We start from the raw sequence: 230686 nt of genomic DNA, 5'->3' as shown, positions 1-230686 counted from the left end.
GGCCGGTCATCAGCGTTTCGTACAGCGGGCGGGAAATCGATGGCAGTTCGCTATCGACGCGATAGACCTGCGCTTCAGCTCCTGCGACCAGCGCTTCCATGTAACCGAGGCATTCGCGCGCGGTGGAATACCGGAGGCCGTCGAGAATGATGAAGATCGTGCGCTTCGTCATGAAGCTGGTCCTTTTCGCTGAATTCAATGCAAGAACGTCTCGCGGATTTATCCGCGAGACGGGATATCTGACGGAAGATTATGTCGCCGGAACTACATTTTCGGAGCGACGAGATCGCGCCACAGCTGCGACAGTTCCTTGGCGGCATCCGAGGTCCAGAGCGTCGGGTCGATCGGGCGAGCGGCCTTGTACTGGTCGGACGGCAGCAGCTTTTCCTTGGCGTCGGCCGGCAGTTCGATATGGTCGAAGCGGATCGGACGGGCGTAACCACGGGCAAGGTTGATCTGGCCGGCGTCGCTGAGGATGTATTCGCGGGCCAGCTTGGCGGCATTCGGGTTTCTCGAATGCTTGTTGATGATCGTTGCGTAACCGCTGGTGACCGAGCCGTCAGACGGGATGATGACCTTGAACTTGTCCTTGCCGACGACGTCGCGGTAGTTCAGCGCGTTGAAGTCCCACAACGGCGCGACCTGGATTTCGCCGCGTTCCATCAGCGCCGGGGTGACGCCGCTGCCGAGGAGGCGGTCCTGTTCGGCCAGCTTCTGGAACAGTTCAACGCCCGGGCGCAGGTTCTTTTCGTTGCCGCCGAGCGAAACGGCTGCGGCGAGGATCGAGGCGTTGTCCTGTGCGCCAGAACCGACCTTGCCCATGGTGACCTTGTAGTCGCCCTTCAGGAGATCGGCCCAGGAGGTTGGCGGGTTGGCGACATCTGCGGAAACGAGGAAGGCGATCGTGCCGGTGTAGCCGATCACCCAGTTACCTTCTGCATCCTTGGCCCAGTCGGGGATTTGGTCCCAGGCGGTGGTCTTGTAAGGCATGGTGACGCCGCGGGAGAGCGCGATCGGCCCGAATTCCAGGCCGACGTCGCCGATATCGGCGGTGGCGTTGGAGCCTTCATTGGCGAACTTGGCGATCTCTTCGCCGCTGCTCATGTCGGTATCGGAATGTTTCAGGCCGTATTTCTCGGTCAGCTGCTGCCAGGTATCCTTCCAGTTGGCCCAGCCATCCGGCATGCCGACACTGTAAACCGCGCCTTCCTTGCGGGCAGCTTCTTCAAGAGCGGAAATGTCATTGGCGGCGGCAATGCCGGAATAGGCCAGAACGCCGAGGGCGGGCAGGGCCAGGAAAGTGCGACGGAACATATTTCACCTCGTTGGTATAGACCAGATGAGGGGCTCTATGCCAAACTGTGATGACAGCCGCATGACGGAGCCAGGATGACCGCTGACAGTCCGAATGAATTCACAAAGCGGTTTTTTTTGACGCTGGAGCAGGCGATCCGCAATGATCTTGCCGAAGGCCGGCTTGCTGTGGACCGGCGGCTGCCGTCGGAGCGAGAACTGGCCGAGCGCTACCGCACGACGCGCATCACGCTACGCGAGGCGCTGTCCCATCTGGAGATGGATGGTCTCATCTACCGTGAAAACCGCAGAGGCTGGTTCTCCGCCGGCCCTAGGCTGATCTACAATCCGCTTTGGCGGACCGATTTTCTGCGTATGACACGCGAACAGAACCGGCGGGCAAGCACCGAACTGGTTGAGGCGGTCAGCGCAGTGGCGCCGGATACCATTTGTAAATTGCTGAAACAGCCTACCGGAACGGAGTTCTGGCGCATAAGGCGCCGGCGACGGGTAGACGGTAGGCTCGTTGTCTTCGTCGAGCATTATCTCAACAAGGCAGTGTTTCCCGACATTCTCCAGCAGGATTTGACCAGTTCGCTCACAAGCCTTTACCGCGAACGATACGCGATCGAATACGGCGAGGTGTCATTCGAAATCAACCCGATCGCCCTGAGCGGTATGCCGGCCGCGGAGCTGCACTCCTCCGATGGGACGTCCGGTTTGCAGATCGTGCGCGTAAACAGTGATCAGCGTGGGCGTTTACTGGATTGCGACGTGGAATACTGGCGGCACGATGCGGTTTCGATTCGGATAGACACGAGGGACCACCTCCAGAGTTAGAAGTACACCCACAGGAGCCATCGGCGGATTCTACTAGACCAGTTGCCATGGGCTTAAAGATTTGAGAGGCCTACCGGTCTTGAGATTGTATGGGTTACGGGTTCAAACCCACTCAAAAGCCCGGAGGTAAGCGTCAGATGCTCGGCGTCGGCGAACGCTGGCAAAGATGAGGGCTCGGCCCGGCGGAATGTGGCTCCTCGCAACCAGATGGTCCCGGTCTGAGGGAAATGCCGCAGCTTCTAAAGGAGTGGCCTGATGGAAGAAGACGGAGACGTGGTGGCCCAAGGGATCGAAGCTTAGTACTGCAGGCATTAGCTTCTTCCGACAAGATCAACCGCTACGGATATGCCCCCAAGGCGCGGTGCCTATCGCGTCAGAGGCTTAATGCGCTGGCAAGGCTTTCGACGTCAAGGGTGTCGTAGGTTGCGGCAAGCAGCCCCATGACGACTTCACGCACCTTTACCGTTCATGACCACTATTTCGCACGAGTGGGCAGATCTTGTTGGACACACAGCCCATGAGAATCTTGTTGGGTCTCCTTACTCGGACTTTGTCCTACGCGACCGTGCTCAGTGCGCTATCAGTCTGCCGCGTTTAGCCGGAAGTTATTGGCACTACTGGTTTCCACTCACTGCGTCGCCGCAATTCCGGTTTGACAAACAAAAGCACGCCCGACACTATATCCATAATAAGAATGCATATTCCATAATTGTGGTTTATCGAAAAGGGAACTTCATGCTCAGACACGCTTTGCTCGCTGCCCCCTTCCTGTTCTTGTCCGCCATCCCCAACCCGTCTTTCGCTGCCGGCGTCATCAATGTCGCGACAATAGGCGAGCCGCCGACGCTCGATCCGATGGCCTCCACCGCCGATGTGGTAGGCATGACCACGCAACATATCTTTGAAACGCTGTTCACCTTCGATGCCGAATGGAATGTCGTGCCGCTTCTCGCTGAAGCGATGCCGACCGTCTCGGCCGACGGCAAGACCTATGACATCACCCTTCGCAAGGGCATCAAATTCCACGATGGCTCGACCATGACCTCCGCCGATGTTGTCGCCTCGGTCGAGCGTTGGGTGAAGATCGCCTCACGCGGAAAACAGATCGCACCATACTTCACGTCGATCACCGCCAAGGGTGATGACGCCGTGCAGATCGTGCTGAACAAGCCCTATGCGCCACTTCTGTCGCTGCTCGCCTTCAACAATTCCGCCGCCGTGATCATGCCGAAGGCGAACCTTGCCGAAGACCCGCTGACAAAGTTCATCGGCACCGGTCCGTATCTGCTCAAGGAGCGCAAGGCCGACCAGTATCTGCAGCTCACCCGTTTCGACGGCTACCAGCCGCGCTCGGAAGCGGCCAACGGTTTTGGCGGCGCCCGCAAGGCGATCCTCGATGAAATCCGTTTCGTGCCGGTACCGGATGCCAATACCCGTTTGGAAGGCGCGGTTTCCGGCCAGTTCGATTATGCCGACTCGCTGGCGCCTGAAACGTTCGATCGCCTGAAAGGCTCGGACGCTTCCGAACCGGTCGTACTAAAACCTTACGGCGCACCGGTTTTCGTGATGAACACCAAGGAAGGTGTACTGGCGAAAAAGGAAATGCGCCACGCCATCCAGGCGGCGCTCAACCCGGAAGACATGCTGCTTGCTGCCTTCGGCAATCCGGAGTTTTTCGCCATCAACGGCGCGCTTTATCCGGAAGGCTATGTCTGGCACACGGAAGAGGGCATCGAGCGTTACGGCAATGGTGATCCGGAAACCGCAGCCTCCATGGCCAAGGAAGCCGGGTATGACGGCGAAAAGCCGATCCGCATCCTGACCAGCCGCCAGTATGAATTCCATTACAAGATGGCGCAGGTCGCCGCCGAATATCTGAAAGCCGCCGGCTTCAAGGTCGATCTCGGCGTGTTCGATTGGGCAACCCTCACCACCCGCCGCGCCGATCCGAAACTGTGGGATATCTTTATCACCCACGGCCCGTTCCCGCCGGAGCCGATTCTCAATGGCTGGATGTCCGACAGCTATCCCGGCTGGTGGGCAACGCCTGCCAAGACGGCTGCCGTCCAACCCTTCATCGCCGAACCGGATCAGGAAAAGCGCAAAGCACTCTTTGCCGAAATCCAGAAGACGTTTTACGAGGAAGCCCCGGTCTACAAGGTCGGCGATTTCAACGCACTCGGCTCGAAAAAGAAGACGCTGAAGGACTTTCAGCCGTCGCCCTGGCCTTATTTCTGGAATGTCAGCACGGCCAACTGATCCCGTTGCCGTCTCCTGAAAAAGGGCATGTACCGCCTCCGCGCGGGGCATGCCCAAAACCATCATTCGCAAAACATCATTGATCGATAACGAGCACCCATCATGACGCGTTCTTTTCCCAAGGACTTTCTCTGGGGCGTCGCCGCCTCCGCCTTCCAGACCGAAGGCGCCGTCAACAAGGATGGCCGTGGCCAGAGCGTCTGGGACGTCTACGCCCACACGCCCGGCCGCACCACCAATGGCGAAACCGCCGACATTGCCTGCGATCACTACCACCGTTACCCCGAGGATATCGGCCTGATGAGTGGCCTCGGCGTCGGTGCCTATCGCCTGTCGACCGCATGGCCGCGCATCTTTCCGGAAGGTTCCGGCCAGGTGAACCAGCGCGGACTGGATTTCTACGATCGTGTCATCGACCTTCTGCTGCATGAAGGCATCGAACCATGGATCTGCCTGCACCACTGGGACATGCCGGTGGCGGTGGAGGAAAAGGGTGGCTGGCGCTCTCGGGAAACCCCGAAGATTTTTGCCGATTACGCCGCCACCATCGCCCGCCATTTTGGCGATCGCGTCAAGCGTTTCGCTCCGATCAACGAGCCCAACGTCATTCCGTGGGTGGCTTACAACGTTGGCCGCCACGCGCCGGGAAAACAGTCCTACGAGGACAGTTTGAAGGCCATCCACACACTCAACCTTGCCCATGGTTATTCGGTGAAGGCCGTGCGCGCCGAAGCGTCGGATGCGCAGGTCGGCAACATCGTCTCGCTCGGCCCGGTCCGCCCGCATTACGACGATGCCGCCCATGAGGAAGCCCGCATCCTGGGGGATTGCCTGTGGCGCCGCGTCACCGTCGATCCGCTCTGGCTCGGCACCTATCCAGAGCCGATCGCGAAAGAAATGGAACCGCTCATCCTCGGCGACGACATGGCCGATATCAGCCAGAAAATGGATTTTTTTGGCCTCAACCATTACAATCCGGTCTTTGTCGGCCCTAACAAGAACACCACATTCGGCATTGCCGAAACCGCCCCACCGACCGGCATGGGTCCGCTCACCGACGTCAATTGGGTGGTCGATCCGCAAGCCTTTCTTGAACAGATTCGCGACACCAGCGAGCGCTACAAAAAACCGACGATCTACATCACCGAAAACGGCGCATCCTACCCGGATGCGCTCGGCCCCGACCGCAAAGTCATCGACAAGGACCGCATCGCCTATTTCGAGGGTTACCTCAACGTCCTGCTCGATGCGCTCGAAGAAGGCCACGACATTCGCGGTTATTTCGCCTGGTCACTGATGGATAACTTTGAATGGGGCAGGGGCTTTTCCAAACGTTTTGGGCTCGTCTACGTCGATTACCCGACGCTGCAGCGGATTCCTAAAGCGTCGTATCACTGGCTGAGCGAGGTTATTCGTCGGAACGCGCTGTAAGAGCGCGGACTGATGGCGGACGAGCGGTATGGTATGTTCGGTATCGTCAAGTTCTGGGGGGGCGATAGCCGCTGTCGGTTTCTTCTCGGGTAGGAAAGAAGCGACGTTGCGCTACTGAGTGCTTGCGGCCCCCGCCGTGTCCTGGAGCAAACGCCGCGGCACCAAACTTGGAGACGATGCACCGTCCGCTCTTTCCGACATGGGAGTGCATTGCGCATGAGGTGCACCGTGCAGCGCTGCCAGGGGGCGGAACACGCCTTCGATACTGCAGACTTGTTGCCCTTATTGGCAATGGAGACGACGAACTTGACGCCACGCAGCCTGCGTCTGATCAGCTTGCGCAGGAATTCCGTCAGATCACCTCAGCCTCGGACGTGCCGATTCTCATCCCTGGCATTCCACGTCGGCCGTCAATGTGGGCGCCTACCGCGATGACGACCGCGACAGAGGCGATGCGCCGGCCGCGCCGGGCTTTGAGATAGGTTGCGTCGATCCACGATAGCCTCACTGGGGATCGTCGCCTCGCGCTTGCCGAGCGTGATATACCGGTCTATCGCGTGAATTCCGTCCGCATGGCAATACATGAACCACCTCCCGGTAGTCCAAGTTTTCGTCCGCTCCCGCATCGGGTCAGCTCCCAGTCGCAATCAACAGGGCGCCCAGCAGATGCGTCTTGAGGATCCTGTGGGCTGTCTTGAGCATGCGCTCCTAGCCTTCACATTCGTGCAACTTGGGAGCAACGTCTTGGGAGGGCAATCGCACAAAGGATACGGTTGATCGGCGGCGGCCATCAGTCAGCTCAGCCTTAGGGCGCCTGTTAAGTAATACCCATGCCGGAACCGTCTATGTTTCGACCCGCGATATCTGGCGCCTGGCCACGACCTTTCGTTGATCTTTCAGCCTGCACCGATAGGCGGGCAGACCGCGCCTTTGGAGATGCATCCTAGCCGATTGACAAGCCCACACGGCCGTGCTCTGCTAAGATGTCAGACCAATTTAGACGTCGTTCAAAGCGCGGTCGACGGGAAAGCTGGAGGTGGCATGAAGCCAAAATTGTCCGATAAGCTTCGGCCGTTACCGTCGGTAGACCGCGCAAGACAGGTCACCTCGGCGCTTGCCCATTATGTCGCCGATGCCAGCCTGAAGACGGGTGATCGGCTGCCTGCGGAGCGTGAGCTGATGGCGGCACTGGCCGTGGGGCGCTCAACGATCCGTGAGGCGATCCGGCATTTTCAGGCACTCGGCGTGATCGAAACCCGCAAGGGCAGCGGCACCTACCTGCTGCGGCCGATCTCTCCCGACACCGTCCACATGCCGCTGTCGCTCGACACGACGCAGCTGCGCGACGTGCTGTTGCAGACGCTGCAGGTGCGACGCGGCATCGAATGCGAGGCCGGCATGGTCGCGGCGCAGATGCGCACCGCCGACGATCTGGCGATCATTAAGGACAAGCTGGTGAAGATGGAGACCGTCCATCTGGAAAAAGGCTCGTCCGGCCCGGAAGACCTGGCTTTTCACCTCGCCGTCTACGACGCCACCCACAATCCGCTGTTCCGGCAGTTGCTTGAACAGATGCGCGAAAGTTTCGAGCATTTTTGGGCTTCGCCCTTCGATCGCAAGGATTTTGCCCGCCGCTCCTTTCCGTTTCACCGCACGCTTTTCGACGCCATCGCCGCCCAGAACGCTGAGCGCGCGCGGCGCGAGACACTGAAAATCCTCGCGGTTGTCGAGGAAGACATCAAGGAAATGTCCAAATGAACGAAATGCTCGATCCGTCGGCTTTTGCGTCGCTGATCACTGCCCACGACGACGGCAATTTTGCCGATGCGGTGGTGCCGCCGATCTTTCAGACCTCGCTGTTCACCTTCTCCGAATATGACGAGATGATCGCTTCCTATCGCGGCGAAAAGGTGCGGCCGATCTATACGCGCGGTCTCAACCCGACGGTGCGCATGTTCGAGGAAATGCTGGCCAAGCTCGAAGGCGCCGAAGACGCGCTCGGTTTTGCCAGCGGCATGTCGGCGATCTCGTCTTCGGTTCTGAGTTTTGTCGAGCCGGGTGATCGGATCGTCGCCGTCAAACATGTCTATCCCGACGCCTTTCGCCTGTTCGGCACGCTTCTGAAGCGGATGAAGGTGGAGGTCACCTATGTCGATGGCCGTGATGAGGAAGCCGTCGCCAAAGCTCTGCCAGGTGCCAAGGTGCTTTATCTGGAAAGCCCGACGAGCTGGGTGATGGAAGCGCATGATGTCGGTGCGCTGGCGGCGCTGGCGAAAAAGCACGGCGCGATCTCGATGATCGACAACAGCTGGGCAAGCCCTGTCTTCCAGCGGCCGATCACGCTCGGCGTCGATCTCGTTATCCATTCGGCGTCAAAATATCTCGGTGGTCATAGTGATGTCGTTGCCGGTGTCGTGGCCGGATCGAAGGAGATGATCGCGCGGCTGAAGTCGGAGGCTTATCCCTATCTCGGCGGCAAGCTTTCGCCTTTCGATGCATGGCTTTTGATCCGCGGCATGCGCACTTTGCCCCTGCGCATGAAGGCGCATCAGGATGCGGCACTCACCATCGCGCGGCGGCTGCAGGAACTCGACGTGGTAGAGACGGTCTGCCATCCGGGTCTGGCGAACCGCCTGCCGAATGGTCTGACGGGCACATCTGGCCTGTTTTCCTTCATCTTCAAGGAAGGTGTCGATATTCGCGCCTTTGCCAATCACCTGAAACTTTTCAAGCTCGGCGTCAGCTGGGGTGGCCACGAAAGCCTGATCGTCCCGGGCGAAGTGGTGCTGCAGCAGAAGGCCCAGCCCAATTCCGCGCATACATTCGGCATCCATGCGCGGTCCGTACGCCTCCATGTCGGCCTCGAGGGAACCGAGGCTCTGTGGAGCGATCTTCAGGAGGCGATCGCCGTCGCCACCTAGCGCATCAACAAAACAACTGGGAGCAGGACAATGAAAACAATCATAACAGCTGCATTCATCGCGACCATGATGGCGGGGACCGCCATGGCCGATACCACGCTCAAGATGGTGGAAGTGATCACCAGCCCGGAGCGCACACAGACGCTGAAATCGCTGGTCGGCAAGTTCGAAGCCGCCAATCCGGGCACAAAGGTCGAGATCATCTCGCTGCCCTGGAACGAAGCGTTCCAGAAATTCGCGACCATGGTGTCGGCCGGCGATACGCCCGATGTGATGGAAATGCCGGATACCTGGCTTTCGCTCTACGGCAACAATGGCATGCTCGAAAGCCTCGAGCCCTATCTCGAAAAGTGGGAGCACACCAAGGAACTGACGCCGCGCGCGCTGGAGCTTGGCCGCGAGGTCAAGGACACGGCCTATATGTTGCCCTACGGCTTCTATCTGCGCGCCATGTTCTTCAACAAGAAGCTGTTGAGCGAAGCCGGTGTTTCCGAGCCGCCGAAGACGATGGACGAGTTCGTCAAGGCATCCGAGGCCGTCTCCAAACTGCCGGGCAAATACGGCTACTGCATGCGCGGCGGACCGGGCGGCCTCAATGGATGGATGATCTTTGCCGCCTCCATGGCCGGCGACAACAAATATTTCACCGAGGACGGCACCTCGACCATGAACAGCGAAGGCTGGGCAAAGGGCATCGAGTGGATGGTCGACCTCTACAAGAAGGGCCTTGCCCCGAAGGACAGCGTCAACTGGGGCTTTAACGAAGTCGTCGCCGGTTTCTATTCCGGCACCTGCGCCTTCCTCGATCAGGATCCCGATGCGCTGATCGCCGTTGCCGAACGCATGAAGCCCGAGGATTTCGGTGTTGCGCCGCTGCCGAAGGGCCCGTCCGGCAAATCTTTCCCAACCATCGGTTATGCCGGCTGGTCGATGTTCGCCAAGAGCGAAAACAAGGACCTCTCCTGGAAGCTGATCGAAACGCTGCAGAGCCCGGAAGGCAATATCGAGTGGAACAAGAAGATCGGCGCGCTGCCGGCCTATACGGCGGCCGAAAAGGATCCGTTCTATGCCGGTGACCAGTTCAAGGGCTGGTTCGAGGAACTGGCCGACAAGGACACCGTTCCGACCGTGATGCCGACCTTCCTCGAAGAGTTCGCCTTCTTCAAGGATTCGCTGGCGATCAAGACCTCGCAGCAGGCTCTGCTCGGCGATATCTCGGCGAAGGAACTGGCTGACGAATGGGCGGCTTACCTCACCAAAGCACAGCAGAAGAATCTCTCCAAGAAGTAATCGACGTCGTAGCGGCGCGGACCTTTTCCGCGCCGCTATCCCGCCTTCCTTCATGCAATGACGGCGCAGATCTGCGCCGCAAACGGGAAACTGTCTGATGTCCATGACCGCCGACGTCTATGATCGTCGCCAGGATCGCAGGCCGTGGTTGAAGCGCCTTGCGGATGCCTCCGAGCCTTATCTTTACAGCGCGCCGGCGCTGATCCTCATTATCGTTGTCATGCTGGTGCCGCTTGTCGTCGGCATTTCCTATGCGTTTCGCGATATCCAGCTGCTCAATCCGTTTTCCGGCGGTTTCATCGGGCTCGAACATTTTGAAACCCTGTCGAAGGACAGGGCGTTTTACACCGCGCTGAAAAACACTCTGTGGTGGACCGGTGCGTCCGTCTTCCTGCAATTTACCTTCGGCCTCATTCTGGCGCTTTTGCTCGACAAGCCGTTCATGGGCCGTGGTCTGGTACAGGCGCTGGTGTTTCTGCCATGGGCGGTGCCGTCGTTTCTCGCCGGCCTCAACTGGGCATGGCTGTTCAATCCGGTCATCGGGCCGATCCCGCACTGGCTGTTCGATCTTGGCCTGATGAACCAGCCGGGCAATATCCTGTCCGATCCGCAATATGCGATGTGGGGGCCGATCATCGCCAATGTCTGGTGGGGCATCCCGTTTTTCGCCATCACGCTTCTGGCAGCTCTTCAGTCGATCCCACGGGATCTTTACGAAGCCGCCTCCATCGATGGCGCGTCGTGGTTCCAGCGCTTCTGGTCGATCACGCTGCCCTTTCTGGCCCCGACCATCGCCATCACCGTTCTGCTGCGCACGGTCTGGATCTCCAACTTCGCCGATCTCATCGTCGTGATGACCGGCGGCGGACCTGCCGATCGCACCCAAATCGTCGCCAGCTACATCTTCACCCAGGCCTTCAAGGCGCTCGATTTCGGTTACGCCTCGGCAATCGCGCTGGTGCTGCTCGTGCTGCTACTGGCCTATTCCATGCTGATCATCCTGCTGCGGCAGACATTGCTGAACAAGGGGTGAGGGTCATGAAAACATCGCTTCTTCCGACCATCGCGCACCGACTGGCGATCCTCGCCTATGTCATCTTCGCGCTCTTACCGCTCTATTGGCTGTTTAAGGTGTCGCTGACGCCGAATGACTTGCTCTATTCCGAAGGCGTGCGCATGTGGCCGTCGCGGACCACGTGGGAACACTATTCCTTCGTCCTGCAACACAGTGCATTCCCGACCTTCTTCAAGAACAGCCTGATCGTCTCCTGCTCGACCGCGATCATCGTAACGATCTGCGCTTCGCTGTCCGGTTATGCGCTGTCGCGCTTCAGTTTCCGCGCCAAATACTGGATCGTCGGGCTGATGCTTTTGACGCAGATGTTCCCGCTGGTCATGCTGGTAGCGCCGATCTTCAAGATCCTGACACCGCTCGGTCTCACCAACAGTTTGACGGGCCTGATCGTCGTCTACACCGCGTTCAACGTGCCCTTCGCGACTTTTCTGATGCAGTCCTTCTTCGACGGCATTCCAAAGGATCTCGAAGAGGCGGCGATGATCGACGGTGCTACAAAGTTCACCGCGTTCCGGGAAATCATCCTGCCGCTGACGCTTCCCGGCATTGCCGCGACGCTCGGTTTCGTTTTCACCGCCGCATGGAGCGAACTGCTGTTTGCGCTGATGCTGATCAACGGCAACAATGCCGCGACCTTCCCGGTCGGGCTGTTGACCTTCGTTTCCAAATTCTCGGTGGATTTCGGACAGATGATGGCGGCGGGTGTGCTCGCGCTCATCCCGGCCGCTCTCTTTTTCCTGCTCATCCAGCGCTACCTCGTCCAGGGCCTGACGGCCGGCGCGGTCAAGGGGTAATCTTATGGCTTCGATCGATATCCAGAACGTCAAGAAGGCCTATGGCCATGTGCAGGTGCTGCACGACATCGATTTGCAGATCAAGGATGGCGAGTTCGTCGTGCTGGTCGGTCCATCCGGCTGCGGAAAATCCACGCTGCTGCGCATGATTGCGGGTCTGGAAGGTGTGACCGGCGGCGAGATGCGCATCGATGGCAAACGCGTCAACGAACTGCATCCGAAGGACCGTGACATCGCCATGGTGTTCCAGTCCTATGCGCTTTATCCGCATATGAACGTCGCCGGCAACATGAGCTACAGCCTCAAACTTCGCAAAACGGCGAAGGAAAAGATTGCCGCGGCCGTTGCCAGTGCCGCCTCGAAACTCGGCCTTGATCCGCTGCTTGATCGTCGCCCGAAGGCGCTCTCGGGCGGTCAGCGCCAGCGCGTCGCCATGGGCCGCGCCATCGTGCGCCAGCCAAAGGCGTTTCTGTTCGATGAGCCATTGTCGAACCTCGATGCACGTCTTCGCGAGCAGATGCGTGCCGAAATCAAGAAAATGCATGGCGACCTCAAGGCCACCTCGATCTACGTCACCCACGACCAGATCGAGGCGATGACCTTGGCGGACCGGATCGTTGCCATGCATGGCGGGGTGGTCCAGCAGGTGGGGGCTCCGCTGGAGCTGTACGACCGTCCCGCCAATCTCTTTGTCGCCGGTTTCATCGGCTCGCCGGGCATGAACTTTCTCGATGCGACCTATTCCGGTGGCAGTGTCACGCTGAAGGATGGAACCATGGTGGTTTTGCCTGTGCCGCTAGCACTGGCTGACGGCGCGAAGGTCACAGCCGGCATCCGTCCCGAACATGTGGTGATGGGCGACGAGGGCGGCGGCATGGTGGCAAGTGTCGATCTCGTTGAGCCGACCGGTTTCGGCATCATCCTGCATCTCTCCTTGAATGGATTGGCCTTGAAGGTCTTCACGCTGGATCGGGCGGCACTGTCATTGCGAGAAAATGTTTGCGTTTCCTTCCCGCCACAGCATTTGCATGTGTTTGATGATACAGGAGTGAGATGCGAGCTACAGTGATGTAGTAACAACCCGGCTCGGGATCAGTGGTCTGTCACTGGAGTTCATTCCGGTTTCAGCGATGATCCTGGGCTGACCTGCCATTGAAGTTTCGTCCGGTTGCGATCAGAGCCTCGGCGGTTTTTGATAAGCCATATGGCGCGACGGGAGCAACCGGCGGAAACGTGAAGCTTCCACACCGCGTAGCGTTGGAGCCGGTTGCGGCGATGATCCCGGTATAGTGGGCCGGGGTCTGGTATCCGAGCGACGGGTGCGGCCGGAAATTGTTGTAGTCGTCAGCCCATTCCGCGATGGCGCTGCGGGCATGATCGAGCCCAAAGAACAGGCCCTCGTTGAGCAGCTCGTCGCGCATGCGCCGTTGAAACTCTCGACATAGCCGTTTTGCATCGGTCTTCCCGGCGCGATGTAGCGCCACTCGACCTTGTGATCCTTCGACCAGGCAAGGATGGCATTCGAGTCAGTTCGGTTCCGTTGTCCGAAACAATCATGCCGGGCTTGCCCCCTGCTGTCCGCCGACATTTCCATTCCCGTGTCGGCTGTACCACGGTTTTTGACAGCCGCGTCTGCCGCAGTGCGTACACGCTTTCCAGCGGCTCGGCTCGTTGTCGTCAGCCACATGGGAGATGGCAACGTGCACTTCGGTTCAGCCATCGGGACTGGGGCATTTTCGATGATCCGGCCGGCACGATGCTCGCCATCCGTACCATCGTGAACGAATGTGCGGATGTGCTGGGCGGGAGCTTCAGTGCAGAACACGGTATTGGTCGCGAGTCGATCGATGAATTAAGAACGCGAACCGACCAAACCGGGCACCAGTCAATGCAGCGACTGAAACGCGCATTCGATCCGCACGGCATAAGGAACCCGGGTTGTGTTCTGAGTGAGCAAGATCAAGTCAGCTGATCGCTCGTTCCTATGCAGCCGACACGTGAAGCACCAAAAGGCAGCTCGAGAGGCGACTTCGAATTTCCGTCTGTTTACACAGGTCTTCCAACGCCTACTGTCATTCATTTACGATGAAAAGCGGGTCGCTGGTTCAATTCCAATCAGGACCATGAAATTGTATTCGCGGCCCGCTGTTTTTCTTCGTATCCGGCAGCAACGCTTTTCGACTGCCAATGAACGTGGTCACTGTTTCAATGAGACAACACCAGCGGCAACATCCGGTCGACCTGGAATGACACCACTCTTGGCGTACCATTCGGCAACCGCACCAATCTGCCTCACATCAGCCTCTGAAACGGCCGCGGTCGGAACGGCGTTGTTCTCACCGATCTTGGGGCCGAGATCTGCAGGGATTTTCATCTCCTTGGCCCAGATGGCACCGGCCTCTGCCTTGTTGGCAATGGCCCACGCATTTTCCGACTTGATGACATCGAAAACGAGCTGCAACTGATCGGCCTTGCCCTTGGCGAAATCGCGGCTCGCGACCAGCACCACGGCATTGTCGGACTGGATGGCGGCGCCATCGGCGACGACCTCGCCGTCATACGCCTTTTCCGCGATCGTCAGGAAGGGATCCCAGGTCGCCCAGGCGTCGACATGGCCTTGGGCAAAGCTCGGGCCGCTGTCGCTGGGGCTGAGATAAACGCGCTCGACGCTTTTCGGATCGACGCCGTTGGTTGCGAGCCCCTGCAGCAGCAGGTATTCACCGGTGCCGCCGCGATTGACGGCGACCTTCTTGCCGGCGAGATCCTTGATGGAGGTGATGCCGCCTCCCTTCCTGACGACGATGCCCTCTGAACCGGGCGACATCTTCTGATAGGCGAAGACCACTAGCGGGATCTTGGCTGCAAGGGCTGCGATCGCCGATGTGGAGCTGCCGGCCGTAATGTCGATACTGCCGGCATTGAGAGCCTCGAATGCAGGTGCGGCGGCGGGGAAGGGACCTGCCCATTCCACCTTGATACCCTTTTCGGAGAGCGCCTTTTCCAGCGTGCCACGGGACTTGGCAAGCGTGATGTCGTTGGGGCCGCGCAGCCAACCGATCCGCACGACGTCGTCGGCGGCGTGAACCCAAGGGGCGAAGGTGAGCGCAGCGGCGACGAGCGCCGCAGTGACAAGGAGACTACGTTCGGTGATCATCGATCGGTCCAATCTGCATTCCGTCAAGAGGTTAAGGCAAGCAAAAGTTCAGGCATGGAGCGGTTCGACGCCAAGTTCCGTGAGGAGTTCGGCTTCGAGACGGGCGGTTCTGGGATCGTCGCGACGGCGCGGATGATCGATATCGACGCGGCTCTCCCGGATAAAACGTCCCTGATCGAGAACCAGGATCCGGTCGGCAAGGGCCACTGCCTCCCAAACGTCGTGGGTAACGAGCAGGACAGCCGGGTGATGCTTGCGCCAGAGTTCGAACACGAGGTCGTGCATGCGCAGTCGGGTGAGGGCGTCGAGCGCGGCAAAGGGTTCGTCCAGCAACAGCAGCTCGGGTTCGCGCACCAAGCCCCGCGCGAGCGCGGTGCGTTGCGCCTCGCCGCCGGATAGCGTCAGCGGCCAGGCATCGAGACGGTGCGATAGGCCGACATCTGTCAAAGCCTGTTTGGCCAGCGATCCTGCATCCGGGTTGCGCACACCAAGGGCGACATTTTCGATGACGCTTTTCCAGGGCAGAAGTCGGGGCTCCTGGAAAACCACCGAACGGCGGGTGGGCAGCTTCAGCTTTTGCGCCGGGGCGGTGTCCAGGCCGGCCAGAACACGCAGCAGAGTGGACTTCCCCGAACCGCTGCGGCCGAGCAGGGCCACGAATTCACCGGCTGCTATCGTCAGGTCGAGGCCGTCGAGGACGGCCGGGCCGCCGAACGAGCGGTATAGTTTGCGGATATCAACAAGATTGCTCATGCGATGACCTGCGGGCGCCAGCGCAACGCATAGGCTTCGATCGCGCGCACGAGACCATCGGTCAGCAGACCCATGATCGCGTAGACGAGGAGGCAGACGACGATAACGTCGGTCTGCAGGAAATCGCGGGCATAGGTGATGATATGGCCGATTCCGCTGGAAGCATTGATCTGCTCACCGACGACGAGGCTTAGCCACGCGACGCTCAAGCCATAACGCACACCGACGAGAAGCGAAGGCAGGGCGCCGGGAATGATGATATGGCGGACGATGCCGAGCGTACACAGTTGCATTGTCTGCCCCGCTTCGATCAGCTTCTTGTCTATGCTGCGGATACCGCCATGCAGGGTGAGGTAAATCGGGAAGGTGGCCCCGAAGGCTACAAGCCCGATCTTGGGCGCTTCGCCGATGCCGAACCACAGGATGAATAGCGGTAGAAGCCCGAGGAAGGGCATGGCCTTCATCATCTGGATCGGCGGATCAATGATGGTTTCGCCCAGCCGCGACAGGCCCGAGATCAGGGCAAGTAGGATGCCAAGCACAAGTGCGATCGAAAAGCCGGCGAGCACACGCAGGAAAGAGACGATGAGGCCGCTGATCAACTCGCCCGATGCAATGAGGCGTCCCGCAGTGGAGATTATATCGCCGGGTCCGGCAAGGATGCGCGGCGACAGCAGCCCGGTCGTGCTGGCAAGTTGCCAGAGCGCGACAATGGCAAGCGGCGAGATAAGCCGCCTGACGATGTTGGCTAGCCTGCTGCTGCCGGATCGCTTGGTTGCCGCGCCCTCATCCGTGTTTGTCACGTGGGCAGGGGCAGGGACAGTCGTTCGGTTGTCGCTTGAAGTCATGCAGGCCACCACTGGTGAAAATGATGAACCGGTCCGTGACCGTGGCCGATGGCCAAGTCCTTCCCCGCAACGAGGGCCCGCTGGATATAATGCTTGGCATTCTGCACCGCCTGATCAATCGGTTGCCCCTTGGCCATGCCGGCTGTCACCGCCGCGGCAAGCGTGCAGCCTGTGCCATGGTCGTTCTTCGTATTGATGCGGGGTGTCGCAAACTCCGTCACGCCGGTATGATCGACCAGAAGATCGACGCTATCACCACCGCCGGCATGGCCGCCCTTGATCAGCACTGCAGATGCGCCGGCGCTCAGGATGATTTCCGCCTGACGGACCATCTCGACCTGCGTCTCGGCGATTGGTGTACCGGTCAGGAGGGCTGCTTCCGGCAGGTTGGGTGTCACGATCGCTGCCTTCGGCACAAGTCCGGTGATCAATGCCTCGATCGCATCTTCGCGCAACAACCGGTCCCCCGATGTCGCGACCATCACGGGATCGAGGACGACCGGTCCCTTGTAGATGGCAAGTTCCTGAGCAATCGCAACGATCGTCTCGCTGCGCGATACCATTCCGATCTTGATCGCGTGCACGGTAATGTCGTCAATCACCGCCTTAAACTGTGCACGGATTGCGTCCGGCGAGATATCCTCTACCGCTGTGACGCCAAGAGTATTCTGCGCGGTCACCGCAGTGATCACGCTGGTGGCGTAGACACCGAGCGCCGAGAACGTCTTGATGTCGGCCTGGATGCCGGCACCGCCGCCGCTGTCGGAGCCTGCAATCGTCATGGCAGTTGCTGTCATGACCGGGGTCCCTCCAAGGCGATATCGATCATGCGTCGAAATTCACGGCAAGTGGCGGCGATGTCGGCGGCGCGAAAGATCGCTGAAATGACCGCGACACCATCGGCACCGGCCGCGATCACTTCAGGAACCTGCGGCAAACCGATGCCGGCAATGGCGCCGACAGGAAGGCCGGGATCGGCAGCGCGCAGTTGCGCCCGCAATTGCCGGAAGCCATCCAAGCCGACCGGTGCATCGGGATTGCGCTTCGACAGCGTCTCGAACACGCCGCCGATGCAGGCATAACTGGCATGCGCCTGGCCAACCCTTATCGCATCGGCAGGTGTCTTGACAGTAAGGCCGATGATCGCCGCCGGACCGAGCAGCCGGCGCGCGGTCGCTGCGTCCATGTCGTCTGCACCCAGATGCACACCATGGGCGCCTGCTGCCAATGCAACATCGACGCGATCATTCACCACCAGCGGCACCCCTGTGCCATCGATCGCCGTGCGCACGGCTTTGGCGCGCTTGATCATCTCGCCCGTCGTGCCATTCTTGTCTCGGTACTGAATGAGCGTTGCGCCGTTTTTGGCGGCCAGAACGGCCAGTTCCGCAAGGTCGCCAATATCGGCAAGGCCGGCATCGACGATCGGGTTCAGTCGGTAATCAATCGTCATGGTCTATCCTTGCCCCCTCACGCAGTGCTTCAGGCGCGAGCGCCGAGAGCGTATCCAGAAAAGCCACGCCAAAACTGCCGGGGCCGCGCGCACATGCGGCGGCCTGTTCGGCCGCCAGTCCGGTTGCCGCCAGTGCTGCCGTCGCAGCGGCTAGAGCATCCAGCTCGGCGGCGAGGAAGGCGGCAATTACCCCGCCGGAAAGGCAGCCGGTGCCGGTGACCTGCGCCATCCAGCAATGGCCGTTGCGCACGGTGACGGTACGTCCGCCGTCCGTGATCCGGTCTGTCGCGCCGGTCTCGATGCTGACGATATCTCCGAGGCTTCCGATCAGGGCCATTTCGGCTCTGTTGCCGCGAACCACCTTCGGCCGGCGGGCGATCAGCGTTCTTGCAAACTCCAGTCGGGAAGGGGAATAGTCACAATGGACGGGATCGAGAATCCATGGTTTTCCAGCATCATTGGCGATATCGACCGCTCGTTCGATGACATTGCGACGCTCGGCGTCGAGCGTGCCAAGATTGATGGTCAACACATCCGCCTTCGATACGAAATCGGCGATCTCGTCCGATGAGGACGTCATTGACGGGATTGCGCCGATCACCGTTATGCCGTCAGCGGTGAATTTCTGTACCACCGTATTCATCAGGCAATGCACGCGCGGACGCTTTTCGCGCACACGGTCCAGAAGATCGGCGGCCTGCTCTGCTGTCGGGTATGTCCGTGCCATGGTCACCGAACCTCCAATGCGATGTCTGCGACCGGCGGCGCTTTTTCGATCAGCCCGCTTGTCTGTATGAATTCGCCAAAACGCTGGTATCGACCGCGATCGAGTGCTGCCGGCCGCTTTGCGAAGCGTGGCAGGGTATCGGTGAAGGCCTGACGGTTGAGGGCGTCGTCGAGATTTGGATAGGCTGCCACAAAGAGTTTCCAGGACTCTTCCGGGTGATTTGTCAGGAAAATGGCGGCCTTCTCGACGGCTTCGAGAAAACGCGGTAGGCGCGGATCCGCCACCAGGGCATCACGGGTGACGAAAATAAGTTCGTCATACACGGGGACGCCGTGTTCCTCGGGAAAGAAAGAACGACCTTCATGGCCTTCGAGGCGCATCTGTGTCAGTTCGAAATTGCGGAAGCCGCCAAGCGTGGCATCGACCTTGCCGCCGATCAGCGATGGCGACAGCGCAAAATTGACATTGATCAGCTCGACATCCTCAAGGCTTAGGCCTTCGCCCTCCAGCATGCGTTTCAGCATCGCGTCTTCAAAACCGCTGACGGAAAAGCCGATCTTCTTGCCGCGCAGATCTTTCAGGCTGCGGATCGGGCCATTGGCCAGTACCGTGACGGTGTTAAGCGGTGTTTCGACCAACGTGCCGACGCGTTTGAGCGGCAGGCCGGCTGCGTGGTCGAGATAGAGGTTCGGCTGGTAGTGAATGCCGATATCCGCCTGACCAACCGCGACGAGACGCGGAACCGACGATGGATCGGCTGGCGGCACCAGTTCGACGTCAAGTCCAGCGGCGTCGAAATAGCCGTTTTGCGCGGCGATGACGAGCGGCGCATGATCCGGGTTCACGAACCATTCGAGCATGACGGTCAGCTTGTCAGCGGCATGCGCGCCGTTCGCATGAAAGCTTGTGATAATGGCAATGCCAATTGCCAGCAGGGTTCGTCTCATTGGTTCTCGTCTCTCCTCAGGATGAAAACGGTGTTTTCTGCTCGTCTTCCCGCGCCCAGTGGGGATGTCCCAGCGTGAGCCGATCGAAGGCCAGCCGCAGGCCGATGCTTGTCACGGCGAGAATGGCCATGGCGGCAAAAACGGTATCGGTCTGCATCCGGGCATTGGCTTGGACCATAACGAAGCCCAGCCCGGCCGAAGCCCCAACCCATTCGCCGATGATGGCCCCAAGGGGCGCCAGCGGCACGGCGACGCGCAGGCCCGACACCAGTGCGGGTAAAGCAAGGGGGACCCTCAGCCGAACCAGTACCTGCCACGGGGTTGCAGCCGTCAGCGCCGCCGCCTCCAGAAGCACGGGTTCGGTGCGCCTCAGACCATCGGCAAATGCAGAGGCCACCGGAAAGAAGATGACGACGGTCGTCATCGCCACCTTCGAGGCTACGCCAAAACCCAGCCACAGTACCAGGAGCGGCGCGAGCACGAAAACGGGAAAGGTCTGCAGCACAAGGATCATTGGCCAGAGGAGCCTGCCGGTGCGCGGCAGTGCCACTGAAAGAAATGCCACCGCCGCTCCGAAGACGCTGCCGAAAAACAGGCCCGCTAAAATTTCGCCAAGCGTGATCAGCGTATGATGAGTGAGGAAAGCGCTCTGGCGCACCAGCGCGTGGACGACTGCAAGCGGCGATGGCAACAGATAACGCGGTGGAGCAAACAGCTCCACCGCTGCCGACCAGATCAGCAGCAGCAGAAAAAGCCCCAAGGACGTGGGTCGAAACTGCATGTCAGCGCATCGACGTGGAGCTGTCGAGCCATACGGATCTCGTGGCTTGGAAACCCTTGAAAGCGGTAGGCATGGTTTGATCTCCTGACAGCGATATCATGGAGATCCAGGCGAGCGGAGAATAAGAAAGAGGTGCACGAAAGCGCCGTTTCCGTTCCTACGCCGGTATGACCCGGATCAGGTTCAAGGGTCCGGCTCACCGCCATCTCAGCACCGTTCGGTGCTCCCCTCGGAATGGCGTCAATCTGGACCTCGGACCTGGAGTTGTCAATCACGGAGGTTCGGTCCGTTTGAACACCATAAGGCATAGGACCCTGGACGCTGCGCAATGCGCAAAGGGAGGGTACGCTAGCGTACCCGCGGCGGCGTCCAGTGTGTTTACCACACTCTCTAACTGCTTCTTTACTCAAGTCCTAGAAGGTTCGCCCGCAGGGGGTTCCCAACATGATACGTGATGTCCAAACCGACGCAGGAACTCCATCGGTCCCCCTCATCGGGCCTGGTAATGATGGTGACTATCTGCGGGGGCTGCAGGTCCATGCTGTCGAACAGAATATCAGCCGCGGCCTGATCGCATTTTCTGTTGCTGCCGCCGTCTCGACCCTATTCTTCTACGATTCCTACAGCGCCCAGTCGATCACTTGGTTGGTCCTGGCCCTGATCATGACGGCTGTGCGGATACGCATCGCGCGCCGCGCAGCCGGCCGACCTCCACGGCCCCTGTCGGAAAAACAACTCAGGCCTTACGCGGTTTGGTGCGTAATATCCGCCTCGGTCATGATGAGCTTTCCAAGTTGGATCATCATGGAGGAGGATGGGCTTGCGTTCGCTTTCATGCTGTCCCTTTGTCTGGGAACTTTCTGGTCAGCAAGTTTTGTTCACGCGCCTGTCCTTCGGTCTTCCGCATCTTTCATGACGACGCAGTTGGTCGTCACGGGAATTGCCATGGTGTTGAGGGGTCCTACCCTCGACAACATAATCCTGCTCTGTCTTTTCGTCATCGGCGTTGGCAGCGCTTACGCCCTGATCAAACAGCATTCAAAAACCTTCTCTCAGTCGGTCCTTCAGCAAATCGCTTTGGAAAAGCAGAACGAAGTCATCGGGCTTCTCCTGCGCGATCACGAGGAGCAATCGAGCGACTGGCTTTGGCAGACCGACGAGCTGATCGCCATCATGTCACCATCACCGCAGTTTGCTGCTGCGTTCGGTCGATCTCAGGGCGAAATGGTGTCGCTTCCGCTCGAGGCGCTTTTCCGGAATGCCGAAGGCGCGGTGGCGTCAACAGGCGTTGCGACACTGATCGATCACATCAATGCTGGAAAGTCGTTCCGTGATCATGTCGTATCATTGGTGGTGGATGGCGTGCCTCGATGGTTTTCCGTCTCCGGTAGGGCAGTGACCAACGAGCTCGGTGCAATTGTCGGACACCGAGGCGTGATGTCGGATGTGACTTCCGCCAAGCAAGCAGAGCGACAGATCCGTCACCTCGCGCTGCACGATGGCCTTACTCAACTTCCAAATCGAACCCAGTTCTCGGGGGCGCTTGAAGAGGCGTGTCGCTCGGGCAAGCCGTTCGCGCTACTGAGCATAGACTTGGACGGCTTCAAGCCGATCAACGACACGTACGGCCATCCGATCGGCGATGCCTTTCTCATGCAAATTTCAAAGCAAATCTCGAGCGCTGGCGGATCGAAAGGCTTGGTGGCGCGGATCGGCGGCGATGAGTTCATGGTATTGTCTTTCGATGTCGACCATGAGCGACTGGAAGAAAACTGCCGTTGGATCCTTGGCGCGGTCGCGACACCAGTGGAAATCAAGGGCTTCGAACTCTCGGTCGGCGCCAGTATTGGAATAGCCTTGGCGCCGAACCACGGCGCGACGGCAACAGAGCTTCTCAAGAACGTGGATGCCGCCTTATATAGGGCCAAGCGAGATGGTCGCGGAACGTTCAGGTTTTTCGAACCTGCGATGGATCTCCAGCTTCAAGCACGCAATCGCCTGGCCCACGACCTGCGCCTCGCCACGCACCGAGGGGAGTTACGGCTCCTGTATCAGCCTTTTGTTGATGCGGCTTCAGGGGCGGTCACCGGTTGCGAAGCGCTGGTCAGATGGCATCATCCTAGCCTTGGAGTGATCTCGCCGGTGGAGTTTATACCGCTGGCAGAAGCTACGGGACTGATCGTTTCCGTCGGCGACTGGATACTCCAGGAGGCATGCCGAACTGCCGCATCGTGGCCGGCGAACCGCCGCGTGGCCGTCAATCTGTCTGCCGTTCAGTTTCGCGATCGCGATCTACCCGACCGAATTCTGGCGACCCTGCTTGCGTCAGGCCTGGCGCCGGAACGGCTAGAGGTGGAGGTCACGGAAAGTCTTTTGATCGATGACGTTGCGGCGGCTATCGACATCCTCCGTCGAATCCGGGCGCTCGGCGTTCGGGTTGCGCTTGACGATTTCGGAACGGGCTATTCTTCCCTGGGGTATCTGAGACAGTTCCCGTTCAACAAGATTAAGATCGATCGATCGTTCGTGATGGAGATCGCAAACAGGAATGACTGCAAGGTGATTGTACAAGCTATTCAGGACATTGCCTCGGGTCTAGGCATGAACGTGACGGCGGAAGGCGTCGAAACCGAGGAGCAGGCGACCATCCTCCGTCGCACAGGCTGCGGGGAACTCCAAGGCTACTTGTTCAGCAAGCCTGTTGCAGATCATGATCTAAGACAGTGGGATGGATGGCAGGACGCAGCCTGACAATTGGGAGTGGCGCAATCGATCTCGACGCCTTGATTGCTCCCAAGCCATTCCAGTTAGATGGCAAGGGCGCTACCACGTGCAGCGGTTGCGTATCCCAGCTGTGCTGGTAGGATTATTTTTGGAGTACGCAAAACCCCTTTCCACCGCCGTGTGAAGGCTGTAAGCTTTCACTGTGCTGGCAGCTTTTCAAGGCCTATCCCGTGGACGAGTCTGAATTTCATGATCGCGCGAGGCTGCTAGATGCCTTGGCGAACGAAAAACGTCTGCAAATTTTGCAGATCATCTCCAGTCAAGAGACGGCTGTCGGTGACCTGGCGTTACGGGTGGGGCTGAGCCCTTCAGCGCTTTCGCAGCATCTGGCCAAGCTGTGGGCGGGCGATTTCGTAACGAAACGGCGTGAAGCGCAGTCGATTTACTATTCGACCAAGCACCCCGGCGTATGCGCTATGTTGAAAACATTGGAAGGCCTGTACCGCGACGATGATGCGCATCCTGATGTCTGATACGTCGTTCAGTGGGCGGCCGACAGGCGCATGGAATGCTATTGGAAACGGACGGGTTCGCTATTTCCCAAGGCGGGAATTACAACTCCGACATATCTGACGGTGTCGCCGGTGCGATTGCGAAAACCGCGGCCGTATCCCGTTACGAGCGTGTACTGGCCATGTGAGTTGCAGACACGGTAGGTTTCCTGCTGCGGCCTGTCGGCGACAATACTGTCTCTTATGGTCTTCGCAAGCCGCGATCGATCTTCGACATGAACTCGCTTCAGATAGGCCTCGATCGGTAGCCCATCCGCGGTATCTGCAGGATCGAGACCAAATAAGGCGGCCAGGGCACCATCCGCATATAACGTGTTGTCCGAGATATCCCATGTGAAGAAGCCGATTTCCGGCAACACCGCTTCCTCTACCTCTGCATGAAAGGTCGTGCCGATATTCCTCACCGTTAGCTCCGCGACTGGTTGGAGGCAATATTAGCGCTAAGGGAAAACAACGCAAGTATCTGCGGTAGCAGTCCGGATGGGGAGGATGGAGCCGCGATGCCCGCTCTACGCTCACAGTGTGGAAGTAAGCGAAGGTTCGAGACCAAGGACGCCTAGATCCGTGAGCTGACATCCCGCGGGATTGTGCTTCTCACTGCAAAGCAGTCTGAAGAACTCGGCTTGTCGACCATGGGTTTGCCGCAGCAGTAGGTTGCACAGCGTGGCTATTAGGTGGCGGCACCAGATGTCGCAGCCTGAGGCGATAAGTATCTTTCACCGGCCCGATCCCGCCCACGACCTTGATCTTGAGTGACCGTCGCAATCCATTGCGACGGTCGTCTGCTCCTGAACTTCAGCTCCTGACGAAGGCCAGCAGGTCCGCGTTCAGCACGTCGGCGTTGACGGTGAGCATGCCGTGCGAGAAACCCGGATAGGTTTTCAGCGTGCCGTTCCTGAGGAGCTTGATGGACTTGTGTGCGGAATCGGCGATCGGAACGATCTGGTCGTCTTCGCCGTGCAGCACCAGGGTGGGAACGCTGATCGCCTTCAGGTCTTCCGTCTGGTCGGTTTCGGAAAAGGCCTTGATACCGTCATAATGAGCCTTGGCGCCGCCCATCATGCCCTGACGCCACCAGTTCTGGATCACGCCTTCGGACACCGTGGCGCCGTCACGGTTGAAACCGTAGAACGGACCGGCCGGAACATCGCGGAAGAATTGCGCGCGGTTGGCGGCGAGCGCCGAGCGGAAGCCATCGAACACTTCCATCGGCAGGCCTTCCGGGTTCGCTTCGGTCTTCAGCATCAGTGGCGGAACGGCGGAGACGAGAACAGCCTTGGCGACGCGGCCGGCAGGCTGACCATGCTTTGCGACATAACGGGCGACTTCGCCGCCACCCGTGGAGTGCCCGATATGAACGGCATTCTTGAGGTCGAGATGTTCGGCGACTGCAAACGCATCGGCGGCGTAATGATCCATGTCATGACCTTCCGCCACCTGGGCCGAGCGACCATGGCCGCGGCGGTCATGGGCGACGACGCGATAGCCGTTCTGCAGGAAGAACAGCATCTGAGCGTCCCAATCGTCCGACGACAACGGCCAGCCGTGGTGAAAGACGATCGGCTGCGCGTCTTTCGGACCCCAGTCCTTGTAGAAGATTTCGACGCCGTCCTTGGTGGTGACATAGGCCATGGTTCTGTCTCCTTTGGTGAAATGCTTGGGGGATGCAGCAAATGCTGCCGATCCGAACACGGTCGGGAGGTTTGCGCAAACTGCGGCGGCGGCTCCGCTGAGCAGTGCGGTGCGCCGGGTCAGGTGCAGAAGAGTTTCAGTCATTTTCGAGCCCTGCGATCTGAGCCTTACGGTTTGCAAAGCTCGGGTGCCGCAGTGTTATGTTGATCGCCGCAATTTATTTCTTGGATCCAGCGAATGCGTTTTGGATGTTACAAACGTAGAATCGCAGGCATATGTGCTAACGCAAAGCCCGGCGCCATTGGGCGGGCGTCATGCCGACCTTAGCGACGAACATCCGGGTCAAATGGGCCTGGTCACAAAAACCGCAGAGAAAAGCGACTTCGGTGATCGCGATATCGGTCGATCGGAGAAGCTCTTTGGCTCTTTCTACCCGTTTCAGGATCACCCAGCGATAAGGCGGATGGCCCGTCGATAGCCTGAATGCTCTTGTGAAGTATCCCTGGGACAGGCCGCAGGCTGCGGCAACGGTAGCCAGGGGTAGATCGGCAGCAAGATCGGCTTCCAGCATCTCCAACGCGCGCTTCCTTTGCCAGGGGGCGAGGGCGCCTTGGACCGGCCTTCGTATGCTCGTATTGCCATAGGTCGCGCACAGGTGGAACGTGAGAAGAGCGGCCACGTGGTCCTGGAACAGGCGCGTCGCATGGTGGGGATCGCTCAGAACCGGGAGGCAGACGCGCACCAGTCCCCGAACGATATCATCCTCGATATCCTGGCCGGGAACTGCGTGCAGTGTGTCGATATGCTTGCCGCCAAGGTCCTCCTCGAATGCTGTCAACGCAGCGCGAGGGATGTGAAAACCGAGACCATCAAACGACGACCTCATATCCGCCAGCCACATCCGCCGGTGGTCATAGATGGTGAAATTGCCGCTCCTTGAGCGCTTGGTCTGCACTCTCCTGCCATCGACCCAAAGATCGCCATCGTAATCAAGAAGATTGAAGGCGAGAAAAAACGCGTCTTCATGGACCGGCGGATCAATGACTCCATGCCCGGGCGTCATACAGGACAGCCTTGCCATCGAAATTTCCGATTTGCCGAACACGGGAGCGATCACGACATCCTGTTGTCTGGCGCGAAAATACTCCATGCTTTGATTGCTCACGGGCACAGTGGTCACAAAATCAGCTTTCTGTTCGACGTGATAAGTGGCGAAGGCGATCGATTCATATCATTCGCATCGCGCAGGGAAAGTGCCGATTTTACGGATCAACGTCCGGGCTGGGGTGCGGCATCGTCATTCGGCAACTGCCGTAACCGAAAATTGGATGGGCAGAAATACGTTCTCAGCTTGCGGTGTCAAAGCGGCGGCAAATCCGCTCGCTAAAAGTGGGCTCGAGTAAACCTTGGGAAAGAATGACGGACCGGGCAACCGGCGATTCTTACGTCCCAAACGTACATCGATGACGCAGCTTTGTTGGAGGTCGATCCACCAGAAAAGCTGTTTGCGGCGAGCCGGGTGCTCTATCCATCATTCTTTGGGGAACCGTTCGCTGACTTGCGAGTTTAACTCCGAATGAACAAGCGCGAATGGACATTCGCGCACGTGCGGGGTGCTGACATAGATGACGGATGAGCGATTGACCGACCTCTGTCGGCCAACCCGAAATAGGCGATTTCCGATACCGCTTTGTCCGATTGCACTCGTCCTTTCTACCTGTCTCCTCAGTTCCTGCTCCGGCAGCCATTCCACGCTTGATCCTGCAGGGCCAGAAGCGGCCAAGGTCGCTCAGTTGTTTTACGTCATGCTGGTCGGCGGCGCGTTTATCTGGGTCGGGGTGGTCGCGGTCCTGATTTATGCCGCTCGCAAAAAGCATCAGCATAGTGAACAGGGCGCGGGTCGCGTCATCCTGTGGGGCGGCGCGATCATTCCGACGGTTATCCTCTGTGCACTTCTTTCCTATGGCATGTGGCTGATGCCGGCGATCCGTCCATGGGTGCCTGATGATCAGCAGGTGCGCCGTATCGAAGTGACCGGCGAACAGTTCTGGTGGCGGGTGCGCTATCTTGATGAAGCAGGCAGCGTGATGTTCGAGACGGCAAACGAGGTGCGTATTCCCGTCGGCGAACCGGCGCATTTCTCGCTCAAGGCAGCAGACGTTATTCATTCCTTCTGGGTGCCGTCACTCGGTGGCAAGATGGACATGATCCCCGGCCGCACCAATCCCTTGACGCTTACGGCCGACAGGGAAGGGACCTATCGCGGTGTCTGCGCCGAATTCTGCGGCGAGTCCCACGCGCTGATGGCTTTCACCGTCCGTGCGGTCGCGCCCGCGGAACATGAAGCCTGGCTTGCCGAGCGGCGTGCTTCCGCTCCGCAGGATGCCGAAGGGCTGGCCGTCTTTCTCAACAATGGCTGTGGCGCCTGTCACGCGATTTCCGGCACGGCCGCCAATGGCCGCATCGGCCCGGACCTGACAGCTTTCGGTGAGCGCGACACGCTGGCTGCCGGCACCTTGCCGCATACAACGGAAGATATTGCGCGCTTCATCGCTCAGCCCGGTGAGGTCAAGCCCGGGGTGAAGATGCCGCATTTCGACATGCTTCCCGAAAATGACATCAAGAAAATTGCAGCATTTCTGAAGGAGCTCAGGTGATGGTGGAGCTCGGCAATTTTTCGGCTGAGGAGCAGGCAGCGCAGGAAGAGCGTTTGCGCAAGGTTTGGAAGACGCCGGGCGGCTGGCGTTACTGGACCTCGGTCAACAATAGCGAGATCGGCCTGTGGTACGGGGTCACCGCCTTTGCCTTCATGCTGTTTGCTGGCGCGCTCGGGCTTCTCATGCGGGCCCAGCTCGCCACCCCCAACAACGACCTCATCTCTGCCGAACTCTACAATCAGGCCTTTACGCTGCATGGCACGGTGATGATGTTCCTGTTTGCCGTGCCGATCTTCGAGGCCGTGGCCATCTTTCTGCTGCCCTCGATGCTTGGCGCACGCGAACTGCCCTTTCCGCGTCTTTCCGCCTTCGGTTTCTGGAGCTTTCTGCTCGGCGGCATCTTTGTCTGCGGCTCGATTTTCTTCAACGCTGCACCCAATGCCGGCTGGTTCATGTATCCGCCGCTTGCCACCGACAAGGAATATGCCGGCATTGGTGCCGATATCTGGCTGCTCGGCCTTTCCTTCATCGAGGTGGCGTCGATCGCAGCTGCCGTCGAGATCATCGTTGGTATCATGAAATGCCGCGCGCCGGGCATGCGCATCAACATGATGCCCATGTTCGCCTGGTATCTGCTGATCGTTGCCGGGATGATCCTGTTCGCCTTCCCGCCGCTGATCGCCGGCGACATCCTGTTCGAAATGGAGCGGATGTTCGACTGGCCGTTCTTCGACGTCTCGCGCGGCGGCGATCCGCTTCTGTGGCAGCACCTGTTCTGGATTTTTGGCCACCCCGAAGTCTACATCATCTTCCTGCCCGCCATCGCCCTGATGGCGATGATTGTGCCGACCTTCTCGCAACGGCCGATCGTCGGTTATTCATGGATCGTGCTGGCGGCGGTCGGAACCGGCTTTCTCAGTTTCGGCCTGTGGGTGCACCACATGTTCACAACCGGCCTGCCGCAGATTTCGCTCGCCTTCTTCTCCGCCGCATCGGAAGCGGTGGCGATCCCGACCGGCGTGCAGATCTTTGTTTTTATCGCGACAATGCTGGCGGGTCGTGTCATCTTTTCGGTGCCAATGCTGTTCGGGGCAGGCGGCCTGGCAATCTTCACCATCGGTGGGCTGACCGGCGTCATGGTGGCGCTCGCCCCCTTCGACTGGCAGGCCCATGATACCTATTTCATCGTCGCCCACCTGCATTACGTGCTGATCGGCGGCATGTTCTTCCCGATCGTGGCGGGCATCTATTATTATTTCCCTTTCGTGACCGGAAAGAAGCTTTCCGATGCCTGGGGCAAGCTTGCCTTCTGGCTGATGTTTGTCGGCTTCAACGTCGCATTCTTCCCCATGCATTTTTCCGGTCTTCGCGGCATGCCCCGCCGTGTCTTTACCTACCCCGAAGAGTTCGGCTGGGACCTGTTCAATCTCGTCTCGACGATTGGTGCCTTCATCTTCGCGGCCGGTGTTTTGACCTTCGTCATCGATATTTTCCGGCCGAAACCCAAGTCTGAGACGCGCAACCTCAATCCCTGGAATGCCGGCACGCTGGAATGGACCAACGATCCGGACGAGAGCTGGGGCATGCGCTCGGTGCCGATCATCACCAGCCGCTACCCGCTTTGGGAACAGGAGAACCTGCAGGCGGATATCAAGGCGGGACGCTTTTATCTCCCGGATGCCAAATCCGGCAAACGCGAGACATTGGTCACATCGGTGCTCGATGCCGAACCGATCCAGTGCCTCCGGGTCGGCGGCGTCTCCTATATTCCGATGATCTCGGCGCTGGCGCTCGGCGGCGTGTTCATTGCGCTGACATTCCATTGGTGGGTACCGACGATCATCTGCGCCGTCATCACCTTCATCGCCATCATCTGGTGGCTATGGACCGGCACGGCACAGAAACCCGAAGCGGACGAGGTCGATGTCGGCCTCGGGCAGATGCTGCCCGTCTATGTCTCTGGGCCGGCTTCGGTCGGCTGGTGGGCCATGTTCATCACCATGGTTGGTGATGGGACCGCCTTTGCCAGCCTGATCTTCGGCTATTTCTTCTACTGGACGGTACATGACGATTTTACCGCCGGTGCCACAGGTCCGGGTGCGTTCTGGCCGATGGTCGCGCTCGTCCTCTTCGTCATCGCATGGCTTTCGACCATCGCGGCGCGCACGCTGAATGAAAGAGGACCGGCCAGATGTCGCATCGCGCTCGGCGCCGGCATTCTCTTCACCGTCGCCGCCTGCCTCGCAGGGCTTGCGGGACCTTACGTCCATGGCATGGATCCTACCTCGAATGTCTACCCCGCCACAGTCTGGGTGATCGCGCTATGGACGGTCGTTCACGGTGCGGTGGGCATTGTCATGCTGGCCTATTGTCTGGCCCGCAGTTTCGCCGGTCGCATGACGGCGGATTATGATCAGGATATCCGCAACGTCACGCTCTACTGGCATTTCATGGCCTTCACGGCCGTCGTCACCTTCGCCGTCCTCGGCCTTTTCCCGATGGTGAGCGCATGAAGAGCTTTATCCCGCGCGAGGTGGAGAGCCTCTGGACCCTCTTCACCGCTCCGACCGTATGGGCGATCCATTTTGTCGGCTGTTACACGGCCGTCGCCGTCTATTGCGCCAAGGCCGCCACGTTCGATTTCAGCTTCGACACGGTGCGGCTGGCGCTGGGCGGCTTCACCATCGTCGCGCTTGCCGTTATCGTGCTCTCGGCTTACCTCGCATGGCGGCAATGGGGTTTCGGTTCCGGCGATCCGCCCCATGATGAGCCGACGCGCAAGGACCGCACCCTTTTCCAGGGCTTTGCAACGCTTCTTCTGTCCGGCCTCAGCTTCGTCGCCGTCGTTTACGTCGCGATCCCGCTGATCTTCATTGCGGAGTGCCAGCGATGAAGCGAACGACAGTCTTCGTTGCCTTGATCGTGCTCGCAATCTTGTGGGGCGTCGTGCTGCCCTTCGCGGACCGGTCTTCCTTCACCATTCATATGATCGTCCATATGGGTGTCGTGGCCTGTGCCGCGCCATTGCTGGCCGTCGGCCTGTCGGGCTCGCGTTTCGACCTTCCGGCACGATGGCCATGGTTCTCGCCGATCTTGGCCTCCATCATCGAACTCGTTGCGGTCTGGGCGTGGCATATTCCGGTCTTGCGGGCGCTTTCGGAAAATTCCGGGCTTGTGGCCGGGCTTGAGCAGATAACCTTTCTCTTGGCCGGCCTGACCCTCTGGCTGTCCTGTCTCGGCGGACTTGAAGCGGGCAGGGAGGGGCGGCGCATGGCCGGGGCCGTCGGCCTGCTGTTCACTTCCATGCATATGACGCTTCTCGGGGCGCTGCTCGCCCTGTCGCCACGCGCGCTTTACGGTTCCGCCGAGGTGACCTGTTTCGGCATTCCGCTCAGCCCGGTCGTCGATCAGCAGGCCGGTGGCGTCATCATGCTGCTGGTGGGAGCGGCGGTTTACCTGGCCGGTGGCGTTTCACTGCTGGCCACGACGCTCAATACCGGCCTCTCCGCAGTGTCGAGAAGGAGAGGCGAATGACCATCCGCTGGAAGCACCTCATCGTAGTCGCTATCCTGGCGCCGCTTCTTGGCCTCGCATTCGGCTGGTCCGGTCTGATGGGCGTGCGCGCGTCCACCGGTCACTGGGCGATTACCGACTGGTTCCTGCATTGGGTGATGCGCAATTCCGTTTCCTTGCGCGCAATTGCGACCGATAAAGCGCCGCCGCTCACCGACCCCGCCCTGATACCGGCGGCCGCCGGCCATTTTGAAACCGGCTGCGCCATCTGTCATGGCTCGCCCGCACAAGGGCGACCGGATTCGGTGATGGCCATGTTGCCGCCGCCGCCTGACCTCAAGACGGTTGTGCCTGAATGGTCCGACGGCGAACTGTTCGAAATCGTCAAGCACGGCGTGCGTTTCACCGGCATGCCGGCTTGGCCGACACAGTCACGCGACGATGAAGTATGGTCGATGGTCGCTTTTCTCAAAAAGCTGCCAGAGATGAATGCCGAGGACTATATCAAGGCGTCCGGTCTGCAGGGCATTGGCCATGCCGGCGAAGTGTCGCCCCTGCCGGTCACCTGCGATAGCTGCCACGCGGAAAGCAAGCTGAATGACGGGAGCTATATTCCCAGGCTTGCGGGCCAGTCGAAAACCTATCTTCTAAATGCCCTGAAGGCATATACCGCCAATGAGCGGCCAAGCGGCATCATGCAGGTGGCAGTCGGCACATTGCCTACGCAGAGCCTGCCGGAACTCGCAGCCTATTACGCCGGCCAAGCACCAGCCACTCGACAGACTACGGCTCAAGACACCGCGCTGATGGAAAAAGGTAAGATGCTGGCCGAGGTCGGGCGGGTTACGGACAAGGTGCCGGCCTGCCTCAGTTGCCACGACAAGGCCGGCGCCAATCCGGCCTATCCAAAACTATCCGGCCAGAATTCTGCCTATCTGCGCCAGCAACTCACGTTGTTTCAAGCCGGAACCCGGGGTGGTTCACCCTATGGGCACCTGATGGTCGATGCGGCAAAGGGTTTGACACCGGATGATATCGATGCGCTATCGGCCTATTTCAGCCGGAGATAGGGCCGACCGCAATCAGTTCCGGAACGGTATCGCGCGCTCGACATCCTGTCTCGTCGGTCCGCGGACGGTTCGATAGCGTGCCTCGATCAGGTTATAGACACCGAATGCCGCCAGCCCGACGGCGATCACGACGTAGATCACCGATCCGAGCGGTAACTGGCGTAACCAGTCGAGCGCGTCGGACATGCTCCCCGCTTCGCTCGGATCGACCCTGAAACCCGCATAGGCAAACAGAATGCCGGTAACGGCAAACACCACGCCGCGCGCAACGAGGCCATAGATGCTGATCGTCGTCAGTATGCCTTTTCGATCAGGGATGCGCACATATTTCTCGAACTTGCGCATCACGCCCTTGGACGCCGTCACCCCGCCGCCGATGATAAAGCCAAGTCCGACCGCGATTGCCAGATAGGATCCGAATGGCTGCGACATGATCCACTGCGCGAGGCCACGCTCACCTGAACCTTCGCTGCCGCCACCCATGTTCATAGCGTGGCCGAGTGCATAACCGGCCACACCAACATATGTCGTAGCGCTTCCCAGGAAAGCGGCGCGGATCAGCACGCCCTTCGCATCCCTGCCATGACCGTCACTGTCGGCAAGTGCCTGAGCAAGGCGCCATGCCACGAAACCAAGCAGTCCAAGACCGATCAAGCCCACCCAGATACGGCCAAAAGGTTGGTCCAGAAGCGTTGAAATTGCCGATTTGGTTTCCGGTTTGCCACCGGCAACACCTGAAAACAGGGCGAGGCCCGCGATCAACAAAAAGACGACGCCGCGCGCCGTGTATCCGGCTTTGGCGAGCCATTCAAAACGAGGTGTTGTCGACACTGTCATGCTCCGCGAATCTGAGATTTGCACGACAACGCGCAAGCGACGGGAAGGTTGTCTCGGCGGTGAACGGCACATTCATGCGCCGATGCCATAGGTCCTATCACGATGCCGCTCCTAATCCCCAAGGGTTGCGCAGCCTATGCTTCCGTGCGAACGAAGCACGAGAGAATTAGGACCGTGAAACTTCTGGCCGCCGCCGCTCCGACAATCTCAGATGCTTACCGCCATCGGCATCCAGGTGGAAGCCAATGCGCAGCCCGGCGCCGTCTACTTCCCCGCCAACACGCGCGGCGACTACTCGCTGCCCATGTCCGGCTGGGGCACGCTCACGGGGGAGGCAAATTATACGCTGTCGTCTCTGGTGCACACCAACACCCCGGCCACCAAGCTCGGCGCCTTCAACGTTCGCGGTTATTCCAACCCGACGATGGACAAGCTGATCGAAGCGGCTGCCGTGGAAATGGATGCCGGCAAGCGCAAGCAGTTTCTGAAGGAAGCCAACGCCCTAGTGGCAACCGACCGCCCCAATCTGACGATCGCCTCGATCGTTTCGGCCTCGGGAATGACGAAGGCGATTACGATCGTCCCGCGTCCGACGAAGATACGCTGGCCATGAACATTCGGCCTGCGAAATAGCAATCGCAGGAGGTTGGCCGGGCTCCCCGCCCGGCCTTTTCTCTACGAGCACAGGACGGCACGATGACGAAGATGGCACTGGCAATTCATGGCGGATGTGGCGTGATGGCGAAGCTCGACCTCAGTCAAGCTGAATGGGAGGCAGCCCGGGTGGATCTCGGCCGGGCTCTGAAGGCTGGCTGGGATGTGCTCACGGCGGGCGGCTCAGCTGTCGATGCGGTACAAGCCTCGGTCGTCGTCATGGAAGACAGTCCGCACTTCAATGCCGGTTACGGAGCAGCGCTAAACACCGACGGTCAGCACGAGCTGGATGCTGCGATCATGGATGGTCGCACGCTCGCGGCCGGCGGTGTGACGCTGGTGCGGCGGATTCGCAACCCGATCAAGGCAGCCAGAAAGATCATGGAGGAGAGTGATGCGATCCTCCTGGGCGGTGACGCGGCAGACGCTTTCGCGAGATCAGCCGGGCTGGAAATGGTCGAGCCGGATCACTTTACCACCGAGCGGCGCGTGAGGGCGCTGGCTTCGATGAAGGCACATGTCGCGGCAGGCACGGCGGCGAAGGCGAGTGAAGCGGAAAAACACGGCACCGTCGGTGCAGTCGCCCTCGACCAGGAAGGACACCTCGCGGCGGCGACCTCGACCGGAGGATACAATAACAAGCCCGTCGGCCGCATCGGCGATACGCCCATCATCGGCGCCGGCACCTATGCTCGCGATGGCGTTTGCGCCGTCTCAGGAACAGGCAAGGGCGAATATTTCATGCGCTACGCAGTTGGCCATGAAGTGGCAAGCCGGGTGAAATACCTCGGCGAGACTGTGGAGCAAGCCGCTTCGCAAGTCATTCTGGCGGACCTGAAGCCCTATGGCGTTGGGGCAGGGCTAGTAGCCGTCGGTGCTGACGGATCCGTTGCAGCCCCGTATAACACTGACGGCATGTTCCGCGGTTGGGTGACGCCTGAGGGTAAGTTCTTCGTGGCGACGCACGGCGAAGTCTTCGAGCCCTCAGAACAACACGCCATGGACCTCTAACGGTATTCAGCGGATCGTCCTCGCAACTGCGGGCCGGTCTCTCCCGCGAAAGGGGAGCCGTTTCTTTTGTCAGCGGGCTGCGCTAGGCCCAAACCTTGGAGCGCGGGAGCCTGCCGTTTTCCGGCCGTGATGACGCTGGCGGGCTGGTTCGCCGGGAACATGCGTGGAAAGCCGGACGTCATCGTCTCACTGCGGTTGCACATGAGTGTAAAAAATCGCCGACCATAGGTGTCAAGACGCAGTAAGCCGCTGCGATTTGAATGCACATATGTGCATTCTGTCACTTCCCTGTCACTCACCCCGACTATGGTCCGCGGCGCTGGACGAGAAAGGGCGGCGATGTCGGGAATGATTGGTACGGGGATGGCGCGAAACGGCCGCGGGATGGGGCTCGCAAAGCTGCGTCATGATTTGGCCGTGGGGCGTCGCGAGCCGGTGATCGCCATTGGCCTGGCCCTGGCGCTGCTGTTCGCTTTTCTCATCCTCGCACCAGTCATCTCCATTCTCGCCAACGTCGCGATCGTTCAGATCGGCGATGCTGCTCGTAGCCGGGCACCGGAAGGGGCGTTCACGCTCTATTACGTTACCCGTGCGTTCGCTTCGCGGATGTCCGGGATCCTGCTCTGGCAGCCGCTTTTGAATACAGCATCGATTGCGGTCGGCGCGATCATCCTGTCGATGACGGTCGGCGGCGTTCTGGCCTGGCTCGTCAATCGTACCGATCTTGTCGGCCGCCGCTGGCTGGCGACCGCGCTGATCATTCCCTTCATGCTGCCGACCTGGACGCTGGCGCTTGCCTGGACGACGATTTTCAAGAACCGCACCGTCGGCGGCCAGCCCGGCTGGCTGGAGATGCTGGGTTTTGTTACGCCCGACTGGATGGCCTATGGCCGGTTCCCGATTATCATCATCCTGTCCCTGCACTACGCGCCCTTCGTCATCCTGATCCTGGGCGCTGCCCTGCAGCGGCTCGATGCCCAGCTGGAGGATTCCGCCCGCATCCTTGGCGCCAGTCGCCGCAGGGTTGCCTTCCAGATCGTTCTGCCGCTGATGCGTCCGGCGCTGCTCTCATGCGGCCTCCTGATCCTGGCCGACTGCATCGGCGAATTCGCCGTGCCCTATGTGCTCGGTCTGCCGGTGGGTTTCGATACGCTTTCCACCTCGCTTTACCGTGCGATCTCCACCCGGCAGAGCGGCATGGCGGCGGTGATGGCTGCGGTCATCATGGCGATCGGCGTGGTGACGCTTTATATCGACACGCGAATGATGCGCGAGGCGCGCCGCTTCGCCATCGTCGGCGGCAAGGGGGCAATGGATCGTCGTCGAACGCTCGGCCGCTGGCAGATCGCTGCCATCGGCTTTGCGTTGTCCTTTTTTGTGCTCGGCGTGGTCGTTCCGCTCGTGACCCTGTTCCTGTCGACGATCATGCGGGTGCCCGGTCGCTTCACACCGGAAAATTTCACCTTCGATTACTGGATCGGCTCGAACCTCGACACGGTGGCGCTGCGCAGCGGCATTCTGCTGACGCCCGAATTCTGGAGCGCGGGTCTCAACACGCTGGTGATCATCGGCGCGGCCTCGCTTGCATCGGGCATTCTCGGCCTGCTGGTCGGCTATGTAGTGATCCGCAGCCCGTTTGCGGCGCTTGGCGCCTTCCTGCGCCAGATCACCTTCATGCCCTATCTGGTCCCGGGTATTGCCTTTGCAGCCGCGATGCTGACCCTCTTCGCCGTGCCGCGCGGCCCGCTGCCGGCCCTCTATGGCACGTCGATCATTCTGATCCTGGCGCTGGTCGCCGACCAGATGCCGTTTGCGTCGCGCTCCGGCATCGCGGCGATGGCGCAGCTTGGAAAGGAACCGGAAGAAGCCGCGCGCGTCGCCGGTGCCGGGTGGTGGAGGCGCATGACGAGTATTGTCCTGCCGATCCAGAAGCGGGCATTGGCGAGCGCGATCCTGCTGCCGTTCATCTCCGGCATCAAGGGTGTCAGCCTGTTCATCATCCTCGCCGTGCCGGCGACAGACGTACTGACGACCTACTCGCTGCGTCTTGTCGATTACAACTACACCCAGGCCGCCAATGCCGTCGTGCTGATGATCGCACTTCTTGCGTTGTTCGGCACCATTCTCATCAACCGTCTGACCGGCAATGGCATCGCCAGGGGACTGGAGAGCTGACATGCCCGATATCACCCTCAGCCACGTATCCAAGAACTATCCGGGCGGCGGCCAGGCGGCCGTCGCGGACCTCAACCTGACGATCGCCGACGGCGAATTCATGTGCCTGCTGGGCCCATCCGGCTGCGGCAAGACGACGACGCTGCGGATGATTGCCGGCCTCGAGCACTTGAGCGGTGGGCAGATCGCCATTGGGTCGCGCGTGGTCGACAGCATGCCCGCCGGCATTTTCGTTCCCCCGGAGCAGCGTCGTCTCGGCCTCGTCTTCCAGTCCTACGCGCTGTGGCCGCACATGACGGTCGAGCGCAATATCGATTTCGGTCTTCGCCTGCGCAAGCTGCCCGATGCGGAACGCCGCGCCAAGGTGAATGACGTGATGGAGAAGCTGCGCATTCGTGATTATGCCAAACGCTATCCCTCACAGCTTTCCGGCGGCCAGCAGCAGCGGGTGGCGCTCGCTCGCATGCTGGCCGTCAACCCGGATGTCCTGCTTCTCGACGAACCGCTATCCAATCTCGACGCCGCGCTGAGGCTCGAAATGCGTGCAGAGCTGCGTCGCCTGCACGAAGAATTCCGCACGACGATCGTTTTCGTCACTCACGACCAGTGGGAAGCGATGACGCTGGCGACCACAATTGCCGTGATGAACGGCGGCCGCCTGCAGCAGGTCGGTGCGCCGGACGATATCTATTCGCGGCCCGTCAACCGGTTCGTGGCCGAGTTCATCGGTAACCCGCCGATCAACATGGTTGAACTCGGCGGCAACTCTCCGCATGGCGGTCTGGCCACGCGGCTGTTCGGCGAACGGGCACTTTCCGGTGCAAGCGCTGTCGGCATCCGGCCTGAAGAGATCACGCTTGCACCCGGTGCCGATGCGGTGCCTCTGGGGGCACTGCGGCTCGAAAGCGTCATGCCGACGGGTGGCAGCTGGATCTTGGAGTTTTCGCTGGGCACGGAGCGTGTGTTTCACGCCACGCATCTGCGGCCGATCGCAAGGCCCGGCGATATGGTCACGTGTTTTGCCCTGCCGGAGGGTCTGCATCTGTTCGATGCGACGGGCCGGCGCATCGAGGCCAATGAGATCCGCGCCGAACGCGCGGCACAGCCAGTCGGCATCAGCCGGGCGGCACTTTTACCCGCATAACCTCCCCCTGTTTCGTCACTCAAAGGAATACCAATGAGAATTTCCCGTACTCTGATTTCCTCCCTGATGCTTTCCACTACCGTCCTTTTGGGGGCCACCAGCGCTGGCGCCGAAGAGGCTTTCGATCTCAACGCGACGATCGAAGCCGCCAAACAGGAAGCGCCGATCACCGTTTACGATTCCACCGGCAAGATCGTTGAACAGGCCAAGGCCTTTTCCGAAAAATACGGCGTGAAGGCGACGGGTGTAAAATCCGGGGCACCTGAAACGCTTGAGATCGTTATTCGCGAAGCGCAGGCCAATAACGTCAAGGCCGACGTCGTCATTCTCGCTGATGCGCCGGCCGCGCTGTCGCAGATCGTTGCCAAGGGTTATGCCAAAAGCTGGTTGCCGGCTGATCTGGCCAAGGACATTCCGTCGATTTATCAGGATCCGCTGACGATCGTTCTGGCGCCGAATGTCTGGACCTACAATACCGCTCTGCACGACAAGTGCCCGGTCACCAATATCTGGCAACTGACCGAAGCCGAGTGGAAGGGCAAGGTTGCGATGCAGGATCCGGTCGGCAAGCCCTCCTACACCGACTGGTTCAACCAACTGGCCATGCATGCCGACAAGGCTGTCGCAGACGCCTATCAGGCGCAATACGGCAAGCCGTTGCAGACGGATGAAGACAGCGCAACTGCTGCATGGGTGAAGGCGCTTGCCGCCAACAGCCCGCTTCTGACCGATTCCGACGGCGCCGCGGCCGAATCGATCGGCGCGCCGGACACCAAGGAAAGCTTTGTCGGTCTCGTCAGCACAGCCAAGTATCGCGACAACAAGGACGGCATGAAACTCGGTCTTTGCGCCGGTTTGTCTCCGTTTTCCGGCTGGACCTATCCTTCGCTCGGCCTGATTGCTTCCGGCACCAAGAGCCCGAATGCGGCAAAGCTATTCATCCGTTACATGATGACGGCCGAAGGCATCGCGCCGCAGGCCAAGGACGGCAAGATGTCGACCAACACCACGATCGGTCTGCCTGACAAAGAACCGTCCGGCGTCGGCAAGGTTCGTGACCAATTGCTGGCCTACGATGCCTCAACCGGTGGCGCTGACTGGGAAGCGCGCCAGGATTGGCAGGATCTCTGGTCCTTGAACTACAAGAAGTAATCACCGCATATTCCATCGTGAATCAGATGGGGCTCGCCGACGCGACGCCCCGTCCCCTATCGGCCGAAAGAACCCATGCCCACCGTTGATGATCTGGACCACCGTGAAACTTTCTTACGCGCAGTCGCCGCCTCCGCCGGCGCGCTGGCGTTTGATGCATTCCGTACCCGCAAACCCGGCGATTTTACCCTCAAGGGCCACCAGGACTTTCTGACCGAAGCTGATGGCGCAGTCGAAAGCCATGTCCGCGCGGAAATCACCGAAGCGTTCCCGGATGACGGCATTCTGGGCGAGGAGGGTGGCGGAAAGCTGTCGGAGCGGCTGTGGGTTATCGATCCGATCGACGGTACCGCCAATTTTGCCCGCGGCATCCCGCATTTCTGTGTGTCGATCGCGTACCGTGAACGCGGCGAGACATTGCTCGGCGCGATCTTCAATCCCGCCTCCGGCGAACTCTATTTTGCCCGTAAAGGTCATGGCGCCACGAAGAACGGCGCGCCGATCGCAGTTGCCGCAACCGCCGCCATCGGCACAGCTTCTGTCGAGATCGGCTGGTCGACACGCGTCGAGGCTGGCGAATATCTGGCTGCGCAGGAACGGGTGCTAGGCCGCGGCGCCAATATCCGCCGCGGCGCATCCGGCGCCCTTGCCATCGCCTGGGTCGCGGAGGGCCGCACTGATGGTTACGCCGAATACTATATGAATGCCTGGGACTGCCTTGCCGGCCTGCTGATGGTCCGGGAGGCTGGCGGGGTGACCGGCACTTATCCGGCAAGCGAGAGCGAATTGCTGACCGGCGGCGTGATCTTTGCCGCTGCTCCCGGCATTGCCGCCGAATTTTCCGCGGCCATGCGGATTGCGATCGCGCCGGATATCGAAAAGGGAGAAGCCGCATGAGCGCTGCCCCACGCTACGACCGTCCACATCTCAGTCTGATCGAGGAGAACCTGCCCGGCCGCGGCATCGATCTCTATATCGGCGGCCGCGAGGCGGCCAGCAGTCCGGCGCTTCTGGAACGGCACGGAATCAAGGTCGTCGTCAACTGCGCCGTCAATCTCGACATCAACATGGTGGGTGAGGGCCGTACGGACGAGGACGGACGGGTCGTGTCCGGCTCCGGTTTCCTGCGCTATTACAAACTCGGGCTTGTCGATGATGCCGGCAATGCCGATACGATGCTGCTTGCCGGCTATTACCTTCTGCGCGGTGCGCTCGACCAGTCGTTTCCGCAAAGGGCCTCCTACCCGAACCGCGACAAGGGGAATGTTCTCGTCAATTGCCGCGCCGGCCGCAGCCGTTCGGTGGCGATCGTCGCCCTGTTCCTGCATATGGAACTGCCGGAAGTCTATCCGACGCTATCATCCGCCATCGACCATGTACGGGTGCGCCGCGAACTGCGTCCCGACGAGTGGTTCGAGACACCGAAGCCGGCGCTGATCGAGGCCGTCGAGCGCTCGGCGGCGATGATCCGGCTGATCGAGACCGCAAACAGCCGTGCGGTCGCATGACAAGGCGACCGCCATCGAATTTTGCCAGCGCAAGCGAGGTGGCAATGCGGGCAGGGGTTTCCCGCTCCGCCGTCTCGCGCACATTCACCGATGGCGCAAGCGTGTCCGAAGAGACGCGCCGCAAGGTTCTGGCGGCGGCCGAGGAGCTGAATTATCACGTCAATCATCTGGCGCGCGGCCTTTCTCAGGAGAAAAGCCGGCCGATCTGCATTCTCGGCGGAGACTTGCAAGCGCCTTACCAGTCGGCGCTTCTTGAAGCGCTCACGCGGCGCATACAGGCGGCAGGCAGGGCGGCGATGGTGATCAACACCGCGGGCAGCGAAGCCGATTCACGCGCCGCCCTGCACCAGACGCTGAATTATCGGGCATCCGCCACGATCGTGCTTTCCGGCGCGCCGCCGGTCTCACTTGTTCGCACCTGTATCGAAAGCGGCCAGCATGTGATCCTCATCAACCGGCAGGGCCAGATCGAGGAGGCGGACCATATAGATCTCGATCACGAGACCGCTATGAGCGATGCCTGTCACATGCTGACCCGCGCCGGCTGCCGAAGCTTTGCCATCGTCTCTTCCACGAACGAGTCTCCCAGCCTCCTGGCGCGCGAAAAACTGTTCTGCACGATACTGGAAAAAGCCGGTTTCGCGCCGCCGCAGGTGGTGAAGGTCGGACCGACAAGCTACCGAAGCGGTGCCGAAGCGGCGCGGCGTCTGCTTCCCAGCGCAAGCCAACCGGATGCGGTCTTCTGCGTTACCGACCTTCTGGCTTGCGGCTTTCTCGATGTCGCACGAAGCGATTTCAATCTGAAAGTTCCGGAAGACCTTTGCGTCGTCGGGTTCGATGATATCGAGCAGGCCAGTTGGGAAGGATACGCGATCACGACGTTTCGCCAGCCGATCGAGGAAATGGCGGAGGCGATCGTACAGCGCCTGGCCGCCGGACTGAACGAGCGGGACGGTCCGTACCTGGCGACATTCAGGGCGTTTCCCGTATGGCGAAAGACGGTTCGCCCGCGCCAGGGACTGTAAGTCGATAGACAGCCGATGGAACGGGTAATGATCCCGCCCGTCGGGCAACCTGTCGATGCCGACCTTTGTCGATCAGGGTCGCGACGCGTCGGGCCGAAGCATCAGGCGGTGATCATCGCCTGTATGGTTTCGATGATCTGCTCCTCGCGATAGGGTTTGGAGAAAAACACCGTCTCGGCCGGGATCTTGTCGCCAGGATCTTCCACGTGCCCCGATACGATGATCACCTTGATCGGCGGCCACCGGTCGCGAATGATTGCGGCCAGGCGCATGCCATCCACCCCGCGCGGCATATCGACGTCGGTCATCACGATGCGAATATCGTCCCGTGCTTCCAGGATCGAAACGGCTTCCGTCGCATCGGAAGCCGGGATCGCTTCGAACCCGGCCATTTCGATCAAATCGAGGGCCGCAAGGCGCAAGAGCGGCTCGTCTTCCACCACAAGGATGACGGCCGAACGATTGGAAATGGGGTTTACGCTCATCATGACTGCCGCAACTGTGAAACCAATCCTCGCATTTCGACTTTCAGGCCCGATGGGTCGTAACTGATTTCCACACCGCCCGTTCCCATCAGGCCAAGCCTGATCAGCCGCGATCCGAACCCCTTGCCGGACGGCGCCGCGACCGGCGGCCCGTTTGTTTCCGTCCAGGTGAGGACAAGCGTGCTGTCGCCGTTGGCGGCCTCCGTTTTCCATGACACGGAGACGATGCCCGTGTCGCACGACCATGCGCCATATTTCAGTGCATTGGTGCCAAGTTCATGCATGAGCAGCGCGAGAGAAAGCGCGGTCCGCGGACCAAGCTCCAGATCGGGACCTTCTATCCTGTAACGGTCCGGCAGCGCGAGCTGGTTGAGCACGCTGTCCGTGACCTGGACGATACGCGCCGAAGACCAGTCCTGGCCGAGAAGTACTTCATGGGCTTTCGACAAAGCGTGGAGCCGACTGGTAAAAGCCTCGACAGGACCGCGGTCCGTCACAGGCCTCAGCGTCTGCGTTGCAATTGCCTGGACCATGGCCATCGTGTTTTTCAGGCGGTGGCCGATTTCATGGTTGAGGATCTGCTGGTCTTCCTGGGCACGGATACGGGACACAGCCTCGCGCGTGCGATCTGCGACCGTCCGGACGAAATCCCGTTCTTCGGCTGTAAATTCATGGGGCTTGTCATAGTGAACGAACATGACGCCAACAAAGACGCCGTGCTCCATGATGGGAAGGTTGACCAGGGTCGCTACGGCAATCCGTCCGAACATGTCCGCGGAAGCCGCGGTGCGCGGGTCTAGGGCCACGTCGGGAATGATGATGTTCTCGCCCCGTTTCAGATCGTCTATGAAGCTGCCGTATTCACGAAAGTGATGCAATCCGGCGATGGGCGCGATTTTGGGCGCGCACCAGCCCGGCAGCATCTGTACCGTTTCTGCAATGGGATCGACCACGCCGTAGCCGGCACGGGTCGCTCCCACAAGGTTTTGTGCCATGGTTTCCGATGCCGCGAAGGCGACCTCGGTGACCGTGTGCAGTTCCCGGATCCGGTCCCCGAGCTTGAGAAAGGCGAGCTGTCTGTCTTGCGATTGCTTTTCAAGTGTCGCATTGCGCGCAATCTTGATGTAACCGCGAATCTCGCCACCGGAACCCGAGAGCAGGGGTCGGACCGTTCCGTCAAGAAAGACCCGGCTTCCATCGGCGCGCGCGTGCCACCGCCTGTCGACCGAAACACCCTCCCGTGCAGCCGTGGCAAGCTCGTTTGCCGGGACGTCGCGCTCCCGATCTTCGGTCGTGAAGATCTCGGCAAACGGCCGTCCTAACATCTCGGCTTCACTTCGGCCGAAAGTTTCCTGCGCGCCACCAAACCAAGCAGCGATTTTTCCATCGAGGTCTACCGTCAGGATTGCATAATCCTTGGCGCCCTCGACAAGCAGCCGCAACTGTTCCTCGCTCCGTCGCAAGGCTTCGGCCGCCGCCACCCGGTCCGTGACCTCAAGAAACATGATAACGAACGTATCGTCGCCTGTTGCCTGCACATAGCCATCGAACCAGCGATCGATCGTGCCGACACGGCGAGTGAAGCGTTTGGAAGTCCCGGTCTCCACGACCATGGCGGCGTCCGCAATCCAGTCATCCTCGATTCCGGGAAAGACATTGCGAATGGTGTTGCCGGTTGCCAACTCAACAGGAACGCCGACAAGCTCTGCCCATGCCGGATTAACTTGGTCATAGCGCCAGTCGACAACCGTTCCCGCAGCATCCCGGATCACGGTCCCCTGGATGATGCCTTCCTCCAGGCGCTGGAAGAGATGGCTCCAGCGACGATCGGAAATCAGGTTGGCGATATGATTGCTGGCGAGCTTTCCGAACTGGGTCAGCAGATCCAATTCGGCCTGTGACCACTCCCGGGGTCTTCCGTCAATCGCAGCGACCGCGCCGATGATCGTACCGTCCGGCAGGGATACGGGTACGCCCATGTAGGAAATCACCCCGAGATCGCGGATGGCGAGGTTGTCGCGAACCCGCTGGTGCATCGTGGCATCGTCGACAACAAACGGCTTCCTGTCATCGACGACATGCTGACAGAAGGAATGGGTCAGCGGTGTTTCGCCACGCTCGGCCCAGCCCGTCGGCAGGCCAACATGCGCAGCAAAAACCTGGCGGTCCTCGTCCAGGATGGAGACAATGGCGACGGGGCAGCGGAGCGCCTTCTTGACCGTTTCCACGATGTCATCGAATTCCGAGCGATGATGGGGCTCAAACAGTCCGGCGTTTCGGACGGCGCGAATGCGTTTTGATCTGTTCGGCAAACTGTGATGAACCTTGAACGGGTCTGATATTCGGAAAAAGGGATCGTGCGTAGCGGTCAGGAACGCAGGCTCAGTTAGAATGTTCCGCGCGGGCAGCTGACCGCAAGCATTCCTTATTCCCGCAGGACCGAAGTAGCGGATGGGCTCCCAGCGCGTTCGGTTCTCATATGTTCAGAACATAGGAGGTTCGGTCGCGTCAATTCATGCGCGTCAACCGCGGCCCGCTCTGCGCATCGGCATCCTGTCGATCAGATCGAACATCTCGACATCGCTGACGACCTGTTTGCTTCTCAGTTTCACACCGCCGTCCTTTCCGACAAGAACGGCCTCGAAGCCGTCGCTTTCGGCGTCTGCCTCCGTTCTGAGCTGGCCTGCATTGACGGGCTTGGCATCACCGAAGACGACGTGCACGTCGTTGCCGGAAACCTGAAGGACGACCATCTCCCGCTCCGCAAGCCCCGTCTTCTGCTCCCTCAACAGGCGCACCTGCTCCTGAAGCTTTCCGTTCTGCGGGTCGCCGAACAAAACCAGCACACGTTTGCTCCAGTCGAACTGCGACAGACTATCCATGGCGTTTCCCTGTGTTGCGGCGGCCAGAACCATCGCTGCTGCGATCAAGAACTTTTTCATGTCCGGTCTCCTTCCAGTCTACAACGACCATGGGGCAGCTCGGTTCCGACTGAAGCTCGTCCCAGCCGCAGATCGGCCATCGCTCCGGCCACGACGTCTTATTCCCTACCCGGACAAGACGACCCATCGCCCAAAGAACGGAGGCTTGCTGGAGACGTCTTCCCTTGAACGTGGTTCTTGTCCAAGGTGGCAGCGGGCAACCGATCCGGTTTCGGCGAACGGAGGGTTGTCTCGTTATCACCAACGATGTGAGGTCAGGTTGTGCGCACGATGAACATGAGGCAGCTGGAGGTTTTGCGCACACTTCTTGCCACCGGCTCGACGATCGCTGCGGCAAAGGCGATGAACCTCAGCCAGTCCGGCGTCAGCCGCCTGTTGCAGCAGCTGGAGCGGGAGCTTTCAATCACGCTGTTTTCGCGCGACAAGGGGCGCCTGATCGCGACGCCCGAAGCAATCGCTCTTGGTCGCGACGCAGAAAACGTCCTGCTCGCGGTCGAGCGCATGTCCGGCCATGCGGAAGATTTGCGCAGCGGCGCTTCCGGCCCCGAGATCGTCCGCATTGGATTGCCCAGCAGCATGTGGGAAAATTTCGCGCCGGCCATGCTCGTTGACTACATCCGTGATTTTCCGGGCGTACGCATAGAGACCTTTTTCGAGACCACGACAGCTATCAATAAACTGGTGGGAGAACGGGTAATTGATCTGGGTTTTCTGCGCATGGAAGGCGAGACTGGTCCCGGGATCGAGATAGACAAGGTTGCCAGCGGCAAAAGCGTCTGCGTCGTCCCAAAAGAGCATCCGCTTGCCAAGCTCGAGCAGATCTCGGCGAAGGATCTGCGCAACGTACCGCTCATTCTCATCGGCCGGCAGAGGCCCAACCGTATGGCGCTTGACCAGCAATTCGCAAAGGCTGGCGTCAAGCAACTGGTCAAGATCGAGACCCATACGAACAGTTCGGCCTGCGCTTATGTCGCGCAGGGCTTGGGCGTTTCGATCATCAGCAGTTTTTACGCCAATCTCTATCATCATCTTCCGATCGTCCAGCGACCTTTCGTACCCCAATCCACCCAGGATTTCGGCCTGGCGAGAGCGGCAGGCTTCCCGCTTTCCATCGCTGCACGAGCTCTGAGCCATGCCCTGCAGAGGCAGATCGAACTTTCCCAGAATGTCGAGTGAAAGCTGTGCATAAGCAGAGAAGTCTGCCTCCACATGCGCGTTTCTCAGCCATGTGTAGCGCATAGACATATGATGAAAGCGCATAATATTGCGCATCCGGAATCATCTCGTCATAGTTCCCGTTAATGAAACCGATGCTGACGGAACGGAAAGCCGTCATCAATCGTGGGGAAACAATGCTGAGATTTATCCTGAGCCGTCTGTTGATGGCGCTGCCGACGATCGTGCTTGTCTCGATCACGGTCTTTGCGCTGATCCGCTTCATTCCCGGTGATCCCGCTGCCCTGATGCTGGGCGACATGGCCCAACCGGATCAGATCGCCGCCATGCGCACCGAACTTGGCCTCGACAAGTCGATGCCGCAGCAATTCGCCATCTGGGCGGGCAATGTCATTCAGGGCGATTTCGGGCGCTCCATCGTCAATGATGAGGCGGTTCTGCCGCTCGTTGTCTCTCGCTTCATCGTCAGCGCCGAAATCGTAGTAATTGCCGTTCTGCTGGCAAGCCTGATCGCCGTGCCCGCCGGTGTCATTGCTGCCTGGCGGCAAAACAGCGCGACGGATCTCGCGTTGGTCGGCACCGCAACCGTGCTTCTGTCCATCCCGACCTTCTGGCTTGGCCTGCTTTTGCTGCTGTTCTTCGGACTCAAGCTCGGCTGGTTGCCTGTGCTGGGTTATGTCTCGATCGGCGACAATGTCGTCGGCGGCCTGCTTTATCTCGTCCTCCCGGTAATGACGCTGGTCATTCACGAGGCGGGCGTGCTGATCCGCATGGCACGCGCCTCGACACTGGAAGTGCTTCGTCTCGACTATATCACCCATGCGCGCGCCAAGGGTCTGTCGGAAAGCGCCGTCCTGTGGCGGCATGCATTCAAGAACGCCTTTGGTCCGACATGGACGATGATCGGCCTCATCCTCGGCAATCTGCTCGGCGGCATCGCGGTCATCGAGACGGTCTTCACCATTCCCGGCCTTGGTCGCCTCATGGTCGACAGCATTTTTGCCCGTGATTACCCGGTGATCCAGGGCTGCCTGTTGTTCGTGGCCCTGTCCTATGTGCTGGTCAATCTGATTGTTGACTTGCTCTATCCCCTGTTCGATCCGCGGGTGGTCGCCGAATGAAAAAGCTTACTCTCAATGGCCTTATCGGCGGCTTTCTGATCGCCGTGCTTCTGGCCACCGCCGCCCTCGGTCTCGTCTGGACGCCGTTCGATCCGATGAAGCTGTCCTTCACCGCCCGTCTTGCCGGACCGAGCGCCTTGCATCTGCTCGGCACCGACGAATTTGGCCGCGATGTGCTGAGCCGGTTGATGGTCGGCGCGCAGGCCAGCGTCTGGATCGGATTTCTGACCGTCGGTTTCGCCACCATATGCGGCACGCTGATCGGCCTTGTCAGCGGTTATGCGCGCGGCTGGATCGATGGCGTCATCATGGCCATCAACAATGCCCTTCTTGCCTTTCCCGGCATTCTTCTGGCCCTTGGCCTGCTCGCCGTGTTCGGCGCCAACCAGTACGGCATCATTTTTGCGCTCGGCATTGCCTATACCCCGTCCATGGCGCGTGTGGTGCGTGGCGCCGTCCTGTCGCTGCGCGAACGCGAGTTCATCGAAGCCTCGCGGGTGATGGGCAATGGTGAACTGTTCACGCTGTTCCGTCACGTCCTGCCCAATTGCCTCGCACCCATCACCGTGCTGGCCACGTCGATGTTCGGCTGGGCGATCCTTTCGGAAAGCGCGCTTTCCTTCCTCGGCCTCGGCGTGCCGCCGCCAGCCCCCACATGGGGCAACATGCTGGCCGCGGGCCGTCCCTTCATTCAGCAGGCCGTCTGGCTCGGACTGTTTCCGGGCATCTGCATCGCGTTGACCCTGCTCGGCATCAACCTTCTCGGCGACGCCCTTCGCGACCGCCTCGACCCGCGCATGAGGGGCCTGAAATGACAGACAACACGTTGCTGAGCGTTCGCGGCCTCTCGCTCGAAGTCGCACATACCGGTATCGAAGTGGTCAAGGGCATTTCCTTCGACATCGCGGCGGGCGAAATCTTTGGCATCGTCGGAGAAAGCGGCTCCGGCAAGACGCTGGCCACCCGTGCGCTGATCTCGCTTCTGCCTCCGGCCATCAAGGTTACGGGTGGTTCTGTCCGCTACAAGGGCCGCGATGTCCTGACGATGAAGGATAGGGAGCTTCGGCATCTGCGCGGTGCCGAAATCGGGGTCGTTTTCCAGGAGCCGATGACCTCGCTCAACCCGTCGATGACGATCGGCCGGCAGTTGGAGGAAGGACTGATCCTCCATACAAAACTCTCGCCCGAAGAACGTCGCGCCCGTATTCTCGACATGTTGAAGCGTGTCGGCATCCGCGAGCCGGAAGGTGCGCTTGCTGCCTATCCGCACGAGTTTTCCGGCGGCATGCGTCAGCGCATCATGCTGGCTTCGGTCATGCTGCTGAAACCGGCGCTGCTGATCGCCGACGAACCGACAACGGCGCTCGATGCGGTCATCCAGCGCGATGTCATGGAACTGATGGTGGAGCTGACGCGGGCCGAAGGCACCGCCGTTCTGCTGATCAGCCATGACCTGCCGATGGTGGCGCGTTATACGAGCCGCATCGTCGTGATGGAACAAGGCGCGATCGTCGAACAGGGGCGCACGGAAGATCTGCTGGATGCCCCGCAGCATGCCTATACGAAAAAGCTGCTGTCCTCGCTGCCCTTCCGTGGAGAGGTCCGGGCGCTCGACAAATCAAAACGGCCGATGGTCTCGGCCCAGAACGTCGTCGTCGATTATGCCGGTCGCAAATCCCTGCTGAAGAAGGCGAAATCCAAACGCGCCCTGCACGGCGTCAGCATCGATATCCACGAGGGCGAGGTCGTGGCGCTTGTCGGCGGCTCCGGTTCGGGCAAGACCACGCTTGGCCGCACGATCGCCGGTCTGGTGAAGGAAAGCGAAGGCGATATCCGTTTCCAAGGACGTTCCCGCGACGAGGATTGGCAGGATTACCGGATGAACTGCCAGATGGTGTTCCAAGACCCGTATTCCTCGCTCGATCCGCGCATGACGATCCTGGCACTGGTCGAGGAGGCGCTTCGTCTAGTTCCCGATCTGGACACGGAGGCAAAACGCAAACGGGCGCTGGAAACGCTGGAAGAGGTCGGCCTCAATGACGATTATGCCAGCCGTTATCCGCACGAGCTATCCGGCGGTCAGCGTCAGCGGGTGGCCATTGCCCGCGCGATTGCCCGCCGGCCCCGCTTTCTCATCGCCGACGAACCGGTTTCTGCGCTCGATGTGACGGTCCGCGCGCAGGTGCTTGATCTCTTCTCCGATCTGCAGAAGCGTTACGGCTTTTCCTGCCTCTTCATCAGTCATGATCTCGGCGTGGTCGAGCAGGTAGCCGATCGTGTCGTCGTCATGCAGGACGGCCGCATCATCGAAGAGGGTGATCGCGACACGATCTTCGACAACCCGCAGCAGGATTACACCCGCCGTCTCCTCTCGGCCATTCCCGCCCTCGACCAGAACGAGCGTGGCGGCGTGACGCTCAAATGGCGTCTTGAAGAGGGGCTCTAACAGGATGAACACGATGACCATTTCCGACCAGCTTTCCGCAATCTGCGATGCACAGCCATTCGTCACCCGCTTCATGGTGCGCAACCTGCTGACCGGCGAGGAAATCCGGCGTGGCGCCGATGAGGAAACGCCGTCCGGCAGCACCCGCAAGACGTCGATCATGATGGCGGCGCTCAAGGCAGCAAACGAGGGCCGTCTCGATCTTGATGAACCGGTCACCTACGAGAAAAGGCTGGCGGAGGAAGTGGCGAGCGGCATGTTCCGCTATATGACGCCGGGCATCGTTATTTCGCTGCGTGACGCGATCACGGGCATGATGACGCTGAGCGACAATGTCTGCACGAAAATGGTGCTGGAGCGGCTGACACTGGAAGAGGTGGACGGTTATTGCAAGGCGCTCGGCATGGCCAACACCCATCACCGTTTCCTCATTCCGCCGCTTGCGCTGCCGGCCGATCATGCGTTGACGACGGTGACGACGACTTCGGCCGCCGATCAGGTGCTTCTGCTGCAGACCATTCTCGATGCGCAATCTTCAGCCGAGGCACAGAACCGGCTCGGCTGCAGCGCGGACCTGTGCGCCTTCGCCATGGAAACGCTTAAACACCAGATCCTGCGCTACGGCATCCGGTCGCGTTTGCCATTCGAGGCTGTCGTCGCCAGCAAGAGTGGGCGCGGCAAGCGTGGTCGTATGGATGCCGGCATTGTTTACAAGGATGGCGCCCCCTTCTTCATCATCACCGCCTATACCGACGACGTGCCGCAGGTCATGGCCGACGGGACGCCGGGCTATACGCTTTCGCTAGAGACGATCGGCCGGTTGGCGCAGGCTTGCTGGGCTGGATTTCAGTCATGAAAATAACAATGGCAAAAGAGGGTAGAACAATGAAAAAGCTTCTTCTGGCAGGCACGGCTCTGCTTGTTATGTCCGGCGTGGCACTGGCGCGCGACATCACCATTGCGCAGAGTTCCGACCTGCGCAGCGCCAATCCCGGTGTCAACCGCGACGGCAATACGGATGGCGTCATTCTGCACATCGTCGAAGGCCTCGTCGGCTACAATAATAGCGGTGAGGTGAAGCCGCTTCTGGCGCAAAGCTTCGAAACCTCCGCCGATGGCCTCACCTATACGTTCAAGCTGCGCACCGACGTGAAATTTCACAACGGCAAGACGATGACGGCCGAGGACGTCGCCTGGAACTGGACGCGTTATCTCAAGCCCGAGACCAAGTGGACCTGCCTCAACGATTTTGCCAAAGGTGGTGCTGCGCCGGTCGCCGGGGTGAAGGCTGTGGATGCGGCAACCGTCAACATCACGCTCGAAAAGCCGTCCGCCGTTTTCCTCGGCCTGATGTCGCGCCCCGAATGCGGGTATACAGGCATGATTTCGCCGGACTCGATTTCCGCCGACGGCAGTTTCGTCAAGCCGATCGGCACCGGGCCGTTCCAGTGGGACGAATGGAAGAAGGGCGAATATATTCACCTTGCAAAATTCGCCGATTACGTCTCGCCGCAGAATGACGGCAAGCCGGACGGCATGGTCGGTTCGAAGCGACCGCTTGCGGACGGCATCAAGTTCATGGTTATCCCTGATGCCTCGACCGTGAAGGCCGGTCTCGAATCCGGCGTGCTCGATACCGCCGAAATTTCACCGGACCTGATCCCCGAATTCAAGTCCAACGACAAGACGCAGCTGATCGTTTCGCGCAACAACGGCAAGAACCTGTTTTACATCCAGACGCGCGACAAGGTTCTGAGTAATCCGGGCGTCCGTCGCGCCATGGCCATGGCGCTCGATCTCGATGAACTGGTTGCAGCCGCTTCGAACGGCACCGGCGAGGCGAATGGCTCGATGGTATCGCAGGACAGCGTCTATTTTAACGAGACCCAGAAGACGCGCCTGCCTTACGACATCGAGGCCGCCAGGAAGGAACTGGCCGCTGCCGGTTACAAGGGCGAGCCGATCTCGATCATTGCCAACAAGCGCGGCAACGTGCCGAGCTTCCCGGCGGCCGTCATGGCACAGGCCATGATGCAGCAGGCAGGCCTCAACGTACAGATCGAAGTGCTGGATTATGCCACGCAGGTCGATCGTCGCCGTTCCGGCAATTATCAGGTCATTTCGCAGTCGGTTGCGCCACGTCTCGATCCGGCGCTGATGTATTCCTTCTATGTCGGCAACAAGGACAAGAACGCCTCCCTGATGTGGGACGATCCGAAGGCCGTCGAGCTGATGAATGCCGCTTATGCCGAGGCCGATCAGGAAAAACGTCAGAAAATCTTCGACGAGTTCCACGAACTGATGCTGAAGGAGATGCCTGGCATCTTCCTTTACGACATGGTCGATGTCTGGGGTGCGACGAAGAAACTGAAGGGACAGCCGGTCTGGCAGTCGAATGCCCGTCTCTGGGAAGTTTCGGTCGAAGACTGATCGCTTTCGCCGCGCCGGCAACCGATACTGGCGCGGCACATATTCCCCTGTCGATATCTGATCCGGCCGTTCCCCTGCCGGCAGGAAAAACGCGTCCGAAAACGGGCGCCAGCAGACCCAAGAGGAAACCCATGAACCGCGACGCCGTGATCTCCATCGCCGAGATGATCGAAAAGATGAAACCGGATTTCTCCAGGCTCAGCGACAGCATCTGGGATTTCGCCGAACTGAAATTCGACGAAAAGCAATCCTCCGGTCTTCTGGCGCAAACGCTGGAAGCCAATGGTTTTGCGGTGACGCGCGGCGTTGCGGGCATGGAGACCGCCTTTATCGGCGAGTTCGGCCAAGGGAAGCCAGTGGTTGCCATTCTTGGCGAATTCGACGCGCTGGCCCGCATGAGCCAGGTTGACGGTGTCGCCGAACACCGGCCGCTTGTCGCCGGCGGCACCGGGCATGGCTGTGGCCACAATCTTCTCGGCGTCGGCTCGCTGATGGCGGCCATCGCGCTTGCCCGCCATCTCGATGAAAACGGCATTGCCGGCACCGTCCGCTATTATGGCTGCCCCGGGGAGGAAGGCGGCTCGGGCAAGACGTTCATGGTGCGCGCCGGCCTCTTCGATGATGTCGATGCGGCACTGACATGGCATCCTGCGCCGTTCAACGGCGTACGCTCTACCAACAATCTCGCTGTTCTCGAATATTACTACCGTTTCAAGGGGGTTGCCGCGCATGCATCGAATGCTGCCCATCTTGGCCGCTCGGCACTCGATGCGGTGGAGCTGATGAATGTCGGTGTCAATTTCCTGCGCGAGCACATGCCGCAGGATTGCCGGGTCCATTACGCGATAACCGACACCGGTGGCCGCGCCGCCAATGTCGTGCAGGCGCAGGCCGAAGTTCTCTATCTCGTGCGTGCGCCGGAAATGCCGCAGGCGCTGGAGCTTGCAAAGCGCGTCGACAAGGTCGCGCGTGGGGCGGCGATGATGACGGAGACCGAGGTAGAGATCGTGTTCGACACCGCCTCCACAAATCTGCTGCCAAACATCACGCTCGAAACCGCGATGCATGAAAACATGGTGGCGCTTGGCCCGATCGCGTTCGACGATGCAGATCTCGCTTTCGCCAAGTCGATCCAGGACACGTTTACCGATGAAGCGATCAAAAGCAGCGTCAGGCTGTATCAGATCAAGAGCGATGTGTTTTCCAATGCAAAAGTCGATGGCTCGACGCCGCTGCATCTGGGATTGCGTGATTTCGAAGGTCAGTCGCATTTCCGCGCCGGCTCTACCGATGTCGGCGACGTCAGCTGGGTGACACCGACCGCTCAATGCTGGACCCCTGCCTGGGCGATCGGCACCAATCCGCATACGTGGCAGGTCGTCGCGCAAGGCAAAAGCGCGGCGGCGCACAAGGCAATGGCCCATGCCGCCAAGGCAATCGCAACGACAGGGCTTTCACTGTTGACGTCCCCGGACCTTCTCGCATCGGTGAAAGCGGAGTGGAGGGAGAAGACTGACGGTAAAGCGTATATATGCCCGATTCCCTCCGATATTTTGCCCGGCAGCGCCTGACTTGCCTTTTGGCGCTGAGAGCGCGCGCTCGCGTACGTCCCGACCGAGGATGAATGGATAATGCCAGGCCGCCACAAGGGCGGGCGTAAGGCTTATCTTTTCAGAAGCCTCATGCGCTCGATAATATGCCTGCCGGACCCTTCGACGTGGCGACCAATGGCATCGGCCGCGCCTTGTGCATCCTGGGCCTTGATGCAGGCGATCAGTTCACGATGTTCGCTCAGGACATTGGATTGCCGGCTGAGCGAGGTTGGAAAGCCGCGGCTGATTGCCCACAGTATGTGGCGGTGACGCACCCATAGTTCGACCGCATGCCGATTGTAGTGGCGGTCGTACATCAGTTGGTGAAATCTCAGGTCGAGATGCGAATGATTTAGCTCATCCCCGAAATTGAGCGCCTCGATCTCCTGCTGGATGCGTTCCAGCTCCTCGACATCCGCTCGCGTCGCAAAGCCGACGAACCAGCGCGTGAGCGCAGGTTCGATGAGCATTTCTATTTCGCAGATGTCACGAACGAATTCTTCGTCGATAGGCCGGACGCGCGCACCCCTGTTGGGCGTCATGACGACGAAACCTTCGCCCCGTAATTGCTGCAGCGCCTCGCGAATAGGGTTGGTCGAGGTCCCCAATCGCGCCGCAAGCTCCGCGACTTTCAGCCGTTCATTGGCCCGGACACGTCCGGAAATGATGTCGTCGCGCAGACGCTCGTAGACCGACCCGCCAGCCTCTTCAACATGCGGCGAATGACCCGGGGCGGAAGCGAAAAGGTTTGAAATCGTGCTCATAACCTTTGCTTTAATGCATTTGATGTGAACTCGCTATCAACAATAATAGCAATTTCATACAAGCATATTGACAAATAATGTACGATCTGTGACCGTTTGTGTGACGTCGCGCCTGGGAGGGTGCGTTTGGGAAAGCCGGGGATCCGGTCAGGAGGAAGATCATGAATTATCGACTGGCGCTCAAGCGCCTGGCCCTGTCTGCCGCAATGGTAACGGTTACGCTGACAGGCGCGAGCCTGACGGCCCTGGCTGCCGATTACAAGCAGGCGCCTGCACTGGACGAGCAGGTCACTGCAGGAAAGTTGCCTGGCGTGACGGAGCGGCTTCCGGAACATCCATATGTGGAAACCATGGTGGATGGCGTCGGCAAGTACGGTGGCACGCTGCGCACCACGATCCTTGCCAATGGCGACCAGTACAATCTGACACGTACGATCGCAAACGAACTGCTTGTCCGCTGGGATCCGAAATGGAGCAAGGTGGAACCCTCGCTTGCGGAAAAGTTCACTGCGTCCGATGACGCCACAACGTACACGTTCACCCTGCGCAAGGGCCTGAAATGGAGCGACGGTCAGCCTTTCACGGCTGATGACATCATGTTCTGGTACGAGGACGTGTTCATGAATCCGGCCCTTTCTCCGGCCAAGAACCCGACCTTTACCGTTGCCGGAAAGCCGGTCAAGGTGCGCAAGATCGACGAGCAGACCGTCGAGTTCAAGTTCGATTCGCCCTATGGCCTGTTCCTGCAGCAACTGGCCTATGGTCAGGGTCACCTGCCGGTCATCTACCCGAAGCATTATCTCAGCCAGTTCCACGAAAAATACAACAAGGACGGCATTCCCGATCTCCTGAAGGCCAATCCGGCCGCCGGCGATTGGGTGGCATTGTTCAACTCCAAGGTCTCGCTGACCTTCCAGCCCGCCTATTGGCAGAACCTCGAACTGCCGACGCTTAACCCGTGGATCCTGACCATTCCCTATGCGGATGGCGAGCGGGTCGCCGCCAAGCGCAATCCCTATTACTGGAAGGTCGATACCGACGGTAACCAGTTGCCCTATATCGACAATGTCACCTGGGCAAAGCTTGACGATCCGCAGCTGATGGCGCTGAAGATGACGTCCGGCGAGTTCGACTTCGCCTTCCGCCACATCAACAATGCCACGTTCAAATCGGTCCTGTTTGACGGTCAGGAAAGCGGCAATTTCCGCTTCGTGGACGTCAAGGATCTGCCGGCCAATGACGCCGTCATCCTGCTCAACCTCAACTCCACAGACCCGGTGAAGAAGAAAATCTTCCAGAACAAGGATTTCCGCATCGCGCTCAGCCATGCGATCAACCGGCAGGAAATCATCGATCTGGTTTATGTCGGGCAGGGTGCCCCGGCGCAGGTGGCGGTTCAGCCGGAGCATGAACTGTTCAACGAGAAGGAAGCGACGCAGTACACGGAATATGATCCGGAAGCTGCCAAGGCTGCGCTCGACAAGATCATGCCGAACAAGGACGCACAGGGCTACCGTCTCGACGAGACCGGCAAGCGTTTCACGATCAATTTCATGGTCGCTGATGCCTTCGGCCTGTCCTATCCCGACATCGTGCAAATGGTGCAGGAATATGCCAAGCAGGTGGGCATCGACATCCAGATCCGCACCACAGATCGCGCCCGTCTCAACACCATGTGGAACGCCAACGAGCAGGACGCCTATATCTGGAACTGCGTCGGCGGGCTGAACGAAGTCTACACCGATCCGCGCTGCTACATGCCGTTCCAGAAGGCCGATATCTTCTTCGCCGTTCGTTGGGCGGAATGGTACGCCAACCCGCAGACGGGCGAGGAACCGCCGGCAGAGATCAAGGCGCTGATGGCGGCCTATGACAAGGTCAACGCGTCTGCCAATGATGAAGACCGCAAGGCTCGCATGAAGGAGTTCCTGACGCTTTCGGCTCAGAACTTCCTGAATATCGGCATTTCCCGTCCGATGCCAAAATACATGATGGTGTCCAAGGATCTGAAGAATGTCGTCGACGGTATTCCGATCACCGGTAACCTGTGGCATCCGGCGCCGACCTTGTCGCAGTGGTATTTCGACAAGGCGCAATAGACGATCTCGATGATCCTTCCCGCGGCCGGCAGTCCTGCGCTCCCGGTCGCACCGCTCCCCTAATCGGTCATTGCCCATGCTTCGCTATATCGCCAAGCGGCTGGTGTTCGCTATTCCGACACTGTTCGCCGTATCGATCATCGCCTTCGCCATCATCCAGTTGCCGCCAGGGGATTACCTGACGACGCTGATGGCCGACTGGGCCGCCCAGGGCGGCGCCGTCGAAGCCGGCACGCTTGCCGCCATGCGCGAGCGCTACGGCCTCGATCAGCCCATGTATGTCCAGTATTACAAATGGATGGTGGGCATTATCCTGCATGGCGATTTCGGCATTTCGTTCGAACTCGGCAAGCCCGTTACCGAGTTGATCTGGAGCCGGCTGGGCTTCTCCTTGCTCCTGTCGCTGTTGACCCTTTGCTTCGTCTGGGCCGTTGCCATTCCGATCGGCATCCTGTCGGCGGTGCGGCAATATTCGATCCAGGATTACGTGGCGACATTTCTTGCCTTCTTTTTCCTTGCCGTGCCTGACTTTCTAATGGCGCTCTCGGCCATGTATCTGATGTCGGCATGGTTCGGCCAAAGCGTTGGCGGGCTGTTCTCTCCCCAATATGCCGATGCGGCCTGGAGTTTTGGCAAACTCGTCGATTTCGCCAGCCATGTCTGGCTGCCGGTGATCGTCATCGGTCTGGGGTCGCTTGCGGCGCTGGTGCGTATCATGCGCGCCAACCTGCTCGATGAACTGTCCAAGCCTTATGTCACCACGGCGCGGGCGAAAGGCATGTCGGAATTCGAACTGCTGATGCGCTATCCTGTCAGGCTGGCGCTCAACCCGCTGATCTCGACACTTGGCTGGATCCTGCCCGCCGTCATCTCTGGCGAGATCATTGTCTCCGTCGTCATGAGCCTGCCGACCACCGGTCCACTGCTGCTGCGCGCACTTCTGGCGCAAGACATGTATCTCGCCGGCTCCCTCATTCTGCTGATCTCGGTGCTCACCATCATCGGCACCCTGATCTCGGACCTCCTGCTCGCGCTGACCGACCCAAGGATCAGACTGCAATGACCGACATGACCCAGATCCCTTCCGATACGGACGCCGTGATCGACCTGCGCGGCAAGGATATCGCCGTCGCCGGCCAGTGGCGGCTGTTCTGGCTTAAGTTCAAGAAACACAAGATCGCGCTGGCAAGCCTGGTCGTCATCGCCTTCATGTATCTGGTCGCGCTGTTTGCGGAATTCATTGCGCCGTTCGATCCGAACGCGACCAATGCCCGTTTCACCTATGCGCCGCCGCAGGGCCTGTCGCTGATCCATGAAGGCGCCTTCATGCCGCATGTCGATCAGTTGAAAATGACGCTGAATACGCAGTCGATGCGGCGCGAGTTCACGGCAGACCAGACAAAGCCGCTTGCCGTCGGCTTCTTCGTGAAGTCGGATCCCTATACGCTTGCCGGCTTCATTCCGATGGAAACCAAGCTGTTCGGGCTCGTCAACGCACGTCCCGGCGACAGCCTTTATGTTTTCGGTGCGGATCGTCTGGGGCGCGACATCTTCTCCCGTGTCGTCTACGGGGCGCGCATCTCGCTCTCGATCGGTCTTGTCGGCGTCGCCATGAGCCTTGTCCTCGGCGTGGCGATCGGCGGCATTTCCGGGTTCTTCGGCGGCTGGATCGATGTGGTGATCCAGCGTGTCATCGAGCTTCTGCGCTCGATCCCGACCATTCCGCTCTGGATGGGGCTTGCGGCCGCGATCCCGGTCGGTTGGCCGCCGCTTCGAACCTATTTCGTCATCACCCTGATCGTCTCTCTTCTCGGCTGGACCAGCCTTGCGCGAGAAGTGCGCGGCAAATTCCTGTCGCTGCGCAATGAGGATTTCGTCACCGCCGCGCGGCTGGATGGCATGAGCGAGTTCGGCATCATCTTCCACCATCTTGTGCCCTCCTTCATGAGCCACATCATCGCCACCGTCACGCTTGCCATCCCCACGATGATCCTTGCCGAAACCGCTCTGTCCTTCCTCGGTATCGGGCTGCAGCCGCCGATCATTTCCTGGGGTGTTCTCCTGCAGGAAGCGCAGAACATCCGCGCTGTGGCGCAGGCACCCTGGCTGCTCTTCACGCCGGCCGCGGCCATCGTGATCGCGGTGCTGTCGCTCAATTTCCTTGGTGATGGACTGCGCGATGCGGCCGACCCTTACGAGAACGCCTGATGACCAGTGACATAATCCTCAAGGTCGAAGACCTTCGTACCTACTTCAAGACCCGCACCGGCACGTTCAAGGCCGTCGACGGCGTCTCCTTCGAGCTGAAACGAGGCAAGACGCTTTGCGTCGTCGGCGAAAGTGGATCGGGAAAATCGGTCACGGCGCGATCGATCCTGCAGATCGTCGACAAGCCCGGCAGGATCGAAGGCGGCTCCATTGTTCTGACGCGACAGGACGGATCATCCATCGACCTTGCCAAGCTCGATCCGCGCGGCAAGGAGATCCGCGCTGTCCGCGGGCAGGAGATCGCCATGATCTTCCAGGAACCGATGAGTTCGCTCTCGCCCGTCCACCGCATCGGCGAGCAGATCGGCGAAGCCCTGCGCATCCATTTCGGTACGCCGAAACAGGAACGGCGCGCGCGCGTGCTGGAACTCTTGAAACAGGTGGAGATCCCGCGACCGGAACAGGCGATCGATCGTTACACGTTCGAATTTTCAGGCGGCATGCGCCAGCGTGTGATGATCGCCATGGCGCTGGCCTGCAATCCGTCGGTGCTGATCGCCGACGAGCCGACCACGGCACTCGACGTCACCACCCAGGCGGAAATCCTCGACCTGATCAAGAAGCTGCAGCAGAGCCACGGCATGGCGGTGATCTTCATCACCCATGACATGGGCGTGGTGGCGGAAATTGCCGACGAGGTGCTCGTCATGTATCGCGGCCGCGTGATGGAGCATGGCAGCGTGGAAGAGGTCTTTCACGCTCCCAAGGATGACTATACCAAGCGGCTGATCGGCTCCGTCGTCCGGCTGGAAAGCAAGGCCGATATTCGGCTGAAACGCGCAGCGATCCCGACCGATGCCGTGCCGCTTCTCGAGGTGCGGGACATGTCGCTTACATTCCCCTCGGGTCTGAAGGCTGTTGATGGTGTCTCGCTGACCGTTCGAGCCGGAGAGACGCTCGGCATTGTTGGGGAATCGGGTTCCGGCAAGACGACGATGGGGCGATGCCTGCTGCGCATCTACGATCCGCAAGACGGCCATATCAACTATCGGCGTCCGGATGGCAGCATCATCGATCTTCGCAGGGCGCAAAGTGCCCAGTTGAAGGAAATTCGCCGCGAGGTGCGAATGATCTTTCAAGACCCCGTTGGCTCGCTCAGCCCACGCAAGACGGTAGCCCAGATCATCGCCGAACCGCTCAAACTTGCCGGCATGAAGGGCAGGGAACTCGATGAGCGCGTGGCCGAACTGATGGAGCAAGTGGGGCTGGAACCTGCCTGGCGAGAGCGTTATCCGCATGCCTTTTCCGGCGGCCAGCGCCAGCGTATCGGCATCGCGCGGGCAATCGCCGTCAAGCCACGGTTGATTGTCGCAGATGAAGCGACCTCCGCGCTCGACGTATCGCTTCGCTCACAGATACTCGACCTGATGATGAAGCTTCAGGACGAGCTTGGTCTGTCCTACGTGTTCATCTCACACGACATGTCGGTGATCCGCTACATGTGCGACCGCGTTGCGGTCATGTATCGCGGCAAGATCGTCGAGGCCGGCGATACCGATCAGGTCGTCAACAACCCGGCGCATGAGTACACCCGCGCGCTGCTCTCTGCCATTCCCCATCCCGATCCGCGCGACAGGCGGTTGCACCATCGTGTCCGCTATGTCGCCAACCCTGTTTCAGTAAACGGATAAATTCATGAAAATCACCGATGTAAAAGTCATTGTCTGCTCTCCGGGCCGCAACTTCGTGACGGTGAAGATTTTTACCGACGAAGGACTGACGGGTGTAGGCGATGCGACGCTGAACGGGCGCGAAAAGGCGGTTGTCGCCTATCTGGAAGAACATCTCGTGCCGCTTTTGATCGGCCGTGATCCGTCACGCATCGAGGATATCTGGCAGTATTTCTATCGGGGCGCCTATTGGCGTCGTGGACCCGTCACGATGGCGGCGATTGCCGGTATCGACACCGCCCTATGGGATATCAAGGCCAAGGCGGCGAACATGCCGCTCTACCAGCTTCTTGGCGGCGCCAGCCGTGAGAAAGTGCTGTGCTACACGCACGCGCAGGGCACCAATATCGCGGAAGCCGTCGAAGCCGTCGGCAGGCGGATCGATGAAGGTTACAGGGCCGTGCGCGTCCAGTGCGGTATTCCCGGCCTGCCGGATGTCTATGGCACCGGCGCCAAGACAGTAACGAATAACGCTGTCGATGATGCTTTTCCGCACGAGGAAGTCTGGTCGACCTCTAAATACCTGCGTCACATGCCAAAACTGTTCGAGGCTGTCCGCGAAACGCATGGTTGGGACGTTGAGCTTTTGCACGACAGCCACCATCGCCTGACACCGATCGAGGCAGCGCGGCTGGGCAAGGATCTCGAATTCGCGCGCCTGTTCTGGCTGGAAGACACGGTGGCCGCAGAACACCAGGAAGGGTTCAGGCTGATCCGCAAGCATACCACGACGCCGCTCGCGGTCGGTGAAGTATTCAACACGATCTGGGATGCGCGACTGCTGATCGAGGAACAGCTGATCGATTATATTCGCACCACTTGCGTGCATGCCGGCGGCGTCACCGCGTTGCGCCGCATCATGGATTTCGCGAGCATCTACAATGTCCGCACCGCCTGCCACGGCGCGATGGACATGTCGCCGATCTGCCTCGGCGCCAATCTGCATCTCGATCTCTGGGTTCCGAATTTCGGCATCCAGGAATATTCCGGCTACCTGCCGCAGATCCTCGAGGTCTTTCCCGGCGCATGGAGCCTGAATGATGGCTATCTGCATCCGGGCGAAGCGATCGGCCATGGCGTCGATATCGATGAGAAGCTTGCAGCGAAATTTCCCTATGAGCGCGCCTATCTGCCGGTGAACCGTCTGGAAGACGGCACGCTGTGGCACTGGTAGGCGATAGGGCAGGGAGAAGTGACGATGAAGATCACCGCCATCAAGACCTATGCCGTCAAGGTCGGTATCCGTAACCAGCTTCTGGTCAAGATCGAGACCGACGAGGGCATTTTCGGCTGGGGCGAAAGCGGGCTTTCCGGCCGAGAAAAGGCTGTCGTTGGCGCATTGGAGCATTATGCGGAATGTCTGAAAGGGCGCGATCCCTTCAGGATCGGAGCCATCTGGCAGGAGCTTTATCGCAGCCAGTATTTCGAAGGCGGCCGCGTGTTGCAGGCGGCAATCTCCGCTATCGACATCGCACTGCACGACATCAAGGGCAAGGCGCTTGGCGTGCCGGTCTATGAGCTTCTTGGCGGCAAGCAACGCGATCGTATTCCGACATTCGCAACCACCTTTGCCGCGCCGGGCCCGGAAATGATCGAGCAGGCGAAAATGCTGGTCGATCACGGCTGGACCGCCATGCGGCTGTCTCCTTCCGGTCACGAGGAAAAGGAGATTTATGAGCCGCGGGAGCATATCGCCACGACGGCAAAATGGCTGGTGAAGGCCCGCGAGGAATTGGGGGGAGATGTCGTGCTCGGCATCGATTATCATCACCGGCTGACGGTAGCCGAGGCGGCAAGCTTCTGCCAGAAGATGCCGTCCGGCACGCTCGATTTCCTGGAGGAACCGATCCGCGACGAGAGCCCAGGCGCCTACGAGGCCTTGCGACGGATGACGGATGTGCCCTTCGCGATCGGCGAGGAGTTTTCGTCCAAATGGCAGTTCCAGCCCTATATCGAACGGGATATCCACCAGTTCAATCGTCTTGATGTCTGCAATGTCGGCGGACTGACGGAGTCGATGAAGGTGGCGGCGTGGAGCGAAACCCACTATGTCGACATGATGCCGCACAACCCGCTCGGGCCCGTCTGCACGGCCGCAACCGTGCATTTCTGCGCCGCCGTGCCGAATTTCTCATGGCTCGAGACCCGCAGCAGCCCGGCGGAAACCCATCTCGGCTTCGACAATTCCGATTTCTTCCCCGTCCAGCCGAAGCTCGAAGGAGCCTTCTATCCGGTGTCCGATGCGCCCGGTCTTGGCATCGAGGTGAACGAGGAACTGCTGGCAAGGCAGAGTTTCGAATTCTGGGAAGCGCCGCACCTGAAACGCCGGGACGGATCCGTGACGAACTGGTAGATTTGAGGCTGAGCGGCCTGCGACGCCGGATACGGGCCATGAGCGGGATCTCGTCCGCTCGTTGCGCGAGAACGGACCGGCAATGCCGGCTAAAATCACGTCATCCCATGCCTTTCGCAAGGCAGCCTGGAACGCTGAGAATATGCTCGACACCCTGCTGCACATGGTTCGCTATGATCTGTCTGGCATCATCGGCGTCTCGCGCAAGCGCTCGCTCGAAAAGCAGCTTGTGATCGTCCACGACCGCCTTACCCCGGAAGCTGCCAGCGAGCATATGATAGCGTAGGAACCGATCGAACACGGACGACAGGTTTTGCAGAAGCGTTGTCGAATTGCTCGCAGCAACGATCGCACGATGAAACTCCCAATCCTTCCGCACCCAGTCTATGGTTCGGGACGTGTCGCCTGCAAGAAGCGTCCGTTCGACAGCTGCCAGTCGGTGATGGGCGGCGACGATCGAACCTTCCCATTCAAGATCCCCGGCCGAGAAGGAAAGTCCGATCGCATGGCATTCGAGAACGATCCGCAGATCGGCGAGCTCCAACAGCTCCTGCCGCGATACCGGACTGACCTCAAATCCCCGCTGGCCTTCCGCAACAACGAGGTTCTCCGCCGTCAGCCTGCACAGAATTTCTCGCAAAGACGATATGCTGATGGAATATCGGTCGCGGGCCTGCTCGAGCTTGATCTTTGAGCCGGGCTGGAGATTGCCGAGAATGATGTCCTGCCGAAGCCGCTGAAAAACAGCCTCACTCCCGGTTTCTTTCAACTCGCTGTCCTGATTGCGTTCGCGCAACACGGGTTCACCCATGCCTCAGACTCCGAGTGAAGGTTCGCGCGCCAAAGCATGCTCGACGCCGCCATGGATGTGCAGGTGAAGGATTTTCTTTGCCGTCTTCTGGTCTCGCTCCAGGGCCGCTTCGAGAAGACGTTTGTGTTCATCGGCGGCAATCTGGCCGCGATAGGAGAGGGCGACCATCTGATATCGCAGGTACTTGTCGAACACCGCAGCATGCGTTTCCATGAGCAATCTAGACCCACAGGCGGAGATCAACGCCTGGTGAAACTCCCAGTCGTACCTTTTCCAGTCTTCGGTCTGGCTCGTGTCTCCGTTGGCCATGACGGTTTCCATACGTGAAAGCTTGTAATGCGCGGATATCAGCCTTGCCTCCCAGTCCACATCACCCTTTTCGAGGGACTGTTCCAAAGCATGCGTTTCCAGCAACAGCCGAAGCGCGGCAATCTCCTTGAGATCGCCGGAGGACATGGGCGTGACGTAAAAACCCCGTTGACCTTCGGCCACCACCAGTCCCTCGGACGCAAGCCGGTTGAGAATTTCCCGCAAGGTGCTGACGCTTGTTTCGTAGGTTTCCTTGAGTTTCTCGAGTTTCAGCTTCTGGCCAGGCAGAAGACGGCCGAATATTATATCGGCGCGTATCCGTTTGTAGCCGCCTTCGGCAACGGTTTCGTTCAGCGACGCTGACAGCATGTGCTCATCTCAGAGGTTATTCGGTTCCCATACATCGCGTGATCGCCCGTTGTAAGCCCGTCAGGATCGCAACGCGTAGCCGAGGATAGCCTATATCGTTCCCTCAACCTCAAATCTGCGGCAGGCCCTCCGGCCTTAGTGCCTTTTTCAGCGCGGCAATCCGAAAGATCGCGTTGGCTGCACCATAGCCTCGATAGCCGATGCGTTGTACGACTTCGAAGAAGAACCCTTCGCCAAAGGTTTTGCTGTAGAGCTGAAAATATTCGCCGTGATCGTCACGGTCGTAAAGGACGTTGTCGGCCTTCAATCGCTCGGTCAGGGCAGGATCGAGCCCGAACCGCGCCTCTATATCCCCGTAATAGTTCGGCGAGATGGGGAGGGGTTCAAAACCGTTATCGCGCAAGGCAGCCACGGTCGCGAAGATATCTTCGGTATGGAAGGCCAGATGCTGTATCCCGGAACCCAGCCTTTCTGCAAGGAAATGACCCGCAAGCGTGCGGCGGTTTTCCGCCCCGTTGAGTGTCAGACGCAGGCTGCCGGACGTGTTTTCGACCACTTGGCTGCGCACCACGCCGGACGGATCGATGATGTCGACCATCGGCGTCTTGGCGGCGTCGAATATCGACGTATAAAACAGAAGCCAGGTCAGCATTTCGTCGTAGGCGACAGTCTGGGCGACATGATCGATATGGGCGAGGTGCGCCGTTGACCGGCTACCGTCATCCGGAACAGGTTTGAAGTCGATCTCCGCAAACCGGCCAAGCTCGCTTTTCTCGTCTATCAGGTAGATCACGCCGTCGCCGAGGCCACGGATCGCGGGAATCTTGACTTCACCGGGCCCGACCGCCTGATCGAAGTTCTCTGCACCGAGTGCCACCGCACGCTCGTGGGCCTGCGCGGCATCATCGACGATAAGCGCAACGGCATAAGCAGAGGTGCCGTGCACGGCAAAGGAGGCACCGGCGAACCCGCGGTCCTCGGTGTTGAGCAGGATACGGATCCGGCCCTGTTCAAATATGGACACCTTCTTGGACCGGTGGAGGGCGGTCTTGCGAAAGCCCAGCACTTCCAGGATGTCGGCAAGCTTTTCTCCATCGTCCTCGTTGGTCGAAAACTCGACAAAGCCTATTCCCTTGACTGACGCGCGATCCGGCATCTCCGCCACGGTCAGCGTGCCGGCTTGAGGATTGCGGCGAACCTGGTCACCAAGATAGATCAGGGAACGGTAGCCATCCGCCGCGATTGTTCTCGCAGAGCCACCACGGAACTGGTCGTTGAATATCTCAAGGGACAGATAGCCATCATAGCCGGTTGCCGCGACGGCTTCGGTGAACTCTTTCACCGGCAAGTCGCCTTCTCCTGGCATGTTGCGAAAGTGCCGCGACCAATAGAGCAGATCCATGTCGATCAGCGGTGCATCCGCCATCTGAACGATGAAAATATTGTCTTTCGGAATGGACCGGATCGATCCGACATCGATCTTTCGCGAGAGCGTGTGGAAGCTGTCGAGGATCAGCCCGATGTTCGGATGATCGGCGCGGCGCACGATTTCCCAGGCATCACGATGATCATGAATGTGACGACCCCAGGCCAACGCCTCGTAACCCACCCGCAGGCCGCGTTTGGCCGCGCGCTCACCCAGTTCCCGGAAATCGTCCGCCGCGCGGTCTATCCCGCCCAGCGACGCCGGGGAAACGTTGGAACACACCAGAACAAGGTCGGTGCCAAGTTGCTGCATGATATCGAATTTTCGCTCGGCGCGGTCGAACGTCCGGCTGCGCAGCGGTCCGGTCATGCCTTCGAAATCGCGAAAAGGTTGGAAGAGCGTAATGTCCAGGCCGTGATCCCTAACCATGCGCCCGACATCGCGGGGGCTGCCATCGAAGGCCAGAAAGTCGTTCTCGAAGATCTCTACCCCGTCGAAACCCGCGGCTGCGATCGCCGCCAGCTTTTCGGGGAACTCGCCGCTGATCGACACGGTGGCAATTGATGTCTTCATTGCTTCCTCCTCCACAAAGAGCCTTCACCAAGTGGCTTGTCACCGCACCACCGACCTTGATCACATGGTAAAACGTGTTTTGTCGGAGATTATAGAAAAACTATGTTGAAATGGAAGGCCCCTTGTGCCAGTCTCTCATTGTGCCACCCAGTTGGAGGAGAGCTGGAGGGCCTGGGCTAACGGAGGAGGACCCCATGTTCGGATTCAAGTTGAACCGGCGGCATGCGCTGTTGAGCGCAGCTGCGATCATCGCTGCAGCAACATTTTCACAGCCCGCGGCAGCCATCACCCCTGAAGAAATCAAGGCCAGGGGCAAGCTGGTGGTTGGCATACAGGGCGATAACCCGCCGTGGGGCTTCGTCACCAGCGCAGGCAAGCAGGACGGCTTTGACGCCGAAATGGGCGCACTCTTCGCAAAGGAACTGGGCGTCGAGGTTGAGTTCGTCCCGCTCGAAGTCAACAACCGGATCCCGGCTCTGACCTCCGGTCGGGTGGACATCCTGTTCGCTACCATGGCGATGCTGCCGGACCGGGCGAAAGCCGTTCAGTTCAGCCAGCCCTATAACGCCAACGCCATCGTTCTGATTGGTCCCAAGGACAAGCAGATCAAAACCAACGAGGACATGGCGGGCCTCACCATCAGCGTCGCCAAGGGCGCGGCCCAGGATACGCAGGTCACCAAGAACGCGCCATCGTCTGCGACGATCCGCCGTTACGATGGAGACGCGGCCAGCGTTCAGGCTCTTGCTTCCGGCCAGGCGGATGCGCTTGGTGGCAACATCTTCTACCTGGACCGCGTCGAAAAGGCCGTTCCGGGCAAATTCGAAAACAAGCTCGAGTTCCAGAAGCTCTACAATGGCGCGTGCACGAGGTTGGGTGAGAAAGAGATCAATGCCGCGGTGAACGCGTTTATCGACAAGATCAAGGCCAACGGCGAACTGCAGAAAATCTACGACAAGTGGATGAAGGTTCCGGTTCCGGAGTTCCCCACGAGCCTGGAAGGCATCTCATTCACCGCGAAGTGAGTTCCGGTTCTTCATCCATACTCACCTCACGCAAGCGCGTCCTGCAAGGATGCCTGCACCGGAGCCCGGTCATGCCGCGGCACCGGTGCCTGGGGAGCTTTTATCCATGAGCGAAACGATCTTCGTCCTTAACGGCCCAAATCTCAACCTTCTGGGCGAGCGCGAACCGGCGATCTACGGCACGACGACCTTGAGCGACATCCGCAAAGCCTGCGAGACGAGGGCGGCCGACCTGGGCCTGTCGGTCGACTTCCGACAAACCAATTTTGAAGGCGAGCTTGTCGAGGCCGTACATGAGGCGCGCAAGAACGCCTGCGGCATCATCATCAATCCGGCCGGCTACACGTTCACGTCCATCGCCTTGCTGGATGCATTGAAGGCCTTCGACGGCCCAAAGATCGAATTGCACATTTCCAACGTCCATGCGCGCGAAAGCATCTACCACAATTCGCTGGTTTCGCGGACCGCAACCGCAGTGATGATGGGCTTCGGCGCCGTGGGGTATGAGCTTGCGATCCAGGCCATGGCCGGCATGGTCGGCTCGGTCTGAAGCGTTGGGCTAGGAGGTGTCATGAATTACGCTCTGGACTTCACACCCGTCATCGACGGCCTGCCGAACCTGCTCTGGGCCTGCCTTGGCACGCTTACGCTCGCCTTCGGCGGCATGCTGCTTGCCATCATCATCGGTATCGGCGGTGTCATCCTGCGCCAGTCGCCCTTCAGGCCCCTGCGCTGGATGGTCATCGGATTTGTCGAATTGATCCGTAACACGCCGTTTCTGGTGCAGATCTTCTTCATCTATTTCGCCCTGCCACTGGCAGGCATTCGGCTGGACCCGACGCCGACCGCCATCATTGCGCTTGGCATCAACGGCGGTGCCTATGCCATCGAGATCATCCGCGGCGGCGTCCAGTCGATCTCCCGAGGACAGATGGAAGCCGGGTTGGCGCTCGGCCTGCACAAGGCCCAGGTTTTCCGGCTGATCATTCTCAAGCCGGCGCTACGGGCCATCTACCCATCGCTCACCAGTCAGTTCGTCCTGTTGACGCTGACAACCAGCATCGCTTCGGCAATCTCCGCCTATGAACTGACCTCCGTTTCGCAGCGGATCGAATCCGACAGCTTCCGCAGCTTTGAGGTCTATTTCACCGTGACGGGGCTTTATCTGGTCATGTCCTGGCTGATGATGCGCATCTTCGCGCTCTTCTCGTCGCGCTACTTCAGCTATCCGGTCAAGTAAGGGGGATTCGATGGGACGCGAGGAATTCCTTTTTCTCCTGGCCGGGCTGAAATGGACGGTCGCGCTTTCTGCAGTCGCTTTCGTATGCGGCTGCGTGGCGGGGCTCGTCGTGGCGCTGGCCAGAACATCAGGCATCGGCTTTGTCGAACGTTTGACGGCGGCTTATATTGCCGTATTCCAGGGCACGCCTCTGCTGATGCAGTTGTTCGTGGTCTACTACGGACTGGCGCTGATCGGCATCCAGATGGATGCCTGGGCCGCTGTTTCCGTTGGCTTGACGCTGCACGCCAGCGCCTTCCTGGGCGAAATCTGGCGCGGTTCAATCGAAGCCGTTCCGCGCGGTCAATCGGAAGCGGCCAAGGCACTGGCGCTCGGCTACGTTTCCCGGATGAAGGACGTCATCCTGCCGCAGGCGATCCGCATTTCGTTGCCGGCAACGATCGGTTTTCTGGTCCAGCTCATCAAGGGAACCTCGCTCGCCTCCATCGTCGGCTTCACCGAGCTTACGCGCGCCGGCAACATCATTTCCAACCAGATATTCCAGCCACTGACGGTCTTCGGTGTGGTGGGGGTTCTTTACTTCCTGATGTGCTGCCCGCTGACGATCTACGGCGCCCATCTCGAGCGCAAATTCGTTGCGGTCAATCGATAGGCCGGCGTGCCGGCCTGGCCCTTCATGGAGTTTCAAGCGATGATCCAGACTTCCACCGCAGACGCCAGCCCCGAGCGCATGATCACCATGGCCGGCGTCGGCAAGTGGTACGGCGCCTTCCAGGCGCTGGACAACATCAATATGTCGGTGACCAAGGGTGAGAAGATCGTGCTCTGCGGTCCATCGGGCAGCGGCAAGTCGACCCTGATCCGCTGCATCAATCATCTGGAAGCCTACCAGAAGGGCGAGATCCATGTCGGTGGTCTCCTGCTCAGGGACCAGACGAAGACAATCGACGCGGTGCGCCGCGAAGTCGGCATGGTATTCCAGCAATTCAACCTCTTTCCGCACCTGACCGTGCTGCAGAACTGCATGCTGGCACCGGTCAAGGCGTTGGGCCTCGACAAGGCAGAAGCCGAGGAGCGCGCACGGCAGTTGCTTGAACGAGTGAAGATTTCAGAGCAGGCTGAAAAATACCCGGCTCAACTGTCCGGCGGTCAGCAGCAGCGTGTGGCGATCGCGCGCGCCGTGTGCATGCGCCCCAAGGTGATGCTTTTCGACGAGCCCACCTCGGCGCTCGATCCCGAAATGGTCAAGGAAGTGCTCGATACGATGATCGCGCTCGCCGAAGAGGGAATGACGATGATCTGCGTTACCCATGAAATGGGTTTTGCACGGCAGGTTGCGGACCGCGTCATCTTCATGGCGAGCGGCGCCATTGTGGAAGAGGCGGCGCCAGCCGACTTCTTCTCCGACCCGAAACACGAGCGCACGAGAAAATTCCTCGGCGAAATTCTGGGCAGGCACTGATGCGATTTCCGTTCGCAGCCGCATGGTAGGATGGCGATGATTAGCGGCCACACCAAACTCATCGTCCATCTCGGTTATCCGACGCACTCGTTCAAGGCGCCGTTGATCTATAACCCGTATTTCGAAAAGAACGAGATCGACGTGGTGGTCGTGCCGATGGGATGCCGTCCGGAAGATTACCCGGCGTTTCTCAAGCAAGTGTTCCGCCTTTCCAACATTCACGGTGCGTTGATCACCATGCCCCACAAGATCACCACGATGACGCTCCTGGACGAGGTTTCCACGAGCGCGCAGGTCGCCGGTGCCTGCAACGCCGTCAGGCTCACGCCAGACGGCAGGCTGAGTGGCGACATGTTCGATGGCGAGGGTTTCGTGCGCGGGCTATTGCGCCGCGGCCGCACGATAAGGGGAAGCAAGGCGATCATTGCCGGTGCCGGGGGCGTAGGCTCCGCGATCGCCGCGTCGCTGGCCAGATCCGGCATCCGGGAACTGGCGATCTCCGATCCTTCCGCCATCATGCTTCATGGCCTCGCCGATCGGCTGCGCAAGCATTACCCGGCCCTCAAGGTCATCATCGACCTTGCCGATCCTACCGGATATGACATCGTGATCAATGCGACGCCGCTCGGCATGAATGAGGACGACCCGTTACCATTCGACGTGTCCAGAATGACACCATCGGCCTTTGCGGGCGAAGTCGTGCTGAGCAAGGAGATAACGCCGTTTCTGGCGGCCGCCCGCGCGCGCGGCTGCGATTATCAGGTCGGAACCGACATGCTGTTCGAACAGATTCCCGCCTATCTCGAGTTTTTCGGTCTTCCGATCACTACAGCGGACGAACTTCGCGCCCTCGCCAGACTGTAAGGCAGGTAGCATCTGTTCGGATTTCCCGGTCTCGATCTCTGGGGCGTGCCGCTGAGAAACGTCATGCGAGAACCGCTCGAAGTTCGTCGCTGACTTGGCGAAGTGGCGGGAGGTAGGCCTTGACGACATCCTCCATGGGCTCCGGCGAGGCTGCAAGCCCGGTGTTCAGCGCTGCAACCACGACGCCCCGTGCATTTCTGACCGCCACGGCAACCGACCGTAGGCCGAGTTCCACTTCCTGATCGACGGCAGCATAACCTTGCGTTCGCACGCGCGCCAGTTCAGCCATCACCGCGTCCATGTCTCGAAGCGTATGTGAGGTTCTGGCGCCAGGAGGGTGTTCGCGTAGCAGGTCACGAGCCTCGTCTTCGGCAAGTGCTGCCAGCATGATGCGCCCCATGCTGGTGCAATGGGCCGGAAGCCGTGAACCTGGCATGAGCGCAATCGACATCACCTTCCGCTGCGCCGCCCGTGCCACGTACACGATTTCAGCACCATCGAGGATGGCGAGGGAGCTGCTCTGGCCAATCCGTTCGGAAAGCTGGTCAAGCCATGGCTGGACGATACGGGGAAGTGGCATGGAGGCGAGGCAACCGGTACCCAGTCGCAGGACACGCGGCGTGACCGTGAAGAACTTGCCATCGTAGGCGCAGTATCCGTGCTCCGAAAGCGTTAGCAGGCAGCGGCGAGCCGTTGCCCGATCAAGGCCTGCGATCTCGGCAACCTGCGAAATGCTCAGCCGCGGCGTTTCCGAAGTGAAGGCTTCGATGACCCGCAGTCCCTTGGCAAGGCCGCCCATCATATCCTTCTGCTGGACCGGCATGTCGAACCTCTCTGTGCGATAATGTAACAAAGCGAACATATCGCACAAATTGGTTGAGGTCGAGCAGCCTCGGCGCTAGGTCTACTTTAGAGGTTTCAAAGGCCACAACGAGCCTTGACGGATGCAGATACTGGGAGGCGGTATGGATAAGAGTTGGGGGAACGCGGCGGAAGCAATATCGGGTATCGGCGACAGCGCGGTGGTGATGATCGGCGGTTTTGGCGGGTCGGGCGCGCCGATCGAACTCATTCATGCCCTGATAGACAGGCGCCCCAGGAACCTGACCGTGATTAACAACAATGCCGGGAACGGCAGGATCGGCATAGCGGCGATGATCGATGCCGGTATGGTCGCCAAGATGATCTGTTCGTTTCCGAAATCTTCCGATCCGCGCGCTTTCACGGAGAAATATCTCGCCGGCGAAATCGAGCTGGAATTGGTGCCGCAGGGTACGCTTGCCGAGCGGATCCGGGCCGGTGGCGCCGGTATCCCGGCTTTTTATACGCCGACCGCTTACGGCACTGAACTCGCGGAGGGTAAGCCGGTCGCGACGTTCGATGGCCGGCATTATGTGCAGGAGCGTTGGCTGAAGGCGGATTTCGCGATCGTCAAGGCGCAGATCGGTGATACCCACGGCAACCTCACCTATAACAAGGCTGCGCGCAATTTTAACCCGCTGATGTGCATGGCAGCACAGACGACCATCGCACAGGTTTCGCGCCTGGTAGAGCCGGGGGGCATCGATCCCGAACACGTCGTCACCCCGGGGATTTTTGTCAATCGCGTCGTCGAGATTTCCGATCCGCAGCAGGAAGAGGTGATGATCCGCGCCGGCCTTCGTTACGAAGGGGGGATTTACGCATGAGCGAGCACATTCCAACCGCTGCAACTTTCGACGATATCAGGCTTTCGAGCGCCCAGATGGCGTGGCGTGCCGCACAGGATGTCGGCGACGGTGCCTATGTGAACCTCGGCATCGGCATTCCGGAAATGGTGGCGCGTTACCAGCCGCCGGGCCGGCAGGCTATTTTTCATACCGAAAACGGCGTTCTGGATTTCGGCGATGCGCCGGAACCGGGGCGCGAGGACTGGGACCTGATCAATGCAGGCAAGAAGGCCGTGACCTTGAAGCCCGGTGCCGCCTTTTTTCATCATGCAGACAGTTTTGCCATGGTGCGCGGCGGGCATCTCGACGTAGCGATCCTTGGCGCGCTGCAGGTTTCGCAGAACGGCGATCTTGCCAACTGGCGGGTCGGCTCGAAGGGCGTGCCGGCCGTCGGCGGTGCCATGGATCTCGTTCACGGTGCCAAGCAGGTCTTCGTCATCACTGAACATGTGGCAAAGAATGGCGATCCCAAGCTGGTCGAGACCTGCACCTTTCCTCTAACGGGAATTGCCTGCGTGACACGCGTTTTCACCAGCCACGCGGTGATCGATATCGTCGACGGCCGCTTCGTCCTGCGCGAAAAGCTGCGTGGCATGAGTATCGCGGATCTGCAGGCGATTACCGGCGCGGCGCTTCACAGTGACGGTGAGGTGGCAGACCTCGTCGTCCCGTAAGGGCCAAACCACGATATCCGCCGGCGGCGATCGTCGCCCGGGTCCTCAAGCTTTCAGGAGCATTGCATGGCAGACGCGTTCATCTGTGATTATATCCGCACCCCGATCGGCCGCTTCGGCGGCGCCCTGTCGGCCGTTCGGGCCGATGATCTCGGTGCCTTGCCGCTCAAGGCCCTCATGGAGCGCAACAGGTCCGTCGACTGGGAGGCGGTCAGCGATGTGGTCTATGGCTGCGCCAACCAGGCGGGCGAGGACAACCGCAACATCGCCCGCATGTCGCTGCTTCTGGCCGGTCTGCCCGCGTCGATTGGCGGCACCACAATCAACCGACTATGCGGTTCGGGCATGGACGCGGTCATCACCGCCGCACGCGCCATCAAGGCCGGCGAAGCCGAACTGATGATTGCCGGCGGCGTCGAAAGCATGAGCCGCGCGCCTCTCGTCATGCCCAAGGCCGAGACCGCGTTCTCGCGCCACGCGGAAATCCATGACACGACGATCGGCTGGCGTTTCGTCAACCCGCTGATGAAAAGGCTGTACGGCGTCGATTCCATGCCGGAAACGGGCGAGAACGTTGCCGAAGACTACGCCGTGTCGCGCCAGGATCAGGATGCCTTCGCCCTTCGATCTCAGACCAAAGCGGCCGAAGCTCAGGTGAACGGCCGGCTGGCGCAGGAGATCGTGGCGGTAACCATTCCCCAACGCAAGGGCGAGCCGATCGTCGTCACCAGGGACGAACATCCGCGCGCCACGACGATGGAGGCGCTGGCGAAGCTTTCGACACCCTTCAAGAAGGAAGGCGGCACGGTCACCGCCGGCAACGCATCGGGGGTCAATGACGGAGCGGCCGCGCTTATCATCGCTTCGGAGGCGGCGGCTAGGAAACATGGTCTGACACCGATGGCCCGGATCATGGCTGGTGCAACCGCGGGCGTTGCCCCACGCGTCATGGGCATGGGTCCGGCTCCCGCATCGCAAAAGCTGATGGCCCTCTTGGGGATGACGCAGGAACAGTTCGACGTGATCGAACTCAACGAAGCCTTTGCCTCGCAAGGGCTGGCTGTGCTGCGTGAACTGGCGGTCGCCGACGACGATCCGCGGCTCAATATCAATGGGGGAGCGATCGCGCTCGGGCACCCGCTGGGCATGTCCGGCGCACGCATCACCGGCACAGCCGCGCTCGAACTGTCGCTCGGCTACGGCCGCCACGCGCTTGCCACCATGTGCATTGGCGTCGGGCAGGGGATCGCCGTGGCCTTGGAGCGCGCTTGAGCGGCCGGTGCGAGACCCACGGGCGGGGTGTCCGGGACACCAAAAGACGCATTGAACATGTCAGGGTGCTGGAGGCGATGTGCACCTGCACGGAACGGTGAAGGTCGAGCAAGCCTGGGCAGGACGCCAAGCGACTTCTGCTCAGCTTATCTGGAGCCCCGCCGCGAATGCCTTTATGACGACGTTAAGCTTTGGGCTGAGTTCGCGGTTTCGCATCCAGATGAGGTGAGCGGGGAGACCATCAGTCTCCATTTCCGGAAGTACCTGGACCAGTTCGCCTTTGTCCAGCTCATCGCGGATCAGCCAGGTTGCAAGCTGGGCATAGCCGAGCCCCGCCTGGACAGCGCGGACCTGCGCCTCGGCGCTTCCAAGAATGATACGGGCCTGGACGGGCCGTGCCTCGACCAATCCGTCGCTATGCGCGATACGCCAGGGCGTCGTGCTTCCGTCCGATCGCCCATAGAGCACCGCGCCGGTCTTCAACAGATCGTCGATGGAGCGCGGACATCCTTCGCGTTCCAGTACGGAAGGCGCCGCGCAGAAGATCAGGCGTTCCGTTCCCAGATACTGTCTGCCCAGCGATGCCGGCCATTCCTGAGATGGTGTCAAACGAACCGCGACATCCACCCTTTCGTCGACGAGGTCAACAAAGCGGTCGGTGAAGACGAGCTCCGGGGTCAGCTTTGGATGCCTCTCCACCAGATCGAGGATCAATCTCGTCCCCTGCAGATGCCCAAGCGCCACCGGCAGGTTGATCCGGAGGCGACCGACAGGCTCGCTTTCATGCGCTGCCAGCACCGCTTCCGCGTCAGCGAGGTCCGCAAGCACACGAACGCAGGTCGCGTAGAAGGCGGCCCCGGCATCCGTCAGTTCGAGGCGGCGTGTACTGCGCTCGAACAGCTTGCGGCCGAGGCGCATCTCTAGGCGACCGACGCTCTTGCCGATGGCCGAATTCGTCAGGTTCAGGCGCTTGCCCGCTGCGGTAAAGCTGCCTGTTGCCGCCGCCTGTACGAAGGCCTCTATTCCCCTCAACCGTTCGATCGGCAGCATAATCGACCCATTCTGGAAATTACGTCCAGTCCTATCGGAATTTTTGCCGCGTGACGAGAGTGAATGTCGCGCGTAGGAGTGCGGTGAAATCCGGAGTCATTGTATGAGTATCGAAACAACCACCCCCTTGGCTGGCGAGCGCAGAGCGAACGCGCCTTTGGCAGTCCTCCTGCTTGCCGTGTCCGCCTTCATCATCGTCACCACCGAATTCATCATCGTCGGTCTTCTTCCGACGCTTTCGCGTGACTTGAACGTATCGGTTTCGACGGCAGGACAGTTGGTCACGCTGTTTGCCTTCACGGTCATGCTGGCAGGCCCCTTCCTGACTGCCATGCTTTCGCACATCGAGCGCAAGCGCCTTTTCGTATTCATCCTCGTCGTTTTTGCGGGATCGAATGCCCTGGCGGCAGTCGCGCCGAATATCTGGATCTTGGCGCTTGGTCGGTTTATCCCCGCCCTTGCTCTTCCGGTTTTCTGGGGAACCGCCAGTGAGACTGCCGCAGAGCTGGTTGGGCAGGAGCGCAGCGCCAAGGCGATTTCACAGGTCTATATGGGGATCGCAGCAGCGATGGTGTTCGGCATTCCTCTCGGCACGCTCGCCGCGGACGCATTGAACTGGCGCGGCACTTTCTGGCTTCTGGCCGGCCTGTCGCTCCTTATGGCCTTCCTCCTTCTCCTGGTGATGCCCGCGATCGATAAACCGAAGAAGGTCAGCGCGGGTCATCAGGCGCGGATCCTGAGAGATCCCTTCTTCCTTGGCAACATCGTCCTGTCGGTCCTTGTCTTTACCGCCATGTTCACCGCCTACACCTATCTCGCCGATATGCTCGAAAGGATTGCCCTCATCCCGTCAGCGCAGGTCGGCTGGTGGCTGATGGGCTTCGGGGTTCTGGGTCTGGTCGGCAACTGGCTCGGCGGTCACTTCGTCGGGCGCGGTCCGCTCGCGGCAACCGCCATCGGATGCCTCGTTCTTGCCGTCGGCATGATTTTGAGCGTACCGCTGAGCTTTTCCCATGCCCTTCTGGCCACGGCTCTCGGCGTTTGGGGGATCGCCAATACGGCACTCTACCCGATCTGCCAGGTGCGCGTCATGAAAGCGGCCAGCCACGCACAGGCGCTCGCCGGAACGCTGAACGTGTCCATGGCCAATGCCGGGATCGGCTTGGGCGCGATCATCGGAGGAGCCGTGATCGAGAACTGGGGTCTCGGTTCCCTCGGATATGTCGCTGCGGCGATCGCGCTGGCCGCCGTTCTCGTGACCTGGTTTGTCAGCCAGCTGCGCAATGTCGAGAAAGCCGGCTGAGCGCGGTCCCTATGCTGGCGTCGATGGCTCCGGGCGACGCGCGGATTGGTCTCGCCCGGCCACCACATAACCGCGACTTCCGTCCATCAGAACGCGCGTATAGGGGTGCTCTACCGTGTTTTCGAGGAGTTGCCGCTTTGTGGCGATCTCGACAAATCCACCGCTCTGCATGATCGCCACACGATCGCAGAGGTGCGCGACGACCGCGAGATCATGGCTGACGAGGAGATAGGTCAGTTTCTGACGCTCCCGCAGGTCTTTCAGCAGGTTCAGAATTTCCGCCTGAATGGACACGTCGAGCGCAGACGTCGGCTCATCCAGCAGCAGGATTTCCGGTTCGAGGATGAGCGCCCGGGCAATTGCCACACGCTGCCGCTGGCCGCCGGAAAGCTGGTGGGGATAACGGTATCGGAAATTGAGCGGCAGGCCGACATCGGTGAGTACTTTTTCGATGCGCTCCTGCCGGCGATCCTTGCCATGGATTTCCAGTGGCTCCAGCAGCGTGCGCCCGATCGTGTGGCGCGGGTGGATGGAGCCGAACGGGTCCTGGAACACCAGTTGCTGCCTGGCAAGTTGCGCCCGGGTGCGTTTCTGGCCGATCGTCTCGCCGTCGATCTCGATCGAGCCGGTCCACTGCTTGTTGCGGCCGGCAAGCGCGCCGAGAATGGTGGACTTGCCGCAGCCGCTTTCGCCGACAAGACCGAAGGTCTCGCCTTTCGCGACTTCGAAAGAAACGTCCTTCACGACCTTGAGGGCCGTGTCGCCCTGTCCGTAGGACACGGCCAGATGATGGGCTTTGATCATCGTCATGTTCAGTTCTCCAACCATGCCGGATCGCGACGCAGAACTTCCAGCCTGTCTTTCGGATGGTCAAGGCTCGGCAGGGCGTTCAAAAGACCGCGGGTATAGGGGTGTTTGGCCTGATCCAGATCGGCTGCGGCAATCGTCTCGACGACGCGTCCGGCATACATGATGATGACGCGGTCGCAGAAACTGCGCACCAGATTGAGGTCGTGACTGATGAAGAGCAGGCCGATATTGCGCTCCACCACGAGGTCGTCGAGGATGGAGAGAACCTGTTGGCGCACCGTCACATCGAGCGCCGAGGTCGGCTCGTCGGCGATGATCAGCGATGGCTGGGCGATCAGCATCATAGAGATCATGATGCGCTGCCCCATGCCGCCGGAGACTTCGTGCGGGTAGAGATCGAACACCCGTTCCGGGTCACGGATATTGACGCGTTCCAGCATGGCAAGCGTGCGGCTGCGTGCCGCTTTCGGCGTGGCTTGTTCGTGCAGGATCACCGTCTCGGAAATCTGCTCCCCCACGGTCATGACCGGGTTGAGCGAATATTTCGGATCCTGCAGGATCATGGCGATGCGCCGTCCACGAATGGAGCGCATTTCCTCTTCGCTCGCCTCCATCAGGTCGATATCCTCGAACTGCATGCGGCTGGCCTTGACGATCGCCTGGGGCGGCTGAAGGCGCATGATGGCGCGGCCGGTCGTGCTTTTGCCGGAACCGGATTCGCCGATAATGCCGATTTTTTCGCGGCCGACCGAGAAGGATACGTCACGCACGGCGGTGGTGACGCCGGAGAGCGTCGGGAACTCGACGGACATGTTTTCGACCGTCAGAATGGTGTCGGATATATTAGCCATTGCGGGGATCCATGATGTCGCGCAGCCCGTCGCCGAGCAGGTTGAAGGCAAGGCTGACAGTCAGGATCGCAATGCCCGGAACCGTCGTCAGCCACCAGGCGTCGAGAAGGTACTGGCGGCCGGAAGCGGCCATTGCACCCCATTCCGCCATCGGAGGCTGGGCGCCAAGGCCAAGAAAACCGAGACCGGCCGCCGTCAGGATGATGCTCGACATGTTGAGCGTCAGGCGCACGATGATCGACGGTGCGCAAAGCGGCACGATATGGCGCAGCAGGATTCTGCCCACGCCGGCACCCTGAAGTTCGGCGGCAATGACGAAATCGGCATGGCGAAACGTCAGCGTTTCAGCACGCGCCAGACGCGCAATCGGCGGCCAGACGGTGAGCGCGATGGCAATGACGGCGTTTTCGATGCCGGGACCGAGAGCCGCCGAAAACGCCAGCGCCAGGACAAGGCTCGGGAAGGAGAGGAATATGTCGGTGATGCGCATCAGCACGACATCGACCCAGCCGCCGAGGTAACCGGCCGTTGCCCCGATCACGAAACCGATGGGAGCGACGATGACCGTGACGAGAATGGTGATGTAGAGCGTGGTGCGGGCGCCATAGACAAGCCGCGAAAACACATCACGTCCGAATTCGTCGGTACCGAACCAGTGTGTCGCCGACGGCGCCTTGAGCGCCATCAGGAAATCCTGCGCAAAGGGATCGTGCGCCGCGATGACCGGCGCCAACGCGGCGACGATAATGAGCAGAAGGACAACCGCAAAACCGGCGAAGGCGAGCGGATTGGCAACGAGGCTCAGCCAGCCAAGATAGGCACTGTGCAGGCGGGCCTGTCGTGCCGAGGTGAAGTCCTCGCTGATCAGCCAGTCATGCAGGTTGGAAAAAGTACCGGACTTGGCCATTAGCGGGTCCTCGGATCGATGAAGCGATAGACGATGTCGGAGAGCAGGTTGATGGCGATCGAAATGATGCCAATCAGAAGCACGCTGCCGAGCACGGCGTTCATGTCGGCGAAAAAGAGCGCCGACGTGAGGTAGGAGCCGAGGCCCGGCCAGGCGAAAACGGTTTCGATCAAAACCGTGCCATCAAGCAGGCCGCAATAGGCCAGCGCGATCACTGTCAGGAGCTGGACGCGGATATTGCGAAACGCATGGCGCCAGACGATCGGCCGTTGTCCGAGACCTTTGGCACGCGCCGTCAGAATATATTCCTGACGAAGCTGCTCCAGCATGAAGCTGCGCGTCATGCGGCTGAGATAGGCCATCGATGCGTAACCGAGGATGACGGCCGGGGCGATGATGTGATGAAGCGCGCTCCAGAAGACGTTCCAGTGACCGCCCAGTGCGGAATCGATCAGGATGAAGTTGGTGCGCGCCTGCACGATGCCTTCGTCATACAGGTAGATACGACCACCCGGCGGAATTGCGCCGAGATAGGCGTAGAAGACGAGGATGACGATCGTGCCGAGCCAGAAGATCGGTGTGGAATATCCCAGAAGGCCGACCACGCGGGCGAGGTGATCCACCCATGTGCCCTTGCGCACGGCTGCAATGACACCCAGCGGGATACCAAGACCCGCGCCGATGATGGTCGCAAGGGTAGCGAGTTCTATGGTCGCCGGGAAAACGCGGGCAAGGTCCCTGGAAACCGGCTGCTTGGTGATGATCGACTGACCGAAATCAAGGTGAACGACATCGTTCAGGTAATTGCCGAACTGCACGTAGATCGGCCTGTCGAGACCCATCTCCTTGTAGACGCGGTCATAGGTAGCCTGATCCGCTTGGTCACCAATCACCGCGATCACGGGATCGGCGGGCACCATGCGACCAACCGTGAAGGTGATCATCATCAGTCCAAGCAGTGTTGTCAGGATCACGACAAAGGATGTTGCAATCTTGGCGGCAGCCTTTGGAAATGGCGATTTCCTGCTCGGCGCGGCCTCGACGGTCGGGGTAATGCTCATACCACTGTCCTTGAAATTTTCTGGCGTCACTCGCCCTTGGTCACGGTGTCCCAGCGGGTGAGCCAGGTCGGGTGCCCGACATAACCCTTGACCTCGTTGCGGACCGCTTTCGGGTCGGTGCGTTGGAATGATGTGACGAGTGCCGGCGAGGACCGGAGATAGGCTTCGTTGATGCGCGCATAAAGCTCATCGCGCTTTTCCTGATCGGTCTCATGCGCCGCGGCGGTGACCATGTTCTGGATCTCCTTGGGCACATCCCAGGCGGAGCGCCAGGCGACCAGACCTGCAAGCTTGGCATCATCGGCATTGTTGGCGTTGGTGGCATAGGATTGAAGGACCGCATGGGGATCCGGCAGCCGTTCGCCTGTTCGCGAGGAGAACAGTTCGAACTGACGAGCCCGGAACTTGCCGATCTGGTCACCGATCTGCAGGTCGAGCTTGATGCCGGCCTTGGCGGCGCTGTTTTGAAGGGAGATGCCCAATTCCGATTCCGGTGTGCCGGGCTGCGCGAAATAAACTTTCGAGAACCCTTGGGGGTAGCCGGCTTCCGCCAGCAACTGCTTGGCCCTGTCGACGTCCATCTTGTAGGGCATCTCGGTGGAAGCGCCCGGCAGTCCGTCCGGAATGATGGTCTGCTGCTTGATCCCGTAATATTTCATCACCGAGGCGGCGAGACCGTCGTAATCGATGAGGTAGCGGAAAGCTTCACGCACCTTGGGGTTAGAAAGTATCTCGTCCTTCTGGTTGAGCGCCAGATAGTAGAAGCCGAAACCCGGCACTTTCTGGACCGTTACCTTGCCATCTCTTTCAAGGCCGGACAGATCCGTCGACGACAGGCGGGTGGCCACATCCACGTCACCGGCGTCGATCTGCAGCCGTTGAGCCGAGGATTCCGGCACGTGTCCCATGTAGACACGTTTCATGGCGGGTTCGCCCCTCCAGTAATCCTTGAACGCATCGGCGATCAGCAACTGGTTGGAACGCCATGTGACGAGCGAATAAGGCCCAGAGCCGGCATCTGCCGTCTGAAGGTAGTTTCGCGCCCAATCGCCGTCCTTTTCCTTGGTCGCCAGAAATTTGCTGTCGACGATCGACGTGGAGAAGCTGGCAAGCGAATAGAGGATGAGGTTGGGGTTCCAGACCTCGGGCGTCTCAAGAACGAGCGTCTGATCATCGGTCGCGCGGATAAGCTGGTCGACATTCTTGGCCGAAAATCCCCATTGGCGCAGATCGGTAGAGGGTGCCAGTCCGAGTTTGACCAAGCGATGCAGCGACCATTCGACGTCGCGAGCCGTGACAGGATTGCCCGAATGAAAGGTGACGCCCTGACGGATCTTGAACGTGAACGTCTTTCCATCGTCCGAAACCGTCCAGCTTTCGGCCAGGGATGGCTGCGGGTTGGTGATGTCGTCCGGCGGCAAGGAGATCAGGCGATCGTAGAGATTGGCGACGACTTCGGCTGCTTCCAGCTGGTTGATTTCGTGCGGGTCGAGACCGCGCATGGTCGTCATCATGATAGCGATGACCAACTGGTCTTTCGGGGTTGCAGCCACGGCGGGTCCCAGTGCCACGGCCGTCATGGCGCATGCCAGCAATGCGCGCTTGAGTGTTTTCATATCAGCCTCCCAAGGCTCCTCAACCTCGCCATATCGAAATTTCCGTATCGACATGAATTTCAAATCTGATATATCAAGTTTCACACAAATTAATGCTCGTCAACGGATTTTCGAAAAATGGCCGCTGCAGACCTGCCCAGTTCAGGCAATGCCGAGTTTGAAAAAATCGATGCCAGTTTCCAGGTCACGGTGCGCGATTACGTGCATCGCGCCATGCGCAGCGCGATCATTTCGGGACGGTTCGCGACGGGACAGAAGATCAATGAGCGCAATCTCGCAGAGCAGTTCGGGGTCAGCACGACGCCGATAAAGGAGGCGCTGCGCCAGCTGGAGACCGAAGGTCTGGTCGAGGCTCTTCCCCGGCGTGGCGTCATCATAAGGTTTAGCAGTTCGTGGGCGGAGGAAATGATCCTTGCGCGTGCGGCGCTCGAATCGATGATCGCGCATCTCGCCGCCAAACGCGTCGATGAGAAGAGCAGGGCCGAGCTTCAGGCGATCGCCGGCCGGATGAAAGAGGCAACGGCCTCGGGCGATGCGGACAGTCTGATCGCGCTCAACGAGAGGTTCCACGATCATATCCACCGCAGTTCGCAATGCGGTTACCTTTCCAAGCTGATCGAACGCCAGCAGTTTTATGACGCGAGCATCCGCCGCGTCATCCATCTGGACCCGGCCGAGCGTCAAAAGGCGCTCGATGAACATGTCGCCATTGCGGATGCGATTGCCGCCGGAGACGCCGACAAGGCCGAGCGCACCATGCGTGATCACGTTGTCCGTTCTGGCGACACGTATCTCGGCATCGTTTTCAGAAAAGAGGGAGACATTTGACGTGAGTGACAAACTTCAGGCTGTGAGGAAGGCGCTGACCGGGATCTCCGGCGTGCCGGTTACACCCTACAAGGGCGATGGCGCAATCGATACCGCGAAACTGAAAACGCTCATCAAGGTTCTTGCCGATGCCCAGGTTCACAACCTGATGGCCGCCGGAAATACGGGTGAATTCTTCACGCTGACGATGGATGAAGTGCGCGAAGTGCACGCCGTGACCATCGAGGCGGCTGCGGGCAACGCGCTCGTGAGCGCCGCCGTCGGCCGTTCACTGACGGAAGCCAAGGCGCTGGCGAAGGACGCCATTGCCGCCGGCGCCGACGCAATCATGGGCCACCATCCGATGGACCCGTTTGCAGGACCCTCCTATCAGGCCGGCTATTTCCTCGAACTTGCCGATTTCTCGACCGTCCCGGTCATCGCCTATGTGCGCAGCGACAGTTTTTCCGTTGCCGATTTCCGCAAGCTGGCCCTGCATCCGAATATCGCGGGCATCAAGTTTGCTTCGTCCAACCTCATGCTTCTTTCCGAAGTCATCCGGGCGACTGCCGACGCGCCGGCCATCTGGGTCTGCGGTCTTGCCGAAGGCTGGGCGCCTGCCTTCTACGCCATGGGCGCAAAAGGTTTTACGTCTGGTCTCGTGAACGTTTTCCCGGAACGTTCGCATGCCATCCATCAGGCACTCGAAAACGGGAATTATGCCAGCGCCCGCGCCCTGATCGATCCGATTGCAGGTTTTGAAGCGCTGCGCACGAAATACAACAACGGTGCCAATGTCACCGTCGTCAAGGAAGCGCTCGGCATGCTCGGCAACGATGTCGGACCGGTGCGCCTGCCGGGTGTTGTCGCATTGAACGAGGAAGAGCGAACGACGCTTCGCGCCATCGTCGATCGCGTCAAGGCCGAAGTCCTGGCCGCCTGATCGGAGACAAGACGTGCATATTACCGGTATCAAGACCTATATGCAGCGTGTGGACGACCGTCCGCGCCTGCTTTTGAAGATCGAGACCAGCGAAGGCATTTCGGGTTGGGGCGAATGCTACAATCACGGCCCGGACTGGGCGCTGCCGCCGCTTCTCGACTATCTCTTCCACCAGATCGAAGGTGAAGACCCGCGCCGCGTCGAATTTCTCGTCCTGAAGCTCAACCAGCAGTGCCGCTTTCCTCCCGGAGCCCTCGGCCTTGCCGCGATTTCCGCGATCGATCACGCATTGTGGGATATCGCCGGCAAGGCTGCGGGGCTGCCCGTCTATATGCTGCTCGGCGGCAGCGTGCGGGATCGGGTACGGGTCTATTGCGGCGTCTATACAGCGCCGGACCCTGAACAGGTGCTTGAGCAGACCCAGCAACTCAATGAGGATTACGGTTACACGGCGTTCAAGCTTAGCCCCTATCGCCGCGACCTGCATTCCGGTCGCTGGGGCGAGCTGGTGAAGGAAACGGGGGACTGGTTCGGACGCATCCGCGAAATCACCCCTTCGCATTTCGAGTTCGCCTTCGATGCGCATGCCAAGATTTTCGAACCCTACAAGGCGGTGCAGCTCGCTGCCGCCATCGCGCCGAACGATCCTCTCTTCTATGAGGAGCCGATCCGTCCGGAGCATATCCCGGCGTGGAAGGAGTTGAAGTCGAAGGTAAACGTACCGCTTGCCACCGGTGAATCACTCTACAACCGCTTTGAATTCCTCAACCTGCTCACCAATCAGGGCGCCGATATCATCCAGCCGGATATCTGCGTGGTCGGTGGCGTTTCGGAAATGCGGCGTATCGCAACGATCGCGGAGGCGCATTACGTCACGGTTGCACCGCATAACCCGATGGGTCCGCTGGCAACCGCCGTCAATGTGCATTTCTGCGCGGCGCAGCCGAATTTCCAGGTCCTGGAGTTCAAGCCGCATGTGCATGCGCCCTGGGCGCTCGATCCCTACATGCCGGTCGACGGCCATATGGAGCTTCGCCCGGACCGACCCGGCTGGGGCATCGAGATCGACGAAAAGGTCTTGGCGACGGATGACTACATTCACTGGGAACGCAAGGTCACGCGCAAACCGGATGGGGCGACCGCGTATCCATGATCCAAGGAGTGCCGTCCGCGGGCGGCACTCCCACTGCCCGCGTTTCAACTGCGGGCACGGGTCGGCTCCGCTCTCTAACGTGCCGCGTCCTCACGTTTCATGCGGGCTCTGATCCCGCCATCCATCCCCATGCCGTCGAGCATCGGTTCGTAGATGGCACCCGTGTGGATGACCTTTCCATCGCCGCGGTCCGATTCTTTCTTCGCGATATTCGCCGACATGCGTTCCGTGAGGTCCGGCATCAGGTGATGGGACATGTCGGAAGCTTTGGCTCTCCATCCCACCGGGCGCTCTTCTTTGGGGGTAAGGCACGACCTGACGATCGCATCGACAACGATTTCGGGATCATCCATCATCGCCATGCGCGGCTCATGGCCGGTATAGTTCGCGGCATGGGTCCACCACGGTGTGTCGACCGCCCAGGGCATGATCGTGCCGACTTTGATGTCTTCCATCTCCGCCAGCCGCAATTCTTCGTTGAGGGAGCGGCTCAAGCTCAAAACGCCGGCCTTCGTCGCTGCATAGGTATTCTGCAGCGCCAGCGGCACTTCGCTATCGATTGATCCCGTATTGATCAGGGTTCCATAGCCCTGTTCCACGAACTGGCGGAGTGCGGCATGCGCACCGTAGATCAGACCTTTCAGGTTCACGTCGACGAGGCGAGAGTGATCCTCGATCGGGATATCCCAAAAATACCCGATAGCTCCAACGCCAACATTGTTGATCCACACATCGATCCTTCCGAACCGATCGATGGCCGCCTCTGTAATAGCGGAGACCTGCGCAGGATCAGAGACATCCGCCTCGACAGCAAGGGCCGTTCCGCCCGCATTCTCGATCTCGGACACCATCTCGTCGAGCATATGTTTGCGGCGGGCGGCAATGACAACAGAAGAGCCTTCTGCCGCAAGTTTTATGGCCGCGCCGCGGCCAAAGCCGCTCGAGGCTCCGACGACGACTACAACCAGGCCACGTAGATTATCAGGGCGAGCGCTCATGTAAAATCTCCGATTGTTTGTCACATGAATGCCGGGATATCGCGGGTAGTTCCATCCGGATCCTCGCAGAGGTGTCAGACGAGCGCTCCCTTGACCCCGCGCGACCCTCAAGAATGCAGGGATCGGGGGTCTAAATACTGATCAAGGATTTTAACCGGCTTCCCTAAGGAACGAATTCACTCTCCGCCTGTTGCGTGGTCAGCGGAATGGAGGATTTTCTGATGATCAACAGGTTTACTGCCGTCGCGTCCGTCGCGACGGCTTTACTTTCGTGCGGTGTTGCTTTCGCCCAACAGGGTGATGGCACCGAAGTTCAGATCACGACGAATGTATTCAAGCCGAACAAGGTGGCGCCGACCAGCGACCGAATTGGTCAACTCAAGCTTCCTGATGGCTTTTCGGTAGAGCCCTTCGCCCAGGGACTTGGGAACAGCCGTATTATTGCGGTCTCGGACAAAGGCTTTGTCTATGTCAGCCGGCGCGAAGAGGGCGACGTTCTTCTCCTGAAGGACGAGGATGCTGACGGAAAAGCGGACGCGGCCCCCGTTCAGGTGGCGGCGCGAGCCCAGGCTCATGGTCTGGCAATCAAGGATAACAAGCTTTATCTGGTGACGGTCAAAGAGGTTTTCGTGGCCGACATCAAGGATGACGGCACCCTTGGTCCCCTCGAGCTGATCATTGGCGATCTTCCGGACGCTGGCCAGCATCCAAACCGGGTCATGGCCTTCGGCCCTGACGGGATGCTGTATATCAGCGTCGGATCGACCTGCAACGCCTGCAACGAAAGCAATGCCGAGAATGCAACGGTTCTTCGAGCGACACCCGATGGGAAAAGCCGTACCATTTTCTCCTCGGGCTTGCGCAACACGATCGGATTCGACTGGCAGCCGCAGACCGGGGAACTCTGGGGTCTCGATCACGGGATCGATCTGTTGGGCGACGAAGTCCAGGCCGAGGAGCTCAATCGGCTTGAGCAGGGCAAGCAATACGGATGGCCTCATGTCTTCGGTTCCGGAGACATTTACCCGCAGTCGACGCCTGTTGGCGGCCTGACCAAGGAGCAATGGCGCGACCAGAGCGAGCCGATGGTCATCGGCTATACGGCGCATGCCGCACCGATGCAGCTCAAATTCTACACCGGATCATCGTTTCCAGCCGAGTATGCCGGCGATGCATTCGCCACTATGCGCGGATCATGGAACCGAAACCCGGCATCGGGCTACGAGATCGTTCGGGTTCACTTTGAAAATGGTCAGCCCAAAACAATCGAACCGTTCCTTACCGGCTTTCTGACCGACGGCGGCAAGACCCATTTCGCGCGTCCAGTCGGTCTGGCGGTCGCCAAGGATGGCGCGCTTCTGATGGCCGATGACGCAAACGGCGTCATCTATCGCATTGCCTATTCCGGGGATGCTGAAAAAGCTGCTTCTGCAACGCCCGCGCCTGCAGACGTCATGGAGGCTCAGGCAAAGAAGGGTGTCGGCGTTCCGCTGGCGCTGGATCGACCGGAGACCGACGGCAAAGGCAAGGTCACGGTACAGTCCGATGCCTTTGAGACCGGCGCTGCCATCCCGATGAAGCACAGCGAATATGCCGACGGCGTGTCGCCGGCCATTCGTTGGAGCGCGGTTCCTGAGGCCGCCTCCTACGCGATCATCATGGAGGACCCGGATTCCTCACCCATTAAGCCGTTCGTTCACTGGCTTGCCTGGAATATTCCCGGCACGGTGACGAGCCTGCCGGAAGGTCTGCAGGAGCAACTGCGGCTGGTCGAACCCGAAGGCGTGCTTCAGGGTCGCAACAGCTCCGGCACCCATGGCTATTTCGGGCCGAAGCCTCCCGTCGGCGATAAGGCGCACCATTACCATTTCCAGGTGCTCGCGCTCGATTCCCTCCTCGATATCCCGCCAACGGCGGACCGGGAGGCGCTGCTCGCGGCCATTTCCGGCCACGTGATCGGCAAGGGAGAGCTGGTGGGACTGTACCAGCAGAAGATCGAACCGCCGAAGCAGTGAGGCAAATCATCTCCGTTCAATCCGAGGAACACAGAATGCCTATTTCGAATTCGACCCTACGCGCCGCTAGCCTTGCACTCCTTCTGCTTTCGTCGACGGCCGGCATCACTTCGGCGCAACAACCCGCCGCACCGCAACCCGCGACATCGGCACAGCAATCGGGGGAGCATCAGCAGGCCAAGCCGGACGCACAGATGCAATCGGTTCTTGACGCCCTGAAGGCCCTCCAAGCCAAGCCCTTCGCGACCTTGGACGTACCGGAGGCGCGCATCCAGGCAAGTGCTGCGGACGCGGCGCGAACCGTGCAACGGGACAGGAAGATCTCGCCATTCCCTGAAGCGAAGGTCGCGACAAAAGACATCTCCATCCCGAGCCCGGCCGGCGCATTGCCCGCTCGCGTTTACATTCCTGAGGGCGAGGGACCTTTCCCGGTCGTTCTCTACTTCCATGGCGGCGGCTGGGTGGTCGGTGACATCAACGCATACGATGCCACGCCCCGTGCCCTTGCGCTCGGCTCCAAGGCGATCGTCGTCTCCGCCGACTACCATCACGCTCCAGAAAGCAAGTTCCCTGCTCAGCATAATGACGCCTGGTCGGCTTACGTCTGGACTGTCGAGAACATCCATATGCTCAATGGCGATTCCGAGCGGATCGCCGTTGCCGGTGAAAGCGCCGGCGCCAATCTCGCGGCAAACGTCGCGCTGATGGCGAAAGAGAAGAAAACGACCATGCCGGTCTACCAGCTTCTGGTTTATCCGATTGCCGGCAATGACATGAACACCGTTTCCTACCAGGAAAATGCGAATGCCGCACCGTTGGGCAAGGCCGACATGGATTGGTTTGTATCGCATGTCTTCAAATCGAAAGACGAGACGGCCGATCCCCGTATCAACCTTGTCGGCCGATCGGATCTGGACGGCCTTCCTTCGGCAACTGTCGTGACTGCGCAGATCGATCCACTTCGTTCCGAAGGACAAGCCTATGCCGAGAAGATGAAGGCGGCAGGTGTCACGGTCAACCTCATCGACGTTGAAGGGGTAACCCATGAATTCTTCGGGATGGGCAAAGTGATCGACAAGGCGAAGGCCACCGTCGACGCCGCAAACGCCGATCTTGTCAACGCATTTGCAGCCACGAAGTAACCTTGCGAAGGAACATCCGATGAAAATCACGCTTTATACGCTTGCAACTGCGTCACTCATGTTCGCCTGCCAGCCGGTCCTGGCTGAAGCCATGAAGCCGAAACCTGCAGGCGATGCCGCTCCCATGATGGTGATGGACCGCGCGACTTTTGTCCGGGTCGTGCCCAGCGCCAATGACTTCGAGATCAGGTCAAGCGAGCTGGCTCTTGAAAAGGCTGAGGCATCGGATCTGAAGGACGCCGCCAAGATGATCATCGCCGACCACAAAAAGGCAGGCGAGAAGCTACAGGCAGTGCTCAAGGGGAAAGGCGTTGACCTTGCAATGCCGGCGGACTTGTCGCCGAAGCATCAGAAGATGTTGGACCAGCTTCAGGCAGCGAACGGCAAGGACTTCGATACCCTTTATCTCGATATGCAGGCCCAGGCTCACATGGAAGCAATCGGCATTTTCCGTACATATGCGGGATCTGGCGACGATCAGTCGGTCGTCGGTTTTGCAAAGGAGACCTTGCCCAGCCTCGAAACGCATATGGCCCATGTCAAAATGCTTATCTCGGCGCGCTAAGTCGGTTGAGTCCGGAGGACAGCAATGAATACGGCAAACCTGCAGCTTGAAGGTTTGGTCATGGCGGTGGCCGAGCTCACCAAGATGGCCGTCGACAAGGGATTGTTCACGCATCAGGAGGTCACTGCCGCTTTGGCCCGCGCGGAAGATGGCGTTCGGATGGCGGCACCATCGAACCTCTCTGAAGCCAACCAGTCCGCCAAGCTTTTCCCGATCAGGGTTCTGCATCTCGCCAATCAGGCCGCCCAGCGCGATGAGAGCTTCAACTTTTCGGATTATGCACAGCTGGTGGGAAAACTCACCTGATCACTTCAGGGGTCCTCAACCGGATCGACTGGCGGCCTCGACCCGCTGGCCGACCGGACGGACCCTGGCGCCCAGACGCGGGCCCAGCGCCGTGTAGGACTGGGAATATCATGCGCAATAGCAACGAAAAACGAGAACGTCTGTTGATGATGTCTCGCGCGGCGCTAGTTGGACATCATGAGCCAAAACGATGGTCCACGAATGCCGCAGACGAAATCAGTGCTGTCAATGGACCGTTTTCTGGACTGGTCTCTTCAATACACCATATCCCCACTCGGACGGTTTTTGATCGTCTCGGTCGCCGTCGTGATTGTCGGAGTTTTCAGGAGTCTATTTGTAACGTCCCTGTTGCCATGGCTTTTTTTCATTCCGGTGATCGTCTTGTGCGGCCTCGTCCTCGGGCGAGGGGCAGGGCTCTATGCAAGCGCACTCTCGACCCTCGTGGCTGCGATAACGATCATGGACCGGGCTGCGCCATTCCTGCTTTCGGGACCACAATGGGCTGGAAGCTTTCTGTTTCTCGTGGTGACAGCAGGCTTGGCGTGGTTGGCGGCAGAGCTTCGATATGCGTTCGCGCGGTACCGTAAGCTGGCAGAACAGCATGCAGAGATGAACGAGGACTTGCGGCAGGCCGAAACCCAGCAACACCTATTGAATGAGGAACTGAGCCATCGCCTCAAGAACGTTCTGGCGGTGGTACAATCCGTTGTTTCGCAAACCCTGCGCCAGGCCACCGATCTGAACGCGGCAAACTCGGCCTTGTCTGCCCGCCTGGTTGCGCTGGGGAATGCCACGACGGTGCTGACGGCAAGCTCCTGGGCCTCCGCCGACATGATCGCGATGATAGAAAAGGTGCTTGGCCCTCACAGCGATATTGGCAAACGGATCAGGGTGGACGGTCCCGCCATGACGCTTAATTCAAAGGGCGCACTGGCATTTGCCCTGGCGCTCCACGAACTTGCCACCAACGCGGCTAAATATGGGGCACTCTCGAACGAGGATGGCCGGATCGAGCTTACATGGTCCATTGAACCCGTTGACGAGGTTCCCCGCCTCTATCTGCGTTGGCAGGAGATCGGTGGCCCGCCCGTCGTCGCTCCGACCAGGCGTGGTTTCGGCTCGACCATGATCGAGCGCTCACTGAAATCTTACTTCCGCGGAGACGCGAAAATGCAATACCACCCGACAGGCCTCATATTCGAGATCGATTGCGACCTGGAAGCGGCTGGAATGGTGGAGAACTGAGGCCATGGCGCAGAGCAGACCGATCAATACCCGCACGATACTGATCGTGGAAGACGAGGCGATAATCCGTTTCGAACTTGCCGATTTCTTCGCCGATGCCCAGTACACGGTATTTGAAGCAAACGATGCAGGTGAAGCGATCGCGATCCTGGAACGGGAAAAGTCGATCCGCGTCGTGCTGACGGATGTTCAGCTGCCGGGAACGATGGACGGACTGAGGCTTGCCCACTATGTCAAGGATCGTTATCCGCCAACCGTGCTTCTACTGACCTCGGGAGCGACGCATGTTCCGGCTGAAGCTTTGCCTTTGGACAGCCGGTTCGTCGCCAAGCCTTTCGATCCAACCCGTATCCTTCGCCAGATCGAGAGCATGACAGGCTGACCGGATTTATGAGGTTCGCAACGCTCGCTTCCACAAATGAAGCTTTCGGTACGATCCAGGAACGACTTCTGACGGGCAGAGTTATGAATGGTCACAGGAGGAGATCGACATGGACGACAGAGAACAGCAGCGTCGCGAACGAGCCTATAAGATCTGGGAGGACGAAGGTCGGCCCGATGGTGCTCATGACGATCACTGGCGTCGCGCTGAAGATCAGCACGAGCTCGCCGAGCAGGAGTCCGACGACGTGACGAAGGTCAATCAGGAGGCCAACGACGAATTTGCCAAGGAAGGCGACGGATCGGAGAACGCCGCCGACATCAAGCCACCTTCAGCCATCAGCCCCGATTGAGGAGACCGTCATGGCCAATGTCAAAAAGGGCGACACGGTGACCTGGGAAACCAGCCAGGGGAAAACCAAGGGCAAGGTTGTCAAGACGCAGACCACTGACACGAAGATCAAGGGGCATAAAGTAAAGGCCTCGAAAGACGATCCACAGGTGATAGTCGAGAGTGAAAAGTCTGGTAAAAGGGCGGCTCATAAACCAGGTGCGCTCAGTAAAGCCTAGGTCAAATGTCGCAGGCGGTAATGGCGGTCCGCTGCCTGCAATCCGCCTTCAGCATTCTCGCCAGATGCGGACTTAGAACGTCAGGCAGCCTTCGTAGCCACGAGTGACTGAGGGGGCAGGTCCAACTCCATCGGCGGTCACTCGTCGCGGACGTCAATCAGCGAGCGCATATGAGCAACAGGGCCAGCATTGTCCCGCCTAGTTCAAACTAGACGTCCGCGGAAATGGCGCTTTCTCTAAGCCGTTCCCTGTAGCTCAGGCTCAGCACCGGCCGGTCAGCCGTTCGTCTCGGCCGCCGAGATGGCGTCTTTGCCGCTCCGTTTTGCCAATATATTACGGATTTCGTCTCCGGGCTTGTAATCGCTGACGGTCGTGCAGAGAAGGTGCAGCGCTTCTTCCTTTTTGTGGTTCGTCAGAAGGTCGGCCATTTGGTCGAATATGCCTGTAATCAGGGACGCCTCGATGACAGCGGGAGAGGCGGAAAGGATGCTTTTGGCGTTGGTCGGCTCCAGGTTCTCCCGCTCGGAGAACAGTTCTTCGTAGAGTTTCTCTCCCGGCCGCAGACCGGTATAAACGATCCTGATGTCCTCATCCGGACGCAGGCCGGACAGCCGGATAAGGTTGCGGGCCAGATCGACGATTTTTACGGGCGCGCCCATGTCGAGGACAAATATCCGGCCGCGTTCATTCCCGGTTTCAAGACCGTGGCTCGCTGCCTGCAGAATAAGCAGGCAGGCCTCGGGAATCGTCATGAAATAACGTTCGATCTCCGGATGCGTGATGGTCAGTGGGCCGCCCGCCTTCAGCTGCCTTTCGAAAAGCGGAACAACGGATCCGGCGGAGCCCAAGACGTTTCCGAAGCGAACGGTTACGAAGCGCGTTGTCCTGTTGCGCGGTTCCAGATCCATTGCCTGGCAGAACATCTCGGCCATGCGTTTCGAGGCGCCCATGACATTGGCAGCGTTGACCGCCTTGTCGGTCGAGACCATGATCATCGCGCAGGCTTTTACCGCGATCGCGGCTTCCGCGACGTTTCGCGTTCCGATTGCATTGGTGAAGATCCCCTCGAGCGGCTGCGCCTCCACGATCGGAACATGTTTCAGGGCAGCGGCATGGAACACGATATCCGGACGATTTGCGGTCATGACGTTCATGACCGCGCTGCGTTCACGCACGTTGCACAAGTTCGCCGTCAGATCGAGAGAGGGATACTGTTCGCGAATTTCGTTGCTGATGAGATAGAGAAGATATTCGCTGGAATCCAGCAAGACCAGGCTTTTGGGGCCGAGCTTGGCGATCTGTCGCACAAGTTCGGATCCGATGGAGCCGCCAGCGCCGGTTACCAATATGGTACGGCCTGCAACCATGGTGACCACCTGCGACCCATCCAGCGATACAGACGGGCGTTGCAGAAGGTCCTCCAGCTTGACCGGGCGGATGTCGATGTCGGCATCGAGACTTTTGACGTCGCGCAGGTCTGAAATTCGCAACATCTCGAGCTTGTTCGAGGCTGCCAGTTCCACCAGGTCCTGCAGATTGGCGTAGCGCTCGTAATCGTCCTTGGATCGCGTCAGAACGAGCGCCTCCGGCCGCCTTCCCTGCAGTTCGAATTGTGAAATGATGTCCGGCAGGTTTTTAAGCTTTCCCATAACCGGAACGCCGTGGATGAATCGTCCCACTCGGCCGCCGCGCTCGTCTATGATGGCAAGCGGGTCGATGGCAACGATCCCGCGTTCCCTCACCATTCGAAGAAACAGTTCGCTATTGTCGTCGGCGCCGACCAACAAAACGGGTTTGCGCTGGTGGGGGTCCTGAAGACGAGCCCGACGAACGTCGCGCCCGTTGCGATAGAGGCGATAGGCAGCACGTGGCGCTGCCAGCAGCACGATCAGGAACGCCCATGCGATGATGATGGACGAACGCGGGATCGATTCCAGCCGCACGATCAGGAAGTGCGCGGCAATGAATAAAAGGACCGAAGCCGTTGATGCTTTGACGATCGCCGTCAGATCCGGCAGCGATGCGTAGCGCCAAACACCCCTGTTCATGCCCAGGAAGAAACCGACGGAGCTGACAATCACGCCGAACAGCAGCATGGCAACGAGATATTCGGCGAGATGGAGGTGGACACCTTCGAAATCGAGCCTCAGCACCAACGCCAGCGCCATCGCGAGGGAACCCATCATCGTATCGTGCAGCAGCGCCGCTCCACGAACGAACAGCAAGCGCTGGATATTGGCCGAATTCACTGTCGATCTCCTCGTCCGTACAACCCGGAAAGCCAGAGCCTATAGGCGCAGGCGTATTAGTTTGAATGTCTATATAGAGTTTCAGTCTGTCGGCCAGATCGCAAAGCGAGAGAAATTACCTTCGGATCGCGGCGGGGAAGCGATGGCAACAGATCCTTTGCAGAGCGCCGAATCCCTGCTCGCCCTGTCAGTTATCTCCAGTTCAAGGCTGCAGGTGAAAGAAGTCCAGGCATCGGATCGGCGTCATGAGGTTGCATCGTAGCGCGACGGTGCTTTGATAACGGATGAAAGGGATTTCGGAATACGTCTGTGGAGGCCTGTGCAATATCCGACTTTTCCCATGCCTGCAACTCGCCAATCGTGGATGCCGATAGCCAGTCCCTTAACCCACCACGGGTTGATTGCAAAGTGAAACAATATCGGTTTAGGCAAATGGTTGAACGGGAGGCCAAATGCCGGCGCCGTCGTGTCCAATGGAAGAAAGCGGCCTGTGGATGGCGGATCATCGGCGGGGGGTATACTCCGATCTGGTGGCAGCGGCTCACAGCGAGGTTAAGGCGGTTCAACCCAAAATAGATGTGGCTGTGTCATTATCAGCTTGCAAAACAGCGAGATTTTCGTTCTATCCGTTTGCAACGCGACAGGGCCGCGGACTTCTTGTTTGAAACTTTTCGCTTCAAACGATGATGGTCGAGCGCTTTGGGTTATCGTGCCAACGTGAACTAGGAGCAGTTTGCAGTATTATGACAGTCGATAAAGTACTCATCACCGGCGGGACGGGCTCATTCGGCAAGACAATGCTGCGGGATCTGCTCAAGACCGATGTTTCGGAAGTGCGCGTTCTTAGTCGCGACGAGGAAAAGCAGGACGCGTTGCGCAACGAGCTTCGTGACAGCCGTGTCCGCTTCTATGTCGGCGATATCCGCGACCGCGAAAGCGTTGATCGGGCCGTCTCGGGAGCCGACTGCGTTTTCCATGCTGCCGCCCTCAAGCAGGTGCCTTCCTGCGAATTCTTCCCGATGGAAGCGGTCAAGACCAACATTATCGGTTCGGAAAACGTGCTTCGCGCTTCGGTGGCCGCGAACGTGCGGTCGCTGGTCTGCCTATCTACGGATAAGGCCGTCTTTCCGGTCAACGCCATGGGCATGTCCAAGGCGATGATGGAGAAGCTGGCGCAGGCTCTCGCGCGTTCGATCGGGCCTGAAGCGGCGACCACGATCTCGATGGTTCGCTACGGCAATGTAATGTATTCCCGCGGCTCTGCCATTCCGCTGTTCATTCGGCAGATCAAGGCACAAAAGCCGATCACGGTCACCGAGCCGACGATGACGCGCTTCCTCATGCCTTTGCGTGACTCCGTTGCGCTCGTTCACCACGCTTTCGAACATGCCCGCCAGGGCGACCTGTTCATTCGCAAGGCGCCGGCATCCACGATCGCCGATCTGGTCACCGCGTTGAAGGAACTGTTCGATCGGCCGGATCATCCGGTCGAAGTCATTGGCTGGCGCCATGCCGAGAAGCTCTACGAGACCCTGGCAAGCGCGCAGGAACTCGCAAGCAGCGAAGACATGGGCGACTATTTCCGCATCCGCATGGATGATCGCGATCTCAATTACCAGGCCTATTTTTCGGAAGGCGATCAGGTGACAAAGACGTGGGACGATTATCATTCCCACAACACCGAGCAGCTCGACGTCGAGGGGGTGAAGAGCCTGCTGATGTCGCTTCCCGAGGTCCGCGCCGAAGTGGAAAGCTGGAAAGCGTCCTCATGAAAAAGGTCGTTATTACCGGGGCTGCCGGCCTGATCGGCTGGCATGCCGCAGCAAGGCTTCACGCCGTGAACTGCGCCGCACGTTTCAACAAGAGAGACGAGGAATTCGAGGTCGTCGCCGTCGACCGCGCCGTCTTTTCGAACAGGCAGATGCTTGTCGAAGCGCTTGCCGACGCGGATGTGATCCTTCACTTCGCGGGTGTCAATCGCGCCTCGGACGACGACGTAGAGCGCGGCAATCCCGATATCGCCGCAAATCTGATCGAGGCCTGCAGAGCGGCCGGTTGCGATCCGCATATCGTTTATGCCAACTCGACGCATTATCAGTCGGACACGCCTTATGGCCGTTCCAAGCGTCTGGCAGGCGAACTGCTCGCCGCGTTCACGCCGCGTTTCACCAACCTGATTCTGCCGCATATCTTCGGCGAGTGCGCGCGGCCTTATTACAACAACGTCACGGCAACCTTCATCAAGGAAGTGATCTCGGACCGGATGCCGGACGTTAATCCGGAAGGTCGTGTCCATCTCCTGCATGCGGGTGCTGCTGCCCAGATTGCCATCGACGCTGGTGTGACTGGCCAGACCGGTCTCCTGCAACCCGAAGCCAGAACGATCGGCGTGCCGGATCTGCTGGCAAAGATCGTCGGTTTTCATCAGTCCTATAACGCCGGCGTCTACCCGGATGTCCGCGATCCCTTCGATCTGGCGCTCTTCAACTCATACAGGGCGGCGCTGTATCCGGAAGGCTTTCCGCGTGTCCTCAAGCTCAATACGGACGCCCGCGGGACGTTGTTTGAAGCGGTCAAGGGCGGGGGCGGCGGACAGACGTTCCTCAGCTGGACCGAGCCGGGTGTTACGCGCGGTGAGCATTTTCATCTCGACAAGGTCGAACGTTTCCTCGTCCTCAAAGGCGAAGCCGTCATCCGCCTGCGCAAGGTCTTGACCGATGAGGTGTGGACATATCCCGTATCGGGCGATGCGCCGGTTGCCGTGGATATGCCAACCCTTCATACCCACAGCATCGAGAATGTCGGTAACGAACCGCTCCTGACATTGTTCTGGACGAACGAGATTTTCGATCCTGCCAATCCCGATACTTTTGCTGACCCCGTGCTTGGAAAACATAATGTCTAAGATCAAAGTCATGACGATCCTGGGAACCCGCCCGGAGATCATCCGCCTGTCTCGTGTCATGGCAATGCTTGATCAACATGTCGAGCACGTCATCGTTCACACCGGCCAGAATTATGATTACGAGCTCAACGAAGTCTTTTTCGAAGATCTCGGGGTTCGCAAGCCGGACCATTTTCTCGGCACCGGCGGGGGAAGCCTTGGCGAGACCCTTGGAAAAATTCTGATCGAGAGCGAAAAGGTCATCAAGTCTGAAAAGCCGGACGCCGTTCTGGTGCTGGGCGATACGAATTCGGCCATTTCCGCCATCATGGCCCGACGCCTGAAAGTTCCAGTGTATCATATGGAAGCCGGAAACCGCTCCTATGACCGGAACGTGCCGGAAGAGACCAACCGCAAACTGGTCGACCATCTTTCCGATTTCAATCTCGTCTATACGGAACATGCCCGTCGTCATCTTCTGAGCGAAGGCATACAACATCGTCGGATCTATCTGACCGGGTCGCCGATGCGGGAAGTCCTTGAACATTACCGCGCGCAGATTATTGCTTCGGATGTCATCGAACGGCTCGAACTGACGCCTCGCAAATATTTCGTTGTCTCCTTGCACCGTGAGGAAAATGTTGACAACCGGGATCGCCTGCGCGCGCTGCTGGAAACCTTGAACGGGCTGGCCGAAACCTACGACATGCCGGTAATCGTTTCGACGCACCCGCGCACCCGCAAGCGCCTCGACGCCCTGGATGACGTCGCTATCGACAGCCGTGTCCAGTACATGAAGCCGTTCGGCTTCCATGACTACAACAAGCTCCAGATGGAGGCTTTCTGTGCCGTTTCCGATAGCGGTACGATCGCTGAGGAATCGTCGATCCTTGGTTTTCCAGCGATTACGCCCCGCGATGCGATCGAGCGTCCGGAAGGGATGGATGTCGGCTGCATTCTGATGACCGGCCTCAATCGCGATACGATCGTCAACGGCGTGGACATCGTCACCCGATCATTCGCAGATCGCGAGGAAAAGGGTTTGCCTCACCCGGTTCCCGCCGATTACAGCATCACCAACACAGCTGAGCGGGTGTTGAAACTGATTGCCGGTACTGCCCTTCTGTCCAATCAATGGGACGGTATCCGCTCCAACGATCCGGCGTAACCGGAAACGAAAGATGGTGCTCTCGCCTTAGCAAGGCGAGAGACGGCGGGACACGGAAGAGACAGATCCTATGTACAAGAACGGCGGCAAGCGGGCCCTCGATATCGTCCTGGCACTGCTGCTGGCTCTGCCTGCGCTGGTGCTTTGCCTTGTCTGTATCGTTGCGATCCGGCTGGAGGGAAGTGGACCGGCCGTCTTCAGGCAGGTGCGTGTCGGCAGGAATGAACGGGCGTTCGTGCTTTATAAATTGCGCACGATGTCCCGCGATACGGGGGACCGCGCCAGTCACGAGGTGGCGGCAAGCCAGATCACCCGCAGCGGGAAATTTCTTCGCCGCACCAAGCTCGATGAATTGCCGCAGATTTTTAACGTGCTGCGCGGCGATATGAGCTTTGTCGGACCTCGCCCCTGCCTGCCCAGCCAGACCGAACTGGTTGCGGAGCGGCGTCGACAGGGCGCATTTGATGTGCGGCCCGGCATTACCGGACCTGCGCAGCTTCAAGGCCTCGACATGTCGAGGCCTGTCGAACTTGCCGCAGTCGACGGGCGTTATGCGCTCCGTCCGCAATTGGGACAGGATCTACGCCATATCATCGATACAGCGCTCGGTCGGGGCCGGGGGGATGCCGTCAAACCTTGAGGAAATGAAGGCTTTCCGGCATCTGTTCTGCCGGGGTCCATCCGAAAAATTCCGTCAGTTCGGTGTTCGGGACAACGTCCAGCCGGTCGATGGCGCCGGACACCAGCGCACTGCGGCCCGAAAGCTTTCCCGCCAACCGCAACAGACCTGTGGGAACGGGAACTTGGCGAACGGGCCTCCCCTGGGCCCGACCCATCTCGTCGACCAACGCGCGCGTGGATATGGCCCGTCCGTCGGACGGCTCGAATATTTTCCCGTCCGCGCGCTGCCAGGCGGCGGCATCTGCGTCAATCATATGCTGGATCAGGTCGCAAAAATTGCGTCGCGAAAGATAGTTCCTCGGTTCGCTCGCCAAACCGAAAGGCAGCGGTAGCCCCTTCTTCGCAAGCGCCGCCAGAGTGCTAAGCCCGCCACGTCCACCTTTGCCATAGACAGGAGGCAGGCGGAGAATGACGGTAGGGATTTTGCTGTCGGACAGGAAAACCTCTTCGGCGTCGCGTTTGCCTTGCCCATAGGGTGCGTCGGTTTTTGCCGCATAGACGCTGCTGGCGAAAATAATACCTTCCACCGAGGCGCTTTCGGCGGCCGCCTTGACGACCCGGGCAATCGCCGCGGCAGTGTTCGCATCCCTTGCGGCGGTTCGCGACGGATTGTCGGCCAGATGCAACAGAAACTGCGCTCCTCCCAACGCCGACGAAAGGGCGGCGGTATCCTCGTAGGACGCCACCGAATGCCACTGCGTGGTCGCTCCTGCCCAGTCCGGAAGTTTGCCCCGCGAAATACCCCTAGCGGGTATGTTTTGCTGGGCCAAGGTCTCGATCAGGCCCCGGCCAATAAAGCCGCTGGCGCCGGTGACGGCAAGCTTTGCGTTCTCGCTGATGTTCACGTATACGTCTCCGTTGAAACGGGCCATTTCGCAACCGGGATCAAGATGCGTATTCTCCTGATATCACAGTATTTTTTTCCTGAACAGTTTTCCAATAATGCAATCGCGAAAGAGCTGGTCCGGCGCGGCCATGAGGTCGATGCAGTAACCTGCGTTCCCAACTATCCGGCCGGAAAATTCTTTGACGGCTATTCCAATCGTAGCAAGCGAAACGAGCGCTGGAACGATGTTAATATTCATCGCGCCTTCACGGTCGCTCGCGGCAAGCGGTCGCTTTCTCTGATCGCCAATTACCTGACATTCCCCGTGGCTGCCAGTTGGACGATGATCCGAAGACTGAAGACCAAGCCCGCGGTCTCCTTCGTTTCAATGCCGTCGCCGCTTCTGCAGGCGTTGGCTGGAATCTTTCTCAAAAAGTGGCGTGGCGTACCTTGCGTCTATTGGGTGCAGGACATTTGGCCCGAAAGCGCTGTCTATACGCTGGGGATCCGCAATCGCTTCGTGATTGCTGTCTTGAATGCGGTATGCGGATGGATCTATCGCCAGGCCGACCTCGTGCTCGTCCAGAGCAATGGCTTTCCTCCGATGATCGAGCGCTTCGGTGTATCGAGGAGCCGTATCCGGGTGTTTCCCAACACGGCGCCGGACACGTATCGTCCGGTCTCCCCCACGGCCGCGCCGGAGCAGGCGCAGCTCATTCGCCTGGCGGGTTTCCGACTGATGTTTGCAGGCAATATCGGGGAAAGCCAGGATTTCGACAATCTTGTCGAGGCGGTCGACTTGCTGGACGATGCCACGGATCTGCTGGTCGTCATCATCGGTTCAGGGCGCGATGAAGAGCGGGTCAAAAGGAAAATTGCCGAACGGGGATTGCAGAAGCGCTTTCAGTTTCTCGGCCGTCACCCCGAAGAGACGATGCCGCTCTTCTTCGCACACGCCGACGCACTTTTGGTCAGCCTCAAGGACACGCCGATCTTTTCGCTGACCGTACCCTACAAGGTCCAGTGCTATATGGCCTGCGGCAAGCCGATCATCGCCGCGCTGAACGGTGAGGGCGCGAAGATCATCACCGAGTCCGGCGCGGGCCTCGTGGCCAAGGCGTCAGATCCGGAAACGCTCGCAGCCAATATCCGCACCATGATGCAAGAGCCGAAAGATCGTGTTGCGCTGATGGGCGCTCGGGGACGTCAATATTTCGACGAGCATTTTGCTGCGGACAAGGTCTATGACAAGCTGGAGCTGTGGTTGAAAGAGGCGGCGGGCAAAGGCGACGGAATGCCGTAGGACGCGAGGTTCGGTAGCACGCGGTCAGCTTGGCCGGCAGATCGGCATGGGCCGGTCATCAGGATGGCACGACGTTCACCGTCGAGGCATCCGGCTTAGAAAAGGGTGGTGCGTGCCGTGATCACCGGGATAAACCCAAACCCGCAAGCTGTTATCCCTTAACGCAAATCGTCTTCCTGCGGTCGTCGCAAGCGCGCCTGGACGGAAAGTGTATCATGAAAAAGGTTGCGATCCTTCAATCGAATTATATTCCCTGGAAGGGGTATTTCGATATGATTGCCCTTGTAGATGAATTCATTCTCTACGACGACATGCAGTACACCAAGAACGATTGGCGCAACAGAAACAAGCTGAAAACCCCGAACGGGCCGCAATGGCTGAGCGTGCCGGTGGGGCAGGACATCAGGCGGCGTATCTGCGACGTTCGGGTCGATGGCGCGGACTGGCAGGCCAAACACTGGAAGACGATCGAGGCAAATTATCGCCGAAGCAAGCATTTCGACGAAGTCGCCAGCTGGCTCATGCCAATTTATCTGGGCAGGACATTCACGCATCTCACACAGGTGAACAGCTTGCTCATAAAGGCTGTCTGTGACTATCTCGGCATCAAGACCCGCATTTCCCTGTCCATGGATTACACTCTGATCGAGGGCAAGACCGAGCGCCTGGTGGATCTTTGTCTTCAGACGGGCGCCACTGAATATGTTTCCGGTCCCGCTGCCAGATCCTATGTCGACGAGGCGATGTTTCAAGACAATGGACTGAAGCTGACATGGTTCGATTACGCCGGCTATCCTGACTATCCCCAGCTATGGGGGGAGTTCACACATGGCGTTACGATTTTGGATTTGCTTTTCAACTGCGGAAAGGATTCCTGCAGTTACATGAGGTACGTGAAATGAAGCTTTCCATCGTTGCAACGCTCTACAAGTCTGCCCCTTACATTGCCGAGTTTCACCAACGTGCGAGCGCAGTTGCGCGGCAGCTGTTTGACGATGATTACGAAATCATTCTGGTCAATGACGGCTCGCCGGATAACAGTCTTGATCTCTCGGTTTCGCTCGCCGTCAACGACAAACATGTCGTCGTTGTCGATCTGTCGCGAAATTTCGGTCACCATCGGGCCATGATGACGGGGCTGGCGCATGCCAAGGGGGAGGAGATTTTCCTGATCGACAGTGATCTGGAGGAAAGCCCCGAGTGGCTGACCCTTTTCAGAGAGCAAATGGCAGCGACGCCCGGTACGGATGTGGTCTTCGGTGTCCAGGAGGCCCGTAAGGGCGATCTTTTCGAGAGGGTAAGCGGGGCGCTGTTCTGGTCGTTGATAAACCGTTTGTCGGGGCTGTCCCTTCCGGCAAATGTGGTGACGGCACGCCTGATGAGCCGGCGATATGTCGATGCCCTGCTCCAGCATGAGGAACGCGAAGTCTTCATGGCTGGCCTGTGGCAGATCACCGGATACAGACAGCAGCCGCTTCTGGTCAAAAAGTTCAGCAGGAGGACGAGCACATACACCCTGCGCAGAAAGCTTTCATTGCTCGTCAACTCGGTCACGTCGTTCAGCGCTTTGCCGCTCGTTGCCATATTCTATGCGGGACTGGTGATTTTCTTCTTTGCCTGCTGCTACGCCGCCTACCTCGTGGTAAACTGGCTGCTGTTTTCCTATACAATGGCCGGGTGGACGTCGGTCATGGTGTCCATCTGGCTGCTTGGCGGGCTCATTCTGTCGAGCATCGGCATTGTCGGTATATATATCGCCAAGGTTTTCTCCGAAAGCAAACGTCGTCCCTATTCGATCGTGCGAGAAATCCATGGCCGGTAATGCCGTGAAAAGAATCGTTTTCCTGTGCTCCGGCGGTGGCGGCAACCTTTCCTTCCTCCATCACGCGATTCGGCAGAAATGGCTGCCGGACGCGGAAATTCCGGGCGTCATCACGGATCGGCAATGTGCGGCAAATGACTTCTGCGATCGCGTTGGCATCAGGCACGAAATCGTGAAAATCACGGCCCAAGACCAGGCGGGTCTGCTGGATAATCTGGTGGCGCTTGAACCGGATGTTATCGTCACAACCGTTCACCGCATCATCGGTCGGCAGGTGATCGACCGTTTCGAAGACAAGCTGGTCAACCTCCACTATTCGTTATTGCCGGCCTTTCCCGGTCTTATCGGAACGGCGCCGGTTCAGGCCGCGCTCGATCATCAGGCTCTGTTTGCAGGAGTCACGGTTCATCTGGTGAACGAGCAGGTCGATGCCGGCCAGCCGCTGGTTCAGGCAGCGATCCCACTGATCCCCAACGATACGCTTGAAACCCTGATGCCGATTGTTTTCAGATCCGGTTGCCTGGCTTTGCTGCGCGCCCTTTCAACCGGAACGGACTTGGACCACTCCACCGGCATGTCGGCGATAACCTCTATTCTCGGGCGGGTTTGCCTGATAAATGGTGGAGGTCCCCATCGCGCCGATATGGCGGATGATCAACGCTTCTGGGACGATGTGGCAGCCTCGGTCTCGATGCCGTCGGCCTGAGATATATCTTCGACTGGCGGCCATTCCTCTGTATGCGCGCCATAACGTTCGAGTGTCTGATGAGGCTGGCAGCAGCACCCCGACAATTTGCTACCTATGTGCTTGTCGGACTTGCAACCAATGTGTTTGGTTATGTCCTCTACCTGTTGCTGACAGGTTGCGGTGTAGATCCGAAAACGACCATCACCGTTCTTTATCTTACCGCGGCAGTGATCGGATTTTTCGCAAACCGTCGCTTCACGTTCGACTATCGCGGGCGCGTCCTTGGCGCAGGAGCTCGGTATGGTGTCGCTCAATTGCTGGGTTACCTTATCAACCTGTTATCCCTTGTTTTGTTTGTCGACGTGCTTGGCGTCCGGCACGAGATCGTGCAAATCGGGGCGATCGCGGGGGTCGCCGTTTTTCTTTTTCTGGTATCGAAACTCTATGTCTTCCCGGCCGAGCGCATGAAAGCGAAAGAATAGCGGCATGAAAATCTGCCAGGAGTGCAACCGGGGTTTTTCGTCCGCGCAGTGGACCTGTCCGCAATGCGGCTACCGCCCCGAGAAGATTGACGGTTTTGTCGCGCACGCCAAGGACCTCGCCTATGACGGCGGAGGCTTCAAGGCCGAATATTTCAAAAGCCTGGAGGCCGTCGAAGCGTCGAGTTTCTGGTTCCGCTCACGCAATGAGATCATTCTTTGGGCCCTGCGTGCCTACAAACCTGAGGCGAAATCGTTTTTCGAAATCGGATGCGGCACCGGCTTCGTGTTGTCCGGGATTGCCCAACATCACCCCGACATAGCCCTCAGCGGCAGCGAAATCTTCGTGGACGGCTTGAAATATGCCGCGCAGCGGTTGCCCCACGCAGATCTCATGCAGATGGACGGACGTCACGTGCCATTTGAAAACGAGTTCGACGTCATAGGCGCTTTCGACGTGCTTGAGCATATCCGCGAGGATGAAGAGGTTCTCACGCAGCTTCTGAAAGCGCTCAAGCCTGGCGGGATTCTGCTGCTGACCGTCCCGCAGCATCCGTGGCTGTGGAGCAGGACCGACGACTATGCTTGCCATATCCGTCGCTATACGCAAAACGAATTGGCGAACAAATGCACGGCCGCAGGCATGCGGATCGAGAAAAGCACGTCTTTCGTAACCGCGCTGCTTCCTTTCATGCTGGTTTCACGCTGGCTGAACCGCGCGACGAAATCCGATGATGGCGGAATGGCCGAATTGCGGCTGCCACCCTTCATAAACCGACTTTTCTACGCCGCAATGACCATCGACAAGATGTTCATCCGCTGTGGCGTAAACCTGCCGGTTGGCGGGTCCAGACTGGTCGTCGCCAGAAAAGCATTTGCCGCCGGCAATTGAAGACGATAACCGTGCCACATTCCTGTAGCGCATGGTCAGGCGTTCATTGTCGGCAAGAAGCTTTAAAGTTACGACGGCTGGTGGTGTAGGCAGTGTCATACGTCCGACTCCCGTCGCCCGTCGGTGCCGCATCAACATATCCAGGCAGCGATTGCAGGCGGGTTGCTACAAAAAATGGCTTGAGGGGGCGTAACAGTGGCGGACAAAATTCATTTCAACCGGCCTTTCATGACCGGTAAGGAACTCTACTACATTGCCGAAGCCAAATTCGGAAACATGCTTGCCGGCGACGGCCCTTTTACCAAGCGTTGTCACCAGTGGCTCGAAGAGCGGAGCGGATGCGAAAAAGCTCTGCTTACCCATTCCTGCACCGCCGCACTTGAGATGGCCGCGCTGCTTCTCGACATCCAGCCTGGTGACGAAATCATCATGCCTTCCTACACATTCGTATCGACGGCCAATGCCTTCGTACTGCGTGGCGGCGTGCCGGTCTTCGTCGATATCAGGGAGGACACGCTGAACCTCGACGAGCGCCTCATCGAGGCTGCGATCACGCCGCGCACCCGGGCCATCGTTCCCGTCCATTATGCCGGCGTATCCTGCGAGATGGACCGTATCATGGACATTGCCAGAAGGCATGATCTGAAGGTCGTCGAAGACGCTGCCCAAGGCGTCATGGCTTTTTACAAGGGTCGCCCGCTGGGTAGCCTCGGCGATCTTGGCGCCTACAGTTTCCATGAAACGAAGAACGTCATTTCCGGGGAAGGCGGGGCCTTGCTTGTCAATGATGGCGCCTTGGCAACGCGGGCCGAAATCATCCGCGAAAAGGGCACCGATCGCAGCCGCTTTTTCCGTGGCGAGGTGGATAAATACACATGGCAGGAAGTCGGTTCATCCTTCCTTCCCGGCGAGCTTATAGCCGCCTTCCTCTGGGCGCAGCTGGAGGAGGCAGAGCGCATCACCGAAAATCGGCTGGCAATCTGGCAGCGCTATCACGCCCTCCTCAAGCCTTTGGAGGACAAGGGCATTCTACGCCGTCCCATCGTGCCGGAGACGTGCAAACATAACGCCCATATGTATTACGTTCTGCTGGAACCCGGTATCGATCGCGCCGAGGTGCTGGGGCGGTTGAAGAGAAACGATATCCATTCGGTCTTTCACTACGTGCCGCTGCATTCTTCCCCTGCAGGCCAGCGCTACGGACGTGCGGAAGGCGACCTCAACGTCACCGTCACACAATCAGAAAGACTGGTACGCCTGCCATTGTGGGTCGGCCTCGGCGAGGCAGAGCAGACGAAAATCGTGTCTCTCTTGGACCGCTAGGCCGTCGATGGTCTGCCTCAGGTTGGTGAAATGAAGAAAACTGATGTCGCACTCGGCCTAGTCTTTGCCCTGATCGGCGCAATCCTGGGCGTCCGGGTGTTGAATGAAGCCGGCTCCTTGTTCTTCTACCAGAATTTCACGCCGGAAGTCGTTTACGCTGCCTGCGGCCATGGCGTCGGTCATCCGGGCGCCGTATCGCCCAAACTGCTCGCCTTCCTGATGCGGGAGGTGAACGAGATCAGCTGCGCGGACCTGTCAACGGAGACCGGTCCTCTCGGCCCGCCCGGGCTTTTCTTCTATGTGCAGCCGTATCTCAGTATGGCGGTGTCCTCCATCTGGCAGCTGTCATCGGTAAAATATGCCAATCTCTGGCCGATTGTCGCCCTCCTGTCAGGCCTGTACGCAGCCGGCTGTTTCACGCTAACAAGACAGTTTCTCAGCCGTTTTTCCGCGACTGTGGGCGCCGCCTTTCTGACGGCGTCACCGGTTGCGCTTCCGCTGATCGTCTCCTTCCGCGACTATGCCAAGGCGCCCTTCTTTGTCTGGACGCTCGTATTCCTGATCGCGGCGTTGCGGACCTCACGATTTTCGACGATGACTGCATGGGTCGTCGCAAGCGGGTTGGCGATCGGTCTCGGCTGCGGATTTCGCGCCGACCTCATCATCCTCCTGCCGATTGGGATGTTGGCTCTGCTCATCGCTTTCGAATGGCGGTTATTCCTGTCGCGCCTGGCGGCGGCATTCGTTCTTGCGGTTGTCGTCATCGTTTCGGCTTACCCGGTGCTGTCTCATGGCAAGGGCGGAACGCATGGATCCTTGATTGTTCAGGGCATGAGTGATCCGTTCAGAGCTTACCTGAAAATGACTCCGGCACCGTATTCATTCGGTTCACAATATTCGGACGAGCTTGTTCTTTCAGCCGTGGCCGCAGATGCCAGGTCGGATCATCCGCAATGGGACGCCGGGGAAGGACAGCCGGTCTATGGCCTTTCCCAGGCAAACACGCTCTCAGGTGCGCACTGGCAACGTTTCTTCCCGTTCTTTCTGAGCGATTTTGTCAACCAGGCGTTCAAATCGGCAGCTTTGATCGTGGGTTTTCCGCTTCTGGCGGCGCCGGGGTCGCTTCCGGATCCCGGTTACCCCGTGATGGCGGGTCCGTCGTCCAGTACCTTCATGGCGCCGCTCTATGTGTTGTTCGCAAAGCCGTGGATGCCTTGGTTGGGCATGCTGGGCGTGATCGTTTTCCTGGCACGACTTTGGGCGCGCTCCCGTCAGGAGGCGGTCGCGTTGGCTTTCACTTTGACGGCGCTTTCGACCTATCCGGTCGTGCAGTTTTCCATCAGGCACGTTTTCCATCTCGAATTCATCTGGGTCCTTTCTATGCTGTCGCTGGCGGAACTGCCTTGGCGATGGCGGGCATTTGTCCGGGCAGGCTGGTCCTATGGGGCGACATTGGCCGGCGCGGCCGCCATGGTGATCGCTGTCGTCCTTCTGCTTGGCCAGTATCAGCAGGCGGTGCTGGCGAGGGAATTCGCAGCGCTGCTGGCTTTACCCCGCGACCGGATCGATGATGCTGGCGTGGTACAGGGGAGGGCCAGCTTGACTGTACCTGTTCCCTCCGAATACCAGGATTTGATCGGATCACAGCCCGACAGCATGACCCCAAATATTGCGGGCGTGGGCCTGCAATGGGAAGTGCGGAGCGCTGCCGACCGTCTGCTTCTGACGATTTCCGGAGCACAGTGCTCCGGCCAGGCGACGATCATGGCGCATTACGCCAAGACCGACAATGTCTGGCAGGCCTTCGATCAGCGTATGACAATCGCCGTCAATGGAGCGGGCGAGGGCACTCGCCTCCTGCTTCCCGCCTTTTACCGCCCGACGCAGCATCTGTCGTCTGTGGATGTGGCAGATGTGTCTGACCAGTGCTCTCTGCGCCTTGAAAGGATTGACGGCAGGACTATTTTCCCGTCCCTGCTGACCGCCATATTCCCTCCAGACTGGGCGTCGAGACCGCTTCGTATCGGGTTCGGACACTTTTGACGACGACCTGAGTGAGGATGCGGGAGCGTTACTCGTTCAAGCCATCCTGACGCGGTTCAACTGCCGGCATGCGCTTGCCGGGATCTCATGGCCGCAAAGATGCATAGCATGTAAAGGAAAGCCCCACACAATTCGATCGCGGCCACTGCCTGAACGATGGCGAGCGTGGTGGGCGGTCCTCCGTGCCACAACAGTCCTGCGACGCAGATCAGACCCAGCGTCGTGGTTGCCGTATTGATCGAGAGTATCGTCTGGTTCCTGCGAAATGCCAGGAGAATGCCACCGGAAGCGCCGGCCAGCATTTTGGCAACGACGATGATCGTGCACAGCACCATGATGGACCAGCCGAACGGGGCGAGCCAGGAAACGGCGAATGGAAGCAAAACAAGTCCGATATTGACGATTGCCGCCGTCGCCAGGGCACCGGCCAGAAGAAATGCGAGTATCTTCCCATATGAAATGCGGCGCTGACCGGATATCGCGTCGATGAGGCGCGGAATAAGGACCCCCTGGGCCGTTATCGTGGGGATGAGGGCTATGGTGCACACGGTCATGATCAACCCGATTTCCCCCGCAACGATCGCCGCACCGCCGACGGCCGCCGCAAAGAGGATGGGGCCGTGGTCAAGGATGGAACGAAACATCATCGAAATCCCGAGGGAAATCGCCGAACCTAGAATGCGCCGCGCGTGTTGTCCCACCAAGGCATGCGGCCGAAACACATGCGCGATGGTGGGCCCGAAGCTAACCCGGGTCAGTCGTAGAACGATGAGGATTTCGAGGAGGAGACGGGGAACATACCACGTGTAGACATTGGCGAAGCCCAAGACGGCGCAAAGCGCGAAAAGGACAAGGCAGAGGAGGCTTGCGCCGGCCGAAGCGATCAGAAGTTCGTTGAATCGCTGTTGCGCCTGCGAAGCGGTCACGAATATGAGCCGCAGGCCGATCACGCCTGCCAGAGGAAGAGCCAGCGGCAGGACGGTTTGGTATTCCATCGGGATCGGCAAAGCGGTGACCGCGACGACTGCCAAGAGAACCAGAAGGATGAAGGCAGACCCTACGATCGCAAGGCAGGCGGACGCGGTCAGTTGCAGGTCTTCCAGACTGATGCCCTTGCGCGCCTGAACCAGCAATGTTGACGGGAGCCCGAAGGTGACGCACAGCGCCAGGATCGTCGCCAGGCTTTCCGTCGTGCGGATCGTCCCGAAAACCTCAGGCGCGTTCAGCGACGCGGAACCAAGTTGAAGGACGTAGATCAACCCTTGGACCGACAACAGGGAGACGCCATATGCGATAAACGGAAAGATCGCCTTCACGTTTTTCATTTAGGCAGCTTTTCCAGAATTCGCGCGACGGTCCCATGGGGCGAGTTCCGTGCTGCACAGAATTTGCCGGTCTCGCGAACTCTGTCCATCAGGGTGGGCGCATCGAGATCGAGAATGGTCTTGAGCGAAGCGCTGACCGTGCTCGCGTCTGTATCGTCCAGCGGCAGGAAGTGATCGAAATAAGCGTCATCGATACCAGGAAGGCGAGTCGAAATGACCGGCTTTCCTCGCGTAACATAGTCGAAAAGCTTGGAAGGGAAAGAATATCGTCCACCCTCCCAGCGCGCGTCGCGAGGATTGATCAGGAAATCCGCCGTCGCGATCATCGCCGCCAGTTCGCCTTCGGGAAGGAAGGGGATGACCTTGATCCGGGCGTCGGCCGCACTGAGCCGTTTCAGTTCCTCAGCATCGGCACCATCTCCGACGAAAATCAGTTCGGCCGAGATGTCCTTCGCTTCGGCAAACAGCGTGGCGAAACGCGCCACTTGCGTAAAGCTGCCGGTATACATCAGCCGCGGTAGACCGCCTGTCGCTGCAGGCACCGACGTCGTGCGCTCAACCGGAATGTCAGGGGTCGCCACCAAACCCTCTACCACTTCGTAGGGCATTCCTGCAGGCAGCCAATCGTCGCTGATCGCTTTGGCGAAGGGCACGGCCAGATCGAACGAGCGCACCAGCCGGTTCAGGAGCGCGTCATCCATTTTTTTCAGGAGACCATGCAGGCCGGTGGGCGGCTTTCCATGCATATGCATGGGCAGATCGGGAATGACCACCACGGCCGGAGCATTCCAGCGCTTTTTAGCCAGGGCTGCAGCCAGCAGAAAGGGTGTATGCAGCGAATAGACGACGATGACGTCCGGCCTGCCGGCAGGCGCTCGGACGCCATGAAACGCTGCTTTGACAAAGCGTGTGACGAGTTTGATGACCGGCAGGTTGAGACCGCCCAGAAGAGTGCCGGCAACCGCTCCGTTGAAAATTGAGAAGGACCTCCCTGGCTGGTGGAAGATCCTGCTCCTTGGATATGAGGCAATCGGAAGGGCCGATACGGCCGCCATGCTTATATCGTGGGAGACGAAGCCGGCGATAAGGCTTTTCTGGAATTTTGCGGCGGACACCTGTGGAGCGGGTTCTTGGGAAAAGGCATCTGCCAGCACGTCCTCTGAAGCGATGAACCCGAAATACAGGATAGTTTTTACCAAGCCCGACGTCCCCCTGTTGAGGCGCGCAACTTAACAGGTCGCGCGACGCTGTAAAGTTAGGGACACGATATCTGGCGGTTGTGTAACCGGAGCAAACGATCTGTGAATTGCAATTTGAATCGATTTGCTGCTGTCTAGCCCTCGCCCGGCCTTGGGCGTTGCCGCCATGTTATGCGGAAAGGAGATCGGAATGGACAGAGAAACGATGGACGAGCGGGAGAATGACGAGCCGGTTCTGCCCGTCGATGATCAGGACGTCCGACTGTTTTGCCCGTGGGACGACGCTTTCCGCAAGGATTTTGCCACGACGGGCGAGTTCGAATTCTGAACGATCGATCGACGTCATTCTGTCGGTAATCCACAGGGACCGATCGACGATCGTTTCAAACCGCCGTCGGCGCACTGAGGTCGGTCCGGCGTGATTCGAACCGATAAGGGCGACGGCGCCCGCCGATCGCCGGATGGATCGAGAAGTTATCCACGGTCCACAAAGTCTTGACTTAGTCCAGGTGCCTGCAAACCAGGTCGACGTGGCATGCCGATCCCGGTCCGGGGCATGATGATCCTGCAATGGGTCCGCCGCCGTCAGCTGGATGCGCAAAGGGCAAGGGACGCGCCCCGCTCACTCCATTTCCGCATCTCCTTTTCCGCCCCGAAAATTTTCGGATTGCGCTATCGCGGGTCGGATGCTTACATCCGCGCGCCGCTCGGGAGAAGCGGATTGGAGGAAACCACTGCTGCAAGGCAGCGGTTGAGGAGGATGCGGGCATGAGCCTTTCTGCAGGGCATATCCGTGAAAAGCTCGATCTGCTTGTGACCGGCATGACCGGCCTGCGCGATGACGGTCGCTTTCATGAACCCAATCTTGACGGTTCCGCCGGTGACTACATTTCCTTCGACAGCTGGGAATGGCCGCAGGGTGTCGGCCTTTATGGACTGATCCGTCTGTGGCAGTTCACCGGCCGCGACGACCTCAAGATTTTGATCGAGAACTGGTATGCCGCCCGTATCGAGGCGGGCCTGCCGAAGCTGAACGTCAACACGACGGCGCCGATGCTGGGCCTTTCCGTCCTCTGGCGCGAAACCCGCGATCCGCGCTGGCAGCCTGTGCTGGATGCGTGGGCGAACCGCGCCGTGACTGAAATGGGCCGGACAAAGGAAGGCGCCTTTGCGCATCACGTCTCCGACAAGGTCAATGACGACGAGCTTTGGGACGATACGCTTTATATGGTGGCGCTGTTTCTGGCCTCCTATGGTCAGGCCAGTGGCCGCACCGAACTGGTCGATGAGGCGGTAAAGCAATTCCTCGTGCATACGCGTTATCTGGCCGACAGGAAGACTGGCCTGTGGTTCCACGGCTGGACCTTTCAGGGGCACCATAATTTTGCAGAGGCCCGCTGGGCGCGCGGCAATGCCTGGATCACTGCGGGCATGCTCGACCTTTTCGATCTGGCCAATATTCCGGCGGCGGTTAAGCACTTTTTGAGCGGCGTTCTGGTGGCGCAGGTGGATGCGCTCCTCGCGTTGCAGACGGCATCCGGCGCGTGGCGCACTCTGCTCGACGACCCGACCTCCTATGAGGAAATTTCGGCAACGGCCGGTTTCGGTTATGGCCTGCTGAACGGCCACCGGCTGGGGCTCGGTACGCTGGAATGGCGGGACGCCGGTTTGCGGGCCGTCGAGGCGCTGCTTGCCAATATCGATGAGACCGGCACGGTGCTGAATGTGTCCTACGGCACCCGCATGGGCCGTGACCTGCAATTTTATCGCGACATACCCATCCAGCCGACCGGTTACGGGCAGGCGCTGGCGATCCTCTGCCTGTCCGAGGCGCTGCGCCATGTCGAAGGAGAGGTTTGATGGTGATGAAGGTTCTTTATGGCGCCGGCCCGGATGACATCAAAGGCTTCGATACCGCACGGTTGCGCAAGGAATTTCTGGTCGAGGACCTTTTTCAGCCGGGTGAGGTGAGTTTTACCTATACCCATGTCGACCGCCTGATCCTTGGCGGCGCGGTGCCGCTCAATGCGACGCTGACATTCGGGTCGGGTGAGGATATCGGCACGCCCTACCTTCTCTCCGCCCGGGAGATGGGTGTTGCCAATCTCGGCGGCAGCGGCACGATCACCGTGGATGGCCAAAAGTTCGAGCTGGAAAACCGCGACATTCTTTATATCGGCCGGGGTGCAAAGGAGATTTCGGTCGCCAGTCATTCGGTTGAAAGGCCGGCGCGGTTCTACATGAATTCGGTTCCGGCCGGCGCCGATATCCCGCATCGGCTGATCAAACGGGCCGAATCAAAACCGCTCGATCTTGGTGAAACGCGCCGCTCCAACAAACGGAATTTGCGGATGTATATCCACCCGCAGGTGGCGCCCTCCTGCCTGCTTCTGATGGGCATTACCGATCTGGCCGAAGGCAGTGTCTGGAACACCATGCCGCCGCATCTGCATGAACGACGCATGGAGGCCTACTGCTATTTCGATCTCGCGCCGGAAGAGCGCGTCATCCACCTGATGGGGCGGCCGGAAGAAACCCGGCATCTGCTGGTCAAGGATCTTGATGCGGTGCTGTCGCCGGCATGGTCCATCCATATGGGGGCGGGAACCGATGGCTACGCCTTCGTTTGGGGCATGACCGGCGAAAACCAGGAATATAACGACGTAGCCCCGGTGGCCCTCAGTGAACTCAGGTAAGGCGAAGATGAATCCGGAACAGAACTGGATGCACAAGACATTGAAGCCGGGCGACGCCGTGCGTTACTGGCAGCTTGGCCGCATCGCCGAGGAACGGTTCGACGTGGCCGACGCGCCGATGAAGGGCGAGATGGACCCGTTCTTCTTCCTCACCAAGGTGAAAAATTTCATTCCGCACGAATATCCCTGCCGCACCATTTTTGCCGACACCTATCGCGACAAACGGCCGGATGTGCGCGGTGAATTCGAGGCGGCGCGCTGGTGGTTGCCCTTCGGTTCGCCACGGCTCGATCTGTCGGGCTTCTGGTTCCGCCCGACGCGGCTCGCCACATGGACACGCACCTATATCGAGGCGGAAACCGCGGGCACGGCAAGGATCCGGCTCGGTACCTGCGGCGGCGCGGTTCTGTGGCTGAACGGTTCGGAAGTGGGCTGGATGGCGCCCTATAGCCGCAATCTCGAAGCCAAGCAGGAATTCGAACTGGAACTGACCGCCGGTCTGAACGAGATCGTGCTGTTTTTCGATGATCTTGCCGAGCGCGATGCCCGTTATTTCTATCAGTTCGATTATCTCACAGGCCCTGCCGCCAATGTCGCCCTGCCGGTTCCGGTGGCGGGTGCCGTGGCGGACAGTCTGGAAGAAGCGCTGGACGGCATGCATCTCGACCGCCAGCATTATTTTGGCGGTGACATCACCGTGCTGTTTGCCAGGGCGCTGCCGGTCGAGGCCAAGGTCAATGTCGCCATCGAAGGCGATTTCATGTCGCGTGAGCGTTTCGATTACGATTTCGAGCTGCCAGCCGGTGTCGGCAGCCTCAATGTCGGGGCGTCGGAAAATGCGCCGGCTGATTTCCGTCATCTGCGCGTGACGCTGAATGCCGGTGGTTTTGTCGCCTCGCGCTCCGTGGGCGTGGAAATCTGCCATGCGGCGCGGCAGGGTGAGGCTCCGGCGTCGCTCACCGAACGCATTACCGAAACGCTGACCGAAGTGTCCGATTATTCCGAGCGTGATACGGTGCGTGCTTTTGCCCGGCTGGCCAGCGGCCGTGGTGGTGCCGATACCGATGCGATGATCGAGGAGATCCTGCCGTCGATCGAGGATTGCCATGACTGCGCCGATTTTTCGCTGGTGCCGCTGATCTGGTCGCGCACGGTGTGGGGCGGCGATATCAACGAAAAGACGCGCGCCCGCATCGATGCCGCCATCCTCAACTATCGTTACTGGATGGATGAGCCGGGCAATGACGTGCAGTGGTATTTTTCGGAAAACCACGCGCTGCTGTTCCATACCTCCGCTTATCTGGCCGGTCATCTTCTCCCCGACGCCACGTTTGTCCGTTCCGGCCGCAAGGGTTCGGAGCAGGCGAAAGTGGGTGCTGCGAGGGTGCGGGCATGGCTCGATCATTTCGAGCACTGGGAAATGGCGGAGTTCAATTCCGCTCCCTATTTTCCGATCGACCTCAAGGGCCTGACGGCTCTGGCAGCACTGTCTCCCGACAAGGATATCGCCGACCGCGCCAAGGCCGGGATCGTGCGGCTTGCGGAAATCATCGCGCGTTCGGCGCATCATGGCATGGTGACGGCGGCGCAGGGGCGTTCCTACGAACACACGCTCTGCGCCGGTCGCTCGCTGGAGCTTTCGGCGGTTGCCCGCCTGCTCTGGGGCAAGGGTTTTTATGGCCGCCGCGGGCATTGCCTGCCGCAGATGGCGGTGTGCCTCCGCGATCATGGGCTGGTGATCCCGCAAGAGTTTGCAGCGATCGCAGATCATCAGGGCGATCAGCATCAGGAGTGGCGTTTCGCGCAGGGCGAAAATTCCTTTGCCGCGCTCTATCATTACAAGGGCAGAAATTTCGCCATGGGCTCGACGGTGCATTACCGTTGGGACGAATGGGGTTATCAGGAAACCGTGCTGCACCTGCGCATCGGGCAAAAGCCGGAAGCGGCGATCTGGATCAACCATCCGGGTGAAACCATCCAGTTCGGATATGGCCGTCCGTCATACTGGGGCGGTTGCGGCACCATTCCGCGCGTTCAGCAATATCGTGGGTTGGCGGTGCTGGAGTTTACCACCTACGAGGAACAGCCCGACTTTACCCATGCCTGGTTCCCGGTGGCAGAATTCGACGAAAGCCGTGTCTCGGGCAGTCTCGCACTCGCCCGTTCGGGTGAAGGTGCGGTGCTTTTGCGGGCAGGTTCCGATCTTGAGGCAACGAAGGAAGGTCCTTCCGCCGGTGCGGAACTTCGCCAATATGGCCAGAAGACCAGCTGGATCGTGCGGGTCTGCGAGGCAGGGGATCTCGCCTTGGTGGAAAACCGGTTCGGCGCTCTGCAGGTTGAACGGTCGGGCGACGGCACACTCGTTGTCGAAGACCCGGAATATGGTAGCGTGTCTTTCCGGGCCGATGGCACGGTGGAGGCTGAAGGCCGCGTGATCGCGCGGAAAGACTATGACGTGAAGGGCCAGGCGAACATGCTTGCTGCCTGATTGTGGTCAACGGACGGGTTGGGAGGCCCTGGTCCATCAGAGGAGGAAAATGCGCATGAAGACCAGATCGCTTCTTACGGGCCTCGCGCTCGCTTTTCTCACCTCGACGGCCCATGCCGGCGATGTGCGCATCATGTGGTATTCCGATGGCGTCGAAGGCGAGGTGATGAAAGACCTTGTCGGGCGTTTCATGAAGGAAAACCCCGGCATCAATGTCATACTCGATAACGTTGCCTATAGCGTCATCAAGGAACAGCTGCCGGTGCAACTGGAGGCCGGCAACGGGCCGGATATCGCCCGCGTCACCGCCATCAAGGAACTGTCGAAACACTGGCTGGACCTGCGCCCGCTGGTAAAGGACGCCCAATATTGGGACGACAATTTCGGGCTTCAGGCAGACTGGATGCGGCCGGATGGTTCCAACCAGATTTCCGGTTTCATGACGCAGATCACGCTGACCGGCGGTTATGCCAACAAGACCCTGTTCGATCAGGCCGGCGTGCCGATCCCCGGACCGAAGGCGACATGGGAAGACTGGGCGGCGGCTTCCAAGAAGGTGCAGGAAAGCCAGCAGGTGCCGTTCGCCATGGCGATCGACCGCTCCGGCCATCGCATCACCGCGCCGCTGCTTTCCTACGGCGCCAATTATATCGGCTCCGACGGCAAGCCGGCGCCGCTCGACAAGGGCGCGAAGGATTATCTCACAAAATTTGTCGGCTGGGCGGAAGATGGCACCGTCAGCAAGGATGTCTGGGTGTCTGCGGCGGGCAGCACCTATCGAGCCGCGGCCGATGATTTCATCAACGGCCAGCTTGCCTTCTATTATTCCGGCTCCTGGCAGGTGGCGAACCTTGCCACCAAGATCGGCAACAATTTTGACTGGGTCGCAGTCGGCAGCCCTTGCGGTCCGGCCGCCTGCACCGGCATGCCGGGTGGTGCGGCGCTGGTTGCGGTGAAATACACGAAGAACCAGAAGGACGTCGCCACCGTGATGGACTGGTTCGCGCAGGAAAACATCGTCAAGGAATTTTCCGAGCGCACGCTGTTCCTGCCCGGCCACAAGGCCGTGGTCGACAAGGGTGGTCTGGACTTCAAGTCGGACAATGAGCAGGCCAAGGCCGCGCTGAATGTGTTTGTGGAATCCACCAGGACGACGTCTGAAGCTGCGCTGAAACTGCCGGGCTGGCGCTGGTCCGACACGGTTTACGCGGCGATCGTCACCCGTATCGGCCAGACGCTGGCAGGCGAATTGAAGATCGATGATGCATTTACACGCATCGATGCGGATATTGCCCAGAAGGTGAAGGATGCGGGGCAGTGAGGAGCGGTCCGGGAAAAGCCGGTGCAATCGATCCAGTGAATCGATTGCAGTGACCAACGCTCGAAGCGCAAGCGGCGAGCCGATGGTTTGGCTGTTGCCGGCTCTCATATGGCTTGTGAATGGATCCTCGGGTCAAGCCCGAGGATGACGAAGGCGGGCTTTGAAGATGACGAAAGCAAGGCTTTGAAAATGGAGGCAGGTTGAAGGCCGCCGATACACACGCACGACGCCCAATGGGTGCCCCATCGCTCCCTCCACCGTAGTCATCCTCGGGCTTGACCCAAGGATCCATACCCAAGCCCGATGAACACGAAAAGGGAGCAAAACCGGTGAGTATATTCGCACCCCGTGCATTCTTCATCCGGGCCTGCATGACGGGAACGAGCCGATGACCACACCCACTGCCACCTCAAGGCTCTCCAGCCTCCTCATGGCACCCATCAACGTCGTCATGCGCATCATTGATGTGCCGCTGCGTCGCCTGCAGAAGGCGACCGGCATCGGAGGCATGGCGGCATTTTTCCTCGCGCCGAACATGCTGATCTTCGGCATTTTCGTGCTTCTGCCTCTGGTCATCAACTTCGTCTACTCGATGACCGGCGGCACCGCCTTTTTCCTCTCTGAGCGCGACTTTATCGGTGGCGCGCAATATTTGCGCCTGTTCGAGTGCCAGAACTATCTCGATCCGATGTCCTGCCAGGAGGATGCCTTCTGGACTGCCGTCGGCAACACGTTCTGGTTCGTGGTTTTACAGGTCTCGCTGATGATCCTGACGGCGCTGATCACCGCGCTGATCCTCAACCGCGAGCTGGCCGCCCGGTCCTTCTGGCGCGCCGTGTTCTTCTTTCCCGTGCTTCTGTCGCCGGTGGTTGTCGGCCTGATCTGGAAATGGATTCTGCAACGGCAGGGCCTGCTCAATTTCGGCCTCTATCAGTTCGGCATGGACCCGTACACGTGGCTCACCGACCGCAACTGGACCTTTGCCGCCACGATCGGTGTGTCGCTCTGGGCGCATATGGGTTTTTACGCGCTGATCATTCTGGCCGGCCTGCAGGCGATCCCGAAAGATCTCTACGAGGCGGCGGAAATGGACGGCACGAAACCGGCCCGCGTCTTCTGGCGCATCACCCTGCCGCTGCTGGCGCCGAACCTTCTGGTCGTCGTGGTGCTGGCGCTGATCAGGTCGGTGCAGGTGTTCGATGAAATCTACGTGCTGACCGGCGGTGGGCCGGGAACCAGTACGCTGTTCCTGACGCAATATATCTATGAAACCGGCTTTGCCTCGGCGCTGCGCAATCCCGGTCTGGCGGCGGCCGCCTCGATCCTGATGGGCACTGTGCTGGTGGTGCTGACACTGATCCAGCTCGGCATCGGTCGGCGCGGCGAAAACAAGGGGAAACGCTGATGGGAAAGGTCGCGCATTTCATTCTGCGCCGGCGAGGCACCCATAAGAGCGGCAACGGCTGGCATTGGACCGATATCTTTACCTGGGTCTGGCTGATCGGCGGCCTGATCATCATGTTCGGCCCTGCCGTCTGGCTGGTGTTTTCCTCGCTAAAAACACCGGCGGCACTGGCCGAATTCCCGCCATCCATCCTGCCCTATGTCACCAGCCAGGCGGCGGTCGAAGGCTATGACAAGCCGTTGATGCTCTATGACGCCAAGATGCCCGACGGTTCGACGCAGGTTCTCGCCGAAGTGCGGCGTATCGGGCTGGTGGCGCAGATGGTCGATCCCAAGGCGCCGGGCGAGATCGTCAAGGTCAATATCAACGACCGCACGCCGGTCAGAACCATGTCTTTCGCCACCAACAACTATACCGAGCCCTTCGTGCATTTCGATTTCCTGCGTTACCTCTGGAACTCGGTTTTCGTGACGGTGGTGGCGACAGTCATCACGCTTGTCGTCAATTCCATGGCGGCATTCGCGCTGTCGAAATACGAGTTCAAGGGCCGCTCGCTCGCCATGCTCGTCATCCTCGCGACACTGATGGTGCCGCTGTCGGTGATCATGGTGCCACTTTATTCGATCATCTCGTCGCTTGGCCTGTTCAACAGTCTATGGGGCGTGATCCTGCCGACGGTGGCGACGCCGACCGGCGTGTTCATCCTGCGGCAATACATGCTGACCATTCCCGACGAGCTGCTCGACGCGGCGCGCATGGACAAGGCGTCGGAATGGCAGATTTACTGGCGCATCGTGTTGCCTTTGACGGCACCGGCGCTGGCGGTTCTGGCGATCTTTTCGGTCGTCTGGCGCTGGAACGATTTCCTGTGGCCGCTGATCGTGCTCTCGCGGCGTGAGCTTTACACCCTGCAGGTGGGCCTGAGCATCTATTCCGGCGAACTCAATGTGCAATGGCACTTCATTCTGGCGATGACCGTCGTCACTATGATCCCGGTCGTGCTGGTCTTCATTTTCCTGCAGCGTTTCATCACCACCGGCATTGCCGGCACCGGCCTGAAGTAAGGGACACCGATGGGCGAAATCAAACTCACCGACGTCAAGAAATCGTTTGGCGCACTCGCGGTCCTGAAAGACATCGACCTGCATATCAGGCACGGCGAATTCGTCGTGTTCGTCGGTCCCTCCGGCTGCGGAAAATCGACCTTGCTGCGCACCATTGCCGGGTTGGAAAAGGTGACGGGCGGCGAAATCGAGATCGACGGCAAGCGCGTCAACGAGGTGACGGCGGCAGATCGCGGGCTTGCCATGGTGTTCCAGTCCTATGCGCTTTATCCGCACATGAGTGTGCGGCAGAACCTTGCTTTCGGGCTGGAGAATTCCAGCATGCCGAAGGCGGAGATTGCCGAGCGCATCAATGAAGCGGCGCGCATGCTGGAAATCGAGGCCTATATGGATCGTCGTCCGGGCCAGCTGTCCGGCGGTCAGCGCCAGCGTGTCGCCATCGGCCGCGCCATCGTGCGCCGCCCGACCGCATTTCTGCTGGACGAACCGCTGTCAAACCTCGATGCCGAACTGCGTGTCTCGACCCGTGCGGAACTGGCGGCGCTGCATGCCCGGCTGGGCTCGACGATGATCTATGTGACCCACGATCAGGTGGAGGCGATGACGCTTGCGCATCGCATCGTCGTCATGCGCGCGGGAAAAATCGAGCAGGTCGGCACGCCGCTGGAGCTTTATAACGAGCCGGGCAACCGCTTCGTGGCCGGTTTTATCGGCGCGCCGCATATGAACTTTTTGAAGGCCGATGTGCTGGCCATGTCTTCTGGCTCGGCGACGCTTTCCTTCGCCGGTGGTTATCGTGCGGACCTCAAGATCGGGCAGGCGAAACTGCATGTCGGCGAAAAGGTGACTGTCGGCGTTCGACCGCAGCATCTGGTCGTCAGCAGCGATCCGCAGCATCCGGCGGCGACGCTTTATCTGGTCGAGGCGCTGGGCTCGGAAACCGTCGTGCATGGCGATATCGGCGGCGAAAAGCTGCTGGCCGTGCTGCCGGGCCAGCAGACGCTCAATGCGGGCGACACGGTGCATTTCGACCTGTCAAAACCGGTCCTGCATGTGTTCGATGACAACGGGCACCGCCTGTTCACCCATCCGGGAAGCGGGGACTAAATCCTATCGGCGCTCGGCAATGCCAAGCGGCGTGGCAGGCGTCTCTTTTGGCACGCGGCCGTATGCATGCGGCAGCGAACAGGTCTTTAGCTGCGGCAGGACTTTAGTGCCAAAATGCTCGGCCTCGTCCAGATGCGGATAACCGGAAAAGATGAAGGCGCGAATGCCCATCTTTCGGTAGGCCTCGATTTCCGAAAGCACCTGATCCGTCGAGCCGACAATGGCGGCGCCGCAGCCGGAACGGGCACGGCCGATGCCGGTCCAGAGATGGCGCTCCACGTAACCGAACTGGTCGGCCAGTTCCCGCGCTCGTGTCTGATGCGACACACCGAGCGAGATGCTGTCATGCGCGCGTTCGCGGATCAACTTGCCGTATTCGTCATCGAGTTTGGAAACAAGGTGTTCGGCATATTCGCGGGCTTCCTGTTCGGTGTCGCGCACGATCATGTGCACGCGCAGGCCATAATCGAGCACGCGGCCATGCGCTTCGGCACGAGCATGCACGGAGCGCATGCGTTCCGCCAGCTGGTCCTTGCGCTCCGGCCACATCAGGTAGACGTCGCACTGCGCGCCGCAAAGCTCCAGTGCATCCGGTGAATAACCCCCGAAATAGAGGAGCGGCCCGCCATTTTGCTGGTAGGGGCGAGCGGGTTCTGTGGAGACGTTTTTGAACTGGTAGATTTCGCCATCGTGGTCGATCGTGTCGCGGGTCCAGGCCTGCCGCAGGATCTCAACCACCTCATGGCTGCGGCGATACCGATAGGTGCTGTCGGCGACCTCGCCCGGAAAATCCGAACTGATGACGTTAAGCGTGAGGCGGCCCTTCAGCATGTGGTCGAGCGTGGCGACGGTGCGCGCCAGCATGATTGGCTGCATTTCGCCGCAGCGGATGGCCGCCAGCATGTTGATGTTTTGCGTGATGGGCGCGCAGGCGGCAACAAAACTCAGCGTGTCCTGCCCGACCTGATAGGAGGAGGGGCAGAGGATGTTGCGAAACCCCAGTGTTTCAGCCTTTTTCACGATGTTGGAACAGTGTTCGAAGCTGGAGCGCAGGGCGCCATCGGGCACGCCGAGAAAGGCATAATCGTCTGAGCAGAGCGCGGAAAACCATGAGATTTCCAAGGCGTCAAGATCGGCGGAGCGGACGGGTACAACGGTCATCGGAATTCTCCTCCCCGAGATCGCCCCGAGATCGAATGCCTGTTGCGTAACATCGCGATTGATGTAAATCAATAGTGTATCAATTCGGCTGCGCGTGATGGGGGAGGGCATGCAGCAAACATCCGGCAGCCTGCCGATCTATCTGCAGATCACCGAGCTTCTAATCCGCGACATCGCGGCCGGTCGGCTGATCGATGGCGAAAAGCTGCCGCCGGAACGGGAGATGTCGGAGAAGCTTGGCATCGCCACCGGCACATTGCGCAAGGCGCTGGCGGAGCTGCAGTCGCGTGGCATGCTGGAACGGGTGCAGGGCTCGGGCAATTACGTGCGCGCCGTAAGCGATCCGAAAAGCATCTATGCGATGTTCCGGCTGGAACTGCTAGACGGCGGCGGCCTGCCGACGGCGGATATTCTCGATGTGCGGCGGCTGCCAAAACCCGGCGATCTGCCGGATTTCGGAACGTCTAACGAGGGGCATCGCATCCGGCGCATCCGCAAACTGTCCGGCACGGTGGCCGCGCTGGAAGAGATCTGGCTCGACGGCGATTACGCCGAGACCATCCGGGCGGAAGAGCTGTCGGAGTCGCTTTACCTCTATTACCGCACGGCGCTGGGTCTGTGGATCGTGCGGGCGGAAGACCGGATCGGTCTCGATATGGTGCCGGATTGGGTACCGGAAAATTTTGGTCGTCGGGCGGGAGAGTCGGCGGTGCAGGTGGTTCGCATCAGCGAAGCGCAAGACGGAAAACGGGCGGAGGTTTCGCGCACATGGATCGACCATTCGGTCGCTCACTATGTGTCGCGGCTGAGATAGGGCACGACATTATGGGAGGAGAGATGGCAGTGCGTTACGGCGTGATCGGCTGCGGCATGATGGGGCAGGAGCATTTGCGCAATCTGGCTTTGTTGCCGGATGCGGAGGTGGCAGCGATTTTCGAGCCGGATGCGGGCATGAGGGCGCGCGCCGCCGAGCTTGCTCTGGACGCCACAATGGTCGGGTCGCTCAAGGAGCTTCTGGCCATCGAGGCGGTGGATTGCCTGCTGATCGCCAGCCCTAACCATTTCCATCTTGGTCAGCTGGAAGAAATCGCGGCCATCCGGCCGCTGCCGGTCCTTGTGGAAAAACCGCTCTTCACCAATGCCGAGGACATCCCCCGCATCGAAACTTTGCGCCAAAAATATCCGGCGCCGATCTGGGTGGCGATGGAATATCGCTACATGCCGCCGGTAGCGCGGCTAATTGCCGAGGCTGAAGCCGCGACCGGCGGTATCCGAATGCTGACCATTCGCGAGCATCGGTTTCCATTCCTCAAGAAGGTCGGCGACTGGAATCGTTTCAATGCGCGGACCGGTGGCACGATGGTGGAAAAATGTTGCCATTTTTTCGATCTGATGCGGCTGATCCTGAAATCCGATCCGGTGCGCATCATGGCATCCGGCGGGCAGGCGGTGAACCATGCCGACGAGCGATATGACGGCCTGCGGCCGGATATCTGGGATCATGGCTACGCGATCGTCGATTTCGCCTCCGGCGCGCGCGCGATGCTGGAACTGTGCATGTTCGCCGAAGGATCACGCTATCAGGAGGAAATTTCTGCCATCGGCCCGACCGGCAAGATCGAATGCAAGGTGCCAGGGCCCGGGCGTTTCTGGCCGGAGCATCTTGGGCGCCCCCCGGTCGCCAAGGTGATCGTCTCGCCGCGCGATCCGCAAGGGCCGCGCGCGATCGATATCCCGGTCGACCCAATGCTTCTGGATGCCGGAGACCATAACGGCTCGACCTTCTACCAGCATCAACGGTTCTTGCGCGCAGTTCGGGGCGAGGGACCGGTGGAAGTCACGCTGGACGATGGCCGATGGGCGGTGAACATTGGATTGGCGGCCCAGCAATCCGCCTTGACGGGCAAGGTCGTGACATTCTGATCGTCATGAGCAAGACGGCGCGCCAGCCGGCCATGCTTCCCGCCTCTACTGATCGAATGGCGCTTCGTTGGCGCGTTCCCGATGGACGCCGGCCTGCTGCTATTCCGTCAGTGGCTTCAGGATGCGAAGCCGGTCACCGGGAACGAGGGCGACGGTACCGTCCTGCTCTACCGCGGCAAGAACCTCGAAGATTCCATCTTTCGAAAAACCTCGGGCAATTAACGGGTCGAGGATATCGGTTAGGTTGATGGTCTTTTCGGGTTCGGCTTTCAAAACGCGCAAGCGCGCCATCAGGGCGATTTCGGTGTCGGTGAATGTGCTCATTACGCCGGGTAACCCCAATCTCCGTGCGATGGCAAGGACTTCTGCCGCCGTCCTGCCCCTTATACGATATCGGACCCGCTTCGGTTCCATTGGCTCCCTTGCGGGCCAGAACCCTAACCTTCCGCCAATCGTTCAATATGCTCATTCAGCAACCGCATGATGTCATACAGGCTGGCGCCAGGGGGTAGCACTATATCGGAGAAGATTGTCTCGACGATCTGAAACCCCAGCGACCTGTAGCTCTCGAACTGCGATTCGCTGAACCACTGGTCGGCCGTGCTTTCATGCGGAAATGTCGGGCTTTCATTCGCATAGGCACGCACACCGGCATCCCCGGTGCCGTGATAGCCCGGTTTGATGTAGAGGATATAGCCATCCTCTCCCCCTCCGTCGGCCTCGGCATAGCGGATCCTTCCCACCGTGTAATAGGGGCTTCTTGCCAGGCCCATGCCGGTCACGCTGCGTGGCTTGAGCTGATCGAGATGTGGAAAGCTAACCTTCACCCCCAGATCGATCCCGATTTTCCGAACCGCATTGCCGAGGTCAGCAAAGCTGAAATCTTCGTCCTGCCCGGCGTCGGACAGGACGATCGTGCGACAACGGCGCCGAACCATTTCGTAAAGGCCGAGATTTTCGAAATGCCCGCCGTCCGACAGGTTGACATAGACCCGCTCCGCCGTGGTCTGGCCGAAAGCCTCCAGAAGCCAGGGAACGAGCGCCTGCCGGGGTCCGGCGAGGTCCCACAGCCCTCGTCCCTGGGGGCCGGGATTGGCAAGCCACCATCCGAGCCGGACATTGAACAGCGCAAACAGCAGCGTGATCGAAGGCGTGGAATTATAGCCCATCGCCGGATTGGCCGCGGCCCCGGAAACGGCCATGGCGGTACCCAGTGAAATACCGAGCTTGCCGCCATAGCGTTCCGACTTCTGATAGGCGCCGGCGAAATTGCCACCCGTATCTCTCGGGCAAAGATCGGCCGCGCCGGAAAATCTAGGCGTCACGGTAAAGGACATGGCCTTGCGCTGCTGCCACGCCCTGTTGCGTGTCGATACGATATTGAGCGTGGCATTGAGGACATGAAACAGTCGGCCATGCCGGGCCTCTTCGTTCGGCGCCTGCATTTGTGGCCAAAGGTCTTTCATTAAGGGGTTGTCTTTAAGATCGAAGCCGGTGAACCGGCTGGGATCGCGTCCGCGGTGCGTGGCGCCGAGATAGGCGCGCACGAGACGGTTTCGGTACAGGTCGTGCAGGGAGAAACGGTTTATGTTGACGGTGCGCGAGACGATGGCTGTCACCAAGCCGGCGGCCAGCATTGCGATGAAGAGGCGGACGACTAGGTCATCCTGCCTCAGCACGGTCTCGACGGCGCTGCCGAACAGAAGCCCGAACAGAAAATTGGTCTCGTTGTCGAGAATTGTAACACCCTCGCTGCGAACCGGACCAAGAAGCGCATCGAGCAGCGAGCCACCGACGACGAGAATATCCAGGAGGGCGGAGGTGACGACGAGCACGAGCGCGAGGAATATCTGGCCGCCGCCGATCTGAAGCAGACGCTTGAAACGCGCGAAACCGCCGACCACGTCCTGACGGTCCGGCTGGGTGGCCAGAAGCCCGAGGGCAGCGGTGCCGGCAAGGCTGCCGCCGATCAGCGAATGGTAGAGAAAATAGGTTTCCGAGCGCAGCAGATCCGTCAGACGGGAACCGAGCAGAGCCAGTAAGGTGATCGCCGTCCAGGCCACACCGGAGATGACGAACCAGCCGGCGGCCCGGGCGAACCATTCGCGCTGGGCATCCGACCGGGTCTCCGTGCTGGTGGCCGCGACATAGATCGTCTCAGCCGTGATCTGCGCCATCAGGAACCACGGCGGCCCCAGGACCGCGAGCGCCAGAAGCCTCGCAGGAGCGTAATTGATTTCCAGCAGGAGATGGATGCCGACAAGGATGACGCCGGACCACGCGAAGCCCGAAAAGAACCATCGCAACAATCGCAACCAGGGATTGTGCCTAGGGGTGTCCTGGTCGGTGTCCGTGTCGGTATCGCGCGGGTCCCTGAAGTGGGGAAAGGCCATAATGCCGCTGGCCAGAAAAATGGTGGGTCCGACCAGCATCACGTTGAGCCAGTGCGGCGACCATTGCTGCACGCCGATCGGCAGGATCGCCCATGTGGTAAACACCGTTGCCCCCAGGATTGCGGGCACGAGGTCGAAGAGGACGAATTTCTTCTGGCCGCGGCCATTGCCGTCCTGAGCGTAATTGCCGAGCGTATAGCACTGCCCAACGATAAGCGCGACTGTGCCGAGGGCCAGCAGGCTCATGTGATGGCGATAGTCATGGGCCATCGGGCTGCCGGCCCCCAGAAAAGACAGGCCGGCAAGAGCGAATTTCAGGAAAAGCAGCAAGGTTGCCAGCGCGGAAATGACCAGCAGCCAGTTGAGCGTCATGTTGCGCACGACCATGGTGGCCGCGGTCCAGGTATCGGCGGAGGTCAGTCCGATCTTGGGCGTCAGGTAGTTGCTGTCGCGGCGCAGGTTCTGAATTGCGGCCGGCTCGATCGACGGCCCCTGCGGACGTTCGACCAGTTGGGAATGAACCGAGGCGAAATTTTCCCGGTGCAGCCAAGCGGACAGCCAGCTGCCGATATAGCCGCCGCCCGAAACCGAGGATATGAACTGGAAGCGGCCCAGCAGCGAAACGTCCGCCGATGCCGCAGCCTTGCCCCGGCGCGGCTGCGAGGCAAGGCCCTGAATGACCCCCAAAGCGAAAGTCGCGCTGCGGATGCCGCCGCCGGAAAGGCACAGGGCTGAGCGGTCGAGCCCGTTCAGGGCGCGGTTGAATTCCACCCCCCGCAGTCGCGGCGACAGTTCGACCTTTTCGATCTGGAACGCCTCGTCGCGCAGGATGGCTGCCGTATCGGAAAAATCCTCGACCTCAGCGCGTTTGTTTCGATTGTCGGACATGGAAACATCCTATTTCCGCGAGAAATCCTTGAGAATGACTTCGGCCGCCTTCTCCGCGACCATGTAGATGGCGCTGACGATGAAAAAGCCGGGAATGCGGGGAAACACGCTGGCATCCACGACCCGCAGGCCGGTGACGCCATGGACCTGAAAATCGCCGGAGAGCACGCCGAGACGGTCACGCGGACCGATCGAACAGGTGCAGGAGGCATGGTGCCCCCAGGCGTGATTGCGCACGAATGTCCGCAATTCGTCGTCGCTCTGCACTTCGGGTCCCGGGAGCTCCTCGCGTTTGATAATGCCCTTGCGGATCAGCTTTGCCGTCATGGTGCGCACGAACTTGATCCCCGCGACAACGGAATCGAGATCGGCGCCATTAGCGTCGTTGCCCTCCTCGAAATAGGAGAATTCGATCTGCGGCGGATCGCGTGGGTCCGCCGTTCGTAGCCTGACCGTGCCGGCCGTGTTGACGGTATGCGCCTTGAGGATGGCCCAGGTGAAATAATTGAGATGTTTCGGGAACAGGGCCGAATAGCCGGGAAAATATCCGCGGAAAAGGCCGATCAGGCCGAAGCAGAAGAGGTCCGGCAGGGGACGCTGGGGCATGGACCGCTTGATCACCGCCAGAACCGCCCCGTTGGTGGTGTAGACGCCCTTGCGCTTGTTCTTCCACTGATCGTATTGCGGATCGCCTTTCGAAAACTTGGCACCCTTGAGGATTTCCCAGTCCTTGTTCATTTCGTTGACGACGCCGACCTCGTAGCGATCCTGCATATTGGTACCGACACCCGGTAGATCGACCCGAACGCCGATACCGTGCTTGCGCAGTTCCTCCGCCGGGCCGATTCCGGAAAGCATCAACAGTTGCGGTGAGTTGAATGCGCCGCCCGAGAGGATGACTTCGCGCGTACACCGCACCGTCGAACGCTTCGGCTCCTGCGGGTTGGGATCGGCCGTTGCGCGGTAGAGCCGCTCGCCCAGCATGTATTCGACGCCGACCGCGCGGTTTTTCTCGTCGAACAGGACGCGGGTGACCAGCGCGTTGAGCAGCAATGTCAGGCGATCGGGATAGGCGGCCATCGTTTCGAGAACGCGCTCACGGGTGCTGAGCCTTTGATGGCCGCGATTGGTGAGCGGCGGGTAACGCAGGCCGGTGGCATTGCTTTTCACCAGCCGCCAGTCGTTCAGATCGCCCTGGCTGCGCAGGAACCAGTCGAGCCCTCTTTCCTGGTTCGGTTGCTCCTCGATCGCCTTCGCAGTGCTGTCGATGATGGTCAGCACGAGGCTGGTATCGCCGAGCGCCTGCAAGGGGATGGCTTTTTGCACCGTCAGCCATCCCGCCCAGCCATGCCGTGTCGGATTGATCCCGAGTTTTGCCAGCCAGCGGTAGGGCAGGGCCCGATGCTTGCAATTCTCCAGCCGCTCGAACAGCTTTCGCATATTCTCGTGGTTCCAGCTGTTATCCCCCGTCAGTGCGGCAATGTCGTCCCAGTCGGCATTGTGCGGATAGACGAGGATCTGTGCATTATGTGCCGTGCAGCCGCCCAGCGTTCCGGCTCTCGGGTAGAGAACGCCGTTCTTCTCCGGCACGAATTTCGGATCGCGTTTCTGCTGCTCCTGGTCGCGATAGTGCCGGACGAAATATTCCCAGCGCATGCCTGTGTTCTCGGTCGAGAAGGCGTGAAAGGCCGGCACGTCATAGTCGTCGGGTAGGCGGTTGTCCTGCGGATAAGCGGGATCGCTGCCCGTCTGGGTCCGCGGATCCCCTCCCGCCTCGATCAGCAGCACCCTGGCGCCACCTTCGGCAAGGCGGGCGGCCAGTGTGCCGCCGCCGGCGCCGGATCCCACCACGATATAGTCATATGACTGATTGCCGACGGCATCGGTGACCATGCTCGTTCCCCTTTGGCCCTGCAAAGCTTATGCGGTGCGGACAATGCCGTCCGCCGTCCTCACAATGTTTTCAGAAAGGCGATCAATGCCTCCTTGTCGGGATCGCTCAAAGCCGGCGGCGAAGGGACGCCGGCGATGGCCGGCACCTGTCCGGTGCCGAAGTAATGGCCCCGGTTGACCTCGAAGTCAGGGCATTTGCTCAGTTCCAGCAGAGGCTCTCTCAGACTCTGGAAGACCCGGACGGCCTGCTCGTCGCTGGCGCTGCCGTCGAGCTCCTTCAGCTTGCCCTTGATGTCGAGCACGAGTTTCAGGAGCTTGGCGTCATGCTCGACATTCTGCGCCAGATTGGCATCGTCGAGACGCAGGGGAAGGTTGGAGAGGAGATTGACCGGCGTGCCCTTGGGTATCGGACCAATCCTGACGCCGCCGTCGCCGAACAGCCAGGGCAGCCAGCGTTCCAACGGCTCCAGCAGGGCCGCCAGTTTCGGCGGCAGGAAGCCTGCGGAAATCGACAGATATGAGGCGTCAGTCGTCCGGTAGATTTCGCCAACGCCCTTGTTGCCCAGCAACGTGTCCTTCCGGCGCCGCTCGGGCCACAGCATTTCCCGGATGCTGGCGTCAAAGGCGTTCACGCGATATTCCACGGTCGGATTGGGCGTGTCGAAAGGCAGGCCCGGACCGACGCTGTTGTTGAGCAGATAGGGCGCGGTCGACCAAAGGGCCGCAAGCGTTGCCGGGCGCGTATAGCCGCGTCCGCCAGCCGGCATCACATAGTCCTTCTGCTCGCCGCTGAACGGGTCACGCACCTTGATCGTGCCGACCGAGGGCAGGTCCTTGTAGCTCTGCGAGGTGAAATTGTCCCAGATATTGCCGGCAATGCCGTTGGTGGCGAGCGGTGAGCAGGCATTGGTGGCCAGAAGCGTGACCGGGACGCGCATTTCAGTCGACAGGAAATTGCCATCGAGGAAATCGGGCTTCAGGGCGATGTCCCGCATGGCCGCCTTGTATGTGGGCGTCTGCACATAGGCCCAGTAGGCATTCCATCGTTTCAGGTAGTCGCGGCCGATGCCCTCGCGCGGGTCGGCGTGTGGTGGGACGGCGGGCTGCTTGGACGAATGACAGGCCGCGCAGTTTTCCGCAAAGACCTCGCGTCCTCTTGTTAGAACGGCCGCGTCGGTGGACAGGTATCGCGCCCCGTCGGGAGCGTTGGCCAGCAGATGCGGTGCGCCGATATCCTTGTTGAGGAAAAACTGCGCGACGAAGGGCGTCTGGCTTTCGGTCGCCTGCCAGTAGACCGAGTTCTTGCGGCCGTCGCTGATCCTGATCGGAGTGACGTCCTTGCCACCCACCAGGGCGTTGAAATGTAACAGCCATTCCTCACTGAACAGACCGATATTGATATAGACGCGATTGAGTGCACCCAGAGCCCCGACAGAATCGGCGCCGTCTTTGAGGACATGCGGGGTCAGGACCGTATCGGGTGTTCTGAACGTGCCGTTATAGGGTTCGTAACCGGGAAAATCCTTGAACTGCTTGTTTTCCAATCCGCCGCCGGCCAGTTTTTCCTTGCCCAGCCTCAGCCCCAGTTCAAGGCGTTCCTTTGTCATGTAGACGGCGTTCATCGTGCGTGGATTGTTGATATAGTCGGTCGAGACGAGCGACGTGTCGAGCGTGCCGGGCTTGGCCGTATGCACGAGTTGGAAGATGAAATTCTTCTGGTCCGCGCTCCAGGAAAAGATCCGGTCGATCCAGAAGAACTGGGCGCCTACGATCGATGAAAGGTTGTCCCATTTGGGATTGTTCGGATCAACCGGCGGGTTCACCGGATCCGGCCCGACATGACAGAAGCCGCAGCCCATTCCAACACGATAGGGACGGATCAGATCGCGGCGGTTGTAATAGCTCGGATCGGTATAATAGCGCAGTGCATCCCATTCCTTGGCCGCATCGGCATCGAATTCCGGATTGGGAAACAGTCGCAATCCGACAATGCCCGTCGGCTCGCCATAGTAGGATCCGACAGGCAGCGTCTTGCCGGTCTCACTGTCGATGACGGTGCCGCGGGCGCCGACCTTGACGCCCGGATATTTCGTCTCGTTGGCGAAGGGATCGGGTGCGCAATTGGGATCACGAATGTCCAGCCACAAGCCGAAGCGGTCATTGTCGGCTTCGGTCGTCTTGCGAAAACACGGTTCGTTGACGACACCGAGATATTGCCAGCGGTTGTCGCGACTGGCCTTGAGGCCGGGATAGTTCGAAATCGTCTTGAGAAGATCGAATGTCCCATAGGCCGAATTGGTCAGCGCATCCCAGAGCCGGTCGTTGCCGGCGGTCCACAGGATCCAGTTGTTGCGGCCCTTGACCTCGTCCACCGACAGCTTGACGCCGCGGTAACCGCCATCCATCTGCGCGAAGAAATCCTCGTCGGCGGGGGGCATGGTTTCCAGCGTGCGACCCGCCTGCATCGCCTCGTCGGTGACGAAACCCGGCCGCGGCCCGCGCTCCAGCAATTGTACGACCACGATCACGGCGACGATCCCGACGACCGCGCTTAGCCCCCACCACAGAACCTTCTTCCCCACCATGACAGCCACCGCCTGCAGAGATGATAATATCTCGTTAAAGTTGTATCGCAGTCCGTGGCGCATTTCAATATTCTAAATTGCGAGCGCTGCGGTGGGGCAGGAGGGCGAGCGGGGACGGCAGAGCGCACCCCGATAGACGCGCCTTCGTCGCAAATGACCGGCGGAACACTGCACCCTTGCGTCGCCCACCGGCTGTTGGCCGGGCAAGTCGCAATATGCCCGGCGTGCGGGAAGCACCTGCCCCGATACCCTGCCAAGGGTGATCGTTCATTTTGCGCCGTGTGCAGCTTTGGCGACGTCACTGCACTGTCAGAACCATGGGGTCGCAGGCCGATGCACCGACGCTCAAACCCAAACCGAAGGCTGGGGTCAGCGAAACTTTGTGTGCCGCCACGCTCGGTAGGCCGCCGCTTTCAGGGCATAGCGACGTCAACCCACCGTTAATGGCGAGGTCGGCGGATCGGCGATACCGGTCGCCTGCCGACGCGTTCAGCCGCGGCCGAATTCGTCGCTGACCCGGACGATATCGTCCTCGCCGAGATAGGATCCGGTCTGCACCTCGATCATTTCCAGCGTGATCCTGCCAGGATTATAGAGGCGGTGAAGGTCGCCTTGCGGAATGTAGACGGATTCATTTTCCCGGACGAAAGTCACCTTGTCGCCGATCGTCACCTCGGCGGTGCCTCTCACGCAGATCCAGTGCTCCGAGCGATGAAAGTGCTTCTGCAGCGAGAGTTTCTTGCCGGGGAGGACGAACAGGCGTTTCACCTGGAAGCGGTCGCCGTTGAGGATGGATGTGTAGCCGCCCCAGGGACGATAGCAGGTGGGATGCGTCTCGGTGAGGTTGGAGGTTGCGGTGGCGGCGGCGAGATGCTTGACCAGCGCACCGACCTCCTGGGCCGCGTCGAGGCGGCCGACATAGACGGCGTCTTCGCTGGCAATGACTGCGACATCCTTCAGACCCTGCACCGCCAGATGCGGCGCGCGCGACAGGATCAGCGAATTTTCGGTGTCGAGAACGGTGGCATGGCCGATAACGACATTTCCGGCGTCGTCCCTGCTGCCGGTCTTCCAAACCGCGTCCCAGCTGCCGAGGTCCGACCATGCAAAGGTGGAGGCGACCACGGCTGCGTTTTCGGTTTTTTCCATCAGAGCGTAATCGATCGAAATATCCGGGCTGGCTTCGAAAGCGGCTTCGTCGAGCCTTACGAAATCGAGATCGATCACGGCTTCATCGACAGCCTTGCCGACACTTTCATGGACATCCGGCGCATAGGTTTTCAGTTCGTTGAGAAGCAGATCGGCGCGCGCCATGAAGATGCCGGAATTCCAGAAAAACCCGCCGGCTTCGAGCATGGTTTGAGCGGTTGCAAGCGGGGGCTTCTCGACAAACCGCTTGACCCGATAAGCCCCGGTGGGAAGCCGATCGCCCTGTTCGATATAGCCGTATCCGGTTGCCGGTTCCGTCGGCTTGATCCCGAAGGTTACGATCTTGCCGTCCGCGGCCGTTGCCCGGGCGGTCGCGATGGCGCTCGCCCAATCCTCATCGGCTTCGATCTGGTGGTCGGAAGCCAGGAGTTGGAGAAGCGATCCTTCGCTGAAATGGCGCCGCAGGAACAAGGCAGCCGCGGCGATGGCGGCCGCCGTATTGCGTGCAACCGGTTCCAGCAGAATGGCGGAAAGGCGGACTCCCGCTTCACGCGCCTGTTCAGCGACGTTGAAGCGGAAATCCTTATTGGTGATGACGATCGGCGCTTCATAGAGTTCGGGATCGGCGACACGGGCCAGCGTCTGCTGGAAAAGCGAGGTTTCGCCGACCAGACGAATGAACTGTTTGGGGGCGCTCGACCGCGACAAGGGCCACAGCCGGGTCCCCTTGCCGCCTGCCATGATGACGGGGATGATTTTCTGGGTCATGGAACGTCTCCGCATCAGGCTATCAATGATGCGGGGAAGAAACCCCAAAGAACTCAATGTTGCAACAGAAAAGACGGACCTTTGGCGCGGGGCGCCGCGGATCAGTCCAGGGCGCCTTGGCCATGCGTGTTCATCCAGGTCTGCAGACGTGACAGAACCGCTGCAAGCAATGCCAGTGAGGATGTTTCGTCCGCAGCTTCTACATAACACCGCATTTCCGGCGCGTTGCCGGATGGGCGCAGATGCACGATCGAGCGGTCGGCAAGCGTCACCCGCAAGCCATCGATATCGCTGACCGAGGCGACCTCCCCGATCGGTGCGAGAAAAGCCGAAAGGTTGGCAGGCGCCTGCCGCAGATGCGCCATGAGCGCCGTGCTGTTTGCGATCGGAATATTTTCCAGGCGATCGGCGGCCGCACATGGCAGGCTGAAGCTTGAGGCGAGTGCCGACAACGACATATCCTGCTGTCTGGCCAGGAAAAGAGCGGCAAGGATGGGCAAGAAGCTGTCGCGTGTCGGAAGTGCCGAAAGGATGGTGTCCGAGAGGACAAAATCGGTCTGCGTCAGAACACCGCCATTGGCCTCGAAGCCGACAATCGCCGTGTCGCCCCGACGATCCGCCTCTGCCATGCCGGCGATCACGAAGGGCGAGCCGACGCGGGTGCGGATCACCTCATGGTCGCCCACCGCCTCGATACCCGAGTTCGATGTGACCGGCGTGACGATGACCTTCGCATCCAGAAGTCGGGCGACCATCAGTCCCAGAAGGTCGCCGCGCAGCGGCTGGCCTGTCTCGTCGGTCACGAGCGGCCGGTCGCCATCACCATCGGCTGAAACGATGGCATCGCAGCCATGCTCCCTGGCCCAGGTGCGCAGGAGGTCGATCGTCTGGGGAGAAACGGCTTCCGTATCCACCGGAATGAACTGCTCGGACCGTGCGAGCGCCACGACCTCGGCGCCATAGCCGGCCATGATAGTCACCAGCGCATCCCGGGCAACGGTACTGTGCTGGTAGACACCGATCCTCAGGCCGGACAGCGCGCCAGCCGGCAAGATCCGACGGTTGCGTTCCAGAAACAGCGCCAGGGCCTCGCTCTCCTCGCTCGGTGCCGAGCCAGGCGTGAGGTCGACGATGGCATCGTCGAGAACCGGCGCAAGGCCGCTGATGGCGCTTTCGTCCGCCTTGTCGATCTCGCCGTCCGGGCGATAAAATTTGATTCCGTTGCGATCGGCAGGAATGTGTGAGCCGGTGATCATCAGCGAAGCACAGCTCTGGGTCATCGCATAAAGCGCCAGGGCCGGGGTGGGGATCGCTCCGCAATCGACGGGCTGCAAGCCGGCGCGCGACAGCGCGCCGATACAGGTGGCTGCAATATCGGGTGTTGAAGGGCGATAATCGCCGGCGACAAAGATTCGGTCGCCCGGTTTTACAAGACCTTTTTCAAGCATATGCCGCGCGAAGGCGGTTGCATACAAGGCCGCCGCGTGTCCCTGCAGTTCCGAGACGAGGCCGCGAAGTCCGCTGGTGCCGAATTTCATGAAAGCTCCCGTTCGCATAATCGCTGTGTGACAGACACATACGGCAGAGAACGGGTAATTGTCACGGTCGTCATGACGCCGCGGTACCGGCAGGCATCCACTCTTTTTCATCGCAGGTTTTAGGGTATGCGGATGGCGGCCGAGACGTTCGATTGACCGGCAGACAGGGTCGGTATAACGCGCGGGTCACCCACATCGGCGCCAAACCCGGCATGCCGGGGCCGCGGCTCACTGTGATAATTTATGGTCAAAGGCGCTGTGGCTGGGGCGCCAGGATTCCCAGCTAAGGAATCCGCCTCTTTTCAAACCTCTGAGAAGGCTGGACTTGCCCCGGAAAAGTGGAGAGGTTTTCTTGAGTTGAAAGTAAACCGCTATAACGAAGAAAGTGCCGTTCACGAAGGAATTTGAACGGGAGGCCGTGGGACTTGCGGAAACGAGCGGTCGCACGCGGCGCGAGATTGCCGATGATCCAGGAATAGGATTATCGCCGTTGACACGCTGGCTGAGCCGCCACCGTGATGCCGTTGGGGACGATCCTGAGAGGATGGGATGCGGGGCAACGGTTCGAATCCGCTCAAGAGCTCGAAGATCGATAACAGGCAGCTTGCTGCGAAATGTTGCCAAGCCAAGCGGCCGCAGCCGCGGATTTCGGATCAACTCAATCAATCAGCATCTATCCGAGCATATGACCTGTGACCTGGAATGGATTCTTCGCTGACTGGATCGAAAAAGTGGATCATCTGATTAGCGAGGGAGATTCCGACACGTTGGCCTGGAGCAAAGTCGACACGTTCACTGACAACACAGGTTATCTCTGTGCCACTGAGTTCCAGCAAAACGTGAGTATCCGCCCCTGTGGGCTCGATGACCTTCACGATGGCTTGCGCGCCTTCCCTTGCTTGCACAGTCACGTTTTGTGGACGAAAGCCGATAACGACGTCGCCCGTTGTTAGTGAGGGGATCGAAGGAAGCGGCAGCATCACGCCATCGGCCAGCCTCAACGACTGGCCCTCGATCGTCCCGCGCAGGAAGTTCATCGCTGGTGAACCGAGAAAGCCGGCCACGAACATGTTGTCTGGCCGATCATAAAGTTCAAGCGGCGTTCCCACCTGCTCCACGCGGCCGCCCCGCAGTACCACGATGCGATCGGCCATGGTCATGGCTTCGATCTGATCGTGGGTCACGTAAATGATGGTTGCTCCCAGTCGCTGGTGCAGGGCCTTGATCTCGGCGCGCATCTGCACGCGAAGCTTAGCATCGAGGTTGGACAGCGGCTCGTCGAACAGGAAAACGTCAGGATCACGGACGATCGCTCTGCCCATTGCGACGCGCTGCCGCTGGCCGCCAGAAAGCTGCGAAGGCTTGCGGTGAAGAAGAGGCGTCAAGGCAAGTATCTCTGCCGCCTCGGCTACCTTCGTCTTGATCTCCGCCTTCTTGGCACCGGCGATCTCAAGTGAAAAGCCCATGTTTTGCTCCACCGTCATCTGAGGGTAGAGCGCGTAGTTCTGGAAGACCATCGCAATGTTGCGGTCCTTTGGGGACAGCGCGTTCACCACCCGCTCACCGATCGAGACGCGCCCGCCTGATATGTCCTCCAGGCCAGCAATCATTCTAAGAAGAGTTGATTTTCCGCACCCGGAGGGACCAACCAGGATAATGAACTCACCATGCCTGATGTCGAGGGACACGCCCTGGATGACATCCAGGGCGCCGAAGCTCTTGCGCAAGTTATCGACTTGGACTGTCGCCATGATCGACCTCCTATCTCATACGCCGCGGGCGGATTCGAACCGCGAGGTACGGCTTGCCCGGAAGTTTAAGCCCAAACGCAGCCGTGAAGGCGTTGGTAATATGCGAGCCGCCGGTGATGCGCTGGGGATGAACACGCGGCAACGGAGCCTTCTCCAGCGGCGTGATTGTCATGTTCCAAACGTCGATCAGGTCGATCTCCCAGTCGCCATCCTCTTCCGGCAGACCCAGTGCCCATTCCATGGGTTGGTGCTCCGAGAAGTAGATGTATCGAACGTCACCGTCACGAACGGCCGATACCCTCTTGAAGGGTGTGCCGCGCTCGAGCAGGGGCGTCAGGCCGTCTTCGGCATCGTCTTCCAGAATATCTCGTAGGAACGCGATCCGAGCCGGCGCTTCCCCGCGCAGCACGCCTCCCTTCGCCCACCATAGCTCGTCGTCTTCATGCATGAAGGTCTCGCCATGGCCGATATAGCCACCCCGGCACAGGGTAAGCCAGTAGCGGTCGACGAGCTCATGGCCGTGAATGTTGCCCCATTCCTTTGGGATGTTGCCTTCGTATTCCGGCTCGTCGTTGATCACTGGCTTGCCATAGGCCTGACGCCAGTCGATCGTTTTCTTCACGTCCCAGTTTTGAATGCAGACGTGGTCCACCCAAGGCTTCCGGTGGTCGTAATTCTTGTCGACGTCGCCGTTATGGATCGACTTTAGGTGGCGAAGGTGATCACCCTCCTCGATGATCTGGAAGAATCGATCCCACCGTTCCATTGGCTTGGTGTCGAGCAGGAAGTCGTATTCATTCGCCAGCGACCACCAAACGTTGCGATAGGCGGCGATGCGGGCAACGATGTAGCGGAGATACCGGAAGTCCTGTTCTTCCGTCATGGTGCAATAGCCCCACCGGTCATATGGATGGAAGAGGATGATGTCGGCCTCAATGCCCATTTCCATGAGCCGCGCTATCTGGGCTTCGAAATGGCGGAAGCCCTCGAAGTTTGGCCTGTCCATGTCATGGCTGCCGTCTGCCCGCTTTTCATAAATATCGTGCAGTGGCTCATTTGTGTTGTAGATATAGTCCTTCGGGAACACGCCCATGCGGATCTTATTGAAAGGCGCATCTGCCAGCGTTTTCAGCGTCTGCTCCTGCAATTCGAGGGACTGGTGAGTCCAAGCGTAGCAGGTGGTCCCGAAAGGCAGGTAAGGCTTGCCATCAGCATAAGCGAAGTGGAATTGGTTGCGAATCCTGACCGGCCCATGGACACCAGGGCGGGCAGGACCAACGGTTAACGTACTCTCTCGTCCGGAAAGAGCTGCGGCGGAAGAAGTGGTTGTGATCCGCCATTCGCCCTCTGTGTCAGGGCAGAAGCGCACCTTGTAGAGGCCGTCGCCGTCGTAGAAGCCGGGTACCGCCACATCGCGGTTTGCAAGTGAGAAGGTGGCGCCGAAGGTCACGTCGAGGTAAGGGTTCCCCTCGGAAGGACCTTCTACCGTGTACTCGAAAACATCCCAACGACTTACTTGTTCAGTCATTACTCACTCCTCAGATAAATGTTCAGCCCTTGACGGCACCCGACGTAAGCCCGCTCACGAAATATCTTTGAAAGATCATGTAGACGAGAACGGCGGGGAATACGGTCATGGCTATTGCAGCGTTCAATTGGCCGTAGTCCGTGGAAAACTGGCCTTGGAAGGACATCAGGCCCAGCGGCAACGTCCACATGTGACGGTCCTGAAGCAGCACCAATGCCATGGCGAACTCGTTCCATGTGGACACGAAGTCGAGGATCAGCAGCGCCGCAAGGACCGGTAGCGAGATGGGAAGAAAGATCCTGCGGAACACGGTCAGATGCGACGCTCCGTCGATGAGCGCGGCTTCCGAAAGCTCCTTAGGAACGGCTTTGAAGAAGCCGTGCAGAATGAAAACCTGGTACGGGACGCCGAAGGCCAGGTAAGGCAGGATCACTCCAGCATAGGTGTCGATCAGGCCGAAGCCATTCACAAGTGTGAAGATTGGCGCCAGCATGACCTGGAACGGGATCATGGCACCAAACAGGAAGAACAAAACCAGCAGCTTGCCGAACCGGAGCTTGATCCGTGCCAGGGCATAGGCTGCCATCGCGGAGATGATCAGCCCCAACGGGACCTTTATGACCGTGATGATCACGCTGTTCTGGAGCGTCGTCGCGAAGTTGCCGCGTGACCATGCGCCGGAGAAATTATTCCAGGCCACTGCTTCGGGCGGCCGAAACGCGCTTGTGGCCATGATTTCGGCGTTCGATTTCAATGCCGTGAAGACAATGAGAACGACCGGCGCAATCCAGAGCAGCGCAAATGACACGAGCACCAGCCATAGAACAATCAGAAAAGGGTCGCGTCGGGGTTTGATTGGGGCAGCATCGTCCTGAGGATAAGTTGCAGCGAGCGTCAATGTGCGGCTCCCTCATCGCGTTGGGACCAGCGAAGATACGGAACAACGATGGTCAGAGTGACAAGCAGGAGGATAACGGAGATGGCCGAGCCTCGGCCGAAGTCGAAGATCTGCATCGACTGCATGAACGCCCATAGAGCAAGCATCTGGGTAGACTGAGCCGGCCCGCCTCCGGTCATGCCGTAGACGATGTCGAAAGCCTTGAGAGACGATATGGTGGACAGAACAAGCACGATCGCAAGTGTGACGCGCAGGGCAGGCAGGGTGACGTGCCGGAACACCTGCCAGCGGTTGGCACCGTCGATACGCGCAGCCTCTACCAGCGAGCGATCGACCCCCTGCAGCCCCGCCAGAAAGAGCACCATCGAGAACCCGACATATTGCCAGGTATAGGCGACGAACATGGAGTAGAGAGCGATTTCCCGGTCGCCGAGCCAGTCCTTGATCCAGGCCTGAAGGCTCAGTTGCGTTAACACCTGGTTGAACAATCCGAAGAACGGATCGTACATCCAGCGCCACATGGTCGCGACCGCAATCGGTGCGATGATGACCGGAAGATAGTAGATCGCCCGCATGGGCACCCTGCCGAACAAACGCTCGTTCAAGCCAAGCGCCAGCAGAAGCCCGATCGTGGGCGGAAAAATCACCGCCAGGACCGTCCAGGTGATGGTGTTCTTCAGAGCGACCCAGAACACAGCGTCGCTGCTCAATATGTATCGGTAATTTGCAAGACCCACCCACTCGCGCTGAGGATCAAGACCGTTCCATTGTTGAAAGCTCAACATGACGACTTCGATCATCGGCCATATCGCGAACGTTGCGTAGATGGCAAAAGCAGGTCCGACAAGCATAAGAGCCTGAGCCCGGGAGGACTGGATCACGTTAGATTTGGACATGGAGAATCCGTTCGTGTGGGTCTGAACCGGCACGCCAGTGGATCTCCGCGACAGGACGCCGCGGAGAAACGGGATATCGTTACTTCTTCCGATTGCCGATGAAAGCCTGCATGGCAGTTGCGGCAGCCTGAGGTTCGATCTTGGCAGCCGCGACATCATTGATGACGCGGAAATACTCCGTGGTAACATCAAGCGGGAAGGCCTGGTCCCCGTTCACGAATGTACCTGTCGCGTCAGCGAAGATAGTCGTCCATTCCTTCAGCATGGCGTGCGACTCTTCCTTGAGCTTGACTTCCTTGTTGACGGAGAGGGCGCCGAACACACCGGCAATCTCGCTCTGGAAACCCGTCGACGTGAAGCTGTCAATGAACTCGGCAGCAAGATCTGCCTTCGCGGTCTTCGACGAGATGTAGAAATATTCGGCGAAGCCATAAAGGCGACCTGAGCCGTTCGGGAACGGGAAGACGTCATAATCGTCCACGTTGCCGCCTTCCTTGATCTGCGACACCAGCCAATCGCCTTCCAGCACCATCGCAGCGCGTTTTGCCAGGAAGAGCGTGAAGGACTGCTTCTGATCGACGCCCATGAACGGAGACAGGATATAGTTTTGGCCCCACATCTGCATCTCGCTGAAGGCCTTTGTCGCGCACGCGGTCGTGCTCCAATCGGCCTTCATGGACTTCAACTGATCATGAACGTCCGCGCCACATGTGGTTTCAAGGATCTCATCCATCAGGCGCATCAGGTGCCAGTTGACCGAGCCGCCGAATGTAAAAGCCGGGATGCCGGCTTCCTTCAACTTCTTGGCCGCGTCGACAAGCTCCTCGTAGGTCTTGGGCTCCTGCGTGATGCCGGCCTGCTCGAACAATGCTTTGTTGTAATAAATGCCTTCGCCGGAAAAGCGGAAGGGAACGCCGTGCTGGCCAGAACCATAGCTGTTCGAGAACGCAAGTGAAGGAGCCGTCAGGCGATCGTTCCAGCCATACTTGGCGTAGTAGGGGGTAAGGTCCTTGCTAAGGCCGGCCTTCACATATTCGCCGCCCAGACCAAGGCCGGCCCAGCTCATGTAAATGTCAGGACCGCGGTCGGAGCCGGCGGCCACGCGCAGTGCCGTCTTGTGTTCATCGACACCGCGCTGAACAATCTCGACATTCACATTGGGATGCGTCTCTTCGAACTTTTCACCGGCCGATTGAAGCGCCTTCACCTGCCCCTCAGCAGAGTAGCTGATAATCCAGACGGTCAGATCCTCAGCTTGCGCTGCGACGGCAGCACTGGTGGCAAACACGGACGCAGTCAGGATGGATTTCAGAGCGTTCATGGATCTCCTCCCAAAGATCGTTTCGCGTCAGTACACTATCCGTACGTTATCGATTGATGTCAAACCCTTTCGGTTATTTTTGTTTGCGCGTATGCTGTTACAACATCGGAATGATACTCCAGGCGCGGCATGCCCAGATCATTGGATAAGCGCTCAGTTCGTTGGCGCCGCGCGTGGCTCTGAAGATGCCCCCGTATGATCCCCCGATTGGCCTAAGCGGCCAATTCAAGCCATCGGTGCGACAATGATCTCGGCTGCGATACAGTGGTCGCAGCCGAACCTGCTACGACCTCATTCGAAGGAAAGGCGGTGAATGGCTTAAGCGGCAGAGTGGGCACGCCTGGAAGCAAGCTGATCTTGAGCGCTCAGGTATTCGCTAAGATCTTCAATGCTCACGACCATCAGGCCGTATTGTTCGGCAAACAATTTAAGCTGGGGCAGACGCGCCATCGTGCCATCATCGTTGGAGATCTCGCAGATCACGCCTGCAGGCAGTTTGCCTGCGAGGCGACGGCCATCTCTCCTTCAGCGAAGGCTGCTATTGCGTCTTCAATACCGGATACTGGCCTGTCCAAGTCTTTCAAGGGTTAGACCCGTGAAGGTCGTTGCATCGGCGGGTGCCGACAAAACTTCCCTTGAGCGAACAAGCGCCACAGGCAGCCTGACCCTGGCTGCCGCGGGTTGATCTCTTTCATCCTGACTATGACCGTCGGGCGACGCTATTTCGCAATCAGGAGCTCGATGCCGCGCTTCTCGAATTCCTTAGCGTCGCGATCGGAAATGCCATCATCGGTAATAAAAGAGTTGATCACGTCGAGAGAACCCAGGCGCGTGAAGGATGAGCGGTTAATCTTGGTGGAATCGGCCACCAAGTAAACATGGGCGGCCGCTTTGATCATCGCTTCCTTAAGCTGAAGGTCGGCAAAGCTCGGATAGGTCAGCCCGGCGTCCAGCGCCACGCCTGCCGTGGCGAGGAAGAGCTTGCCGGCAAAGATGTTGCGGAAATACTCCACCGACTTGTCGCCGGAGAGCGACAAGGTCGGCGACTTGAACTGTCCACCCGGCATGTGAACCGCAAAGCTCGGTACGGCGCCCAAGATGATGGCGATATTGAGCGCGTTGGTGATCAGCGTCAGGTCGCGACGGCTGGTAAGGCGGGTTGCGATCTCCGTTGTCGTGGTGCCTGCGTCCAGAATGAGGGTCTCACCATCCTTCACGAGGCTGGCGGCCAAGATCCCGATCCGCCGCTTCCTGTCCATGTTCTCCTGGTGGTGGAGGGTCATGGTGCCCGATTGAGGCGGAGCCGTGTTGAGGTAGGCGCCGCCATGCTCGCGGGTGATGAAGCCTTCGTTCTCCAGCCGCTCGAGATCTTGGCGGATCGTCGCCTCCGAAACACGGAAGGCGCTTGCTAGCTCACGAACGCGCGCGGAGCCTTCTTCCTGGATCCATTCAAGAATGCGGCGGCGCCGAGGCTCGGACAACAACCCGATCATCGTATCAGAAGCATCATGCTCTTGTTTGGCTTCCATGTGCATCTGTCCTAGACCTGATTCGCAACCAACCGAAGCTAATCGATTCAAACTGACCTTTACAGCAAGCGGTTGCCGGTTCAAATCCTCAAAGCGCGTTCTGCTGCAACACCACCCGGGCTTGCAGCTTCTGCTGTATCTGGTCCACCACGACAGCCGCGATTATGACGAGGCCCTTGATCACCGTCTGCCAGAAAGAAGAGACGCCCATCATGATCAGGCCGTCGGCCAGGATCCCGATCACGAAAGCGCCAACGATGGTGCCTGCGATGCGGCCTCGGCCGCCCGACATCGATGTCCCACCGAGCACCGCCGCGGCGATTGCGTTCAGTTCGAAGGTTTCGCCGGTGGCAGGATGGCTCGCCTGCAGCTGCGAGGAGATGATGATGCCGACCAAGGCGGCGCATAGGCCGGAGAACATGTAAACGAAAAGCTTGATGCGATCGACATTGACGCCGGAAAGGGCCGCGCCGCGCTCGTTGCCGCCAACGGCGTAGATGTGGCGGCCGAGCGGCGTGCGAGTGGCAAGATAGGCAGCCGCCAGCGCGACTACAACCATGATCCAGACGGAGATCGGCAGGCCGAGGAAGGACCCGGATCCGATGACGCGGAACGTATCGGAGCCATATTCCGAGTTGCCGGACAGGTTCGGGAACGTTCGGCCTTCGGAAAACAGGAGGGCGGCGCCGCGCGCGACATACAGCGTGCCGAGCGTGGCTATGAACGGCGCCACGTTGAGCTTCGTTATTAGCAGCCCATTGAGCCAGCCGATGAAGACGCCGGCGACAAGGACAATGAGGCAGATCTCGATCGTGTTGAACTGAACGCTGTAGGCGATGCCGAGGAAGCCGAGATCGATGCCGTAAAGCACTAGATAACCGGCGACCATGGCGCAGAGGCCGACAATCGACCCAACCGAAAGATCGATGCCGCCCGCGATGATCACAAAGGTCATGCCGACGGCGAGCAGCGCGTTCAAGGCGACATGCTTGGAGATGATCAGCATATTGCCTGTGCTAAGGAAGTTTGGCGCTGCGATGGCGAAGAAGGCGAACACCAGGATCAAGGCCACGAAGGTGCGCATATGCAAAAGCAGGAGCAGCGCCGATGTTCGCGATTTCGATCCGCCAACTACGGTCTTGACGCTGCCTGCGGTGTCGATGCTGCTCATTGTACTTGAACCCTGTTGAGATTGGGCGTCGCCGCCGAGATGACATCCGCCGCGTTGGCGCCGGCCGGAAATTGTCCGGTCAGCCTGCCGTTTGCCATGACGAGAATGCGATCGGAGAGGGCAAGAACCTCCTCCAGGTCGGAAGTCACAAAAAGAATTCCCAAGCCGTCGGCTGCGAGCTTTCGCATGGTGCGGAAGATTTCCGCCTTGGCGCCGATGTCGATGCCGCGGGACGGCTCATCCATAAGCAGAATCTTCGGCTTCGTCATCAGGGCCTTGCCAATCACCACCTTCTGCTGGTTCCCGCCCGACAGGCTGGATACCGGATGTTCGAGGCTGGCGATCTTGATTGCCATGCGCTTGACGAAGTCGACTGCCTTGGCGGCTTCCGCTTTCAGGCTCAGGTGGAAGCCCCGGGTGAAGTCGTAGAGCGACGACATGGTGAGGTTTTCGCGGATCGTCATGATCTGCACCAAACCATCGCGCTTGCGATCCTCCGGGATGAGCGCCAGGCCGCGCCGGATCCTGCCGGACACGCTTTTCTCCCGCAACGGCTTGCCGGAAATGAAGAGTTCGCCGGAGGAATTCGGGTGCTGGGCCATGATGCATTCAAGAAGCTCGGAGCGGCCGGCACCCATCAGACCGTAGAGACCCACGATCTCGCCTTCGCGAATGGCGAGCGACATGTGGTCCACGGCATAGCCGCCCGCAGGGCTCGGCAGGCAGATGTTTTCGACGCGGAAGACTTCCTGGCCAAGAGCGTGCTCCACAGTCTTCGGAAACTCCTTGGAGGCGCTGCCGATCATGTTGGATACGATCCAAGGGATATCCACGCCCTGCATGGAGCGCGACCCGGTGATGATTCCGTCGCGAAGCACGGTGATGTAGTCACCGATGCGGATCAGCTCTTCTAGCCTGTGGGAAATGTAGACGATGCCCACGCCCTGCTTTTTCAGGTCGTTGATGACGCGGAAAAGCACTTCGACTTCCGCGGCCGACAAGGCGGATGTGGGTTCGTCGAAGATCAGGATGCGCGCATCTTCGGCAAGCGCCTTGGCGATTTCAACGATCTGCTGCTGCCCGATGCGCAGGTTTCCCAGCGGCGTGTTCGGGTCAATCTCCTGTTCGAGACGCTTCATTAGCGTGCGCGCGGCGGCGACTTGCGCTGGGCGGTCTATGTGGATGCCGCCGCGGGTCTTCTCGTGGCCGACGAAGATGTTTTCCGCCACCGTCAGGTTGGGAAACAGGTTGAGTTCCTGGAAGACGATGCCAACGCCATGTTTGGCGGCATCGGTCTTGTCCGCGAACACGACCTCGTGCCCATCCAGCTCGATCGTGCCGCCGTTCAACTGTTCAACGCCTGCGATGATCTTCATCAGCGTTGACTTGCCGGCGCCGTTTTCGCCCACGAGGACGTTAACCGCGCCCATCCGCAGGTCGAAGTCGACATTCTTCAAGGCTTGTGTACCAGGGTAGATCTTCGACCCGTTGCGGATCGAAAGGCCGATAGGATGGGCTTCGCTCATGGCACAACCTCGATCGAGACGGGCATGATCTGCGGCTTCTCGCTTGCCGAGCGGATGACGACCGCGCCGAGGAACGCGACTTTCTTGCCTTTCAAGGGCGTATCGGCTGCCGGAAGCTTGGAAACGGCCTTGTCGTTCAGTGCACGGCCAAGCTTGGCGTATTCGATCTGGTCGCGGAAGGTGGAGAAGTCATACAGGGTCGTGGTGTCACGCAGCGCGGTGCCTTTGATTACCGGCCCGAGCTGCAGCGTCGCGTCGCCCTTGTTATCGCCATCGAGGTCAATATCCGCCGTGGCGGCCTTGGACGCACGGTTTTCTTCAACAACCGTTGCCGTGCCCTTCACCGGAAAATTCCAGCCACCGCCCGCGCCGCCGACGCGCACCCCATGTGCCTCGCCTGCTTTGTCCAGTCCGCTCTTCAAGGCATCCCGCAGCGTCGCAAGTTCCACGGCCTTTTCATTAAGTGCCGGTACCAGCTTGGCGTCGAAGCTCGTTTCCACGAGTTCGGCCATGGGATCGGCGGAAGCACCGTCTTCGCCGGCATTGGTCTTGACGAACTTGCAGCCGGACAAGGACGCGGCGAGCACGCTCACCGCCAACACGATTCTGATGTTCATTGGGTAGGACCCGCACTTGCTTGCAAGGAAAAGCCGCCCGGGTCGCGTCGCGCTCCCGGGCGGTATCAGCAGCGTTACTGCGTCAAAGCGAAGGTCTCGAGCTTCGTCGCATTATCCGCGTTGATGAGAATGCAATCCATCAACTGCTTTTCTTCCAGACCGGTCTTGCCCGTCTTGATGAACTTGTCGGCCTGCTCGACGGCGTTCTGTGCCTGCTGGTAGGCGGGCTGCAGCACGGTCGCCTTGATGCCGCCGTTCTTGATGGAGTCGCGAACGTCGTTGGAGCCATCGAAGCCGACCACGATCACGTCCTTGCGGCCTGCTGCTTCAAGAGCCGCATAGGCCCCCATTGCCATCGTGTCGTTGCCGGAGATCACGCCCTTGATATCGGGATGGGCCTGCAGCATCGATTCCATCACCGTATAGGCCTCGGTTTGCGACCAATTGGCGGTCTGCTTGGCGACCAGCTTCATATCGGAATACTGGTCGATGACGTCATGGTAACCCTGCGAGCGGATGCCGGCATTCGTGTCGGACTCCTTGCCCAGCAGTTCGGCATAGTTGCCCTTCTCGCCCATAAGCTTGACGAATTCCTCGGCGCCGAGCTGGGCGCCCTGATAGTTGTTGGACACGATCTGCGAGACCGCCACGCCTGTCGTGGTAATTTCACGGTCGATCAGGAAGGAGGGGATGCCCTTGTCCTTTGCCTTCTGGACCGCAGCGACGGAAGCATCCGCACCAGCGTTGTCGAGAATGATGGCCTTTACGCCGGCGGCGATCGCACTGTCGAACAGTTCGTTCTGCTTGTTCGCATCGTCGTCATGAACCAGGATCATCGTGCCGTAGCCGAGTTCCTTGGCCTTTGCCGCAGCGCCGTCGGCTTCTGCCTTGAAGAATGGGTTGTCGTGGCTTGGCGTAATGATCGCGATCGTGTCGGCTGCGAATGCAGCACCGGACATCGCACTGGCGATACCGAGCGCGACAACGGACATCAGTAAGCGTTTCGTCAGTTTCATCAGAACCTCCCGTTGATGAACCACCCTCCCGTGGTCTCACATGCAGACTATCGATTGCTTTCGTTTGATGTCAATAGCCTTGAAAAGCGGAGCGTTCACATCTTTGGCGCTCATTAACAAGCGGCATTCGACCCCATCACAGCGTTTTTAAACGGCGATTCTGCTGGGCTTAGGATCAAAAAGTGCTTGAACAAGTGCATCCTCTGTGCAAGTTTGCGCTCAAACGAAAATGATCACAATCAATCGAAGCATAGTTTCCAGCTCGTTATGAGGTTCAAGGAGGATCAGCCGCCGCGGGCTCAGGGCCAAGGTGCTTCTAAAGTTTGGAATTTTGGTAGTGACGAGCGCGAGCCGGTCTTGGTGCTCGGCTGGTCGTAGATTTCGCTGCGGCGCATCGGAACTGCTTACATCTGCGGCGTTGCGGTTGGGCCGCGCATCGCAATGGACACTTGGGAGGATATTGATGACTACACAACGTTTCGGCGCCGGCATCTGGCACTTCGCCACCTATCTCGACCGTTATGCGACTGACGGCTACGGCACGCCACGCAGCGTAATCGAGGCCATCGACCTTGCAGGTCAGGTCAGGGATCTGTCCGTTGTGGACATCAACTATCCATTCTTCGGTGGCGACTTTTCCAATTCTCAGGTGAAGGAAGCGCTGGACCGGAACAATCTCGGCGTGATCGGCATCACGCCGGAGATCTACACGCGGGAGTTCGTCAAGGGCTCCTTCACCAATCCGGATGCTGGCGTGCGTCGCCGCACCCATGAACTGGTCACCGAGGCCTGTGCGCAGGTCCGTTATTTTGGCGCCGACTACGTCAAACTGTGGCCCGGACAGGATGGCTGGGATTACCCGTTCCAAGTGGACTACGGCACGCTGTGGAGGCACTCGCTCGACGGCGTCGGGCAGCTTGCTAGCGAAAACCCGGACCTCAAGTTCGTGATCGAATACAAGCCGCGCGAGCCGCGGGTGCGCATGAGCTTCGGCTCGGTTGCCCGCACGCTGCTCGGCATCGAGAAGATCGGCCTGCCAAATGTGGGCATTCTACTCGACTTCGGCCATGCGATCATGGGAGGCGAATCAGCGGCCGACAGCGCGCAGCTTGCGATCGACTACGGCCGGCTATTCGGCATGGACGTCAACGACAACTACCGCTCGTGGGACGACGACCTCGTGGCCGGCAGCCTTCATCCGATCGAACTCTTCGAGTTCTTTTATGTTCTGCGCAAGAACAAGTGGGAAGGTGTGTGGCAGCTCGATCAGTTCCCGTTCCGCGAAGACAGCGTTGCAACCGCCAATCACGCCATCGACTTCCTGAAATCGGCTGCCCAGGGGCTCGATGCGCTCGATGTCGAGGCGCTCAAGGAAGCGCAGAGCCGTCACGACGCCATCGGCGCATTGAAGATCGCCCAGAAGGCCCTGTTCGGCGCCATGTGAGGCGCCGACGGCAGGCGGACGATTACTACGAAAAGGCAATACCATGTTGAAGAACGATATCGCCAACACGATCCGCGAGAAAGCGTTGTGGATGCGCCGCAGGGCCTTCACGATGGTTTTTGATGCGCAGTTGGGGCATCCGGGTGGAGACTTCTCGGCGATCGACATCATCGCGACGCTCTACTTCGGCGTGATGCGGTATGATCCCAAAGATCCGGCCCTGCCGGAACGGGATCGCTTCGTCATGTCCAAGGGCCATGCGACGGGCGCCCTTTACACGGCGCTCTGTGCGGCCGGTTACTTCCCGGAAGACTGGTTGCCCACCTATATGCAGCCGCAGTCCAAGCTGAACGGCCATCCCAATCGAAATTATCTGCCGGGGGTCGAGACCAACACGGGGCCGCTCGGACATGGCTTTCCGGTGGCGTTGGGCATCGCGATCGCCGGCCAGCTGACGGGGAGCGATCACCGCACCTTCGTTCTGACCGGCGACGGCGAACTCCAGGAAGGCTCGAACTGGGAAGCGGCGATGACGGCTGGTAACCGCAGGCTCGACAAGCTGACCCTGATCGTTGACCGCAACCGCCTGCAGCAAGGCATGGGCACGGAAGAAACCAACGGCCTGGATCCCCTCGACGACAAATTCCGTGCTTTCGGCTGGGACGTTGTGGAAGTGGATGGGCATGATGTGGATGCTCTTTTGAACGTATTGAGCGAACCGGTGGAGGGTCGCTCGAAGCCGCTTTGCGTGATCGCCAATACGGTCAAGGGCAAGGGTGTTTCCTTCATGGAGAACAAGGCCGCTTGGCACCACGGTGTGCCTAATGCCGAACAATACGAGGATGCCATGGAGGAACTGGTCTGATGGCTGCGCCCGCTGCAAAACAGGAAGGCTTTCACGATTGTCGCGATGCCTGGGCCCGCACGATTGAAGAACTCGCCGCCAATGACCCGCGGATCGTGGCTGTGGTCAACGATTCCGTCGGCTCGTCGAAGCTCGGTGGCTTCCAGAAGAAGTTTCCCGACCGGCTGGTGAATGTCGGGATTGCCGAACAGAACATGGTGGGGGTCGGCGCCGGGCTTGCCAACGGCGGTCGCATTCCCTTTGTTTCGGCGGCCTCCTGCTTTCTCACCGGCCGCGCGCTGGAGCAGGTAAAGGCGGATATCGCTTATGCCGGCTTCAACGTGAAACTCGTCGGCCAGTCTTCCGGTGTCGCTTATGGCGAACTCGGCCCGACACATCACTCGATCGAGGATTTCGCCTGGCTCCGCCCGCTGAGCAACATCACGGTGATCGTTCCGGCCGACTCCTGGGAAACCGCGGAAGCGGTGAAATGGGCGGCGACGTGTGATGGTCCGGTTTACATCCGCTTGAGCCGCATGCCTGTTCCGGAGCTGGAGGTGGCGAACCGCCGATTCCAGCCAGGCAAGGCGGAGCTCGTCCGAGACGGCGGCGACGTTACCTTGATCGCCTGCGGCACCACCGTGCATCTGGCGGCGCAAGCGGCGTTGGAACTGGAACAGGAAGGCGTGGCTGCTCGAGTCTTGAACATGGCGACCATCACGCCGCTGGATGAAGAGGCGATCGTCCGTGCCGCCACGGAAACTGGTGCGATTGTCACGATCGAAGAAGCCAATATTCACGGCGGCCTCGGCGGCGCAGTGGCAGAACATACCTCCGCCACGCATCCCGTCCCGGTAGAGCGTGTCGGATTCCCCGGCTTCGTTCCAACCGGTTCAGTGGAATGGTTGTTCAACCACTTTGGATTGACGCCGTCCGGCATTGCCCGGTCCGCACGCAAAGCGATTGGACGCAAGCGCGTATGACGGGCAGGCTGGGAGGACCTTTCGTTATCGCCATCGATCAGGGAACGAGCAGCACCAAGGCCGCTCTGGTTGATGCCACCGGCAAGATCATCGCCAAGGCCTCAGCTCCGCTAAAGTCCAGCTATCCCCGGCCCGGCTGGGCGGAGCAGTCGGCGGAGGAGATTTGGACAAGCGTACAGGCAGTGATCGCCGATATCGTCCGCAGCAACAGCGTCGAAATCGCAGGGCTCGCAATCGCAAACCAGCGCGAGACGCTGGTGGTTTGGGATGCCGCGAGCGGCCGGCCGATCTCGCCCGCGATCTTGTGGCAATGCCGGCGGACAGCCAAAGCCTGCGAGAATATGATCGCCGATGGAGCGGACCCGGCAGTGGTGGAGGCCACCGGGCTGTCGATTAACGCTCTTTTCCCCGCTGCCAAACTTTCCTGGGTGATGCAGAACGTGCCCGAAGCGAGAGGGCTGGCCGATCAAGGCAGGTTGCGCGCCGGCACCGTCGATAGTTGGTTGCTCTACAAGCTGACCAACGGCCGGGAATTCGCCACTGATCATTCGAATGCTTCTCGCACCCAGCTGTTCAACACCGCAACGCTGATGTGGGACGAGGCCTTGTGCGACCTCTTTGGGGTGCCGCTCGTTGCACTGCCCGAGGTTCGCTCGTCCGATAGCCGCTTTGGCCAGGTGGCACAGGGTGTGACGGCCCTGCAGGCCGGCGTCCCGATCCTCGCCATGATGGGCGACAGCCATGCGGCGCTCTATGGCCATGGCGTCAGGTTGCCCGGCTTGGTCAAGGCGACCTATGGCACGGGATCGTCGCTGATGACGCTAACACCACAGCGGCTGCTTTCGCAAAATGGGCTTTCCAGCACCATCGCCTGGAGCAGCGAGGGGCAGGTCGTTTATGCGCTGGAAGGAAACATCACGGTTTCCGCGCAAGCAGCGGCATTTGCAGCAGACATCCTGGGATTGGAGGACGCCGGCGCGCTGTCTCGTCTGGCACAAACAGTGCCCGATGCAGCGGGCGTAACCTTCGTTCCGGCCCTGGCAGGCCTTGGTGCGCCGCATTGGAATGACAACGTGACCGGGACAATCTCGGGGATGACCCTAGCTACGACCCGTGCCCATATCGCGCGTGCCGCGCTCGATGCCATCGTTCTCCAGATAGCGGATGTATATCATGCGATGGAAAAGGATGTCGGAGCGCCGCTTCACGGCCTTCTGGCAGACGGTGGCGCATCCTCCAACGGCTTCCTGATGCAGTTGCAGGCGGATGTTCTCGATAAGCCCGTGCTGCGCAGCAGCCAAGCGGAAATTGGAACAGTCGGCGTGGCCTTGATGGCACTTCAAGATGAGCCATCGGTGGCAGCGGATCCCGATGAGGGGCGGAACGAGTTCAAGCCGCGCAGGGGAATGGCGACATGGCGCGAACAGGTGTCGCAAAACTGGCAGGGCTTGCTGGGGCAGCTCACCCAGAAGATCGAGGCATAACAGGACCGACGTGAAGCTGCTGGGGAGGGCGCTTTCGTTACCAAGGGGGGAGGACGTCATGGGAGCCGCACCACGTACCTTGATCGCGGGCAACCGGAAAATGCACGGCACACGCGGCAGCCTTACGCAGATCAAGAGCGTCACTGACAACAGCGCGCTGAACGGCGAAGTTTACGCCTTGATCTGCGTTCCGGCAACGCTTCTGCATTCCGCAGCGGTCCTGACTGCGGATACCCGATTGCGCATCGGTGCCCAGAATTGTCATCACGAATGATCGCGGACAGCTTTGCAAGCCATGTAATCGTCGGCCACTCGGAACGTCGCGGCGGATATCAGGAATGCGAGGCGGTCTCTGCGTACAAGGCGGGCCTGACCGCCATCATCTGCATCGGGGAAACGGAAGAGCAGCGGGTGGCTGGCTTGCCGTTCGATACACTGCGCCGTTAGTTGTCCGGGTCGCTGCCGGAGGGTGCAACATCGGCGAACACGGTGATCGCTTACGAGACTGTTTGGGCAATTGGGAGCGGCCGCATGCCCTCGCTCGATGACATCGCAACGACCCACGCATTCATCAGGACCGAAGTAGCTAACCGCTTCAACGCCGAAGGCGCCCTAATGAGCGTGCTCTATGGCGGGGCAGTAAAACCATCGAATGCCGAACAGATCCTTCAGATCGACAACGTCAACGGCGTTCTCATTGGGGGTACAAGTCTTCTTTCTGCCGATTTCATGGAGGTGCTCAGGATGGCTCATTGATTGTCGCGGAGACGGCAGCCGGACGCACGCTCGCCCTCTCAAGGACCTCGGATGCCCTTGGAGATGTTGGCTGGAAAAAGCAGCTGGAAGGCGCCACAAATGATAGACGTTAAGATGCTTTTTCAACCCCGAACCAGCGCTCATCGATTCAGATGTATTGGCCTCCTACAGCGGTTCGAATCCCATCAAGACCTATGTCACGCGCGAGGTCCGTTACGGAGCTTCGAGGCGGCCGCCTGATCGACAAACCATTGCACATTCGGGTGTCCGGAAAGGTAGGAGCCGGGGCAATCCGCTGTCTGTTCCTCTTCTAGACATCTGCGCACCGCGTCGGCTTTCGCCGATCCGGTTGCCAGGACGATGATCTCCCGTGCGCGCAAGATGTCCGAAATCCCCATGGTGATGGCGCGTTCAGGAACCTTGTCCAGAACTAGAAGCGTGGGGAGATTGGCATGCAGCGTTTCCTCCGACAGTTCCACTACTCTGACGGTGCTTGCCAATGCGGAACCCGGTTCATTGAAACCGATATGGCCGTTCACGCCCAGTCCAAGCAACTGGATGTCCACGGGCTGTTTCCGTAGGAGAGCCGCATAACGGCTTGCTTCGGACTTCTCATCCGCGGCGCTGCCATCGATGAGATTGATGTTTGCCGGCGAAAAGTCGGTCCGATGGAACAGCTCTCTTTGCATGTAAGCGGCATAGGAATCCGGATGGGCGGCGGGCAGGCCGCAATATTCATCCAGATTGAAGGTGGTGGCAGAGGAGAAAGAGACTTCGCCCTTGCCGCAGGCTTCGACCATACGGGCATAGACTTTGCGCGGTGTCTGACCGGTGGCAAGGCCCAGCACGGCATCGGGCTCGGCGGATACTTTCGCCAGCACGCGTTCTGCGACGGCTGCGGCTGCAGCTTCTGCGGTCGGGAAGATTGAAACGAGAGCCATGTTGTTGGCTCCGGTTTTGGAAAGGGTGTCCATCGCAGTCTCTTGCATTGGTCGAAAGGGCGTGTGTTTCCGAGGCTGAAATTGTAAGGAGCCGCACGGAGAGGGCGGCTCGCAAGGGTAGGATCAGACGGTTCTGGTTGACTGGTTGGCAGCGATCAGCTTTTCCATCATCGCCATTTCTTCTGTCGAGAGATCCTGCAGGGGAGGACGAACCGGGCCGGCACCAAAGCCCTGCAAGCGCACGCCGGCCTTGACGGCGGAGACGGCATAACCCTTGGCGCGGTTGCGGATCGCCATGAACGGGTAGAAGAATTCGATCAGGATCTTCTCGCACTTCGCCTGCTCGCCAGCGCGCAAGGCTTTGTAGAAATCGATCGCAAGACCCGGCACGAAGTTGAACACGGCCGAGGAGTAGGTGGTGAAACCGGCACCGAGATAGGCTTCGGCAAACAGTTCCGCCGTTGGCATGCCGCCGAGGTAGGTCAGTCGATCGCCCATCTTCGCGGTGATCTGGCGCACCAGAGCGATATCGCCTGTGCCGTCCTTGAACCCGACGAGGTTTTCGCAATCGTCGCAGAGCCGTGCCAGAGTATCGGCGTGCAGTACCGAGTTGTCGCGGTTGTAAACCATGACGCCCATGCCGGTTGCCTGGCAGACCGCCTTGATATGGCGATATAGACCTTCCTGCGGCGCATCGATGAGATAATGCGGCAGGAGAAGAATGCCGTCGGCGCCCGCCTTTTCAACCGACTTTGCGATCGACACGGCGATATCGGTGCCATAACCGCAGCCCGAGACGATCGGCGTGCTGCCGGCTGCTTCCTTGGCGACACGGACGATCTCTGGAATCTCCTCCGGTGTCAGAGAGAAGAATTCGCCGGTGCCGCCCGCTGCAAACAGCGTCGTGGCTTCATAGCCGGACAGCCAGTTGACATGTTCGGCATAGCTCTTGGCGTTGAATTTTCCCTCGGCATCGAAATGCGTGACGGGAAAAGACAGAAGGCCGGCGCCGAGCGCGTGTTTCAGGTCCTGGGTGTCCATAGGGCAAGCTCCTAGCTTGGGGCACCGTTTCAGGCGCACCTTGATGATCATGAAATCGTTTAGGTTGGTGGCGTGGTTGGCGGCGGTCCTTGATCGGACCGACGCCTCTGGTTTGAGGCCATGGCGCCGCAATGGCGATCGGAAATGGCGTTTGCGCCGCCTCTCTCAGATATGGCCGGCTTTCATGCCCTCAAGAAGCGCCGCGATATAGCCGTAGCAGAACGAGAAGGCTACGCCGACCGGGTCGCGGCCGGAAATCGTCGGCACATGATCGGGCATGATCATGTATTTGTAGCCAACTTCCTTGTAGATCTTCAGCGAGCGGATCATGTCCATGTCGCCTTCGTCCGGGAACGTTTCCATGAAGGAAAGCTTGCCGCCACGAATGTTTCGATAGTGCACGTTGAAGATTTTCTCGCGGCTGCCGAACCAACGGATGATGTCGTCGATCTCCTCGCGCGGATTGTCGAGCATTTCGCCGATCGAACCCTGGCAGAAGTTCAGGCCGTGATACGGGTTTTCGCGCATCCCAACGAATTTCTTCAGGCCCTCGACCGTGCCGAGCACGCGGGTGACGCCCTTGTAGCCCGGCGGCGTGTAGGGGTCGTGCGGGTGGCATGCGAGGCGGACCTTGTTGCTTTCGGCAACCGGCACGACGCGCTCCAGAAAATAGTCGATGCGTTCCCAGTTCTCATCTTCCGACAGCACGCCGGCCAGACCCGGTGCGGCGTCATGATCGGCCTTGTCCCAGCGCCAGGCCTCGTTGAGCGAACCGCCTCGGCCGCGTTCCATTTCCGTGCGCGGGATGCCGATGATGTTGAGATTGTATTTTGCCGCTGGAATGCCGGCTTTGGCGATGTTCTCGATCATCGTGCAGACGGCGTCGATCTGACGGTCGCGATCCGGTCCGGCGAGCAGGATGTCCTGATAGGGCGCTTCCTCGATCGGTCGCGACGACATCGGCAGCTGGATCATGTCCAGCGTCAGGCCAAAGCTTTCAACCTTTTCGCGATGGCGAAGAATATCGTCGAAGGTCCAGCTTGCCGGCTTTCCCGGCGGGTCGGCGCAAACATTCTTGATGCCGAGTTGCGCCCAGACGCGAAACTCGTCGTCATCGCGGGCGTCCGTCTGTGTTCCGAGATACATATTGGCCTCGTCATGTTTATCGATCTGAATGAGCGCGGCTCCACCGAGGCAGAACCGCCGTTTTTTAAAGGGCGCTCGCCTCGAAAAGCATGCGCGAATATTCGTGATGGGTGCGGCCCTGATAAAGGTCGTCCTTCGTCAGTTCATCGACAAAGACACCAGCCTTCATCACCAGGACACGGTCGCACATATGGGCGATCACGCTCAGGTCATGGCTGACGAGAACATAGGTCAGGTTGCGTGCTTCCTTGAGATCGGCCAGCAGGTTGAGCACTTCCGCCTGGACCGATACGTCGAGCGCCGAAGTCGGTTCATCGAGGAGGATGATCTCCGGCTCCAGCATCAGGGCGCGGGCAATGGCCACGCGCTGGCGCTGGCCGCCGGACAGCTGGTGCGGAAAACGATCGGCAAATGCCGCCGGCAAGCCGACCTGCTCGAGTGCTGCGGCGACCTTGTCCCAGCCCTTGCCGCGATCGATGGCGCGGATCGGTTCGGCCAGAATGCGGCTGATGCGGTGGCGGGGATGGATGGAGCCGTAGGGGTCCTGAAACACCATCTGCGTCAGCAGCATCTGTTCGCGGGTACGCACCTTGTCGACCTTAGTGCCGGCAAGATCGATCGTTCCCGTCCAGTGGCGGTCGAGACCGGCAAGCGAACGCAGGACCGTCGATTTGCCGCAGCCGGATTCGCCGACAATGCCGAGTGTTTCGCCTTTGGCCACCGAAAAGGAGACGCCCTTGACGACCTGCTTTGTCGAGGCACCGCTTCCGAAGGAAACGGAAAGATCCTGAACGTCGATCATGGGCGTGCCTCCACCGCGTCGATGGCGTTTCTATCGAGAGTTTTGAGGCGCCGTACGGGCGCATGCAGGTCCGGCATCGCTGCGATCAGGCCGCGCGTGTAGGGATGTTGCGCCTCTTCGAGGCTTGTCAGTGTTTCCACGACCCGCCCCTTGTACATGACCATGATGCGCTCGCAGAAGGCAGCAACCATTCGGATGTCATGGCTGATCAGCATCAGGCCGGCATTGTTTTCGCGCACCAGTTCATCGAGCAGCTTCAGCACGTCGCCGCGCACCGAAACATCGAGCGCGGATGTCGGCTCGTCGGCGATGACCATGCGCGGCTTGGCGAGCAACATCATGGCGATCATCACGCGCTGGCCCATGCCGCCGGAAATCTGGTGCGGATAAAGCTTCATCGTGCGTTCGATATCGGCGATACGCACGCGTTCGAGCATGGTCGCCGCCATCTTGTAGGCTTCGGCCTTGCCGACTTTCAGATGCAGGATAGCGGCTTCCGCCACCTGCTTGCCGATCGGCAGGACAGGGTTCAGCGAATACCGCGGGTCCTGCATGATCAGCGCCATGCGGTTGCCGCGCAGCGACCGCATGTGTTTTTCTTTTGCTGCCAGAACCGGCATGCCGTCGAAGGTGAGCGTATCGGCCGTGACACGGCCGATCGGCGGCAGGAGCCGCATCACGGCGCGGCCGAGCGTCGATTTGCCGGAACCGCTCTCGCCGACGATGCCGAGACGTTCTGCCCTCAGATCGAAGCTGACGCCATCGACGGCGGGTTTCGCATAGCGGCCAAAATGCACCGAAAGGTTTTTGACCGAAAGAATGGTGTCGAGGTCAGGAGCGTGCATGGCGGGGATCCAGAAGGTCGCGCAGCGTATCGCCGACAAGGTTGAAGGCAAGGCTGGTGATCAGGATGGCAAGGCCGGGCATGACCGCAACCCACCAGTGATCCAGCATGAACTTGCGGCCGCTCGAAATCATGGCGCCCCATTCCGGAGCCGGCGGCTGTGCGCCGAGCCCGAGGAAGCCGAGCGACGCGGCGGTGAGGATGATGCCGGCCATGTTGAGCGTCAGGCGCACGACCACGGAGGGAATGCACATCGGCGCGATATAGAGGAAAAGCAGGCGCATCGGTGAGGCGCCGTAGAGACGAGCTGCGGCAACATAATCGGTATTGCGCACGATCAGCGCTTCGGCGCGGGCAAGGCGGGCAATCGCCGGCCAACTGGTGAGAGAGATCGCGACGATTGCGGTGCCGAGACCGGCGCCGAGGGCTGCGGCGAAGGCGAGCGCGAGGATCAGCGACGGGAAGGATAGAACAATATCGGTAAAACGCATCAGGATCGCATCGGTCCGGCCGCCGACGAAACCGGAGACAACACCGACGATCAGACCAATCGGTCCGACGATCAAGGTGACGGAAAGGATGGTCGAGATGGTGATGCGCGCGCCGTAGACGAGGCGCGAGAAAATGTCGCGGCCGAATTCGTCTGTGCCGGCCAGATGCGACCAGCTTGGCGGCTGGAAGGCCGCCTGCAGGTTCTGTACTGCCGGATCGTAAGGTGCGATCAGCGGTGCGAACAGCGCGAAGACCAGAAGCACGAGGAGAACGAAGAAACCGCAAAGACCAACCGGCTCGCGCGACAGCTTTTCCCAGATCGGCGCCAGTGCCGACAGGATGGCCGAACGCGGACGGGTGACGGTTTCGGTGGGGAGATGTTGCGCGCTCATTGCGTCACCTCACGGGTGCGGGGATCGAGAACCAGATAGGCCAGATCCGAAATGAAGTTCAAAGCCATGAAGATGGCGCCGATGATGAGTGTGCCGGCGAGGATGGCGTTCATGTCGCCGATCATCAGGGCATTGGTCATGTATTGACCGATGCCGGGCCAGGAGAAGACGATTTCCGTCACGACCGCGCCTTCTAGGAGGTTGCCGTAGGAAATGGCGAGCACGGTGACGAGCTGTACGGCGATATTGGGCAGAAGGTGGCCGATGACGATGCGGGCGCTGGATGCACCCTTCGCGCGGGCCGCGGTCACATAATCCTGGTTCAGCTGTTCAAGCGTGAAACTGCGGGTCATGCGGGTAATGTAGGCCATGGCCGAATAGGCGAGGATGCAGGCCGGCAGGATGATGTGGTGGACCGCATTCCAGAAGGTTTCGGTATCGCCGACCAGAAGACTGTCGACCAGAAGCAATCCCGTCTGCGGTTCGATCAGGCCGTCGAGGTAGGTATCGACGCGGCCCGGTCCACCGACCCAGGCAAGGCCCGCGTAGAAGATCACCAGACCAACAACACCAAACCAGAAGACCGGGATTGAGTGTCCGACCAGCGAAATCACACGAGCGAACTGGTCGATCCAGGTGTCGCGGTAGAAGGCGGCGACCATGCCGAGCGGCACGCCAATGACCGTCGAGATGATGACGGCGAGCGTTGCCAGCTCAAAGGTTGCCGGAAAAGCCTGCGCCAGATCCTTGGTGACCGGATTGCCGGTCAGGATCGCCGTGCCGAGGTCGCCCTGCAGGAGCGAAGTCACATAGATCCAGAATTGCTGGTAGATTGGCAGATCGAGGCCGAGCTTCTGCCGCATCGCTTCGAATGCGGCAGGGTCCGCCAGCTCGCCGACGATCGCGCCGACCGGATCGGTCGGGAGAACCCGGCCGATCACGAAGGTCACGACAAGCAGTGCGAACAGGCTGACCACCAGCTGTCCCAGCCGCCGCGCGACTTCCAAAAGGGTAAATTCCTTCATGACCGGCCGTCTCGCTTACTTCGCGTCAGTCTTGGTTACGTTCTCCAGTCGGTTCAGCGACCAGAGGTTCGTGGCATAGCCCTGCACGCCGGCATTCAGAACGATCGGCGTGAAGGATTCGAACATCGGCAGAACCGCAGGCTTCTGGGCAATGAACATTTCCTGCAACTGCTTGATCATGTCGGCGCGCTTGGCTTCGTCACGCTCGCTGTTGGCCTTGTTGCGCAGGTCGTTCAGTTCCGGGATGTCCCAGGCCGAACGCCAGACGAAATTGCCGGCATTCTTGGCTTCCAGACGGTTGTCCGGATTGGTGACGAAGTCGTTCATCGAACCAAGCGCGTTCGGCATGACGGCGGTTGCCTGCGGCAGAAGCAGGTCGAAATCTCGGGCACGGTGCGAGGCGACGATATCGGCGCCATTGCCCTGCTTGATCTCGACCTTGATGCCGATCTGCGCAAGGTTTGCCTGAAGCGCCGTGGCGATATCGACACGCGGAGCCTGGGCGATGGTCTTCAGCGTCAGTGAAAAACCGTCCGGATAACCGGCCTTGACCAGCATTTCCTTGGCCTTTTCCGGCTGCAGCGAATAGTCCGGGTTGGCGATCGCGCCCTTCCAGTCTTCCGGAACCGGCACGTTGCGCTGGCGACCGTAGGGTCCGAGGATCGTGTCGGCAATGCCCTTGTAATCGATGCCGTAAGCGATCGCTTCACGAACCTGCGGGTTGGAAAGCGGCTCCTTGCCCGCATTCATGGCAAGAACGAAGAAACCGCCGATCTTGATCTGCTCGATCTTGAACTTCGTGTTGGTCATGAAGGATTTGACATCGGGCGCGCTCAGCGCGTTGGCGATGTCGATATCGCCGCGTTCCAGCATCAGGCGAGCGGTCTGGCTTTCAGGCACGTGGCGCATGATCACGCGCGTCATGGTCGGTGCCTTACCCCAATAGGACTTGTTGGCTTCGAGAATGACGGTTTCGTTCGGAACCCAGCGGCGCAGCACGAACGGGCCGGAGCCGGCGGTGTTGGTGCGCAGCCACTCATTGCCGTAATCGTTGTTGTTGACGTGTTTCTGCACTTCGACACTGTCGACCACGCTCGAGACGCCCATGGCAAGACGGTAGATCAGGTCCTCGGCGATGACGCGGTCGGTCAGTTCGATACGGAACGTCTTGTCATCAACGGCCTTGGCGAGCGTCTCGATATTGTCGGCGGTGTAGCCAGCGCTTTTCAGATACTGCGAGGCCGACTGGTTCAGTTTCAGAAGACGTACCAGCGAAAAGACGACATCGTTCGCCGTAACCGGATTGCCGGATGCAAATTCTGCATCGCGCAGATGGAAGGTGACGCCCTTTTCATCGACTTCCCAACGCTCGGCCAGCTGCGGCTTGACGGTGTTACCGTCGGCGTCATCGGAATAGACCAGACGGTCATAGGCGCCCGCCAGAATTTCCTGCGTCTTGGCTTCGGTGCCCTGCTGCGGATCGACCGACAGGACCTGCGCCAGCGAGGTGCCGATCACCAACTGGTTTTTTGGCGTTTCGGCCATGGTGGCCGATGCCGTGGAAAGCGCGATGGCGAAGGCGACGCCCGCCAGCAGCTTGGAGCTGAAATGCTGCATGAAATGTCCTCCGTTCAGATTGAAACGCGATCTGCCACAGGCTGATCGGTCTTCGTAGTTCCCGTTTGCAACGCTATGTGAATATGTCTGGCAAGATTAAGCGCGCCCCTGACCGGTGGATCGGTCAGAAGCGCGGTTTCCGTTGAAGCGCCGAGCAGGCGGCGGACTTCTCGGGTGAACGCGTTGAAAAGTGCGGGTTGGCCGGTGATGACGCCGCCGGCGCAAACGACTGTCTCCACATCGCCGCCACGTCGCTGCAAAAGCGCGACGAGTTCGGCAAGCGCGAGCGCATGATCATCGATGATTTTTCGCGCCCGCAAGGAGCCACGTTCGGCGGCTTCGAACACCAGACGGGCAGCCTGCGACCAGATGCGCGGATCGATGGTCGAGAAGGCATGAGTCAGGCCATGCGGGTGATCGACGCCGAAATGGGCCAGAAGGTCGTCGCTCAGCAGATCCTGCTCACCCTTGTCATACGCGTCCAGAACCTGCTTTGCCGCATCACGGACGATACCGACCGCACCACCTTCGTCGCCAAAAATCCAGCCCCAGCCGCCTACGGTCAATGCTGCGTCTCCGACGGTCGCTGTCGCAGATGACCCCGTGCCTGCAATCACGCCGGTGCCGGAGGATTTGCCATAAGCAAGGATCAGGAGATTGGAATCGTTGAGAATGCGCACGACCGGATAACGGGCCGCGAGCGGTGCGCGCAGGACAGCCTCCTGTTCGGGGCTGTCATTGCCATGGACGCCGGCCACGATCACGACAGGTCGTCCGTAAGCTGCGGTCGAGGCCTGCACGACGGAGAGCAGAGTGTCGGCGCGCGTCGCGTCGTCCAGAGTGGCCCAACCGGTATTCGGCTCAACCTCGTCGACCAAGACATGGCCGTCCAGAGCCGAGGCGATCTGGATATGCATCTTGGAGCCGCCGGCATCTATGCCGACAAGCAGAGGGGTCTGAAGATCGTTCATTATATATTCGTCAAACTGTCAGTTTTGGTGTCGATCCGCTGAAACGCTGGCTCGTTAATGTCGAAGCCGCGAATGTCGGCAGCGTGAAGCGTCAGTTTCTGGGCAATAAACGTGGAGGCGATAGCAAAGGGCAGGGGATCGCTGAAGTCGAATGGAAGAACCAGCTGGTGGCCGTGGCCGGCATCCGCAATCGTGTTCGCACCGGTGACCAAGGCAAGGCGTTGCGTCCGCTCGGAAAGCTGCGAAACAAGCTGTGCTTCGCGGGTTCCGCCGAAAAGCAGATGGGCGCCCGGACCGGCTGCATCCATCGGGCCATGCAGGTACTGACGCGTCTCCATCGCCGTCGCAAAAAGCCTCGGCCCCTCACGCAGCATCAATACGCCTTCTTCCGCCACCGACATCAGAGGAGCAGGCGCAACGATATCGATACTTGCAGAGTAAAGCAGCATTTCCGCCATGCCGCGGATTTCAGCGTCGAGGCGATCAGCCGTTTCGGCCGCCAGCGCGATCTGTTGCTTCCAGTGTCCAGTCCGGTTCCGGTCCGTCCATTGGTCGAGCAGCATGGCCAGCGCCAGCATCGTGCCGCTGAAACTGACGAAAGAGACGGAACTGTCGGAAAGATTGCCGAGGTTGATCTCCCGTTCGCATAATGTGCCGAGCGGAGAGGGGCTGTAATTGGTAATTGCCACTTGATCGGCGGTGGCGCCATGGCGCACGAGATCGACAACCTCGGCGCTGCGGCCGCTCTGGGAAATCAGGACTGTCAGGCCGTGATGGCCCGACAGTCCTGCCGGAAGCTCGCTTGGGAGAAAACGGTGAGCATCCAGTCCATGGCGACGCATTTCATAAACGGCGGTGGCGGCGGCCGCGTGGCTTGCACCTATGCCGACCACGGACACACGCGCCGGTTTTTCAAGGTGCACCTGACGGAGCTGATCGTCGAGCCTGTCAACCATCGCGATGAGTTCGTCGGCCTGGGTAGCATAAGATGCCTGCGCCGAAATCCATTCGCGTCCGGGAAAAACCGTCGTATTCAATTCTCCACCCCTCCCTGAGATAAATTAAAGTTATCGACTTTAATAAGTGCGTCAAGCACCTTTTGCGAAATCGCCGTGTCGGTTACACAAGGGTGTGATTTGATGGAGAAATTAATGAGCGCTGCTGCGGATCGTACCCTCTCGGAAGTGGCGCAGCTGGTTTTCTCGCATCTTCTGGATGTTGGCGAGGCGACACGAAAGCTACTTACCGAAACCGCCGGACTGAGCTTCCCGACGGTTACTCTGGCGCTGACGGAACTGACCGCGAAATCCATGGTCTGCGAATTGCGTCGAGAGCAGGGTGCACGTGGGCGTGCTACAATCGTCTACGGCGTGAGCGACGATGCAGGCTGGATTCTTGGTGTCGATATCGGCTCGACCCAGGTCAGTTTTTCCGCCCGTCTGCTCAATGGCCGCATTCTGGCGCATGAAAGCCGCAAGCACGAGGAAGGCGCGGTGAAGCTTGGCGGGCTGGCGGGACAACTTGTTGCGAACTCTGTCGCGCTGAAGGCGATAAAAACGCCGCCGCTCGCGGTCGCGCTTGCACTCAATCAGGTCGTGCCCCGCCAGCTGGTGCGCGAGGGCAGGCCGCGTCCGCTGGCGCTTGAGATTGCAGAAATGTTCGTGGTGGCTTCGCTTTTGCCGCGCAGCGTTCCGTTCCTGCTGGAAAACAACGTGAATTGCGCCGCTGTCGCCGAACATCAGGATGGGCTGATGCGTGGGCATGATGATGCGGCCTACATGCAGATCGGTGTTGGTATTGGTCTCGGATTTTTTGCAGACGGCGCGCTGATCAGGGGCGGGCAGGGCGGAAGCGGTGAGCTTGCACAGATACCACTGTCCTGGAGCAACGACGTTGTTTCCGGGGTTGATGCAATTGAACGGAGGTACGGTTCGTTCGGGCTCATGCAGTCCGTATCCAGCGCCTTTTCGGGTGTCGGCAAGCCCACTTCGCCGGAAGCACTTTTTCTGTTGGCAGCCGGCGGTGACGAGACGGCAAGGATGTTGATGGCGGAGCAGGGCGTCGCGCTCGGGCGCCTTGCCGCGACTGCCGCGACCATTCTCGATCCGGAGATCATCGTTCTGGGTGGCGGTCTCACCCGTAACGAGGCCTTTGCCCAGATCATCGTCGATGAATTCCAGAGCCGTAACCAGGACACGCAGCTGGAAATATCGAAAAAAGGTGCTGAGGCGACCGTTCTGGGCGCATGCCTGCTGGCGAAGGATCTGGCGATCGGCCACATCGTTGCGCGGTTCCACAAGCCGCTGTCGGCCCGGCCTACTCTCATGCCGTTGTGAGGCGGCATCATCACTGAGCTGCACCGACGCGTGCAAAATCTCATGTTTTTAGACGAGCCGCAGATCGATGGTTCATGTCCCTTCAAGAGCGAGAGGACGTGTTCTGGTAGCGTTGTTGGACAGTTTCACAGCTAATGTCACTGCTAAAGGCAATTCAGGTTTCCAGATTCCGAACGGCGGATAGGCAGTGAGCGATCATAAAGCCGGGTACCGTGCTTTACGACAGCCGGCGACGGGGTCGCCGACGCTTTGAAATATATATGAGCATACGACGTATGGCTGTTTTAGAGGAACAATCGGATTTCCCTTGTGTTGAGTAGGCTTCATCAACGAGCCAAACCGTGGGAGAGCGTCATGATCAGTCCTCAAGAAACCGGACCCGGGTCAACAACCTCGGAGCTGAAGCAGAAAATCAGCGATGATATCCAATCAGTATCTGACTACGCCGGCCGAGCTGCAACAAACATATCGGACGACGCAAAAGATGCAGCGACCGAACAAAAGAACGTCCTGGCTAACAAACTCGCCGGCGTTGCCGATGCTTTGGAAAAGGTCTCCTCTGAACTTGAGAGCGGAGACCATCGCGACATTGGCCATCTTACGCGCAATCTTGGAACCAATCTGCGCAGCGCGTCCCGCAGTATTGAGGACCGCAGCTTGAGCGAAATCGCTGGCATGGCCGAGGACTTCGGCCGCAAGCAGCCCCTCGCATTTCTGAGCATGGCTGCCATTGCCGGTCTCGCCGCTAGCCGGTTTCTGACGTCTTCGGCTCCCAAATCAGCCGCGTCGACACGTGATGGCGCTGTCTCAGGCCAACTGCCCGCGTCGAGAGCTCCATCGACTTCTGTCGCACCCACCAGCCTGACCACTACGGAGGGCCGCGCATATGACTAACTCAACCGATAACCGTTCCCTTCCGGAGCTAGTCACCGGCCTGGTCGGCGACATCTCCGGCCTTTTCCGTAAAGAAGTCGAGCTCGCAAAAACGGAAGCGTCCGAGAAGGTGTCGCATGCCTTGACGGGTGTGGAAGCCTTCGCTGCAGGCATCGTTCTGGCAATTTGTGCGGTGGGTGTGTTGTTGGCCGCGCTGGTCAACGGGATCACTGCGCTGCTCGTCTCGCAGGGCATGACGGAACCGAACGCTGACGCGTTGTCATCGGTCGTCGTTGGGGTTGCCGTCGCACTTATTGCCTGGGGCCTCGCTTCGCGCGGACTGAAAGTCCTCAAGGGCGAAAATCTCAAGCTCGAGCGCACGTCCGCCTCGCTGCAGCGCGACGCCCAGATCGTAAAGGATAGAACCTAATGGCTTACACGTCAGACAACTCGCGATCTGCAGAGATCGAAAACGAAATAGCACAGGACCGCCGGCGCATCGAGGAGCGGCTCGACGCAATTCAGCAACGAATGTCGCCGGGTCAACTCGTGGATGAAGGACTCGCCTACCTTAAGTCGAGCGGCGGCGGCGAATATGCATCAAACTTCGGAGCTGCTATCAAAAACAACCCGATCCCGCTGGCCCTTATGGGTGTCAGCCTTGCGTGGCTGATGGCGGGACCAAAGACCAGCGTGGCTTCCTATGCTCAAAGCTCGGAGGAAACTTACCCTCTCGCCACCACCACCGGCAATCTGCGTCGCATCGGTCCGCCGGAGGCAGAAGGCGATGCGCATTATAGCCACTTCAGCGACGCCGGCGGAAGCCGCTTCAAAGCCCTGACCGACAAGACGGGCCGTCGCGCGGGGCATTTCATTGATGCCAGTGGAAAGACCTACCGCGGTTTTGCAGATGCGACCGGTCGCCAAATCCATGATATCCGTGACGAGGCCGGAAACCTTTTCGATGAGGCTTCCGGTTGGGTATCCGACACCTGGCAGTCAATCACCGACTCGGCCGGCAAAGCTAGGCAGCAACTGTCCGATGCAAGCAGCAGTGCAACCGATATGGGCTCTCAGCTCAATGAAGCCGTGCTGAAGCACTTCAAGGATCAGCCGCTCGTCGGCGGGGCGCTTGCTTTTGCCCTTGGAGCAGCTATCGGAGCCGCTCTGCCTCACACGCAAACCGAAGACGAAGCTCTCGGAGAGACCGCCGACCAGCTGAAGGGTTCTGTATCGGCCAAAGTTTCTAAAACAGTCGACAAAGCCAGCGAGGCAGCGTCTCAGGTTTATCAGAAAGCAGTAAACGTGGCATCCGATGTTCACGATGCCGCCCGAGATCGAGTCGCAAAGGAAACCGGTTCGACCGACGCGGTAGACGGTCCGAAAACGTTCTGACCTAGGTTTGAGAACCCACCCGCCCGACAATTTGATCGGGCGGGTGTTTGGCCACTTCACCGTGCCGCAGTGGCTTACGTTTAATGCCGATGAAAATTTTTGCTCCAATTTGCTAGTCGAATTGAATATGCTCTGCCGAGGAGTCCTAAAAGGGCTCACGCATTGACGATGGCGTTCCTTGGCCGCTCTCTCATTCCCCTATTGGGTCTATTGGCATTTGGATTGCACGACGCTGGCAATCTAGCCGGACCCATGTCCCAGTTCAGGCGCCAGAATTCACGACGCAGCAAGAGCTCAACCGCGAGGCGGTGCAGAGCTTTGAACTCGGGTTCGTGGCGAACTATCTATCCGCTGTATTTGTCGCGTTCCATCCCAAGCCTGATGCGCCGGGGGCTAAGCCAGTTAGCCTCATCCATCAGATAGGATTTCAAGTCGCCCCGGCGCGCAGTTGTCCTTGGTTCACTCGATCCAACTGAATAGGGCTCCCACGACAACAGTTCACGTAGACTTTCCAGGACGAGCACTCATGTCGGATCTCCGAAGATGTTCTGGCAGAGAGGGCTGCGCAAAGCACGTTGTTCCATCGCTTTCGTCTGGATGATCGCATCGAGGGCACTAACTGAATGCGAAGCAAGGAGGGATATCATGGAGGAACCGCGACTTCGGCCGGATGGGCTGCAACTAGAAGAGCATCGTCGATTTCAGAAGCGGTTCTGGAAAATAGAACGTATCGCCTGGGTCGCGTTTGCAATTGTTACAGTCGCTGCCCTTCTTGGATTGACCGGGGCCGGGGGGCCGCTAGCAACCGCGTCCGCAGAAAGCAGCAATGCGGTGATCTCCTATCCTCGCGTGGCGCGATGGGAGACTGCAGACGAACTGCAAATCGCCTTCAGGCCAAGAGACGGTGTCACCGAGCGAATGGTCACGCTTTCGCCCGCCTTCGCAAAAGCCTTTCAGCTCGAAGATGTCCAACCGGAACCCAGCGAAACCACCATTAGCGATCGTGGTCAGATATTGATTTTCGGGAATGCTGACTCAAACGGTGGCCTAGTAACCATGCATATCCGGGCACAGTCGGTCGGTCGCAACGGATTCAGCGTAACAGTCGATGGTGATGCATCGACCGCTCTAACGACTTACGTCTTACCCTGAGGCCACCACCATGGAAACCGTTATCCGCGGCGCTTCGATCTATTTCATTCTTCTCGTCATTTTGCGGTTGTCCGGCCGCCGCACTGTTGCCCAGATGACCCCGTTCGATCTGGTTTTGCTCTTGGTTGTATCGGAAACCACACAACAGGCACTGCTGGGAGACGACTTCTCGATTACCAATGCCGTGGTTCTTATGATCGTTCTGTTCGGGATCGACATCGGCCTATCCTACTTCAAGCGTTGGGCGCCGGGCGCCGCAAGATATATGGACGGCGCTCCGACCGTTCTCATCTCTGATGGCAAGGTGGATTTCCGTGCTTTCCATCGCGCGCGCGTAAGCCTTGATGACGTGTTGACGGCAGCGCGCCAGAACCAGGGGCTCGAGCGTCTAGAACAGATCAAGTCGGCCGTGCTCGAAGCTGATGGTGCGGTCAGCATCATACCAGGCTCGTAGACAGATGTTTGGCGTAGGACGTTCTGGCTGACGACGGGAATGTCGGAACATCAGACGGATTGTTGCATTAGCCATGTGCAATGCAGCATCCGACAGCATTGCTCCCCCAGGTAAGCAATATCCGAGAGCACAATGCCGACACCCGAAAAGAAGATCCGTTACGCCGTCGTCGCCGGCGGCCAAATCTCCCAGCAAGCTTTCATGCCCGGTATCAAACAGACCGACAACTCCGAGCTGGCCGCATTGGTCACCGGCGATCCTGTTAAAGCCGACAAGCTGGCCGGCCAATATGCGATCAAATCCTGGTCCTACGAGCAGTACGACGAGCTCCTGAAGTCCGGTGATATCGACGCCGTCTATGTTGCCACCCCGAATTTCCTGCATACGCCGTTCGCAGTCGCCGCACTTGAAGCAGGCATCCATGTCCTTCTTGAGAAACCGATGGCGTCCAGTGTCGAGGAAGCGGAGCAGATTCTCGCCGCACAGAAGAAGACTGGCGCAAAACTGATGATTGCCTACCGGCTTCACCACGAGCCCGGCAATGTCGAGTTGTTCACGCGCGCCCGAGCTGGCGATTTCGGAGATCTCAGATCGTTTACGTCGGTTTTCGCGCAGAACGTCGCTGAGGAGAATTCGCGTGGCCATAACGACTATTGGTGTGGACCGGTACCGGACATGGGTACGTACCCGCTGAATGCGGTTCGCAACCTCTTTGGCGCTGAGCCGATCGCGGTGCACGCGGTCGGAACCAAGACCAAGGACCGCGGCTTCAACTTCGATGACACGGTTGCCGTGACATTGCTGTTCCCAGAGGAACGCACGGCCCAGTTTACGGTGAGCTACGCGACCGCTTCGGCTGAAAACTTCTCGGTGGTCGGCACCAAGGCAACGATCGAAGCCTCGCCCTGCTTCATGTTCGGGCCGTCCGTCGGCATCGCCTATAAGGAGATCACCGATGAGGGCGAAAAAGAGCATGCGTTCGAGCCGGTCGAGCAATTCGGAAATGAAACGCAGTACTTCTCTGACTGCATCCTCAACGATCGCGAACCCGAAGCCGATGGCGAGGAAGGGCTGATGGACATGCGGGTGCTTGCCGCGGTCGAAACGTCCTTGCGAACCGGAGAGACGGTGAGCCTCCCGCCGGCATCCCGAAGCCGTCATGTGGCTGCTGACCAGGCGCTGAAACTGAAGCCTGCCAAACAGCCCGCAGAAGATGAAATGATCAACATTATTCCGCAGTCGAAATAGGCGGAAGCATCCGTAACCTCCCGACATGCTTGCCTCTTCAATCGGTAAGGAACATGGCGCGCGTTACAAGGTTACGCATCACACCACAACCATAAGGGAGCTCTCCTATGGGACTGAAAGCGATTGCGCTCAATGCGACCCGTCCGGGCCAGCCGGCCGTATGCGCGCCTCTCTATGTTTCCCTGGCATCGCAGGAATCGAACTTTATTACCGGCGACGTCTTCGGTGTCACCGGCGGCAATACGCTGCCCTGATGCTGTTTTCCCTTACACCAGAACGCTCGGGCGGCTTCCTGCCGCTCGAACATTACGCGGCTATCGGCGAAGGCCGCTCTGTTGCGCTCATTGGAGCGGACGGCTCGATCGATTGGTGGTGCGCGCCCGATATGGACTCGCCTCCGCTGTTCAACCGGATGCATGACCCCGACGGCGGTCGCTTTTCGCTTACCCCGACGACCCCTTTCAGGATCGAGCGGCGGTATCGTGCAGACAGCAACGTCCTTGAGACGACATTTATTACTGCAAAGGGTCGTGCCCTCGTAACGGAATCCTTGAACAGCGGTGCCGGAGGACGCCTGCCCTGGTGCGAACTTGCTCGCCGCATCGAAGGACTTTCCGGCACGGTCGAGTTTGACATCGTGATCAACCCGATATGCTCCCAGGGGAAGGTACGTCGTGTCAATCATCCAAACGCTGCCATTCGCTATATTGGCGATCTCACCACGACGTTTTGCCATCCGCCCGCCGTTTCCGTCGATGTGGATGAGGATCGCACCACCTCCGCCCGATACCGCGCGGAAGCCGGCACCCGGATTTGCATTGCCTACCTCGTTGCCGACCAGGCACCCTTGGCAGTGCCGGAATTGTCGGAGATCGACGAGAGGATCGATTTCAGTGACGAGGAGTGGCGGCGCTGGGCAGATAAGCTTTCCTATGATGGTCCATTCCGCGATGACCTGGTGCGCTGCGCCTTATCGCTGAAGTTCCTCCTCTATTCGAAAACCGGTGCGATCGCCGCGGCCGCTACGTCGGGACTGCCTGAGCGATTGGGTGGGTACAAGAATTATGATTATCGCTACGCATGGATCCGCGATGCCGCCTACACCATTAAGGCGCTTCTTCGTGCCGGCGGGCTGTCGGAAGCGATCGCTGCGTTTGGGTGGCTTGTGCGGACGATCGATGAGGATGGGCCAACACCATCGGTGGTCTACACGCTCGACGGCAGGGAGGTCCCCGATGAAGAGGCCATCGACGTTCCGGGTTACAAGGGATCGACGCCCGTGCGCCGTGGCAACCGCGCCAAGCAACAGGTCCAGCTCAGCTGCTATGGAGACGTTCTGGAGACCGCGTCGCTATTTGCCGACCAGGGACATGTTCTTGATCCGAGGACAAGCCTTCTACTTGAGCGGCTGGCGGATCAGGTCGTAGATCGCTGGCAGGAGAAGGATGCCGGCATCTGGGAGCTTGAGGATCAGCAGCACTATACGTTCTCCAAAATCGGATGTTGGCTTGCGCTAGATCGGGCGGCTCACCTTGCCAGGGAGGGACATATCGAGGGGGATGCATCCCGGTGGGAGGCGGAGCGCGACCGGGTGGTGGCCTGGATCGACGCCAACTGCTGGTCGAATGAGCGTCAGGCGTATACCTTCTATGCCGGCACTAACAAGCTGGATGCCTCGCTGCTTTTGACGACACGGTTTGGCTTCGAGCATGAGGACCGGCTCAGGCGCACGCGGGATGCGATCGAAGGTGAGCTCGCCGTTGGTCCACTGGTTTATCGGTACAGCGAAGCCGCAAAGGAGGAGGGTAGCTTTGTCGCCTGCGCATGCTGGCTCGTCGAAGCTTACGCGTTTCTTGGCGAGGTCGACCGCGCCGAAGACATGCTGAAGTCCCTCCTGAAAAAGCTGGGCAACAATTTCGGCATCCTGTCAGAGGAAATGGATGCCGAAACAGGCGAGGCGCTCGGCAATCTTCCGCAGGGCCTCAGTCATCTTGCCCTTCTTCACGCGATCTACGCATTACAGGAAAACCGATGATGACCGATTTGAAAGTTCTCGACGCTTCCCTGCCCCCGGATCAACTCGGCGAGGGCGTGTTTTGGGACGGCGACGCCGGCGCCCTTTATTGGGTGGATATCGAGCGACAGGTCATCCATCGTTACAATGTTGCCGCCACTGCGCATCAATGCTGGAAAGCGTCAAAGAAGGTTAGCTTCGCCTACTCACATGACGGCCATCTCATGTTGTGCTTGGCGAACGGCGTTTATCGTTTCGATCCGCAGACCGGCATCGAGACCCCGCTTGCGGTCCTCAACCTGCCAAGCGATCACCGCCTTAATGACGGAAAGGTCGATCCATTTGGACGGCTGTGGGTCGGCACGATAAACACGAGTGAGGATCCTGCCGAGACTGCCGCACTTTACGTCTTGAGAGGCGACGTTCTGGAAGAGGTCGAGAGTGGATATGTTAACGCTAACGGCAAAGCGTGGAGCCCTGATGGAAGGGTAATGTATCACGCGGATACGGACCGCGGCACGATCTGGCAATACGATTATGATGGTGAGACCGGCACGGCTTCCGGTAAACGCGTGCTGGTTGAGATTCCGGAAGGAAATCCCGACGGGCTATGCACCGACGAGGACGGGAACATAATCGCTGCCATGTACGGCAAAGGTTGCCTCAAGGTTTTTTCCTTCCGAGGTGATGAAAAAGCGCAAATTGACCTGCCGGTGTCAAATCCGACAAGCTGTGTTCTTGTGGGTTCGAAACTGTACATCACAACGGCCTACGACGGCCTGACCGAAGAAGAGCGCAAGCAGAACCCGGATGCAGGGCGAGTGTTCGTAGCGCGCTACTCTCCGCCGAGCGATGGATAAGCCGAAAAGTCGGGGCGCAGCATCTCTGCTCCAGCGTGCGAACCGTTATTCCTGACGGAGGTTCGCTGCTGGAGCGAAAGGTCAAAGCCCTAAATCATGATTTCGCCGCCGGTTACCGGGATGACCGCACCAGTCATGTAGCTACCCAAATTGGACGCGAGAAGGACATATGCCCCTGCAAGTTCAGCGGGCTGACCAGCGCGCCCGATGAGCGTCTGCTCTCCGAACTTCGCCGCCTTTTCCGCCGGCATTGTCGAGGGAATGAGCGGCGTCCAGATCGGTCCAGGCGCTACGGCGTTTACGCGGATGCCCTTTTCAGCGACCATTTCCGCCAAGCCAGCCGTGAAGTTCGAAACCGCCCCCTTCGTCGAAGCGTAGGCGAGAAGCTGAGGTGACGGCTGTCTCGACTGGATGGACGTGGTGTTAATGATCGAACTGCCGGGTTCCATGTGCGGGATAGCCGCCTTTGACAGAAAGAACGGTGCATATATGTTTGTGCGGAATGTCTCGTCCCATTCGTCGGCTGTGATGTCGCAGATGTCAGCATAGGTTCGCTGAAAAGCTGCATTGTTGACAAGAATATCGACGCGGCCGAACTCGCTCACCGCGCGCTCCACGATATCGATGCAGTGATCTTCCGACTTGATATCGCCGGGGACCAATATGGCGTTTCTCCCAGCTTTGCGCACCCAGCTAGCCGTGTCTTCAGCATCCTCGTGCTCATCCAGATAAGACAGCACGACGTCCGCTCCTTCTCTTGCAAAAGCGATCGCGACTGCACGTCCAATGCCGGAGTCGGCGCCTGTGATGACCGCGACCTTTCCGTCGAGTTTGCCATCACCGCGATAGGTATGCTCGCCATGATCAGGGACGGGCGTCATCGCATCGGTCTTCCCGGGCGGCTGCTGTTGCTGCTTAGGATAGGGTGGCTTCGGATGGTTTATCTGGTCGCTCATTGGTCACTCCTCGCTTCTGATAGGCAGTTAACCGCTCAGACGCATCGGCAGTTCCTCAGCAGACTTCGCAAGTTTTAAGGTGCCGTATGGAGCCATGGCCGGTTCGTCCAGCATGGCGTAGTAGCGTTCTTCAGCCTCGGCTGGCGGTATGTTTCCGACGGGCTCCATGCCCGATGACTGGCAGACGACATCTCATGGTTATGAAACGCGTATTGCCGCCTACGACCGACAAAATCCCGATCGACTTCTAGGCACTGACGAGGCCGAATGCGCCACGCGTCCTGTGACGGAACTTTTCCGCTGTGACAAGGGTTCGGCAGGATAGAGGAGATACGACAATGACCGACCCAAAAGACTATCCTGAACAGGATCCGGCGGAAGGATCGCGCGAGACGATCGAGCGGGATCTGCAGCGGCTCGATGAGAACGCTGGCAAAGCCGATACCGCGCCCCGCGGGGACCAGGCAGAAAACGGAAAGGCCGGCGCAGAGGCGGCAGAGCCATCACCAGGCAGTTAAGTACGTGCCGCCACAATCGGGGGAGATCAGTTTGCGCGACGAAGACCGGTCGAACAGCAGGGGCCGCGTTTCCCGAGACTGATTTTCTCGGCGTCCACACGCAGGCGCGCAAGCTTCAATCTCTCGACGTCGCTCTTGTCATCCTTGACTGCCCTGTGTGTATCCATCAGCCGCGCGACCAGAGCTTGTCTTTCTACTTCTGCGAGTTGGGGATTGCTGAGCCTCCAGAGCCGAGCCCCCACCACCATGTAGCGGCCATCCGGCGTCTGAGGTAATGGCTTGGTTTCGCTCCTCAAACGCGATCCAAAGTATGAATGGTCCGGCCTAGCACACCGCGTGACCCGTCAGCTGCGATCAGATCGCTTCCGCGCACCCAGATTTTGCCGTCTACATCCATGCCGCGTCGCATGGCTGCGGCCGCAAGGTCGCGATATGGATCTCGGTTTCTCCCTGCATTTCAGCTTGCTTTTTCTTTTTGAGATCCGCTTCGACGCTCTTTCGCAAAGCGTCCATGATGTTCACGATGTTTGAAGCGGGCGCAGCATGCGCGCTTTTTTGCTTCTTGCGACCTTCTTCGGCTCCAGCTGCTTTTTCTTCTGCTCGATCAGCGCGAGGAGCGCATTCTGGATCGGATCGCTGATCGTCTGGCATCAGGTAACGCGGTTTTTCGAGGTAGACCCACTCGATGCTGTCGGCTGGTGCGAACTTCTCGATGTCCATTGTCTTCAGCGTGTCGAGCGCCACGGCATCGAGATCGTCCTCGGTTAGGAAGACGTAGTCGTTTTCGCCGCGCGCATAACCCTTGGCCTCATTGTCGTCTTTCACCGGCTTGCCGGTCATCGAGTCGATATACTGCGGGACGACGCGGTTGCCGGTTTCCTTATTAAGCGTGTGGAACCGCGCTTTTCCCCTTCAGAGGTGGCCGCATCATCGACATTGGGCAAGTGACGAGTGAGAGCTTCAGATAGCCTTTCCAAAAGGACGAAGTGTCATGATCTCGTCTCCTCACCAGGTCTTTCGGCGTGGACACCTCGACCTTCTTGCGTTTCGGCAATGCCTTGCCTTCGCGCACTGACTCCTCAATGGGATCCGTCGATTAGCTTATTATCCATGGTCGGGTCAGCAGTTCACATCTCATCAGGCGCTTTGAAGATATGTCGCTGACTCTCTGGCGCCTTGCTTCGCACCGTGAGCCAGGCAAACGCAATTAGCTATTGAGGGCCGATTGAGATGTAATGCGCAATCTGTGCATCAGGGTGCGGAATCAACAGGTCAACTTGCGGGCTTTATCCGCTTCACAGGGATCAAACCCGATTATTTCGTTGAAATATCTCCCTGCCGGTTTCCTATAATGCTTTCTGCAATTGCAGCGGCCGCAGATACATGCGCACGGCATGCTGATGCCGCTACTTCCGGTTCGTTCCTTTCAATGCCGTCGAATATCTTTCGGATCTGGGAAGGACCGGAAATGGTCCTGTTCGATGTGGACAATGTCATCACGCGCAGGCGTGAAATCCGACTGTTCAGTCGGCTAACGATATTCCAGGCGATCGTATGTCCCGCCGCATGAAAGATAATCTTATAAAAACCGGTGGTCGCGTCGAGAATACCCAAGGGCGAGTTTTGTCGTGAAGTACGATCGAGCTCGTCAAGCGATTTGCGCAGTTCGGCTTTGACCGTGTCATCGGCAACGCGAGCGCAGTCGGCGACAGCCGTCGATTCCAGGGCTGCGCGAATTTCGTAGATTTGCCGCGCATCGTCCCATTCGAACCTTGCAACGATCGGTCCCTGCTTGGCGAGCATTTCTACCAGGCCTTCCGCCTCAAGGTGCCGAATAACTTCGCGAATGACGGATCGCGAGACGCCGAGCTGATCGCAGAGTGTCCTTTCCACAAGACGAGCACCTGGCTCGAACAGTCCGCTTATGATGGCGCGTCGCATGCGCTCCAGGGCCATTTCACGCAGCGTTGCGGGCGGGGTTTCGATGCGGAGGACCGCGAGGCTGTCGGCGTTGTTGATCATGCTTTCTCATTACCGACTAAAAATGATTCCGGCAAGCGCTTGACATGTGATAAGATGGTATACCAACATACGATCAGACGAAATTGCAGGAGAGCACCATGGCAGCGCCGGTCAGAAAGACCTTTCTTCAGATCGAAACGACGCATGTTGAAGGCGGCAAGGAAGCCGCGACGCCACTGAAGCTGATTGCGGCGCTGGCCGTGGTGAAAAATCCATGGGCAGGTCGTGGCTTTGTCGAGGATCTGAAGCCTGAGATACATGCAATCGCTCCGATCCTTGGCGAGCTGCTGACCAAGATGATCATCGATACGGTGGGTTCCGGCGAGGCTGTCGAAGCCTATGGCAAGTCTGCCGTCGTTGGTCTGGATGGCGAAATCGAACATGGTTCGGCGCTGATCCACACGCTGCGTTTCGGCAATCATTATCGTACGGCCGTCGGTGCGAAATCCTATCTGGCGTTCTGCAATACGCGTGGTCCGGCCAATGCGCCGATCATGATCCCGTTGATGGACAAGAACGACGAAGGCCGTCGCTCGCATTACCTGACGATCCAGTGCGCCATTCCGGATGCGCCGGCGGCCGACGAGATCGTCGTCGCGCTCGGTGCCTCGATCGGTGGCCGTCCGCATCACCGCATCGGTGATCGCTACCAGGACCTCAAGGAGCTGGGTCACGATGCTGCAAACCCTGCCGCGGTCTAAGACGCCCTCCGGCGCAGCCTATATCGACCAGGGGCAGGACGGCGAGACACTCGTCCTCATCCATGGGGTGGGCATGCGCATCGAAGCCTGGGGGCCGCAGATCGAGCGGCTCTCGAAAGATCACCGCGTTATCGCGGTCGATCTTCCCGGCCACGGTTTTTCGGCCCCGCTGGATGCGAAGCCGGAACTGCCAAATTTCGTCGCCTGGTTCGCAAGGCTGGTCGATGATCTGGGGCTTGAAGCGGTCAATGTCGCGGGCCATTCGATGGGCGCGCTGATTGCCGCCGGATTTGCCGCGACGGAGCCGTCAAAACTCCGTCGGGTCGCTCTTCTGAACGGTGTCTACAAACGGACGCCGGCGGCGCGCGAGGCAGTGGAAGCCCGTGCCGACGAGATCTTTTCCGGTGCCTTCGACCGTGAAGCGCCGCTCGAGAGATGGTTTTCGTCGGATGAGAGGGATGGTGCAGCCTATCGTCTCGTGCATGACCTGCTGCAGAAGGTCGATCCCGGCGGGTATGCCGCTGCGTATCGGGCATTTGCCACCGGCGATGCTGTCTATTCCGACAGCTGGCCGCTGGTGAAAGCACCAGCCTTGTTCCTGACAGGCGATGGCGACAAGAATTCGACGGCCGAAATGGCCGAAGAGATGGCCAAAGCGGCGCCTCAAGGAAGGGCGGTCTTCATCAGAGGCCATAGACACATGGTCAATCTCACGGCGCCGGAGGAGGTGAGTGAGGCACTGGCCGACTGGCTCACCTGGCAGCCGGCGCGATAAGGAGGAATGGGAGGAGTGACGATGAGTGACCCAAGAGCGCTACGCGATGCATTCGGTGCATTCCTGACCGGTGTCACCGTGGTGACCACGTTCAATGACGAAGGCGCGCCGATCGGTTTCACCGCCAACAGTTTCACCAGCGTTTCGCTGGATCCGCCGCTGCTTCTGGTCTGCCTGGCGAAGACATCGCGCAATTACCAGACGCTGATGACCACGAAGGGGTTTGCGGTCAACATTCTCTCCGAAGACCAGAAGGATGTTTCCAACACCTTTGCCCGTCCGGTGGAAGATCGTTTTGCCGCTGTCGATTGGCAGAAGGGGCCTTTCGGTGCGCCCGTATTCTCTGACGTTGCCGCCTGGTTCGACTGTTCGGCACATGAACGTGTGGATGCCGGCGATCATGTCATCCTGATCGGCAGGATCGAAGGGTTCGAAAATTCCGGCAAGACCGGCCTCGGTTATGCCCGTGGCGGCTATTTCACGCCAGCGCTCACCGAAAAGAACCTGCTGGCCAATGTCGAGGGCAGCCTGTCGGTCGGCGCCGTTGCCGAACGGGCCGGCGAGATCCTGCTGGTGCCGGACGCGAATGGTGGCTGGACGCTGCCTTTTGTCGACAAGGCCGAAAGCGAAGGCATGGAAGTGCTTGAACCGCAGTTCACCGCCGAGATCGGTCTCTCGATCCAGACCGGCCTGCTTTATTCCATCTACGAAGACACCAAGGCCGGCCGCCAGCACATCGTCTATCGCGCCGCGTTAGGCGAGGGCGCGCCGAAGATCGGCCAGATGTTCCCGCTGCAGCAACTGCCACTCGAAAAGATCCAGGATTCCGCCGTCCGCGAGACGGTGAAGCGTTACGCCCAGGAAAGCACGCTCGGCAATTTCGGCATCTATTTCGGCAATCAGGAAAAGGGCCGCGTTCACGCCGTGGCTAAAAAAGGGTGATCCCATGAAGTTCTCGCTTTTCGTTCATATGGAACGGCTGAATGCCAGCCAGAACCATGAAGAGCTCTACGAAGAGTTCATCAAGCTCTGCGAGATTGCCGACAAGGGGGGCATGCACGCCATCTGGACCGGTGAGCACCACGGCATGGAATTCACCATCGCGCCGAACCCGTTCGTGAACCTCGCCGATCTCGCTGCCCGCTTCAAGAACGTACGCCTCGGCACCGGCACGGTGATCGCGCCCTTCTGGCATCCGATCAAGCTTGCCGGTGAAGCGGCGATGACTGATCTCATCAGCGGCGGCCGTCTCGATCTCGGCATCGCCCGCGGCGCCTACAGTTTCGAATATGAACGCCTTTTGCCGGGGCTCGACCCATGGGGCGCCGGCCAGCGCATGCGCGAACTGATCCCGGCCATCAAGGGCATATGGGAGGGCGATTACGCCCACGATGGCGAGTTCTGGAAATTCCCGTCGACCACCTCTGCGCCAAAACCGGTTCAGCAACCGCACCCGCCGATCTGGGTGGCCGCGCGTGACCCGAACAGCCACGAATTTGCGGTTGCCAATGGCTGCAATGTGCAGTGTACGCCGCTTGCCAACGGCGAGGCTGAAATCGCCAGCCTGATGGAACGTTTTGATGCGGCCTGCGAAAAGGCGCCGGACGTGAAGCGTCCGAAGATCATGCTGCTGCAGCACACTTATGTCGGCTCCGACGAAGCCGATATCGCCAGGGCTGCCAAGGAGATCAGCACCTATTACAATTACTTCTTCGCCTGGTTCAAGAACGAGCGGCCGATCAGCCAGGGCCTGATCCAGAACCTCAGCGAAGAGGAACTGGCGACCAACCCGAACCTTTCGCCGGAAAAAATGATCACCAACATGCCGATCGGCAATGCAGCAACGGTGATCGATCGCTTGAAGGTTTACGAACAACAGGGTTGGGACGAATATTCGTTCTGGATCGATACCGGCATGAGTTTCGAACGCAAGAAGGCTTCGCTCGAACGCTTTATCGCCGACGTCATGCCAGCATTCCGGTGAGGCAGAGATGCAGAGTTTTCAGCAATATATAGACGGTGTTTTCGAGGAGGGTTCGGGTCGGTTCGACAGTATCGATCCGGCAACCGGAAGCGTCTGGGCTTCCATGCCGGAAGCCCGCGAGGCGGATGTCGATCGCGCCGTCAACGCAGCCGAACAGGCATTGTGGAACGGCGCCTGGCCGGCGCTGACCGCAACCGCGCGCGGAAAACTTCTCTACAAGCTGGCGGATCTGGTGCAGGCCAATGCGCAGCACTTGGCCGAGCTGGAAACCCGCGATACCGGCAAGATCATCCGCGAGACCTCGGCGCAGATTGCCTATGTCGCCGATTATTACCGCTATTACGCCGGTCTCGCCGACAAGATCGAAGGCTCGACACTGTCGATCGACAAGACCGAGATGGATGTCTGGACCCGCCGCGAGCCCGTCGGTGTCGTCGCCGCCATCGTGCCGTGGAACAGCCAGCTGTTTCTGTCGGCCGTGAAAATCGGCCCGGCGCTTGCGGCCGGCTGCACGCTGGTGGTCAAGGCCTCGGAAGATGGTCCGGCACCGATGCTGGAATTTGCCCGCCTCGTGCATGAGGCCGGTTTCTCCAAGGGCGTCCTGAACGTCATCACCGGTTTTGGCCCCTCCTGCGGCAGCGCGCTTACCCGTCATCCGGGCGTTGCTCATATCGCCTTTACCGGCGGTCCGGTCACGGCCGCACACGTGGTGCGCAATTCGGCGGAAAACCTCGCCAGCACCTCGCTGGAACTCGGTGGCAAATCGCCCTTCATCGTGTTCGCCGATGCCGATCTCGAAAGTGCGGCCAATGCGCAGGTCGCCGGTATTTTTGCCGCCACCGGCCAGAGCTGCGTGGCCGGATCCCGCCTCATCGTCGAACGTTCGGTGAAGGACGAGTTCATCGCTCTTCTGAAAAAAAAGGCCGAAGCCATCCGCATCGGCACGCCGCTCGATATGGCGACGGAAGTCGGTCCGCTCTGCACCAAACGCCAGCGTGATCATGTCGAGCAGATCGTCTCGGCCTCGGTCAATGCCGGCGCAAAGGTGGTGACCGGCGGGCGTGCAGGCGAGGGCGACGGCTTTTATTACCTGCCGACCATTCTCGATTGCGACGGCATTAATTCGCCGTCTGTCGAAACCGAACTGTTTGGTCCGGTGCTCTCGGTCGTGTCCTTCACCAATGAGGATGAGGCGGTCGCATTGGCCAACGACACCCAGTACGGCCTTGCCTCCGGCGTGTTCACCCAGAACCTGACACGAGCGCATCGCATGGTGAAGCGCATCCGTGCCGGCATCGTCTGGATCAACACCTATCGCGCCGTGTCGCCGATCGCGCCGTTCGGCGGTTACGGCCAGTCCGGTCATGGTCGTGAAGGGGGGCTTGCTGCAGCCCTCGATTTCACCCGCACCAAAACGGTGTGGCTGCGTACGTCGGACGAGCCGTTCCCCGATCCCTTCGTGATGCGGTGAGCGCCATGTTCTACGAGATCAGAACCTATCGACTGAAGAACGGTGCCATTCCCGAATACCTGAAGGTGGTTGGCGAGATCGGCATCACCATTCAGAAAAAGCATCTCGGCAATCTCGTCGGCTATTTCTCTTCGGAGATCGGGCCGATCAACGAGATCGTCCATATCTGGGGTTTCGAAAGCCTCGATGACCGGCAGGCGCGGCGTGCGCGGCTGGGTGCCGATCCGGAATGGCAGGCCTTTCTACCAAAAATACGCGACCTGATCGTCACCGCTGACACCAAGATCATGTCGCCCGCTGCATTCTCGCCTCTGGGCGGCACAGCGCCGGTCTAGAGACAACACACCCATTCGCAGATCACGGTTTTTCTCAGGGAGGAGAAAACATGAAAAAGCAGACGATCATCGCGCTTCTCGCCGCCACCGCGGCCTTTGCCGGACAGGCAAGCGCCGCCGACATGGTGTTCACCAGCTGGGGCGGCACCACGCAGGATGCGCAGAAACAGCATTGGGCCGATACGTTCAGCGCCGAGGGTGGCGTCAACGTCACGCAGGACGGCCCAACCGACTACGGCAAGCTGAAGGCCATGGTGGAATCCAACAACGTTGCCTGGGATGTCGTCGACGTCGAAGGTGACTATGCGGTTCAGGCCGGCAATGCAGGTCTTCTCGAAAAACTCGATTTCTCCATCATCGACAAGACGAAGCTCGACCCGCGCTTTGTGACCGATTATTCGGTCGGCAGCTTCTATTATTCCTTCGTGATCGGCTGCAACAAGGATGCCGTTGATGCCTGCCCGAAAAGCTGGGCCGACCTTTTTGACGTTGCAAAATTCCCCGGCAAGCGCACCTTCTACAAGTGGTCGGCTCCCGGTGTGATCGAAGCAGCACTGCTCGCCGACGGCGTGCCGGCCGACAAGCTTTATCCGCTCGATCTCGACCGCGCCTTCAAGAAGCTCGACACGATCAAGTCGGAAATCGTCTGGTGGGATAGCGGTGCACAGTCGCAGCAGCTGCTGGCATCGGCCGAAGCACCGTTCGGCTCCTTCTGGAACGGCCGCCTGACGGCGCTTGCCCAGACCGGCGTGACCGTCGAGACGTCGTGGACGAACAACATCACTGCAGCCGACGCGCTCGTCGTTCCCAAGGGCACGAAGAACAAGGAAGCGGCGATGAAGTTCATCGCCAACGCCACAAGCGGCAAGGCGCAGGCCGAGTTCGCGACGATGACCGGTTACGCGCCGATCAACACGGACTCACCGAAGCTGATGGATGAGGATCTGCGCAAGACGCTGCCCGACCAACAGGCCGAAACCCAGGTCAATGCCGACATGAGCTATTGGGCCGCCCATCGCGACGAGATCGGCACCCGCTGGTACGCCTGGCAGGCCAAGTGATTTTCACCTGAAGACATGAAAGACGCGGGCCGGTGGTGTCGGCCCGTGAATTCCGTGAGGGAATCAGGAGGTTTGTAATGGTTCTGTCAGCAACGACTGACGATGGGCGGGGAAAGATCAGGCGCAACGGCAGTTTCGGCTATGTCGTGCCGGCTTTGTTGCTCATCGCCTTTTTCTTCATCATCCCCGTGCTCATGCTGCTGATGCGCAGCGTGCTAGAACCCACGCCCGGTCTGCAGAACTACCGCGAGCTTCTCGGCTCCACGACCTATCTGCGGGTTTTTCTCAACACGTTCACGGTTGCCGGTCTGGTCACCGTGGTGGCGGTGGTGATCGGTTTCCCGGTGGCGTGGCTGCTCGCCATCATGCCGGACAAGTGGTCGCGGCTGGTGATGGCGATCGTCGTCCTGTCCATGTGGACCAACCTTCTCGCCCGCACCTATGCCTGGATGGTGCTTTTGCAGCGCACCGGCGTCGTCAACAAGATGCTGATGAACCTCGGCATCATCGACAAGCCTCTGGCGCTGGTGAACAATCTCGTCGGGGTCACCATCGGCATGACCTATATCATGCTGCCCTTTGTCATCCTGCCGCTGATCGGCATCCTAAAATCGATCGATCCGGCCATCCTGCGCGCGGCGGCTCTCTGTGGCGCCAACAAACGCCAGTGTTTTACCCGCGTGCTGCTGCCGCTGTCGCTGCCGGGCATCGCCTCCGGCGCGCTGATGGTTTTCGTCATGTCGCTTGGTTATTACGTCACGCCGGCCCTTCTCGGCGGCACTTCCAACATGATGCTGGCCGAACTCGTGGCGCAATTCGTGCAGTCGCTGGTTAACTGGGGCATGGGTGGCGCGGCCGCACTCGTCCTGCTGCTGGTGACGATGGTGCTCTACGCGATCCAGCTCAAATTCCTGAACCCCAATCGGGCGAGGTAACAATCATGCTGCTCGATTTCGATAAGCTCGGCGGTTTGAAACCGTTCCTGATCGGCCTCACGGTTCTGGTCTGTCTGTTCCTGATCCTGCCAATCGTCTTCATCGCGGCGCTCTCCTTCGGCTCGTCGCAATGGCTGATCTTTCCGCCGCCGTCATGGACGTTTAAATGGTATCAGATGCTGTTTGCCGATCCGCGTTGGCTCTATTCGGCGCTGACCAGCCTCAAGATCGCCGCGATCGTCACGGTTCTTTCCGTCATTCTCGGTTTTCTGGCAGCTCTGGGCCTCAACCGTGGCAGTTTTGTCGGCCGCGAAGCCCTGCGCGCCCTGTTCCTCACGCCCATGATCCTCCCCGTCGTGGTGCTCGCCGTCGCCCTTTACGCGCTGTTTCTGCAGCTCGGACTGGCGGGCACCACGGTAGGATTCATCATCGCGCATCTTCTGATCGCACTGCCCTTCTCGATCATCTCGATCGGCAATGCGCTGGAAGGTTTCGACAAGTCGATCGAGGATGCGGCCATTCTCTGTGGTGCAAGCCCGTGGGAAGCCCGTATCCGGGTGACGGTGCCCGCCGTCAGCCACGGTATCTTTGCCGCCGCGATTTTTTCTTTCCTCGCATCCTGGGATGAGGTCGTTCTTGCCATCTTCATGGCCAGCCCGACGCTCCAGACTTTGCCGGTCAAGATCTGGGCGACGCTCCGACAGGATTTAACGCCTGTCATCGCTGCCGCCTCCAGCATTCTCATTGCCTTCACCATCCTGTTGATGGTCGTGGCCGCACTCTTCCGCAAGGGACGCAAAGCATGACCCAGCCATTCCTTTCCATTCGTGGCATCCGCAAGGCATTTGGCCAAGTGACCGCCGTCAAGAATGTGACCATGGACGTTGCCGAAGGCGAGTTCATGACCTTTCTCGGGCCGTCCGGTTCGGGCAAGTCGACGACGCTCTACATTCTTGCCGGATTTCAAGACCCAACCGATGGCGATATCCTGCTCAACGGCCAGAGCCTGCTGACAACCCCGTCGCACAAGCGCAATATCGGCATGGTGTTCCAGCGCTATACGCTGTTCCCGCATCTGACGGTCGGTGAAAACGTTGCCTTCCCGCTGCGCATCCGTCGGGTCGGTCAGGCCGAAATCGCCGAGCGGGTGAAGAAAGCTCTGGCACTGGTTCGGCTCGAAGGCTTTGAGGACCGCAAGCCGGCGCTGATGTCCGGTGGCCAGCAGCAGCGCGTCGCGCTTGCCCGGGCGTTGGTCTACAACCCGCCCGTCCTGCTGATGGACGAGCCGCTTTCGGCGTTGGACAAGAAGCTGCGCGAGGAAATCCAGTTCGAGATCCGCCGCATCCATCAGGAAACTGGGGTGACCATTCTCTACGTTACCCACGATCAGGAAGAGGCCCTGCGCCTTTCCGATCGTATCGCCGTGTTCAGCCAGGGCGAGATCGATCAGATCGGCACCGGTCAGGAACTGTATGCCAATCCGGCCACACATTTCGTCGCGGGCTTTATCGGTGACAGCAATTTCATCAATGCGGAAGTGCTGTCGAGCGACGATGGCAAGGCAAAGCTGGCTCTGCCGGGCGGCACGGTGATCGATGGCGTGCCGATGCATGCCGGCAAGGCAGGGGGCAAATCCGCTTCGCTTCTGCTGCGGCCGGAGCGCCTGTCGCTGTCGAGCACGCAGTTCGCCAGCGGCCTTGCCGTGACGATCAACGACATCACTTTCCTCGGTAACAATATCGAGGTGAGCACCCAGACCGGCAATGGCGAAAGCCTGTCCGTTCGCCTGCCGTTCGGTCATGAGGCGATTTCCAGCATCAGCCGTGGCGACCAGGCTTGGCTGAGTTTCGAGCCGAAATCGACCCACGCTTTCACCTGATCCCCGCGCCGAGGTCCGATCATCTCGGGCTTCGGTCACATTGCTGCAATCCACCTACCAAAGGAGGCCGGCGCCATGGCCCTGTCCGACATACTTGTTCGCCGTCTGAAAGATCCTTCGCTCGCCACCGACAAGGCTTTGATCGCCGGTGAATGGCTGTCGGAGGGCGAGGGCGGCGTGACATTCGAGGTCACCAATCCCTCGACCGGTGATGTGATCGCAACGCTTCCGGACATGACACGCGCCGACGCCGCCCGCGCCATCGATGCGGCTCACAAGGCGCAAAAACCCTGGGCAAAGAAGACCGGCAAGGAACGCGCCGCCGTTCTGCGCAAGCTGTATGATCTGATGGTCGCCAATGCCGATGATCTGGCGGCGATCCTCACCATGGAAATGGGCAAGCCGTTGGCCGAGGCCAAGGGCGAAATCCTTTATGGCGCATCCTATGTCGAGTGGTTCGGCGAAGAAGCCAAACGTATCTACGGCGATACCATCCCCGGCCATCAGCAGGACAAGCGTATCATCGTACTGAAACAGCCGATCGGTGTCGTCGCCTCGATCACGCCGTGGAATTTTCCCAATGCCATGCTGGCACGCAAGTTCGCGCCGGCCGTTGCGGCCGGCTGCACCATGGTCTCCAAGCCTGCCGCCGAAACCCCGCTTTCCGCCTTGGCTCTGGCTGTTCTGGCTGAACGCGCAGGGCTACCGGCCGGTGTCTTCAATGTCGTCACCTCGAAAAAATCCGCGGATATCGGGCTGGAATTCACGGATAACGACAAGGTTCGCAAACTGACCTTCACCGGGTCGACCGGCGTCGGAAAAATCCTGATGCGGCAGGGCGCCGAGCAGATCATGAAACTCGGTCTCGAACTGGGCGGCAATGCGCCTTTCATCGTGTTCGATGATGCCGATCTCGATGCGGCGGTCGAAGGCGCGATGATTTCAAAATATCGCAATAACGGCCAGACCTGCGTCTGTGCCAACCGGCTTTATGTGCAGGCCGGCGTCTACGATGCCTTTGCCGAAAAGCTGGCGGCAAAAGTGTCCGCCATGAAGGTCGGCGACGGTTTTGAGGAAGGCGTCGTCGCCGGACCTCTGATCACCGAAAAGGCGATCGAAAAGGTCGAGGAACATATCGCAGACGCGCTGGAAAAGGGCGGTGCTGTCGCGGTCGGCGGCAAGCGCGATGCGCGCGGCGGGCTGTTTTTTCAGCCGACCATCCTCACCGGCGTGACCTCGGCGATGAAGGTGGCCAAGGAGGAAACATTCGGTCCGGTCGCACCACTTTTCCGCTTCGAGACGGAAGACGAAGTCCTCGAGATGGCGAACGATACCGAGTTCGGGCTAGCTTCCTATTTCTACGCCAAGGACCTGAGCCGCGTGTTCCGGGTGGCCGAAGCTCTGGAGTACGGCATGGTCGGCGTCAATACAGGCCTCATCTCGACGGAAGTCGCGCCCTTCGGCGGCATCAAGCAATCCGGCCAGGGACGCGAAGGTTCAAAGTACGGCATCGAGGATTATGTCGAGGTAAAATATCTCTGCCTGCAGGTCGACTGAGATGGTGATGTGGGCCTTGTTGTGACGTTTTGAACCTGATGAGCCATTTCGACGTTTCAAGGCCAGACACCTCGTCATGAGTTCATATAGGTTCCGGAGCCTAAAGATCCTGTTCTCGCATAGGAAAACTTCCTAGTAGTGACATGCGCCCGAATGCCGGCCGGGGGCTCCTCTGGTTAAACTGGATCGAAGGGTTTCCCTGCCATGGGTGCTGTACGAGTGAACAGCAGGTCTTGGTCCTGCCACTGCTCCTCGAAATTCGATATGGAGCGCCCGCTCATCTCTGGGTTGATCGCGCCCAGTTCTGCCGATATGCCCTCCACAAGGCTGATGGCTGGAAGAATGGTGGCATAGAAGGACGTGCTTTCTGCGGGTGCCAGGAGAAGGTGGTCTGCAACTCCTGCCAGAGCGTCGACTGCAGCGTCGGTAATGATGCAGGTTGCCGCGCCTTTTGCCTTGGCCTGCTGTGCCGCTCTGATCGCCGAGTTGTAGAGGCGCCAGAAAGTGACGATAACGACGACATCACCTTCCTTGACGTCACCCAATGCATTGGCGATCGCCACGCCATCCGTCGCCAACTCCATCCTGTAACCGCAGAGTGTCGCGTGATGCGCGAGAATGTTGGCGATCGAGGCGAAGCTTCCTGACCCGATCACGATGCGGCGCCTCCCGTTTGCAATAAGCTTTGCAACGTCGCGAACAGTCTGTCTGTCTGTACGCCGGCGTAGTGCCGACAGCTGTTCGAGTTGACGATTCAGAGCCGCATCGAATGGTCGATCACTCCCGGTTTCTTGCTGGTGGACGACGCTGACCTCGGGCGCTGACAGCTTGCTCATGAAGCGGGCGCGGATTTCCTGCCTCAGCTCCGGCCAACCCGAGAAACCCAGGTTTTGTGCTGTTCGCGTGATTGTTGCAACGTTGACATTAGCCTGTTTTGCAAGGTCGGCGGCAGACGCAAACGATGCATGGCGAGGATCAATGATGACAGCCTGAACGACTTCATGTGCAGCGGGAGTGAGGGAGTGTTTCTCGTCGAGATCGCGGAGCCAGTCCTCCAGCGATACTGCAAAAGCAGCTGCAGCGTTTTTTGCATATTGCATATTAACGAAACTCCATGCAAAAAATGTTGCGCGACAAAATAGCGCGCCTGTGCCCGCTAAATGGGTGGAGGGCGGTCATATCATATGTCGGGGAACATAAATGTATAATACTGCTGCGAGACTTGAGCGGCTGCCGGTCGGCCGCTTCCAATACAAGCTGCTGATGATGGGCGGGCTTGGTTACATGTTCGAGGCCTGGGATGCCGGCATCATCGCCTTTCTGCTTCCGGCTCTGCGGGCGCAATGGCAATTGACCAGCCTTCAGGTCGGTTATCTGGCCAGTAGCACTTATGTCGGATTTCTGATTGGCGCCCTGGTTGCCGGCGCGATTGGCGATCGTTACGGCCGCAAGAACGTCATGTTGTGGGCGCTGGTACTGTTCTGCCTTGCAAGTCTCGCTGGCGCGGCCGTCAACGATTGGCACCAGTTCTTCGCTTTGCGTGTCATTGGTGGCATCGGCATGGGTGCTGAAGCAGCCATTATTGCGCCATTCCTGTCCGAATTCGTTGGTGCGAAATATCGCGGACGTTTCACGGCATCGCTCGCCGCCTTCTTCTCATTCGGTTTCGTGATTTCTGCCGTTCTCGGCTATCTTCTCGTACCGGCATCCGACAACGGATGGCGTTACGCCCTGATCGTCACGGCAATGCCGGTGATCATCGTTTTATGGTGGCGCCGAGGCCTTACCGAATCCCCACGCTGGCTGGAAAGCCAGGGGCGTCACGACGAAGCCAACGCTATCGTTACGGTAATCGAACAGGATTATGCGGCTCGTGGCGTGGCCTTGCCGCCCGTAGCTCCGGCTCCAACCGTCACCTCCGCTCCCAACACGTCACTCCTAGCCAATTTCAAGACTCTGCTTTCGCCACGCTTCCTGCGCATTACGATCATGACATGGCTTCTGTGGGTCTCCGTCACCTTCAGCATCTATGCCTTCATGACCTGGATCCCGAGCCTTTTGGTCGAGCGCGGCATGACGATGACCAAGAGCTTCTCCTTCTCTATCCTGATTTTTGCCGCGCAGATCCCTGGCTATTTCTCGGCCGCCTGGTTCTGCGAAAAGATCGGCCGCCCTTACACGATCGTCCTTTACATGGCTCTTGCAGCCGCCGCCGCGCTGTCGTTGGCTTTCGCTTCCAGTGACATGCAGGTGATCGCCCTCGCCATGACGCTGTCCTTCTTCATCAACGGCGTAGCCGCCGGCGAATATGCCTATACGCCGGAAGTGTTTCCCACCCGCATCCGCGCAACCGGCGTCGGAACAGCATCGGCTATCGGCCGTGTCGGTGGTATCGCAGCCCCTATCCTGGTTGGTGCAGTTTATCCAGTCGGCGGATTTGCGGGCGTGTTCGGCATGACGACAGTTATTCTTTTCGTCGGCGCGCTGTCTGTTCTCCTGCTCGGCATTCCCACCAAGAACCGTTCGCTCGAGGAAATCGAAGCGGAAGAGTTTTCCACCAGCAGAAACTGAGATGGATCTCGGTGATCCGCGTTTGGGGAGCGGCCCAAGCCGCTCCCACTGTTACAAAGGATATTTGCAATGCAGCATGAGAAACGTCTTTACGAGGCGATGCAAAAGCCCGGCCAGCCGGCCCCCTTTTTCCAGGCGCTTGATGAGCTGTTTCAGCAGGAAGTCGGCCACGTCCTGTTTACTCTGCTGGCGGTTGAGGGCGAAGAAGTCGTGCGCATCTATTCCTCCGATATCGAGCATTATCCCGTCTCTGGGCGCAAGCCGATGGGCGATACTCCATGGGGCAGACATGTCATTGACGAAAAGAAGAGCTTTCTTGCTAAGGACATGGACGGCCTGAAATGGGCCTTCTTTGATCACGAGCTTATTGCCAGCCTTGGCGGGGGCACGCAGATCAATGTCCCCGTCGTGTTTAACGATGCCTGCATCGGTACGATCAATCTCACGCATCGCCCTGGTGGTTACGACGAGGAAGGTCTGGCAAAGGTTGAAACCTTTGCGCCTTGGCTCGTTCCCTATTTCCTGCAGGGAGCAGCCTGCGCATGAGGTCATGCCCCGATCTCACTTCCAGAATTCCGAGTGAAAGTTTGTGATGATGTCAACAATTCTCCTGAAAAACGCTCGTTTGGTCGATGGTTCGAGCGACACGCCGACGGATCCGGTCGATATCCTCATCCGAGATAATCTCTTCGTCGAAGTCGGCAAGGATCTGCAAGCGCGGGCCGAAAGCGTCATCGATCTGGCCGGCAAGATCGTCATGCCGGGCCTGATCGACGGGCACGTTCATGTGATCGCCACGAAGCTGGATCTTGGAGCCAATGCCGATCTGCCGAATTCGCTTGTGGCTCTGCGTTCCGCCAACATCATGAAGGCCATGTTGATGCGCGGTTTTACCACGGTGCGCGATCTCGGCGGTGCCGATCACGGCCTGGTAGTAGCTTTGGAGGAGGGGGCGATAATCGGTCCGCGCCTGATCATCTGCGGCAAGGCTCTGTCGCAGACCGGTGGGCATACCGACTATCGTGGCCGTTTCAATCGCCGTTCCGTCGAGCATTATCCGGACCAGCTTGGAGCATTGGGGCGTGTATGTGACGGCGTGGATGAAGTGCGTCGCGCCGCCCGCGAGGAAATCAAGGGTGGGGCGCAATTCATCAAGCTGATGGCAAATGGCGGCGTATCCTCCCCGACTGATCCGATCGCTAATCTTGGGTTTTCGAGGGAAGAACTGCTGGCGGCAGTTGAAGAGGCTGAAAATGCGCAGACCTATGTCTCTGCCCACCTCTACACCGATGCGGCAATCCGTCGTGCCATCGAATGCGGCGTGCTGTCCATCGAGCATGGCAACCTGATCACACCGGAAACCGCCAAACTGGCGAAGGAGCGTGGTGCCTTCGTGGTTCCGACCAATATCGTCTATGACCGTCTGGCCAAGGATGGTGCCTCGCTCGGCCTGCCGCCGGTCTCCGTCGCTAAGATTGAAGATGTTCGGAGTGCGGGTTTCAAGGCGCTGAGGACCCTTCATGAAGCGGGCGTAACGATGATTTATGGTACGGATCTTCTTGGCGAGATGCATGAGCACCAGTCCGAGGAGTTCGTCCTTCGCGGAGAACACCTGCCGGCGGCAGACGTCATCCGGTCGGCGACACTCGATGCGGCCAAGGCGCTTGGCTACGAGGGCCGGCTCGGAACGATCGCCGCTGGAGCCTTCGCTGATCTCATCGTTGTCGATGGCAATCCGCTGGACGACCTATCATTGCTGACAGGTCAGGGCAGGCATATGCCCTACATCATCAAGGACGGAAAGGTCGTTAAGGGACAGTAGCAGTACAGATCCGGCAGCGATCTTGTTACATTAGATGCGAGCCTCAACATCATCATGGCTCGCATCGATCACCTACCATGCGCAGCAAGGATCGTCCTCATCTAAAATGGGAAATGATCTTTGTTTACGCGGCTTGGCGAGTGACTGGACTTGCTACGAAAAAGTGGAGAGGCGATTTCAGTTCAAGCGGCCAGTCTCTCGAACTGTGCGGGGCTCCGGTAGTCAAGCGCCGAGTGCCGCCTTGCGGGATCGTAGAAGCCATCGATGTATCGGGCAATGGCGATTTTCGCCTGCTTGCGTGTCTGGTAGACGGTTCTCCAGATCGGCTCTAATTCCAATGTCTTGAAGAACGTGTCGACCATGGCATTATCGTAACAATCGCCTTTCCCGACATAGAGATCAGGATGCTATTGCGGCGCAGCTACCATGCTAAACCCCTTGTGAAGGGTGAGCAGGATCTGGCGGCCTTGCAGTAAGACGCTCGTGTCAGACGTCTTGTAAGACAATCCTGTAAGACAGCGCCTGAACTTCGATTCCAAGCTAAGCGAAAACGCCGGAAAACCTGAATTCTAGGCTTGAAAAGAAGCGTGGCTGGGGCGCCAGGATTCGAACCTGGGAATGCCGGTACCAAAAACCGGTGCCTTACCGCTTGGCGACGCCCCACCATCGATCCGGCATCTTCGCAAACATGGAAAGACAGGACCGGTCGAAACGGAGCCACCCCTTAGCAAAGCTTTCTCGCCTCGGCAATCCGCAGGGTCGCGCTTTTTTTAAGCACCGTCTCCCCGGTGCGGGTCTAACCGGGCAGGTCATCCGGAGGATGGTCTCCGTCGCCGCCTGTCCAGGCATGGGCCATGGCGGTCAAGCATGCACGTCGCAAAGGGTGCAATCGCCTGACATGTTCGGTTCTCGGGCGGGAGACGGCCTGCGCGGGTTGGGCTCGAGCACGGACGGCTATGCCGCGCTATCGTTCCTCGGCATGGTCCATGCCCTTGCCGGCAGCCAACGGGCCGACTGTGAATTCAACATCGACACGCCCCGCCCTTTCGAACAGGAGCGTGGCCCTTATCGTCTCCCCCTGGCGGAAGGGTTTTGCAACATTCATGAACATCACGTGGTCGGCGCCCGGCTTGAGTTCGATCGTGGCATTGGCAGGAACGGCGATGCCGCTTGGCAGCGCGCGCATTTCCATGACGGTGCCGTTCATCTTCATCGTGTGAAATTCGACGCTGCCGGCGCGGTCCGACGTGGCACTTAAAAGCCGATCGGCGGGGCCTTTATTGGTGATCTTGAGGTAGCCGCCGCCAACTTTGGCGACCGGCACCATGGCGCGGGCATAGGGGTGGCCTATCTCGATCTGGCCGACCGCATAGTCATGCGCTGCAGCTGGGCTGACCGTCAACAGGGCCAGGAGGACAAACAAAGCTTGGGTCTTGCTCTTCATGGTTCTTCCAATCGATGCGCCCGGGCGGCTCGGTAGCCGTGCCTCGCTCGAGGACGGCGCCAGCCCAAACCGGGCCTTCTGTTCCACGCGACGCCGGATCCGCTTGATCGAACGTCAATGCCACAAAGCTGGCATATTGTCACCGAGAACGCGAGGCACAGCGGGACTATCTGACGCCTCAGGCAGGGACAGGTTTTCGAGCTGCGGACACAAGAGGCCACGGCGGCAACATCGCTCACCTACCGCTCGTACGACCCGCTTTGGGTGCAGGCCGGCCCATCCCATTCCCGCTCAGCGATGCCTCGATTGCGGCAATACATACGGTAGGTGCAGGGCGGGCAGGCGGCCCACGGCGCCGGCTATGCCGTAGACCTTGGCGATCACCGCGTCGGTGATCGTGTCCATGCAGGGCCCTGCCTCTACCACCTTGCCATGATCGAGAACCACCAGGTGATCGGCAAATTCTGCTGCCAGGTTGAGATCGTGCAGGATGGCAAGCACGATGCCGCCCGCCGATGCAAAATCCCGGGCAATTTCCAGAACCGAAATCTGATGGCCCAGATCGAGACTTGCCGTCGGCTCGTCCAGAAAAAGGGCGTTCGCCACGCCATCGCTGACCGCATTCGGCACTTGTGCCAGAGCGCGGGCGAACTGCACACGCTGCTGTTCGCCGCCTGAGAGAGAGGGATAGGGACGCCCTTCGAAGCCCTGCAGCCCCACCCGGACCAGAGCCTTGCGCGCCTGCTGGTCGGGATCGAGCGCGCCATGCGCAACCGCGCCCATCCGGGCGATCTCGAGCGCGCTGAAAGGGAAAGCCAGCTGTGTTGCCTGCGGCAGCACCGCCCGACACCGTGCAAGCTCTTCCGGACGACAAAGGTCTAAATGTTTCCCATGGTAGGAGACATGTCCGGCATCCGGCCGCAGCTCGCCGGACAGAACCTTCATCAGCGTGGATTTGCCAGCCCCGTTGGGTCCGATAACGACGGTGAAACAGCCGGGCCTAAGGGCGATGTCGACCGACTGGACGAGGTTGCGGCGACCGCGGGTGACGGTGATGTCCTGCGCGACGATCATGACAGGTCCCGCGTGCTAAATCCGTTCCGGCCGAGCAGCAGAAACAGGAAAACCGGGGCGCCGAACAGCGCGGTTATCACGCCGATTGGCAGTTCTGCCGGTGCGGCGACCGTGCGCGCAACGCTGTCGGCGATCAGGAGAAGAGCGCCGCCGCCAAGCGCCGAACCGGGAAGCAGGAACCGGTGCGACGGTCCCATGAGCAGCCGCAGCAGATGCGGCACAACGATGCCGACGAAGCCGATCGAGCCGGCCACCGCAACCGTTGCGCCGCAGGCGGCGGCTACCGCGATGATGACGACCTTTTTAAGTCTTTGGACCGGAATGCCCATGTGAAAGGCGGCCGCGTCGCCGAGAACGAGGGCATCCAGTCCTCGCGCGACGAAGGGGATGATGACGAGAACGGCTGCGATGAAGGGCAGGATGGAAAACATCCTTGCGAACGTGGCGCCGCCGAGCGATCCGAGGCTCCAGAACGTGATGTCGCGCAACTGCCTGTCATCGGCCATGACGATCAGCAGGCCCATGATCGCCGCCGTCAACGCGCCGATGGCAATACCGCACAGGATGAGTGCGGTCGTCGAGGTGCGGCCGTCGCGGGTGGCGATCAGGTAGAGAGCCCAGGTGTTGAGGAGGCCGCCGAAAAACGCCATGAGCGGCAAGAAATGGCTGCCGAGCAGAAGCGCGACCGGCGCCAGGATGCCATTGCCGAGCACGATGGCCGCTACTGCGGCAAGGCCGGCGCCGGCTGTGACGCCGACAATGCCCGGGTCGGCCAGCGGATTGCGGAAAAGCCCCTGCATCATTGCGCCGGATACCGCCAGTCCGGCCCCAACGAGCAGGCCGAGCGCCGTGCGCGGCAGACGCACGGCTTCGAGAATGACGCGTTCCTGCGTCGTCAGGCGATCGGCGTCGCCGGCAAGGTAGGACCATAGATCGCCAAGGCCGACCCCGGTCGGCCCAACGCCAAGCGATATCAGGCACGACGCCGCAAGCAGGACAACTAGGCCCGCCATGACGGCGAAACCCTGCCGGCTGCGGTCGCCTTCGACCGTTGTCCTAAACGGCAGGGAGAGCGTCCGCATCACTGGCTGATCTCGCCGGGATAGATTTGCGCCGCAAGGGTGCGGGCCGCCTGCGGCGTTCGCGGACCAAAGCCGAGCAGGAGCAGTCCATCCATCGAAATCAGCGCCTTGTTTTCCGCAGCCGGCGTCGTCTGCATCGAAGGCAGCGCAAACACCTTGTCCGGTGTGATCGCATGGTCGCCCCGGACCATGGAGAGAATGACGTCGGGTCTGGCCGCGATGACCGCTTCGTCGGAAAGCGGCTTGTAGCCGTTGATCTGAGGTGCAGCATTGGTCGCACCAGCCAGCTCGATGATGGCGCCGGCCTCGGTATCGGCACCGCCGGCCATGACGCGACCGTTGGACAGCGAGAGCACGAACAGCACCTTCTTCCTGTCCGCTTTGATCCCGGCAATATCCGCCGCAAGTGCCCTGAGGTCCGCCTCGGTCCTCACTGCAAGCTCCTCCGCTTTCGCCGACAGGCCGACCGCAGCACCCACGTCACGGATCTTTTGACCAATCTTGTCAGCGCGTGGCGGCGTTGGCACAACCACCATTGGGACTTCGCTGGCCTTGAGGATATCGATTACCGGTGGCGGCCCCGACCCTTCCTCCATCAGGATCAAATCCGGCCTCTGGCCAAGAATACCCTCGGCGGACAGCGCCCGCATGTATCCGACATCGGGCTTGGACATCGCGTCCTGGGGGTAAAAACTTGTGGAATCGCGCGCCACGATGCGGTCCTGGGCGCCGAGATCGTAGAGAATTTCCGTGATCGTCCCACCAATCGAAACGATACGCCGTGCGTCGGGATTGCCTTTATCGGCGGCAAGCGACGGCATGACGGTCGTCATGACGGCAAGCAATCCGAGCGACACGATAGAGAGAAGATGACGAGAAACCACGACAATGCCCTTTCCGGCCGCCAGTGTGAACGGGCTGGCTGCAATATTGACACTGATACTCAAGTTTATGCGTATTGCAAGAAGCAGGTGGCAAATGTTGCCGGGATGGCGGGTGGACGGCGGCGTCAAAGCCCATACGGCAAGATCACTTTGCCGTCACCAGATCGGCGCAAGCGTCGTCGGTCATTCTTGGCGCCTTGTTACGCAGATCAGGAGTTCCCATGTGGCGTCCAATGGAAGCGCTCGTTACCGGCCGGCTGGCCTACCTCCATTTCGAGGATGACGGATGCTGCGACTGCCTGGGATATGTCGATGCATCGGGCAAGGCCGAATGGCCGGACTCGATAAGTGGCTTGCTGCCTGATGGCTGGTGCAATGCCGTCGATATTCTATGGCGGCAGATCGACGCCGGCAGCGGCTCGATTCGTCATTCTTCTTAGTCTCTTGCCAGCCCGAGACAAGCGGTCAGATCAGTCTTCCGGTGCCAGGCCGTCGAATACTTCGAGCAACGCATCGACAATGGCCTGACCGAGCGCATTGCCGGTTTCGGCAATCTTGTCGTCCTGCAGGTCGCGTGCGGCGAGCGCGAGGTTGCCGCCCTGGTCGGCAACGATGGCACGTGCCCTTTCGATCGCCCATTGGGCAAAATCGGCACGGGTCTCGATGGTCACGGTTTCCATGAAGATTTCTTCCCGGTTCATCTTTCGTTGAGACTTTGAGGGCCATAAAGCCCCGGCGCGTTTTGTAGTGCGTACGCGCTATCTTCTCTTGCTGGTCGGCGCAAGGTCCAGCCGCCGGATCGATCGATCCCGTGCGTCTCAGCCGCCTGTCGTCCCGGAGCCTGAAGTCGATGATCTGAGCCGGATCAGCGCCTCGTCTTTATGGGCTGCATGGCGCAGCAGCATGCCGAAGAGATCGCGCGGCTCGTCCGGATCCGCCACCAGATCGAGTGTGTCGAAACCGCCGCCGGCGCGCAACTTGTCATGAACATAGCGCAGGGCCGAAAAGTCTTCCGTTGCAAAGCCCACACTGTCGAACAGCGTGATCTGGTCATCACTGTCACGGCCGGCTTTTTCGCCGGTCACCACCCGCCACAATTCGGTGACGGGATGATCTGCGTTCAACTGCTGGATTTCGCCTTCGACGCGCGTCTGCGGTGGGTATTCCACGAAGATCGAGGATCGAAGCAGGATGTCGTGATGCAGCTCCGTTTTGCCGGGTGCATCGCCTCCCACGGCATTGATGTGCACGCCGGGTCCGACCATATTGTCGGTCAGGATGGTCGCATTTCGTTTGTCGGCCGTTGCCGTTGTGATGATCTGGGCGCCTTCGACCGCCTCTTCGGCGGACCGGCACGCGATGATGGTCATGCCGAACTTCGAGAGATTGTTGCGGCAGCGCTGCGTTGCGCAGGGATCGAGATCGTAGAGCCTGAGCGTGTCGATCCCGAGCAACACCTTGAAGGCCAGCGCCTGAAACTCGCTTTGAGCGCCGTTGCCGATCAGCGCCATCGTCCTTGCTCCGCCGGGTGCGAGATATTTGGCGGCGATGGCTGAGGTGGCGGCGGTGCGCAGCGCTGTCAGGATCGTCATTTCCGACAGAAGCAATGGATATCCGCTTTCGACATCCGACAGCACGCCAAAGGCTGCGACAGTCTGGCGTCCGCTGCGCGTGTTCTTCGGATGGCCGTTGACATATTTGAAGGCGTAGAACCGGCCGTCGCTTACCGGCATCAGTTCGATCACACCGTCGCGTGAATGCGATGCGATCCGGGCCACCTTGTCGAACATGTCCCAGCGGCGGAAGTCGGCTTCGACATAGGCCGCCAATTCCCGCAGAAAGGTTTCTGTGCCTGTTGTCAGCACGAGGTCCATCATGGCCTCGACACTGACGAACGGAACGATGTTGAGCTTGGGCGGCATCAGTAACTCCGGGTCGGGCGATCCATCACGGTGCGGCCCATCAGGCTTGCGGTCAGATCGACGAGAAGCGTGGCGGTGCGTCCCCGCTCGTCGAGGAAGGGGTTGAGTTCGACAAGGTCTAGACTGCTGACGAGACCGCTGTCGTGAAGCATTTCCATCACCAGATGGGCCTCACGAAACGTGGCGCCGCCCGGAACCGTGGTGCCCACTGCCGGCGCAATCGCAGGGTCGAGAAAGTCGACGTCGAGGCTCACATGCAGCAGACCATTGGCCGCCTCCACACCCTGCAGGAACCGTCGAAGCAATACGGCCACGCCATGTTCATCGATCACGCGCATGTCGTGAACCGTGATCGGTGTCTGATTCAGGGCTTCCCGCTCGGCCTTGTCGACGCTGCGAATGCCGAGCATGCAGACATGGGCTGGATCGACCGGATGCGAAAGCGGCGGAAAATAGCCGTCAAAGCCGGCGCGCCCGGTATAATAGGCTACCGGCAAACCATGAAGATTGCCACTGGTCGTGCTGTCGAGCGAGTGAAAGTCCGTATGGGCATCGAGCCACAGGACAAAGAGGGGACGACCCTGTTCGGCCGCGCGGCGGGCAACGCCTGCAACCGTGCCGGCCGAAAGCGCATGGTCGCCGCCCATGAAGATCGGCATGCCCTTGCCGCTTTCGCGATAGGCAACCTCGCTCAACAACGTGGTCCAGGCGGCGATCTGCGGCAGGTTGCGCAGGGCGGGATTGGGATGGTGCAGATCGGAGACCTCATCGATCACTACGTTGCCGATATCCGTGACCTCGTGACCGAGTCCCTCTAGCGAAGCCCGGATGCCGGCCACGCGCAAGGCGCTGGGCCCCATTTCGCAGCCAAGCCGGGAAGCGCCGTCCTGAAGCGGGATACCGATCAATCTGCACTGCATGATATAACTCCGTTTGTTCGAAAAAGATCATGGCGGGGTGGCAGATTGAAGAGAAAGATTTGCCAAAAATGACAAAGGACCTTTTCATTTCGGCGGCTTGATCTATCAATCTGCGCATGGACGAATTCGATCACAGACTGGTAACGCTTTTGCGTCACGACGCCCGACGCAGCATATCCGATCTTGCCGCCGACCTGAAAACATCGCGCGCGACCGTTCGCGCCCGCATGGAAAAGCTGGAGCGGACCGGCAGCATTATCGGCTATACCGTCATCCTGCGGGCCGACACGGTGGACCTGCCGGTGCGCGGAATCATGATGGTGGAGATCGAGGGACGTGTCGCTGACAGCGTGATCCAGGCTCTGGGCGGTTTTCCGGAGATTTCGGAAATCCACACCACGAACGGCCGCTGGGATCTGATCGTCGAACTGGGCACGGCCACGCTTGCCGACTTCGACAGCGTGCTGCGGCGGATCAGGCTTCTGCCGGGGATCACGGCCAGCGAGACGAACCTGCTGCTTGCCACGCCGAGAAGCACGAAGGCGCGGCTTTGAGATTTAGGGAACAAAATTGGCCGGCCGCGCATGCTGCGGGCCGGCCAAGCCGTTACACCTGAAGAATGTTAGAACTTCTTGGTGACCGAGACGCGGAAGGAGCGACCGGTTTCACTGAAGAAGTCGCGGCTCGCAAGCGTCGTTCCGTCGGGAACGTCGATCGCATTGTAATACTTCTTGTCGAAGACATTGAAGACGCCCGCCTGGATCTTCAAACCTTCGAGCTGTTCCGGCTCCCACCAGACCGTTGCATCCACGAGACCGTAGCCCGGAGCCTTGAAACCGGTCTCACTGGTCTTGTTACGAGCCGCTGCCATGGTCAGGGACACGTCCGTACCCCATGTGTCGGTCGCGTATCCAAGTCCGGCAATGGCGCGAAGCGGTGCTACCGAATTCAGATAGCTGTCGGTATCCGTGTCCTTGCCATGCGACCAGGCGAGTGAACCCCAGGTGCGCCAGTTGTCGGCAAACTGCCATTCGCCAGCCAGTTCGATGCCGTAGATGCGTACGCGGTTGAGATTGGCGTATCCGAGAACGCCGCCGATCGGGAATTCCCCGCCAGGAGGGGCCAGTGTGATCTGGTCGATGAAGTTGCGGTAATAGTTGTTGAAGACGGTCGCCGAGAGGCTGAAATCCGTCGCCCTGTAATTGGCGCCGAATTCAAAACCGTTGCTGGTCTCGGTTTTCAGGTCGGGATTGCCGATACGGGCATAGGAGCCGGGCGCGCCGTAGGTCTGATAAAGTTCGGTAGCGCTCGGCGCGCGGAAGCCTTGCGACCATTGCGCAAAAAGCTCGAGCTCGCTGGTCGCCTTCCAACCGGCGCGCAGCTTGGGAGAGAAGCGCGAATCGCTGGTGCCTTCGAGATAGTCGGCATCGAAAAGCGGGCTGCCCTGATAGGCGGCGGTGTTCTTCGGCTTGTGCTCGTAATAGTCAAAACGAAGGCCGGGCGTGATCGTCAGGCGGTCATCGAAGAACTTGACGTCGTCCTCGACATACATGCCGAAGGTGAAGCTGTCGACGTCGGGCATGTCGGAGGAGTTGGAGTGCAGCATGCGGCAGCTTTGCGGGCCGGGCGTGCTGTTGCCCGGGAAAAGATATTGCGGGATCGTCGACCAGTCGACGTCTGGGCAATTGTCGACACCTGCCGAATACTGGTGCGTATCCTGCCAGTAGATTTCGCCCCCGAACCGGAACGTATGCGACAAGCCGCCGAGGTCGACCTTCTTTGAGGCATTGCCGCTCAGGCCGTAGCTCGTCTGTTCCAGCTCGTTGTCACGCTGGTAGACGCCGAAGGGAGGGCCGTAAAACAGATCAGCGCCACTGGCGGTCCCGGGATAACGGATGCGTGGAATGGCGGGAATGGCAGGCAGGTCGCCACGGGCATCGCGCAGGCGGAAACCGTCCGTGGTGTTGTTCAAGGTCTGTTTCTGCCAATAGGCGACGATGTTCGCCTGATCCAGCATGTCGGTATTGTCTGGCGAGATGAAATCGTATGAGGCGGAGACGCGCTTGCGATCGACCTCCTCACCGGATTTCAGTGAGCCCGGCTGATAGCTGGTGCCGGTGCCGCGCAGGTTGTCGATATCCTCGTCGCGATTGAAAATCTCGCCGGTCAAGCCGAAGCGGTGGCCGCCGTCGAGATACTGGTGCATCTTCACCAGCATGTTCTTCTGGTCGAGATCAGCGGGATTGGCTTGTGTACGGGCGGAGGTCGCGCCGCCGATCGTGCCCTCGTTGTCGGTTTCGTGGCCCTTCTTGTAACCACCCTGGATCATGAGCCAGGTATCGTTGAAACGACCGGCGATCGCGGCATTGTTGCCCCAACTCTCATCACCGCTGTCATAGGTGCTCTTGACCAGCGCGCCCCAGTTCTTCTTACCGTCAATCAGGTCTTCGGGATTGAGCGTGCGCAATTCCACGACGCCGCCCAGTGCGCCGGAGCCGTAACGGCTGGAATCGGCCCCCTTGGTGATGTCGACGGCCGACAGACTGTCGAAATCGAAGGAATTGATACCGCCGCGGGCGGAATCACGCGGATCGGTCAGCCACGGCACGCGAATGCCGTCAATCGTCGTCAGGACGCGGTCGTTCTGGAGGCCGCGCAGGTTGACGCTGTTTGTCTGGCTGTTGAAATTGACACCGGCATCCACGCGCCGCGCAAAATCCCGGAAATCCGTGACCATGCGCTGCTGAATGACGACCCGGTCGGTGCGTTGGGTCAGCGGCGAAGCCGGCGCCGCAGATACGCCGCTGTTCTGGCCCTGAACGACGATCGCCTCCAACTGCGTCTCGTCCTGCTGCACCGGTGTCTGCCCGTAGGCGGTCGCCGTTGCCGCGATCAGTGGCACCATGGCCGTGCTGCAGATGAGAAGACGCGACGTAAATTTTCTTGACCGCATATCATGCCCCCAAAATCAAAACTGAATTTCCCCGCCGGAAATCTAAGCCTACCTAGAAAATCCTGTGGGGATGAGTCAAGTTTGAATCTGAGCGAAATAGTCAACTTTATCGTTGAGCGAATAACTGTTACTTTTCCACCATGTATCAGCGCGTTCGAATGAACCGGGCTTGTCGAAATTGGCTTATGGAAGCCTCGTCGCAGCGTTGCCTATGAAACCCTCCACCGACATGTCCCGCACAGGCCGGTCCGCTCCGCCGAGGACCACCATGCCTCCGCTCAGATTTGCCACCGGGCAGGCATGGTTGGGGAGGATCAAAACAGCCGTTCCAACGGCCGGCGCGCCACCTTGCAGTTCGAGAAACGCATGCTCTTCGGAGAGTTTGGCAACGGCAAGCGGGCTATCACGACCGATCATCCACGCCTCGCCAAAGGTTTTCGTGGCCGACGTGCCGTGGGCGCCAAGGTCTGAGGACAGGGTCTTCGACCCCACATTGGCGATGGCGTAATTGGCATTGACGGACACGATCTGCGCGGCGACGCCGAGCGCCAGCCGGTTGCGGGCCACGAGCCCCAGCCGCACTGCTGTCAGATCGTAGAATACGTAATTGCCGGGACGGACCTCGTCTATGCCCTCGAAGCCGTCATTGCTGACCAGCGTCGGCGTGCTGCCTATGGACAGGCAGGGCACCGCGATGCCGGTATGCTCAAGGCGGCGGCGCATCGTCGTCATGATGGAGCGTTCGCTTGCCGCGATCTCGGCAATGCCTACCGGCGTGCCGGCGCCATAGGCGTGGCCGGCATGGGAAAGAAGCCCCGCGAGACGGAGATCGCTGCAGCCGGCAATCGCAGCCGCCACGTCAAGCGCGGTTCGTGAGTCGGGATCGACGCCGCAGCGGTGGAGGCCGACATCGACCTTCATGAAGGCGGTCGCCGGTCGCCCGGCCTGTCTTGATCCGGCGATCAGAGCCTCGACGGTGGCAAGGCTGTCTGCAATGAACCGGATATCCGCTGCATCCGCGGCCTCCCTCAACAGCGTAGCGATCGTGAGCGGATCGAGAAGCGGATAGGCGAGTGTTACCGGGAAAAGCCCGTCGCGCAACAGCATCGCCGCTTCGTAAGGACGCGCCGCGGTGAAGCCGGCGGCACCGGCCTGCCGCTGCATGCGGGCGATCTCCAGAGACTTGTGGGTCTTGATGTGTGGGTGCAGCGCCGCCCGGCCGGCGATCCGCGCAACCATTTCATCGATATTGTCTTGCAGCACCGCTTCGTCGATGACGACGCAGGGCCTGCGCAATTTGTCGAAACCACGAAAGCGGGTGGAAAGATCGAGACCGACTATCTCGGTGTCATGGCGCGTGCCTGTCATGGAAACCTGCAGAATGTGGGGAACGGGCGGCGATTGATTGTATAGGCCAAGTCTTACCGCGCCGGGACCTCTTACGCCATCCGCATCCCTCCGTGATCTCACCGTGGGAGACCAGTGATCATCACCGCGATCGTTTTGGCTTGCGACCGTTTTGCCATGTTGACATCCGCAAATTGGTCAGACAATCTGACCGCAAGCGTCGCGGAGGAGGAACTGTCGGCGCCCGGAGGATATCAATGTTTGTGGCCTTGGAGCCGCGCCGCCTTTACCGGCAGGTCGCGGAACAGCTGCGTGCGCTTATCGAAACGGGAGAGCTGCCGGCAGGCGAGCGTCTTCCCGCAGAGCGCGAGCTTGCGGAACGGCTGGCCGTGTCCCGTCCCACCGTGCGTGAGGCATTGATCGTGCTGGAGGTCGAGGGGCTTATCCAGATCCGCATGGGGTCCGGCGTCTACGTGAACCGAAAGCCGCAGCTTCAAGCCCTGCTTCCCGCGGACGATAGCGATGGGCCCTTCGAGCTTCTGCAGGCCCGCTGCCTGATCGAGAGCGCGATTGCCGAAGAAGCCGCGCGGGTCCGCCGCCCGGAGCACCTTATCGTGCTCGACGAACTGCTGGCTGAAATGGCTGGATCGCTCGAGAATTCGCATCAGGCGCTCGGCATCGACCGAGCCTTCCACACGGCGATTGCCGACATTATCGGCAATTCCGCGCTCAACCGTTTTACCGGTCTGATCTACGACCGCCGTCTTTCCCCATATTTCGCTAAGCTCGCCAGCTATTTCGAGGGTCCGCATACATGGCAGCTGGCGCTGGAGGAGCATGGGGTCATTCGCGATGCGATCGCCGCCGCTGACCCGGAGGCTGCGCGCCGCGCCATGCGCGAGCACCTGACCCGCTCGCAGAAACGTTTCTCTGAAAGCTTCGGCGAGGAGCCGTCACGGGAAGACTGATCCGGCCGCGAGGAGGCGGCGGATTTCGATAATGCAAATCTGGAATTAACTCGGGAGGAGAGCATGACATTCAGGTTCACAACGCTGCTGGGAGCAGCAACCATCGTTCTTGCATCGTCGTTGACGGCGCAGGCACAGACGGCGCTGAAATGGGCGCATGTCTACGAGACGTCCGAACCGTTCCACACGGAATCCGTCTGGGCGGCCGAGGAAATCGCCAAGCGGACCAATAATCGCTACAAGATCGACGTTTTTCCGGCATCGCAGCTGGGCAAGGAAGCTGATATCAACCAGGGCCTCAAGCTCGGCACGGTCGATATCATCATCTCCGGCTCCAGCTTTGCCTCGCGCGATTACAAACCGATCGGCGTGACCTATTTTCCCTATATCTTCCGCGATCCGGCTCATTTGATCGCCTATACCAAGAGCGACGTCTTCAAGCGTCTCGCCAAGGGCTATGAGGACAAGACCGGCAACGTCATCACCGCCGTCAGCTATTACGGCACGCGTCATACGACCTCGAACAAGCCGATCGCAAACTGCGGCGACCTTAAGGGCGTGAAGATGCGCGTGCCGGACGTTCCCGCCTATCTCGCCATGCCGCGCGCCTGCGGCGCCAACACCACACCGATCGCTTTTGCCGAAGTCTATCTGGCGCTGCAGAACGGCACGGTGGACGCGCAAGAAAACCCACTGACCACGATCGAAGCCAAGAAATTCTTCGAAGTGCAGAAGAATATCGTTCTGACCGGCCATATCGTTGACCACCTCAATACGGTCATTTCCAAGAGCCGCTGGGCAAGCCTTTCCGATGAAGACAAGAAGATCTTCACCGAGGTGATGCTCGAGGCTGCCGAACGCTCGACGAAGATCATCGAGGAGCGTGAAAACAAGCTGGTCGACGACTTCAAGAATCGCGGCCTCAATGTCGTCGACGTCGACAAGGCGGATTTCGAAAAGACCGTGCTCGAAAAGGTGACGTTCGAGGAGTTCGGCTACAACAAGTCCGACTGGGAAGCCATTCGCGCCATCAAGTAACGGCGTCCGGCGCGGCTTCCCGGGGCGGCCGCGCCATCCTCTCAGCAACGGGATGAAACCATGTCAACGCAGCCGGAAATTCATACTCAGGTTACGCCTGAGGAGCTTGCCCATACGTTCGACGAAGCGCCGGTCGAAGTTAACCTGAAAGCCTATGCTTTCGAGGACTGGGTGACGCTCGGTCTGTTTTGGGGGATGACCGCCTGCGTCTTCCTGCAATTCTTCACGCGCTATGTGCTGAACAACAGCTATGCGTGGACTGAGGAAATTGCCGTCAACTGCCTGATCGGCGTGGTCTTTCTTGGTTCGGTCGCCTGTGTTCGCATGTCGCGGCACATCCAGGTCGACGTTCTCTATCACTATCTGCCGCCGACAGTGACACGCGTCATGGCGACGCTGGTCGATGTGATCCGCATCGGTTTCTTCGCCTACGGGTCATGGTTGATGTGGCGCTACTTGGAAATCGTTGCGGACGAGGAAATGGTCACGGTCCAGCTCCCGCGCAACATCGTCTTCTACACCGTTCTTGCGGCGTTCGTTCTGATGCTGCTGCGTTCCATCCAGGTGTTCGTGGCCAATATGCGCCGTGGCTATTCGGTGCTGGAACGTCCCGAAGAATTTCAGCATGCCGAGGTCTGATCCATGCTTCTTCTTATCGGTTCCTTTCTACTTCTGATGGTGCTCGGCCTGCCTGTCGCCGTTTCCATGGCCACATCTTCGCTGCTTTACATCGTGTTTTACGGTGTCGCGCCCGATATCATCGCCGCGCAGCGCCTGATTGCCGGTGTCGAAAGTTTTCCGCTGCTCGCCGTTCCCTTCTTCATCCTCGCCGGCAATCTGATGAATATTGCTGGCGTTACCGGGCGCATCTACTCCTTTGCGGTCGCGCTTGTGGGGTGGATGAAAGGCGGCCTCGCGCAGGTCAATATCATCGGCTCGGTGGTGTTTTCCGGCATGTCGGGAACCGCCCTGGCTGACGCTGCAGGCATTGGCACGATCGAGATCAAGGCCATGAAGGATCACGGTTATCCGGTGGAAGCTGCCGTTGGCGTGACGGCCGCATCCGCAACACTCGGGCCGATCTTCCCCCCCTCCCTGCCTTTCGTCATCTACGGCATGATGGCCAATGTCTCGATCGGTGCGCTTTTCATGGCGGGCATCGTTCCCGGCGTCGTCATGACCGTGCTGATGATGGTGACGGTCGCGATCTTCGCCTATGTGAAGCGTTGGGGGTCGGATACACCGTTCAGCATTCGCAACCTCTTCGGCGCCTCGCTCGAAGTGGTCATCGTCATGGCGGTGCCAGTGGGCATCTATCTGCTCACCCTCGTCGGATTGTCGCTGAATATTGCGATTATCGTCGCGCTCGCCGTCCTGATCGCCTGCGACTGGTATTTCGACTTCTCCGCGGTCATGGCGCTGATGACGCCGGTCATCCTGATTGGCGGAATGACCATGGGCTGGTTCACGCCGACCGAAGCGGCGGTCGCCGCCGTCCTCTGGTCGCTGTTCCTCGGCCTTGTGCGCTATCGCACCATGACGCTGAAGACGCTCGCAAAGGCGACGTTCGACACGATCGAAACGACGGCGTCGGTTCTGTTCATCGTGGCGGCTGCCTCTGTCTTCGCGTGGCTGCTGACCGTCAGCCAGACGGCCCAGCTCCTGTCGACGGCAATCACCGGCCTTACCGACAGCAAGTGGATTTTCCTGATCCTCGTCAATCTGCTGATGCTGTTCGTCGGCTGCTTTCTGGATACGATCGCTGCAATCACCATTCTCGTACCGATCCTGCTGCCGATCGTGCTGCAGTTCGACATCGATCCGGTCCATTTCGGACTGATCATGACGCTCAACCTGATGATTGGCCTTCTGCATCCGCCACTCGGCATGGTGCTGTTCGTTCTGTCGCGTGTCGCCAAGCTGTCGGTGGAGCGCACGACCATGGCGATCCTGCCCTGGCTCGTGCCGTTGTTGATCGCACTGGTGCTGATCACGTTCATCCCCGCCATCACGCTTTGGCTGCCGACCGAGATGGGGCTGATCCGCTGATCCACCATGCCCGCGCCAATGAGCGCGGGCCACTCCGATCCGACCTTGCTGATATTGAGGAAAAAGACGCATGAGACATACATGGCGATGGTTTGGCCCGGTCGACAAGGTGACCGTCCAGGACGCGGCGCAGGCAGGCGCGAGAGGCATTGTCAGTGCGCTCCACCACATTCCGACCGGTGACGTCTGGCCGGTGGATGAAATCGCGAAACGCCATGCCGAGATCAAGGCCGGCGGCCTGTTCTGGGATGTGGTGGAAAGCGTGCCGGTGTCCGAAGACGTGAAGACCCAGACGGGAGACTGGCGCACCCATGTCGACAACTGGAAGGAAACGCTGCGCCGCCTTTCCGACAGCGGCATCCGCACGGTCTGCTACAATTTCATGCCGGTGCTCGACTGGACGCGCACCGACCTGCGTTGGGAAACGCGGCATGCGGCGAGGGCCATGCGCTTCGACCTTTCAGATTTCGTCGCCTTCGATATCCATATCCTCAAACGGCCCGATGCCGCCTCCGACTACCCGGAAAGCTTGCAGGACGCGGCAGGCCGCCGTTTTTCGGAAATGAACGACGAAAAGATCGCGGCGCTCGGCCGCAATATAGGTGCCGGTCTGCCCGGTTCGGCGGACGGCTACACGCTTGACCAGTTGCTGGAAAAGCTGCGGACCTATCAGGGCATCACGACACAAAAGCTGCAAACGCACCTTGTTGATTTTCTTGCCGAAGTGGTGCCGGTTGCCGAGCAGGTCAATATCAATATCTGCGCGCATCCGGATGACCCGCCGTGGCCGCTGCTCGGTTTGCCGCGCATTCTCTCGACGCAGGCCGATTACGCCTATATCCTCGACATGGTCGACAGTCGCGCCAATGGCATGACGCTGTGCTCAGGTTCGCTCGGCGCGCGTGCGGACAACGACCTGCCGGCAATCGTCGAGCGCTTTGCGTCGCGGATCCATTTCGTGCATCTGCGTAACGTCACGCGTGACGACGACAGCCTTCCATGCTCCTTCTACGAGGACGAACATCTCGAGGGCGGCACGGACATGGTAGCCGTCATTGCCGCGCTGCTACGGGAAGAAAAACGCCGTCGCGACGAAGGCCGGGAGGATCACGAAATCCCGATGCGCCCGGACCACGGTCAGGAAATTCTGGACGACGTGAGGCGTGGCGCGCAGCCGGGCTACCCTGCCATCGGCCGCCTGAAGGGGCTGGCCGAACTGCGCGGTATTGAACGCACGCTATCCCACGCGCAATACGGCATGCGGTGAACCATGGCACGGCTTTCATCCTCGACCACCCTGCCTGAAGGCGTGAAGGCTCCGGACTATGATCGTGCGGCGCTAAACCACGGCATCGTGCATATCGGGCTTGGTGCCTTCCACCGCGCCCATCAGGCTGTCTTCACCCAGCGCGCGCTGGAACGCACATTCGGTCCTTGGGGCATCGTGGCGGTCAATCTTCGCTCGCCGGAACCGGTCGCTGCGATGGAAGAACAGAATGGCCTGTTTTCCGTTATCGTGCGCGGGGAAGGGGACGATACGGCGGAAGTGATCGGTGCGACGGTGGGCTGCCTATGCGCCGCGCAAGATCGTTCGGGCGTGCTCGATCTTTTGTCCAGCGAAGAAACCCGCATCGTCACTCTGACGGTTTCGGAAAAGGCCTATGGGCTCGATCCGGTGACCGGCGGATTGGATGTCGCCCATCCGGCTGTCGCGGCCGATCTTGCCAATCCGCACGACCCGGTTGGCGTGCTCGGCTTTCTGGTCGAGGGTCTGGCTCTGCGCAGGGCAGGTGGCCTGCTGCCCTATACCGTGCTCTGCTGCGACAATCTTCCCACCAACGGCCATATCGTTCAGCGCCTCGTCCTGGAAATGGCCGAGCGGCGTGATCCCGGACTGGCCGGCTGGATCAAAGATAACGCGGCGTTCCCCTCCAGCATGGTCGACCGTATCGTGCCGGCCGCCACGGAGGAGACACGCACTCGTGCACAAAAACTGCTGGGCGTCGAGGATGCGCTTGCGATCGAAACCGAACCTTTCATGCAATGGGTGATCGAAGATCGATTTGTCTCCGGTCGTCCCCAATGGGAAGCAGGTGGCGCGCTGTTCGTCGACAATGTCGAGCCGTACGAAAAGATGAAGCTGCGGCTGCTCAATGGAAGCCACACGCTGATCGCGCATCTCGGCCTGTTGCATGGACTGGAATATGTGCGTGACGTGATGGCTGTGCCGAACTTGCGGGATATGGTCGTTCGCCACATGAAGGCAGTCCTGCCGACGCTCGATCCCGTGCCAGGCATCGATCTTGACGACTATACCCAGCAGCTGATCGCGCGTTTTGCCAATCCGGCGATTGCCCATCGCAATGCGCAAATTGCTTCCGACAGCAGCCAGAAACTGCCGCAACGCATTTTTGCGCCGGCGTCAGAAATTCTTGCCACCGGAGATGATGCCGCCGAGTTTGCGCTTGTCGTGGCCGCCTGGATCGCGGCCGTCATGCGGCAACGCGACTGCAGCGACCCGCGCCGCGACGAGATCATGCACGCGGCGGCCGCGGTCGATGCCGCCGATCCCTCGGCGTCTTTCTTTCTCATCGACGGCCTTTTTCCCGATATGCTGGCGCAATCCCGAACATGGCGTGGCCGGGTGAATGCCGAACTGCGGCAGTGGCAAAGCTGAGCACGGCAGCCTTGCGAAATTTTTGTCGGCGGATGGTCTTTTAGACCTGTGTTGTCGGTTGGTCTCTTGTCTATATAGCGTGCAGCGTCTCTCGTGCGCCATGGGCTATCCAAGCAAAGGACCGTCTCGATGACTGAAAAAAATCCAGCCGACAATTTCCCCGCAGGCTATGAGCCGGCCAAGGCCTGGAGCTGGGAGAAGGGCAATGGCGGCCAGTTCGCCAGTATCAACCGGCCGATCGCCGGACCGACCCATGACAAGGTCTTGCCGGTCGGACAGCATCCGCTGCAGCTTTATTCGCTCGGCACGCCGAACGGCGTGAAAGTCACCATCATGCTGGAGGAGCTGCTCGCCGCCGGCCATGGCGATGCGGAATATGACGCGTGGCTGATCAATATCGGCGAGGGCGACCAGTTCGGTTCCGGATTCGTCGAGGTCAATCCCAACTCCAAGATTCCGGCGCTGCTCGACCGCGAGCCGCGCGGTGGCGGCGCGCCGATTCGCATCTTCGAATCCGGTTCAATCCTCGTCTATCTGGCCGAAAAATTCGGCGCTTTCCTGCCGACGGACCTGCGCTCACGCACCGAAGCTATGAACTGGCTGTTCTGGCAGATGGGCTCGGCCCCCTTCGTTGGCGGTGGCTTTGGCCATTTCTATGCCTATGCCCCGATCAAGATCAAATACGCCATCGACCGCTATGCCATGGAGACCAAGCGCCAGCTCGACGTTCTTGATCGCCATCTGGCCGAAAACCAGTTCATGGCCGGAAGAGACTATTCGATTGCGGATATGGCGATCTGGTCCTGGTACGGCACGCTGGCTCTCGGCCAGGTCTATGGCGATGCCGGTGACTTTCTCGACGTTCAGAGCTACAAGCACCTGCAACGCTGGACGGCGGAGGTATTCGCGCGCCCGGCCGTGAAGCGCGGCCGCATGGTCAACCGGACATCCGGCGCGCCTTCCGAACAGTTGCGTGAGCGTCACGACGCCAGCGATTTCGACACCAAGACGGCCGACAAGGCCGCAAACACATGAATAGGGACTGAGAGATGGCAAACCTGCCCGAAATGACCAAACATCGCGGCTTTCCGGGCGGGATGCCAAGCACCGGGATTCAGTTCACCATTCGCCGCGCCAACCCGAAGGGGGTAACACCGCTGAAGGTCATCCCCCGCAAGGCGCGACCGGGAACCAAGGAACACCGCATCGATGCGGCATTTCTTCACGCGCTCTGGCATCACTTCGGTGCCGAACCGTTCGAACGCGGTAATCTCGATGCCGCACGTCTCAGCCTCCTGTTCGGCCGCGAAGTGGTGGCCGCCGACAAGGATTTCGATCCGCTTTCCTATCAGGCGATGCTGCAGATCGACGAGCGCGTCGCGCGCCGGAATTTTCCGGAATCCTTCGACGAGATTTTCGAAGTTTGAGAAACGGCGCCCGTCAGGGCACCGCGTCGCGCGATTCAGACCCGATAGGTGAGGAAGGCATGGGCAACCATGCCGCCCATTCCGTCAGAGGTCAGAACGCTGGCTATCACAGCCTCAGCGTTTGCCGGTCTATCCGCTCGATTCCTGTCTGCCTGACGCGCGCCTATGCCGTTGACCGGCTTGCGCTCAGCTATGACGTCCTGTCAGAAAAATCAGGATGACCATGCCGGCGGTGAAGGGCGCGATGCCCGCCCATTCGGGAAGCGTCGCCGCGCTTCTGCACACCGCTCCCAGCGCGAACAGGGCAGCGCCAAGCAGGACCAGCGCAAGCGAACTCAGCCGAAACAGATCGCGCGCCCGAAGTGGGCCGGATTTGCGGAAGCCGTTTGTAAGCCTCGCCAGAAAACTGCGTCGAGATGTTTCCAAGTCGATATGGGTCATGCTGCCAATGCACCATTTTTCCGAACAAGATGCCTACGGATGGCATCCTTGAGCTCAGTCAAACTCGTAAACCGTTGACCGTCAAGGTCAATCACGGGAAATTTGACAGCGATGAAGCGATAGTCGTCGTCCTGACCGATGGCGATACCCACCGGCAATCCGGAATGTTCGATGACGTGCCTGTTCATTCTGTCCACTCAGCCCGTAGGCCCTTCCGTTTCTGTCACTGGAGTTATGCGAATGGTGCATCCGGCATTCGCGACAGGGGGAACAGACAACAGGCGGCAGTAAGATCAGCAAGGGCGATGCCAGCGCGGCGATCTGCTTTGATATAAGCTGCAATCATGGCCATCTCTCGACTTGCGATACTTTCTTAAATTAGGCAGCCATCGCGATAAGCACAATAAAAATAAAAGTTTGGAAGAAAATAAATCCGAACGTTTGTCGTTATTGAGGAATTTTGGAATTTTATACCTAAGAGGTGCGAAGCGTTGGTTAATCTCTCTCGTCGGCTCGTTTGAAACACGGTGGCACATAGACCGGGGACCCCATATTTATACCCCGCTCGGTCCGCAACCGGACCGACCAAACCGGCCGTTGCGCCTGTGCCATGCCGGTCACTCCTTGACGGCTCCCGTCATCGACGAGACGTAATAATCGACGAAGAAGGAATAGAGGATCACCACCGGCAGCGAGCCGAACAGCGCGCCCGCCATCAGCGAGCCCCATTCGAACACATCGCCCCGCACCAGTTCGGTCAACACGCCGACCGGGATCGTCTTGTTCTCCGACGACTGGATGAAGGTGAGCGCGTAAATGAACTCGTTCCACGACAGGGTGAAGGCAAAGATGCCGGCCGAAATCAGGCCCGGCACCGCCAGCGGCAGGATGATTTTCACGAGAATCTGCCAGCGGCTGGCACCATCCACCAGGGCGCTTTCCTCCAGTTCGAACGGGATGGAGCGAAAATAACCCATCAGCAACCAGGTGCAAAAGGGGATGAGGAAGGTGGGATAGGTAAAGATCAGCGCCAGACGACTGTCATAGAATCCCAGCTGGAAGACGATGAAGGCCAGCGGAATGAACAGGATCGATGGCGGGATGAGATAGGCGAGAAAGATGACGAGGCCCACCTGCCGCGAGCCCGTGAAACGGATGCGCTCGATGGCATAAGCGCCGAGCACCGAGGCCACAAGTGACAGCGCGGTGGAGCCGACCGCCACCAGCATCGTGTTCCACAGCCAGCCCGGATAGGATGTCTCGAAGAACAGGTATTTGATATGGTCGAGCGTGGCGCCGACCACCCAGAACGGGCTGTAATTGCTGTAATCGGTGAGTTGCTCATTGGGTTTTACCGCCGTGATCGCCATCCAGTAGAACGGGAACAGCAGGACGAAGGTGAAGACCGCCATCGGCAGGTAGAGGGTCACGACGCGTCGGGGCAGGCGGTTGAGATAGCTCATGCCTTCGGCATTGTCGGTCAGAACATCAGCGGCCGGGCGGGCGGTGGTTTGCGTATTCATCTATTTATCCCCTCAATCCTGCCCGCCCTGCTGCCATTTGCGGCGTTGCAGTCCGAAGAAGCTGAACATGATGGCGGCGAGCAGGAAGGGCACCATGGCGACGGCAATCGCCGCACCTTCGCCCAATTGTCCGCCGGGAATACCGCGCTGGAACGACAAGGTCGCCATCAGATGCGTCGCGTTCACCGGGCCGCCCTTGGTGAGCACGTAGATCAGCTGGAAATCGGTGAAGGTGAACAGCACCGAAAAGGTCATGACCACGGCGATGATCGGGGTGAGCATCGGCAGCGTCACATACCGGAACCGCTGCCAGCCGCTGGCGCCATCAAGCGAGGCCGCCTCCTGGAGCGAGGCGGGAATGGTCTGCAAGCCGGCGAGAAGCGAGATCGCCACGAAGGGAATACCGCGCCAGACATTGGCCAGGATCACCGAGATGCGGGCATTGGTGGCATCGCCGAGAAAATTGATGGGACTGTTGATCAAGCCCATCTGCATCAGCGACCAGGAAATGATCGAGAACTGGGAATCGTAAATCCACCAGAAGGCCAGCGCCGACAACACGGTCGGCACCACCCAGGGCAGGAGGATGATGGCGCGGAAGAAGGATTTGAACGGCAGATGCTGGTTCAAAAGCAGCGCCAGCCACAGGCCGAGCGCGAATTTCAGCACGGAGGCGACAAAGGTGTAAAGCACGGTGTTGAACACCGACAGCCAGAACACGTCGTCTTCCATCAGGAACTGATAGTTTTCGAGCCCGATGAAAATCCCGTCGCGACCGATTTTCGTATCAGTGAAGCCGAGCCAGACACCCAGGCCCAGCGGATAGGTCAGAAAGCACAATAGAAAGATTGCCGCCGGCAGCATGAACAGGGCGCCGAGCACATTGTTGTTCTGCAAGAGCGAAGTGAACGGCCCTCGCGTTTCCTTGGTAATGACCGTCGCCATGACTAGCCTCCTGATCGGGAATGGCGACACGCCGTGAGCGGCGTGTCGCGTGAAGTCATGTGGTCGGGTCAGACGCGGTAATAGCGGTTCGCCCGGCGTTCGGCCTCCTTCATGGCGTCCTCCGGCGAACGCTGGCCGGTGACGGCAGCGGCGAACATGTCGACCAGAACGTAATCGGCCATGGTGGCGGCCGAGGCATAACCGAGCGGGCCGGCATAACCGTTGGGCCGGAGCGTTTCCGAGGCGCGCGAATAGGGTGCGTGGATCGGGTCGGCGGTCCAGATCGGATTGGAGGCATAGGCTTTCAGCGCCTGGCAGCAATAGGCGCTGGAGCCGGTCAGCCACGCGTTCATCTGGTCGGCTTCCATCATGAACTTGATATAGGCCTTGGCCGCTTCCGGGTATTTCGTGTGCTTGAACAGCAAAAGCGAACTGGTCTGGTGCAGTTCCACGCTTTTGCCGACCGGGCCGATGGGAAAATTGGTGGTGCGGATATCGGCGGCGATTTCCGCCAGTTTCGGGTCGCCCTTGGCGGTGTAATAGACCGACACGCCATTGGCGATCAGCGAGACCTGGCCGGCGAGGAAGGCGCGGTTGTTGTTGACGTCCTGCCAGCTTTCCGTGCCCGGAATGAAGGTGGCGTAAAGCTCCTTGGCATAGTTGATCGCCGCCAGCGTTTCCTGGCTGTTGATCGTCACCTTGCCCTCGGCATCGACCATTTGCGCGCCGTGGCTCCACAGTAGCCAATGCGCATAGTTGTTGCCGTCACCGACGGCCTTGCCGTGCGGGAAGCCGGCGGGCGTGCCCTTGGCCTTCATCGCCTTGCAAAGCTCGAGGAAACCGGCCGTATCCTTCGGAAATTCGTTGAAGCCGGCAGCCTTGACATGGCTGTCGCGATAGACCACCGCATTGCCGATGGCAGCCAGCGGCATGGCGATGAACTGGTCGCCACGGGCCGCATATCCCTGGGCGCCCTCGTACCAGCCGCCATATTTGCCGCCGAGATAGTTGGCGAGTTCGGTGAGGTCCACCAGCTTGTCCGGGTACTGGTGAGCGTCGTCGAACCAGCACATGACAAGGTCCGGACCGGAGCCGACATTGGCGGCGACAGCGGCCTTGGGGCGAATGTCTTCCCAGCTTTCCTTATCGACGCGGACCTCGACGCCAGTCGCCTCGGTGAATTTCTTGGTATTGGCAAGCCAGGCTTCTTCATCGCCCTTCACGAAGGGTGTCCAGCGAAGCAGGCGCAGGCTCGCGCCGCTCTCCGGCTTGTAGGCCGGTTCGGCCTGCGCAAACGATGGCCGAATGCCAAGACCGGCGGCACCGGCGGTGGCGGCAGTTACTGCGAGAAAGTCACGTCTTCTGATTGTCATGATATTCCTCCTCCAAAATGCGGGAAAGGCTCCCCGGCATTCACGCTCCCGCATGGTGAATGGCGGCCATTGCATTCTCGTCACTGCAAGTTCATGCGGAATGCGCCGACGAGGATGGTAATACGGGAAAGTTCCTCCTCCTGCCCGTTGCCATCCCCGCGGGATTAGTCTGTCAATCTCATACCGCTCTCTGCATCGAAGAGATGGACATGGGCGGCGTCGATCGAAACGCGCAGGCTTTCGCCTTGTCTGGCGTTCACGCGCTCGCGGAACACGCAGTTTGCGTCTGTGCCACCTAGCCGGACGGTCAGATGCGTTTCATAGCCGGTCGGTTCGATCACCACGATCTCGACGGGCATGCCGTCGGCATCGAGCGCAATATATTCCGGGCGCAAACCATAGATCAGATCACGACCGACGGCCTCAGTCGGCGCATTGGCAACCGGCAGGACGGTGCCGTCACTGGTGATGAACCGGCTGCGATCCTGCGGATCGAGCTTGCCCTTGATCATGTTCATGGCCGGCGATCCGATGAAGCCGGCGACAAAGAGGTTGGCCGGCTGGTCGTAAAGCTCGAGCGGGCTGCCGACCTGCTCGACCACGCCGTCATGCATGACGACGATCTTGTCGGCCATGGTCATCGCCTCGATCTGGTCGTGCGTGACATAGACGGTGGTTGTCTTCAGCCGCTGGTGCAGTTCCTTGATCTCGGCGCGCATGGCGACGCGCAGTTTGGCGTCGAGGTTGGAGAGCGGCTCATCGAACAGGAACACTTTTGGATCGCGCACGATGGCGCGGCCCATGGCGACACGCTGGCGCTGGCCACCGGACAACTGGCGTGGATATCGTTCCAGCAGCTTGTCGAGACCGAGAATGCCGGCGGCATATTTGACGCGTTTGTCGGCTTCCGCCTTCGGCGCCTTGTTGAGCATCAGCGAAAACGCCATGTTCTGCTCCACCGTCATATGCGGATAAAGCGCGTAATTCTGGAACACCATGGCGATGTCGCGTTCCTTGGGCGGCAACGTGTTGACCACCTTGCCGCCAATGCTGATCTCACCGCCGGAAATGTTTTCAAGCCCCGCCAGCATACGCAGCAGGGTCGACTTTCCGCAGCCGGAGGGACCGACGAGGATGACGAATTCGCCATCGGCGATCTCGATGTCCACACCCTTGATGACCGGAAATGCGCCGAACGATTTGCGGACATCGGTGAATTGAACGTCTGCCATGCTCCCTCCCTGGGTATATATGAAGTCCCGTCTTTTCTGTCTGCGTAGGCTATTGCTGCCGGCGTCTTCAGCCGCGCCCGACAAAGGGCATTTTTGTCGCCATGACCGTCATCGTCAGCACATTGGCGTCGAGCGGCAGGCTTGCCATGTAGACGACGGCATTGGCGATATGGCCGGCATCAATTGTCGGCTCTACGGCAATCTCGCCACTGGCCTGCATCACGCCCTTCGCCATTTTTTGCGTCATCTCCGTCGAGGCATTGCCGATATCGATCTGGCCGCAAGCGATATCGAAAGGGCGGCCATCGAGCGCCGTGGATTTTGTGAGCCCCGTGATGGCATGTTTGGTCGCCGTATAAGGTGCCGTGTTCGGGCGCGGCGTGGTCGCCGAGATCGAACCGTTGTTGATGATGCGACCGCCCCGCGGGTTTTGGGCTTTCATCAGGCGAAAGGCCTGCTGAGTGCACAGGAACGCACCTGTGAGGTTGGCGGCGACGATGGCGTTCCAGTCCTCGAAAGAAAGTTCTTCCATCGGCACATTGGGCACGTTGATGCCGGCATTGTTCACCAGCAGATCGAGGTGGCCGTATTTTTCGGAAATCCTGTCGAACAGAGAACGAACCGAGACGGGATCGCCGACATCGGCGGAAACCGCGAGAAATTCGGCTTCCGTTTCATTCGCCAGTTCGGTGGCTGCCGATGCCAAGACATCTTCTCGGCGGCCGGAGATGACCACCGTGTAACCAGCCCCACCAAGCGCTTTGGCGATAGCGCGGCCGACACCGGTGCCGCCGCCCGTGACCAATGCGATCTGTCCGTTCTTATCCGCTGCCGTCATAAAGTCCCGCCTTCCAACTCGTCCTCGATATGCGCCTGAACGATTTCTTCGAAACTCTGCTCCGCCTTGAAACCCAAGGAAGAGGCACGGCGTGCGTCAAACTGCGTGGCCCAGCCGGCAACGATCCGTTCGATCACCGGATCGGGCTCGCGGCGGATCAGCGCCACCGCCCTGTCGCCGGCAACACGGCGCAGCGCTTCGATCTCATCCGCCACGAGCGCCGAAAGCCCCGGCATGGTGAGGTTTCTGCGCGGGCCGATTTTTTGCGTGTCGATCGTGGCCGCATGCACGAAAAAGCCGACCGCCGAGCGCGGGCTGGCAAACCAGTGGCGCACCTGATCACTGACCGGCAGCACGGCCGGCTGGCCGACCAGCGGCTCCCGAAGAATATTCGAGAAGAAGCTGGAGGCCGCCTTGTTGGGTGCGCCCGGCCGCACGCAGATTGTCGGCAGGCGGATGCCGATACCATCGAAAATGCCGCGGCGGGAATAGTCGGCGAGCAGCAGTTCGGAGATGGCCTTCTGGGTGCCGTAGCTGGTGAGTGGCGTTGTGAAAAAATCGTCCGGAATAATGTCGGGAAAAGGCGTGCCGAACACGGCAATCGAAGAGGCGAAGACGAAACGCGGAACATAAGGTTCTATCAGCCCTTCGTGACGAATGGCTTCGAACAAGGCCCGCGTGCCGTCGAGATTGACACGATACCCCTTGTCGAAATCGGCCTCTGCCTCGCCCGAAACGATCGCAGCAAGATGAAAGATCAGGTCAGGGCGTGTGGCAATCAGTCTTGGAGCGACCGCCGCTTCGGAAAGATCCGCCGTCTGTGCGCTGGTAATCGTCTGTAGCGCCGCTGGCACAGGCGGGCGAAAGGCGTCGACAAGCGTCAGCCGGCTAATGGTTTGCCCAAGAACCTGTGGGCTTGCGGCAATGCGGTCGGTGAGTTTGCGACCGATCATGCCGGCCGCTCCCAAAATCATCACATGCATTCCGGCTCCTCCTCCCAGTGCAGCCGTCGGCCCGCCTTGGCGGGAAAATCGTGACCTCCTGTCGTCCGCTCCCATTTCGGATATCAGCAGGTCATCCGTGCATTCCGGCCTTTGTCCTCCCATCAAACGCCGCCGCTGCGTGTTCCCGCACGCTGCGGCAGGTAATACGTTGCACGATCTGGATGTTCTCGCAATCAGTCATTAGTGTGAAGCGTCGGCGGGCAGCCATGGGAGGCGAGATGTCGTCTGTGTCACTGTCAGAGTTAGGGCTGGGGCCAGGGTCGGGAGGAACAGGAACGATATGAGAGATAACAGCTTCAAGGCTGCAATCGGCAGGGGCGAGCAACAGATCGGCCTTTGGCTTTCGACCGGCGAGGCGGCGGTTGCCGATATCGTCGGTCGCACTGGTTTCGACTGGCTAGTCATCGACGGCGAGCACGGGCCGAACGATCTGCGCAGCATCATGCGCCAGCTTCAGGTGCTGGACGGCCTGCCGGTCGAACCTGTCGTGCGTCCTCCGGTCGGCGCGAAGTGGATGATCAAGCAACTGCTCGACATCGGCGCCCGCACGCTGCTCATTCCCATGGTCAATACGCTGGAGGAGGCGGCGGAATGCGTGCGTTCGGTACGCTACCCGCCGAATGGTGATCGCGGGATGGGCGCGGTGGTCGCGCGTGCCTCGCGGTATGGCACGATTTCCGATTACGTTGCGAAAGCGGGGGAGGAAATCTGCCTTCTGGTTCAGGTGGAAACCCGGGAGGCTCTGGCCAATCTTGATGCGATCGCGAGGACAGACGGCATTGACGGCGTCTTCATTGGCCCGGCAGATCTCTCTGCCGATTTTGGCCAGCCCCTGCACAGCGATGCTGTCCTGTCGGCGATTGATCAGGCAATCGACACCATCGTGGCGGCCGGCAAGCCGGCGGGCATTCTTACGTTCGATGAGGTGCTGAATCGGCGTTTCATGGCGCGGGGCGCGTGTTTCGTCGCGGTCGGGGCCGACGTTACCGTCCTTTCGACAACGCTCGCCACCCTGTCGGACCGCTACAAGACCGGCGAAGCCGCGCCCCGCCCCGTCGTCAGCTATTAAATACCAAAATAGGGCCGCGCCTTGCTAGAGCGGATGGGTGCTATCGTGATCGAAGGGCGATTTTTTTGGGGGGGAGGCCGGCGAGCGTGACGGAGCGGCGGAGACACGCAGCCCTGGAACCCGCACTTGGCGTGTATCAGAGTTTCACGCACTGATCGTTCAAGACGCGCCTGCGCGTGCCGGCTCAGTTGTAGTCGGCAAATTCCTGATAGGCACCTTCGACCCGTTCGATCGATGGTGACGAGATCGAAATAATCGGGCCGGTCGGTTTTCCGGTGTAGTTGCCTTCGCCTTCCACGGCCCAAAGGGCGCTGGCTAGCGATTGCGAGAGAAGCGTGCTGCTGCCCGTCAGCGCGAAAGTGGTGCGCTGACGCACTTCGACCTCTCTTTGCGGCGGTTCCTCGGTCGAACGGTCCATGTCGTAAGGCCGGTGGGAGTAGCCATAGCCGCTCAGTCCGCTATCGATTTTCATGCGGTCTGTTCCGTTTCTGGTTCCATTAACCAATAGTTAATGGCCGAACCTTGCGCGGACCTTGCGCATTAGCACTCACGAAAGGACGAATGCCGTTCGACAGTCGGAAACGGACCCTGACGGGGCCAAGATCCGTCGGCCGCATTCACATCTTGCCCGCAACCTTGATGGCAAAGGCGTATTCGAAGGCGATTTCCTCCAGCCGCTGGAAGCGTCCGGATTTGCCGCCATGGCCGGCCGCCATGTTGGTCTTGAGAAGGATGGGCGCCGTCCCGGTCGTCATGTCACGCAGCTTCGCCACCCATTTGGTCGGCTCCCAATAGGTGACGCGGGGATCGGTGAGGCCGGAGATCGCAAGGATGGGCGGATAGGCGCGGCCGGTCACATTGTCATAGGGCGAATAGGCCGCAATCCAGCGGTACTCCTCTTCCGATTCGATCGGATTGCCCCATTCCGGCCATTCCGGCGGGGTGAGCGGGAGCGTGTCGTCGAGCATCGTGGTTAGCACATCGACGAAGGGCACGGCGGCGATGATGCCGGCAAATTTTTCCGGCGCCATGTTGGCGACCGCTCCCATCAGCATGCCGCCGGCCGAACCGCCCTCGGCAATGATACGGTCATAGGCGGTGAAACCGGCTGAAACGAGATGATCGGCGGCAGCGATGAAGTCCTTGAACGTGTTCTGCTTGTTTTCCATCTTGCCGTTTTCGTACCAGGCAAAGCCCTTGTCCTTGCCGCCGCGCACATGGGCAATGGCATAGATGATGCCGCGATCGGCAAGCGACAGCGCATTGGTCGAGAAGGCGGCCGGGATTGTGATCCCGTAGGCGCCATAGCCGTAAAGCAGGCAGGGCGACGACCCGTCGAGCGGCGTACCCTTCTTGTAGAGCAGCGAGACGGGCACTCTTTCGCCGTCATGGGCCGGCGCCATGATGCGGCGGGTCACGTAGTCTTCCGGGTCATGGCCGGACGGCACTTCCTGCGTTTTCAGGAGCGTCCGTTCACGCGTCACCATGTCGTAATCGTAGAGCTGGGTCGGCGTCGTCATCGACGAATAGGAGAAACGGATCGTGTCGGTATCGTATTCCGCAGCCCCCGACAGACCGAGCGAATAGGCTTCCTCGTCAAAGGCGATCATATGCTCCTCGCCTGTACGACGATCCCGGATGACGATCTGCGGCAGGCCTTGGCTGCGCTGCAGCCAGATCAGGTGTCGGGCATAAGCCATGTGGGAAATGATCAGTCGACCCGGTTCATGGGCAACGACCTCGCGCCAGTTCTCCTTGCCCGGCGCCGTTACCGGGGCTTCGACGATCTTGAAGTCTTTCGCATCGCCGTCATTGGTGAGGATGTAGAAGACATCGCCGCCCTCCGTCATCGAATATTCGATGCCTTCCTCGCGCTTCGCCACCAGTAGCGGCTCCGCCATAAGGTCGGCGGTGGGGATCAGACGGTATTCCGAGGTCTCGTGATCATGGATGTCGATGTAGATGAAGTCGTCGAGCAAAGAACCGCCGACACCCATGAAGAAGCCGGCATCCTGCTCTTCGAAGACCAGCCGATCCTCCGACTGTTTCTGCCCGACGATGTGATGGAAGACTTTCGACGGGCGGTGGTTCTCGTCCTGCAACGTATAGAAGAAGCTTTTGCCATCGGGCGCCCAGACGCCGCCGCCGGCGGTGTTTTCCAGAATGTCTTCGAGATCGGCGCCCGTCGTCAGGTCACGCACGCGCAGCGTGAAATATTCCGACCCCTTGTCGTCGTAGCCCCAGATGCCGTGGGAATGATCGCTCGTGTGGTCTATCCCGGCGAGGCGGAAATAGTCCTTGCCCTCGGCCTCCTTGTCGCCGTCGAGCAGCGTCTGCCTGTCGCCGCCGTCTCGCGGCGTGCGGAAATAATGCGGCTGCTCGCCGCCGGTCACGAAAAGCGAACCGTAGGCAAACGGCCCGTCCTTCATCGGCACCGAGGAATCGTCTTCCTTGATACGACCGCGCATTTCCGCGAAAAGGGTTTTCTGCAGGTCGGCCGTGTCGCCCAATGCTGCTTCCATATAAGCGTTTTCGGCTTCCAGATGCCGGCGGATTTCCGGATCCAGCAGACCTGGATCCTTGAACATCGCCTGCCAGTTATCTGCACGCAGCCAGCCGTAATCATCGGTGCGGCTGATGCCGTGGCGGGTATCGGTCACCGGCTTTTTGGCGGCGACCGGCGCGTGCGGAAGATCGGCGAAAGGCGATTTGGGAGAAGCGGCCAAGGATGAACTCCGATATGAAGGCAGGAGCGTCAGAGATAGGCGGCGCGACGCCGCCATGCAAGCGGCGACAACGGGCAGGGCTTAATGGTCGTGTGCGGGAACGTCTGCCGCGTTGTCGCGGACGGTTGCCAAAACGCCACAATTGCTCCACCTAAGCCCGCTAGGACATTTCCGACTTACGAATGGGGTTTTGCTGAATGCGCACACGTTACGGCCTGATCGGCTTGCTCCTCCTGGCTGCCGCGCCCGCCCATGCCCTGGAAGGACGCCAGCTTCCGACGCTCGCGCCGGTCGAAGAACAGGCTCAGGCGGCTCACCTGAGCGCGCAACTGCTCGGCCGATATGCCTACCGGCCGGTGGCACTCGACGATGCGTTGTCGATCAGGATCATGGACCAGTTCATCAAATCGCTCGATCCGGACAGGATGCTGTTTTCCAAGGCCGATATCGATGGGTTCATGGCCGACCGCACGAAGATCGACGATGCCATTCTTGGCGAAGACCTGAAGATCCCCTATGCCATCTTTGCCACCTATTCCCAGCGCGTCCTGGACCGGACAAGCTATGCGCAGGAGCTGCTCAAGCAGGATTTCGATTTTACCGTCAGGGAAGAATTTGCGATCCTGCGCGAGGATGCGCCATGGGCCGCCTCCGAAGAGGAAAGCAGAGAGCTTTGGCGCAAACGCGTCAAGAGCGACTGGCTGCGGTTGAAGCTTGCCGGCCAGGACGACGCCGCCATTCGCAAGACGCTCGGCAAACGTTACCAGAACATTCTCGACCGGGTCTACACCTACAAAAGCGCCGACGTCTTCCAGTCCTTCATGGCGGCCTACACGACGTCGGTCGATCCGCACACCGATTATTTCGGCGCCCGAGCAGCCGCCGAGTTCGACATCTCGATGAAACTGTCGCTGGTTGGCATCGGTGCCGTGCTGCAGGATCGCGACGGCTATACGACGATCCGCGAACTCGTCGCCGGCGGCCCGGCCCAGCTGTCCGGCAAGATCGCGGTCGGTGATCGCATCATCGGCGTCGGACAAGGGGAGGACGGCGCCATCGAGGAGGTTGTCGGCACCCGTCTCGACGAGGTCGTGCAACTGATCCGCGGCAAGGAGGATTCGGTAGTGCGGCTTGACATCCTGCCCGCCGCCGCCGGCGAAAACGCCGGTCATCGTGTGATCAGTCTCGTGCGCGAGAAGATCAGCCTCGAGAAACAGGCGGCTGCCAAAACGGTCGTTCCGGTTGCGGGAAAGAATGGCGAGCGCAAGATCGGTGTGATCACACTGCCGGCCTTTTACGAGGATTTCGAGGCTCGGCAGAAGGGCGACAAGAATTATCGCGGCGCCAGCCGCGACGTCGCTCGGCTTCTCGGTGAACTGAAACAGGAAAATGTCGATGGCGTTCTGATCGACCTTCGCGACAATGGCGGCGGGTCGCTGAGCGAGGCTGTCGACATGACCGGCCTTTTTGTCGGCAAGGGGCCTGTCGTACAGCAGCGCAACGCGCAAGGTGAGATCAGCGTCGAGAGCGATGATCTTTCCAAACCCGCCTGGACGGGACCACTTGCCGTTCTGATCAACCGCGGTTCGGCATCCGCCTCCGAAATCTTCGCGGCCGCCATCCAGGACTACGGCCGCGGTGTCGTCATCGGCGATCCGAGTTTCGGCAAGGGCAGCGTGCAGACGGTCGTCAATCTCGACCGCATGGCAAGGAGCGAAGAAGCCAGCCTCGGTGAGTTGAAGCTGACCATCGCACAGTTCTTCCGCATCAATGGCGGCACGACGCAGTTGCGCGGCGTCACCCCCGATATCCTGCTGCCGGGTCTGGCCGATCCCAAGACCTTCGGGGAGGCAAGCTATGAAAACGCTTTGCCATGGACCCAGATAAAGCCGGCTCGCTACAAGCGGGCTGCCGACCTCAAGGCTCTGGTTCCGAAACTGCAGCAGCTTCACGATGCCCGTGTGGAAAAGGACGTCGATTTCCAGCGGTTTCTGGAGGACGCGCAGGAGCTGAAGCTGCAGCGTGAAAAGCGAACCATTTCCCTCAACGAGGCGGAACGCCGAGCCGAAATGACTGCGCTGACCGAGCGCCTGAAACAGCGGGGTGCATCGGGCGGTCCGGGAATGCAGGACGATGACGGGTTGCAATCGGGCGAGCGTAGCCTCAGCGCCGAGCTTGCGCTTGAGGATGCGCGAAAAAACGCAAAGGACGTCCTGCGCACCGAGGCCGCGGCGATCGTTGCCGATCAGGCCGATCTTTCAACCGAACGGTAGGATATCTGCTTGACCCGGTATCCCGCGGTGTTTGCCGCGGGATACCGGCTTTCTGGTTCAAACGACCGGTGCTGAGACCAGATCGTCGTGGTGATGCAGTGCCGGGAACGGGTCGATCGGCAGTTCCTCGGCGTCAACCGCTACGAGCGTCGTTTGGATGTCGACGACAAGCGGTTCCGGTGTCGGGGCCGGAATGTGGTCCGGCGCCTGGTCTTCGGTCAGGCCGCCGAGGTCGATTTCCTGTCCGCCCTGGTCGAGCATCAGGTCTTCGATGGCCGGCTGATCGGCGGGAAGGTCGTTGCCGACGTGACGGGCAAACAGGTCCGACGGGTCCTGATCGGTGTTCAGCTGATCAAGATCAAGGATATCGCTATCCACGCCGGCGGACATCAGGAACATGCCGTCGTTATCTGCTTCTGCGATCGATGCGGTCACCAGGGCCTGCGGGCCGTATGGATAGTCGATGGTGATCGTCAACACCGCTGTGGAGGTCGATCCGTCCGGCGAGACAATGGTGTAGGTGAACGTGTCCTCGCTGCCGTCCACGCCGGTATAGAGCGGGTCGGCCTGGTAGCTGTAGGCGCCGTTTCGGGCGATCGTCAGCGTTCCGTGGTCTCCATGGATCACCAGCCCCGTTGCCGCGACCGCGACCTGATCGACGCTTGCCACGACTGTCCCCGCGACGGTCGTGTCGCCGATCAGCACGTTTCCGGCGAGCGAGCCCGTGACGTTGCGGTAGTCCGTCACGACATTCGAGGTCGTTTCGACCGTGAGATTGGCGAGCGCCGACAGATTGAGGACGCCGCCGGGGTTGGCCAGCACCACGTAATAGGTCCCGCCGCCCTGAAACTGCGGAAGGGCTACCGTCGAAGACGACCAGCTTGGCAGAAGCAGGCCCAGTACGCCGGGGTTGAAGACCAGCCAGTCGCGCAGTTCGTAGGCAAGCTGCGCCTGCGTCTGGCCATCCTCGACGCGGTAGACAAGCAGGTCGTAGTTCTGTTCGCCTACGAGTGCCAGGGAAGCCAGGGCTGCGCCGCCGCCCCTCACGCTGACCTGCTGGGTAGTGTTGTCCGCAACGGTGAAGCGCAGCGGCGACTGGTTGGTCAGGAGCGCGACATCGACCGCATTACCGAGAAGACCGAGATTGAGGACACCAGCTACGGCGCCCGACTGCCTCGGCTGCGTCACCACAGATGGGTTGATGTTGAGGGCGAGGGTCGCATCGTCGTTGACGGCAGCCAGATTGATGACCGTCAACGGACCGACCGTGCGCGTCGACGTATTGCCGGCGACATCGGTCTGCCGCACCAGCACGTTGTAGGCTCCGGCAGGCAGGGTGAAGCCCGGGCCCGTGCCCAGCGCCCAGGTCGCGCCACCATTCGTGCTGTATTCCCAGCGGGCTCCCGGTTCGATCCCGGTTACCCGAATGGTGCCGTCGGTGGAAATGCCATCGCCGGGCGTGCCCGTGTCGTTCAGGAACGCGACGGTCGGAACGACCGGCGGCGTCGTGTCGACAAGCGCCGAGACCGTGGTGACCGGCGAGGTGTTGCCTGCGGCATCGAGCAGCGCTGCACCGACATTCAGGGTCGCGCCGCTTGCCGGAGCGATCACCGTGGTCGCCAAGACGCCCGCGGCAACCTGCGCAGCGGTGAGGATGGTCGTGGTGCCATTGACGATCAGTCTGTCGCCCGCCACCGCTCCGGTGCCCGCCAGGCTGATGGATACGGCGACGGTACCGGCGGTCACTTCGCTGGCATTGATATAGCCGTCACCATTTCCAAGGGTCACGCCCGGCGCGGTCGGCGGGGACGTATCGACCACCGCGTTGAAGGTCGCAGTCGGTGACGTGTTGCCGGCAACGTCCGTCAGCGATGCTGTGATCGCCAGCGGCTGGCCGTTCGCGGGAGCTGCGACCGTGGTGCTGACCACACCGCTCTGCACCTGCGGTGCCGTCAATATGGTGGTAACGCCGTTGACGGTCAGGCTGTCGCCCGCAACCGCGCCGGTGCCGGCAAGATTAACGCCGACGGTAATGAGGCCGTTGGCGATCTCGGCGCTGCCGATCAACGCGTCGCCGTTGCCGACCGACAAGACGGGTGCGGTCGGCACCGTAGTATCGACCACAGCCGTGACAGTGCCGGGCAGCGAAACGTTGCCCGATGTATCGGTGACGGTAGCGGTCACGGTCAGGGACTGCCCGTTCGCCGGCGCGGCAACCGTGGTCGCAACCGTCCCGGCTGCCGCCTGCTCGGCCGTGACCACTGTCGTCGTGCCGTTGACGGTCAGCCTGTCACCTGCGGCGATGCCGCGGCCGCTGATGTCGATCGACACACCTACCCGTCCGCTGACGATCTCGGCGGCATTGATGTAGGCATCGCCATTGCCGAGCGTCACGCCGGGCGCTGTCGGTACGATTGTGTCCACAACGGCGCTGGCCGTCGCGATCGGCGACACGTTGCCGGCTGCGTCCGTCAGGGCGGCGTTGATCGTCAACGCTTGCCCTTCGGCTGGCGCGGCGATGTCGAGATTGACGACGCCGCTCGAAATGTTCCCCGCCGTCAATGTCGTGGTGACACCGTTGACGGTCACAAAGTCGCCGGCAACAGCACCGGTTCCGGCAAGGCCAACGGAAACGGAAACATTCCCCGCGGTGATTTCGGCGGGAAGGATGAAGCCGTCACCGTTGCCGATCGTGATGACCGGCAGGCCGGGCGCCAGGGTGTCGACCAGTGCCGTGACCGGGGTCACGATCGAGGCATTGCCCGCGGCATCGGTGATCTGCGCATTGACTGTCAGGATCTGGCCGTTTGCCGGCGCCAGCACGCTGGTCTGGACAAAACCCGCGTCGATATCTGCCTGCGTAAGGACTGTCGCCGTTCCGTTGACCGTCAGCGTGTCGCCGGCCACCGCGCTGGTTGGTGACAGGTCGATACGGACGGCAACCAGGCCGCCCGAGATTTCGGCGTTGCCGATCAGGGCGTTGCCGTCGCCGATGAGCGCGATCGGGCTGCCCGGAATGGTCGTGTCCACCACTGCCGTCGCGGTTGCGACTGGCGAAGCGTTGCCATTGACGTCCTGGAACGACGCACCCAGGGTGAGCGGCACCCCGTCGGCCGGGGCCGCGACGGTCGTTACGAACCCGTTGTCGATGTCGCCCTGCGTCAGGACGAAGGTATCGACCCCGACGGTAAGCGTATCGCCGGCCAGAGCCCCGGTCCCCGCCAGGCCAACGCGCACCGTCACCTGACCGTTGACCACTTCGCCGGCATTGAGGAAACCGTCGCCATCGCCGAGCGTAAGCGTCGGCACGCCGAGAATGCCGGTATCGATCAGCGCCGTTGCGGAGCCTATCGACGAGACGTTGCCGGCGGCATCGGTGATCGTCGCGTTGACAACGAACTGGACGCCGTCGCCTGGGGCGGGCAGGGTGAGCGCGACCTGATTGGCGTCGATCTGCGTCTGGTCAAGAACAATGGTCGTGCCGTTGACCGTCAGGATGTCGCCGGCGACCGCATTCCTGCCTAAGAGGTTGATCGTCACCGGTACCTCGCCATTCACCAGTTCGGTGAAGATGATAGCCGGACCGCCGTCGCCAATGGTCACACCGGGCTGCAGCGGCGCAACCGTATCCACCGTTGCCTGGACCGTGGCGACGGGCGAACTGTTATTGGCCGGATCGATCAAAGACACGTTCACGGTGAAAGGTTGCCCCTCGGGCCCGACCGGTACGGTCGCCGTGACGAACCCGTTGTCGATGTCCAACTGGCTCAGCGTGATGGGTGTGAGCCCGGAAATGTTCAGCGTATCGCCGACATTAGCACCCGTGCCGACAAGCGACACCCGGATGCCGGTGGTCCCGGCGGTGACTTCGCTGCCATTGATGAAGCCGTCGCCGTCGCCAAGCGTGACGATCGGGCGGCCCGGAGCCGTAAGGTCGATGTCGGCGAAAACGCTGGTCGAACCGGACGGGTTGCCGGCGGCGTCGGTAAGCAACGCGGTGACGGTCAGCGTTTCTCCGTCGGCCGGCGCCGCAACGGTCGTGTTGACGAACGTGTTGGTGATCATCTGGCCGTCGAGGACGATGGCTTGGCCGTTGACGGTCAGGATGTCGCCTGCTTGGGCGCCGGTGTTGGCAAGGCTGACGGAAACGGCAGCGCGCCCGCCGACGATGTCGTCAATCCCGAGCAAATTGTTGGTCGCGCCCGTGATCGTGATCGCCGGAGCGAGCGGCGCAACGATGTCGACGGGGGCAGTCACTATTGCTGCCGGCGATATGTTGCCAGCAACATCTGTCAGGAAGGCAGTCACCGAGAGGGGCTGCCCACCAGCCGGGATGCCGAGCGTCGTCGTGATGAAGCCGTTGGAAACATCGGTCGCAAGAATGGGTATTTCGACGCCGTTGACGGTCAGCGTGTCGCCGGCAACGGCACCCGTTGCGGCGATATCGACCCGCAGCGTCACCGCATTGTTGGTCACGTCGAGGAGGTTGATGACGCCATTGCCGTCACCGAGCGTCAGCCCGGGCAAAGTCGGCGCGATCGTATCGGTAAATGCGCCGATGCTTGCCAGCGGCGAGAGGTTGCCGGCGGCGTCGCTCAGTTGGGCGGTGACCGTGAGCGTCTGACCATCGGCGGCAGCCGGCACAGTCGTTGTCACCGCACCTGCATCGATCTGCGCTTGCGCCAGAACAAGGGGCGCACCGTTGATGAACAGGACGTCCCCGGCAACGGCGCCGGTCGTGGAAATATCGACAGTAACGGAAACACGACCGCCCACGACTTCCGTGCCGATGATAAAGCCGTTGCCATCGCCGAGAATGATGGTGGGCGCAGTCGGAACGCTGATATCGACCGGGGTGGTGACGATGGCGGGTGCCGAGACATTGCCCGCCGTATCGTTCAGCGTCGCCTGCACCGTCAGCGGAGATCCGTCGGAGGGAACAGCAAGGCTTGTCGCAACCAGATTGGCGTCAATCTGGGCCTGGGACAAGACGATGGTCTGGCCGTTGATGATCAGGCTATCGCCGGCGACCGCTCCGGTGCCTGCGATGTTGACGGTTACACCCACCTGACCGGCGGTCACCTCACTGGCAATAATGATGCCGTTGCCGTCGCCCACGGTGACGACCGGCGTGCCGAGCGTGCTCGTATCCACCAGCGCCGATGCGGTACCGACAAGCGAGATATTGCCGGCGGAGTCCGTCAATGTAGCGTTGACGG

206 protein-coding genes, 1 tRNA gene, 7 pseudogenes and 1 riboswitch (2 of these 215 running past the window's edge) are annotated in these 230686 nt (G+C 59.8%); of the genes and pseudogenes, 124 read left to right on the top strand and 90 right to left on the bottom strand.

Features of this window, described 5'->3' with window-relative positions; translation table 11 throughout:
* Positions 1 to 172, bottom strand: the 5' end (the start) of a protein-coding gene (locus tag ACQKKX_RS08240) for an alkaline phosphatase family protein (RefSeq protein WP_427570070.1). The gene continues 653 nt to the left of window position 1, outside the view; only the first 172 of its 825 coding nucleotides appear in the window; its start codon is at positions 170 to 172; its stop codon lies beyond the left edge, outside the window.
* 92 nt (positions 173 to 264) lie between these two features.
* Positions 265 to 1314, bottom strand: coding sequence for an ABC transporter substrate-binding protein (locus ACQKKX_RS08235; protein WP_427570069.1), 1050 nt, complete (start codon positions 1312 to 1314; stop codon positions 265 to 267).
* Between the two features lie 75 nt (positions 1315 to 1389).
* Here ACQKKX_RS08235 and ACQKKX_RS08230 point away from each other — a divergent pair, with 75 nt between their 5' ends.
* The 3 genes from ACQKKX_RS08230 to ACQKKX_RS08220 all read left to right on the top strand — a co-directional run bounded on the left by ACQKKX_RS08230 (position 1390) and on the right by ACQKKX_RS08220 (position 5823).
* Positions 1390 to 2133, top strand: a complete 744-nt coding sequence (locus tag ACQKKX_RS08230; RefSeq protein WP_427570068.1) for a UTRA domain-containing protein — start codon at positions 1390 to 1392, stop codon at positions 2131 to 2133.
* A 735-nt stretch (positions 2134 to 2868) separates the two neighbouring features.
* Positions 2869 to 4392 (top strand): ABC transporter substrate-binding protein, encoded by a 1524-nt coding sequence (locus ACQKKX_RS08225; protein WP_427570067.1) that lies wholly within the window; start codon positions 2869 to 2871, stop codon positions 4390 to 4392.
* A gap of 102 nt (positions 4393 to 4494) precedes the next feature.
* A complete protein-coding gene (locus ACQKKX_RS08220; RefSeq protein WP_427570066.1) occupies positions 4495 to 5823 on the top strand; it encodes a GH1 family beta-glucosidase in 1329 nt (442 codons plus the stop codon).
* Positions 5824 to 5937: 114 nt separating this feature from the next.
* Here the strand turns inward: ACQKKX_RS08220 and ACQKKX_RS08215 are convergent.
* A pseudogene (locus ACQKKX_RS08215) lies at positions 5938 to 6319 on the bottom strand (transposase); the annotation flags it as partial.
* 545 nt (positions 6320 to 6864) lie between these two features.
* Between ACQKKX_RS08215 and ACQKKX_RS08210 the strand changes: the two are divergent.
* The 6 genes from ACQKKX_RS08210 to ACQKKX_RS08185 all read left to right on the top strand — a co-directional run bounded on the left by ACQKKX_RS08210 (position 6865) and on the right by ACQKKX_RS08185 (position 12972).
* Positions 6865 to 7581, top strand: coding sequence for a FadR/GntR family transcriptional regulator (locus ACQKKX_RS08210; protein ID WP_427570065.1), 717 nt, complete (start codon positions 6865 to 6867; stop codon positions 7579 to 7581).
* Positions 7578 to 8744, top strand: coding sequence for a PLP-dependent transferase (locus tag ACQKKX_RS08205; protein WP_427570064.1), 1167 nt, complete (start codon positions 7578 to 7580; stop codon positions 8742 to 8744). Before ACQKKX_RS08210 ends, ACQKKX_RS08205 begins: the two co-directional genes overlap by 4 nt.
* Positions 8745 to 8774: 30 nt before the next feature.
* Positions 8775 to 10034: an ABC transporter substrate-binding protein gene (locus ACQKKX_RS08200; protein ID WP_427570063.1), complete on the top strand. Its 1260-nt coding sequence runs from the start codon at positions 8775 to 8777 to the stop codon at positions 10032 to 10034.
* Between the two features lie 97 nt (positions 10035 to 10131).
* Complete coding sequence (locus ACQKKX_RS08195) at positions 10132 to 11067, top strand: carbohydrate ABC transporter permease (RefSeq protein WP_427570062.1); 936 nt, start codon at positions 10132 to 10134, stop codon at positions 11065 to 11067.
* Between the two features lie 5 nt (positions 11068 to 11072).
* Positions 11073 to 11903, top strand: coding sequence for a carbohydrate ABC transporter permease (locus ACQKKX_RS08190; RefSeq protein WP_427570061.1), 831 nt, complete (start codon positions 11073 to 11075; stop codon positions 11901 to 11903).
* A 4-nt stretch (positions 11904 to 11907) separates the two neighbouring features.
* Positions 11908 to 12972, top strand: a complete 1065-nt coding sequence (locus ACQKKX_RS08185) for an ABC transporter ATP-binding protein (RefSeq protein WP_427570060.1) — start codon at positions 11908 to 11910, stop codon at positions 12970 to 12972.
* A gap of 55 nt (positions 12973 to 13027) precedes the next feature.
* Here ACQKKX_RS08185 and ACQKKX_RS08180 read toward each other — a convergent pair.
* Positions 13028 to 13472 (bottom strand): annotated as a pseudogene (locus ACQKKX_RS08180) (transposase family protein); the annotation flags it as partial.
* A gap of 2 nt (positions 13473 to 13474) precedes the next feature.
* On the opposite strand from ACQKKX_RS08180, the gene ACQKKX_RS08175 reads away from it, so the two are divergent.
* Both ACQKKX_RS08175 and ACQKKX_RS08170 read left to right on the top strand, forming a co-directional pair.
* Positions 13475 to 13684: an FAD-linked oxidase C-terminal domain-containing protein gene (locus ACQKKX_RS08175; protein WP_427570127.1), complete on the top strand. Its 210-nt coding sequence runs from the start codon at positions 13475 to 13477 to the stop codon at positions 13682 to 13684.
* Positions 13660 to 13875 (top strand): FAD-linked oxidase C-terminal domain-containing protein, encoded by a 216-nt coding sequence (locus ACQKKX_RS08170; protein WP_427570059.1) that lies wholly within the window; start codon positions 13660 to 13662, stop codon positions 13873 to 13875. Before ACQKKX_RS08175 ends, ACQKKX_RS08170 begins: the two co-directional genes overlap by 25 nt.
* 225 nt (positions 13876 to 14100) lie before the next feature.
* Here the strand turns inward: ACQKKX_RS08170 and ACQKKX_RS08165 are convergent, their stop codons facing one another.
* From ACQKKX_RS08165 to ACQKKX_RS08130, 8 genes are read right to left on the bottom strand one after another with little or no spacing between them, the layout of a single operon-like run.
* The gene (locus ACQKKX_RS08165; protein ID WP_427570058.1) at positions 14101 to 15057 is read right to left on the bottom strand and encodes an aliphatic sulfonate ABC transporter substrate-binding protein; all 957 of its coding nucleotides are present in this window, start codon (positions 15055 to 15057) and stop codon (positions 14101 to 14103) included.
* 48 nt (positions 15058 to 15105) lie between these two features.
* On the bottom strand, positions 15106 to 15810 hold the full coding sequence (locus ACQKKX_RS08160; protein WP_427570057.1) for an ABC transporter ATP-binding protein: 705 nt from the start codon (positions 15808 to 15810) through the stop codon (positions 15106 to 15108).
* Positions 15807 to 16658 (bottom strand): ABC transporter permease, encoded by an 852-nt coding sequence (locus ACQKKX_RS08155; RefSeq protein WP_427570056.1) that lies wholly within the window; start codon positions 16656 to 16658, stop codon positions 15807 to 15809. Before ACQKKX_RS08155 ends, ACQKKX_RS08160 begins: the two co-directional genes overlap by 4 nt.
* On the bottom strand, positions 16655 to 17455 hold the full coding sequence (gene thiD / locus ACQKKX_RS08150) for a bifunctional hydroxymethylpyrimidine kinase/phosphomethylpyrimidine kinase (RefSeq protein WP_427570055.1): 801 nt from the start codon (positions 17453 to 17455) through the stop codon (positions 16655 to 16657). Before thiD ends, ACQKKX_RS08155 begins: the two co-directional genes overlap by 4 nt.
* Positions 17452 to 18111 (bottom strand): thiamine phosphate synthase, encoded by a 660-nt coding sequence (gene thiE, locus ACQKKX_RS08145; protein WP_427570054.1) that lies wholly within the window; start codon positions 18109 to 18111, stop codon positions 17452 to 17454. The genes thiD and thiE overlap by 4 nt, the downstream gene beginning before the upstream one ends.
* On the bottom strand, positions 18101 to 18838 hold the full coding sequence (locus tag ACQKKX_RS08140) for a hydroxyethylthiazole kinase (protein WP_427570053.1): 738 nt from the start codon (positions 18836 to 18838) through the stop codon (positions 18101 to 18103). Before ACQKKX_RS08140 ends, thiE begins: the two co-directional genes overlap by 11 nt.
* A gap of 2 nt (positions 18839 to 18840) precedes the next feature.
* A complete protein-coding gene (locus tag ACQKKX_RS08135) occupies positions 18841 to 19785 on the bottom strand; it encodes an ABC transporter substrate-binding protein (protein ID WP_427570051.1) in 945 nt (314 codons plus the stop codon).
* A 16-nt stretch (positions 19786 to 19801) separates the two neighbouring features.
* Complete coding sequence (locus ACQKKX_RS08130) at positions 19802 to 20566, bottom strand: ABC transporter permease (RefSeq protein ID WP_427570050.1); 765 nt, start codon at positions 20564 to 20566, stop codon at positions 19802 to 19804.
* Between the two features lie 137 nt (positions 20567 to 20703).
* Positions 20704 to 20806, bottom strand: a riboswitch (TPP riboswitch).
* A gap of 204 nt (positions 20807 to 21010) precedes the next feature.
* Between ACQKKX_RS08130 and ACQKKX_RS08125 the strand changes: the two genes are divergently transcribed.
* Complete coding sequence (locus tag ACQKKX_RS08125) at positions 21011 to 23317, top strand: putative bifunctional diguanylate cyclase/phosphodiesterase (RefSeq protein WP_427570049.1); 2307 nt, start codon at positions 21011 to 21013, stop codon at positions 23315 to 23317.
* 203 nt (positions 23318 to 23520) lie between these two features.
* A complete protein-coding gene (locus ACQKKX_RS08120) occupies positions 23521 to 23823 on the top strand; it encodes an ArsR/SmtB family transcription factor (RefSeq protein ID WP_427570048.1) in 303 nt (100 codons plus the stop codon).
* A gap of 38 nt (positions 23824 to 23861) precedes the next feature.
* On the opposite strand, the gene ACQKKX_RS08115 is transcribed toward ACQKKX_RS08120, so the two are convergent.
* The 3 genes from ACQKKX_RS08115 to ACQKKX_RS08105 form a co-directional block, all read right to left on the bottom strand.
* Positions 23862 to 24266, bottom strand: a complete 405-nt coding sequence (locus ACQKKX_RS08115) for a PAS domain-containing protein (protein ID WP_427570047.1) — start codon at positions 24264 to 24266, stop codon at positions 23862 to 23864.
* Between the two features lie 391 nt (positions 24267 to 24657).
* A complete protein-coding gene (locus ACQKKX_RS08110; RefSeq protein WP_427570125.1) occupies positions 24658 to 25494 on the bottom strand; it encodes an alpha/beta fold hydrolase in 837 nt (278 codons plus the stop codon).
* Positions 25495 to 25774: 280 nt separating this feature from the next.
* Positions 25775 to 26644 carry a helix-turn-helix domain-containing protein gene (locus tag ACQKKX_RS08105; protein WP_427570046.1) on the bottom strand — a complete coding sequence of 290 codons (870 nt, stop codon included), beginning with the start codon at positions 26642 to 26644 and terminating at the stop codon, positions 25775 to 25777.
* 475 nt (positions 26645 to 27119) lie between these two features.
* Between ACQKKX_RS08105 and coxB the strand changes: the two genes are divergently transcribed.
* The 5 genes from coxB to ACQKKX_RS08080 are packed head-to-tail and all read left to right on the top strand — an operon-like array spanning position 27120 to position 32734.
* Positions 27120 to 28151, top strand: coding sequence for a cytochrome c oxidase subunit II (gene coxB, locus ACQKKX_RS08100; RefSeq protein WP_427570045.1), 1032 nt, complete (start codon positions 27120 to 27122; stop codon positions 28149 to 28151).
* The gene (gene ctaD, locus ACQKKX_RS08095; protein ID WP_427570043.1) at positions 28151 to 30664 is read left to right on the top strand and encodes a cytochrome c oxidase subunit I; all 2514 of its coding nucleotides are present in this window, start codon (positions 28151 to 28153) and stop codon (positions 30662 to 30664) included. The genes coxB and ctaD overlap by 1 nt, the downstream gene beginning before the upstream one ends.
* A complete protein-coding gene (locus ACQKKX_RS08090; protein WP_427570042.1) occupies positions 30661 to 31044 on the top strand; it encodes a hypothetical protein in 384 nt (127 codons plus the stop codon). The genes ctaD and ACQKKX_RS08090 overlap by 4 nt, the downstream gene beginning before the upstream one ends.
* Complete coding sequence (locus tag ACQKKX_RS08085) at positions 31041 to 31685, top strand: cytochrome c oxidase assembly protein (protein WP_427570040.1); 645 nt, start codon at positions 31041 to 31043, stop codon at positions 31683 to 31685. Before ACQKKX_RS08090 ends, ACQKKX_RS08085 begins: the two co-directional genes overlap by 4 nt.
* Positions 31682 to 32734: a c-type cytochrome gene (locus ACQKKX_RS08080; protein WP_427570039.1), complete on the top strand. Its 1053-nt coding sequence runs from the start codon at positions 31682 to 31684 to the stop codon at positions 32732 to 32734. The genes ACQKKX_RS08085 and ACQKKX_RS08080 overlap by 4 nt, the downstream gene beginning before the upstream one ends.
* A 12-nt stretch (positions 32735 to 32746) precedes the next feature.
* Here ACQKKX_RS08080 and ACQKKX_RS08075 read toward each other — a convergent pair whose 3' ends face one another.
* Positions 32747 to 33571, bottom strand: a complete 825-nt coding sequence (locus ACQKKX_RS08075; RefSeq protein ID WP_427570038.1) for a DUF1206 domain-containing protein — start codon at positions 33569 to 33571, stop codon at positions 32747 to 32749.
* A gap of 211 nt (positions 33572 to 33782) precedes the next feature.
* Between ACQKKX_RS08075 and ACQKKX_RS08070 the strand changes: the two genes are divergently transcribed.
* From ACQKKX_RS08070 to ACQKKX_RS08035, 8 genes are all read left to right on the top strand, one after another.
* Positions 33783 to 34184 (top strand): hypothetical protein, encoded by a 402-nt coding sequence (locus ACQKKX_RS08070; RefSeq protein WP_427570036.1) that lies wholly within the window; start codon positions 33783 to 33785, stop codon positions 34182 to 34184.
* 83 nt (positions 34185 to 34267) lie between these two features.
* Entirely contained in the window at positions 34268 to 35236 is a 969-nt protein-coding gene (locus tag ACQKKX_RS08065) for an isoaspartyl peptidase/L-asparaginase family protein (RefSeq protein ID WP_427570035.1), read from the top strand.
* A gap of 348 nt (positions 35237 to 35584) precedes the next feature.
* Positions 35585 to 37411 carry an ABC transporter permease gene (locus tag ACQKKX_RS08060; protein WP_427570123.1) on the top strand — a complete coding sequence of 609 codons (1827 nt, stop codon included), beginning with the start codon at positions 35585 to 35587 and terminating at the stop codon, positions 37409 to 37411.
* Between the two features lies 1 nt (position 37412).
* Positions 37413 to 38555 (top strand): ABC transporter ATP-binding protein, encoded by a 1143-nt coding sequence (locus ACQKKX_RS08055; RefSeq protein ID WP_427570033.1) that lies wholly within the window; start codon positions 37413 to 37415, stop codon positions 38553 to 38555.
* A 33-nt stretch (positions 38556 to 38588) separates the two neighbouring features.
* Complete coding sequence (locus ACQKKX_RS08050; protein ID WP_427570032.1) at positions 38589 to 39707, top strand: ABC transporter substrate-binding protein; 1119 nt, start codon at positions 38589 to 38591, stop codon at positions 39705 to 39707.
* 75 nt (positions 39708 to 39782) lie between these two features.
* Entirely contained in the window at positions 39783 to 40604 is an 822-nt protein-coding gene (locus tag ACQKKX_RS08045) for an inositol monophosphatase family protein (protein WP_427570031.1), read from the top strand.
* Positions 40601 to 41215, top strand: coding sequence for a dual specificity protein phosphatase family protein (locus tag ACQKKX_RS08040; RefSeq protein WP_427570029.1), 615 nt, complete (start codon positions 40601 to 40603; stop codon positions 41213 to 41215). The genes ACQKKX_RS08045 and ACQKKX_RS08040 overlap by 4 nt, the downstream gene beginning before the upstream one ends.
* 44 nt (positions 41216 to 41259) lie before the next feature.
* Positions 41260 to 42240: a substrate-binding domain-containing protein gene (locus ACQKKX_RS08035; protein WP_427570028.1), complete on the top strand. Its 981-nt coding sequence runs from the start codon at positions 41260 to 41262 to the stop codon at positions 42238 to 42240.
* A 101-nt stretch (positions 42241 to 42341) separates the two neighbouring features.
* Here the strand turns inward: ACQKKX_RS08035 and ACQKKX_RS08030 are convergent, their stop codons facing one another.
* The 3 genes from ACQKKX_RS08030 to ACQKKX_RS08020 all read right to left on the bottom strand — a co-directional run bounded on the left by ACQKKX_RS08030 (position 42342) and on the right by ACQKKX_RS08020 (position 45667).
* Positions 42342 to 42725 carry a response regulator gene (locus ACQKKX_RS08030; RefSeq protein ID WP_427570026.1) on the bottom strand — a complete coding sequence of 128 codons (384 nt, stop codon included), beginning with the start codon at positions 42723 to 42725 and terminating at the stop codon, positions 42342 to 42344.
* Positions 42725 to 45037, bottom strand: coding sequence for a GAF domain-containing protein (locus tag ACQKKX_RS08025; protein WP_427570025.1), 2313 nt, complete (start codon positions 45035 to 45037; stop codon positions 42725 to 42727). The genes ACQKKX_RS08030 and ACQKKX_RS08025 overlap by 1 nt, the downstream gene beginning before the upstream one ends.
* A gap of 210 nt (positions 45038 to 45247) precedes the next feature.
* Positions 45248 to 45667, bottom strand: a complete 420-nt coding sequence (locus ACQKKX_RS08020) for a DUF4174 domain-containing protein (protein WP_427570023.1) — start codon at positions 45665 to 45667, stop codon at positions 45248 to 45250.
* 270 nt (positions 45668 to 45937) lie between these two features.
* Between ACQKKX_RS08020 and ACQKKX_RS08015 the strand changes: the two genes are divergently transcribed.
* The 7 genes from ACQKKX_RS08015 (at position 45938) to ACQKKX_RS07985 (ending at position 54411) form a co-directional block, all read left to right on the top strand.
* Positions 45938 to 46843 (top strand): LysR family transcriptional regulator, encoded by a 906-nt coding sequence (locus ACQKKX_RS08015; RefSeq protein ID WP_427570022.1) that lies wholly within the window; start codon positions 45938 to 45940, stop codon positions 46841 to 46843.
* Positions 46844 to 47019: 176 nt separating this feature from the next.
* The gene (locus ACQKKX_RS08010) at positions 47020 to 47964 is read left to right on the top strand and encodes an ABC transporter permease (RefSeq protein ID WP_427570020.1); all 945 of its coding nucleotides are present in this window, start codon (positions 47020 to 47022) and stop codon (positions 47962 to 47964) included.
* Positions 47961 to 48779, top strand: coding sequence for an ABC transporter permease (locus tag ACQKKX_RS08005; protein ID WP_427570019.1), 819 nt, complete (start codon positions 47961 to 47963; stop codon positions 48777 to 48779). The genes ACQKKX_RS08010 and ACQKKX_RS08005 overlap by 4 nt, the downstream gene beginning before the upstream one ends.
* On the top strand, positions 48776 to 50410 hold the full coding sequence (locus tag ACQKKX_RS08000) for an ABC transporter ATP-binding protein (RefSeq protein WP_427570018.1): 1635 nt from the start codon (positions 48776 to 48778) through the stop codon (positions 50408 to 50410). The genes ACQKKX_RS08005 and ACQKKX_RS08000 overlap by 4 nt, the downstream gene beginning before the upstream one ends.
* A 13-nt stretch (positions 50411 to 50423) precedes the next feature.
* Positions 50424 to 51266, top strand: a complete 843-nt coding sequence (locus ACQKKX_RS07995; protein ID WP_427570017.1) for a serine hydrolase — start codon at positions 50424 to 50426, stop codon at positions 51264 to 51266.
* Between the two features lie 29 nt (positions 51267 to 51295).
* Positions 51296 to 52840 (top strand): ABC transporter substrate-binding protein, encoded by a 1545-nt coding sequence (locus tag ACQKKX_RS07990; RefSeq protein ID WP_427570015.1) that lies wholly within the window; start codon positions 51296 to 51298, stop codon positions 52838 to 52840.
* 131 nt (positions 52841 to 52971) lie between these two features.
* Complete coding sequence (locus ACQKKX_RS07985) at positions 52972 to 54411, top strand: M20 family metallopeptidase (RefSeq protein WP_427570014.1); 1440 nt, start codon at positions 52972 to 52974, stop codon at positions 54409 to 54411.
* A 92-nt stretch (positions 54412 to 54503) separates the two neighbouring features.
* Here ACQKKX_RS07985 and ACQKKX_RS07980 read toward each other — a convergent pair whose 3' ends face one another.
* Positions 54504 to 55196, bottom strand: a complete 693-nt coding sequence (locus tag ACQKKX_RS07980; RefSeq protein ID WP_427570012.1) for a GntR family transcriptional regulator — start codon at positions 55194 to 55196, stop codon at positions 54504 to 54506.
* 161 nt (positions 55197 to 55357) lie between these two features.
* Here ACQKKX_RS07980 and ACQKKX_RS07975 point away from each other — a divergent pair, with 161 nt between their 5' ends.
* The 6 genes from ACQKKX_RS07975 (at position 55358) to ACQKKX_RS07950 (ending at position 63586) form a co-directional block, all read left to right on the top strand.
* Positions 55358 to 57295: an ABC transporter substrate-binding protein gene (locus ACQKKX_RS07975; protein WP_427570011.1), complete on the top strand. Its 1938-nt coding sequence runs from the start codon at positions 55358 to 55360 to the stop codon at positions 57293 to 57295.
* A gap of 76 nt (positions 57296 to 57371) precedes the next feature.
* Positions 57372 to 58358, top strand: a complete 987-nt coding sequence (locus ACQKKX_RS07970; protein ID WP_427570010.1) for an ABC transporter permease — start codon at positions 57372 to 57374, stop codon at positions 58356 to 58358.
* Entirely contained in the window at positions 58355 to 59503 is a 1149-nt protein-coding gene (locus tag ACQKKX_RS07965; RefSeq protein ID WP_427570008.1) for an ABC transporter permease, read from the top strand. Before ACQKKX_RS07970 ends, ACQKKX_RS07965 begins: the two co-directional genes overlap by 4 nt.
* On the top strand, positions 59503 to 61194 hold the full coding sequence (locus ACQKKX_RS07960; RefSeq protein WP_427570006.1) for an ABC transporter ATP-binding protein: 1692 nt from the start codon (positions 59503 to 59505) through the stop codon (positions 61192 to 61194). The genes ACQKKX_RS07965 and ACQKKX_RS07960 overlap by 1 nt, the downstream gene beginning before the upstream one ends.
* 4 nt (positions 61195 to 61198) lie before the next feature.
* Positions 61199 to 62407, top strand: coding sequence for a D-mannonate dehydratase ManD (manD, locus tag ACQKKX_RS07955; RefSeq protein WP_427570005.1), 1209 nt, complete (start codon positions 61199 to 61201; stop codon positions 62405 to 62407).
* Positions 62408 to 62431: 24 nt separating this feature from the next.
* On the top strand, positions 62432 to 63586 hold the full coding sequence (locus ACQKKX_RS07950; protein ID WP_427570004.1) for a mandelate racemase/muconate lactonizing enzyme family protein: 1155 nt from the start codon (positions 62432 to 62434) through the stop codon (positions 63584 to 63586).
* A gap of 100 nt (positions 63587 to 63686) precedes the next feature.
* On the opposite strand, the gene ACQKKX_RS07945 is transcribed toward ACQKKX_RS07950, so the two are convergent.
* The 3 genes from ACQKKX_RS07945 to ACQKKX_RS07935 all read right to left on the bottom strand — a co-directional run bounded on the left by ACQKKX_RS07945 (position 63687) and on the right by ACQKKX_RS07935 (position 67074).
* Complete coding sequence (locus tag ACQKKX_RS07945; RefSeq protein ID WP_427570002.1) at positions 63687 to 64397, bottom strand: GntR family transcriptional regulator; 711 nt, start codon at positions 64395 to 64397, stop codon at positions 63687 to 63689.
* A 3-nt stretch (positions 64398 to 64400) separates the two neighbouring features.
* On the bottom strand, positions 64401 to 65075 hold the full coding sequence (locus ACQKKX_RS07940; RefSeq protein ID WP_427570001.1) for a GntR family transcriptional regulator: 675 nt from the start codon (positions 65073 to 65075) through the stop codon (positions 64401 to 64403).
* A gap of 109 nt (positions 65076 to 65184) precedes the next feature.
* The gene (locus tag ACQKKX_RS07935; RefSeq protein ID WP_427569999.1) at positions 65185 to 67074 is read right to left on the bottom strand and encodes a bifunctional sugar phosphate isomerase/epimerase/4-hydroxyphenylpyruvate dioxygenase family protein; all 1890 of its coding nucleotides are present in this window, start codon (positions 67072 to 67074) and stop codon (positions 65185 to 65187) included.
* A 194-nt stretch (positions 67075 to 67268) separates the two neighbouring features.
* Here ACQKKX_RS07935 and ACQKKX_RS07930 point away from each other — a divergent pair, with 194 nt between their 5' ends.
* The 6 genes from ACQKKX_RS07930 (at position 67269) to ACQKKX_RS07905 (ending at position 71665) form a co-directional block, all read left to right on the top strand.
* Positions 67269 to 68099: a transporter substrate-binding domain-containing protein gene (locus ACQKKX_RS07930; RefSeq protein WP_427570121.1), complete on the top strand. Its 831-nt coding sequence runs from the start codon at positions 67269 to 67271 to the stop codon at positions 68097 to 68099.
* A 106-nt stretch (positions 68100 to 68205) separates the two neighbouring features.
* Positions 68206 to 68649, top strand: coding sequence for a type II 3-dehydroquinate dehydratase (gene aroQ / locus ACQKKX_RS07925; protein WP_427569998.1), 444 nt, complete (start codon positions 68206 to 68208; stop codon positions 68647 to 68649).
* Positions 68650 to 68670: 21 nt separating this feature from the next.
* Positions 68671 to 69339: an amino acid ABC transporter permease gene (locus ACQKKX_RS07920; RefSeq protein ID WP_427569996.1), complete on the top strand. Its 669-nt coding sequence runs from the start codon at positions 68671 to 68673 to the stop codon at positions 69337 to 69339.
* Positions 69340 to 69349: 10 nt separating this feature from the next.
* On the top strand, positions 69350 to 69991 hold the full coding sequence (locus tag ACQKKX_RS07915) for an amino acid ABC transporter permease (RefSeq protein WP_427569994.1): 642 nt from the start codon (positions 69350 to 69352) through the stop codon (positions 69989 to 69991).
* Positions 69992 to 70069: 78 nt separating this feature from the next.
* Positions 70070 to 70801 (top strand): amino acid ABC transporter ATP-binding protein, encoded by a 732-nt coding sequence (locus ACQKKX_RS07910; RefSeq protein ID WP_427570119.1) that lies wholly within the window; start codon positions 70070 to 70072, stop codon positions 70799 to 70801.
* Positions 70802 to 70837: 36 nt separating this feature from the next.
* Entirely contained in the window at positions 70838 to 71665 is an 828-nt protein-coding gene (locus tag ACQKKX_RS07905) for a shikimate dehydrogenase family protein (RefSeq protein WP_427570118.1), read from the top strand.
* Between the two features lie 61 nt (positions 71666 to 71726).
* Here ACQKKX_RS07905 and ACQKKX_RS07900 read toward each other — a convergent pair whose 3' ends face one another.
* Entirely contained in the window at positions 71727 to 72488 is a 762-nt protein-coding gene (locus ACQKKX_RS07900; protein WP_427569992.1) for an IclR family transcriptional regulator domain-containing protein, read from the bottom strand.
* A 142-nt stretch (positions 72489 to 72630) separates the two neighbouring features.
* On the opposite strand from ACQKKX_RS07900, the gene ACQKKX_RS07895 reads away from it, so the two are divergent.
* From ACQKKX_RS07895 to pcaF, 3 genes are all read left to right on the top strand, one after another.
* A complete protein-coding gene (locus tag ACQKKX_RS07895) occupies positions 72631 to 73353 on the top strand; it encodes a 3-oxoacid CoA-transferase subunit A (RefSeq protein WP_427569990.1) in 723 nt (240 codons plus the stop codon).
* A complete protein-coding gene (locus ACQKKX_RS07890) occupies positions 73350 to 74048 on the top strand; it encodes a 3-oxoacid CoA-transferase subunit B (RefSeq protein WP_427569988.1) in 699 nt (232 codons plus the stop codon). Before ACQKKX_RS07895 ends, ACQKKX_RS07890 begins: the two co-directional genes overlap by 4 nt.
* A gap of 66 nt (positions 74049 to 74114) precedes the next feature.
* Entirely contained in the window at positions 74115 to 75320 is a 1206-nt protein-coding gene (pcaF, locus tag ACQKKX_RS07885; protein WP_427569987.1) for a 3-oxoadipyl-CoA thiolase, read from the top strand.
* Between the two features lie 141 nt (positions 75321 to 75461).
* Here pcaF and ACQKKX_RS07880 read toward each other — a convergent pair whose 3' ends face one another.
* Positions 75462 to 76370, bottom strand: coding sequence for a LysR family transcriptional regulator (locus tag ACQKKX_RS07880; protein ID WP_427569985.1), 909 nt, complete (start codon positions 76368 to 76370; stop codon positions 75462 to 75464).
* A 103-nt stretch (positions 76371 to 76473) separates the two neighbouring features.
* Here ACQKKX_RS07880 and ACQKKX_RS07875 point away from each other — a divergent pair, with 103 nt between their 5' ends.
* Positions 76474 to 77673 carry an MFS transporter gene (locus tag ACQKKX_RS07875; protein ID WP_427569983.1) on the top strand — a complete coding sequence of 400 codons (1200 nt, stop codon included), beginning with the start codon at positions 76474 to 76476 and terminating at the stop codon, positions 77671 to 77673.
* Between the two features lie 9 nt (positions 77674 to 77682).
* On the opposite strand, the gene ACQKKX_RS07870 is transcribed toward ACQKKX_RS07875, so the two are convergent.
* The 5 genes from ACQKKX_RS07870 to ACQKKX_RS07850 are packed head-to-tail and all read right to left on the bottom strand — an operon-like array spanning position 77683 to position 82918.
* Complete coding sequence (locus ACQKKX_RS07870) at positions 77683 to 78477, bottom strand: ABC transporter ATP-binding protein (RefSeq protein WP_427570117.1); 795 nt, start codon at positions 78475 to 78477, stop codon at positions 77683 to 77685.
* Between the two features lie 8 nt (positions 78478 to 78485).
* Complete coding sequence (locus ACQKKX_RS07865) at positions 78486 to 79334, bottom strand: ABC transporter ATP-binding protein (RefSeq protein WP_427569982.1); 849 nt, start codon at positions 79332 to 79334, stop codon at positions 78486 to 78488.
* Complete coding sequence (locus ACQKKX_RS07860; RefSeq protein WP_427569981.1) at positions 79327 to 80241, bottom strand: ABC transporter permease; 915 nt, start codon at positions 80239 to 80241, stop codon at positions 79327 to 79329. The genes ACQKKX_RS07865 and ACQKKX_RS07860 overlap by 8 nt, the downstream gene beginning before the upstream one ends.
* Entirely contained in the window at positions 80241 to 81302 is a 1062-nt protein-coding gene (locus tag ACQKKX_RS07855) for an ABC transporter permease (protein ID WP_427569980.1), read from the bottom strand. Before ACQKKX_RS07855 ends, ACQKKX_RS07860 begins: the two co-directional genes overlap by 1 nt.
* 26 nt (positions 81303 to 81328) lie before the next feature.
* Positions 81329 to 82918: an ABC transporter substrate-binding protein gene (locus ACQKKX_RS07850; protein WP_427569978.1), complete on the bottom strand. Its 1590-nt coding sequence runs from the start codon at positions 82916 to 82918 to the stop codon at positions 81329 to 81331.
* Positions 82919 to 83035: 117 nt separating this feature from the next.
* Between ACQKKX_RS07850 and ACQKKX_RS07845 the strand changes: the two genes are divergently transcribed.
* From ACQKKX_RS07845 to ACQKKX_RS07835, 3 genes are read left to right on the top strand one after another with little or no spacing between them, the layout of a single operon-like run.
* A complete protein-coding gene (locus ACQKKX_RS07845) occupies positions 83036 to 83746 on the top strand; it encodes a GntR family transcriptional regulator (protein WP_427569977.1) in 711 nt (236 codons plus the stop codon).
* A gap of 1 nt (position 83747) precedes the next feature.
* Positions 83748 to 84668, top strand: coding sequence for a dihydrodipicolinate synthase family protein (locus ACQKKX_RS07840; RefSeq protein ID WP_427569976.1), 921 nt, complete (start codon positions 83748 to 83750; stop codon positions 84666 to 84668).
* A 13-nt stretch (positions 84669 to 84681) separates the two neighbouring features.
* The gene (locus tag ACQKKX_RS07835; RefSeq protein WP_427569975.1) at positions 84682 to 85821 is read left to right on the top strand and encodes a mandelate racemase/muconate lactonizing enzyme family protein; all 1140 of its coding nucleotides are present in this window, start codon (positions 84682 to 84684) and stop codon (positions 85819 to 85821) included.
* 74 nt (positions 85822 to 85895) lie between these two features.
* Here the strand turns inward: ACQKKX_RS07835 and ACQKKX_RS07830 are convergent, their stop codons facing one another.
* On the bottom strand, positions 85896 to 86819 hold the full coding sequence (locus tag ACQKKX_RS07830) for an SDR family NAD(P)-dependent oxidoreductase (RefSeq protein ID WP_427569974.1): 924 nt from the start codon (positions 86817 to 86819) through the stop codon (positions 85896 to 85898).
* Positions 86820 to 87025: 206 nt separating this feature from the next.
* Here ACQKKX_RS07830 and ACQKKX_RS07825 point away from each other — a divergent pair, with 206 nt between their 5' ends.
* The 8 genes from ACQKKX_RS07825 to ACQKKX_RS07790 all read left to right on the top strand — a co-directional run bounded on the left by ACQKKX_RS07825 (position 87026) and on the right by ACQKKX_RS07790 (position 93043).
* Positions 87026 to 88834, top strand: coding sequence for a YbhB/YbcL family Raf kinase inhibitor-like protein (locus ACQKKX_RS07825; protein WP_427569973.1), 1809 nt, complete (start codon positions 87026 to 87028; stop codon positions 88832 to 88834).
* A 35-nt stretch (positions 88835 to 88869) separates the two neighbouring features.
* On the top strand, positions 88870 to 89976 hold the full coding sequence (locus tag ACQKKX_RS07820) for an alpha/beta hydrolase (protein ID WP_427569971.1): 1107 nt from the start codon (positions 88870 to 88872) through the stop codon (positions 89974 to 89976).
* Between the two features lie 19 nt (positions 89977 to 89995).
* Entirely contained in the window at positions 89996 to 90541 is a 546-nt protein-coding gene (locus ACQKKX_RS07815; RefSeq protein WP_427569970.1) for a DUF4142 domain-containing protein, read from the top strand.
* A 24-nt stretch (positions 90542 to 90565) separates the two neighbouring features.
* Positions 90566 to 90847, top strand: a complete 282-nt coding sequence (locus ACQKKX_RS07810; protein ID WP_427569969.1) for a hypothetical protein — start codon at positions 90566 to 90568, stop codon at positions 90845 to 90847.
* A gap of 201 nt (positions 90848 to 91048) precedes the next feature.
* Entirely contained in the window at positions 91049 to 92092 is a 1044-nt protein-coding gene (locus ACQKKX_RS07805) for an HWE histidine kinase domain-containing protein (RefSeq protein ID WP_427569968.1), read from the top strand.
* 4 nt (positions 92093 to 92096) lie between these two features.
* Positions 92097 to 92474 (top strand): response regulator, encoded by a 378-nt coding sequence (locus tag ACQKKX_RS07800; protein WP_427569967.1) that lies wholly within the window; start codon positions 92097 to 92099, stop codon positions 92472 to 92474.
* A gap of 109 nt (positions 92475 to 92583) precedes the next feature.
* The gene (locus tag ACQKKX_RS07795) at positions 92584 to 92826 is read left to right on the top strand and encodes a DUF2934 domain-containing protein (RefSeq protein WP_427569966.1); all 243 of its coding nucleotides are present in this window, start codon (positions 92584 to 92586) and stop codon (positions 92824 to 92826) included.
* A 10-nt stretch (positions 92827 to 92836) separates the two neighbouring features.
* Positions 92837 to 93043, top strand: coding sequence for a DUF2945 domain-containing protein (locus tag ACQKKX_RS07790; protein ID WP_427569965.1), 207 nt, complete (start codon positions 92837 to 92839; stop codon positions 93041 to 93043).
* Between the two features lie 275 nt (positions 93044 to 93318).
* Here the strand turns inward: ACQKKX_RS07790 and ACQKKX_RS07785 are convergent, their stop codons facing one another.
* Entirely contained in the window at positions 93319 to 95292 is a 1974-nt protein-coding gene (locus ACQKKX_RS07785) for a polysaccharide biosynthesis protein (RefSeq protein WP_427569964.1), read from the bottom strand.
* Between the two features lie 743 nt (positions 95293 to 96035).
* On the opposite strand from ACQKKX_RS07785, the gene ACQKKX_RS07780 reads away from it, so the two are divergent.
* The 4 genes from ACQKKX_RS07780 (at position 96036) to ACQKKX_RS07765 (ending at position 99984) form a co-directional block, all read left to right on the top strand.
* The gene (locus ACQKKX_RS07780) at positions 96036 to 97064 is read left to right on the top strand and encodes an SDR family NAD(P)-dependent oxidoreductase (protein ID WP_427569963.1); all 1029 of its coding nucleotides are present in this window, start codon (positions 96036 to 96038) and stop codon (positions 97062 to 97064) included.
* The gene (locus ACQKKX_RS07775; RefSeq protein WP_427569962.1) at positions 97061 to 98197 is read left to right on the top strand and encodes an NAD-dependent epimerase/dehydratase family protein; all 1137 of its coding nucleotides are present in this window, start codon (positions 97061 to 97063) and stop codon (positions 98195 to 98197) included. The genes ACQKKX_RS07780 and ACQKKX_RS07775 overlap by 4 nt, the downstream gene beginning before the upstream one ends.
* On the top strand, positions 98190 to 99344 hold the full coding sequence (gene wecB / locus ACQKKX_RS07770) for a non-hydrolyzing UDP-N-acetylglucosamine 2-epimerase (RefSeq protein ID WP_427569961.1): 1155 nt from the start codon (positions 98190 to 98192) through the stop codon (positions 99342 to 99344). Before ACQKKX_RS07775 ends, wecB begins: the two co-directional genes overlap by 8 nt.
* Before the next feature lie 70 nt (positions 99345 to 99414).
* Entirely contained in the window at positions 99415 to 99984 is a 570-nt protein-coding gene (locus tag ACQKKX_RS07765) for a sugar transferase (protein ID WP_427569960.1), read from the top strand.
* Here the strand turns inward: ACQKKX_RS07765 and ACQKKX_RS07760 are convergent.
* Positions 99974 to 100870: an NAD-dependent epimerase/dehydratase family protein gene (locus ACQKKX_RS07760; protein WP_427569959.1), complete on the bottom strand. Its 897-nt coding sequence runs from the start codon at positions 100868 to 100870 to the stop codon at positions 99974 to 99976. The two genes, ACQKKX_RS07765 and ACQKKX_RS07760, sit on opposite strands and share 11 nt — an antisense overlap.
* Positions 100871 to 100915: 45 nt before the next feature.
* Here ACQKKX_RS07760 and ACQKKX_RS07755 point away from each other — a divergent pair, with 45 nt between their 5' ends.
* The 7 genes from ACQKKX_RS07755 (at position 100916) to rffA (ending at position 107358) form a co-directional block, all read left to right on the top strand.
* Entirely contained in the window at positions 100916 to 102154 is a 1239-nt protein-coding gene (locus tag ACQKKX_RS07755) for a glycosyltransferase family 4 protein (protein ID WP_427569958.1), read from the top strand.
* 215 nt (positions 102155 to 102369) lie between these two features.
* Entirely contained in the window at positions 102370 to 103056 is a 687-nt protein-coding gene (locus ACQKKX_RS07750; protein ID WP_427569957.1) for a WbqC family protein, read from the top strand.
* On the top strand, positions 103053 to 103976 hold the full coding sequence (locus ACQKKX_RS07745; protein ID WP_427569956.1) for a glycosyltransferase family 2 protein: 924 nt from the start codon (positions 103053 to 103055) through the stop codon (positions 103974 to 103976). Before ACQKKX_RS07750 ends, ACQKKX_RS07745 begins: the two co-directional genes overlap by 4 nt.
* Entirely contained in the window at positions 103966 to 104682 is a 717-nt protein-coding gene (locus tag ACQKKX_RS07740) for a formyltransferase family protein (protein ID WP_427569955.1), read from the top strand. Before ACQKKX_RS07745 ends, ACQKKX_RS07740 begins: the two co-directional genes overlap by 11 nt.
* A gap of 59 nt (positions 104683 to 104741) precedes the next feature.
* Entirely contained in the window at positions 104742 to 105146 is a 405-nt protein-coding gene (locus tag ACQKKX_RS07735) for a GtrA family protein (protein ID WP_427569954.1), read from the top strand.
* Between the two features lie 4 nt (positions 105147 to 105150).
* Positions 105151 to 106035, top strand: coding sequence for a class I SAM-dependent methyltransferase (locus ACQKKX_RS07730; RefSeq protein WP_427569953.1), 885 nt, complete (start codon positions 105151 to 105153; stop codon positions 106033 to 106035).
* Between the two features lie 195 nt (positions 106036 to 106230).
* Entirely contained in the window at positions 106231 to 107358 is a 1128-nt protein-coding gene (rffA, locus tag ACQKKX_RS07725; RefSeq protein ID WP_427569952.1) for a dTDP-4-amino-4,6-dideoxygalactose transaminase, read from the top strand.
* A 57-nt stretch (positions 107359 to 107415) separates the two neighbouring features.
* Here the strand turns inward: rffA and ACQKKX_RS07720 are convergent, their stop codons facing one another.
* Positions 107416 to 107541 (bottom strand): hypothetical protein, encoded by a 126-nt coding sequence (locus ACQKKX_RS07720; protein WP_427569951.1) that lies wholly within the window; start codon positions 107539 to 107541, stop codon positions 107416 to 107418.
* Between the two features lie 45 nt (positions 107542 to 107586).
* Between ACQKKX_RS07720 and ACQKKX_RS07715 the strand changes: the two genes are divergently transcribed.
* Entirely contained in the window at positions 107587 to 109401 is a 1815-nt protein-coding gene (locus ACQKKX_RS07715; RefSeq protein ID WP_427569950.1) for a hypothetical protein, read from the top strand.
* A gap of 56 nt (positions 109402 to 109457) precedes the next feature.
* Here ACQKKX_RS07715 and ACQKKX_RS07710 read toward each other — a convergent pair whose 3' ends face one another.
* Together ACQKKX_RS07710 and ACQKKX_RS07705 are read right to left on the bottom strand one after the other, a co-directional pair.
* A complete protein-coding gene (locus ACQKKX_RS07710) occupies positions 109458 to 110726 on the bottom strand; it encodes a hypothetical protein (RefSeq protein WP_427569949.1) in 1269 nt (422 codons plus the stop codon).
* A complete protein-coding gene (locus tag ACQKKX_RS07705; protein ID WP_427569948.1) occupies positions 110723 to 111925 on the bottom strand; it encodes a glycosyltransferase in 1203 nt (400 codons plus the stop codon). Before ACQKKX_RS07705 ends, ACQKKX_RS07710 begins: the two co-directional genes overlap by 4 nt.
* Positions 111926 to 112115: 190 nt before the next feature.
* Between ACQKKX_RS07705 and ACQKKX_RS07700 the strand changes: the two genes are divergently transcribed.
* From ACQKKX_RS07700 to ACQKKX_RS07665, 8 genes are all read left to right on the top strand, one after another.
* A complete protein-coding gene (locus ACQKKX_RS07700; protein WP_427569947.1) occupies positions 112116 to 112253 on the top strand; it encodes a hypothetical protein in 138 nt (45 codons plus the stop codon).
* A 440-nt stretch (positions 112254 to 112693) separates the two neighbouring features.
* Entirely contained in the window at positions 112694 to 113785 is a 1092-nt protein-coding gene (locus ACQKKX_RS07695) for a glycoside hydrolase family 88/105 protein (protein ID WP_427569946.1), read from the top strand.
* A complete protein-coding gene (gene kduI, locus ACQKKX_RS07690; RefSeq protein WP_427569945.1) occupies positions 113785 to 114621 on the top strand; it encodes a 5-dehydro-4-deoxy-D-glucuronate isomerase in 837 nt (278 codons plus the stop codon). Before ACQKKX_RS07695 ends, kduI begins: the two co-directional genes overlap by 1 nt.
* A 7-nt stretch (positions 114622 to 114628) precedes the next feature.
* On the top strand, positions 114629 to 117109 hold the full coding sequence (locus ACQKKX_RS07685; RefSeq protein WP_427569944.1) for a hypothetical protein: 2481 nt from the start codon (positions 114629 to 114631) through the stop codon (positions 117107 to 117109).
* Between the two features lie 55 nt (positions 117110 to 117164).
* A complete protein-coding gene (locus ACQKKX_RS07680) occupies positions 117165 to 118430 on the top strand; it encodes an ABC transporter substrate-binding protein (RefSeq protein ID WP_427569943.1) in 1266 nt (421 codons plus the stop codon).
* 388 nt (positions 118431 to 118818) lie between these two features.
* Complete coding sequence (locus tag ACQKKX_RS07675; protein WP_427569942.1) at positions 118819 to 119835, top strand: carbohydrate ABC transporter permease; 1017 nt, start codon at positions 118819 to 118821, stop codon at positions 119833 to 119835.
* Positions 119835 to 120899, top strand: coding sequence for a carbohydrate ABC transporter permease (locus ACQKKX_RS07670; RefSeq protein WP_427569941.1), 1065 nt, complete (start codon positions 119835 to 119837; stop codon positions 120897 to 120899). The genes ACQKKX_RS07675 and ACQKKX_RS07670 overlap by 1 nt, the downstream gene beginning before the upstream one ends.
* 9 nt (positions 120900 to 120908) lie before the next feature.
* On the top strand, positions 120909 to 122006 hold the full coding sequence (locus ACQKKX_RS07665) for an ABC transporter ATP-binding protein (RefSeq protein WP_427569940.1): 1098 nt from the start codon (positions 120909 to 120911) through the stop codon (positions 122004 to 122006).
* Positions 122007 to 122009: 3 nt separating this feature from the next.
* On the opposite strand, the gene ACQKKX_RS07660 is transcribed toward ACQKKX_RS07665, so the two are convergent.
* The gene (locus ACQKKX_RS07660) at positions 122010 to 123167 is read right to left on the bottom strand and encodes an LLM class flavin-dependent oxidoreductase (RefSeq protein ID WP_427569939.1); all 1158 of its coding nucleotides are present in this window, start codon (positions 123165 to 123167) and stop codon (positions 122010 to 122012) included.
* 109 nt (positions 123168 to 123276) lie between these two features.
* Between ACQKKX_RS07660 and ACQKKX_RS07655 the strand changes: the two genes are divergently transcribed.
* Together ACQKKX_RS07655 and ACQKKX_RS07650 are read left to right on the top strand one after the other, a co-directional pair.
* The gene (locus ACQKKX_RS07655) at positions 123277 to 123981 is read left to right on the top strand and encodes a GntR family transcriptional regulator (protein ID WP_427569938.1); all 705 of its coding nucleotides are present in this window, start codon (positions 123277 to 123279) and stop codon (positions 123979 to 123981) included.
* Positions 123982 to 124004: 23 nt separating this feature from the next.
* Positions 124005 to 125090, top strand: coding sequence for a Gfo/Idh/MocA family protein (locus ACQKKX_RS07650; protein ID WP_427569936.1), 1086 nt, complete (start codon positions 124005 to 124007; stop codon positions 125088 to 125090).
* Positions 125091 to 125189: 99 nt separating this feature from the next.
* On the opposite strand, the gene ACQKKX_RS07645 is transcribed toward ACQKKX_RS07650, so the two are convergent.
* The 6 genes from ACQKKX_RS07645 to ACQKKX_RS07620 form a co-directional block, all read right to left on the bottom strand.
* On the bottom strand, positions 125190 to 125414 hold the full coding sequence (locus ACQKKX_RS07645) for a hypothetical protein (protein WP_427569935.1): 225 nt from the start codon (positions 125412 to 125414) through the stop codon (positions 125190 to 125192).
* Between the two features lie 113 nt (positions 125415 to 125527).
* Positions 125528 to 128371: a hypothetical protein gene (locus ACQKKX_RS07640; protein ID WP_427569933.1), complete on the bottom strand. Its 2844-nt coding sequence runs from the start codon at positions 128369 to 128371 to the stop codon at positions 125528 to 125530.
* 9 nt (positions 128372 to 128380) lie between these two features.
* Complete coding sequence (locus tag ACQKKX_RS07635) at positions 128381 to 130264, bottom strand: GMC family oxidoreductase (protein WP_427569932.1); 1884 nt, start codon at positions 130262 to 130264, stop codon at positions 128381 to 128383.
* Between the two features lie 59 nt (positions 130265 to 130323).
* Complete coding sequence (locus tag ACQKKX_RS07630) at positions 130324 to 132849, bottom strand: hypothetical protein (protein ID WP_427569931.1); 2526 nt, start codon at positions 132847 to 132849, stop codon at positions 130324 to 130326.
* Positions 132850 to 133338: 489 nt separating this feature from the next.
* The gene (locus ACQKKX_RS07625; RefSeq protein ID WP_427569930.1) at positions 133339 to 134766 is read right to left on the bottom strand and encodes a mannose-1-phosphate guanylyltransferase/mannose-6-phosphate isomerase; all 1428 of its coding nucleotides are present in this window, start codon (positions 134764 to 134766) and stop codon (positions 133339 to 133341) included.
* A 101-nt stretch (positions 134767 to 134867) separates the two neighbouring features.
* Positions 134868 to 136304 carry a phosphomannomutase gene (locus ACQKKX_RS07620; protein WP_427569928.1) on the bottom strand — a complete coding sequence of 479 codons (1437 nt, stop codon included), beginning with the start codon at positions 136302 to 136304 and terminating at the stop codon, positions 134868 to 134870.
* Between the two features lie 373 nt (positions 136305 to 136677).
* Here ACQKKX_RS07620 and ACQKKX_RS07615 point away from each other — a divergent pair.
* A pseudogene (locus ACQKKX_RS07615) lies at positions 136678 to 136827 on the top strand (IS3 family transposase); the annotation flags it as partial.
* 139 nt (positions 136828 to 136966) lie between these two features.
* Here ACQKKX_RS07615 and ACQKKX_RS07610 read toward each other — a convergent pair.
* The 11 genes and pseudogenes from ACQKKX_RS07610 to ACQKKX_RS07560 form a co-directional block, all read right to left on the bottom strand.
* Positions 136967 to 138055, bottom strand: coding sequence for an ABC transporter ATP-binding protein (locus tag ACQKKX_RS07610; protein ID WP_427569926.1), 1089 nt, complete (start codon positions 138053 to 138055; stop codon positions 136967 to 136969).
* A 10-nt stretch (positions 138056 to 138065) separates the two neighbouring features.
* Entirely contained in the window at positions 138066 to 139583 is a 1518-nt protein-coding gene (locus ACQKKX_RS07605; RefSeq protein WP_427569925.1) for a DUF5060 domain-containing protein, read from the bottom strand.
* A gap of 22 nt (positions 139584 to 139605) precedes the next feature.
* Complete coding sequence (locus ACQKKX_RS07600; RefSeq protein WP_427569924.1) at positions 139606 to 140481, bottom strand: carbohydrate ABC transporter permease; 876 nt, start codon at positions 140479 to 140481, stop codon at positions 139606 to 139608.
* Positions 140478 to 141377: a carbohydrate ABC transporter permease gene (locus ACQKKX_RS07595; RefSeq protein WP_427569923.1), complete on the bottom strand. Its 900-nt coding sequence runs from the start codon at positions 141375 to 141377 to the stop codon at positions 140478 to 140480. Before ACQKKX_RS07595 ends, ACQKKX_RS07600 begins: the two co-directional genes overlap by 4 nt.
* A 79-nt stretch (positions 141378 to 141456) precedes the next feature.
* Positions 141457 to 142698, bottom strand: coding sequence for an ABC transporter substrate-binding protein (locus tag ACQKKX_RS07590; protein ID WP_427569921.1), 1242 nt, complete (start codon positions 142696 to 142698; stop codon positions 141457 to 141459).
* A 318-nt stretch (positions 142699 to 143016) separates the two neighbouring features.
* A pseudogene (locus ACQKKX_RS07585) lies at positions 143017 to 143217 on the bottom strand (3,4-dihydroxy-2-butanone-4-phosphate synthase); the annotation flags it as partial.
* A gap of 200 nt (positions 143218 to 143417) precedes the next feature.
* The gene (locus ACQKKX_RS07580; RefSeq protein ID WP_427569920.1) at positions 143418 to 144227 is read right to left on the bottom strand and encodes a DeoR/GlpR family DNA-binding transcription regulator; all 810 of its coding nucleotides are present in this window, start codon (positions 144225 to 144227) and stop codon (positions 143418 to 143420) included.
* An 88-nt stretch (positions 144228 to 144315) separates the two neighbouring features.
* A complete protein-coding gene (locus tag ACQKKX_RS07575; protein ID WP_427569919.1) occupies positions 144316 to 145398 on the bottom strand; it encodes an ABC transporter permease in 1083 nt (360 codons plus the stop codon).
* Positions 145395 to 146924: a sugar ABC transporter ATP-binding protein gene (locus tag ACQKKX_RS07570; RefSeq protein WP_427569917.1), complete on the bottom strand. Its 1530-nt coding sequence runs from the start codon at positions 146922 to 146924 to the stop codon at positions 145395 to 145397. Before ACQKKX_RS07570 ends, ACQKKX_RS07575 begins: the two co-directional genes overlap by 4 nt.
* Complete coding sequence (locus ACQKKX_RS07565) at positions 146921 to 147541, bottom strand: DUF2291 family protein (RefSeq protein WP_427569915.1); 621 nt, start codon at positions 147539 to 147541, stop codon at positions 146921 to 146923. The genes ACQKKX_RS07570 and ACQKKX_RS07565 overlap by 4 nt, the downstream gene beginning before the upstream one ends.
* 74 nt (positions 147542 to 147615) lie before the next feature.
* A complete protein-coding gene (locus ACQKKX_RS07560; protein WP_427569914.1) occupies positions 147616 to 148557 on the bottom strand; it encodes a D-ribose ABC transporter substrate-binding protein in 942 nt (313 codons plus the stop codon).
* Positions 148558 to 149020: 463 nt separating this feature from the next.
* Here ACQKKX_RS07560 and ACQKKX_RS07555 point away from each other — a divergent pair, with 463 nt between their 5' ends.
* From ACQKKX_RS07555 to ACQKKX_RS07535, 5 genes and pseudogenes are all read left to right on the top strand, one after another.
* Entirely contained in the window at positions 149021 to 150001 is a 981-nt protein-coding gene (locus ACQKKX_RS07555) for a sugar phosphate isomerase/epimerase family protein (protein WP_427569913.1), read from the top strand.
* Positions 150002 to 150044: 43 nt separating this feature from the next.
* Positions 150045 to 150866 carry a transketolase gene (locus ACQKKX_RS07550; RefSeq protein WP_427569912.1) on the top strand — a complete coding sequence of 274 codons (822 nt, stop codon included), beginning with the start codon at positions 150045 to 150047 and terminating at the stop codon, positions 150864 to 150866.
* On the top strand, positions 150866 to 151828 hold the full coding sequence (locus ACQKKX_RS07545) for a transketolase family protein (protein ID WP_427569911.1): 963 nt from the start codon (positions 150866 to 150868) through the stop codon (positions 151826 to 151828). The genes ACQKKX_RS07550 and ACQKKX_RS07545 overlap by 1 nt, the downstream gene beginning before the upstream one ends.
* Complete coding sequence (locus ACQKKX_RS07540; RefSeq protein ID WP_427569909.1) at positions 151825 to 153312, top strand: FGGY-family carbohydrate kinase; 1488 nt, start codon at positions 151825 to 151827, stop codon at positions 153310 to 153312. Before ACQKKX_RS07545 ends, ACQKKX_RS07540 begins: the two co-directional genes overlap by 4 nt.
* Before the next feature lie 58 nt (positions 153313 to 153370).
* Positions 153371 to 154068, top strand: a pseudogene (locus ACQKKX_RS07535) (triose-phosphate isomerase family protein).
* A 197-nt stretch (positions 154069 to 154265) separates the two neighbouring features.
* On the opposite strand, the gene ACQKKX_RS07530 reads toward ACQKKX_RS07535, so the two are convergent.
* From ACQKKX_RS07530 to ACQKKX_RS07485, 10 genes are all read right to left on the bottom strand, one after another.
* On the bottom strand, positions 154266 to 155009 hold the full coding sequence (locus ACQKKX_RS07530; RefSeq protein ID WP_427569908.1) for a glucosamine-6-phosphate deaminase: 744 nt from the start codon (positions 155007 to 155009) through the stop codon (positions 154266 to 154268).
* Positions 155010 to 155132: 123 nt separating this feature from the next.
* Complete coding sequence (gene kdgD, locus ACQKKX_RS07525) at positions 155133 to 156050, bottom strand: 5-dehydro-4-deoxyglucarate dehydratase (protein WP_427569907.1); 918 nt, start codon at positions 156048 to 156050, stop codon at positions 155133 to 155135.
* Positions 156051 to 156215: 165 nt separating this feature from the next.
* Positions 156216 to 157196, bottom strand: coding sequence for a mannonate dehydratase (locus ACQKKX_RS07520; RefSeq protein ID WP_427569906.1), 981 nt, complete (start codon positions 157194 to 157196; stop codon positions 156216 to 156218).
* Positions 157197 to 157260: 64 nt separating this feature from the next.
* Positions 157261 to 157998, bottom strand: coding sequence for an ABC transporter ATP-binding protein (locus ACQKKX_RS07515; protein WP_427569905.1), 738 nt, complete (start codon positions 157996 to 157998; stop codon positions 157261 to 157263).
* Complete coding sequence (locus ACQKKX_RS07510) at positions 157995 to 158843, bottom strand: ABC transporter ATP-binding protein (protein WP_427569904.1); 849 nt, start codon at positions 158841 to 158843, stop codon at positions 157995 to 157997. The genes ACQKKX_RS07515 and ACQKKX_RS07510 overlap by 4 nt, the downstream gene beginning before the upstream one ends.
* Positions 158830 to 159726, bottom strand: coding sequence for an ABC transporter permease (locus tag ACQKKX_RS07505; RefSeq protein ID WP_427569903.1), 897 nt, complete (start codon positions 159724 to 159726; stop codon positions 158830 to 158832). Before ACQKKX_RS07505 ends, ACQKKX_RS07510 begins: the two co-directional genes overlap by 14 nt.
* Entirely contained in the window at positions 159723 to 160751 is a 1029-nt protein-coding gene (locus tag ACQKKX_RS07500; RefSeq protein WP_427569902.1) for an ABC transporter permease, read from the bottom strand. The genes ACQKKX_RS07505 and ACQKKX_RS07500 overlap by 4 nt, the downstream gene beginning before the upstream one ends.
* Before the next feature lie 15 nt (positions 160752 to 160766).
* Positions 160767 to 162368, bottom strand: coding sequence for an ABC transporter substrate-binding protein (locus ACQKKX_RS07495; protein WP_427569901.1), 1602 nt, complete (start codon positions 162366 to 162368; stop codon positions 160767 to 160769).
* Between the two features lie 14 nt (positions 162369 to 162382).
* A complete protein-coding gene (locus ACQKKX_RS07490) occupies positions 162383 to 163339 on the bottom strand; it encodes an N-acetylglucosamine kinase (RefSeq protein ID WP_427569900.1) in 957 nt (318 codons plus the stop codon).
* Entirely contained in the window at positions 163339 to 164376 is a 1038-nt protein-coding gene (locus tag ACQKKX_RS07485) for an SIS domain-containing protein (protein ID WP_427569899.1), read from the bottom strand. Before ACQKKX_RS07485 ends, ACQKKX_RS07490 begins: the two co-directional genes overlap by 1 nt.
* A gap of 114 nt (positions 164377 to 164490) precedes the next feature.
* Between ACQKKX_RS07485 and ACQKKX_RS07480 the strand changes: the two genes are divergently transcribed.
* The 9 genes from ACQKKX_RS07480 (at position 164491) to ACQKKX_RS07440 (ending at position 173671) form a co-directional block, all read left to right on the top strand.
* Positions 164491 to 165675 (top strand): ROK family protein, encoded by a 1185-nt coding sequence (locus ACQKKX_RS07480; RefSeq protein ID WP_427569898.1) that lies wholly within the window; start codon positions 164491 to 164493, stop codon positions 165673 to 165675.
* A gap of 354 nt (positions 165676 to 166029) precedes the next feature.
* Entirely contained in the window at positions 166030 to 166569 is a 540-nt protein-coding gene (locus ACQKKX_RS07475) for a nutrient deprivation-induced protein (protein WP_427569897.1), read from the top strand.
* A complete protein-coding gene (locus ACQKKX_RS07470) occupies positions 166562 to 166978 on the top strand; it encodes a phage holin family protein (protein ID WP_427569896.1) in 417 nt (138 codons plus the stop codon). The genes ACQKKX_RS07475 and ACQKKX_RS07470 overlap by 8 nt, the downstream gene beginning before the upstream one ends.
* Positions 166978 to 167943, top strand: a complete 966-nt coding sequence (locus ACQKKX_RS07465; protein ID WP_427569895.1) for a DUF3618 domain-containing protein — start codon at positions 166978 to 166980, stop codon at positions 167941 to 167943. The genes ACQKKX_RS07470 and ACQKKX_RS07465 overlap by 1 nt, the downstream gene beginning before the upstream one ends.
* 645 nt (positions 167944 to 168588) lie before the next feature.
* Positions 168589 to 169095 (top strand): hypothetical protein, encoded by a 507-nt coding sequence (locus ACQKKX_RS07460; protein ID WP_427569894.1) that lies wholly within the window; start codon positions 168589 to 168591, stop codon positions 169093 to 169095.
* A gap of 10 nt (positions 169096 to 169105) precedes the next feature.
* Complete coding sequence (locus ACQKKX_RS07455) at positions 169106 to 169549, top strand: DUF421 domain-containing protein (protein ID WP_427569893.1); 444 nt, start codon at positions 169106 to 169108, stop codon at positions 169547 to 169549.
* A gap of 132 nt (positions 169550 to 169681) precedes the next feature.
* Entirely contained in the window at positions 169682 to 170797 is a 1116-nt protein-coding gene (locus ACQKKX_RS07450; protein ID WP_427569892.1) for a Gfo/Idh/MocA family protein, read from the top strand.
* A 160-nt stretch (positions 170798 to 170957) separates the two neighbouring features.
* Positions 170958 to 172832, top strand: coding sequence for a glycoside hydrolase family 15 protein (locus tag ACQKKX_RS07445; protein ID WP_427569891.1), 1875 nt, complete (start codon positions 170958 to 170960; stop codon positions 172830 to 172832).
* Positions 172829 to 173671: an SMP-30/gluconolactonase/LRE family protein gene (locus ACQKKX_RS07440; RefSeq protein WP_427569890.1), complete on the top strand. Its 843-nt coding sequence runs from the start codon at positions 172829 to 172831 to the stop codon at positions 173669 to 173671. The genes ACQKKX_RS07445 and ACQKKX_RS07440 overlap by 4 nt, the downstream gene beginning before the upstream one ends.
* 89 nt (positions 173672 to 173760) lie before the next feature.
* On the opposite strand, the gene ACQKKX_RS07435 is transcribed toward ACQKKX_RS07440, so the two are convergent.
* On the bottom strand, positions 173761 to 174627 hold the full coding sequence (locus tag ACQKKX_RS07435; RefSeq protein WP_427569889.1) for a glucose 1-dehydrogenase: 867 nt from the start codon (positions 174625 to 174627) through the stop codon (positions 173761 to 173763).
* Between the two features lie 338 nt (positions 174628 to 174965).
* On the opposite strand from ACQKKX_RS07435, the gene ACQKKX_RS07430 reads away from it, so the two are divergent.
* The gene (locus ACQKKX_RS07430; protein ID WP_427569888.1) at positions 174966 to 175145 is read left to right on the top strand and encodes a hypothetical protein; all 180 of its coding nucleotides are present in this window, start codon (positions 174966 to 174968) and stop codon (positions 175143 to 175145) included.
* 465 nt (positions 175146 to 175610) lie between these two features.
* On the opposite strand, the pseudogene ACQKKX_RS07425 reads toward ACQKKX_RS07430, so the two are convergent.
* Positions 175611 to 176082: pseudogene (locus tag ACQKKX_RS07425) on the bottom strand (Ku protein); the annotation flags it as partial.
* A 377-nt stretch (positions 176083 to 176459) separates the two neighbouring features.
* Complete coding sequence (locus ACQKKX_RS07420; protein ID WP_427569887.1) at positions 176460 to 177167, bottom strand: GntR family transcriptional regulator; 708 nt, start codon at positions 177165 to 177167, stop codon at positions 176460 to 176462.
* Positions 177168 to 177265: 98 nt separating this feature from the next.
* On the opposite strand from ACQKKX_RS07420, the gene ACQKKX_RS07415 reads away from it, so the two are divergent.
* The 11 genes from ACQKKX_RS07415 (at position 177266) to ACQKKX_RS07365 (ending at position 187865) form a co-directional block, all read left to right on the top strand.
* Positions 177266 to 177868: an amino acid synthesis family protein gene (locus tag ACQKKX_RS07415; RefSeq protein WP_427569886.1), complete on the top strand. Its 603-nt coding sequence runs from the start codon at positions 177266 to 177268 to the stop codon at positions 177866 to 177868.
* Positions 177843 to 178643 carry an alpha/beta fold hydrolase gene (locus ACQKKX_RS07410; RefSeq protein ID WP_427569885.1) on the top strand — a complete coding sequence of 267 codons (801 nt, stop codon included), beginning with the start codon at positions 177843 to 177845 and terminating at the stop codon, positions 178641 to 178643. Before ACQKKX_RS07415 ends, ACQKKX_RS07410 begins: the two co-directional genes overlap by 26 nt.
* A 21-nt stretch (positions 178644 to 178664) precedes the next feature.
* Positions 178665 to 179585 (top strand): flavin reductase, encoded by a 921-nt coding sequence (locus ACQKKX_RS07405; RefSeq protein WP_427569884.1) that lies wholly within the window; start codon positions 178665 to 178667, stop codon positions 179583 to 179585.
* A gap of 4 nt (positions 179586 to 179589) precedes the next feature.
* The gene (locus tag ACQKKX_RS07400) at positions 179590 to 180627 is read left to right on the top strand and encodes an LLM class flavin-dependent oxidoreductase (protein WP_427569883.1); all 1038 of its coding nucleotides are present in this window, start codon (positions 179590 to 179592) and stop codon (positions 180625 to 180627) included.
* A 7-nt stretch (positions 180628 to 180634) separates the two neighbouring features.
* The gene (locus ACQKKX_RS07395; RefSeq protein WP_427569882.1) at positions 180635 to 182098 is read left to right on the top strand and encodes an aldehyde dehydrogenase; all 1464 of its coding nucleotides are present in this window, start codon (positions 180635 to 180637) and stop codon (positions 182096 to 182098) included.
* Between the two features lie 5 nt (positions 182099 to 182103).
* The gene (locus tag ACQKKX_RS07390; RefSeq protein WP_427569881.1) at positions 182104 to 182433 is read left to right on the top strand and encodes an NIPSNAP family protein; all 330 of its coding nucleotides are present in this window, start codon (positions 182104 to 182106) and stop codon (positions 182431 to 182433) included.
* Positions 182434 to 182483: 50 nt separating this feature from the next.
* Positions 182484 to 183494, top strand: a complete 1011-nt coding sequence (locus ACQKKX_RS07385; RefSeq protein WP_427569880.1) for an ABC transporter substrate-binding protein — start codon at positions 182484 to 182486, stop codon at positions 183492 to 183494.
* Positions 183495 to 183571: 77 nt separating this feature from the next.
* Positions 183572 to 184429 carry an ABC transporter permease gene (locus ACQKKX_RS07380; protein ID WP_427569879.1) on the top strand — a complete coding sequence of 286 codons (858 nt, stop codon included), beginning with the start codon at positions 183572 to 183574 and terminating at the stop codon, positions 184427 to 184429.
* 5 nt (positions 184430 to 184434) lie between these two features.
* Positions 184435 to 185235: an ABC transporter permease gene (locus tag ACQKKX_RS07375; protein ID WP_427569878.1), complete on the top strand. Its 801-nt coding sequence runs from the start codon at positions 184435 to 184437 to the stop codon at positions 185233 to 185235.
* Positions 185232 to 186308 carry an ABC transporter ATP-binding protein gene (locus ACQKKX_RS07370; protein WP_427569877.1) on the top strand — a complete coding sequence of 359 codons (1077 nt, stop codon included), beginning with the start codon at positions 185232 to 185234 and terminating at the stop codon, positions 186306 to 186308. Before ACQKKX_RS07375 ends, ACQKKX_RS07370 begins: the two co-directional genes overlap by 4 nt.
* A 75-nt stretch (positions 186309 to 186383) precedes the next feature.
* The gene (locus ACQKKX_RS07365) at positions 186384 to 187865 is read left to right on the top strand and encodes an NAD-dependent succinate-semialdehyde dehydrogenase (protein ID WP_427569876.1); all 1482 of its coding nucleotides are present in this window, start codon (positions 186384 to 186386) and stop codon (positions 187863 to 187865) included.
* A 176-nt stretch (positions 187866 to 188041) separates the two neighbouring features.
* Here the strand turns inward: ACQKKX_RS07365 and ACQKKX_RS07360 are convergent, their stop codons facing one another.
* Complete coding sequence (locus ACQKKX_RS07360; protein ID WP_427569875.1) at positions 188042 to 188965, bottom strand: MurR/RpiR family transcriptional regulator; 924 nt, start codon at positions 188963 to 188965, stop codon at positions 188042 to 188044.
* 100 nt (positions 188966 to 189065) lie between these two features.
* On the opposite strand from ACQKKX_RS07360, the gene ACQKKX_RS07355 reads away from it, so the two are divergent.
* The 3 genes from ACQKKX_RS07355 (at position 189066) to ACQKKX_RS07345 (ending at position 192258) form a co-directional block, all read left to right on the top strand.
* On the top strand, positions 189066 to 190436 hold the full coding sequence (locus tag ACQKKX_RS07355) for an MFS transporter (RefSeq protein ID WP_427569874.1): 1371 nt from the start codon (positions 189066 to 189068) through the stop codon (positions 190434 to 190436).
* 69 nt (positions 190437 to 190505) lie between these two features.
* A complete protein-coding gene (locus ACQKKX_RS07350; protein WP_427569873.1) occupies positions 190506 to 190982 on the top strand; it encodes a GAF domain-containing protein in 477 nt (158 codons plus the stop codon).
* A 49-nt stretch (positions 190983 to 191031) separates the two neighbouring features.
* Positions 191032 to 192258, top strand: a complete 1227-nt coding sequence (locus ACQKKX_RS07345) for an amidohydrolase family protein (protein WP_427570116.1) — start codon at positions 191032 to 191034, stop codon at positions 192256 to 192258.
* Between the two features lie 182 nt (positions 192259 to 192440).
* Here the strand turns inward: ACQKKX_RS07345 and ACQKKX_RS07340 are convergent.
* The 6 genes and pseudogenes from ACQKKX_RS07340 to ACQKKX_RS07315 form a co-directional block, all read right to left on the bottom strand.
* Positions 192441 to 192647: pseudogene (locus ACQKKX_RS07340) on the bottom strand (IS3 family transposase); the annotation flags it as partial.
* Positions 192648 to 192846: 199 nt separating this feature from the next.
* A tRNA-Gln gene (locus tag ACQKKX_RS07335) sits at positions 192847 to 192921 on the bottom strand.
* 301 nt (positions 192922 to 193222) lie between these two features.
* On the bottom strand, positions 193223 to 193702 hold the full coding sequence (locus ACQKKX_RS07330; RefSeq protein ID WP_427569872.1) for a copper chaperone PCu(A)C: 480 nt from the start codon (positions 193700 to 193702) through the stop codon (positions 193223 to 193225).
* Positions 193703 to 193993: 291 nt separating this feature from the next.
* Positions 193994 to 194776 carry a heme ABC transporter ATP-binding protein gene (locus ACQKKX_RS07325; protein ID WP_427569871.1) on the bottom strand — a complete coding sequence of 261 codons (783 nt, stop codon included), beginning with the start codon at positions 194774 to 194776 and terminating at the stop codon, positions 193994 to 193996.
* Positions 194773 to 195858, bottom strand: a complete 1086-nt coding sequence (locus ACQKKX_RS07320) for a FecCD family ABC transporter permease (RefSeq protein WP_427569870.1) — start codon at positions 195856 to 195858, stop codon at positions 194773 to 194775. The genes ACQKKX_RS07325 and ACQKKX_RS07320 overlap by 4 nt, the downstream gene beginning before the upstream one ends.
* On the bottom strand, positions 195858 to 196691 hold the full coding sequence (locus ACQKKX_RS07315) for a heme/hemin ABC transporter substrate-binding protein (RefSeq protein ID WP_427570115.1): 834 nt from the start codon (positions 196689 to 196691) through the stop codon (positions 195858 to 195860). The genes ACQKKX_RS07320 and ACQKKX_RS07315 overlap by 1 nt, the downstream gene beginning before the upstream one ends.
* 284 nt (positions 196692 to 196975) lie before the next feature.
* On the opposite strand from ACQKKX_RS07315, the gene ACQKKX_RS07310 reads away from it, so the two are divergent.
* Positions 196976 to 197182: a hypothetical protein gene (locus ACQKKX_RS07310; protein ID WP_427569869.1), complete on the top strand. Its 207-nt coding sequence runs from the start codon at positions 196976 to 196978 to the stop codon at positions 197180 to 197182.
* 30 nt (positions 197183 to 197212) lie between these two features.
* Here ACQKKX_RS07310 and ACQKKX_RS07305 read toward each other — a convergent pair whose 3' ends face one another.
* The 3 genes from ACQKKX_RS07305 to rocF all read right to left on the bottom strand — a co-directional run bounded on the left by ACQKKX_RS07305 (position 197213) and on the right by rocF (position 199584).
* Positions 197213 to 197422, bottom strand: coding sequence for a hypothetical protein (locus tag ACQKKX_RS07305; RefSeq protein ID WP_427569868.1), 210 nt, complete (start codon positions 197420 to 197422; stop codon positions 197213 to 197215).
* Between the two features lie 138 nt (positions 197423 to 197560).
* Positions 197561 to 198667, bottom strand: coding sequence for an ornithine cyclodeaminase (locus tag ACQKKX_RS07300; protein WP_427570114.1), 1107 nt, complete (start codon positions 198665 to 198667; stop codon positions 197561 to 197563).
* A complete protein-coding gene (gene rocF / locus ACQKKX_RS07295; protein WP_427569867.1) occupies positions 198664 to 199584 on the bottom strand; it encodes an arginase in 921 nt (306 codons plus the stop codon). Before rocF ends, ACQKKX_RS07300 begins: the two co-directional genes overlap by 4 nt.
* A gap of 116 nt (positions 199585 to 199700) precedes the next feature.
* Here rocF and ACQKKX_RS07290 point away from each other — a divergent pair, with 116 nt between their 5' ends.
* Complete coding sequence (locus ACQKKX_RS07290) at positions 199701 to 200138, top strand: Lrp/AsnC family transcriptional regulator (RefSeq protein WP_427569866.1); 438 nt, start codon at positions 199701 to 199703, stop codon at positions 200136 to 200138.
* Between the two features lie 68 nt (positions 200139 to 200206).
* Here the strand turns inward: ACQKKX_RS07290 and ACQKKX_RS07285 are convergent, their stop codons facing one another.
* Both ACQKKX_RS07285 and ACQKKX_RS07280 read right to left on the bottom strand, forming a co-directional pair.
* Positions 200207 to 202489, bottom strand: coding sequence for a TonB-dependent hemoglobin/transferrin/lactoferrin family receptor (locus ACQKKX_RS07285; protein WP_427569865.1), 2283 nt, complete (start codon positions 202487 to 202489; stop codon positions 200207 to 200209).
* 231 nt (positions 202490 to 202720) lie between these two features.
* On the bottom strand, positions 202721 to 203905 hold the full coding sequence (locus ACQKKX_RS07280; RefSeq protein ID WP_427569864.1) for an alanine racemase: 1185 nt from the start codon (positions 203903 to 203905) through the stop codon (positions 202721 to 202723).
* Between the two features lie 236 nt (positions 203906 to 204141).
* On the opposite strand from ACQKKX_RS07280, the gene ACQKKX_RS07275 reads away from it, so the two are divergent.
* The 8 genes from ACQKKX_RS07275 (at position 204142) to ACQKKX_RS07240 (ending at position 212043) form a co-directional block, all read left to right on the top strand.
* Positions 204142 to 204852: a FadR/GntR family transcriptional regulator gene (locus tag ACQKKX_RS07275; protein ID WP_427569863.1), complete on the top strand. Its 711-nt coding sequence runs from the start codon at positions 204142 to 204144 to the stop codon at positions 204850 to 204852.
* A gap of 63 nt (positions 204853 to 204915) precedes the next feature.
* Positions 204916 to 205890 carry a sialic acid TRAP transporter substrate-binding protein SiaP gene (locus ACQKKX_RS07270; RefSeq protein ID WP_427569862.1) on the top strand — a complete coding sequence of 325 codons (975 nt, stop codon included), beginning with the start codon at positions 204916 to 204918 and terminating at the stop codon, positions 205888 to 205890.
* 60 nt (positions 205891 to 205950) lie between these two features.
* Positions 205951 to 206529, top strand: coding sequence for a TRAP transporter small permease (locus ACQKKX_RS07265; RefSeq protein ID WP_427569861.1), 579 nt, complete (start codon positions 205951 to 205953; stop codon positions 206527 to 206529).
* A 3-nt stretch (positions 206530 to 206532) separates the two neighbouring features.
* Positions 206533 to 207939 carry a TRAP transporter large permease gene (locus ACQKKX_RS07260; protein ID WP_427569860.1) on the top strand — a complete coding sequence of 469 codons (1407 nt, stop codon included), beginning with the start codon at positions 206533 to 206535 and terminating at the stop codon, positions 207937 to 207939.
* A 70-nt stretch (positions 207940 to 208009) separates the two neighbouring features.
* Complete coding sequence (uxuA, locus tag ACQKKX_RS07255) at positions 208010 to 209206, top strand: mannonate dehydratase (protein WP_427569858.1); 1197 nt, start codon at positions 208010 to 208012, stop codon at positions 209204 to 209206.
* A gap of 3 nt (positions 209207 to 209209) precedes the next feature.
* Complete coding sequence (locus tag ACQKKX_RS07250) at positions 209210 to 210616, top strand: mannitol dehydrogenase family protein (RefSeq protein ID WP_427569857.1); 1407 nt, start codon at positions 209210 to 209212, stop codon at positions 210614 to 210616.
* A gap of 129 nt (positions 210617 to 210745) precedes the next feature.
* Positions 210746 to 211651 carry a glutathione-dependent disulfide-bond oxidoreductase gene (yghU, locus tag ACQKKX_RS07245; protein WP_427569856.1) on the top strand — a complete coding sequence of 302 codons (906 nt, stop codon included), beginning with the start codon at positions 210746 to 210748 and terminating at the stop codon, positions 211649 to 211651.
* Between the two features lie 14 nt (positions 211652 to 211665).
* Positions 211666 to 212043, top strand: a complete 378-nt coding sequence (locus tag ACQKKX_RS07240) for a hypothetical protein (protein WP_427569854.1) — start codon at positions 211666 to 211668, stop codon at positions 212041 to 212043.
* Positions 212044 to 212229: 186 nt separating this feature from the next.
* On the opposite strand, the gene ACQKKX_RS07235 is transcribed toward ACQKKX_RS07240, so the two are convergent.
* From ACQKKX_RS07235 to denD, 8 genes are all read right to left on the bottom strand, one after another.
* Positions 212230 to 212484, bottom strand: coding sequence for a hypothetical protein (locus tag ACQKKX_RS07235; protein WP_427569853.1), 255 nt, complete (start codon positions 212482 to 212484; stop codon positions 212230 to 212232).
* Positions 212481 to 212672 (bottom strand): hypothetical protein, encoded by a 192-nt coding sequence (locus ACQKKX_RS07230; protein WP_427569852.1) that lies wholly within the window; start codon positions 212670 to 212672, stop codon positions 212481 to 212483. The genes ACQKKX_RS07235 and ACQKKX_RS07230 overlap by 4 nt, the downstream gene beginning before the upstream one ends.
* Positions 212673 to 213101: 429 nt before the next feature.
* Positions 213102 to 214007: a carbohydrate ABC transporter permease gene (locus tag ACQKKX_RS07225; protein WP_427569851.1), complete on the bottom strand. Its 906-nt coding sequence runs from the start codon at positions 214005 to 214007 to the stop codon at positions 213102 to 213104.
* 12 nt (positions 214008 to 214019) lie between these two features.
* Positions 214020 to 214952 (bottom strand): carbohydrate ABC transporter permease, encoded by a 933-nt coding sequence (locus ACQKKX_RS07220; RefSeq protein WP_427569850.1) that lies wholly within the window; start codon positions 214950 to 214952, stop codon positions 214020 to 214022.
* A gap of 68 nt (positions 214953 to 215020) precedes the next feature.
* Complete coding sequence (locus tag ACQKKX_RS07215) at positions 215021 to 216325, bottom strand: ABC transporter substrate-binding protein (protein ID WP_427569849.1); 1305 nt, start codon at positions 216323 to 216325, stop codon at positions 215021 to 215023.
* 164 nt (positions 216326 to 216489) lie between these two features.
* Positions 216490 to 217557: an ABC transporter ATP-binding protein gene (locus tag ACQKKX_RS07210; protein ID WP_427569848.1), complete on the bottom strand. Its 1068-nt coding sequence runs from the start codon at positions 217555 to 217557 to the stop codon at positions 216490 to 216492.
* 67 nt (positions 217558 to 217624) lie between these two features.
* Positions 217625 to 218395 (bottom strand): SDR family oxidoreductase, encoded by a 771-nt coding sequence (locus ACQKKX_RS07205; RefSeq protein WP_427569847.1) that lies wholly within the window; start codon positions 218393 to 218395, stop codon positions 217625 to 217627.
* On the bottom strand, positions 218392 to 219378 hold the full coding sequence (gene denD / locus ACQKKX_RS07200; protein ID WP_427569846.1) for a D-erythronate dehydrogenase: 987 nt from the start codon (positions 219376 to 219378) through the stop codon (positions 218392 to 218394). Before denD ends, ACQKKX_RS07205 begins: the two co-directional genes overlap by 4 nt.
* A gap of 301 nt (positions 219379 to 219679) precedes the next feature.
* Here denD and ACQKKX_RS07195 point away from each other — a divergent pair, with 301 nt between their 5' ends.
* Positions 219680 to 220468, top strand: coding sequence for an aldolase/citrate lyase family protein (locus tag ACQKKX_RS07195; protein WP_427569845.1), 789 nt, complete (start codon positions 219680 to 219682; stop codon positions 220466 to 220468).
* 184 nt (positions 220469 to 220652) lie between these two features.
* Here ACQKKX_RS07195 and ACQKKX_RS07190 read toward each other — a convergent pair whose 3' ends face one another.
* Positions 220653 to 220940: a hypothetical protein gene (locus tag ACQKKX_RS07190; RefSeq protein ID WP_427569844.1), complete on the bottom strand. Its 288-nt coding sequence runs from the start codon at positions 220938 to 220940 to the stop codon at positions 220653 to 220655.
* Between the two features lie 145 nt (positions 220941 to 221085).
* Positions 221086 to 223194 (bottom strand): S9 family peptidase, encoded by a 2109-nt coding sequence (locus ACQKKX_RS07185; RefSeq protein WP_427569843.1) that lies wholly within the window; start codon positions 223192 to 223194, stop codon positions 221086 to 221088.
* A 197-nt stretch (positions 223195 to 223391) separates the two neighbouring features.
* On the opposite strand from ACQKKX_RS07185, the gene ACQKKX_RS07180 reads away from it, so the two are divergent.
* Entirely contained in the window at positions 223392 to 225467 is a 2076-nt protein-coding gene (locus tag ACQKKX_RS07180; protein WP_427569842.1) for a carboxy terminal-processing peptidase, read from the top strand.
* A gap of 57 nt (positions 225468 to 225524) precedes the next feature.
* On the opposite strand, the gene ACQKKX_RS07175 is transcribed toward ACQKKX_RS07180, so the two are convergent.
* A protein-coding gene (locus tag ACQKKX_RS07175; protein ID WP_427569841.1) for a BapA/Bap/LapF family prefix-like domain-containing protein crosses the window boundary here: on the bottom strand, positions 225525 to 230686 show its 3' portion. Its footprint extends 3736 nt past the window's final position; only the last 5162 of its 8898 coding nucleotides appear in the window; its start codon lies beyond the right edge, outside the window; the stop codon is at positions 225525 to 225527.

The sequence above is a fragment of the Neorhizobium sp. NPDC001467 genome, assembly GCF_050275975.1.
Lineage (GTDB): Bacteria > Pseudomonadota > Alphaproteobacteria > Rhizobiales > Rhizobiaceae > Neorhizobium.
The sequence above is the reverse complement of the archived record's forward strand: the minus strand, read 5'-3'. Positions and strand labels throughout refer to the sequence as shown.

Coding starts and splice junctions, on each gene's coding strand:
- ACQKKX_RS08045 (WP_427570031.1), top strand. CDS start 39,783: ATGCCCACCGTTGATGATCTGGACCACCGTGAAACTTTCTTACGCGCA.
- ACQKKX_RS08200 (WP_427570063.1), top strand. CDS start 8,775: ATGAAAACAATCATAACAGCTGCATTCATCGCGACCATGATGGCGGGG.
- ACQKKX_RS07250 (WP_427569857.1), top strand. CDS start 209,210: ATGGCACGGCTTTCATCCTCGACCACCCTGCCTGAAGGCGTGAAGGCT.
- manD (WP_427570005.1), top strand. CDS start 61,199: ATGAAAATCACCGATGTAAAAGTCATTGTCTGCTCTCCGGGCCGCAAC.
- ACQKKX_RS07605 (WP_427569925.1), bottom strand. CDS start 139,583: ATGACTGAACAAGTAAGTCGTTGGGATGTTTTCGAGTACACGGTAGAA.
- ACQKKX_RS07470 (WP_427569896.1), top strand. CDS start 166,562: ATGACTAACTCAACCGATAACCGTTCCCTTCCGGAGCTAGTCACCGGC.
- ACQKKX_RS08185 (WP_427570060.1), top strand. CDS start 11,908: ATGGCTTCGATCGATATCCAGAACGTCAAGAAGGCCTATGGCCATGTG.
- ACQKKX_RS07755 (WP_427569958.1), top strand. CDS start 100,916: ATGCGTATTCTCCTGATATCACAGTATTTTTTTCCTGAACAGTTTTCC.
- ACQKKX_RS08130 (WP_427570050.1), bottom strand. CDS start 20,566: ATGCAGTTTCGACCCACGTCCTTGGGGCTTTTTCTGCTGCTGCTGATC.
- ACQKKX_RS07500 (WP_427569902.1), bottom strand. CDS start 160,751: ATGAAGGAATTTACCCTTTTGGAAGTCGCGCGGCGGCTGGGACAGCTG.
- ACQKKX_RS07195 (WP_427569845.1), top strand. CDS start 219,680: ATGAGAGATAACAGCTTCAAGGCTGCAATCGGCAGGGGCGAGCAACAG.
- thiD (WP_427570055.1), bottom strand. CDS start 17,455: ATGACAGCAACTGCCATGACGATTGCAGGCTCCGACAGCGGCGGCGGT.
- ACQKKX_RS07830 (WP_427569974.1), bottom strand. CDS start 86,819: ATGAGCGCTCGCCCTGATAATCTACGTGGCCTGGTTGTAGTCGTCGTC.
- ACQKKX_RS07990 (WP_427570015.1), top strand. CDS start 51,296: ATGAAAAAGCTTCTTCTGGCAGGCACGGCTCTGCTTGTTATGTCCGGC.
- ACQKKX_RS07210 (WP_427569848.1), bottom strand. CDS start 217,557: ATGGCAGACGTTCAATTCACCGATGTCCGCAAATCGTTCGGCGCATTT.
- ACQKKX_RS07670 (WP_427569941.1), top strand. CDS start 119,835: ATGGGAAAGGTCGCGCATTTCATTCTGCGCCGGCGAGGCACCCATAAG.
- ACQKKX_RS07640 (WP_427569933.1), bottom strand. CDS start 128,371: ATGTCCGACAATCGAAACAAACGCGCTGAGGTCGAGGATTTTTCCGAT.
- uxuA (WP_427569858.1), top strand. CDS start 208,010: ATGAGACATACATGGCGATGGTTTGGCCCGGTCGACAAGGTGACCGTC.
- ACQKKX_RS07845 (WP_427569977.1), top strand. CDS start 83,036: ATGGCCGCTGCAGACCTGCCCAGTTCAGGCAATGCCGAGTTTGAAAAA.
- ACQKKX_RS07620 (WP_427569928.1), bottom strand. CDS start 136,304: ATGAAATTCGGCACCAGCGGACTTCGCGGCCTCGTCTCGGAACTGCAG.
- ACQKKX_RS07260 (WP_427569860.1), top strand. CDS start 206,533: ATGCTTCTTCTTATCGGTTCCTTTCTACTTCTGATGGTGCTCGGCCTG.
- coxB (WP_427570045.1), top strand. CDS start 27,120: ATGACGGATGAGCGATTGACCGACCTCTGTCGGCCAACCCGAAATAGG.
- ACQKKX_RS08020 (WP_427570023.1), bottom strand. CDS start 45,667: ATGAAAAAGTTCTTGATCGCAGCAGCGATGGTTCTGGCCGCCGCAACA.
- ctaD (WP_427570043.1), top strand. CDS start 28,151: ATGGTGGAGCTCGGCAATTTTTCGGCTGAGGAGCAGGCAGCGCAGGAA.
- ACQKKX_RS07320 (WP_427569870.1), bottom strand. CDS start 195,858: ATGCGGACGCTCTCCCTGCCGTTTAGGACAACGGTCGAAGGCGACCGC.
- ACQKKX_RS08110 (WP_427570125.1), bottom strand. CDS start 25,494: ATGGCCTATGTCACCACCAAGGACGGCGTCGAAATCTTCTACAAGGAC.
- ACQKKX_RS08065 (WP_427570035.1), top strand. CDS start 34,268: ATGACGAAGATGGCACTGGCAATTCATGGCGGATGTGGCGTGATGGCG.
- thiE (WP_427570054.1), bottom strand. CDS start 18,111: ATGACGATTGATTACCGACTGAACCCGATCGTCGATGCCGGCCTTGCC.
- ACQKKX_RS07575 (WP_427569919.1), bottom strand. CDS start 145,398: ATGAGCAGCATCGACACCGCAGGCAGCGTCAAGACCGTAGTTGGCGGA.
- ACQKKX_RS08035 (WP_427570028.1), top strand. CDS start 41,260: ATGCGGGCAGGGGTTTCCCGCTCCGCCGTCTCGCGCACATTCACCGAT.
- ACQKKX_RS08105 (WP_427570046.1), bottom strand. CDS start 26,644: ATGGAGTATTTTCGCGCCAGACAACAGGATGTCGTGATCGCTCCCGTG.
- ACQKKX_RS08090 (WP_427570042.1), top strand. CDS start 30,661: ATGAAGAGCTTTATCCCGCGCGAGGTGGAGAGCCTCTGGACCCTCTTC.
- ACQKKX_RS07205 (WP_427569847.1), bottom strand. CDS start 218,395: ATGACGGCAGCGGATAAGAACGGACAGATCGCATTGGTCACGGGCGGC.
- ACQKKX_RS08155 (WP_427570056.1), bottom strand. CDS start 16,658: ATGACTTCAAGCGACAACCGAACGACTGTCCCTGCCCCTGCCCACGTG.
- ACQKKX_RS07945 (WP_427570002.1), bottom strand. CDS start 64,397: ATGGGTGAACCCGTGTTGCGCGAACGCAATCAGGACAGCGAGTTGAAA.
- kdgD (WP_427569907.1), bottom strand. CDS start 156,050: ATGGACACCCAGGACCTGAAACACGCGCTCGGCGCCGGCCTTCTGTCT.
- ACQKKX_RS08225 (WP_427570067.1), top strand. CDS start 2,869: ATGCTCAGACACGCTTTGCTCGCTGCCCCCTTCCTGTTCTTGTCCGCC.
- ACQKKX_RS07920 (WP_427569996.1), top strand. CDS start 68,671: ATGAATTACGCTCTGGACTTCACACCCGTCATCGACGGCCTGCCGAAC.
- ACQKKX_RS07935 (WP_427569999.1), bottom strand. CDS start 67,074: ATGAAGACATCAATTGCCACCGTGTCGATCAGCGGCGAGTTCCCCGAA.
- ACQKKX_RS07440 (WP_427569890.1), top strand. CDS start 172,829: ATGATGACCGATTTGAAAGTTCTCGACGCTTCCCTGCCCCCGGATCAA.
- ACQKKX_RS07490 (WP_427569900.1), bottom strand. CDS start 163,339: ATGAACGATCTTCAGACCCCTCTGCTTGTCGGCATAGATGCCGGCGGC.
- ACQKKX_RS07570 (WP_427569917.1), bottom strand. CDS start 146,924: ATGAGCGAAGCCCATCCTATCGGCCTTTCGATCCGCAACGGGTCGAAG.
- ACQKKX_RS07740 (WP_427569955.1), top strand. CDS start 103,966: ATGGCCGGTAATGCCGTGAAAAGAATCGTTTTCCTGTGCTCCGGCGGT.
- ACQKKX_RS07520 (WP_427569906.1), bottom strand. CDS start 157,196: ATGTATCTCGGAACACAGACGGACGCCCGCGATGACGACGAGTTTCGC.
- ACQKKX_RS07775 (WP_427569962.1), top strand. CDS start 97,061: ATGAAAAAGGTCGTTATTACCGGGGCTGCCGGCCTGATCGGCTGGCAT.
- ACQKKX_RS08000 (WP_427570018.1), top strand. CDS start 48,776: ATGACAGACAACACGTTGCTGAGCGTTCGCGGCCTCTCGCTCGAAGTC.
- ACQKKX_RS07515 (WP_427569905.1), bottom strand. CDS start 157,998: ATGATCGACGTTCAGGATCTTTCCGTTTCCTTCGGAAGCGGTGCCTCG.
- ACQKKX_RS07875 (WP_427569983.1), top strand. CDS start 76,474: ATGAGTATCGAAACAACCACCCCCTTGGCTGGCGAGCGCAGAGCGAAC.
- aroQ (WP_427569998.1), top strand. CDS start 68,206: ATGAGCGAAACGATCTTCGTCCTTAACGGCCCAAATCTCAACCTTCTG.
- ACQKKX_RS07680 (WP_427569943.1), top strand. CDS start 117,165: ATGAAGACCAGATCGCTTCTTACGGGCCTCGCGCTCGCTTTTCTCACC.
- ACQKKX_RS07230 (WP_427569852.1), bottom strand. CDS start 212,672: ATGAACAGGCACGTCATCGAACATTCCGGATTGCCGGTGGGTATCGCC.
- ACQKKX_RS07900 (WP_427569992.1), bottom strand. CDS start 72,488: ATGCCGGTCCAGCAGAAGGATATGATGGGCGGCCTTGCCAAGGGACTG.
- ACQKKX_RS07275 (WP_427569863.1), top strand. CDS start 204,142: ATGTTTGTGGCCTTGGAGCCGCGCCGCCTTTACCGGCAGGTCGCGGAA.
- ACQKKX_RS07695 (WP_427569946.1), top strand. CDS start 112,694: ATGAGCCTTTCTGCAGGGCATATCCGTGAAAAGCTCGATCTGCTTGTG.
- ACQKKX_RS07400 (WP_427569883.1), top strand. CDS start 179,590: ATGAAGTTCTCGCTTTTCGTTCATATGGAACGGCTGAATGCCAGCCAG.
- ACQKKX_RS07285 (WP_427569865.1), bottom strand. CDS start 202,489: ATGGTGCCACTGATCGCGGCAACGGCGACCGCCTACGGGCAGACACCG.
- ACQKKX_RS07625 (WP_427569930.1), bottom strand. CDS start 134,766: ATGACCCAGAAAATCATCCCCGTCATCATGGCAGGCGGCAAGGGGACC.
- ACQKKX_RS08040 (WP_427570029.1), top strand. CDS start 40,601: ATGAGCGCTGCCCCACGCTACGACCGTCCACATCTCAGTCTGATCGAG.
- ACQKKX_RS08135 (WP_427570051.1), bottom strand. CDS start 19,785: ATGAGACGAACCCTGCTGGCAATTGGCATTGCCATTATCACAAGCTTT.
- ACQKKX_RS07460 (WP_427569894.1), top strand. CDS start 168,589: ATGGAGGAACCGCGACTTCGGCCGGATGGGCTGCAACTAGAAGAGCAT.
- ACQKKX_RS07530 (WP_427569908.1), bottom strand. CDS start 155,009: ATGGCTCTCGTTTCAATCTTCCCGACCGCAGAAGCTGCAGCCGCAGCC.
- ACQKKX_RS08085 (WP_427570040.1), top strand. CDS start 31,041: ATGAAGCGAACGACAGTCTTCGTTGCCTTGATCGTGCTCGCAATCTTG.
- ACQKKX_RS07345 (WP_427570116.1), top strand. CDS start 191,032: ATGTCAACAATTCTCCTGAAAAACGCTCGTTTGGTCGATGGTTCGAGC.
- ACQKKX_RS07510 (WP_427569904.1), bottom strand. CDS start 158,843: ATGCACGCTCCTGACCTCGACACCATTCTTTCGGTCAAAAACCTTTCG.
- ACQKKX_RS07720 (WP_427569951.1), bottom strand. CDS start 107,541: ATGACCGACGCCATGGCCGCAGGCAGCGTAAACGACTTCCGGCGTGAA.
- ACQKKX_RS07700 (WP_427569947.1), top strand. CDS start 112,116: ATGGACAGAGAAACGATGGACGAGCGGGAGAATGACGAGCCGGTTCTG.
- ACQKKX_RS07655 (WP_427569938.1), top strand. CDS start 123,277: ATGCAGCAAACATCCGGCAGCCTGCCGATCTATCTGCAGATCACCGAG.
- ACQKKX_RS08220 (WP_427570066.1), top strand. CDS start 4,495: ATGACGCGTTCTTTTCCCAAGGACTTTCTCTGGGGCGTCGCCGCCTCC.
- ACQKKX_RS07430 (WP_427569888.1), top strand. CDS start 174,966: ATGACCGACCCAAAAGACTATCCTGAACAGGATCCGGCGGAAGGATCG.
- ACQKKX_RS07870 (WP_427570117.1), bottom strand. CDS start 78,477: ATGATCAAAGCCCATCATCTGGCCGTGTCCTACGGACAGGGCGACACG.
- ACQKKX_RS07805 (WP_427569968.1), top strand. CDS start 91,049: ATGCCGCAGACGAAATCAGTGCTGTCAATGGACCGTTTTCTGGACTGG.
- ACQKKX_RS07445 (WP_427569891.1), top strand. CDS start 170,958: ATGCGCGCCTCTCTATGTTTCCCTGGCATCGCAGGAATCGAACTTTAT.
- ACQKKX_RS07540 (WP_427569909.1), top strand. CDS start 151,825: ATGACGGGCAGGCTGGGAGGACCTTTCGTTATCGCCATCGATCAGGGA.
- ACQKKX_RS07815 (WP_427569970.1), top strand. CDS start 89,996: ATGAAAATCACGCTTTATACGCTTGCAACTGCGTCACTCATGTTCGCC.
- ACQKKX_RS07645 (WP_427569935.1), bottom strand. CDS start 125,414: ATGAGCACATTCACCGACACCGAAATCGCCCTGATGGCGCGCTTGCGC.
- ACQKKX_RS07820 (WP_427569971.1), top strand. CDS start 88,870: ATGCCTATTTCGAATTCGACCCTACGCGCCGCTAGCCTTGCACTCCTT.
- ACQKKX_RS08080 (WP_427570039.1), top strand. CDS start 31,682: ATGACCATCCGCTGGAAGCACCTCATCGTAGTCGCTATCCTGGCGCCG.
- ACQKKX_RS08160 (WP_427570057.1), bottom strand. CDS start 15,810: ATGAGCAATCTTGTTGATATCCGCAAACTATACCGCTCGTTCGGCGGC.
- ACQKKX_RS07265 (WP_427569861.1), top strand. CDS start 205,951: ATGTCAACGCAGCCGGAAATTCATACTCAGGTTACGCCTGAGGAGCTT.
- ACQKKX_RS07505 (WP_427569903.1), bottom strand. CDS start 159,726: ATGAGCGCGCAACATCTCCCCACCGAAACCGTCACCCGTCCGCGTTCG.
- ACQKKX_RS07385 (WP_427569880.1), top strand. CDS start 182,484: ATGAAAAAGCAGACGATCATCGCGCTTCTCGCCGCCACCGCGGCCTTT.
- ACQKKX_RS07190 (WP_427569844.1), bottom strand. CDS start 220,940: ATGAAAATCGATAGCGGACTGAGCGGCTATGGCTACTCCCACCGGCCT.
- yghU (WP_427569856.1), top strand. CDS start 210,746: ATGACTGAAAAAAATCCAGCCGACAATTTCCCCGCAGGCTATGAGCCG.
- ACQKKX_RS07315 (WP_427570115.1), bottom strand. CDS start 196,691: ATGACGACCGTCATGCCGTCGCTTGCCGCCGATAAAGGCAATCCCGAC.
- ACQKKX_RS07465 (WP_427569895.1), top strand. CDS start 166,978: ATGGCTTACACGTCAGACAACTCGCGATCTGCAGAGATCGAAAACGAA.
- ACQKKX_RS07985 (WP_427570014.1), top strand. CDS start 52,972: ATGAACCGCGACGCCGTGATCTCCATCGCCGAGATGATCGAAAAGATG.
- ACQKKX_RS07405 (WP_427569884.1), top strand. CDS start 178,665: ATGAGTGACCCAAGAGCGCTACGCGATGCATTCGGTGCATTCCTGACC.
- ACQKKX_RS07235 (WP_427569853.1), bottom strand. CDS start 212,484: ATGACCCATATCGACTTGGAAACATCTCGACGCAGTTTTCTGGCGAGG.
- ACQKKX_RS07240 (WP_427569854.1), top strand. CDS start 211,666: ATGGCAAACCTGCCCGAAATGACCAAACATCGCGGCTTTCCGGGCGGG.
- ACQKKX_RS07360 (WP_427569875.1), bottom strand. CDS start 188,965: ATGCAATATGCAAAAAACGCTGCAGCTGCTTTTGCAGTATCGCTGGAG.
- ACQKKX_RS07960 (WP_427570006.1), top strand. CDS start 59,503: ATGACCAGTGACATAATCCTCAAGGTCGAAGACCTTCGTACCTACTTC.
- ACQKKX_RS07365 (WP_427569876.1), top strand. CDS start 186,384: ATGGCCCTGTCCGACATACTTGTTCGCCGTCTGAAAGATCCTTCGCTC.
- ACQKKX_RS07975 (WP_427570011.1), top strand. CDS start 55,358: ATGAATTATCGACTGGCGCTCAAGCGCCTGGCCCTGTCTGCCGCAATG.
- ACQKKX_RS07475 (WP_427569897.1), top strand. CDS start 166,030: ATGATCAGTCCTCAAGAAACCGGACCCGGGTCAACAACCTCGGAGCTG.
- pcaF (WP_427569987.1), top strand. CDS start 74,115: ATGGCAGACGCGTTCATCTGTGATTATATCCGCACCCCGATCGGCCGC.
- ACQKKX_RS07480 (WP_427569898.1), top strand. CDS start 164,491: ATGAGCGCTGCTGCGGATCGTACCCTCTCGGAAGTGGCGCAGCTGGTT.
- ACQKKX_RS07950 (WP_427570004.1), top strand. CDS start 62,432: ATGAAGATCACCGCCATCAAGACCTATGCCGTCAAGGTCGGTATCCGT.
- ACQKKX_RS07865 (WP_427569982.1), bottom strand. CDS start 79,334: ATGGCTAATATATCCGACACCATTCTGACGGTCGAAAACATGTCCGTC.
- ACQKKX_RS07565 (WP_427569915.1), bottom strand. CDS start 147,541: ATGAACATCAGAATCGTGTTGGCGGTGAGCGTGCTCGCCGCGTCCTTG.
- ACQKKX_RS07375 (WP_427569878.1), top strand. CDS start 184,435: ATGCTGCTCGATTTCGATAAGCTCGGCGGTTTGAAACCGTTCCTGATC.
- ACQKKX_RS07795 (WP_427569966.1), top strand. CDS start 92,584: ATGGACGACAGAGAACAGCAGCGTCGCGAACGAGCCTATAAGATCTGG.
- ACQKKX_RS07735 (WP_427569954.1), top strand. CDS start 104,742: ATGAGGCTGGCAGCAGCACCCCGACAATTTGCTACCTATGTGCTTGTC.
- ACQKKX_RS08170 (WP_427570059.1), top strand. CDS start 13,660: ATGCTCGCCATCCGTACCATCGTGAACGAATGTGCGGATGTGCTGGGC.
- ACQKKX_RS07435 (WP_427569889.1), bottom strand. CDS start 174,627: ATGAGCGACCAGATAAACCATCCGAAGCCACCCTATCCTAAGCAGCAA.
- ACQKKX_RS07665 (WP_427569940.1), top strand. CDS start 120,909: ATGGGCGAAATCAAACTCACCGACGTCAAGAAATCGTTTGGCGCACTC.
- ACQKKX_RS07915 (WP_427569994.1), top strand. CDS start 69,350: ATGGGACGCGAGGAATTCCTTTTTCTCCTGGCCGGGCTGAAATGGACG.
- ACQKKX_RS07850 (WP_427569978.1), bottom strand. CDS start 82,918: ATGAAAACACTCAAGCGCGCATTGCTGGCATGCGCCATGACGGCCGTG.
- wecB (WP_427569961.1), top strand. CDS start 98,190: ATGTCTAAGATCAAAGTCATGACGATCCTGGGAACCCGCCCGGAGATC.
- ACQKKX_RS07810 (WP_427569969.1), top strand. CDS start 90,566: ATGAATACGGCAAACCTGCAGCTTGAAGGTTTGGTCATGGCGGTGGCC.
- ACQKKX_RS07270 (WP_427569862.1), top strand. CDS start 204,916: ATGACATTCAGGTTCACAACGCTGCTGGGAGCAGCAACCATCGTTCTT.
- ACQKKX_RS07860 (WP_427569981.1), bottom strand. CDS start 80,241: ATGGCCAAGTCCGGTACTTTTTCCAACCTGCATGACTGGCTGATCAGC.
- ACQKKX_RS07380 (WP_427569879.1), top strand. CDS start 183,572: ATGGTTCTGTCAGCAACGACTGACGATGGGCGGGGAAAGATCAGGCGC.
- ACQKKX_RS07825 (WP_427569973.1), top strand. CDS start 87,026: ATGGAGGATTTTCTGATGATCAACAGGTTTACTGCCGTCGCGTCCGTC.
- ACQKKX_RS07940 (WP_427570001.1), bottom strand. CDS start 65,075: ATGCTGTCAGCGTCGCTGAACGAAACCGTTGCCGAAGGCGGCTACAAA.
- ACQKKX_RS07415 (WP_427569886.1), top strand. CDS start 177,266: ATGGCAGCGCCGGTCAGAAAGACCTTTCTTCAGATCGAAACGACGCAT.
- ACQKKX_RS08235 (WP_427570069.1), bottom strand. CDS start 1,314: ATGTTCCGTCGCACTTTCCTGGCCCTGCCCGCCCTCGGCGTTCTGGCC.
- ACQKKX_RS07790 (WP_427569965.1), top strand. CDS start 92,837: ATGGCCAATGTCAAAAAGGGCGACACGGTGACCTGGGAAACCAGCCAG.
- ACQKKX_RS07980 (WP_427570012.1), bottom strand. CDS start 55,196: ATGAGCACGATTTCAAACCTTTTCGCTTCCGCCCCGGGTCATTCGCCG.
- ACQKKX_RS07855 (WP_427569980.1), bottom strand. CDS start 81,302: ATGAGCATTACCCCGACCGTCGAGGCCGCGCCGAGCAGGAAATCGCCA.
- ACQKKX_RS07630 (WP_427569931.1), bottom strand. CDS start 132,849: ATGGTGGGGAAGAAGGTTCTGTGGTGGGGGCTAAGCGCGGTCGTCGGG.
- ACQKKX_RS07225 (WP_427569851.1), bottom strand. CDS start 214,007: ATGAATACGCAAACCACCGCCCGCCCGGCCGCTGATGTTCTGACCGAC.
- ACQKKX_RS07890 (WP_427569988.1), top strand. CDS start 73,350: ATGAGCGAGCACATTCCAACCGCTGCAACTTTCGACGATATCAGGCTT.
- ACQKKX_RS07905 (WP_427570118.1), top strand. CDS start 70,838: ATGATTAGCGGCCACACCAAACTCATCGTCCATCTCGGTTATCCGACG.
- ACQKKX_RS07650 (WP_427569936.1), top strand. CDS start 124,005: ATGGCAGTGCGTTACGGCGTGATCGGCTGCGGCATGATGGGGCAGGAG.
- ACQKKX_RS08210 (WP_427570065.1), top strand. CDS start 6,865: ATGAAGCCAAAATTGTCCGATAAGCTTCGGCCGTTACCGTCGGTAGAC.
- ACQKKX_RS07895 (WP_427569990.1), top strand. CDS start 72,631: ATGGATAAGAGTTGGGGGAACGCGGCGGAAGCAATATCGGGTATCGGC.
- ACQKKX_RS08010 (WP_427570020.1), top strand. CDS start 47,020: ATGCTGAGATTTATCCTGAGCCGTCTGTTGATGGCGCTGCCGACGATC.
- ACQKKX_RS08190 (WP_427570061.1), top strand. CDS start 11,073: ATGAAAACATCGCTTCTTCCGACCATCGCGCACCGACTGGCGATCCTC.
- ACQKKX_RS07215 (WP_427569849.1), bottom strand. CDS start 216,325: ATGACAATCAGAAGACGTGACTTTCTCGCAGTAACTGCCGCCACCGCC.
- ACQKKX_RS08005 (WP_427570019.1), top strand. CDS start 47,961: ATGAAAAAGCTTACTCTCAATGGCCTTATCGGCGGCTTTCTGATCGCC.
- ACQKKX_RS08140 (WP_427570053.1), bottom strand. CDS start 18,838: ATGGCACGGACATACCCGACAGCAGAGCAGGCCGCCGATCTTCTGGAC.
- ACQKKX_RS07350 (WP_427569873.1), top strand. CDS start 190,506: ATGCAGCATGAGAAACGTCTTTACGAGGCGATGCAAAAGCCCGGCCAG.
- ACQKKX_RS07305 (WP_427569868.1), bottom strand. CDS start 197,422: ATGGAAACCGTGACCATCGAGACCCGTGCCGATTTTGCCCAATGGGCG.
- ACQKKX_RS07745 (WP_427569956.1), top strand. CDS start 103,053: ATGAAGCTTTCCATCGTTGCAACGCTCTACAAGTCTGCCCCTTACATT.
- ACQKKX_RS07220 (WP_427569850.1), bottom strand. CDS start 214,952: ATGGCGACGGTCATTACCAAGGAAACGCGAGGGCCGTTCACTTCGCTC.
- ACQKKX_RS07550 (WP_427569912.1), top strand. CDS start 150,045: ATGTTGAAGAACGATATCGCCAACACGATCCGCGAGAAAGCGTTGTGG.
- kduI (WP_427569945.1), top strand. CDS start 113,785: ATGGTGATGAAGGTTCTTTATGGCGCCGGCCCGGATGACATCAAAGGC.
- ACQKKX_RS07325 (WP_427569871.1), bottom strand. CDS start 194,776: ATGATCGTCGCGCAGGACATCACCGTCACCCGCGGTCGCCGCAACCTC.
- ACQKKX_RS07610 (WP_427569926.1), bottom strand. CDS start 138,055: ATGGCGACAGTCCAAGTCGATAACTTGCGCAAGAGCTTCGGCGCCCTG.
- ACQKKX_RS07560 (WP_427569914.1), bottom strand. CDS start 148,557: ATGAAACTGACGAAACGCTTACTGATGTCCGTTGTCGCGCTCGGTATC.
- ACQKKX_RS07495 (WP_427569901.1), bottom strand. CDS start 162,368: ATGCAGCATTTCAGCTCCAAGCTGCTGGCGGGCGTCGCCTTCGCCATC.
- ACQKKX_RS08195 (WP_427570062.1), top strand. CDS start 10,132: ATGTCCATGACCGCCGACGTCTATGATCGTCGCCAGGATCGCAGGCCG.
- ACQKKX_RS07970 (WP_427570010.1), top strand. CDS start 57,372: ATGCTTCGCTATATCGCCAAGCGGCTGGTGTTCGCTATTCCGACACTG.
- ACQKKX_RS07880 (WP_427569985.1), bottom strand. CDS start 76,370: ATGCTGCCGATCGAACGGTTGAGGGGAATAGAGGCCTTCGTACAGGCG.
- ACQKKX_RS07180 (WP_427569842.1), top strand. CDS start 223,392: ATGCGCACACGTTACGGCCTGATCGGCTTGCTCCTCCTGGCTGCCGCG.
- ACQKKX_RS08015 (WP_427570022.1), top strand. CDS start 45,938: ATGAACATGAGGCAGCTGGAGGTTTTGCGCACACTTCTTGCCACCGGC.
- ACQKKX_RS07355 (WP_427569874.1), top strand. CDS start 189,066: ATGTATAATACTGCTGCGAGACTTGAGCGGCTGCCGGTCGGCCGCTTC.
- ACQKKX_RS07930 (WP_427570121.1), top strand. CDS start 67,269: ATGTTCGGATTCAAGTTGAACCGGCGGCATGCGCTGTTGAGCGCAGCT.
- ACQKKX_RS07635 (WP_427569932.1), bottom strand. CDS start 130,264: ATGGTCACCGATGCCGTCGGCAATCAGTCATATGACTATATCGTGGTG.
- ACQKKX_RS08070 (WP_427570036.1), top strand. CDS start 33,783: ATGCTTACCGCCATCGGCATCCAGGTGGAAGCCAATGCGCAGCCCGGC.
- ACQKKX_RS08050 (WP_427570032.1), top strand. CDS start 38,589: ATGAGAATTTCCCGTACTCTGATTTCCTCCCTGATGCTTTCCACTACC.
- ACQKKX_RS07730 (WP_427569953.1), top strand. CDS start 105,151: ATGAAAATCTGCCAGGAGTGCAACCGGGGTTTTTCGTCCGCGCAGTGG.
- ACQKKX_RS08205 (WP_427570064.1), top strand. CDS start 7,578: ATGAACGAAATGCTCGATCCGTCGGCTTTTGCGTCGCTGATCACTGCC.
- ACQKKX_RS07660 (WP_427569939.1), bottom strand. CDS start 123,167: ATGACCGTTGTACCCGTCCGCTCCGCCGATCTTGACGCCTTGGAAATC.
- ACQKKX_RS07995 (WP_427570017.1), top strand. CDS start 50,424: ATGACCATTTCCGACCAGCTTTCCGCAATCTGCGATGCACAGCCATTC.
- ACQKKX_RS07765 (WP_427569960.1), top strand. CDS start 99,415: ATGTACAAGAACGGCGGCAAGCGGGCCCTCGATATCGTCCTGGCACTG.
- ACQKKX_RS07800 (WP_427569967.1), top strand. CDS start 92,097: ATGGCGCAGAGCAGACCGATCAATACCCGCACGATACTGATCGTGGAA.
- ACQKKX_RS08165 (WP_427570058.1), bottom strand. CDS start 15,057: ATGATCACCGAACGTAGTCTCCTTGTCACTGCGGCGCTCGTCGCCGCT.
- ACQKKX_RS08030 (WP_427570026.1), bottom strand. CDS start 42,725: ATGAGCGTAAACCCCATTTCCAATCGTTCGGCCGTCATCCTTGTGGTG.
- ACQKKX_RS07590 (WP_427569921.1), bottom strand. CDS start 142,698: ATGAACGCTCTGAAATCCATCCTGACTGCGTCCGTGTTTGCCACCAGT.
- ACQKKX_RS08075 (WP_427570038.1), bottom strand. CDS start 33,571: ATGACAGTGTCGACAACACCTCGTTTTGAATGGCTCGCCAAAGCCGGA.
- ACQKKX_RS07455 (WP_427569893.1), top strand. CDS start 169,106: ATGGAAACCGTTATCCGCGGCGCTTCGATCTATTTCATTCTTCTCGTC.
- ACQKKX_RS07450 (WP_427569892.1), top strand. CDS start 169,682: ATGCCGACACCCGAAAAGAAGATCCGTTACGCCGTCGTCGCCGGCGGC.
- rocF (WP_427569867.1), bottom strand. CDS start 199,584: ATGCAGTGCAGATTGATCGGTATCCCGCTTCAGGACGGCGCTTCCCGG.
- ACQKKX_RS07965 (WP_427570008.1), top strand. CDS start 58,355: ATGACCGACATGACCCAGATCCCTTCCGATACGGACGCCGTGATCGAC.
- ACQKKX_RS07545 (WP_427569911.1), top strand. CDS start 150,866: ATGGCTGCGCCCGCTGCAAAACAGGAAGGCTTTCACGATTGTCGCGAT.
- ACQKKX_RS08060 (WP_427570123.1), top strand. CDS start 35,585: ATGATTGGTACGGGGATGGCGCGAAACGGCCGCGGGATGGGGCTCGCA.
- ACQKKX_RS08230 (WP_427570068.1), top strand. CDS start 1,390: ATGACCGCTGACAGTCCGAATGAATTCACAAAGCGGTTTTTTTTGACG.
- ACQKKX_RS08125 (WP_427570049.1), top strand. CDS start 21,011: ATGATACGTGATGTCCAAACCGACGCAGGAACTCCATCGGTCCCCCTC.
- ACQKKX_RS07675 (WP_427569942.1), top strand. CDS start 118,819: ATGACCACACCCACTGCCACCTCAAGGCTCTCCAGCCTCCTCATGGCA.
- ACQKKX_RS07420 (WP_427569887.1), bottom strand. CDS start 177,167: ATGATCAACAACGCCGACAGCCTCGCGGTCCTCCGCATCGAAACCCCG.
- ACQKKX_RS07395 (WP_427569882.1), top strand. CDS start 180,635: ATGCAGAGTTTTCAGCAATATATAGACGGTGTTTTCGAGGAGGGTTCG.
- ACQKKX_RS08055 (WP_427570033.1), top strand. CDS start 37,413: ATGCCCGATATCACCCTCAGCCACGTATCCAAGAACTATCCGGGCGGC.
- ACQKKX_RS07370 (WP_427569877.1), top strand. CDS start 185,232: ATGACCCAGCCATTCCTTTCCATTCGTGGCATCCGCAAGGCATTTGGC.
- ACQKKX_RS07780 (WP_427569963.1), top strand. CDS start 96,036: ATGACAGTCGATAAAGTACTCATCACCGGCGGGACGGGCTCATTCGGC.
- ACQKKX_RS07580 (WP_427569920.1), bottom strand. CDS start 144,227: ATGGAAGCCAAACAAGAGCATGATGCTTCTGATACGATGATCGGGTTG.
- ACQKKX_RS07685 (WP_427569944.1), top strand. CDS start 114,629: ATGAATCCGGAACAGAACTGGATGCACAAGACATTGAAGCCGGGCGAC.
- ACQKKX_RS07330 (WP_427569872.1), bottom strand. CDS start 193,702: ATGAAGAGCAAGACCCAAGCTTTGTTTGTCCTCCTGGCCCTGTTGACG.
- ACQKKX_RS07710 (WP_427569949.1), bottom strand. CDS start 110,726: ATGAAAAACGTGAAGGCGATCTTTCCGTTTATCGCATATGGCGTCTCC.
- ACQKKX_RS07750 (WP_427569957.1), top strand. CDS start 102,370: ATGAAAAAGGTTGCGATCCTTCAATCGAATTATATTCCCTGGAAGGGG.
- ACQKKX_RS07410 (WP_427569885.1), top strand. CDS start 177,843: ATGCTGCAAACCCTGCCGCGGTCTAAGACGCCCTCCGGCGCAGCCTAT.
- ACQKKX_RS07290 (WP_427569866.1), top strand. CDS start 199,701: ATGGACGAATTCGATCACAGACTGGTAACGCTTTTGCGTCACGACGCC.
- ACQKKX_RS07390 (WP_427569881.1), top strand. CDS start 182,104: ATGTTCTACGAGATCAGAACCTATCGACTGAAGAACGGTGCCATTCCC.
- ACQKKX_RS07280 (WP_427569864.1), bottom strand. CDS start 203,905: ATGACAGGCACGCGCCATGACACCGAGATAGTCGGTCTCGATCTTTCC.
- ACQKKX_RS07595 (WP_427569923.1), bottom strand. CDS start 141,377: ATGTCCAAATCTAACGTGATCCAGTCCTCCCGGGCTCAGGCTCTTATG.
- ACQKKX_RS07310 (WP_427569869.1), top strand. CDS start 196,976: ATGGAAGCGCTCGTTACCGGCCGGCTGGCCTACCTCCATTTCGAGGAT.
- denD (WP_427569846.1), bottom strand. CDS start 219,378: ATGCATGTGATGATTTTGGGAGCGGCCGGCATGATCGGTCGCAAACTC.
- ACQKKX_RS07555 (WP_427569913.1), top strand. CDS start 149,021: ATGACTACACAACGTTTCGGCGCCGGCATCTGGCACTTCGCCACCTAT.
- ACQKKX_RS07910 (WP_427570119.1), top strand. CDS start 70,070: ATGATCACCATGGCCGGCGTCGGCAAGTGGTACGGCGCCTTCCAGGCG.